Below are 162100 nucleotides of genomic sequence, written 5' to 3'. Positions count from 1 at the left end.
TGCGGAAGTACGGTCGTGCCGAGACCCCGTTCGGCTAAGCTGAGGAGGCTCGGCCGAACGCTAGCTGCAAGCGAAGCAGTTCCCCTCACCATCCAACTCACACTAATTGACAGAGCCCAGCAGACTTTATGTTAATAAACAACAACCTTTGTGAAAAGAGCTTCTTATATAATGTTAGTTTGATGCAATTGGATTCGTTTCGGTTTGTTCTTTTTCGATGGTCCAGCCGGTAAATCCATATAGAATGGTTATGACGGGCGAAATGAGACAAAAGATAGCGAACGGTAAATACTCTATCGTGGCGACTCCTAATACATCAGTTAAGAATATACCACATACACTCCATGGCACTAACGGGTTAATGACCGTTCCAGCATCCTCCAACGTACGTGATAAGTTCTTGGGATGTAACCCGAGCTTCTTATATTGAGATTGAAAGGCTTCTCCCGTTAATAGGATGGACAGATACTGTTCCCCTACAACGAGGTTTATACCAATGGCCGATAGAGCCGTTGAAAGAATCGTTCTTCTTCCTGATTGAAGGATCGTTGAAACTTTATTAAGCAACACAGGAATAATACCAAGCTTAAACAATAATCCACCGAGACTTAAAGAGAGAATGACAAGGGAAATCGTAAACATCATGCTGTTCACTCCTCCTCTTGTTAAAAGTGAGTCGATGGATTCCACCCCTGTTTTGGATTCAAATCCTGAAAATAATACCTGAAACAGTTCATTCAGCTTCAAGGACCCATGTAAGAACGAAAGGCCGATTGAGACAACTATATTGATCGCAAGTGTCAATAGTGCAGGGGTCTTAAATACGATGAGAACAATGAGTAATAATACAGGAACGAGACTGTACCAATGAATCAGACCTGTTTGATCCAATCCATCCTGTAACGATTTCAGCTGTGTTAAATTGACATCACTTGTTTCCGGTGATAAAAGCCCAAAAACGATGAGTGTAATGATGAATGCAGGGACAGTTGTCCAGGCCATATTGCGGATATGAGTAAATAAATCTACCTTCACAATAGAAGAAGCCAGGTTCGTTGTGTCTGATAATGGCGACATCTTATCTCCAAAAAAAGCTCCTGAAACAATCGCTCCCGCTGTGATACTCATGGACAGTCCCATCGCCTCACCAATTCCGATAAGTGCCACACCTATGGTCGCCGCCGTCGTCAATGAACTACCAATGACAATGCCGCTCAAGGATGTAAGCAAAAACGCAATCGCATAAAAATAATGGGGTGATACAAATTCAAACCCGTAAAACATCAAAGTGGGAATGGTTCCACTGAGTAACCAACTGCTCACAAGAAGACCAATGAAGAAGAAGAGTAAAATAGCTCCTAAGCCACCTTGGGCCCCAACGATCATTCCCTGTTCAATCTCTTTGAATTTTACCTTGCGACTAAGCCCATACACCATTAAAAAGAAGAGTGATAGGATAATGGGAATGTGAGGGACTGATTCGAGCCCAATAATACTGCCACTGATAATCCCCAGTACAGCGAGCAATATCACTGATGCTTCTATAACCTTTGGTTTGTTTACGCTTTGAATGTTTAACATAGTAACACTTCCTTCTCTAAGGTGAAATTGATGAATGGGAATAGAAAGAACAACAAAAAGAACTCTCCATCCCGAATAGGGACGAAGAGTTCTCCGCGTTACCACCCTAATTGGAATAAACCTATTGTCATACATTCCCACTATTCACTCACTACTATTCAAGAATAGTTGACAATTTGTTTATTCCCACTTCATAAAGGTTTGTCCCTGGATAAAGCCTCATCTACTTAGAGGATTTATAAGCAATGTAATTCAGAAATAATGGACCTAGGCTTACACCTGCCGCCTAGTCTCTGATTGCTGTCTACCTATTTCCTACTTCGTTGCTCAAGACAAAGATATGTGATTGAACCGTTAAAAGTTTGAAAGGGCATCAGCCTCTTTCACTCTTAAACGCTTTTAAGCTTTTATGCACTAAAGTAATTATAGTAGTATTTTATCCATCGTGTTGAAATATGTCAATGATTTTATTAAAAAAATGACCTCCTTTGTAAGAAGAGAGGTCATTTCAGCTATACAAATTGAGATTGTGCAAATGGTTCTTTTGCTTCAGGATCAGGCTTTCCTATGAAGTAGCCTTGTGCATAATGAACACCGATTTTTTTACAGAATAGCAATTCTTCTTCCCTCTCGATACCTTCTGCTAATACATGGATGTTCAACTCAGTTGCAATCTGGATGACCTTATGTAAGAACTCCTGGTTTTCCGGGACACTATCACAGTGATTGATAAAAGAACGGTCAATTTTCACATAGTCAGGCTTAAGGAGAGTCAGCATTTCGACCGTGGCAAATCCGGATCCAACATCATCAAGCGCCACTTTCATCCCTTCACGCTTATATACATCAAGTACCGATCTTAGATGTTCCACATCCTCAATTTTCTCTGTCTCCACCACTTCGAATACAAGATCTTCAGGATTCACCCCGACCTCGTTTACGATTTTAAAGGTATGACGCAAACAAAATTCCGGATTATAAATCGTGGAAGGAAGGAAGTTAATGAAACTTTTAATGCCAGGATTCACCTGACCCTCCCGGCATTCGATTGCCGATTTCCTTGCTTTCTGGTCTAACATGGAGTGAAAGCCTGTGACGGCAGCAACTTCAAATAATGCTCCTGGATTTATCTTTTTGGAATGATCCTCTGCACGCAAGAGAGATTCATAACCAAAGAGACTGTAATCTCTTAAATCAATGATTGGTTGAAGATGACTGGTGAATTTACCATCCTGAATCATCTCTACCATCTCTCTATGCTTCATTAATAGCATGAATTTGCCTACTTCCATCACCGATCCGGGCTGATTGATACAATTAATGCTGCACGTCCATCCATCCTCTTCCAATAACTTCTCTACTCTAACAAGCTTTTCATATAGTACATTCAGATTTTCATACAGAAAAACATATGTACCATCTTCTAATTGGGAAGCATATCCCTCCAACGGTACAGAATCATTTTGAGCATTATGTAAAAAAAAGTACCCTGTATCATGATACTCCATGGTTACAGCACAATTTGCACAAGCGATGTTCATTTTTTCAACTCTCCCCCTTATTTATGAAAATATCCCCTATATGTATATACTAAGACTATTCACCTATATAATACTACTAATATACATTTATTCCAGGATAAATTCACTTGATAATGGTAAAAAGTTCAATTGGTTCCAGGTGACACCCTCCATTCCACCTACCAAAAAACACCCCTCCAAGTCCAGTCCTTGAGGGGTGTCCACTACCTTTACATCAAACTATATAATCGAATATCCGGATTTTTATCATTGAACCATCTCATGGCAAAATCATTTTCAAACAAGAAGACCAGGTTGTCATGACGGTCTTTTACCAGCATGCTTCGAGAGCTTGACATTGTTTCTTTCACATCTTCTTCGTTTTCAATCCATCTTGCTATTTTTGATCCAATCGGTTCCATTTTCACATCAACATTGTACTCATTTTTCATTCTGTGCTCAAATACTTCAAACTGAAGCTGTCCGACTGCACCAAGGATGATATCTTCCGTACGGGTCTTATAATATTGGATGGCCCCTTCTTGAACCAGTTGAAGAATCCCTTTTTGAAAGTGCTTCTGCTTCATCACATTCTTAGCTGTAACACGAACAAAAAGTTCAGGTGTAAATTGAGGGAGCTTTTCATATTGGAAGCCTTGCTTTCCTTGAACAAGCGTATCACCGATTTGATACGTACCCGTGTCATAAACCCCGATAATATCCCCACTCACAGCTTCATTTACAGTGCTTCGATCGTCGGCAAGAAATTGTGTAGACTGAGCAAGCTTAATGGATTTACCTGTGCGGGCAAGATTAACCGTCATCCCTCTCTCGAATTGTCCTGAACAGATGCGGACAAAAGCAATCCGGTCACGATGAGCGGGATTCATATTGGCTTGGATCTTGAACACGAAACCAGAAAATTCCTCTGCCGTCGGCTCAATTTCACCAGCGTCAGAATTCCTTGGCTGAGGAGATGGTGCAAATTGTAAATACGTTTCAAGAAACGTTTGAACACCAAAATTCGTCAATGCACTACCGAAGAAAACAGGGGAAAGCTCTCCATTCGCTATTCGCTCACGTGAAAACTGGTTTCCTGCTTCGTTCAGAAGCAACACATCTTGAAGGGTTTGATCATAAAGATTGCTTTCCTTAAGAGGGTGTGCGCCCTCAATTTCCCCTTCATCGTTTAAGGGAATAAAACGATCTTCATCCTCCACGCGGAATTGCTCAATTCGATTATTGAAGCGATCATAGATGCCTAAGAATTCTTTCCCCATTCCTATCGGCCAATTCATCGGATAAGATTGAATTCCAAGTACTTCTTCAAGCTCTTCCAATAATTCCAGTGGCTCACGTCCTTGACGGTCGAGCTTATTAATGAATGTGAAGATCGGTATGCCTCTCATTCGGCAAACTTTGAAAAGCTTTAAGGTTTGTGTTTCAATCCCTTTCGCTGAATCGATGATCATAACCGCACTATCAACAGCCATCAACGTTCTATAAGTATCTTCAGAGAAGTCCTGGTGCCCAGGTGTATCCAGGATATTCACCCGATAATCATCATAGTCGAAAGCCATCACAGAAGAAGTGACCGAGATCCCTCTCTGCTTCTCAATTTCCATCCAGTCAGATGTAGCGAACTTGCCTGATTTCTTACCTTTTACAGTTCCTGCTGCGCGAATCGCTCCTCCAAAGAGAAGAAGTTGCTCAGTTAATGTTGTTTTCCCGGCATCCGGGTGGGAAATAATAGCGAAAGTCCGTCTTGACTTAACTTCCTGTATAAAGTCTATTTTCATTCATAAAATCCTTTCTCGTCATTCTCACTTTCTCATCATATTCGTTCTAAAGTGACAATGCAACTAAGAATCAACACCTTGGTAAATCAGGCATGTTTCCCGCATCATTTCCTATAGGTAGGAATTTGCATTTTTCACTACCGTGCACTGATTCACCAGAAAAACGGCATTAAGCAGTCTTACATTTCCCTTGTCCATTGAACAATCCGGGAACTTAACGTTTCAGCTGATTCTTTTGATACCCTTTCCTGTAATGACTCCAGTAACTTTGTTTGTATATTATCTTCATCATAGGTAAAAGAATAAGACCATCGAATATCCGGAACGGCAATTAATATGAACTCATCTTTCTTGTTTTCATAGATATATACTTTTTGTTCCAAGCCTTCCAAAAAATTTTTTCTGATCTTCATAATGTGTATCCCCTTTCATGAAAACGCTTTATTGGCGCATACTAAAGACGATGTTGTCCGTACAACTTTACGAAAATCGTGTAATTGTAGGTTGTCAGACGTCTGAAAGAATTGTAAAATAAAAAACCGAAAGCATCAAGTTATAAACTTAAAATTTGAAGAGGTGAAAGAAGTGCAATATTTATGGGGTATCATGGGTATCATTGTCGTTCTGGGAATTGCTTTTGCATTTTCTACGAACAAAAAGAGTATTAATTTCAGAACCGTCCTTGGAGGACTAGCTATACAGTTATTCTTCGCTTTTATCGTGTTGGAAACTTCTTGGGGCCAAAATTCTCTTAAAGGATTGACTCAAGTTGTAAACGCTATTATCAATTATTCAAACGAAGGAATCACCTTCCTTTTTGGTGGTCTTTATACGGAAGAATCCAATATAGCGTTTATCTTTGCGTTTAATGTCCTTCCCGTCGTTATTTTCTTTTCTGCTTTAATTTCAGTCCTTTATTATCTTAAAATCATGCAATTTTTCATCAAAATTTTAGGTGGCGGACTGGCAAAGCTGTTAGGAACAAGAAAGGCCGAGTCACTTTCTGCAGCAGCGAATATTTTCGTCGGACAAACCGAGGCTCCGCTAGTAGTAAGACCTTATCTATCCAGAATGACTGAATCGGAACTTTTCGCAGTCATGACAGGTGGACTGGCTTCTGTTGCCGGTTCCGTATTAGTCGGGTATTCCTTATTAGGTGTTCCTTTGGAGTATTTACTGGCAGCAAGCTTCATGGCTGCTCCTGCTGGACTCGTATTGGCAAAGTTATTTGTACCTGAGACAGATCATACGCCTGAACCAAAAGAGCTTGATATGGAAGCGGATTCTGAGTCGGCAAATGTGATCGATGCCGCTGCTAAAGGTGCCAGCGTCGGGCTTCAATTAGCTTTAAATATCGGTGCAATGCTACTGGCATTTATTGCACTTGTCGCGATGATCAATGGATTGCTTGGCTTGGTAGGCGGCTTGTTCGGTATGGACAGCCTTTCATTAGAGCTTATACTTGGTTATGCCTTTGCTCCACTTGCTTTTGCTATTGGTGTTCCTTGGAGTGAGGCAGTCATCGCCGGAAACTTCATTGGTCAAAAGCTGGTCATCAACGAATTTGTTGCTTATTCCGCGTTTGCTCCTGAAATCGGGAACTTATCGGATAAAGCGGTAGCCATCATCTCCTTCGCTCTTTGTGGATTTGCGAACCTTTCTTCATTAGGTATTTTACTTGGTGGACTTGGTAACCTTGCCCCTGACCGCAGAAGTGATATCGCCCGCTTAGGATTAAAAGCCGTCATTGCCGGTGCACTTGCTTCGTTACTAAGTGCTGCAATTGCTGGTATGTTTGTATAATATGTATGATCCAAAAGAAGCTGTCCTCGGGTGAGGACAGCTTCTTTTCTTATTCTAGCCTGCAGATGGAATGAAAAGTTCATCATTTGCAAGACAGGTTCTTCTCTTCCCGGATTTCTTTGCTACATACAGTCTTTGATCGGCAAGTGCGATTAGTTTTTCCGGGTCTTTGGCTTCCGTTGTTTCAGCCTGACCGAAACTCATGGAAATCGGCAAAGGCTTTAAGGTCTCCAACCGGCTATATAAGTCATTTAAAAACTGATGGATAACATGGTCATCCGTATGAGGCAATAAGATGACAAATTCTTCTCCCCCATATCGAAAGGCCTGTCCCTTATAGGTCACAGAGAGAGTCCGAAAGACTTCCCCAACCTTTCGGATCACTTCATCCCCTGTTAAATGCCCGAATTCATCATTCACTTTTTTGAAATCATCGATGTCACCCAGTAGTAAAGTGAAGGATTCATCCGCATCCACTTTCCGCCTAAACTTTTCCTGAAAAGATAGTTGATTGAATAAGCCAGACAAGTAATCTCGATGGGCGAGATGATGATAGGCTTCCTTTTGCGCATAATGAGCACGCTCCCTCAGCATGATCAAAGCCCCGAAAAGACCAATGATCCAGAGGAAAAACAAATTAAAAGAAAGAGTGAAATAATGTTGAAATTCAGTTAAGTTGACGGTCACCATTCCCATCAAAAGATATGCCAGGCTAAATACCGCAAGAGAAATGAGGGCCCCTTTGGTTCTCCAATAAATGGTCGCATGCATGACAAACAATATGGAAATCGGATAAAGCGGACTATGAATCCCTTCTGATAAAAACATCAGCCAGATCAATGCAAAAAAATCGAATATTATCCCTGCTTTTAAGATGAATTGGAGACTTCTTTTATCATCCCGGGCCCGTATAAGTGCAATTTGAGTCACAAGCATATAAATGACACCCGATACTAATAAAAAGGGAAAGACCGCTTTATTGGTAGTGATATTATCTGAAAAAGGAGGTACGTAAAATATGAGTGTAGCGATCACTACAAACAGCCACCTCAAAGTAGAAAATAACTTCTCTGTTTCGTAATCATTCAAATACAACGAAAATCTCATCAGCTTCATTCTCTCATCGTTTAATTTATAGTTTAAATTTACCAAAGATTGTGAAATCCGTCTATAACCTAAAAAAAACAGACCAACATCTGTCATATTGGTCTGCTACTCACAAGAAAATTATTCAGTTACACCGTACTTCAACTTGCTCTCTTCTATCGCTATATTTTTGTCACTATGAGGATATTTCGTATTTTCGATGATCTGATAATCCTCATGTCCTTTCCCGGCAAAGATGATAATATCCCCGGGTTCACTTACTTCCACTGCATGCTTAACCGCTTCTGCCCGATCACCAATCAAAGCATACTGTTGATGCTGCATTCCTTTTTCAAGATCTTTTAGAATGCTATCGTATTCTTCATATCGCGGGTCGTCTGTTGTTAAGATGACATAGTCTGCTAATGATGCTTTTTCTGCCATGGTAGGACGTTTTGTCTTATCACGATTTCCTCCTGTACCAACGAGGAAAATGATTTTGTTTTCTTTAAACGGCAGGACGGATTGAATGGCATTTTCAATTGCATCCGGCGTATGTGCATAATCAATGTAAACGGATAGAGGTGCTTCCATTTCAACCTTCTCCATTCTCCCGCTTACAGGTGGGAGATCGCGAACAATTTCCACTAGTCTGGATACTTCCATCCCCTTCGCATACAAACATGCCATAGCGGTCAGTACATTGTAAACATTGAATTTCCCTAATAACTTCATTTCCACCTCAAAGCTTCCTTGAGGAGATACAAGCGTAAACTTGGTTAAATCATTGAAATATTCTACATTTTCTGCTTTGAAGTCTGCGTGCTCTTCAAGTCCATAGCTGATCACTTCATGAGGAGTCATATAGCTGTAGCGCTCATACCATTCGTCATCCGCATTCAGAACAGCGTACTTTGGATTTTGAAGGTCCTGACCTAATTGAGAAAACAATAAACCTTTGGCATAGCCATAGTGTTCCATCGTTCCGTGGTAATCCAGATGATCATGACTTAAGTTGGTGAAAGCCACCACATCGAAGTCGATACCCCATAATCTTCCCAAGGCCAGACCGTGTGAGGATACTTCAAGGGTGAAATTGTGGATATCGCGATCTATTGCTCTTTGAAGCATCTGCTGGTTCGTTAAGTTGTCGCAGGTTGTGTTTTCACTCGGGAGTAACTCTCCATCTAAATTAAAGCCGATTGTGCCGGATAATGCAGAGCTGCGGCTGTCTTTTTTCAGGATGGAGTGAATCAGATTACTCACTGTAGTCTTTCCATTTGTTCCCGTCACGCCGAAAACCGTCAGCTTCCGGGAAGGGTAATCATAATACTTATTGGATAATTGAGCCAAGGCTTTGAATGAGTCTTTGACTACGACTAATGCGGATTTATTTAAATCAATGTCTAATTGTTTTTCTGCAACAATCAGGGTGGCCCCTTTTTCAACGGCCATCTGTGCATAATCATGTCCATCCACTGTGTAGCCTCTTGTACATACAAATATACTGCCTTCAGTCACTTTTCTGGAATCGACATGAATTTCGTTTATTTCTGAAGGTAATTCACCGTAAATGGTTTTTAATTTAATGCTGTCTAATAGATTATATGTAATCATTTGCTTACCTCTTTTGTATTAATATTGTATCTATTTTATCTTATCATCTTCGCTTTGATAAGAGAAATACCTCCTATAATCAAAACAAACTTTTCTCACACAAATGTCACCATACCCCTATTCACAATGACTAAAACAAAAAAGACTTTGATCACCCCCATAGTAAGGGTGATCAAAGACTTCACATTTACTCTACAACCATCTTTGATCGCACATAGTGCCAAAGTAATTTTTCTGTATTGAGGATGGAAGATTCATGCGTTCGTTCATATGCATGAGAAGCATCGATACCTGCCCCTATCAATCCATGAACGATATCAAATCCTGCCCGGATTGCAGCTGATGCATCAGATCCATAAAACGGATAAATATCGACTTTATATTCGATTCCGTTTTCTTCCGCTAATGAGACTAAGTGTTTACGTAATTCGTAATGATAAGGTCCACTCGAATCCTTTGCACAAATAGAAACGGTGTATTCATCCGTTGATTGTCCATCACCGATTGCTCCCATATCCACAGCCAGGTATTCTATGGTTTCGTCTGGAATATTTGAATTCCCTCCATATCCGATTTCTTCATTATTGGATATTAAGAAGTGGGTCGTATAAGGAAGAGTGATTCCTTCTGATTTGATTTGGCGAATCAAGCAAAGAAGCATACCTACACTTGCCTTATCATCTAAATGGCGAGATTTAATAAACCCGCTTTCCGTTATTTCAGCACGGGGATCAAAAGAAACAAAGTCACCGACCTCAATGCCAAGGTCCCTTACTTCCTTTGCATTTCGGACTTTTTCATCAATGCGGACTTCTATATTGGTTTCATCCCTTTTCGCTTCACCTGCATTTTTATATACATGGACGGATGTTTGATGCATAAGGATGGTACCACTGTAGGTGGTGCCTGAAGAGGTTTCAATCTGACAATACTCCCCTTCTACTGCATTCCACCTGAATCCACCTATCATGGATAAACGCAAACGTCCATCGCTCTTGATTTCCTTGACCATGGCGCCAAGTGCATCCACATGGGCAGTCAGCATACGATGTCTTCCTGTGTCTTCTCCAGGAATTGTAATGATAAGTGCACCTTTTCGGTTTCTTTTCATTTCTACATTTAGGTCTGATAGATATTCCTCAACAAAACTCATAATCTTATTCGTGTTTCCTGAAGGACTTGGAATTTCGACAAGCTCCTTAATGATTTGAAGTGTTTTCTTTGTATCTGGATATGTATTCATTTGACTCCCTCCCTTATCGTATTATACCGTCAATTGGAAGCTTACTACAACTGTTGTTCACCGAATATTCCATCTAATACGCTCTGATCTTTTAATCGCTTCTCTTTCATATTTCTTTCTTTTCTCTTTTTGAAACGGATGAAGATAGCCACAGTTCTCACAGCAGTAAAAGCCAATATTCCCTCCAACCTTTTGTCCATGGGGCAAAATCGTAAGCCCATCACCATATTCTTCTCTAAAAGTTAATTCGCTTTCCGTTAAACTTGGGTGACCACAATATAAACAACCGTTAAATCCCATATTTTCCACCATCCCTTTTTGTACATGCCTATGTAAGGAACGGGGATACTATGAATGGATTTGTAGGAAGGTTACTGTTCCCCTAATCAAGCATTAAAAAAACATCAAAAAAACAGGAGTGATATAGTGAACTCATCTACACTGGACAGTTTACCTCAAGGAAAGAAACATCCGAAAGGATTATATCTCTTATTCTTCACGGAATTATGGGAACGGTATAGTTACTATGGAATGAGGGCTCTTCTCGTCCTTTATTTAACCACTGCGTTTGTTAGTGGGGGATTGGGTGTGGACCCTGCCAAGGCTTTATCCATCTACGGAATTTATACAGGAAGTGTATATTTCACTCCCATATTTGGAGGGTGGCTTACGGACCGCTATATTGGGTTAAGAAAGGCCATCACCATCGGGGGCATCACAATGGCATGTGGAGATTTTTTAATCTTCCTTACCCACTCCCAAACTGGCCTGTATGCTGGGTTAGCCCTACTGGTGATCGGAAATGGATTCTTCAAACCGAATATCTCAACCCTGGTTGGTGAGCTCTATCCACGACATGATAAACGAAAGGATGCAGCCTTTACGATTTTTTATATGGGAATTAACCTGGGAGCATTATTCGCACCGCTTATTGCAGGGTTTCTCGCAGAGGATTTATTTCTCAAGACGCTTGCGGATGGTACGATGCACTATGGATTTAAATGGGCTTTCCTTGCATCCTCCATCGGAATGGTTACGGGACAGATCATCTTTAGTACATTAAATAATAAGTATCTCGGAAACGTTGGACTAAAGCCCAATAAGGCATTAGCTGAAGAAGCGAATGAAAACCAGAATGTTCCTTTGACAAAGAAAGAGAAGCAGCGGACAACAGCCATCCTTATCCTCGCCTGCTTTGTCGTTTTCTTCTGGGCTGGCTTTGAACAGGCAGGAAGTTCTTTCACTTTGTATACGAAAAACTTCATCGATCGTGAAGTATTCGGCTACACCATACCTGTTGCCTGGTTCCAATCCGTTAACCCCTTGTTTATTGTGATCCTGGCACCGATTCTTTCAAGTGTCTGGTTAAAGCTTTCAAGATCCAATCGAGGCGATCTGAACATGACGACAAAAATGGGAATCGGAATGATTCTCCTCGGACTCGGATTTATGATCCTCATTCCCGCAGTCATGCAAACAGGTTCGGATGAACAGAACATCACCGTAAAGGCAAACTTGTTGTTTATCGTCTTTACTTACCTTCTGCACACCCTTGGGGAACTGTTTTTATCTCCCGTTGGTTTGTCTCTGGTCAGTAAAGTAGCACCTGTTAAAATCGCATCCTTGCTTATGGGGGTTTGGATGGCTGCCATAGGTGTGGCGAGTCTTCTTGCCGGACAATTGGCTTCCCTGACAGCCACACTGGGATATTTAGAAATTTTCGCTGTCATCGGTGCAACCGCCATTATTCTCGGCTTCGTCTTACTCTCCATTTCGAAAAAACTTGTCTTAATGATGAGGGAAGAAAACCATACGTAAAGAATAAGAAAACCGCTGGCAATTAAGCCAAGCGGTTTTCTTATTTCACATTCTTCTCAGCTACACTGCCATTCAATAATCCACCAATCAATAAAATCGTGGAGGATATGTAAAACCATACAACCAGGGTAATGACGCTGCCCAGCTGCCCATAAAACTGGGAGTAGTCATTCAATTTAACATAGGTTCCGTATAACCATGAAACCCCTTGCCATCCAAAGGTAGCGACCAGTGCACCGGGAATGACATGAAGGAACGAAATTCGTTTACTTGGAACCACCATATAAAGAAAAAGGAAGAGTATGAACATAAAAATGGAACTTAATCCCCATTTCCCTATCACCCAAGCTTGACTCCATTCTCCGTTAATCTTCCCCTCGGTGAAACGTGCATGACGGATATATTCCTCAACCACCGGTACAATGAGTGAAAATGAAATAAGGAACATAAATCCGACTGTCAGTAACAGATCATACAGTAACGCAACCAGAAAGGGTTTCTTCCTCTCAATTTTATACGCTTTATTCAATGATCTCACCATGGATTGGACAGCCATAGAAGAAAGCCAAAAGGTAAAGAAGATGGAAATGGATAACACATCTCCCCGTTGGTCATACAAAATACGATCTATATTATTTTGAATGATGGCGTACGATTTATCAGGTGCAAAAGGCTTAATCAGAAGCAATACATTGGTTTCCGAAATGGGCAGATAACTAATCAACGAAAAAACAAAAATTAAAAACGGAAAGATCGATAACAACAAATAATATGCCAACTGTGCAGAATGATCGAAAAAACGTTCTTTAAAAAATCGAACTGTCACATTCTTTGAATGATGTAAGATATTCATGGTTTTTAACCCCTAAATAGGAAAAGATATTCTTATTTTCCCCTTTCATGCATAATTCAATCATTTTTGAACAGCTTTGCATTATCATTTGTCCTCTCTTCATTTCCCCTGTCTATATAAAGTAAGCGTGCAAATATACTAAGAGTATCCGGGATAGCCCCCTATCCGCGACTCATTCTTCCCCCCTTTAGTCCACTCATCCTCTAATAAACCAAAAAGCAGAGAGTCTCTCCATCCATTTTTCATTTTCAAGTCATGACGGATTCTTCCTTCCAACGTCATACCGATTTTGGTTAACACTTTCTGAGAGGAAATATTTTGAGGGTCACATGTCGCCGAGATCTTATGCAAATTCAACTCAGAAAACCCTCTCTCCACTAACGCACTTCCAAGGAGAGTTCCGATTCCCTTCCCCCAGTAATCAGGATGCAGTATATACCCAATTTCACCGGATTGATGAACGAAGCTTTTAATGATGATTTCACCTGCCCCAATCACTCGATCGGTATTCTCATCTACCAGAGCTTGTACATACCTTGTTTGCGGAACCATCTTTTCAGCTTTCAACACTTCTTCTACATACGCTAATGTGTCCATCTCTGAATTCGGACCCCATGGCTGAAACTGAGACACATTTTCTTGAGACGCATAGAGATGAACATCCTTCCAATCTTCTTTCTTTAACCTGCGTAAATATATATGAGAAAAAAGATAAACCTCTTCCACGTCACTCCCACCTCACATGCATTCTGAATTGTTCTAATATTAACATGATTTTCTAGAATAGAAATAAAAATTCAAAAACAACAAGAAACATTCACGAAACTAATAAAGGATTTCTCCCTCTCATTCAAGAAATCAATAAGTGAAAGAAAATTTTCTTGCATCACTGTATGAAGCAGACGAAAGGAAAGGGAGATTCGATATGGTAAACAACAAGGAAACAATGGGGAATGAAGATGTATACACAGACTTTATTAATAAAATGACCTATGGTGAATATCTTGGCCTGGATACACTACTTGACAGTCAGAAACGTTTATCCGGTCACCATGATGAAATGTTATTCATTATCATTCATCAAGTAAGCGAATTATGGATGAAATTGATTCTGCATGAAATCAAAGCTAGTATCACCTCCATCCAAAAAGGGGAACTTTCTCCTGCATTTAAAATGTTGGCACGTGTTTCAAAGATTCAATCACAAATTATTCATGCCTGGGATGTGCTGTCCACGCTTACGCCTTCAGAATATGTTCAATTCAGGGACAGCCTTGGGCAAGCCTCGGGATTTCAATCCTACCAATATAGAATGATCGAATTTGCCCTTGGTTACAAAACGAAACATGTATTGGAGATTTACAAGAAGGATCCTGAGTTATCAGTTCAGCTTAAAGAGGCGTTCGAGGCCCCTTCCCTATATGATGTTTCCATCCTTGCCTTATCAAAAGCAGGGTTACCCATTCATGAAGATGTACTTCGTCGGGATTATAAGAAGGCTTACATGGAAGACCAGACTGTATTGGATGCATGGACAGAAGTCTATAAGCATCCGGATAAGTATTGGGATTTATACGAATTAGCCGAAAAATTGATCGATATTGAGGATTGGCTTCAGCAATGGCGCTTCAGACATATGAAAACCGTGGAACGGATCATCGGTCATAAAATGGGGACGGGCGGTTCAAGCGGTGTAGGCTATCTAAAAAAGGTTCTGGATCATCGTTTCTTCCCTGAACTGTGGAATGTCCGGACGAACCTCTAAATCCTTTGCATTATGTGGTTTTTTAAGGGCTCATATAGTTAAAGTGAAATTCACACATTTTTCTGCCTATTTTCCAATTCCTTGTTTTATAAGGGTTGCCTTTTAAATGGTTACCTGATATTATGTAAGAGAATTATTTTTGTTCGGTATGGAAGGATGGACAAAGTTTTTAAAGCTTTTCGCCTTGAAGTTACGTGAGCAAGAATAGTAATACAATTGTGTGGAGAACACACGAGGAGGTAACATTATGTTAGAAGGTACAGTTAAATGGTTTAACGCAGAAAAAGGTTTCGGATTCATCGAGCGCGAAGGTGGAGACGACGTGTTCGTACACTTCTCAGCTATTCAAGGCGAAGGATTTAAAACTTTAGAAGAAGGTCAAAAAGTTTCTTTCGAAATCGTTCAAGGAAACCGTGGCGACCAAGCTGCTAACGTTACTAAAGCATAATTCATGCTAATTCAAAAGACTCTACTCTGTAGGGTCTTTTTTCTTTGCCATCACATAAAAAAGTGTATACAATAACCTTACCATGCTTATTAGGAGGTTTAATCATATGGCAATACACTCTTTTCATATATCTACTGATTGGCCGGGGCTGCGAAATGATACAGGTACCTTGAGCTCGGAAAATTTTCACACGAAAATATCTATCCCCACTGAAATGGACGGACCTGGAATAGGAACAAACCCTGATGAAATGCTTCTTGGAGCAGCAGCTACGTGTTACATCATCACCCTGGCCGCGATGCTTGAACGAAGTCATATTGAGAAAACGGACTTATCGATGACATCCGAAGGAATTGTGGAAGTCCAAAAAGGAATCATCACATACAAAGAAATCATCCACCGCCCTGTGCTGACATTAGCTCCCTCCACTACTGAAAAAGACATAACCCTTACGAAGAAATTGTTGTTGAAAGCGGAACAGTCTTGCATGATCACCCGTGCCATCAAAGGGAATGTGACAGTAAAGGTAGACCCTGAAATACATATGTAAAAAAGCATAAGCAAAGGGCATCCATTCAGATGCCCGAACTTTTTATGATTCAGCGTGAACAAGCTTCACTAACATATGGGCAAGCATATGCTGCTCTTCCTTGTTACCTGCTTTCCATAATTCATGTAATAACTTTTCTTCTCTATTCTTCGGCTCCTCATGTGCCGCAAGATAGTCTCCCACCTTCTGGCCTGCCTTTGCCTGCTGCTCTTCATTCATCCCTAACTTATCCGCCAAGGAAACTTTATTACCTAAGTATTGTTTGAAATGATCAAAGTTTGATAATATATCCTCTTTTTTGTCCTGGGACATATTATCTAACGTTTTATCCACCTTTGACTCCATTTTTTCTTCTGTAGAATGATTTGCCATTTAAATCTCTCCTCTCATTCAATCTAGTATGTATATTCCCACCATTGGGAGAGTTAAACATATATTTTCATATTATTGGTAATGGAACCTCCAACTCTCTCCTTCTTGTTTAAGCACTTTCTCCAGAGTGTATACAATATAGTGATACTGAATAATGAGGAGGACGAAATAAAATGAAGAATGTTAAGAAGAAAGTTGCCATTATTACAGGAGCAAGCAGTGGTATCGGACAAGCGACCGCGAAAGAATTAGCCTCAAAGGATATAACCGTGATGCTTGCGGCAAGACGTGAAGAACAATTACAAGAATTGAAGAATGAGATTGAACAAATGGGCGGAACGGCTTTTTACCATGTAACAGATGTGACGAACGCAGGAGAAATGGAACAACTGGCTAAAAAGACGGTAGAACTGGCCGGTCATATTGATATTTTAGTCAATAATGCAGGACTCATGCCCCTTTCATTAATAAATAAAAGAAAAATTAAAGAATGGGATCAAATGATTGATGTGAATATTAAAGGAGTACTTTATGGAATCTCCGCTGTCCTGCCGTATATGGAAGAACAAAAGTCAGGCCATATTATCAATATCTCTTCTGTAGCCGGTCATAAAGTCATGCCCGGAAGCTCCGTATATAGCGGGACGAAATATGCCGTTCGTGCGATTACAGAAGGCTTAAGACAGGAAATGAACGCTTCTCACAACATTCGCACAACGATCATCTGTCCTGGTGCAGTTGCAACCGAACTGACAGAAACGATTACGGACGAAGATATATTAGCAGCGTTTAAGGGTCGTGACATGAAGCCACTCGACAGTGAAAATATTGCGAAGTCGATTTCTTACGCCGTCGAGCAGCCAGACCATGTCGATGTAAATGAAATCATCGTACGCCCTACCCAACAAGACATGTAAACATAAGGAGGACTAATCATGAATACACAATTTGATAAACTGTTTATTAATGGAGAATGGGTAAAAGGAAGCAGTGAGAATGTGATTCTCAATAAAAACCCATTCAATAATATTGAGCTTGGTTCCATTAAAGCTGCCAATAAAGAGGATCTCGACACCGCTTATAAATCAGCACAAAAAGCTCAAGAAAGCTGGGCGAAGGAACTTCCTCAAGTAAAAAGAGAAGTGATGGAAAAAGCCGTTGAAATCGTCGAAAACAATCAGGAATTCATCATTGATTGGCTTATTAAAGAGTCTGGCAGCACATACATGAAAGCGGCAGGCGAAGTGAAGGTCTCCATAAATAGTATGAAGGAAGCGGCTACCTACCCTTACAGAATGGAAGGGAAAATACTACCTTCTCAAGTACCCGGGAAAGAAAACCGTGTCTACAGAGAACCGCTTGGAGTTGTGGGAGTAATCAGCCCTTGGAACTTCCCCTTCCATTTAGCAGTTCGCTCAATTGCAACGGCTTTAGCAACAGGAAACGGTGTTGTTGTTAAACCGGCTACTCACACCCCTGTGACAGGCGGTTTATTATTTGCAAGTATCTTTGAGGAAGCCGGGCTGCCGAAGGGGTTGTTAAATGTAGTCGTTGGAAAGGGATCAGAAATTGGTGATGATATCGTTGCTCACCCGATTCCCAGACTGATTTCCTTTACCGGTTCGACTGAAGTGGGACGTGGAATAGGAGCGCTCGCAGGAAAGAACCTGAAGAAGACTGCTCTTGAGTTAGGTGGAAACAACGTCTTTATCGTTCTTGATGATGCAGATCTCGATCAGGCAGTTGAATCAGCCCTATTCGGAAAATTTTATCATCAAGGACAAATTTGTATGTCCATAAATCGGATCATGGTTCATAAAGGGATGTACGATAAATTTGTGAAGACTTTTGTATCTCGTGTCAAAGAACTAAATACAGGAGATCCTTCAGATAAAACGACCCAAATCGGGCCATTAATTGATCAAAATCAAGTAGACCGCATATTGAAGGATATTGAAAGCAGCAAGGAACAAGGAGCGGAAGTGGTATTAGGAGGCAACGCTGATGAGAACTTATTGTATCCCACAGTAATGACTCATGTGACCAACTCAATGCCGATTGCAAAAAATGAAATCTTCGGACCTGTAGCAGCCATCATCTCGTTTGAAGATGACGATGAGGCGATCCGCTTGGCCAATGAACATCCATATGGCCTAAGTGGAGCGGTACACTCTTCCTCCATAGAGAGAGCGACGAATTTGGCTCACCAAGTAAAGACCGGGATGATTCATATTAATGATGAACCTGTGAATGATGAGCCGCATATGCCATTCGGGGGAGAAAAGGATTCCGGACTGGGCCGTTTCAATGGCGAATGGGGTCTTGAAGAATTCACAACGGTTAAATGGGTCGCCGTTCAACATAAGAGAAGAGACTACGGGCCATTTATTGAAAAGAGATAACAAGAAAAGCGAGTCTTGATGACTCGCTTTTCTTGTTTTTATAATTCATCAAACCCATTAGCATCCGATGTCTTCGTATATTGCCTTGATTTCTGTTCAAAGAAATCAGTCTTCCCCCTATCCACTTCCTGATAGGCAATGATCCATTTTAGTGGATTGGTCTTATATCCTTGAAATGGTTCTTCAAACCCCAGCTGTTTGGCTCTTTTATTCGCCATGAATTTAATATAATCTTCAAGGTCGCTCATTAACAGCCCTTCAACGTGAGCTCCGATGATATCTCTTCCCCACTCTATTTCCAGGAGAGCTGCCTGTTTGAAAGCATCTTGTCCAAATTTACGCAGCTCATCCGTTTGATAATCTGGATTCTCGTTAAGGACTTCTTTATAAATTTTCTCAAATAAGCCGACATGCAACTGTTCATCCCGATTGATATAATTAATCATCGTCGATGTCGCCACCATCTTTTGATTTCTGGCCAGATTGTAGAAGAAGGCAAAACCGGAGTAAAAGAACAATCCTTCCAGAATGACATCATAGATGATCGACTTTAATAGATTCTCAATGGTGGGGGATTCGACAAATCCTTTATATCCATTCGTTATAAATTCGTTCCGCTTCTTCAAGATTGGATCGTTCTTCCAGAAATCAAACACTTCATCCTGCTTCTTTTTGGACACGATGCTTGATAACACGTAACTGTACGAGTGGTTATGGACGACCTCTTGCTGTGCCAAAATGATCATCAATGCATTCAGGCTGGAATCCGTGAGATAGTCAGCCACTTTACCGGCGTAATCGGTCTGCACACTATCAAGGAGAGCCAGTAAGCCGATGATTTTCAAAAAGGACTCCTGCTCCCTTGATGAAAGAGTAGGGAACTGCTTGATATCCTTTGCCATGTTGATCTCAAAGGGGGTCCAGAAATTCCCCAGCATTCTCTTATACTTTGGATAGGCCCATGAGAACCTGACATCATCCCAGTTTAATATATTCGAGCTTCGTCCATTTACAATTCCGGTAGATTTATTCGGTGCCTCAGAATCTATTAAGATTCGCTGCTTTAATCTATTCACGTTATCATCTTCCTCCCTGCTAGCTATGGCAGCTTTCACATTCTTCAAAATTTGAAACAGATGTTGATCTCACATAGTAGGTCGTTTTCAATCCTGACTTCCATGCATCTAAATGAAGAGATAGTAACTCGATCGCCTTGATATCATTCCGCACATACAAGTTAAATGATATTCCTTGATCTATATGTCTCTGTCTCTTCTCATTTTGTTTAATACTCCAGTGCTGATCTACGTTATAAGCCGTTTTGTAATACCAGGTCGTCTTAGATGATAAATCAGGTGCTGTAACAGGAATCTTATAATCTTTCTTTTCTTCCGAGTACTCTAATCTGAATAAGGGATCTATACTGGCTGTAGAGCCGGCAATGATCGAAGTGGACGAATTGGGTGCTACGGCCATTAAATATCCGTTTCGGATTCCTCGTGAGGAAACATCATGCCTGAGTGCATCCCACCTCGCTCCGGAATACCCTTTCTTTGAAAAATATTCTCCAGTCGACCAGTCGGAACCGCTGAAATAGGGATAGGAGCCTTTTTCTTTCGCTAATTCATGACTGGCTTTGATTGTGTAATAAGCCACATCCTCGTAAAGCGAATCACAATAATCAACTGCTTCATCGCTCTCCCATTTCAAACCTTTTAATGCAAGGAGGTGATGCCATCCAAAGGTTCCTAATCCAATCCCTCTATAGCGCCTGTTTGTCAGTTGGGCTTGCAGGACAGGAAGCTTATTAATATCTATGACATTATCAAGTAATCTCACTCCTATGGACACGACTCTTTTCAGCTCATCATCCATGATGGTTTTGGCTAGAGAAACAGATGCCAAATTACAGACGACATAATCTCCCGGAGATTTATAGGTAATGATTTTACCGTCCTTTATGACCTCTTCTTCCATGACGGTCGCACTCATATTCTGGGCGATTTCCGTACATAAATTACTACAGTAAATCATTCCCTTATGCCCATTGGCATTTAGCCGATTGACTGAATCACGGTAAAACATATAGGGTGTACCCGTTTCGAGCTGGGAAATCATGATCCGCTTGAAAATTTCAATCGCAGGAACCACTTCCCTGGAAAGATCGGGACATTCTACACACTCCCAATACTTTTCCCTGAACGAACCTTCTCCCTCACACTCATCATAGTAATCTTCCAGGGAATATCCCATGACCACCCGCACTTCATGAGGATCAAATAAGTACCAATCCCCTCTATCCTCCACTTGTTCCATGAATAAATCCGGTACGCTTACTCCAGTGAAAAGGTCATGAGTACGCTGCCTTTCATCTCCATTATTTAATCGGGTATCAAGAAAAGGAAAAATATCCTTATGCCATACATCCAAATAAACAGCGATCGCTCCTTGACGTTGACCTAATTGATCAACGGATACGGCTGTGTTATTTAATTGCTTCATCCATGGTATAACACCTGAACTTACTCCCTTGAAGCCTTTGATATTACTACCTCTGCTCCGGACCTTCCCCAGATAGATACCGAGACCGCCACCGTTTTTACTTAGTGTGGAAACATCTGTATTACTGTCATAAATACTTCTTAAATCGTCGGCTACCGTATCAATAAAACAGCTCGATAACTGACCATGGCTTTTGCCGGCGTTGGCAAACGTAGGGGTTGCAACCGTCATATACAAATTCGACAGGGCCCAGTAAGCTTCTTCAATAAGCGCCAGTCGCTTATCACGGGGTTCGTTCATAAAGAGCGTCATGGCGATGATCAGCAATCGCTCCTGAGGCAATTCAAGGATTTCACCCTCATGGGACTTGGTTAAATACCGCTCTGATAATGTGACGATCCCTATGTACGTAAACAGATGGTCTTTAGATGAATCCATGATCCTCCCCAAAGAGTCAATTTCATCCTTGCTATATGACTCCAATAGCACGGGTGTATATAGTTCCCTATCAGTCAAGTCTTGAATTAATTCATAAAAGGAACTGTACAACACGCTTTCTTCCACTCTCCTTGAATAGGCGATTGTACGATAAAGTTTCATTAAATATAATTCTGCAGCCACATACGTCCAATCAGGTTCATGGGCAGAGATCCGTTCAACTGCCGTGAGTATCATGAAATGATACAGCTTTTCTTTACTCCATTCAGATTGACCGTCTGCATACTTAAACGTCTTTTCATCGAATTCTTTAAAATGAAGTTGTGGAAAGCGACTGTGGAGATTTGTAAGAATCGCTTTTGCGTCCACTGAAATCCTTTGATCCTGTGATACGATTGACATCATCATTCCTCCCAATTTATACAGTGTGGGAAGGATTCAAAAAAAGCCCATCCTTCTAGAAGGATGGGCTTTATGTACGAAAGATATATGAATAGACTAAAGTGCCTATTCCAATCCTCGCTTTATCCTCCCAATTCCCGAAGAAGATAACACGTGATAAACAAGGCAGGTCTCCTGACTCGTACTTCACCCTACTCTAAGGCCTTCCCATCGTATATGACAGTGGCAGTTCCTTATTTCGTCAGCACTTACAGTTGCGGGGACAGTTCCGGATTCACACCGGATTCCCTTTTAAGTCCATTCAGACACCCTATTCACAGGTTATAATCAATATATAGTTAAAATCATTAAACATAACACTAAATGTTGTGTTCTGTATCATCATAAACGATTAAAAATGAATTTACAAGTGAAACGATTCATTTTGTTTAGAAGTTGAAATCTTTTAATAGTATCACTCTATTACACTCGCAAAGTCAAGAGTTGTAACAAGTTGAACAGAAGAAAAAACCCTTCCTATGAAATATGCTTATAATTATTATTTTCCATGAAAAGAATAGCAGAGGATTGAATACTACCTTCAAATGGACACTAGTCAGCCGACACCTGCCCACATGTTAGTTGAAGAAAGTGTTCCCACTCTCTATAATTCAAATAGAAGGTTGTTTGACAGTATTCTTTGGTCCCCAATATTTTTTATAGGCTGTTTAAATGGAGGAAAGCACTCGATTTAAACAGTCTCTTTTTTTAGCTGCCAAGTGAAAATCTTCTTACATTTTCATTTCTGTCCACCAGTTGACAGTCGAATGTAATCGCATACATTCTAGTGAAAGAGGGACCATATTAGTAATTCACTGTATTTCAACCTCATTACAATCTATACTTTTTAGCTTAAATACTTTCTTTTTACGGGTTTTTCATTTAAAATGCGCATTAAGTGATTTTTTTGGAAATCACACCTTACTTCTGAAAGGGGTCTATTATGAAAAAATTATTAACGACTTTACTAGTAGCATTATTAGCCATTGGACTAGCCGCTTGCGGTTCGAACGAGGAGAGCCAAAAACAAGCTGACGATAAAGCGAAAACAGAAGAAAAAAGCGATGGAAAGGCTCAAGAAGAGCAAGCGAAGCAAATGGAAGAAATGCAAAAGAAAATGGATAAACAGAAGGTTGAAAAAGATAAGATCGTTGCCATTGTAAATGACGAAAAAATAAAAGGTGAAGATTTCAATAACGTATTGACTCAATCACAAATGCAGTATCAACAGATGGGGCAAGACCCAACAAGTAAAGATGCAGCAAAGAAAATAAAAGAACAAACGATTGATAGCCTGGTTGGACAAACACTCCTTATGCAGCAGGCCGATGAAAAAGGCTACAAAGCATCAGAGGATGAAATCAATAAACAACTCGAAGAAGTTAAAAAGCAGTACGGTGATGAAAAGAAGTTTGAAGACGCAATGAAAAAAGCCGGATTCACGATGGACGAGTTGAAAACTCAAATCGCTGAAAACATCAAATACACTACCTACGTTGAAAAAGAAATTAAAGTAGAAGAAGTCTCTGAAGATGAAATGAAGAAATTTTACGATCAGTACGCAAGTCAGCAAGGTCAGGGTGAATCAAAGGATGCACCAAAATTTGAAGAAGTGAAACCTCAGATCAAGACTCAATTAGAACAACAGAAAAAACAAGAAAAACTTGTTCAGCATGTAGAAGATTTAAAGAAAAATGCTAAAGTTGATGTAAAAATCTAATGCACCATGAAAGAAAGCCACCTACTGTGTAGGTGGCTTTCTTGTGATCTATTCCCCGATGTTTTTCTCTGCCCCCGAAGGGTATGGTACAACAACGACTCAGTAAGGGAGGGTGAAAAGATAATGACGAAAAGAGCCAATGACAATCCAGAGCAGATCAATAAAGATCATGACGGCATTCTCGATCAGCATGAAAGTGAGCAAAATGTGGATCCAATCCCCCTCGATGACTTAAAAAAAGAGCAGCGGGACGAGAAAAATAAGCATCATACGAAAGATGACTCATCAAGCAAAGAATAATATGTTAATCAAAAGCCCTGTGGAATTCCCACAGGGCTTTCTTTCTTCTTATTTAGATAACCAGTCCGTATGGAATGTTCCTTCTTTATCCACACGCTGATACGTATGAGCACCAAAATAATCACGTTGGGCCTGAAGTAGGTTGGCAGGCAGTGACTCAGAGCGATAGCTGTCATAATAGGCCAAAGCACTCGCAAGACCCGGTACAGGGATTCCTAATTTAATGGCTGTAGCCACCACTTCTCTCGCTTCCTCCTGATAGTTTTCAACGATTTCCTTGAAATACGGATCAAGCAGTAGATTCGTTAATCCCGGTTCACGATCATACGCTTTCTTGATATCTTCCAGGAAGCCTGCACGAATGATGCATCCACCTCTGAAGATCATGGAAATCTCGCCGGGCTTCAAGTTCCAGTTATACTCATCCGAAGCAGATTGAAGCTGGGCGAAACCCTGTGCATATGAGCAAATCTTGCTTAGATATAGCGCTTTACGAATCATTTCGATAAACTCTTCTTTGTTACCGGAGAACTCCTTATTTCTTGGTCCTCTTAAGATTTTACTTGCCTTCACTCTTTCTTCCTTCATGGCAGAGATGAAACGGGCAAACACAGATTCAGTAATGATCGATAATGGTACACCTAATTCCAGTGCAGAAATACTCGTCCACTTCCCTGTTCCTTTCTGCCCTGCTGTATCCAGGATTACATCGACAAGGGGCTTTCCTGTGTCCTCATCCACCTTTGTGAAAATATCCGCCGTGATTTCAATCAGGTAGCTGTCAAGCTCCCCCGCGTTCCATTCTTTGAATATCTCATGCAGCTCCGTTGCGCTCAAACCCAATACATTTTTCATAAGATAATACGCTTCACAGATAAGCTGCATATCACTGTATTCAATTCCATTGTGGACCATTTTCACATAATGGCCTGATCCATCCGGACCGATATATGTACTGCACGCATCGCCTTTTACCTTGGCCGCAATCGCTGTCAGGAAAGGCTCGACTAAATCGTATGCTTCCTTCTGACCGCTCGGCATGATAGCTGGACCGTATAAAGCGCCTTCTTCTCCGCCCGAAACACCTGCACCGATGAAGTTGATTCCTTTTTCACCAAGTTCCTTATTGCGGCGAATCGTATCTTCAAAGTATGTGTTTCCTCCATCAATCAGAATATCTCCCTGATCTAAATGTGGAAGCAATGATTCAATCGCTTTATCGGTAATATTACCGGCTGGGACCATAATCAATATTTTTCGTGGTGTTTCTAATGACTGCACGAACTCTTTCACATCGTGAGTACCGACCATTTTCTTGTCTGGATGCTCCTCAAGAACTTCTCTTACCTGTTCATCAGACACATCATAGATGGAAACGGAGTAGCCTCTGCTTTCGAAATTCAAAGCCAGACTCTTCCCCATCACTCCGATACCGGCAACACCTATTTGTTGTTTTTTCATATATTTATCAATCCTTTCACTTCGAGTAATCATATTTCCACCGTATATATTATAATATGAAAATAATTTTCCGTGGTGGATTTTTATGAAATAATATTTTTTTATTTCATGAAGTAGGTTAAAATTATTTTCATGAAGATTTCGCTTAGAGGAGGTTTCCCCTGCATGAAAGAGGAAAAAGTACAGCATTGTTTACCTCGTATCCGTTCTCATTACTCTCAATTCAGTGAAAAAGAAAAGATGATTGCAAATTTTATTATTTCTAATCCAGAAAAAATTATCCACTCTACCATCAGTGGTGTAGCAGAAGAATTGAACGTTGCAGATGCTACAGTCTTCCGATTCTGTAAACGATTGGGCTTTAAAGGCTACCAGGCCATGAAGATTTCTCTTGCATCCGACCTGGTGACCCCTATCGAAGATATTCATGAAACAATCAATGAAGGGGACTCTGAGGGTGTTATCGCCCAAAAGGTGTTCCGGTCCAATATCAGAACGTTAGAAGATTCTTTAAGCATGCTGAACGAAGAAATGTTTACGAAAGCTATTCAAGGGATGATAAGTGCCGGAAGAATAGAATTTTACGGTACGGGTGGATCGGGGTTTGTTGCCATGGATGCGCACCATAAGTTCCTCAGAACCGGCATGACCACTACGGCGTACAACGATCCTCATATGCAGCTGATCTCCGCTTCCCAATTGACCGATAGAGATGTGATTGTCTTTATCTCTCATTCAGGATCGAACAAAGATCTATTGGAAGTGTTGGACGTAGCGAAGAAGAATCGGGTAACGACCATTGCCATTACTCACTTCGCCAAATCCCCTCTGAGCAAAGGGGTCGACATTCCTCTTTTCACGGTATCTCAAGAAACCGAATATCGATCTGAAGCACTTGCTTCAAGAATCAGTCAGCTTAGTATTGTGGATGCCCTCTACGTCAACACCATGATGAAAAGGAAAGATCTATCCAAAGCTTCCCTGCAAAAAATGCGTGACGCGATTTCCATTAAGAAAATATAGTAAGAAATAAAGGGACGGACCTTTACTTAAGGTCCGTCCCTCATCATTACTTCGGATACTTCAGGGCATTCTTTTCAAGCTTCTTATACACTTCTTCTTCTAAGTCGACATCCATTTTATCAGCCAGTTGGACTAAATAAATCAGGACATCAGCCATTTCTTCTTTGATATTTTGATGTGTCGCTTCCACTGCTTCCCGGCTTGTTTTCCATTGGAAATTTTCCAGGAGTTCATTTGCCTCTAATGAAATGGAAATGGCCAGATCCTTTTCATTGTGATTGGCATCCCAGTTTCGTTCATCCCTGAATTCAATGATTTTTTCATACAGTTGTTTCATCTTGTCTCTCCCATTTGCCTATCATCTTTTACCACTTCTTAACTATAACACGGGTGGCACAAAGATTGTGACAGGGAAAACCGACTTTCTTGTGCTTAAACTTCCAGTCTTTCAATGATTGTTGCATTTGCCATCCCATGGCCTTCACACATCGTTTGAAGGCCGTATCTTCCTCCAGAACGCTCCAGTTCATGCATCATGCTTACCATGATGCGTGCCCCGCTGGCGCCTAATGGATGCCCCAGGGCAATCGCCCCCCCGTTTGGATTCAGTCTGGAAGGGTCGGCTCCTATCTCTTTTAACCAGGCAAGGGCAACAGGTGCGAATGCTTCATTCACTTCGAAAATATCAATTTCCGACAATGACAATCCTGCTTTCTCCAGGACTTTCTTCGTTGCAGGTATAGGTCCGGTTAACATGAGGGTAGGATCAGATCCGACCACCACGCGGGTATGAACCTTGAATCTTGCCTTCAACCCTAATTCTTCAGCCTTCTCACGAGTCATTAAAAGAAGTGCCGCAGCCCCATCACTAATTTGACTTGCATTACCCGCATGAATGATCCCATCTTCTTTAAATGCAGGTTTTAAATTTGAAAGCACATCCATCGACGTTTCCTTTCTTGGTCCTTCGTCTTTAGAAAAAAGAGATACAGCTCCATCCGGAAGGTTAACCGTCACCTCATAAATTTCCCGGTCGAAATAACCAGCCTCTTGAGCTTTTAACGCCTTTTGATGACTGGAATATGCGAACTGATCAAGATCTTCACGACTGAATCCGTACTCTTCAGCAATCCGTTCTGCAGATAAGCCCTGGTGGATGATTTCGTGTTGACCCCTAAGCTTTTCACTAAAGGGAGCACCCTGATAGTTTGAACCGATTGGCGTTCTTGACATATTCTCCACCCCGCCAGCGATTACGATATCCATGTCGCCGGAAAGAATGGCTTGTGACGCAAAGTGGACAGCCTGCTGGCTCGAGCCGCATTGTCTGTCGATTGTCGTACCAGGTACTTCGATTGGAAAACCGGCAATCAATGCAGCCACCCTGGCAATGTCACCAGCCTGCTCACCTGATTGAGTAACACAGCCTAATATGACATCATCGATAAGCCCAGGGTCAATCCCGGCTCTCTCCACTAGCCCTTTCAGCACTTCCCCTGCTAAATCATCGGGCCTCATATCTTTCAACGAACCCTTTCGTCTGCCAACCGCAGATCGTATTCCTTCCACGATAACAACCTCTCTCATCCTGCTCTTCCTTTCTATAATCCCAGATTCTTCGCTATGATCACTTTCATGATCTCATTTGTCCCTGCGTATATACTGGCAACCGGAATATCCCTGTATCTTCTCGCAATTTGATACTCTTCCATGTAGCCGTAACCTCCATGAAGCTGCATGCATTCAGTGGCGATTTGCCTTGCCATTTCAGTCAATTTATATTTGGCCATGGAAACCTTCGTCACGACATCTTTCCCATCCATATGTTCGGCGATCAAACCATCGAGGAATACCCTGCCCATCTCAATATCCGTCGCCATTTCCGCCATCTTAAATTGTGTATTCTGAAATTCACCAATCGCCCTTCCGAACGCTTGACGACTTTTCACATAATCCATCGTAAGAGAAAACATTTCTTCTGAAGCAGTCTGAGCAGCAATCGCGACGATAAGACGTTCTTGCTGGAGCTTATTCATCAGATATTGAAATCCTTTGCCCTCTTCCCCAATCAAATTATCTTTTGGCACCTTGCAATCCTCAAAGATCAGCTCGGCTGTATCCTGACAGTGCAAACCGACTTTATCAAGCTTCCTTCCCCTGGAGAATCCGGGTGCATCCCTTTCGATGGCCAACAAACTGATCCCTTTGTGAGGCGGGCTGATGGTCGTATCTGTTTTACATGCAACAATCACTAAATCACCTTGAATCCCATTTGTGATGAAGGTCTTTTGACCATTCACAACATAGTGGTCCCCCTCAAGCTTAGCCGTCGTTTTAATCCCGGCTAAATCAGATCCTGTACCAGGCTCCGTCATGGCGATGGCCGTAATCATTTTTCCACTCGTGCATGCAGGAAGCCACTTTTTTTTCTGTTCCTCACTTCCATACTCCGATATATAAGGGACTACAATGTCACTGTGCAATCCTATCCCGATCAAACCGGAGCCTACCCGTTCCAATTCTTCATTGATAATTACGGAAAATCCCCAATCCACCCCGCTTCCACCGTACACTTCGTCAAGATCCGGACAAAGAAACCCCTGCTCTCCCATCTTCGTCCAAAAGGCCCTTGGAACCATCCTGTTTTTCTCCCATTCATCATAAAAAGGATAAGCCTCTTTTTGTAAAAATTTCCGAAGTGCCTGCCTGAATATGCTATGATCCTCCGTTAAATAATGAGGTTTCATACGTACTCACCCTCCTAACAAAATGTTGCATTATTATTAAGCGCTTTCACTTTACAGATAATGAATGAACATGCATTCATTTATTCAGCAACCATTTTCTTCAGCTTCAACCACTTACTTAGGTTGCATTCTAATCGCACCGTCTAGCCGGATCGTTTCACCGTTCAGCATTGGATTCTCGAGTATACTCTTCACTAATTGAGCATATTCAGAAGGATGACCGAGCCTTGGTGGAAAAGGTACCATCTTCCCAAGTGAATTTCTTGCTTCTTCAGGTAGTGTGTCAAACATCGGGGTATGAAATAATCCCGGAGCAATGGTCATGACTCTTATACCATCTCTTGCAAGCTCCCTGGCAATCGGAAGAGTCATCCCGACCACTCCACCTTTAGATGCACTATAAGCAGCCTGACCGATCTGCCCATCAAATGCAGCAACAGAAGCAGTATTGACGATGACCCCTCTTTCTCCGTGGTCATTTGGTGTATTACCCATCATCTTTTCTGCAGCCAAGCGTATCACATTGAACGTACCAATTAAGTTAATCTCAATTACCTTGGAAAATCGATCGAGAGAGTGAATCCCCTTTCTTCCTACCACTTTCCCTGGTGGAGCAATCCCTGCACAATTCACTACTGTATTAAAACCGCCAAAAGCCTGTATCGATCCCTCCAAGGCTTCTAACACCTGATCTTCCTTTGTAACGTCTGTTTTATAAAAGCCAATGCAATCTCCATACTCCTCTTTCAAGGAAGCTGCTCTCTCTTCATTGAGATCCAGTATAAACGCCTTACCGCCTTCATCAATAATCCTTCTTACTGTAGCCTCACCCAGCCCGGATGCACCACCCGTCACTACGGCGACTATTTCTTTCATTTCCACGATAAATTCCTCCACTCATGTAAAGCATATATGTTAATTTTAGCGTTGAATGGAGAAAAAAGATACAATATTTTTATAATTCTGTCTACTTGAAATTCCCTTCCCTTACTTACCAAGGATAACGAAGAATCACTTGTTAAGAATAAGAATGTAAGAATCATTTACAAACAGGAGGAAACAAAGATGACAAATAAAAATGATAATCGTGAACGAAAAAACAAATACCCAAATAACAAAAAAAGCGATACTGAATTCTCGAAAGAACTCAATATTCGCAGTGAAGTGACGAAGAAAGATTTAGGAAAGTAATTATATGAAAGGGAAGGCTGCTTTTTATAGCTGCCTTTTTCATTCAGACATATTAGAAAGAGGTCCGTTAATTTTTCAATTTGTCCCAGGTAACTTAAATATGCCCATAAAAAAAACAGACTCACGAATGAGTCTGTTTTTGGAGTTGTAAAGTTAGATTATGCTTTACGTACGTTAGCTGCTTGTGGTCCACGAGCACCTTGTTCAACGTCGAAAGATACTTCTTGACCTTCGTCAAGAGATTTGAAACCTTCACCTTGGATCGCTGAGAAGTGTACGAATACGTCGTCTCCACCTTCTACTTCGATGAATCCGAAACCTTTTTCTGCGTTAAACCATTTTACTTTACCATTTTCCATGTTTGTTGCCTCCTAAAGTGCTTTACACACAATGTATTACTATTCTTGCGATATCAGGTGAAAAATCAAATCTTGTTCTTCCCTCGTATACCGGACAAAAATAATTCTTCTATAGAATAACAGGAATGAAACAAATAAGCAAGTTCTTCAAGGAGAAGTTTTGAAAGTCAGACCTCCGACAAAACTTAACCCCAACAAATGGTCTCTTGATATAACTAATGATTATTACCTGAACGCCCGTTAAAGCGCTACCATTACATTTATCAAGATTTATCACTAATGGGACTCTAAAATGAAGGGTAAACTGTGGTATAATGAAAGAATATGAAAGGGAGTGCCCAATGAAATCCACAAAAAATCGTTTTAGTAATGGCGCAATGGTTACGATAAAGGAAACTGGCGAAACAGTGACAGTATTGAAATGGCAATACGTAAAAAATATGAAGCGATTCTCATATATCGTAAAAGAACATCCTGGCACATTTTATTTTGAGGAAGAATTAGAAGTCAACTAAAAAGAAGTGATCATATCTAATATGATTTGGCAAGGACTCTTAACGTGAATTCCAATAGAGTCCTTTTTACTTTTAATGAAAAAACGACGCTGACCGTTTAGAATCCTTTATAAAGATTGATCTACATAAAAAGAAGAAAGCCTGCATCTTTTAAATAAGATGCAGGCTTTCTTTATGTATGACCTGTGAGGGATTCGAACCCACGACCCCTTCCCTGTCAAGGAAGTGCTCTCCCACTGAGCTAACAAGTCGCAATGGAAGGTATATATTAAATTATAGTCATGATGAGAAAAAAGTCAATCATTTTTTGTTCTATACTTTTCCCTTCTGGGAATTCATGTATAAAAGAACATTCGTTCGCATATACTGTGGGTACACTTCCAAGAGAGGAGCTCACAAATGAATACGGTATTACATCGCTCATTCATGGACCAACGCCCCATTGAAATCATCTATATGACTCCTGAGTCCATATGTACGAAAAGAAAAATCATCGTAAAAAAAATTGACGGGGATATTATTCTCGCCTATTGCTTATTACGAAAAGAGTTCCGCAGATTCCGACTATATGATATTTTGGCTGCTTATCCCCTTCTTACTGATAAAGAACGAACCATATCCTAGTTGAAAACTAAAACACGTGAGGCCGACCTGATAAAGGGTCAGCCTCACGTTTCTTTGTTTATGCTGTTGCTTTTTTGGGTGTTTTGTCTTCTCTTTTAATGAAGAATTGTAACGCGAGCATAACAGCAAATAATACTAAACCAATGATGTCTGTGCTTCCCTCCGGGTAGATCAGCATTAAACCGGCGGCAACACAAAGGAATCGTTCAATCACAAACACTCTTCTGTACCAATACCCGATCATCCCTGCCCCTATGGCCATCATCCCGGTTATTGCCGTAAAGACAACCCATAATAATCTAGGGATGGTTGTATCAATCATCAGCAACTCAGGAGACAGGACGAACATATACGGAATAATAAAGGCGGCAATCGCTAATTTAGCAGAATTGACCCCGGTCCGTATCGGCTCTCCCCCCGACACCCCGGCGGCGGCAAATGCTGCAAGAGCCACGGGCGGCGTAATATCTGCAATGATACCAAAGTAAAAGACAAATAAGTGAGCTGCTAACTCAGGTGCACCTAACAGGATGATTGCAGGTGCCGCGATGGTGGACGTAATTACATAGTTGGCCGTTGTAGGTGATCCCATACCTAATACAATCGATGCAATCATCGTAAATACCAGGGTCAGGATTAATTTACCTTCTGATGAATTTGTTAGATCAGCAGCAAGGTCAACTAAACCATTCGCAAGCGTCAACCCTAATCCCGTTTTCGTCACTACGCCGACAATCATCCCGGCAGCCGCAGTTGCTACAGCTACGGAAAGCGCAGTACGTGCACCGTCTACGAGTGCGTCGACAGCATCTTTAAAGCCAATCCTTGTCTCTTTTCGAATCGCGCTAATCACGATCGTAGCAACAATTGACCAAAGGGCTGCACGCATAACACTCATACCGCTGACTAATAAAATAATGACCGTAAGAATCGGCATTAATAAGTAAATTTTCTTTAAAACTTCTTTGCGGTTAGGCATTTCTTCTTCTGAAAGACCGCGAAGACCGATTCGCTTCGCTTCAAAATGTGTCATAATCCAAATTCCTGTAAAATACAAAAGAGCTGGAATGGTGGCAGCCTTTGCGATATCCCAGTAAGAGATTCCACCGATGAATTCAACCATTAAGAATGCTGCAGCTCCCATGATTGGCGGCATTAACTGACCACCCGTTGAGGCTGCTGCCTCTACTCCACCTGCAAACTCTTTACGATAGCCGAGCTTTTTCATCATTGGAATCGTAAAGGAACCAGATGTTACAACGTTCGCAACGGAACTCCCGCTGATCGTTCCTTGCAGGGCACTCGAGAAGATTGCAACCTTAGCAGGACCACCAGTGCGTTTACCGGCAATGGCCACAGCTAAATCATTGAAATACTGCCCTACGCCTGTTTTAACAAGGAAGGCCCCGAATAATAAGAATAGGAAGATGAAGGTTGCTGAAACATATAGTGGTGTTCCAAGAATCCCTTCACTTGTAAAGAACATCGTCTTAACGATATCGTCCCAATCATATCCCCTGTGTGCAAGGAATCCAGGCATCAATCGTCCATAATACATATAGAGTATGAAAGCAGAGGCGATAATCGTAATGGGTAAACCGACTGCACGACGGGTTGCCTCCAATACTAAGATCATCGCAGCAAAACCAACATAAAAATCAAGTGATGTCATGATGCCGACTCTGCTGACAATGTCATCTTGCATAATCGGCCAGTATGCACCAATTCCTACAGATATGACAGAGAGGACGACGTCATACCATGCCACTTTATCTTTTCTCAGATTCTTTTTCCTAGCAGGAAACAGAAGAAAGACAAGTGACAAAGCAAACCCTAAATGAATGGACAATAATAATTGTCTAGGGATAAATTGAAAGATCGATGCGACTAATTGAAATAATGAAAATGCTAATAGACCATAGAAAATCACCCATTTAAACAGTCCATTGTGCAGCTTTCTCGTTGATGATTCAGGATCATATTTTTCTAATAATTCTTGTTGTTGTTCAGAGGTTAATGATTCGAATTCTTTATCTTTTCCCAACAACGGTCACTCCTTTCCACTGATCGTATAGTGTTTGTTTCTTTAAATGCATCCGAACGACAGACCCTTTATCGAAATAGTCAGCTAAAGGATAGGTTTTACCATCCAATACGAGACGATGATTGGCTACCACTTGTCCGATGCGGATATCAATGTATGGAAACACTTTATTCATGTTTGAAATCAAGTATTTTCCTTCTTCTGTCATCTCGAAGATTTCATTTCCTTCTGCATTTGCAGGCATACCAATTGCAGTATCCTCATAAAGCAGCTTTGTCTGTTGAATTTGATTGGTAGATTGGCGATAAAACTCTTCTACTTCCGAGAGATGAATAGAATGAGTGTAACGAACCGAAAATGTATGGTCTTCAGGAAGTGCGAAAAGGACTGGATCACCCTCAGTACTCCTCGGTTCAATTACCAGATATGTTTGAAAGGGAATAAAGATGATGAATAAAAGAACAAGAATAATGAGAGTTGTTCCTATGAATGAAATTTTCTTCATAACAAAGTCCCCACCATTCCATTTATTACTGCTGTACTGACCATTTTTTTAGCTTATACCAAAACAAAAGAATAGACCGTTTTACGCGGCCTATCCCTTCGTCCATCTGTTGGTGTGGATCTATTCCATTGAAACGCCTTTTTCATCGAAGTATTTCTTCGCACCAGGATGTAATTCAATCCCCATACCCTTTAGTCCATCTTCAGCCTTGATTAACTCACCTTTGGCATGAGTGATTGCATCTGTATTTTCAAAAATGGCTTTTGTAACATCATAGATTACATCTTCGGAAATATCAGCATTTGTTACTAACATAGCACGAACCGCAACAGTTGTAACTGCCTCATCGACTTTACTATACGTGCCTGAAGGAATTTCATCTTCAGAGTAGTATGGATATTTCTCGATCAGCTCACTGATTTTACCGGATTCAACCGGTACGATTGTGATATCTTGCGTTGCAGCCAATCCTTCAACCGCTCCTGTAGGAGTACCTGAAGTAATGAACGCCGCATCGATTGTACCATCCTGGATACCAGTGGTTGAATCATCGAATGATAGATTACGTGCTTCTAAATCCTCTAACGTAATTCCGTGAACCTCAAGGATTTGTTTCGCGTTCAGTAAAGTTCCAGATCCGGCTTCACCGACAGAAACAACTTTACCTTTCAGATCTTCAACGGACTTGATACCAGAATCCTTTGTTGTAACGATTTGAATCGTTTCAGGATATAGAGTGGCAATTCCTCTTGCGTTTTCCACTTTATTATCGCTGAACATTTCAGTTCCTTCCGATGCATAAGATGCGATATCGGTTTGTGTAAAAGCGATTTCAGTTTTACCATCTTTAATGGCCGCCATGTTTTCAGCCGATGCCCCTGAAGTAGAAGCCGAGGATTTGATTCCTGTTTCATCTTGAATGATCTTAGCGAATGTTCCGCCTAACGGGTAATATGTACCCCCTGTTCCACCTGTAGCAATCCCAATGAAGTCAACCTCTTTGTTACCTTCACCCTCAGATGATCCTCCACCTGATCCTCCGCCACATGCAGCAAGAATGACAGATAGAACTAGAAGTAGTGCAGTACCTAGAAATAAACTGCGTTTTTTCATATTCTAATTCCCCCTATACAATTTTATACTTTAACGAAATAATTGTAACACAGTCTGTAACAATCTTGTCAAATCAAATACATAAAATTTTAACAATTATTATAAAAAACCCATTCTACAACCGTTACACTCTGAATGAAATCTATAGCACGGCTTGTTCTTGTCATGTCAATTATCTTACAAATGTATACTGAATGTATAAAGCGATTACATTTCTCCCCTCCACTTTCTTCCCCTACGCATGTTTGTCCGCAGAAAAAAGACTGAAAAGGAATTATTCCTCTCCAGTCCTTCTGTTATATATCAGGAAATGATCTAGCCTATTAATTCCTCATCCTCGAATTTCATCTTATCTTCTTCTGAAATATTCTCTTCACGGTCCCGTAGGCTATGTGCAATTCTCGAAGAAGCATTTGCTGCAATACTTGCCACGATATCATCTAAAAAGGTATGTACACCCTTCCCGTTCTTTGTATCGAGGTCACGGATGATACCGATCTTATTCTTATCAAGATGACCAAAAGTGGTAACAGCGATACTCCCATATCCTAATGCTGCACCTAGAGCAATGGTCTCGTCTACCCCAAACAACCCTTCATCTGATTCTACAATGGATTGAAGTGGTTCTGACAGCTTCTTCTCTTCAGCAAGCTGATCCAGTTCTACCCCTACAAGTATCGCATGCTGAATCTCTCTTTTTAATAATACTTTCTTCACACTGTCGATACAATCTTCCATATTTAACTCATGATTATATGGATACTGCATTTCATAGACGATTTCAGCAATATCTTCTATAGATACTCCTCTATCTTTCAGCCTCTGTAGTGCAGCTTTCGTTACATCCCTTGAATGTACAGGTTTATTCATTGTAATACCCCTTTCTGAACAGTACATTAACTCACCTGAATTATACCATTCTTTTGAATTTTCGTATTGCAATCCGCTTTAGGGAATTATCGAAGAGAATATGATACAATCTTTCTGTAAACGTTAACACTTATTATAGGAGGCTATCGTCATGACAACCGCAAGAGGAACTGTAACCGAATTAAACCTCTTTAGTAAAGAACTAAATGAAGAGATTAAGATGCTCGTATATTTACCAGCTACTTTTTCTCCCCTCTATAAATACTCACTACTGATCACCCAGGATGGTAAGGACTATTTCCAGCTTGGAAGAATCCCTCGTCTGGCTGATGAACTTCTCGGAAATAAGGAAATAGAAAACATGATTATCGTGGGAGTCCCATATAAAGATGTTGAAGACCGGAGAAGAAAATACCATCCACACGGTGAAGAAAATGATGCTTACATTCGCTTTTTAGCACATGAATTGGTCCCATATCTGGACGAGCATTACCCAACTTATCATATGGGAATGGGACGTGCCCTCGTTGGTGATTCATTAGGAGCGACTGTCTCATTGATGACTGCATTGAAATACCCAAATACATTTGGCAAGGTTCTCCTGCAGTCACCTTTCGTCAACGAGAAAGTGTTGGAAGCCGTAGAAAACTTCTCACAGCCTCCATTGTTAAGCATTTACCATATCATTGGTAAGCAGGAAACAGAGGTGAAAACGACGGACGGCAAAGTAAAAGACTTCTTAAAGCCAAACCGTAAGCTCCACGAGACTTTTGACCAAAAAGGATTCTCTTCCTTTTACGAAGAGTTCGAAGGGGATCATACGTGGAAACATTGGCAACCCGATTTGAGACGTGCTTTGAAGATGATGTTTAACTAAACCACGACCAGGCAAGGGGCCACCCTTGCCTCTCTTTAAATGAATGCAGGGAGCCACCGGCATCACTTGATAAAAGGAGAACCTATCCGTTCGCCCTATATTAAATTTTTGAAAAATTTGCTATACTATACATAATACAAAGATAGTTAAATAGAGGAGGATTGAAGAAAATGAATTATGGTATAGTCATTTTCCCATCGAAAAAACTGCAAGATATCGCAAACTCTTATAGGAAACGTTATGATCCTCATTATGCATTGGTTCCACCACATTTGACATTAAAGAATGTCTTTAGTGCAGATGATGATCAAATCAAGGATATAGCTGATAAATTAAATGTTATTTCAAAGAAATACGATCCCTTCAATTTAAAAGTGTACAAAGTAAGTTCTTTTCAGCCTGTGAACAATGTAATCTATTTCAAGGTGAACTCCACTCCTGAACTGCAAGGGTTACATGATGACATGCATAATCAAAACTTCATGGGTGACGAGCCGGAATTCGCTTTCGTTCCTCACATTACTGTCGCTCAAAAGCTTTCGAATGATGAGCACTCGGATATTTTCGGATCCCTTCGTATGCTGGGAATCGATCATGAAGAAACCATTGACCGATTCCACTTGTTGTATCAATTGGAAAACGGCTCTTGGACAGTTTACGAAACCTTCCGTTTAGGAAAGGAAGAGTAAGAGTTGAAGGTAGAAGTTGCAAAAACAGAAGATCAAATCCAAGAGGTATTCAACATAAGAAAGACAGTGTTTGTGGAAGAACAAAAGGTTCCCCTCGAAGAAGAAATCGATGAATTCGAGAACGATTCCACTCACTTTGTCCTATACGACCAAACACACGCTGTAGGTGCAGGCCGTTTCCGGATTCTGGATGGACTTGGGAAAGTTGAAAGAATATGCGTCTTGGAATCCGTCAGGGGAAAAGGAGCTGGGCGTGAAATCATGCTTGCCATTGAAAAATATGCGAAGCAGGAGCACTTATCCCAATTAAAATTAAATGCCCAAACCTATGCCATCCCTTTTTATGAAGGCTTAGGTTATAAAGTTACATCTGATGAATTCCTGGACGCAGGGATCCCTCATAAAACAATGAAGAAGGATATCTAAAAGGAACAAGCAATGAAGCTGATCAGCTTCATTGCTTGTTCCTTTTTGGCTTTATCAATTCCCATATAAAGAAGTATATTACATTATCAACTCGTCGATAATGGGAAAGTGTATGGGAAGGGGGATCCTTATGGAATTCATGTCGATAGCCGTCGAGTTAATTGTAGGATATTTTGCCTTATTGATTCTTACAAAAATCCTTGGTAAAACTCAAATCACTCAAATATCTGCTTTTGATTTCATTTCAGCTTTAATATTAGGTGAACTTGTAGGTAACTCCCTATACGATGGCAAAGTCAGTGTGCTTCCGATCCTTACAGCCATTTTCATTTGGGGAAGCTTGATCTTTTCCACAGAGTATTTCACTCAGAAATCGAGACGATTCCGCCATATGCTGGAAGGAACACCTGCATTGATCATTAATAAAGGGAAGATTAACTTTGATGAACTCAAGAAGAATCACTTAGATCTTAATCAGCTTCAGCATTTACTTCGGGCTAAAGATATCTTCTCAGTAAGGGAATGTGAATATGCCCTTTTGGAGTCTGACGGTACGCTGAGTGTCATCCGAAAACCGCTTTATGAAATCGTACAGCGCCAAGACCTTAATATACCGACAAAAAATGCTACCCTCCCACTTTCTTTAATTGTGGATGGAGAAATCGTTTATGATAATTTAAAGCTGGCCGAACAAAGGGAGGATTGGCTTTTAAGCGAAATAAAAAAACAAGGCTTCCTTTCCTCCAAGGACGTTTTATACGCCGAATGGGAAGAAGGAGAAAGCCTGTTAGTTCAAGGGTATTAATGAGGGATAACGATGAGTTCATTCTCTCTTATCGTGAAGGATAGGAGTTTCTTTCGTTCAAAACTGGTAAGGTAAGCCGTCACCGACGTCCTGAACAAGAGCCATTGCCCCACATTCGTTACAGCTATTTTATGTAATTTCAAATACTCTTTTACTACTCTTTCAAAGGAATAACCTTCTGAACTCTCATTCACAAGTGCTATAAGAGATTTCATACGTTCTTCATGAAGATCGATATTCTCCTGAACCGTATAAACAAAGTTTTCTTCATAATCCCCGTGTCCCGGAATCGCTCCTTTGCATGGTATGTGAAGGAGTTTTTCTAATGAATCCAGCGTTTGATCCGCATCAATGATGAACGGAATGACATGCTTTACCAACGTATCCCTTCCAAAATAACTGTCCGCTGCATATAAAACATCTTCAATAAGCACCCCCACCTGACCATATGAATGACCCGGTAAGTCAATTGCTTCAAAAGTGAAAGGACCAATGCTATTTTCACCAATCTTTAACTCATCATCAATGACCACTGATTGTCCTTCAAGAAACTTATTTCTCAAATCATTAATGGGATTAGCTCCATTAAATAGATAAATCGGTTCCAGGATCGAATTCTCCATGATCGCTTTTTCAAGTTTCGGAGCAAACAATGAAGTCCCATGTTTGTTCTTCAGGAAGTGAGCTCCTCCAAAATGATCGGCGTGGGCGTGGGTGATGACACAATAATCCAGGGGCAGTCCTTCATTGGATAAGATTTTGATCACTTTCTTCATGGAAGAAGCATCCAAACCACTGTCAATAAGTAGACCCTTTCCTTCTTTGATGCAGTAGCCAATGGTAACACTCCCTGTAAATGCATAGCAATGCTCGGCAAGGTTCTGTAGTTTCAAGTGATTACCTCCAAATATGTCCGGGGCCCGGTATGGGCAGTTAATGTAAAAAATCCCATCAGGAATGCTCCTTTTGGGAATTTTCAAAGTGCCTAAAAAATGCCCCTCTAACTTCTTTATACATATTCGTTAAAGTGCTTTCCTTTTCCTGTTAGCTGGGCCAATAATGTTGTTGGGATGGAACGTTTAGAGAGTGCTTCATATGAAGTTTTGCGTTGTTTTGATTGAAGTACATGATAGGACGATTCTGCTTCTTCAGTATGTCCTTGAGTTTTATTTTTCATGGGTTTTACAGGTTGTACGGGGAGAAAGGTAAACGGATGTTTTTCAACTTTTAATTCTCGTTCCTGATACTGTTTATACTGATGATGAGGAATTGGAGCAATGTATCCCATTTTCATTACCTCCTTGGTATTAGTTACCCCTATAGGGTTGAACATTAAACTCTTTTTAGACTTATCGATTCTATGGGCTGTCGAGATTGTTGATCTATGTACCATGTCAGGATGAAAAATCTAATCAAGTTTTACACCTTAGTGAAAAATAAATAGGAGAATTAACATAAAGTACGTGTTGAAACACACCTTTATGTCCATTCTCCTTTAATTTTTATATCTTTTATTTCTTCCCCTTGTTTAACATATTGGAGATGGTTCCAAAGTCTAATTGCTTTCCATCATTCACAATCGACTGCACAATCTTATTTTCCATTTCCTTGTTTACGGGTTTATTGGCAATTTTAGATACGCGTTTAATGACGCTTCTAACGGTTGCTTCATCTTTGAAGTTTGCATTTTGTAATGAGTTTGCAAGCTCTAACACTTCGTTCATGTTTACGCCTGTCTTCTTCTCTAAATTCTTAAAAAAGTTATTATTCATTTCCATCACGCCTCCTTTTAACTATAAGCATCATATGTAAAAAACCCAGGAGCGTGATTATGAATTGATTTTTTTGAAGGTTTTACATGTTTTTCCTTAATTTAGATTCACTATTAAAAAAATAGCTCTCTTTCGTTAACCTTGTTGGTATCTACACAGAGAAAGTAAGGCCGATGAGCATACTCATTTGGGTCTCACTTACTGGCATTACTTAACTTGCAAAAAAGTGAAGTTAAATAAGTGGTAGTGTGAAAACGTGACCGTTCCTTTCCGCTCCAGGCACTTGCTTTCCGCGGGGAGGAAGTCGAGCCTCCTCGGGCTTTGCCCTGTGGGGTCTCGACTTTTCCTCTATTTCCCGCAGGAGTCAATTGCCTTCCGCTACAATCCACTCTGTGCTACTACATTCTGTCTGCTATAAGGATAGATACAAACACAAGAATGCTCTTATTGTAGATATGTTGAGCATTTGTTGAAAAACAACTATCAACAAGGGAGTAAAAAAATTTATGTTATTTCATAAATCAGTGGATTATTGACTTTCTCACAAATGAAACCTTAAAAGGAAATTCAAACTTTACTTACCTTTAATAAGATTGTTTGCTAAAAAGCTTGTTTAAATTGTTTTCGATTTAGGATTCATGCTCAGAAAGTTGATTCTCGCTGCAGGATGCTCGACTCCTGCGGGAATAGCTGGACAGGTGAGACCCCGGAGGCGCAGCCGAGGAGGCTCACCGCCAGCCCCGTGGAAAGCGAACATCCTGGAGCGGAAATCAACTATTACTTTCTCCTCTACAATAGCAACAAACTTTACGAATAGAGCCTTACAAAAAGAGCAAAACAAAAAGACAGCATCTCTCAAATGAGGATTCTGCCTTTTGTACCCCTTTCTAACAGAAGCTAGCTCCAACGATAATCAAGAGAATGAAAAGCACAACGATTAATACAAATGTTGAGCCATAACCGCCGCCGCCATATCCACAGCCACCGTATCCATATCCATACATATAATTTCACCTCTCTTTTACCTTTAGTCTCTTATAACATATGTATAGAGAGAACAATACGTATGGGCTTTTAGAGAATTTATTGTGTGTTTGTCCAATTGTACAGGTCGAAGGTCAGGTTTCCTTCGCGGTCCAGTTGGGCAAGGAAAATGGATTCAACTTGCAATTGTCTTTTGGCTAGCTCTTTTTGTAACCAGGGCAGGGGAAATCCTACTTCTTGCAGGGCCGCTTCATCTATTTCCCCATCTGAAATGACTGCCTGGGGAGGGGTGGACTTTTGTGAGATTTTATATACATCTTCTCGAACAAGCGGTCTTTTTTCTCTTTTTAGTAAAACACTTAGATCTCCGTTGGTATCCAGTGACGCGAATTCCACATCTGCAGCTCTGAACACGTCCTTCTTTCTCAATTGTTCCAGCAGTTCATCAACGGAATACTTTTCTTTCTTTAAAGCCTTCTCATCAATATTTCCATCCTTTATGAAAACAGTCGGTTTCCCCTCTGCAAATCGTCTAAATCGAACGCTCTTAAGAGAAAGAAAGGAGAAAATGAGCGGAAAGCTAAACCATAAAAAGATGCTCATCAGTCCTTCACTTAAAGGAAGACCCAGATCCATTGACAGTGTCCCTGCAATGCTCCCAACCGTGATTCCTGTAATGTACTCAAAAAAAGACAATTTAGATAACTGCTTCTTCCCTAGTAACTTGGTTATGGCAAATAAGGAGAGTAGGATAAATATACTGCGTAGCGCCACCTCTAAATATTCAGGCATCGATTTTCACCTCTATCATCCTTTTGGTTTGAAAAGGAGTGCCCCAATGAAACCGAATATGATTGCGGACGAGATCCCTGAGCTTGTCACTTCAAACATCCCGGTCAGGACTCCCACTATCCCATGTTCCTGTGATTCCTGCATGGCTCCATTGACCAGGGCGTTACCGAAACTTGTTATGGGAATGGTCGCTCCTGCACCGGCAAAATCAATGAGAGGTTCATACAATCCAAATCCTGAAAAAACCGCCCCTGCCACCACTAATAAGCTTAATGTGTGGGCTGGAGTTAATTTAGCAACATCAAACAGTAATTGACCAATCACACAAATGATCCCGCCTACTGTAAAGGCCCAAAAAAACATCGCTAACACTTCGTTTCCTCCTTTCCTTTACATATATTCAATGGAAACCGCATGAGCAATACAGGGTATTGTTTCTCCTTGCTGAAATGTCAATGGTGATAACAAGGCTCCCGTCGCCACAACTAAGATGCGTTTATATGTCCCTTTTTTCATTTCATTTAATAGGTGACCGTACAGGACTGTAGCTGAACAGCCTGGACCACTGGCTCCGGATTGGACCGGCTGATTTTCTCCATAAATCAGTAATCCACAATCTTTAAATTGATGATCCGAGAAGTTGTATCCTTTTTCTTTCAGCATTTCAACAGCTGTCCGCCTGCCGATCTTAGCCAGATCACCTGTGATGATCAAATCGTAGTAAGAAGGATCTCTCCCCAGATCTTGAAAATGACCTGCAATCGTATCGGCAGCAGCCGGTGCCATGGCTCCTCCCATGTTAAAGGGATCTTTCAATCCCATATCCATCACCTTGCCGATGGTTGCAGAGGTAACTCTCGGTGCAGGGGCTGTAACAGACTTTCCTTCTCCAATTACTGCATAACCAGCACCTGTTACAGTCCACTGAGCTGTTGGAGGCTTTTGACCGCCATATTCAGTCGGGTAGCGGAATTGTCTCTCAGTTGCAGAATTATGGCTGGATGCCCCTGTCATTACATGCTGAGCCCCATGATAATTAACCAAGAATGCAGATAACGCCAACCCCTCCATCGACGTCGAGCATGCTCCGAATAATCCGAAGTACGGGATTCCAATGGTCCTGGCAGCAAAGCTTGATGGGGTAATTTGATTAATAAGATCCCCCGTTAAGAAAAACTGTACGTCGCTTTTTTGAAGAGACTGTTTATCCAACGCAATTTGAACCGCATCTTCAATGAGAGTTCGATTGGCTTTTTCATATGTGTCCTGTCCCATCCACAGGTCATCGTAAAACTGATCAAAGTCCGAAGCTAAGTTCCCTTTCTTTTCAAATGGACCGCCAACGACACCGGTCGACAGGATGGCCGGATGTGCAGGAAAGACCCATGACCTTGAACCCTGAAGCATTATATCACCCCCAATTGAATTAAGATTGTCTTGATTAATGCTACGACAAAGGCTGAGAATACCCCGAATACAATGACCGAACCTGCAAGCTTGAATATATTGCCGCCGACACCCAAGACATACCCTTCCGTTTTATGCTCGATGGCTGCTGATATCACTGAGTTTCCGAACCCGGTGACAGGGACAGCACTACCCGCCCCTGCGAATTGACCGATATGATCGTACACGCCAAAGCCCGTCAGAAGCATGGATATAAATACCATGGTGGCAACAGTTGGATTCCCTGCCGTCTGTTCTGTGAAATTAAAGAAATAAATAAAGATATACGTAATGACCTGACCGACTAAGCAGAAGAATCCCCCCACAAAGAATGCCTTCAGTACATTTTTAAGTAGAGGCCTCTTTGTTTCGTATTGTTTTTCCAACTGTTCGTATTTTTTCTGTTCGGGCGTTTTTGGTGATTTCCCCACAAAACATTCCTCCTACGTCTTTTCCTTTTGAAGCTTCACAATATCCTGGAACTTCTCTTCCGCATCTTTCTTTGAAATCGAACCTTTCTTAAGCTTTTCCTTTAAACGGATGGTTTCTAGAAATATCTTGTAATCACTGGACAATATAAAGTCTTCATCCGGATATTTATCTTCTAAATAATGATCCATCTCTTTTTCGATCTTCTTCATATGAAATCTTTGCAGGTGCTTCACTTTATATACCACGAGCGTTTCTTCTTTTCCTTGAATGACCGCTACGTCATATAGCTCTTCCATTTTCGAAATTTCCCTCTTAATGGCATGTCCATAGCTGTCTGTTTCAGGATTGTCCACTAGCTCAATGGGAGGCGGATCGGTTTTCTTCATAAGCGCAATCTTGCTGTCGTTTCCATCTTCCTTATTGGCGCAGCCTATTAAGACAAGTATCGTAAGTGGAACGATGATTCGTTTTTTGTTCATGACATATCCCTCTTTTATTTGTACTCATGTTTTATTTTTTTCTTAAAGTGAGATTTTATGAAAAAAAAAAGACTGCCCATTTTGAGCAGCCTAACTTTTCTTCACTTTTGATCCACAACCGCACCCTTTTTTCTTAATGGGGGAATTTATTGGTTTCTTGCTATTTGTAGAAGTATTCTTCATAATGATCGCCCTCCTTTTACGATGACCCTCACGACCATTATATGTGCGATAGCGTAAGCTTGTTTCCACTAATTACCTAATAAACTACTCTCTTAACCAACTTTGGACAGCCGCCTCTAATATGGAAGCAACACCAGCAACTGCCAATACTGTGATGATCGGGATGAAAAATTGAGGAAAAAAAACATTCCCTCCATAAAGGAATACAGCAACCCACATACCTGTACACCAATAACATGATAATAGTTCACCTATAAACCCTTTTATTCCACCTTTTTTGGGTACAAGGAAGATTTCTTCCACCCCATCTTCTGACATTTCAGGTACTTCATCAAAAAAAGGAGACCTTAAGAATTCCGTTATTTTATCAAATACGATGAGGTGAGTCATTCTAAACACAGCAATACCCAATATAATGATGTCAAGTATCTCCATATTCCCACTCCTTATATAAACTATATCCCGCCCAATTTAGTTAAAAGGGGCATTTGTCCGTTACCCAATTTCCTCTTCTACAATATGTTATTAGTGTAGTGAAAATTATTTAAGGAGGAAATTCTTATGGGTTGCGGTAATCACAGAAGAGATGACATTGCAGGTGCAAGAGACCGCGGTTGTGTATGCCTTGCTGTTCGCGCTATTAAAGATGTTCAAGATGCAGCAGATCAAGACTGTTTTGATTGTAAAAATGATTGTTTTCTTGAGCCATTAGGATCTTTGGTAAGTCCAGTTGGTAATGCACCAAATACTCGTGTTTTCAAACTTTATAATAAAAAAGGAGACCTATTCAAGGTTCACCCTAAACATTATTGCTGGAAAACACCTTACTTCCGTGTGAAGAATGTATTTGACGACTGCTGTGCCACACTTCAAGTATTGAAGAAAGTTCATGTTACAGGTGAAGATGTAGAATCAGAAGACGAATTAATGGGATTAAACAATAACTTCGTTTACGAATTGACTGGAGATTGTATCACAGTTGATCTGGATTGCTTCTGCGCTATTCAATGTATCGATGATGTAAGAGTAGAAGGAGTTTGTGACTAATCAGCACGAGATTAAAAAGCCAGTCGGAATTTCCGGCTGGCTTCTTTTATTTCAATCCAATGATTTTGATCGCCTTTATAGAATTTCTTTTCAAAGTGATTTCTTCACCTTGAAACGTTTTGATATCAATGGATGCGCCATCTGCATTGGTTAATACACCACGATACACCCCTTCTTCTGTTTGAAACGCACATGGGAACGGGGCTCTTCCCATAATACTCTGCTGCATATACTCAATTTTCCCATCCAGATCAAGGTCTTTAAATGGAGTGAGTGGTTTAAAGTAACCGTCATGTGAGTGTTCCCGCCCTACTTCACCTTGATTTGGTTCTTCACTATTAGGAGTCTCTTTTATAATGGGCCGAACCTCTTGAGTTTCTCTTTTTACAATCGTATGATACTCAGGCTGCTTTAACCTCCCTAATGGAGCAGCTTCAAATAACTCAGCACTTTTCCTTTTCATTTCGATTGGCCCGGTGTTTCTTTCTTCTTTTTTAGGTTGAACAATACTTGACGACCCTCTATAGACTTCCTGCATACTGCTTTTCACATCATTCAATCTGGGTTGATGTATATATAATAGTGGCTTTTTCTGTCTATTCAATCCTATCCCTCCTTACATTCTACATTTATATGTATGCAGGAACCGCCTATGAGTTTCATATTAGCTATAGATAAATACTATCTCTACATAACAAAAGAACCCCGGCTGCAGTATGCAGCCAGGGTTCCGTATGTCTATATTTTAACCTAATACATGATAACCGGAGTCTACATGCAGGTTCTCACCTGTAATCCCTCTTGAATAATCACTAAAAAGGAATACAGCCGTATCACCGACTTCTTCTTGTGTTGTATTGCGGCGGAGCGGAGCACGCTCTTCGATTTCTTTCAGTATGCTGTTGAAGTCACCTACACCTTTAGCAGACAGGGTGCGGATCGGTCCTGCAGAGATCGCGTTCACACGAATGCCGTGCTTTCCAAGATCGCTGGCAAGATACTTCACACTCGCTTCAAGAGATGCTTTTGCCACACCCATTACGTTGTAGTTTTGCATGACCCTCTCACCACCAAGGTAGGTCATGGAAACGATACTTCCACCTTCAGTCATAAGATCCTTCGCTACTTTAGCGACTGCTGTCAAGGAGTATGAGCTGATATTGTGAGCCAGTAGGAACCCGTCTCTTGTCGTGTTCATGTAATCACCAGCAAGCTCTTCTTTATTGGCAAAAGCGATACAGTGGGCAAGTCCGTGAATCACTCCGACTTCTTCCTTAATCGTTGCAAAGCATTTTTCGATGTCTTCATCACTTGTTACATCACAAGGCAGCACTAATGAATCTTCTCCACCTTCCAAAGTCCCGGCAAGATCTCTAACCCCTTTTTCAAAACGCTCGCCTGCATATGTAAAGATTAATCGTGCACCTGATTGATGTAGGGAACGGGCAATTCCCCACGCTATACTGCGTTTATTCGCAACTCCCATAACGACATATGTTTTACCTTTTAATGAAAGAGTCATTGTAATCCTCCTATTTTATACATGTTATTAGTACCTGATACTAATTCTACAGTAATACACCATAAAAGAAAAGAAGAATTCCTACAGGATTCGCCTTTTAACTTCTTCGATTTGAACTAAATGCCTTTGTTCATGTTTACCGAGAAGCTCTAACACTTGCCAAATGGGCATATCTCCAAATCGATGATGGTTCATGGATCGATTTTTCAAAGCTTCTTGCGTGTATAATTCCAGGAAGAGTGAAGTGTATGACCGGGATTCATTTAAGGCTAGAATTAAATCTTCCTTTTTTTGAAACTCAGAAGTTGGTTCGATTGGTGCCTTCAATTTCTTGGATGGATCATCAAACACGGATAAATCAGCTCTATTTTCACATGTTCCTGATTGATTCTCCGCTGCTGACTCGAGTGCCAATGTTAAAAATCTCTTTTCAGCTCCAGCCAGGTGGAGAACAATTTGAGCTATGCTCCATTCCTCTGGCGAAGGCTTTTCATTCAGCTTATCAACAGGTACATCCCTGAAGCTTCCTTTCACCTTATCTCTAATTTCCATTACCTTTGTTTCCCACATTTTCATGCCCCCCCTTTAGTATCTCTTTCTTATTAGATATTAGTGATAAGAGCGTAAACTCCTCTAAAAAATAAAACTTCCCAAGAAAGTTTCTCGGGAAGTTGATTATTTCTTAGCAATACTCACAGAATTCAAGCTCGCGTTTTAGTTCATCTACATATTCTTTTGAACCGGTGACGATCAAGCGGTCGTTCATGTGGAGTTCTGTATCTCCGTGTGGAACAATGGAATCTTTTCCCCTAAAGATCCGAACAAAGATAACATCTCCTGTAAACGGAAACTTCCGAAGGGTCATACCTTCAAATTGACTGTTCAGCATGCGAATCTCATAAAGCGATGTCTCTTGGTTCGTAAGGATATTCATGACAGATGGTGACTCAATGAGCGCACGCAGTAAGGCTTTCGTTGACAGGAATACAGAATATACTTCAATGTCCTGTTCTCGGAGTGTCTCATGTAAGTCCGGACTTTCCACCCTTACAATGACACGATTCACGCCATATTCTTTAGCGGTAACGGCAAGTGTTGCATTGATTTCTTCATCACCGGTTGAGATCACAATGATGTCCGAATCAAAGATGTTGTTCCCTTCGAGCGTGTCTAACTCGTAATTATCAATTTCATTGATGGTAAACAAAGAATCGGCAATATTACGATCAGACTTATCTTGTTTTGTATGATACAAGACAGGTTCATAAAGGGAGGAATGAAGTTCCCTTGAAACCGGCATCGTAAGTTGATTCGCTCCCAGGAATGTAATCTTGAGCTTTTTCTCCTTTGCGCTTTCCCTCGGGAAGAGCTTTTTGAAGAATATTGGCGTAATGATACACGTGATCACGGCTACTAATATGAGCGTCCCACTCATCTGTGCTGTGATGATTTCCATTCTCTCAGCGATTTTCGCAGCTGCAATGACAAGTGATAACGTTGATGTTAGTAAAAATGCTGATGCAATCGTTGTTTTCGTATCATACCAATACTTTAATAAGTAAACCGGGATAATTTTCGAAACCAGGAAAGCAAGCAGAAGTAATGGAATCAACAGAAGCATCTTTTTATCACTGAGCAGTGACCCAAGATCCAATTCAACCCCTACCATCACGAAGAAAATGGGAATTAAGAATCCATAACCAAAGGAATCAAGCTTATGAACCATTTCCTGATTAGGTGCCAACAATGATACGAGTACACCGGCAAGGAATGCGCCTAGGATGTTTTCAGCCCCAACGGTTTCAGATACAGCCACAAGGAGGATGATCAATGTAAAGACCGCTCGTGTGCCGATTTGAACCGTACCTGTCGACAAGCTCTTGATGAAGGAATTGTTCTTCAATCTCTTTGCCAGGAAATATAAGAGCACCCCAACACCGAACAGGATCAGGAGAAGCCACATATTTCCATCACCTTCACCGTAAAGTGACACGAATACGGCCAGTAAAATCATCGTCACAAGGTCTGCAATAACCGCCACAAGCAGAATGATTTGCCCGATGGCGCTTTTCATGATATGTGCTTCCTTAAGCGTAGGAACCACAACCCCAAGTGAAATAGTGGAGATGATAAGGGTCATTAAGAATGCATTATCAATGAGCCCGAATAAGACGAACAGATAAGACAGGCCAAGTGAAACAAAAAATATTCCGATAAAAATAATAGTCGCTACCTGGAGACGGTTCGGTTCTTCCTTTCCATTCGGCAACCGTTCTTTTTTCTTCTTTCCTCCTGAAAAAGCAGTGAAATCAATTTCCAGTCCGCTTAAGAACATAAGGAAGATAAATCCGAGTGTAGACAGTGTTTCCAACCACATGTCCTGGTGAACGATGTCAAATCCGCTCTTACCTATTATTAACCCCATAATGATTTCTGCGATGACAACAGGGATAAAATTGAGTTTGAATTTATGCAGCAATATGGGAGTTAAAAAAGCTACAAGAATGACAATAACTAATGATGTAACGGACGCATGCTGTTCCATCTATACCTCCCCCTCTCTCTTCTCTCTATATCAAATAATTCATAAACAATGTCGCTAAACCAAAATAAATTAAAATACTGATAATATCATTTATCGTCGTAATAAAAGGACCTGAAGCGACAGCTGGATCCACTTTTAGTTTGTGCATAAGTAGCGGTACTAATGTACCAGCGAGCGTTGCAACAAATAATGAGACCAACACGGAGATCCCAACGAGAACCCCCAGGAAGAATTCACCTTTCCATACATAGACCACGATGCTTACCACTACCCCGCATGTAGTACCAGTTATAAGTCCGGTTCCCGCTTCACGTATTACAAGGGACATCTTGTTTTCCTTTTCCAGGTCACCGGTCGCAATCCCTCTAACAGCAACAGCAAGGGCCTGGGTTCCCGTATTACCTGCCATTCCTGCGATCAAGGGTATAAATACGGCAAGAATCGCTACTTTATCTAACGTGGCTTCAAATCTCCCGATAAGGCTTGCGGTGAACATTCCTAGAAAAAGTAATGCAATCAGCCATGGAAGACGCTTCTTGGCAGCATTAAATGGACTTCGGTCGATGGAATCCAAATCGGCGATACCAGCTAACTTTGAATAGTCATCAGATGCTTCTTCTTCCATAACGTCCATAATGTCATCTACGGTAATGATCCCCAGTAAGTGATACTGGAAATCAACAACAGGCAAAGCAAGGAAGTCATAATCTTTCATTTGTCTCGCGACTGCCTCCTGATCTTCGCTGACGCCTACAGCCATGACGCGATCACTCATGATTTCGCCTATCATCACATCATCATGGCTGATGATGAGATCCCTTAGGGAGATAACCCCGACGAGCTTTTTATCATCATCCACTACATAAATGTAGTAAATCGTTTCAGCATTAGGGGCCTCATTCTTTAATATATACATGGCTGATCGAACGGTCTGATTCTTTGATATGGCGACAAACTCAGTAGTCATGATACTACCGGCTGTATACTCTTCATAATGAAGTAACTCTTTAATTTCTTTAGCTGATTCATCATCCATGATCGTTAAATAACTAACTACCTGGTCCTTATCCAGCTCATTTAAGACATCCACCGCGTCATCGGCATACATATTCGATAGCATTTCAGCGGCGTATGTAGGATTCATCTCCGCCAATATATCCTGATAATCCTCTTCATCTATATCCAGACTTTCAAAAAGCTCAGCCATCTCTTCCGGAGACAGATAATGATACAGGCGGCTTCGCAGGGCTTCATCTATTTTCGAAAAAAACTTTGCTTGGTCATAAGAGTGTAAATGGACGAATTCTGAGCGGAATAAATCCAGATCTTCTTCTTGAAGGGCTCTAATGAGAAGGTCTTCATCATACATTTCTTTTTCTTGTTTATCTCTTTCTTTTGCTTGATCCTGGGTTACTTCAGACATCATATACACCCTCCTTCTTATCTTGAATTGTATATAGTCGTAATAATACTAGCAAATCTTAAGACGAATGTCTCTTATGAAATGATAACCATCTTTAATATGGTTTGGGTTATGTACGGAAGGTGTATTAAAATATGAATAAACATCCCTTCGATATGAAAGACTGAATCATTAATATGGCATAAAATAAGCCAAAAGAAAAGAAAAATGCCACAGGAAAGTAGGTATCCTATGAAAATAGATATAATCGGAGACATTCATGGCTGTTATAAAGAGTTCAAAGAATTAACCAACAAGTTAGGCTACGATTGGACATCCGGTCTCCCCGTTCATCCACATGGAAGGCTGCTCGGCTTTGTAGGGGATTTAACTGACCGTGGTCACCACTCGCTTCAGACCATTACAACGGTCTTTCATCTGTTTGAAAAGGGATCTCTTTACTATGTACCTGGAAACCATTGTAATAAACTCTATCGCTACTTTCTGGGGAATAATGTGAAAATCCTGCACGGGCTGGAAACGACAGTAGCGGAACTGAGTGCCCTTCCCCGGAGTGAAAGAGACCGTTACCGGGATATGTTTCTCTCCTTGTATGAACAGTCCCCTTTATATCACGTGTTGGATGACGGAAAGCTGATCATTGCCCATGCCGGTATAAAAGAAGAGCTGATTGGAAAGCAGAGTAATCGGGTGAAAACATTTGTTCTGTACGGTGACATCACAGGTGAGAAGAATGAAGACGGTACGCCGGTCAGAAAAGATTGGGCTTCGGATTATAAGGGTGACGCTTGGATCATTTATGGCCACACCCCGGTAAAAGAGGCCCGAATCGTTAATAAGACTTGCAATATTGATACAGGAGCTGTGTTTGGCGGGAAGCTGACCGCATTCAGATACCCTGAGATCGAAGTGGTTAGTGTGGGGTCTGGCATGCCCTTTGTGGAAGATAAGTTTCGGGAGTTTGAATGATGTGCGGTTGTGCTAATTCTCCCTCCAGACAAAAAAAGAGATTCTTTTCAGTTCAACCGAAAAGAATCTCTTTTTTTCATTGTCTTTCAAGTATAATCCTCATATCCCGAGGCATCACAGCCTCCAAATGCACCCATTCTTTCTTAACAGGATGAAAAAAAGACAGATTCTTACAATGAAGTGCCTGCCTTCCTATCAACGTCACACTGCCTCCATACAAATCATCCCCTGCAAGTGGGTGTCCGATAAATGACATGTGAACCCTGATTTGGTGGGTTCTCCCTGTTTCCAATCTCAATTCAATATGAGCGAAATCCTGGTACCGCTTTTTCACTCGATAGTGTGTCAGTGCATACCGGCCATCCTGCCGCACTTCTCTTTCAATGATACTATCCGGTTTCCGGCCGATAGGCTCTTCGATCGTACCAATGTCCGGGTCCAACCCACCTTCTGCAAATGCTTCATACGTTCTCATAATTTCCCGCCCCTTCTGCTGAAGGCTGAATAAATGATGAACGTGGCGGTGTTTGGCTATTAGAACAAGCCCCGATGTATCCTTATCTAATCGAGTAACGATATGAACCGTCGAACCAATACCTACCCTCTCATAATAACCGGCTATGGCATTGGCGAGACTTCCTGTCGGTTCATTCTTAGTCGGAATGGATTTCATCCCCCATGGCTTATCCACTACGAGAACATCCCCATCCTCATATATGATGGACAATGGAATCTCTTCAGCAACTAACGACTCACTCCCTTTTTCTGCAGGAAACCTCATCTCAAGAATATCCCCTTCTGTAAGGCGATATCGGACATTTTCTTCGTTTCCATTAACCGTTATAGTCCCTCCATCAAACTTCACAGCAGTCAGTGTACGCTTTGAGATCTGCTGATCGATTAGAAACTCCCTCATCAGTTTCCCGTCATAGGAAGAAGGGATAACCCATTTCAATGTATAAAATTTCATCGTATACTTCCCAGCCTTAAGTCATTCATCCGCCACAAAGGAATCATGCACCCTCTTCCAGAACGGAAACGGACGGAAGCGGGCAAAACGGATTTTCTCATCAGCGACACGATATTGAATGCTCTTCACATCTTTATGAAGAAGGGATAGATGGTCGATGGTGATCAGAAAGTCCGGTCCATTCACAGGCTTTAGCATGCATGTATGATGTGCAGGTAAAATCAAAGGTGATCCGATGGTACGAAATACACGATTGTTGATGGAAGCCATCTCCGCAAATTGAATCGCTGGAAGAGACGGGTGAATGATTGCCCCGCCAAGCGCTTTATTGTAAGCCGTACTACCTGATGGAGTCGATAAGCAGAGTCCATCTCCTCTAAATCGTTCAAAATGCTGGCCCCTGATTTCCACGTCCATGACCAGGGTTCCTTCGACGCTTTTGACCGTCGATTCGTTTAACGCTAAGTAGCGGGTTTCTTTCCCTCCATGCTGATAGCGGATGATCGTTTCTAATAATGGGTATTCGATAATTTGATAAGGTGTCTTCGCTATGGCAATCACGAGCTTCTCGATCTCTTCCGGCACCCAATCGGCATAAAAGCCGAGATGTCCTGTATGAACACCTACAAATGCTGTCTTATCTAACCGGGATCTGTAGCGATGAAATGCATAAAGCAGCGTCCCATCTCCTCCAACCGATATGACGATATCCGGTTGATCATCATCATAAGTTAAATTAAAATCTTGGAGATAGGTCCTCATTTTGTGCATTAATGTATTGGACTTCGAATCACCTTTTGATGTAATAGCGAACTTCATTCGTGTACCCCCTTCAAGTCACTGCTAATTTTGTTAAGAGCTTTTCCCCCGTTGGTCCTTTTCCTTTTTGTTTGTAAATATGACTTGGGCTTCCTGAATTTCTTCACGAATCAAGCTCATTTCTTCATCCAGTCTGAATGCTGCTTCAGCAGCGCTTTGAATGCGAAGACGTACTTGCTCGGGAATCTGTCCACTGTACTTATAATTCAAAGAATGCTCTATCGTAGCCCAAAAATTCATCGAAAGTGTCCGGATTTGGATTTCTACCAGAATGTTTTTTTCTCCGTGAATCGTTTGTACCGGATAGTCAATGACAATATGATAGGAACGATACCCACTTTGTTTCTTATGGGTCACGTAATCTCTTTCTTCTATAATAGTAAAGTCATTCCGTCCACGAAGCTTTTCCACTACCACATGAATATCCTCCACGAATTGGCACATCATCCTCAGTCCGGCAATATCTTGCATTTCCGTTTCAATATTCGATAGCTTGATCCCTTTTTGATTGGCTTTATCAAGAATACTCGCGATTGGCTTTACTCTTCCAGTCACGAATTCAATGGGAGAATGTGTGTTATGAAGTTCATATTCTCCCCTCATCCCTTTAAGCTTAATCTTCAATTCGTCAACCGCTTGCTTGTAGGGAGCTAAAAATTGTTCCCAGTGATTCATTCTCCTCACCTCTACGTGACTACTTATCAAGAAATATGTTCTCTACCTTTTTAACCATTTCGTCACCGTAGTTCCCATTTCCTTCTATATTGGTCACAAGATAGTCAAGCTCTTCAATGAATTGATCCAACTCCAAAGAATAATCATCACTCTTTGCAATGACTGCACTCTTATTTAGAAGTGCTTTTTTCAATTCATCCCAGATCGACTCTTCAAGGTATAAGTATACATATTCCTCTTCATTTTCTGCTAAGTATACGAAAGCATAGCGATCGGAGTCTGCAATGATTTGACCAGCTGCCGTTGTCCCTTGCAGGAGTTCTGCTTGGTCGGTATGTAAGTATAATGTACCGTTTTCATATGTTGTGTGTTTAAATTGAACAATTTTCCTCATGCTTTTCTTCATCCTTCCATTAAACAATCAGTATCATTTTAACATAAGACAACCATTTCATCTAAACATTGAAGTTCTCTTTTATTAAAGAGATAATAGAAGAAGTATGCAAGGAAAGGATGCTTGTTATGGCACAGGAAATTGAAATAGAATTCAAGAATTTGGTGACACAAGATGAATTTACGAGATTAATTTCACATTTTCATATAAAAGATGAGGATTTCTCATCTCAAGACAATCACTATTTTGATACGCCGGACTATCAATTAAAGGGTAAACAATCTGCCTTAAGAATACGGGAGAAGAACGGGACTTACACGTTGACCTTAAAAACCCCTTTAGAAGAGGATCTACTAGAAACGAATCAAAGGTTAACAAAGGAAGAGTCTGAATCTCTTTTACATAAAGGGGCATTTCCTGAAGGAGAAGTGAAAGATGTTCTGATTTCCCTTCAAATCCCCACTGGGTCCCTACATTATTTCGGAACGCTGACGACAAGCCGGGCAGAAATAAACTATAAAGACGGGCTTCTGGTCTTCGATAAGAGTTCATATTTACAAAAGGAAGACTATGAGCTGGAATATGAAGTGAAAGAGCGTACATCAGGTGAAGCTATATTCCTGAACTTACTGGAGGAACTAAACATCCCACTTCGGGAGACGGATAACAAAATCAAACGTTTTTACCTGGAAAAATTAAAAAAGGATTGACGATTACCGATATAGTATATGAATAAAAGTCTTCCAGAAGAGGAGTTATACTCATGAATGTTCAGCAGTTGAGAACGATGATGGAGTTGCAAGCTCTAAACAGCTTGGGTTCAGTATCTTCTGTTCAGCAAAACACCGGCGGGTCCAGTGATCTATTTCAACAACTATTAAATCAGGCACTTCACACTAACCAGAACCATTTAAATATGAACCAAACATTAGGGGCCGTTAAAGAGGCACTGGAAACCAAAACAGCTTTCTCTGTTTCACCTCCTCCTGGACTTTCCGCTTTGAGCGAACCGAACCGGAATGCTCCCCAGGAGATCGATGAAATCATCTCACGGGCGGCCGATCACTATGGTATCCCCATAAAATTGATTCAAGCGGTGATTAAACAGGAGTCCAACTTCAACCCTAATGCAGTCAGTCATGCAGGTGCGACCGGGTTAATGCAGCTCATGCCCAGTACAGCAAAGGGGCTTGGCGTAAACAACATCTTTGACCCGGAAGAAAACGTATTCGCCGGAACGAAACACTTAAAGCAGATGCTCGATAAGTACAATGGGGACGTTAAACTGGCTCTGGCAGCCTATAACGCAGGTCCCGGAAATGTTGATAAATACAACGGCATCCCACCGTTTAAAGAAACCACTGCTTACGTAAAAAAAGTGACCGATCGCTATTTCACATGACCCCGCAAGCAGGCTGACCTCCACTTCCAGGTCAGCCTGCTTTTATTTGGGTCTTTTATAATGGATTGTTTCTAATAGATCAATTTTAAGTATTTTGTTAAAGCAAACCGATCCAAAGAAAGTTGATTGGAGCGGAAGGCGCTCGACTCCTGCGGGAATAGCGGGACAGGTGAGACCCCACAGGCGAAGCCGAGGAGGCTCACCGCACGCCCCGCGGAAAGCGAGCGCCTGAAGCGGAAATCAACTACTACTCGCTTATTGTAAAATATCAAACATATTAATCCGGATAGACTGTGCAAAAAAGGCTACACTAATTTTGAATAATAAGTTGATGTAAGGCTATTTGTTTGAGATATAAATAAATGCTTGCTAGAATAAACATACAATCTAAGTAAAAAGGAGTCATTCTTATGGTCGAGAAACCACAAATGCCTTATAATCTTATCGGCGAAAAGAAACTCTCCATGCTCGTTGAAGCTTTTTATAATAAAGTAGCGAATCATCCCGAGTTAGCACCAATATTCCCTGATGATTTAACCGAGACAGCTCGCAAACAAAAACAATTTCTAACTCAATATTTAGGTGGTCCTGCGCTTTACACCGAGGAGCATGGTCACCCCATGCTGCGCGCAAGGCATCTCCCATTTCCCATCACGGAGGAACGGGCGAAGGCTTGGTTAAGCTGTATGCATGAGGCAATGGATGAAGTCAATCTAGAGGGTCCAGTAAGAGATGACTTTTTTCACAGACTCGTATTAACCGCCCATCATATGGTGAATACAGAAACACCAAAGGGTAATAGCATTGACTAGAACAAATAGCTGGCATCACCTTAAAGGGTGTGGACATGATAAGAAACCACTGGAAATATATATGTTTATTGACCCTCTTTGCCCGGAATGTTGGGCTCTTGAACCAATCTTAAAGAAATTGCACATTGAATACGGACAATACTTTCGTATTCGTTACATTTTGAGCGGCCAGCTTGCCTCTTTAAACATAGCGACCAAACGTAAGCAGGAAGATTTAGCCCAGCAATGGGATAAAACAGCCAGCCGTTCGGGGATGTCATGCGACGGAAGCTTATGGATAGATAATCCAATTGATTCGCCTTATCTTGCTTCTTTCGCCATTAAAGCTGCCGAGCTTCAAGGAAAGCATTCGGGTATCCGGTTTCTAAGATTTTTACAGGAAAGGTTATTCTTACAGAAACAGGACATATCCAATATCGAGGTACTCAAGGAGTGTGCTCAAGCCGCCAAGCTTGATTTGAGTGAGTTCATGAACGATATCAATTCATCATCTGCGTCCAAAGCCTTTCAGTGTGATGTAAAGATCACATCTGAGATGGAAGTAGAAGAAATTCCTACATTGGTTTTCTTTAATGAAAATATTGAAGATGAAGGCTTAAAGATCACAGGATTGTATTCCTACGAGGTATACGTTCATATTATTGAAGAAATGCTAGGAGAGAAGCCTGATAAGCAACCACTGCCTCCACTGGATGTATTTATGAAATATTATCGTGTAGTGGCATCGAAGGAAATAGCCGTTGTCTATGATTTATCCATTGAAGAAGTAGAAAAGCAAATGAAGAAATGGACACTTCAGCAAAAAGTAAAGAGGCTCCCTGCAAAGCACGGAACTTTCTGGAAATATATAACCAATTAATTATTTCAATATATTAAAATAAGCCGATAAACAAGAAAAGCCGATGTTGTTTCCAACATCGGTTTTTCAATACGAACAAAGGGGATGGGAGAAATTTTTCACGGTCAAACAAAGGGGTATATGTTTGCTTGTGATCAACTTCACACTGATAATATATCACGCCCCCACTTGTATTGGCAAGTTGTTTGTATGGTATTTCACAATATTGTCAAAAACCATTCATGTTCCCCTCTTCTCCTTCATATACATGTGTATAAGACAACTTATCACCGGAGGGAAAAGATATGGCACTAAAAATAAAATACGGAATCCTCCTGCTGTTAATCCTGATCAGCTTCTTCATAAACATCCTCGGACTCATGCGCCTTGTTCCGATCTATATTACATCCCCAATCCTCTTTCTCTCACTCCTGCTCTTCTTCCACTCCCTCGGAACCCGCAATCGCTTCAAAGGATTCAAATCAATGAAATGAGGGACGGACCTTTCTTTCGAAAACTCCCTCCAAAAATAAACTCCCCTTAGACAGAATACTTTTCTAAGGGGAGTTTATTTTTAAACCAGTAGGTTCCTGATCTCTATCTACTGTAACTTTTCAAGCAGTTCTTCCATTTCATTTAACTTTTCTTCAAAGACTTTGCATGCGTCTTCTACCGGCTTGGAGGTTGTCATATCCACTCCTGCTTTTTTTAATACTTCAATCGGATAATCAGAGCTGCCCGCTTTCAGGAAATCAATGTAGCGTTCTACAGCCGGCTCTCCTTCTTCAAGGATTTGCTGACTGAGAGCGGTCGCAGCCGAGAAGCCCGTTGCATATTGATAAACATAGTAATTGTAGTAGAAGTGAGGGATTCGAGCCCATTCCAATCCAATCTCCTCATCAATCGAGATGTCCTCTCCAAAATACTTTTTATTCAATTCATAATATTCTTTTGTTAAGAATTCAGAAGTAAGAGCTTCCCCTTCTTGGGCTTTCTTATGAATGAGGTGTTCAAACTCAGCAAACATGGTTTGACGGAAAACGGTTCCCCTGAATCCTTCCAGGTAATGATTTAATAGGTACAGACGCTTTTTCTCGTCATCAATTGTATTTAATAGATAATCATTCAATAATGCTTCATTACATGTAGAAGCCACCTCGGCAACAAAGATGGAGTAATGGCCGTACGTGTACGGCTGAGCACTGCGCGTATAATAGCTGTGAACACTATGGCCGAACTCATGAGCCAGTGTAAATAGATTGTTCACATTATCCTGCCAGTTCATGAGGATATAAGGATTGGTGCCGTATGCTCCTGAAGAGTATGCACCACTTCTTTTTCCTTTGTTCTCGACAACATCCACCCAACGGTTATCAAAGCCTTCTTTCAGGACATTGGCATATTCTTCTCCTAAAGGCTTTAAGCCATCCAGGATCATGTTCTGTGCTTCATCATAGCTGATGTCCATCTTGACTTCCTTCACTAACGGTGTATATAAGTCATACATATGAACTTCATCCAAGCCTAATACTTTCTTGCGAAGCTTTACATAGCGTTGCAGCAAATGAAGGTTCTTATTGACCGTATCAACCAGGTTATCATACACCTGTTCAGGAATATTGTTATTTGATAATGCCGCATGTCTTGCTGAATCGTAATGTCTTACGTTTGCGACGAAATTATCTTTCTTTACTGCGCCACTTAATGTAGAGGCAAACGTATTTTCGAATTTGCCGTAGGTTTCATACACCTTTTTAAACGATTCTTCCCGTACGCGTCGATCACTGCTCTCCAGGAATCGAATGAAACGGCCATGTGTGATGTCTACTTCTTCCCCGTTTTCATCTTTAATGCTCGGAAACTCCAAGTCTGCATTGTTCAGCATACCAAACGTGTTACTCGCCGCACTGAACACTTCGGAAGCTTGAGCAAGTAATGCTTCTTCCTCCGCTGATAGAACATGCGGACGCTGGAGATTAATTTCTTCTAAAGCATGCTTGTATTTCTTCAGCTCTTCTTTTTCGTCAAGAAACCCTTGAAGCTTACTTTCCTCAATCGAAAGGACTTCAGGTACTAAGTAGGCAAATTTACTCCCTAACTGTGTATAAAGACTTTTGGCACGGTCATCGAGTCCTTGATAGTATGAATTGGTTGTGTCCTGGTCATAGCGCATATGAGAATATGTATAAACCCTACCCATACGTTCCATAATTTCATCTTGGAAGGCAAATGCTTTATAAAGCTGATCTGCACTCTCGCCTAATGTTCCTTTAAACTCTTCAGCTTTACCCGTTAACTCTTTAATTGCTTTGTATTCTTTTTCCCACGCTTCATCACTTTCAAAAATATCTTCCAATCTCCATGTTAACTTCTCCTCTACCTCTTTCCTGCCAGGCAGACTTTTCGTAGCTGTATCTTTTGACATATACATCCTCCATTCTGAAATCTACAGAAAATTCCTTATAGTTACATTCTCTCTTATCTAAGATTTTCCTGCAACAAAACAATCTTTATTAGACCTTTTTTAATATATGCTTCCATTTAGGAAAAAAATCATGCTGATGCTGTTCGAAACCCGGAAAGTTGTCTGGACAATTCCACGCCTCCAAGAGCTGATATTGCCCACCGTCCATCCTTCTGACCACCTGCATATCCTTCAATAGAGCCAAATAACTCTTTACTATTTCCTTTAGCAGTTGGTCTCCCCCTACAAAAGGAAGCGCACGGAATTCTAAATATCCTCTATCCATCCTTCTTTTAATTACCTTAACGACTTTTTCCTCTGAAATAAATCGATCCTTCTTCAGACAATCTTTCCATATATAGTATTGCCACTCGATCGCATGATTCTTAAAATGGAGTCCATGAGGGAATACAGGCATTCCAACAAACAAAGGTAAATATAAAAATGTATCCCCTTCTCTATACACTTCCCGTAAAAATAAATCGCTTTTTGCTTTATTGTAATGGAGTTTGTTATAGATCCACTTCATTCGGTATTGATTCCAGTTTTTTAATAGATATGGGTGATTGACTGTAGAATGTGGGATGGATAAAGGAAGAGTGAATTGCTCAATAGGGATTTTGACAGGTGTTGCACTAATAAAAGCTGAGACTGAAACAGGTATGAGATGAGTAAATAGTGTAAAGCTTCTATCTTCAGGAGAAAAATGGAGAAGAAAATGATGGATATGGGGTGAGTACCGGATAAATGCTTGCTGAAAGGATGGTAAATGCAGCAATCCCTTTTGTTTTACTGTCACCGGTTGGGTAAGCATCCAAAACGGAGTGATGTTCTGACTGTGATATCCCCCAGTTCTGGAAAGGATGTCGGGAATGGGAATGGAAGAACATTGAATCTCAATGGCAATTTTTTTAGATTCCGTTTTTACATAAATATCAGCGATTTGCTGAAGCTCTTTTACATAATACTCAACACTCACCTCCGTATAATGTTCTCGTAACCTTTCATATAGCAGTTGCTTACTAAGTAGATGCCGCGGTGACTCATGCTGCTTTCCGATCGCACACTGGAACTGTGAATGATGAGCAAAATGTGGAACGTTTTGGTTTCCGATGCGAAGGTTCAATTCGGATGAACAATGAGGACAGAGAAATATTGGACGCTTACTTCGCAGATTCTTTAATTCCTCTCTTGTATAATGGATGGTTGAAAACACTTTCTCTCTAAATAATGCTGTTAACATAGAACACCTCCTTCAATAATCATTCGCCAAAAATCGTGAAAATCCTTCAAAAAAAACCTTCAAGCAAAAAATCACTTGAAGGCTTCATCTTATAATAGAGGTGACATTAAGCGTGAAGTGGATTCCAATAATCGATAGCCAAGATGTCTCTTTTGAAACTCTTCCAGCTGCAGTTCTTCTGCCTCTTCTAAGTCATGTAAATATTCTTTCACAAGAGAGTCGGTACTTTCTGTTTTATATAGAAATGCATTGACTTCAAAGTTTAAATGAAAACTTCTCATATCCATATTTGATGTCCCGATCGATGCCATTTCTTCATCGACAATGACAATCTTACTATGCATAAAGCCCTTTTGATATTCAAAGATTCGGGCACCTGCTTCGAGAAGATCGGGGAAATAAGATCGTGAAGCGTGAAATACAATTCGTTTATCAGGCTTATGAGGAACCAATAGCCTTACATCCACACCACTCAAAGCAGCAATTTTAAGTGCTGAGAAAATATCTTCATCCGGTATGAAATATGGCGATGCAACCCATACGCTTTTTCTTGCAGAAGTGATCATCGAGAAAAAGATATTCTTCAAAACGCTCAACTCATTATCAGGTCCACCTGCAATCATTTGAACCCCACCATCGTTTGCATTTTCCAATGGATCAGGGCTTAAATACCCTGGAGTAAGGAAATCGTCATTCGTCATATAATACCAATCTTGAAGAAAGATGAGCTGCAGCGTGCGCACCGCTTCACCTCTTACAAATAGGTGGGTATCCCTCCAGAAACCAAAATGAGGATTTTTACCTAAGTACTCATCTCCAATATTAAGTCCCCCGACAAATCCAATACTTCCATCAATGACGATGATCTTGCGATGATTTCGAAAGTTAAACTTATTATTGAGAACAGGAATTTTGACGGGACCAAAGGGAATCACTTCAATCCCTGCATCTTTTAATTCAGTTATATAATCCTTTGACAATTGCCATGCCCCAACGGCGTCATAAAGAAAGCGGATTTTCACCCCATTATTGGCTCGTTCAATAAGGATATCTTTAATCTGATTTCCAATATCATCATGACGGACAATATAATATTCCATATGAATGTGATGCTTGGCCGTTTTCAACCATCTGAGGATTTCTCCAAATGTCTCGTTACCATTGGTTAAAAGCTTCGTTTCACTGGAAAAAGAAATGGCACTGTTTCCTATCCGCTGAGCAAGCTGGAAGTGCTTTTCCTGAAACAAGCCAAACATTTCAGCATTCATTTCCTTGGGACCTGGCTCAAATTTATTGTAGGTTTCCTTGTCCAATATGTACTTCTTCTTATACATTTTCTCTTTCCGATAGTTTCGGCCAAACAATAAATAGAAGATAAAACCAAGGAATGGGAAAGCACCTAAAACAACTAACCACGTTAATGTTTGAGTGGGGTGACGATTCTCAAAGAAGATAAGAAAACCTATCACAATGACAGAGAAAGTAAAAACCAGACTAATATATTTGACCATACCTGAAAGGTACTGATCAAAATAAAAAATATAACTTAACACGAGAACAGCAATAAATAAGAGGACCCTCACTGTATTTTTCATACCTCTAACACCTTCCACTGGCTTAATGATGCTAAATAAAAAAAATACCGATTTCTAAATGAAACCGGTATGATCCTTAAGAAAAATGTTCACTTAATGTCCCAAACACATGTTCATTAATGACTACTTTTCCGTACTCTTCCAGGCGATGAACGGTCATTCGTGACTCATCCGCATATTCAAGTAGTATACTTAACATATTCTCGATATCTTCTTCCGAGAAGTGCTCTTCTGAAAATTTAACGTAAATATAATATTTATTTTCGAATGCAAGCAGCTTTGTCTCCAAATGATCTAAAGACATGTCTTTCATCCGATGTGATAAAGAAATCGCATCTTCGAAATCATTGAACTTCAAAGTGAAATCCAGTGCCACTTCTGCTTCCCCATCTTGATCCTGCTTGATTTGGAAATGCTGATCCAGAAGCTCCTCTATCCGCTCATCTACAGGAAGTTCTTTAAGTTTATCCTCTGGAATAGGCAACTCAAATCTCTGACCATCCTTTGAAACCTGAGCTCTTGTAACCAGTACTTCAAGCCCTTTATCTAACGCTTGAACTTGAATCCATAGCGGTCCTTCAATTCCGAAATCTTCTTCTTGATGAACTTCATCCATCATTTCCCAGAAGAGTTCTTCACTTCTTTCACGATTATACCAGATCTCCTCGCGGTCAAAGCCGCGATCTTCTATATCTCCGTAAGATATATAGAACTTGACCGTATTTTCATTAATGCGTTCGATTTCCAATTAACACCTCTCCCTTCTTGCATGATGTTGGTGAAGGGACTACACCCTCTGAGCAATTTTGCTCGATTGCTGGTGAAGATAGAAGATACATTTAGGTTAGTTTGTACCTTGTACTCCTATTTTATGATATAAACACTGAAAATGGAATAAAAATAACACCCATTTTTTTCTTCACAAATCCCACTATTTAACGTGTTTTTGACATTTTAGCGAATATTTGCAGAAAATTCAAGTGTTAATACTTATACTAATATAAAAGGGGTTGACCCGAAAGGATACGCAACGTTCCTTAAAGGGTCAGCCCCTTTTTCCTTATATATTCTCAAACATTAATAATATGATGAGAATGTAAGAATACTCTAGTTTACCATTCTTTGAGCTTCTAGAAGTTGGAACGTACGAACCTTTCTCGGTAGGAATCGTCTGATTTCATCTTCATTGTATCCTACCTGAAGACGCTTCTCATCCAAGATGATTGGACGTCTTAAAAGACCTGGATTTTTCTGGATAAGCTCGAACAGTTCTTGAAGTGGTAAAGTTTCTAAATCTACATTAAGCTTTTGGAATGTTTTAGAACGGGTTGAAATGATTTCATCCGTTCCGTCCTCAGTCATACGCAGGATTTCCTTAATTTCATCAATGCTTAATGGCTCAGAGAATACGTTACGCTCTGTATATGGAATCTCATGCTCTTCTAACCAAGCTTTTGCCTTACGACAAGATGTACAACTAGGTGAAGTGAATAATGTAACCACGAATCATTCACACTCCCTTAAGGAATTTTTTTATTATATAGAGTATTTCATTTTAAACATCGTCTGTTAATTAAAATAAGTTTAAATAAGAAATCTCTATTATGTATTATACATGAATTACTGTCCCTTGAACATAGTTTTAACCAATTTGTCAAATTTCCTATACATAGGTTTAACATACGCTATATGATCTCTTTCTACTATGGCTTTACCCGGTTCAAAAAGAGCCTAAACATGTTATAGAACATTTTCATTTAGAAAACCTTATTGCGAATGGACAATAAGGTTCTTTTGGTTTAGAGATTTTTCAGTACATCTCCATCACGGTCTTTGTCCTTTTTCAAGACCTCTTCAACCGGCTGGTAAGACGCACCATAAAACTTCTTATCATTATAGGTGTGGATTAATTCATATGTTTTCTTCATAGAATTGAATATCAGATCTTCTGATTCGTTGTTTGGAGCCCAATAAAGGATTTCCATTTCATTGATTTCATTTGTAGCGAGGGATCTACGTGCATAACCGATACTGACAGCATGTTCGAATCCTTCACGCTTGTAGAACTTTAAACGCTTTTCCGTGTCAGTGTCATCATAATCCACCGGCTCTACTTCTAAAATAATCGCTTTGTTCTTTTCTTTTAACTTCTCGAGCAGCTTATGACCCAATCCTTGCCCGCGGGCATCCTTTGAGACAAAAAGATAATCGATAAAGATAAAATCATCAAGTTCGGCATACATAAGTACGTGGTATTGCCCCTCATCTTTATGATAGATGTCGCTTCTTTCTTTGAGTAATGACTCAAGATGTTCTTTTGATTTCATTTCCTCTACCGGGAAATACTGATTTAACTTTTCATACCAATGCATGGATCTACTCCTTTAAAAGAATTTTGGGTGACATTGACTAACGGGATACAATTATTTTTCTCAGAAAAAAAATGTTTATGTTAGATGTTAGTCTCATCCGTGGGATGAAAATACGGAATCACAGGCTTGAAACACCTATGAAGAGGGTAATGTGGTTGAAAGCGGTTAATCTTACCAATACTTTAATGATAACAATGTTTGAGTATTTTTTCAAATCGAAAAGCCCCATTAAGAAAGACCGGCCTGGAACTTCCCAGGCCGGTCTTTTCAATCAAGGTGTATAGTCTACACCTTCTGTATACGTATTACCGGCATCCCATAAAAGGAATTCTTTAATACCTTGATCATTCAATGCTTTAATCTGTGCTTCAACTTCTGCTTTTCCGTAGGCCTTATAGTTTCCACTTCCTAACCAGGAGGCAGTGAAATCCTGCAGCCATGGTCTTGAAATAGGCGGGTTATCTAATTCTGCCAACTTGGAATTTTCAAGCTTGGCATATTCAGAAACCAATTCATAAGGTTGTAAATCAGGCTTTGCGATTCCAAAGTACGGAGTCCAGTGACTTGGATAAATCATGGATGAAATCACATCGACGTTTTCAGATATCTTAGAGAAGTTCTGCCCTATCCCGGGTGCCTCTGGAAGCGTTGCCGTATACCCGAAAATGTCCACAGAAACCTTAACTCCATACGGCTCAAGTTTTTCATGGGCGTACTCTACAAAGTCTGTTACTGCCTGCACACGCTTTTGTACATTATCTGTGTCTTGCTCCGCATATTCTCCACCGTTATATAGTAGTTCATCGTCCCGTTTTTCAAAGCCTTCAGGGAAACGGACATAATCAAACTGGATTTCCTGGAATCCCATTTTGGCGGCTTCAATGGCAATGCCCACATTATAATCCCACACTTCTTTCAGGAATGGGTTCACAAAGGATTCCCCTCTGCCATTTTTCCATACCTGACCTCCATCTTTAAAGGAAAGCTCGGGTTTCTCATTCGCCAATACCGTATCTTTGAATACCACAACCCTTGCGATCGGATAAATCTGTTTTTCTTCGAGTGTCTTTAATATCGCTTTAGGATCTTTGATATAAGGCTTACCTACTTTAGCGTATGGAGAAGATTCATCGGGTTCGTATGTAACATATCCGTGATCATCTTTAATATCAATAACCATGGCATTTAAGTCCGTATCATCCATTAGTTTCGTTAAGCTTTCAAATCTCGCTCCACCTGCAGAATGACCGGTAACATAAACCCCTCTAACCGCATCAGGGTATTCAAATTTAAAGCCGGAATCATATGCAAATCTTGGGGCGGGACTTGCGATTTCTTTCTTACTTAAAGAAAGACTTCTCTTCTCGTGGGCAGCCGTCCCTTCTCCTTCAGCACTCGCTGTTTGGAACGGCAATGCGCACATTGTGACTAAACATAAGGATGTCGCTACCTTACTCCATTTCAAAATAAACCTCTCCTCTATTAAATAAGCTATCTAGTAAAATATGTAACACCTTATACTATTCTAACAAGGAAATAACTTGAAAGAAAAGGGGTATTACTCCTAAACTGTCGAAATTTCCAAGGAAATTAAATATCTTCATTATATAGTATGATTTTCATGTTAAAAAAGAATAAAACTGCCCTTCAATAAAAAAAGCTCCCCTCATTAAAGGGAGCTTTTGTAAAATGTTCAGCTTTTGTACTGAGCTTTATACTGCGCAAACTCTTTCTCTGAGCAATACACGAAATGGCCAGGCGCCACTTCTCGCATTTCAAGATTATCATCCTCTGTATAATTGTGAACAGAAGGATTATATTCTTTTCTTCTGCGTGTGCGCTCATACTCTGGATCCGGTAACGGAATCGCTGATAATAGAGATTGCGTATAAGGATGTAGCGGGTTCTTGTAAAGGGCCTCACTTGGTGCCAACTCGACTAACTTACCAAAATACATAACCCCGATGCGATCACTGATGTATTTTACCATGGAAAGATCATGGGCGATAAATAAGTACGTTAACCCTTTCTCTTTCTGAAGCTCTTGCATAAGATTAACTACCTGTGCCTGAATCGAAACGTCAAGAGCCGAAATTGGCTCATCGGCAATGATGAAGTCCGGATCTACTGCCAGGGCACGGGCAATCCCGATACGCTGACGCTGACCGCCGGAGAATTCATGTGGATAACGACCGGCATGCTCTTTATTCAAACCAACCGTCTCAAGCAGATCATGAACTCTTTTAATGCGTTCTTCTTTGGAAGAAGCCAGTCCATGAATGTCGATCCCTTCAGCAATGATATCAGCAACCTTCATACGGGGATTCAAACTTGCGTATGGATCCTGGAAGATCATTTGCATCTTACGGTTGAACTTCTTTAATTGTGAACGTGATTTCTTACCATGAACGTCCTCACCATTAAAGAGAACCTGGCCGTCTGTGGCATCATACAAACGAATGATCGTACGACCAGTCGTTGATTTACCGCAACCTGATTCACCAACCAGGCCAAGGGTTTCCCCTTTATAAATATCAAAACTGATATCATCAACAGCTTTCACCATATTCGGTTTTCCCGGGTTAAAGTACTGTTTTAAATTCTTAATTTCTAATAATTTCTCTGCCATTATGAACGAACCCCCTCAACAAGTACCGGCTCTTTATAATTAGAGGGCATTTGTCTATGTCTTAATTTCACGATTTCAGGCGGCTCTACTTTTGGAGCACTTGGATGCAATAACCAGGACTTCACATAATGAGTATCTGAAACCTGATAATATGGCGGCTCTTGTTCAAAATCTACTTTCAATGCATACTCACTGCGAAGAGCGAATGCATCCCCTTTAGGTGGATTTAATAAATCCGGAGGAGTCCCAGGAATGGCAACGAGCTCCTGCTCACCTTCTGTTTCAGTTGTCGGCATGGAGCCGATCAATCCCCACGTATATGGGTGGCGTGGATCGTAGAAAATTTCATCCACTGTGCCTGTTTCAACAATTTGTCCTCCATACATTACGGCTACACGATCAGCTACGTTCGCAACAACTCCAAGATCGTGAGTGATGAAAATGATGGAAGTTTCTATCTTTGTTTGTAAATCTTTCATCAATTCAAGGATCTGAGCCTGGATGGTAACATCCAATGCCGTCGTCGGCTCATCGGCAATCAGAATCTTCGGATTGCATGCAAGGGCGATTGCAATGACGACACGCTGACGCTGACCACCTGAGAATTGGTGAGGATATTGCTTAAAGCGTGTTTCAGGGCTAGGCAGGCCAACAAGTTTAAGTAACTCAATGGCACGTTTTTTCGCATCATTTTTACTCATATTCTGGTGCTTCACCAGTGGTTCCATGATCTGTTTACCTATAGTCATTGTAGGGTTCAGGGACGTCATCGGATCTTGGAAAATCATAGAAATATCTTTCCCACGGATTTTCTGCATATCCTTTTCCGGCAATTTCGCTAAATCTTTACCCTCAAATAACATTTCTCCACCCTTGATGAAGCCTGGAGGGTTAGGGATCAATCTCATGATCGCTTTCGTAGTAACCGATTTACCTGAACCGGATTCACCAACGATTGCCAGTGTTTCACCTTTATCTAAATGGAAATCTACACCTCGGACAGCCTGAACTTCTCCTCCATGCGTATTGAAGGAGACGTGTAGATCTTTCACTTCTAAAATTTTCGACATAATATTATCTCCCTTCCATTACTTACGCATTTTCGGATCTAGTGCATCACGCAGACCATCGGCCATTAAGTTAAAGCTTAAAATGACTAATGAAATAACAGCGGAAGGTACTAGCATCATATGCGGAAATGACTGGATTGATCTGTATCCTTCATTAACCAATGATCCCAGAGATGCTCTTGGAGGAGCGATCCCCAATCCGATAAAGCTTAAGAATGCTTCTGTGTAAATCGCAGCAGGAACTGTGAACATTGTAGTGATAATAACAGGTCCCATTACGTTTGGAAGCAAGTGTTTAAAGATTAAACGGTTGCTGGTTGCTCCTAAAGTACGGGAAGCAAGAACAAATTCCTGGTTCTTTAATTGAAGTACCTGCCCACGGACGATACGGGCCATGCCCGTCCAACCGGTTATAACCATGGCCATGGTGATGGAGAATATACCCGGCTCGAATATCAGGATAAAGAGGATAACAACAATTAAGTTTGGAATCCCTACAAGGATTTCGATGATACGCTGCATGATATCGTCGACTTTACCGCCGTAATAAGCAGAAATCCCACCATAAGAGATACCGATTATGAAATCGATAATGGCTGCTAATATACCAATGTAAAGAGATACACGCGTACCATTCCAAGTACGGGTCCACAGGTCACGGCCTAAGTCATCCGTACCAAACCAATAGGATTCTTTTATTTGTCTCGATTCATATACATCGAAACCATCTGCATCTTTTCCGTCAAATGGTAGCCAACTAATCCCTGAAAGCGCTTCAATTTTCGGTGGCAGCTTTGCATGACGGATATTTTGATCACTGAACTTATATTCGTTCATCATCGGCCCAAAAAGAGCAAAGAAGAAAATGATCGCGGTGATGATAATCCCGGCAATCGCACCTTTATTCTTACGTAAACGAATCCATGAGTCCTGCCAGAAATTCAAGCTCGGACGCGAAATTTTCTCTGACTCGTCTTCCCTAGCCTTTTGAGGTTGGAAGAGTTCTGGACTAAGTTGATCTAGTTTCTTTTTGTTTGCTTCCATTATTTCTTCCCTCCAGCTAAGCGAATACGTGGGTCGATAATTCCATAAAGAATATCTACCAAGAAGATTACACCAATAAATAAAGCACTAAAGAAGAGGGTAATCCCCATAATAACCGTGTAATCATTTGTATTGATCGATAGTACGAATTGTTCCCCTAAACCCGGGACTGCGAATATTCGTTCAACAACAAGAGATCCTGTCATTACACCAACAGTCATTGGCCCAAGAATCGTTACAATCGGGATTAAAGCATTTCTAACAGCATGCTTTACAACTGTAGATGTTTGGGAAATCCCCTTTGCCTTTGCAAGTAAAATATAATCGGAGTTTAATATTTCCAGCATTTCAGTACGCATGAAACGGGCAATGGTTGCCACTACAAACACCGTCAATGCTAAAGTTGGAAGAATAGTATGTTTGTATTCTCCCCATAATGCTACCGGGAGCCATTCAAGCTTAACCCCAACATAGTACTGCAGAAGTCCTGCGAATACGAAGGAAGGAATCGATATACCCAGTACAGCAAGGAATGTTGATCCATAATCTAACCATGTATTATGTTTGATTGCTGCAATAATTCCAATAAGTAACCCTAAGAATGTACCTAATACCATAGCTTGGAATCCAAGAAGTGCGGAAGGACCAATACGATCTCCAAGAATCTGTGTTACTGGACGATTGTCATATTGGAAGGACAACCCTAAATCACCTTTTGCCAACCCAACCATATAATTCACATATTGTTCTGGCAGCGGGTCATTCAGACCGTATTTCTCCAGGATGATTTGTTGTTGTTCCGGAGACAGCCTTTCTGTGTTTTGTAGTGGAGATCCAGGTAGGAGCTTCATCAGAAAGAAAGTGGCGGTTGCAATGATAAGCAAAGTGATGATCATATAGACGATACGTTGAATTGTATATCTGACCATTCTTTAGCCCCCCTTTTTTATCTTTTTTTTTCTACATTTTTATTATATCGGTAATCGACAAATTTTCAATATATTTTTACTTTTTTGATAATTTTCGACATTCACTGGAAAAGGAGAGCGTATGCTTCGCATACACTCTCCTCTGAAGGTTTGTTCATCGAGCTAAGAATTACTCAATGTAAGCCCATTTGTATGATGCATCTGCACCAAATGAGTGACGTAACAGACCTTTAACATATGGACGCTCTAAGAAAGCAGTTCCACGTTGGTACATCGGGCTGATCGCTTGATCTTCGAAAAGGATCTTTTCTGCGTCAACCATTGCTTGCCAACGAGCTTCCGGATCATCAAGAAGTTCACCTTTAGCTTGTTCGATTAACTTGTCATACTCAGGATTAGAGTAACCCATTTGGTTATGAGCACCATCCGTTACGAACATGTCAACAAATGTCATCGGATCTGGATAGTCAGGACCCCATCCGGCGAATGAAACATCATAATCACCTTTAGATTCTAACTCAAGCTTTTGCTTGAATGGTTGTGCTTTGATTGAAACAGTTAATCCTTCTAAGTTTTGCTCTAATTGTTCTTTTAGGAATTCACCGATTTTCTTAGAGCTGTCAGAGTCATAGTTTAGTAGTTCTAATTCAATAGAATCTTTACCTAACTCCTCTTTCGCTTTAGCCCAATGTTCTGCAGCTTTATCAGGATCGAAACCACCGAAATCACCTACAGCTTCACGATACTCAGTACCGTCCGGACCTGAAACGAAATCTTTTGGAACTAAGAAGTAGGCAGGAATAGATCCATTGTTAAGTAGAACGTCAACCATGCCTTTCTTGTCATAAGCTGCATCAAATGCTTTACGGGCATTTACATTAGCCATAACTTCATTCTTTTGGTTTAAACGAAGGAAGAATACCGCAGTATCAGCCTTTGTTTTGAAGTTTTCATCTGATTTGTATTTGTCAACGAATTCAGCAGAAAGACCAGCGATATCCGCTTTTTCTGTTTCGTATAAGTTAACTCCAGTAGCAGTATCTTTAACGATGTTAAAGTTTACTTCTTTTAACTTAACAGTTTCTGCATCCCAGTAACTGTCGTTCTTCGTTAATTTGAAGCTTTGCTCATGCTTCCACTCAGAAAGTGTGAATGGACCATTGTAAACGGCAGTGTCAGCTTCAAGACCGAATTTATCGCCTTTTTCTTCAACGAACTTCTGGTTTTGAGGATAGAAAGTTGCGAAAGAAAGTAAAGCTTTGAAGTAAGGTACAGCTGTTTCAAGCTGAACTTCTAATGTTTTTTCATCAACCGCTTTAACACCTAATTCTTCAACTGGAACTTCACCAGCATTTACCTTTGCAGCGTTTTTGATATCGTACATGATGTACGCATACTCTGCACCAGTGTCAGGGTTTAAAGCTTTTTGCCAAGCATAAACGAAGTCGTTAGCAGTAACTGCATCTCCGTTTGACCATTTAGCATCACGAAGTTTGAACGTGTATGTTTTACCATCTTCACTGATTTTTGGTTCTTCTGCAGCCATACCAAGTACAGCCTCATCATTTTCACCTAAACGGTAAAGACCTTCAAATACGTTGTTCATGACTTTAAATGATACAGAGTCAGTTGCTAGAGTAGAGTCCATTGATGGGATCTCAGAACTCTCAAGTAAGTTAAGTACCTGTTCTTTCTTTTCAGCGGACTCGCCGCCTTCGCCAGATGCTCCTTCATTGCCCTCAGTTTTCTTGTCGCCGCCACAAGCAGCCAAGAACGTACTTAGAGCCAGAAGAAGAACTAGCAAGAATGAAAACTTTTTCTTCATCTTGAAATTGACCTCCTCGTAAATCTCATATTTATTTATCTTCTAATTTTCAGAAGATTTGTTACTTATTATACATGATAGAGAAATTATTGCAATATGAATTTAACAGTTTTTTTGCAAAATTATCAGATTAGTAGGTATATTGGCGCCAAAACGTTGGTATCAATGGGTTTCAGTTAAACATTTTAGAGAGTTTGTCCCATTACAATTGTTACAAATGTAAATTCTTAAGCATATAATGTATGGATATTAAGGGTGTCATGTAACAATCATTGTCTCTATTTCTGTTATAAATATAAATACACAAGACTAAATATAAAAAATAGAATACATACTTTATTCTATTCATATTTTTATGATTTTACTGATGTTTCAATTGAGTTCCTTATGCGGATTTATGTTATCCCTTCCCATACAAGTCATGTTGGCTTGAATATATATGAATGATTGAAATCTTCTAAGGGCTTCATGTATACTTTTGATAAAAACATCTTAAGGAGAACTATGAAACGATTAAATTATTTATACCTACTTACCCTGCTGTTCTTCATCATCGCCATCTTCACTGCTATATTTCAGGGGAAAAACATCTTTCTCTCTATTATAGATAGCTTGTTTATTATCGGAATAACGTATGTTGCTGCAGGTTCCCTCCTATATATATTTCAGAAAGGATTTTTCAATGGCATCGTGTATGCCCTTAAGAGATTCCGAAACAGCACGAAACAAGGAAAGTACATTTCCCAGTTTGACGATCTGGACGATACGAAGGAAGCCCATGAGGAATACGGAGTCAAGCGGTCTTTTTCCATTACCAGGTCAGTTCTGATCATCGGCTCCATCACCCTGTTTCTTTCCATCGCTTTGTCCTATCTGTTGTACACTTGATTTACCCTATTATTTTTCATATAATAAAAATATATAATGAATGATAGTAAAGAGCGTAGATGAAGAGTAGTACTTTTCCATATGATTTATAGAGAGCTTGTGGCTGGTGGAAACAAGCATTCATTGGATAGGGAATGGACTTCTGAGCTTTATTTGTGAAATGTAGTAGCATATAACGGATTAACCTCACGTTAAAGGGGTTCCATGTTCGTCATGGACTAAGCTGACTCATCTGAGTACTTAGGGTGGCACCGCGGAAATCATCCCATTCGTCCCTATCTTCAATAGGACGGGTGGGTTTTTATTTTGTGAAAAACAGGAGGAAATAAGATGAAAACAATATTTAGCGGTATTCAACCGAGCGGTACGATTACGCTTGGGAACTACATCGGGGCCATGAAGCAATTCACTGAGCTTCAGGAAGAATACAATTGTTATTTCTGTGTAGTGGATCAGCATGCAATCACGGTAGCGCAGGATAAGATGGAGCTTCGCAAAAACATCCGCAGCCTTGCTGCACTCTATATTGCGTGTGGTATCGACCCTGAGAAATCAACCTTATTCATTCAATCAGAGGTTCCGGCTCATACACAGGCAGGATGGATTCTGCAATGTGTGACGTATATCGGTGAACTAGAAAGAATGACGCAATTCAAAGATAAATCACATGGGAAAGAAGCCGTTTCTGCAGGTTTGTTAACTTACCCACCATTAATGGCAGCTGATATTCTTCTATATGGTACAGATTTAGTGCCTGTGGGAGAAGATCAGAAACAGCATTTGGAATTAACGAGAAATCTTGCAGAGCGCTTCAATAATAAGTACAACAACATCTTTACGGTTCCTGAAGTCCGGATCCCTAAAGTGGGTGCCCGTGTCATGTCCCTTCAGGATCCTTTGAAGAAAATGAGTAAGTCCGATCTTAACCAGAAATCATTCATTACACTCCTCGACGATCCGAAACAGATTGAAAAGAAAATCAAAAGTGCTGTGACGGATTCAGAAGGAGTCGTTAAATACGATAAAGAAAACAAACCAGGAGTATCAAATCTCCTTTCCATCTATTCGATTCTTGAAGGCAGTTCAATAGAAGAACTTGAACAAAAGTATGAGGGTAAGGGCTATGGAGACTTTAAAGGTGACTTAGCTCAAGTGGTCGTCAATGCCATTAAGCCCGTGCAGGACCGCTACTACGAATTGATTGACTCTGAAGAGCTGGATGATATCCTCGATCGCGGGGCAGAAAAAGCTAATTTTGCCGCAAACAAAATGCTGAAGAAGATGGAAAAGGCCATGGGACTCGGGCGTAAAGAGAGAAAGAGAAAATAGCATTGTTGCTCAGCGCTTGCAGTATGAGGCTCTGGGCTTTTTTTATTGAGACCGCTCATCATCGCCTCCCCCCTCTAATCCTAAACAAAAAACCCCAAGCCCACCGGAGACTTGAGGTTTTCATCCACCTATCAATTTACCTTAGGACGATTTTCCACTTCCCATAATTTTTCAAAGAAGGGTTGTCCTTTAATTAAGTTCTCGCAGAGGGTCAGGTGCTTATCCGACCAGCCAAACTGCGTTTCTTCGTATAACATTTGCCAAATTTCTTCAAAGTCCAATTCCTGGATGGTTCTGTACCGTTGCGGTGCCCATTCTGTGTACCAGTAGCGGATTTCCGCGGTGTTGTTTGAGCTGTGGAGCTGATCCAGCGCCATAAATAATAATTGCTTCAACTGTCTTTCTTTTCTTGTCAGTCCACTCATCATATAAGGACTCGGTGAAAGAATATGATAGGAATCCTCCCTCTTAGCCTCAGGCTGAATGGCATATTCCATCGTTTCATGACTTTCCACCATTTCATAGACGAGCTGTTCCTGTCTTGGGATCAGCCTGCTTTTTCTGATTGGAACGGTATACCCAATCGTATCAACTGCAAGTATTCCTGTCCCATCTGTGACAATGAAGCAATAATCCAGTTGAATTCGTTCGTGGTTTTTTCGTAAGTAAGCTTTCTGATAGACATTATTAAGCAGTTGTTGAGGTAACTCTGATAAATCATTCTCGATGTAATGAAATAGAACAGTGTCCACTTTGATGAGAGGAACTTGATCCAATAACTCAATAACGTCCTCTTTTCTCCATTCGTGAAAATGACAGACATTGTAGCCATTTTCTTCGCCTTCGAACCAATTTACCCATACATCATGAAGATATAACATGATTGACCCCTCGCTTTGCTACAATCTTATTTGTCAATCAGTATAGGCAAATCGGTGTAAATTTATTCCTATTCATCAAGGGTTTTATAGATAGTGATTATTTTTCCTCCGGGGGATATAGATCGAGAGCGTGATGATGAGAATCCCTAAGAGAAATAAATAGCATTCGACTCGGGTGGATACGAAAAGAAGATAGTCTGAAAAAGTCATTCCGGTGGTGAGAAGATTTAAATAAATAATTAAGCTCACTCCTCCTGAAACAGCCAGTCCAAACCCGATAAACAATACAAACATTCGAAACACCATACCTTCCGCCTCTATCCTCGCATTTAGAGATTTAGCTCGTCCATTCTTACTATAGTTTATGAAGGTAAATGGAAGATATGACGAAATCAGGCTCCTATTTTCATCACCTGCCTGCTATTCAGAAAAATACCTGACTGATTTGATACCCCATTCTCCTACGGTAAGAAGGTTGATGATGCTTTTCCTATCAGGGCTATGGTAGATGCATGCTTTTTCTTTAAATGATTTTCAACCAGGTAATAACCAGCAGCATAACCCAGCATGTTGGGATAAGATTTCTTACCAAGAAGTAAGTGATCATGAAGGGGACTGCTTCTTGTTACATCCAAATTAGGCTGTACCCATTTCTCGTAATAACGCGACATTTCTTTTTCTTCATAGGCTTTTGTCCAGGAAGCTGTGTATTTTTCTCCACAGTACTCTTTAACGGCATGTTCTGCCAGTCCTTCAAAAATGATTGAATCCAATAAGGTATATTGTTTGTCTTCTTTGTTTAGTAATTTCATTCTGACACAGTGATGGTATTCATGAACGAAGAGAGCTTCATACTCTTTCGTATCATCCTGTTCCGTTATAAAAAAGAAAATCTCATCTTTAAAGCATACACCTGACTTTTTCATTGACGATTGGAACATGCCTCTCTTTTCCTGCACAGGGAATAAGTAGATCGGAACATTGGGACCCTTCCATTTACGTTTATACTTTTTTTCATAAAGGGAAAACCGTTCCCATATGTTATGTTCTTTCATCTTTTCGAAAATATCTTCGGCATGATGTGATGATTTGTACATTCCATGCCTCATAAGGTATTGATAAAATGATTTTTGATCGTCTTTCCCGTTAATTGTATTCTTTAAAAGCTCTAAAGGCTTATGAATGGAGTCTTCAAGCCATCCATCAGTAGGAGCAACGGTCACCTTCATCCCTCTTTCCTGGCTTTTTATCATGTATATGTAAAGGAAAGAGAGTTCACAACAAAAAACGAGCCTGCTAACGTGTTAGCAGGCTCGTTCTCATTTTAGTTGTTATATTTTTTAAAGACGATCGTAGCATTATGGCCACCGAAACCTAATGAGTTACTCATCGCCACATTCACTTCCTGTTTTCTTGCTTCGTTCGCTACATAATCAAGATCACAATCCGGATCTGGTGTTTCTATATTGATCGTTGGAGGCAACACGCTGTCTTTCATCGCGAGTACTGTGAAAATCGCTTCAATTCCTCCTGCGGCTCCCAGAAGATGACCTGTCATGGATTTCGTTGAGCTCATCGCTAATTTATATGCATGTTCCCCAAATACTTCTTTTACTGCCATCGTTTCGTATTTGTCATTGTAAGGAGTGCTTGTTCCGTGAGCATTGATGTAATCCATTTGCTCAGGAAGTACTCCACCGTCTTCCAACGCCATTTTCATTGCTCTCGCTCCACCTTCTCCAGCCGGTGCAGGAGCGGTGATATGATACGCATCTCCCGTACAACCATAGCCAACGATTTCAGCATAGATTGGTGCTCCGCGTTTCAATGCATGCTCAAGCTCTTCCAGGACCACGATACCTGCTCCTTCTCCCATGACAAATCCGTCACGGTTTGCATCGAATGGTCTTGAAGCTTTTTCAGGATCTGTATTCGTCGATAGAGCTGTGTTTGCACAGAAGCCCGCTACTGACATCTTGGTAATCGGTGCTTCTGCCCCACCTGAAACCATGACATCCGCGTCTCCACGCTGGATGACTTTAAATGCATCTCCAATCGAATTTGTCCCTGTCGCACATGCAGTGACTGTACAAGAATTAAAGCCCTTTGCTCCCAGCATGATGGAAACTTGTCCAGCAGCCATATCAGGAATGATCATGGGAACGAAGAATGGACTTACTCTGCGATATCCCCGCTTTTGGAAGGTTTCATATTGCTGTTCGAACGTTTCCATTCCCCCGATACCCGAACCGACCCACACTCCGACACGGTGAGCGTTTTCGTCTGTAATGTCGAGCTTGGAATCTTTGACTGCCATTAACGATGCTGCAATCGCATAATGAGTGAAGCGATCCATTTTTCTTGCTTCTTTTCGCTCGACGCCGAAATCCTCGATATTGAAATCTTTCAATTCAGCTGCCACTTTGGCAGGATAATCGTCTGCATTTAAGCGTGTTAACGGACCTACACCCGTCTTCCCTGCTAAAATATTTGACCACGTTGATTCCACATCATTCCCTAAGGGGGTAACACTTCCCAATCCTGTTACAACTACACGTTTCTTGTTCATTTATTCCATCTCCTTTGTCTGCAAGTTATAGAAGGGAGTTCTATTTATTTGCCCCAGCGCATAATGATTGCGCCCCAGGTTAAACCGCCGCCGAATCCTACCATGACGACTACATCATTATCTTTCACTCTTCCCGCTTCTAAATCTTCCACTAAAGAAACAGGGATAGAAGCTGCTGAAGTATTACCGTATTTATTTACCGTTTTAGACATCTTTTCAATCGGCAAGTCCAATCGTTGTCTTGCTGCTTCCATAATACGGATGTTGGCTTGGTGAGGAATTAAGAAATCAACGTCCTCTTTATTTAATCCCGCTTTTTCGATTACATTTATACTGGATTCACCCATTTGACGTACTGCAAACTTATATACCTCACGGCCATTCATAATCAGTTTTTCGTCTTGATATAAATGCTTTGCCCCAGATCCATCTGCCCCCAGTTCAAAGGCAAGGATCCCCTTACCGTCCGGAACCGGTCCGAGAACCGCTGCTCCTGCTGCGTCTCCAAATAGAACGGCAGTATTTCGGTCTTCCCAATCTGTGATTTTTGATAATTTTTCTACTCCCACAACGAGTACATTTTTATATGCACCGTTATCGATGAATTGCTTTGCCGTAATCATACCATACATAAATCCTGCACAAGCAGCACTGATATCCATGGCAGCAGCCCTTTTTGCTCCTAATCGTTCTTGTAGCAAGCATGCCACCGAGGGGAAAGGATAATCAGGAGTTACCGTTGCAACCAGAATTAAATCGATATCTTCTGGATTAATCTCCGCATCAGTGATTGCTTTCTTCGCAGCTTCAAAAGCCATGTCCGATGTATTTGTTTCATTATTTGCTATTCTTCTTTCTTCAATCCCTGTTCTTGTCCGAATCCATTCATCCGATGTATCCACCATTTTCTCTAGGTCTGCGTTCGTTAAAATTGTTTCAGGTAGATAACGCCCAATTCCAATAATTCCTGTATTCATACCGGCATTCCCTACTTTCTTTTTTTATATTTTTTTCATTAACTTAAGTTTATTATTAATTATTATGAGTTGGTACTAATTTTACCGAAGATTTCTACTTTCTGCAATTATTTTTTCTTCTCCCTTTCTTCTACGCGTTTGACTATACTCGTACAACCCATCTTTTCATAGGTTACATAGTAGGTAGTGGAGGTGAGAATATGTCTGAAGAAAAGAAGCTCCATCCATTTGATAAGATGATGTACGGAGGAAGGACCCTAAATAAAGAAGCCGCTCCTTCCCAGGAATATCATCAAGGCAAAAACGAAGGAGGCTCATTACTCGATGGAGTTCAATCCATAATGAACTCCATCGATGACTTAAAACCACTCTATAAAAAAATCAGTCCATTATTAAAGCAATGGAATATAAAATAATAAATCTCTTTTTACAAAGAGCTTTTTAACAAAAGGTCTGCTCCGGCTCTTTCCAATCAGTATGTGCTGGATGGTGAGGGGAACTGCTTCGCTTGCAGCTCGCGTTCGGCCGAGCCTCCTCGGGTCTCGGCACGCCCGTACTTCCGCAGGAGTCTACGCAGTTCCCCTCACCATCTATAAGGAAATTTCGTGACAGAGCTTAAAAGTAACAAAAACTATCTGGACAACACGGACTATCGCTCTCTTTACAAGAAGTTTTTTACCGTTGGAACATTGTTTGATTAATTTATTTGAATGATAGTTCAATGATCTACTTGATAGTTTATTTTGGGAACAACGCTCAAAAGGCCACAATAGGAGCATTTTTGGGTTTGAGTATCTATACTTATAGCATTCACAATGTAATAGCACAGAGTGGATTGTAGCGGAAGGCACTTGACTCCTGCGGGATATAGAGGAAAGGTCGAGACCCCGCAGGGCAATGCCGGAGGAGGCTCGACTTCCTCCCCGCGGAAAGCAAGTGCCTGGAGCGAAAAGGAACGGTCAAAGTTTTAACAGTACCACTCATCTAAAACAGAAATTCGCTTTTTGGAAGTTATGCAAAGTCACATTGTTCACGAAAATAGCCAATAAAAAAAACGGTTCATTGATTTTTTCAATGAACCGTTTTACTGTACACTTACTCTTTATGTAAGGCATCCTGTTTGCCTAATTCATAGGCTTCACTCATGACTTGTGTGAATAGCGTCATGAATGGTTGCAGCATTTCGGGAGAGAACTCAACACCCGCTTGATCCAGTTGCTCTTTTGCTTGTGGGAAGTACTTCATGGCAATCTGCATGAATTCCATCGTTTTGTCTTGATTCATTGCTTCGATTCCTTTCCGTTTGGCAATTTGCCTGTTTCGATGTAGGCTTGAACATGTTGCTTCATCTCATCTTGAAAATCTTTAGGAATGACGGGACTAAATTTACCCATGGAAATGGCTCCGTCTTCAAAATCAAATTCGAGGTTTCCAGAATCGAGTTCGTCATTCGCGAATCTTTCCGCAACGATACTATACAGCTTATCCGCATGCTGCACAGTACTCGTTAAAACGGTGGATTCCCCTAAATCAGATTGATCCGAGACATAGCCAATGGCATAGAGACCCTTTTCCTTCAGCTTTTCGATTACAGCTACATTATAGCCGTCGCCTGCAGGATATACAACATCGACACGGTGATTCATTAATCCCTCCAGCTTTTCAAAGGCAATATCTTGATCACTCCAGTGATTGGTGTACTCGACAATGAGCTCCGTTTCGCTATTTTGGTATTTCACTCCATCTATAAATCCTTGAACCTCGGGCTGCCATTCAAAAGCAGCAATCACCCCGACTTTATTCGTATTGGATTGATAAGCTGCTGTCATGCCTCCGAAGAAGCCCATAGCATAGCCCTTAAACTGTAGGCTTGTTGTATTCTCTTCTGTGGCATCGCCATTAAAGCTTACAAAATGCATGTTGGGATAATCACCGGAAAGGGTGTTAAATATCCCGGAATATTCACTTCCGTGGCCAAACACTAAGGTAACTTCCTCATCATTATACTCTTTTACCGCTTGTTTAATCGATGTATCATTCTTTATACTCTCTTTATAGAAAACGTCTGCATTGTAATCGGATTGAATTTTCAATAATCCTTTGTAACCTTTTGTTCCCCATACCCCATCGCTTACGGTTTCCGGAACCAGTAAACCAACTTTTTCTATTTCAGCGCTGTCTCCTGTTGAACAACCACTTATTCCAATAAGGAATACCATCATGAAAATGGTGTAAAATTTATTACTCATGTGCAGCAACTCCTTTAAAGCCCGTGCAGCATCTATAAAAAGAATCAATAGAAAATTATTACATCATATTTATTTTACCCTCATCCCTATCCACAAGGAAAGAAAAAGTTTTCTTATTCCTGAATTTCATGCAAATGAATGCCTCTTAATTGTTCTTTGATAATCGATTCATGAGACTTGGACGGCTTGACAATAAGCTCTTTTCCATTTCGTTCAGCATCCACTCTGACGGGGGAAATAGACTTCTTCGTTACGTACGATAGTGCTTCACTCCAGCTTTGATTTGAGAGTGCTTTCATCTTATATATTTCTTCTGTATTGGATGAATGCTTTATGATAGCTCGGGCAGCGTCCTTTACATAGATCGCTCCACTTGGATCATCAATGTAGGGTGAATCACCCTCTTCTCCATTTAAAAGTTGTGCGAACAGAAATTCTGTTGGCTGGTGAATTCCGTACAGGGTGGGAAGGTAGAATACGGTTCCTTCTTGGCATTTTTGATCTCTGTCCAGATTGGAACAGATCCGGATGATTGAGAGGGGTTGTTCAATTTTTGACAACAGCCCTTCTACTTCTGACAAGTAACTTCCTTTATTCTCTCTCACCTGATCATAGTATGGAAGGAACACGCTGCATCCTGATTGTATTTCCTTATCCCAGTCTTCATAAGGAACATATTGAATGTTTGAGTTCCTTCCTATTCCTAACCACTTATCCTCTGTTTCTTTGTTTTCATCCACTGCCGTTACGGTCCATCCATTCTCAAGAAGCGCATCACAAAGCTCAAATCCTAAAAACTGTTGAGCGGCAAAAACGAATGCATGATTCAAGTCAATCACTCCAATGTGTTTGTTATAACTCTTTCTCATGTAAAGAAAAATATGAAGCAAACTTTCTTCCCAGAGAAGCACGTTTTTCAGGGAGTACAAAGAATAAATCGGTTGATGTACCTTTTTCTAAACGCTCCGTATATATATCTTTTATGAGAGTGAATTGATTTTTATAACGATTAAGAGTTGTTGATTGAACAATGTAAAGGGGAATCGAGATGTTTTTAAATACTTCGTAGTCCTTCGATTGTTGAGAGATGAAGGATTCGCACTCCTCCTCTTTCAATCGAAACGTGTGTGCGAGTTCTTTTATTACCTTTTTATAAAAGAATTTCTGTTCCTTCTCTTGTTCGAGATGATCATATAAAGACACGCAAGGCGCAAGCATAACAGCACTTCTAATATCCTGCTCCATTTTAGGATAGAGGTTTTTCAATACCAAAGCCCCCATTCCCTCGGCCAATATATGAATCTTTCCATTAATGATTTCATTTCGTTTTACATGCTGATAAAGTCGTTTGGCTAACTGCACGGCTTGATTGCTACCCCAATTCGCTCCGTAAAGATTACTATAATACACAATGTATCCTTTGGCAGTCAGTTCTTGAATCCACTTATAACGTGCCTCATGTTGAACCCAAAAGCTGCTCTTATCGTCTACATAGTGATGGGAATCTCCTATTACCATTACAGCGAATCCATTTGGGCGTTCAGGATAATGAATCATGCACCACTCTTGCTCTAATTGAAACAATCGCTGATACATTAGAATTTCTCCTTTTACATAGTAAGTCATTATAGTTTATGTAAGGAGACAACAAAGGTAAGGGAGATAGCCCAAAGAACCCCTGTTATTTGCAAATTTAGTCAAAATACAGATTATCCAATAAGATTTCTACTGAAAAATGATAAGGGTTACATTTCACAGATTCGTCATTTATTAATTCATGAAGCTGTGGTAAGATAAAAAAGATTGAAATGGGTTAGAACACTCTAATAATGTATTAGTTGATTACATAGGAATGAGGTGACTTGACGTGAGATTTTTCTGGATGTTTTTCTGGGCATTCGCTCTGACTGAAATGTTAACTTACGTTGTAAGTTCAATGAATGGAACTGCTTTTCACTTTGAAACAGGATTAATTATTTCGGTTTGTGTAACGATATTAGTATTCCTTATCACGCTTGTTATACCAAACGAGCCAGTAGAAAAGCACTAAAAAAAGCAGCCAAATCCGGCTGCTTTTTTTATTTATCCTTTATGATCGATAAACCATTCTCTCCTCTGTCGATGGTGATGGCTTGGTTTGATCTGATGTTTCCTGCTATCAGTTCTCTTGCCAGTTTGGTTTCGATTTCTCTCTGCAAGTACCTTTTTAAAGGGCGGGCACCATAAACCGGATCAAAGGCTTCCTGTGCTATAAATTCTTTAGCACTTTCCGTTAATGACACTGATATATGCTGTTCTTCCACTCGGTTTTGCAAGTCCTCCACCAGCTTCCCGATGATCCCTTTTATATTCTCGATGCTCAATGGCTTAAAGAGAATTATGTCGTCGACCCGGTTAAGGAACTCCGGTCTGAAAGAGGAACGAAGCTGACTCATGACCAGGTTTTTTGTTTCTATATCAATTTCCTCTTCCCCCTTATTCCGTTCAAGAAGATGAGAGGATCCGATGTTAGAGGTCATGATGATCACCGTATTCTTACAATCAACAGTCCTTCCTTGAGAATCGGTTATCCTCCCATCATCGAGCATTTGCAGAAGAATATTGAATACTTCTGGATGAGCTTTCTCAATTTCATCCAGAAGGATGACCGAATATGGTTTCCTTCTGATCGCTTCTGTCAGCTGACCGCCTTCTTCATAACCAACATAGCCTGGAGGTGCACCAATCAAGCGTGAAACCGCATGCTTCTCCATATATTCAGACATATCAATCCGAATGATCTGTTCCTCACTATCAAATAATGTGTGAGCAAGTGTCTTCGCAAGTTCTGTCTTTCCTACTCCTGTAGGACCCAAGAAGATGAATGAACCTATCGGACGGTTCGGATCTTTAATACCTGCCCTCGCACGAATAACGGCGTCACTGACTAATTGAACAGCCTCATCCTGCCCGATCACCCGTTCATGCAGAATGCGATCAAGTTTTAACAGCTTCTCTCGTTCACCTTCTACAAGCTTCATGACCGGTATCCCTGTCCATCTTGCTACAATATTTGCCACTTCTTCCTCCGTCACTTCTTCACGCAGCAACCGCCCTTCCTGCTCTTTCACCATCTCCTGCTCAAGAGCAACGAGTTCTTTCTCCATAGCGGGGATCCTTCCGTGACGAAGCTCGGCAGCTTTATTCAGATCATAATCACTTTCTGCTTCTTCCAGTAAGCGCCTGAGCTTCTCCAGTTCTTCCCGCTTATCCTGTACGATCCCGATGCTTTCTTTCTCCTGCTGCCATTTTAACTTCATCGTATTCGCTTTTTCCTTCAGATTACTTAAATCTTCACGGATTCCATCCAGGCGTTCAAGACTGGCAGGATCCTTTTCCTTATTTAAAGCTGCTTCTTCAATTTCCAGCTGCATCACTTTACGCGTCACTTCATCCAGTTCTGATGGCATCGAGTCAATTTCCGTCCGGATCATCGCACATGCCTCGTCGATTAAGTCTATTGCTTTGTCCGGCAAGAAACGGTCGGATATATAGCGATCGGAAAGCTTTGAAGCTGCCACAATGGCCCGGTCATGAATATTTACTCCATGATGAATTTCAAATCGTTCCTTTAAGCCTCTTAGAATAGATATCGTATCTTCCACATCGGGTTCCTGAACGAGTACCTGTTGAAAACGTCTTTCCAAAGCCGGATCCTTTTCAATGTACTTACGATATTCGTTGAGGGTGGTAGCACCTATACAATGAAGCTCTCCCCTCGCAAGCATCGGCTTTAGGATATTCCCCGCATCCATGGCTCCTTCCGTTTTCCCTGCTCCCACAATCGTATGGAGCTCATCAATGAATAGAAGGATTCGTCCCTCACTCTTTTTCACTTCCTGCAAGACAGCCTTTAAGCGTTCCTCAAATTCCCCCCTGAACTTGGCACCTGCAACCAGAGAGCTCATATCCAATTCGAAGATGGTCTTATCCTTCAAGCCTTCCGGGACATCTTTTCTGACAATCCGCTGTGCAAGTCCTTCAACGATGGCCGTCTTACCGACTCCAGGTTCCCCTATAAGGACAGGATTATTTTTCGTTTTACGGGAAAGGATACGTATCACATGGCGGATTTCACTGTCCCTGCCTATGACTGGATCCAGTCTCCCCGACTTTACCTCCGCAACGAGATCCCTTCCATACCTTTTCAATGCCTCATATTTCACTTCAGGATTCTGCGTGTTCACCTTGCTCCCTCCTCTGATCGTCGCAATAATCTCCTTTAATTCCTTTTCTGTTGCATTATGTTTTGTTAAGTATAGTGTAATCGGGTGGTTCTTCTGGTTGAATAACCCAAGGGCAAGATGTTCGATTGAGATATAGTCATCTTCCCATTTAGACTTTAATGAATCACTATCTTGCATAAGCTGATGGATATCCCTTGCGAAAAATCGGCCATACTGCAGACCATCTCCCTCTACAGAAGGGATACCGTTTAACTTGTCATCAATCCATTTCATTAAGTCCTCTGCATCTACTCCTGCACGTCCATAGATCGTTCGGAGAAAACTGTCTTCTGAACCGAGGAGTGATTTCCACAAATGAAGAAGAGTGATATCTGTATGTAGTCTTTCTTTTGCGGTATCTCCCGCCAAAACCAATCCTTCTTGAATGCTGTGAGTCATATTATCAAACTTCATTGTGCTACACCTCGCATTTTGACCTTTATTGACCTTTTCATCTATTATATATCTTTCGGTGTAAAAAGGAAAAGAAAAAGGAACAAGGAGTGCCTCGCCTCCAATAGGCGTCACCATCCTTGCTAAGGTGAGCTTTCGACACGGCATCCTTGTTCCCTTATGGGGTTAAGGTTTTCTCATATACGTCCATAGACGATTATGGTTGGAGTTTTCAGGAAATCGGTCCCCCGCATTCAATCGTAGTTTCTGCGGATTCTTCACCATACTTCCAGTTTCGCCAATTTCGATATATTCTCCATTATTAGGTGCTTTTTCTCCAGCTTTGAACTGTCGTGATTGTCCCATTCTTACCCCTCCTTTTCGAAGCGATGCTTCCTTACTATTTTTCTACAAGGCCGGGCATTCATGCATGCCAGATGAAGGATATCTGAATGCTTTATATGATAAACAAGTTACGGTTCGGTTAACATTTGGAAAAAGGCTTTACAGTCTTTCCCTTTATGGTGTTAAATTAAAAACTGTGGAGAAAAAAAGCTTGGAGGAAACACAATGGATTTTTATCTGATTATGAAATACTTATTTTTAGGGATTTTTCAAGGATTTACTGAACCAATCCCGATTTCATCCAGTGGGCATTTACTATTGGCCCAGCATTTCCTTGGAATCAAGGATGCTACCCTGACATTTGAAATTCTGGTTAATACGGCATCATTAGTGGCTGTACTCATTATTTACCGGGAAGATATCATGCGACTGATCGTAAATGGCTTAGGCTATTTCAAACATAAAACACCTGAAACGAAACGTGATTTTCATTTCATTGTTTATTTATTGATTGGTACGATTCCTGCCGGGGTGATTGGTGTGTTATTCGGTGACGTGATCGAGGAACATTTAACATCTGTCATCACAGTAGGAATTACACTTATAATTACAGGTATTGCCCTATGGTTAATCCGTAACCTTCGAGGTAGAAAAAGTGATGGCGACTTAAATGTGAAAGACGCTATCATCATCGGTCTTGCTCAGGCAGTGGCCCTTATTCCTGGAATCAGTCGCTCCGGTGCAACCATTGTGGCGGCAATGGCTAGTGGAATGAAGGCTGAAACAGCATTACGTTTCTCTTTCCTCCTCTATATTCCTGTAAGTGTAGGGGTGATGGTATTCGGAATAAGTGATCTTATAGAGGATCCAAACCTTGCTTCCATGACCGTACCTTACTTAGTCGCGTTCATTGGGTCACTTATTGCTTCATACTTCTCATTAAAGTGGTTCATGAATATTATGGCTAAAGGAAACTTGAAATATTTCGCGATTTACTGTGCCGTTGTCGGAGCTGCAGTATTAATTTTCGCTTAAATCCCTTCTATCTGTCAGTCTCCTTTGGTAAGCTTTAAGTATAGACATTATGACAGAAAAGATGTGATCTCATGAGTGAAAATCTAGAAATTCCTTTCGGGATTAAACAATTGTTTTTCGAGAAGAAAACGTTGAAAACCGTTGAAAAAGGAACTTTCCTGTTTCAAGAAGGGAAACCTGCTCACGAGTTATACTTAATCAAAAGCGGTCGGGTTCAGATCAGCAAAGTGATTGCTGATGGCCGGGAGTTGTCTTTACGCATCTGTTCAAGTGACGATGTGATCGGTGAGTTAACGTTATTTACGAAAGAAGCTTACTATATGCTCAGTGCAAAGATTCTTGAGAATACGGAGACTTATGTACTACCCAAAGAAGTCTTTGAAGAAAAGCTATCCAGTAATAACGGCTTGACCATCCAATGGCTGAAATGGATACAAATCCAAAATCAGCAAAATCAAACGAAGTTTCGGGATCTTGTTCTTCATGGAAAAAAAGGTGCACTTTACTCAACACTGATCCGTATGTCCAACAGCTATGGAAAGACCGTTGAAAATGGCATCCTGATTGATTTTCCTTTAACCAATCAGGAGCTGGCCAATTTCTGTGGTTCCTCAAGGGAAGTTGTCAATCGGTTGCTGAGTGAACTGAAGAAAGACAATGTCCTTGTGTCGGAAAAAGGATATATCACGATTCTTGATTTGAACTATCTTAAAGATGAAATCGATTGTGAGAACTGTCCGGTTTCGATTTGCAGGATTGATTGATGACCGGAAGCATGAAAAAGCCGAGGATGCAGGTAAAGATACTGCATCCTCGGCTTTTTTTAATGGCGTTATGGTATTATCTAATCCCCAATGCAATCTTCGCATAGCGGGACATGTTGTCTTTGCTCCATGGCGGATTCCAGACGATGTCTACTTCTGTTTCCTTCACTTCTGGGATGTCACTAAGGGCTGTCTTCACTTGCTCGACAATGGTACCAGCCAGTGGGCATCCCATTGACGTTAGTGTCATAGTGACCGTTGCTTTACCTTCTTCATCCAGATCCACGTCATATACCAGACCTAAATTGACAATGTCTATTCCTAATTCAGGGTCAACCACCTGTTCCAGTGCACCCATCAAATTATCTTTAAGATCTTGATCCATGCTAACACTCCTTTGCTCTCTATACTTGTTCCATATCTATATTCACTACTCATCTTAACAAAAGAACGTTTATAAAACAAAAAGTTAGGCTGATAGATGCTTCTCGAACCACTCCACAAGCTTTAACACGCCTTCTCTCGTTACTTTATGATCCGCTTTATCATCTTCTACAAATAAAAGGTTATCTTCCTGGGATTCATAGTATGGCAGGATACTCTGGTAGAATTCATGTGTCAGGTTGAATGGAACGACTTTGTCCCGTTTTCCGTGCCAGAACATCAATGGTCTGCCGCTTAGTTTTTCAGGCTGAAGACTTAAGTCATAATGAGCCAGTTCACTTAACATTTGTTCTATTTCCTCTTCACTGAATGGAAGTTCATATCCTAATGATTCAACTTGGGCTAACTGAGCTTGGGCAAACTTCACATATGTAGGATTCCCCATCAGGGAGACAGCAGAAGAGATCCACTTATATTGAGTCAACGCTCCAAGTGTGACGATACCACCCATTGAGGTCCCTGCAACTCCGACACCATTATCGATAAGCAATCCTTTTTCTTCAAAATGACCTTTAATAATCGATAATTCATGAATCGTGTTTAAAACGATTTTCCAGAATACTTGTCCTAATTGATGCTCTGATTTGCCTGTCGACCGTTCACCATGCTCTAAACAATCGGGAAGAATCACTCTAAATCCTTTTTCCGCAAGATAGTAGGCGTAATGTAAATTATGCTCCTTTGCACTTGTAAACCCGTGGATGAAAAAGCATATCGGGACTTGCTTATTTACATCCTCTTCCTTTACAAGGTGCAGGAACGGAATGGTTTGAATGGTTGATTTATCAACTAAGATCATGTGTGGTCTCTCCCTCCTGAATGCATTTCACTTTACTATGATATCCTAGATTTGGTAGTATGTATAATATTTAAATCGTAAGCGTTTGTAAACATTTCTTAAATGATATGAAGCTGCGGTGGACAACTTTCAACATCTAGCGCTAGAATAGCCTTAATACCAATAAGATTGGGGATTTGTATTCATGAACGCACAAGAAAAACATCTGATTGTTCTGGATTTAGACGGAACACTATTAACGGATGAGAAGAAAATCTCATCAAAAACTCACGATATATTAAAGAAAGCACGCATGAAAGGGCATGAAGTGATGATTGCCACAGGCAGACCTTATCGTGCGAGTGAATTGTATTATCAACAATTAAAGCTAACGACTCCGATAGTAAATTTCAACGGTGCATTCGTGCATCACCCTATGGATGATTCATGGGGATTGTATCACGAGCCGATGGATTTAAAGGTGGCAAAACAGATCATTGATGCATGTGACGATTTTAAATTCCGCAACATTGTTGCCGAAGTGATGGATGATGTGTATCTGCACTACCATGATGAGAAGATCATAGATGTATTCATGATGGGCAATCCTGCGATTTCAACTGGCGACATTCGAAATGTACTTTCTGATCATCCTACTTCCATGCTCATTCACGCTGAAGAAAAAGATGTTCCAGAGATTCGTGCACACCTGGATGATGTTCATGCAGAATTGATCGACCATCGCCGCTGGGCCGCACCGTGGCACATCATCGAAATCGTTAAATCCGGATTGAATAAAGCTGTCGGAATTGAACGGGTTGCTTCATCTTTACATATTCCGCAAGAACGGATCATTGCATTCGGAGATGAAGATAACGATCTTGAAATGCTTGAATATGCCGGCACAGGAGTTGCCATGGGGAATGCCATTGATCCCCTTAAAGATATTGCCAATGAATTGACACTTTCCAATGAAGAAGACGGGATCGGACGCTACCTGCAAAAACGTTTTGATCTCTAAACCAGAACGTTTTTGGAAGCTGTGGGTATATCTTCTTACAGTATTCCATCACACTTGAGCCATACTAAAAAGGAGCGCATCATGCGTTCCAACTTGCAAAAGGGGTGGTAGTGATGGGTAGAAATAAATCTAAACGATTTGTACAACAAGGTAAAATCGCTGTAACAAAACATGATGAACGTATTCCGTACCATCTGACGTATGCTGAAGCAGAGGCTAAAAAGCTTGCTTCACATGGCGAAGGGCCAGGGGGAATGGAATAATGAGTAATCCATTATTCCAACAGGCCCGTAACGCGGTTCATTCTGCCCAACAAGCATGCAGTACGGGAGAAAACGCACAAATGTCCATTGATAAAGCGAAAAACGCGTTGTCATCTGCTTACGCTAACTCAAATGTCGAAGAACAAAAGCAGCTTCATGCTCTTCAAGATGAGTTAAACCGCCTGTCATAAAGAATAAACAAGGGTTGTCCAAATTGGACAACCCTTGTTCTTTTCACGGAATGGAGATGACATATCTGTGAAGAATCTTCCCATCGCCTTTATCCCGCTCATAAAGACTTATAAAGGCCTTCTCAACATTACCTGATAGCTCCGGAAGTATGATGGAAAAATCAGTCCAGTTTGGCGCTTCTTTATTCACTTTGAATAAGGTTTCTTTCAGGAACACTCTATGTCCGTCCTCCACCGAATAATAAAAGCCGCCATCCGATACCCGGGCTAGCCCCGTGATGGTATAGCGTCCTTTCACCTCCCGTACCGTTACTCCTCTAAAGGACGGGTTTTCCTCAGGAACTATGAATGAATCTGAAGCTCGCAAAGGATGATCAAATCCACTCATATCCTCTCCCATCAGCTGTGCTTCAATCGTATAATGCCCTTTTGGGACACGCTTTCCTTCCTGCTTGTAATCCCATGTTTCTTTCCACATCTTCGTTTCACCCTTTTTCAACGTAAGGGTTTGAAACGCTTGGAGGAATGATTTCCCCCGGCTGTACCGATAGACCACTTGCCCCGCTTTGTTTTTGATTGTAAAGTCAAACATCTGACTCGTACGAAAGGTGATCTTTTTATCCCCTTCACTATTATTATAAAGAACGAGCCTGATCTGAGTTCCTTCTTCTCCCGGAAAAGATTTCACAGAAAAAATCAGAGGTACCTTCTCTGCTTTCATCGGAGAAGGTACACTAAAGAGCATGAAAGAACTGATAAGGATATAAACAAATGCCTTCAAGGTGATACCCCTTTCTATTCAAGTTCACCTCTAGTATTTGTCAATTTAAAGAATCTAATCTTTTCTAAAAAATCCGAATATCCCAGTCGTTTGCACGATATTGGTAAATGCGTTGGGATCTACATCTTTAATGGTGTGTTCAAGCTCGTAAAGTTCATAGCGCGAAATGACAATGATCAACATTTCCTTATCTTCACCGGAAAAAGCCCCTTTAGCAGGCAGAGTCGTGATTCCCCTGACAAGCTTCGAATGGATGGCTTCTCTTAATTCATTTGATTTCTTTGTCACAATCATCGCTGTGAGTTTTTCATGGCGTGTATGAATGGAATCGATGACACGGGTTGAAGCATACAACGTTACTAACGTATACAATGCTTTTTCCCACCCATAAAGAAATCCTGCAGAAGTAATGATCCCCGCATTCATCAGGAAGAAATAGGACCCGACAGGCTTATCTTTCATTCGGGAAAGAATCATGGCAATAATGTCCATGCCTCCCGTAGATGCACCCCATTTTAACGTGATTCCGACTCCCAAAGCGGCAATGACCCCGCCAAACACGGCGTTTAGAAGAATATCAGGCGATAATTTAATCACAGGAATCACTTCAAGGAATAAGGACGTCAGAAATACAGAAATGAAGCTATACACTGTAAAGGAGCGACCAACTTTAAGCCACCCCAGAATCGTCACAGGAATATTTAAAATAAATAATAAAATACCTGTTGAAATATTGAATGGCGCAAATTCTTTTAACACACTGGACAATAACTGAGCCAATCCTGTAAAACCACTTGCATAAACATTTGCCGGTATCAGGAAAAAATTCATCGCAATGGCCCCCAGCACTGCCCCTATCAACACGACGAAAAACTTCTTCGCTTCTAACTGAACATGATCTCTCGACATTGACGAACCTCCCACATCTAGTTGTTATTTTCTATGTTCCACAATTCATCTTAACTAAACTCCTCCTGATATTCACCCTTTAAGAAGATAATGATACTTTTTACCTTGAAATCATACTCTATGGATTGTTATTTGAATGAAATATAGCTAGACTAAAGTTATATAGAATAACCAAAGGATGATTAGGATGACAGTAAAATTATTTGCTGATAGTGCGAGCGACCTTCCTGCTGCATATTTCAACCAACACAACATAGAACTGCTGCCACTGAAAGTACATATTGATGGTCAGGACTACGAGGACCTGGTCACCATCGAGCCGAATACCGTATTCAACAAAATCAGGGAAGGCCATATGCCAAAGACGTCTCAAGTATCACCGGACCTTTTTATGAAGAAGTTCACAGAGCTTGCAGAATCGAATCAACCCGGTATCTACATTGCCTTTTCCTCACAATTATCAGGAACCTATCAAACGGCTGTGATGATCCGCGATCAGGTGAAAGAGGAACACCCCGCTCTTGATTTGACCATCATTGATTCAAAGTGCGCTTCACTGGGCTACGGATTGGTTGTAATGAAGGCTGCTGAACTGCTTCAGAACGGTGGGAGTAAAGAGGACATTGTCGAAGCCTCCCGTTTCCACTCAGAGCATATGGAACACCTATTCACCGTAGAAGACCTTGAATACCTGGCAAAAGGCGGAAGAGTATCAAAAGCATCAGCTTTTCTTGGCGGATTGCTAAACATCAAGCCTCTCCTTCATGTGGAAGATGGAAAGCTTGTCCCGATTGAAAAGTTGCGTGGGAAAAAGAAACTTCTCAAACGAATTCTCGACTTGATGGAAGAACGGGGTGAAGACCTCTCCAATCAAGTAATCGCCATCAGCCACGGTGACGACGAAGAACTTGCCCTTGAAATGAAGAAGCTCATTCAAGAAAAATTCACACCGAAAGATGTATATATCAGTATTATTGGATGTGCCATAGGTTCTCATACAGGCACAGGCACTTTAGCCATATTTTTCTTAAACGAACACTCATAAACTCCCCTCTTCTTCCTCATACTAAGAGGGAGATTATACTCGAAGGGAGAATCACTATGCCACATACATCTGATAATGAAAAAAAGGCAAGAGACAATAATGCTCTGCGCCAGGAAAAGAATAAGATCAAAGAAGTGAACCGTAAAGCCGGGAAGAATCAGTATTCTAAGAAGACGGATCATTTATAAGGGATTGTCGTGAACAGTCTCCGGCTCTTGGATACAAGAAAGTGCCAGTTCTTTATAGAGCTGGTGCTTTTTATTTTATAAAAAAATCCCCCTATTCCATTCATAGAAGTTGTATGCACCATCAAAGCTTGTCTATAATGAAAAGAGATAATACTATGGAGGGGTTACATATGGCAAAAGAGAGTTCATTTGATATTGTGTCGAAAGTGGATATGTCTGAAGTGAGTAATGCGATTCAAATTGCGTTGAAGGAAGTTCAAACACGCTATGACTTTAAAGGAAGTAAGAGTGACATTAAATTAGATGGAGAGGAAATCGTTCTTGTTTCTGATGATGAATTTAAAATGAATCAGTTAAAGGATGTTCTTCTAAGCAAACTCATCAAACGTAATGTTCCTGTTAAGAACCTTGACTACAGCAAGCTTGAAGGGGCATCGGGCGGAACCGTTCGTCAGCGTGCGAAACTCGTTCAAGGAATCGATAAAGAAAATGCGAAGAAAATCAATACCATCATCAAAAACTCCGGCGTAAAAGTGAAGAGTCAGGTGCAGGATGATCAAGTACGGGTCACTGGAAAAAGCAAGGATGATCTTCAAAAAATCATCGCTGCGATCCGTGAGGCAGATCTTTCTATCGATGTGCAGTACGTAAACTTCCGTTAATCCGGTTTTTCAAAGAAGTCTAATGGGTACAATATATCCATTAGACTTCTTTCATTTAGGAGGAAAAACATGAAGAAAAAAGTCATCATAATCGGGGCGGTCGGTGGCGGTGCCACCACTGCATCACAAATTAGAAAACTGGATAGTGAAATAGAGATCATTCTCCTTGAAAAGACTTCCTATCTTTCATACGGGGCATGCGGAATGCCTTATTACTTAGGTGAAGTCATTAAAGACCGTGAAAGCTTGTTTGCAGCCACACCTGAAAAATTACATACGAAAAAGAACATCGATGTCCGCATGCATCATGAAGCGTTGAAAATTGATCGTGATAAAAAATCATTACTTGTGAGGGATCATGACAAGAACCAGGATTACGAAGAAGCATATGATTACCTCGTGCTCGCAACAGGGGCTTCCCCCTTTATCCCTGACATTCCTGGACTTGAAAAAATTCCGGCTTTCCATCTCAGAACCGTTGAAGACATGGACAGGATCAAGCAATTCGTTGAAACCTCAAAGCCAAAAGTCTGTACCATTATCGGCGGTGGCTACATAGGAGTTGAAATGTCAGAGAACTTCACTCATTTAGGGATGAAAGTCAATCTGGTTGAAAGATCGGAACATGTGATCAGTGTAATCGACGAAGAGACCGCCATCAAATTGCAAGAACATATAACAGAGCAAGGTGTGAATCTCTACACGAAGGATGGGCTGAATGAGGTACTTCCGGAGTGTACCCTGAAACTGGATAGCGGAGAAACGTTTCAGTCTGATTTCATTCTCCTTTCAGTAGGCGTAAAGCCTAATAACCTTCTTGCTAAGGAAGCCGGGTTATCAACAGGAGAGTCAGGTGGTGTCGTCAGTAATGAGTTTATGCAAACAGACGACCCCTCCATTTATGCAGTCGGAGATGTGGTAGAGTCCTTGGATCTTATTGACGGGACCCGAAAGCAGGTTCCTCTCGCATGGCCTGCCCACCGACAAGCTTATATTATCGCAAGACACCTATCAGGAAACCCGGTTCCTTTCAAAGGGATGCTGGGAACTGCTATTGCCAAGGTTTTTAACCTTTCCATTGGATCTACAGGATTAGGTGAGAAGGAATTAAAAGAAAAAGGCTATTCGTATAGAACCTCGGTGCATGAAGGAAAGTCTCATGCCGGCTACTATCCCGGTGCGCGTGATGTGTATGTGAGAGTCCATTTTTGTCCTGACACCGGAAAGATCTTTGGAGGAAATGTAGTGGGCGGCGCAGGGGTAGACAAGCAAATCGACGTTCTAGCCACAGCCATTTACGGAGGCCTGACCATTACCGACCTCCAGGAAATCGAAACCTGCTATGCCCCTCCCTTCTCTTCTCCTAAAGGGTTGTTGAATATGATCGGCTATAAGGGTGCCGGGTTGATGGAAAAGGAATAATAGCATGGGGCTTCTCTTTGGAGGAGCCTGTTTTTTGTATGCGGATGGACTTTAAGATAATGGATAAATCTGTTAAACGGCTGGATTTTTTTCGATTTCGGCCGGATTCTGCTCAAAAACGGCTGGATTTTTCAGAAAAACGGCCGGATTACACTAAAAATCGGCTGAATTTCCTTCAATCACGACGCTATCACACATCAATTCGACCGTGAAATTTGATAAATCTCCCAAACCAATCACGTTAATAATTATTTTTTTCGGGTAAACACTATCCTAAGATAACCCAAATCATCAAAGGAGTGTTTTCATTGTCATCACAACAACAAAACCAGAAACAAACGTTTCCCCCCCAGCACCAGGATCATCAGCCTGGCACAGTGGATGAAATGAATCCCCAGCCGATTCATACGGATCACAATTATAAAGGCAGTCGAAAGCTGGACGGTAAGGTCGCCCTGATCACTGGAGGAGACAGCGGGATTGGACGATCGGTGGCCTGGTATTATGCCAGGGAAGGTGCCCATGTCGCGATTTCTTATTTAGATGAACATGAAGATGCGAATAAAACGAAGGAATTAGTGGAAGCGGAAGGTGGAAGATGTATCCTGCTGTCAGGTGATATCAGAAGCTCGACGTTTTGTAAAGACATCGTGAACAAAACGATTTCTGAATTCGGTAAGCTTGATATCCTGGTGAATAACGCGGCGGAACAGCATCCTCAGGCAGGGCTTGCCGATATAAGTGACGAGCAGTTGGAGCGCACCTTTAAGACGAATGTATTCTCTATGTTCTACTTAACAAGAGCAGCATTGCCTCATCTTAATAAGGGAGCTTCCATTATCAACACGGCTTCTATCACAGCTTATAAAGGGAATAAGGATCTGATTGATTACTCTTCTACTAAAGGTGCCATTGTCAGTTTCACGCGGTCCCTTGCAGAAAACATTGCACCGGATGGAATCAGGGTAAATGGCGTGGCACCCGGCCCGATTTGGACTCCGCTGATTCCGTCCACCTTCAGCTCTCAAAAGGTATCTCAGTTTGGAGCGAATACTCCACTTGGACGGGCTGGTCAGCCGTATGAATTAGGACCTGCATACGTATACCTGGCAAGCGAAGATTCAAGCTACGTATCAGGACAGATGATTCATATTAATGGCGGAACGGTTATTAACGGCTAAAATGAAAGCGACTGAAACATATGGTTCTCCCCTAAGTGGAGATTCCAACGTTTCAGTCGCTTTTTATTATGATTTCCCTTTTCGCTCGCTGCAAGAGCATCTTGTAATAAGCTGATGGGGCACTATGATTCTCTTGATCGGCTCTTTCGGATTCTCAATCTTTTGGATCAGGCTTTTGGCTGCCTCATTTCCCAGGTTGAATATGTTGATATCCACAGACGTGAGCGGAGGGCGGGACATTTCAGCCAGCAATACATTGTTGAAGCTGACAATGGAGATGTCTTCAGGAACACGGATGCCCATTTCATCCAGTGTGTTCAGTACCCCTAATGCCATTAAGTCATCGGCCACTACCAAAGCCGTTGGAGGAGCGTCTAATTGCATCAGTTCATTAATGGCTTCACGGCCTCCTTCACGAAGAAATTCTTCATGAATGATGTACTCGTCTTTCATGTCTATCCCGGCATTACGCAAAGCCTTCTCATAACCTAATAGACGTTCAACGGTAACAACGAGGTTGAGGTCTCCACCGATAAAGCCGATGCATTCATGACCAAGCTCCAGGAGAAAATCGGTTACTTCCTTTGTTGCCCGGTAGTTGTCGTTATCCACATGAGTGATCTCTTCACAATATTTATAAGGCTTCCCGACGACGACAAATGGAAAACCACGATCTTTTAAGTAGTTCATCACCTTATCTTCCACTTTTGAATAAAGAAGGATGATTCCGTCCACTCTTCCCCCTTGCACCATTTGGACGACGCCTTCATAAATTTCTTCTTCGGATTGACCTGTGGACATCTGAAGTGCATATTGTTTTTCCTGCGCCCCTTCACTTAGTCCTCTTAAAACGGTCGGAAAGAAAGGGTTCTGTGAAAAAGTACTAGCTGAACCTGGTAATACAAGCCCTAATACTTGAGTGGATTGATTTGCCAAGCTCCTTGCTATGAAGTTAGGATGATACCCTAATTGCTCCATCGCTTCTCTAACTTTTTGCTTTGTTTTCTCGCTGATTCTTGGATTATTTGCAATAACACGTGAAACCGTTGATGGAGCTACGTTTGCAAGCTTTGCAACATCCTTGATGGTGACCGCCATTCATTCCACCCCCCTCTTTAAAAATCGTACCCTCTTAGGTGTAGAGGGCTGCTTTATTCTAGTTTATACAATCATTAAAACGCTTCCATTTCAAATCAGGAATGGCAGGGCTCATAGACTGAGCCCCGCATCAAATCATGACTGCTTTTTCTTCCTTCCACGCTTCCATACAAGATAAATAAAGAGTAAGAAGATGACATACACAGTACCGAGTGCCAGTAGGTAAGGATAATTCAGTCCACTCTTCTGTTTAAGGGAATAAACCTCTGATTCTTCACGATCGACTACGATCGTATAGTTTCCATCCTTATCAATACGAACCAGGTCTGCGGTTAATAACCCTTTCAACTCACTATTTTCTGCTAATTCTTCTTCACTCAATTGAACCATTTGAGATTTACTTGTGTTGTTTATGGCGACCACCAGGGTTTGATCCCCGTACGTACGCTTGAATATTCCCATACCGTCTTTTTCATAGATGGGTTCTATCGTCCCTCTTGTGAGGGCGGGGTAATCTTGACGAAGCTTTCCTAATTGCGTGATGTAATCAATCAATTCTTCATCTGCCCTAAAGTTCATAAAACGTCGATTATCCGGGTCATTTCCACCATCTACGGCTATTTCTGAACCATAGTAAACGATCGGTATCCCTGGAGTCGTATACATATACGTTAGAGCAAGCTTCCACCTGGTGCCCGGGAAAAGATTCTCTTGAACGATCAGTCTCGTAAAACGTTCCATATCATGGTTATCGATAAAAGTCCCCATTAAATAGGGATCGTCATAGTACGTTTCGTTGTATTTCCAGAAGTTAAATAAGCGATCCATCGATGTATCCGGTTTCTGGAATACAGAACGCATTTCTTCTGCTTGAGGAAAGTTAACGAACCCATCAATTCCTACATCATTATACTTCGCTATCTTCTGTGGATCGCGATCGAACACTTCACCAAGAAGATAGAAATCTTCTTTGACTGACTTAACCTCTTCACTGAATTCAGTCCAGAATTCTTGTGGTACGTGACGAACCGTATCCAGTCGGTATCCGTCAACATCTGTTTCTTCGATCCACCATTTCGCTGCGTCAAATAAGTAGTTTTTCACTTCGGGATTTTCTGTATTTAAATCGGGAAGATCATATAACCACGCATTTTGCAGACTTTCTTCATTATCGAAGTTCATCGGCTGATTTTCGTGAAACCAGTCCGATTTCTGAGGATCATCCACCCAAGGGTGCTCGGGTCCCACATGGTTTACAACGAAGTCCAGCATCACTTTCATATCACGTTTGTGGGCCTCATCTACAAGCTTTTTAAACGTATCGATGGATCCGAAACGTTCTTCTGTCTTATAGAAATCCGTAATCCAGTACCCGTGATACCCAAGGGGCTGATTATCAAAGATCGGGGTTAGCCAGATGGTGGTAAATCCCATATCCTTAATATAATCCAGCTTATCAATCACACCTTGAAAGTCCCCGCCCTGATAGGCTTTAGGGTCTTTCGTATCCACATTCTTATCATTGCTCGTATCCCCGTTATTAAAGCGATCGATCATTAAAAAATAAATGGTCTCATCCTGCCATTTTCGTTCTTCTTTTTCAACTGCACCTACCGGAAGGGCGTAAAAAAGAAGAAACGGGACTAAAATGAGAGATAATACTCTTCTTTTCATCTCCGCTCCTCCTCAAACTGTTAGTAACGCCTATAAGATTATCCTTTTGTACCCCCTGCCGTCAATCCTGAAACGAAGTATTTCTGAAAGAACAGGAATAATAGAGCAATCGGTACGGCAATCAGGACAGAACCTGCAGCGAATGTTGTAAATTCTGCTCCGAATTGTTTTGCCACCATATCATAAAGGGCAACCGGTAATGTGTACATTTTTTCTGAACGTAATAGGATACTTGCAATGATAAAGTCCGCGAATGGTGCAATGAATGAAAACAGTGCAACTACCGCAATGATAGGTTTCGCAAGAGGCATGACGATCTGGAAGAAGATGCGTAAATGGCCCGCTCCGTCCATCTTGGCTGATTCATCCAGTTCTTTCGGAATCGTATCCAGATACCCTTTCATCAACCATGTGTTCATTGGAATTTGCCCGCCCACATATACAAGAATCAATCCGATATGAGTATCCAAAAGTTTTGTTAATAGCGCTAATACGAAAATGGCAATCAGCGCGGCAAAGTTCGGAATCATTTGCAGGATCAGGAATGTCATCAATCCATTCTTACGTCCAGCGAATCTGTATCGGGAGAAAGAATACGCGGTCAGACTCACTAGTAAGACGGTTAGGGCCATCGTAGATAAACTGACCTTCAATGAATTCCAGTACCAAAGCATATAATTGCTTTTCTCAAGATCAAAAAGTTCCTTATAATGTGCCAGTGTCGCGTTTTTAGGAATGATGGATGAACCGGACAAACTTTGTCCCGGGTTGAATGATGATCCTATGATCCATGCAACCGGGTAAAGAATGATGGCAAACATGATCCCGATGAATGCGTATGAAAGTGTCAAACGTATGAGTTTCTGTCTCTTCATATTCATATTACATCATATCCTCTTCTTGGAATGACTTCGTTCTCTTGAACTGCCAGATCGCTACTGTGATGACGATGATGGATAACAATAATGTGATGGCAGCTGCTTTAGAATACTGTGCGGATGTCATAGTCAGACTGTAGATCCATGAAATCAAAATGTCAGTACCACCTGCATTTTGTCCTGTCAGGGCAGGTCCTCCGCCATTGAATAAGTAAATAACGTTAAAGTTATTAAAGTTAAATGTGTATTGCGTAATGATGATTGGCGCCGTTGCAAAAAGAACGAGGGGCAACGTAATGTTCTTGAATTTCTGGAAAGCTGATGCTCCATCAACCGTCGCTGCTTCATAAAGCTCATCAGGAATCGACTGTAGAACCCCCGTTGTCATGGCGAAGATGAACGGGAAACCTAACCAGGCTTGGATACCGATCAGGGCGATTCGTGTATACATCGGTTCCGTCATCCATGGTAATCCTTCAATGCCGAAGAATCCTAAGATATCCCGGTTAATCGTTCCGAAGGATTCATTGAACATACCGGCAAAAACAAGTATGGAAACGAAAGCCGGAATGGCCCAAGGTAAGATGAATACGGTACGAATGATGGCTTTTCCTTTTAAATCCTTTTGATTGACCAGGATTGCCAGGAATACACCCAGTGCAACTTGAAGCGTCGTGGCACCGAATGTCCAAACAAGTGTCCAGGCTAACACGGTAATGAATGTTTCTCTCCAAATATCAATCTTGAAAATATCAACAAAGTTTTGTATCCCTACCCAATCGACTAATTTAGCAGGAGGTGAGTGATACAAATCATAGTTTGTAAACGCCAGTAAGATAACAAAGATGATCGGGAAGATGACGACGAATACGAGTAGTAAAAATCCCGGAGACATGATCAAGTACGGAAATCCATTGTCTACTAGATTTTTGTACTGCTCTCGAATCGTACTCAGTTTCTCTCCTCTGTCTCTCTTTTCTCCGTTTTTATAAGCATCCCGGAGATTAAACAAATAGAATCCGATTCCGAAGATAGATACGATGATTGCCAGAATTCCATATACCATCAAGAAAATGGAATGATCTCCGTATGAAATGTCTGTCCCAAGCGTTGTAATCCCCCATAATCCGTAGCCGATCAAATCTCTAAAGACAAGAATAAAAGCGGCAGTCATGATCAGAAAGAATCCGCCTTTTAGAAACTGTCTATGATAGATCTGACCTAATCCAGGGATTAGGGAAAGGGCCAGTGCTGTTTTTCTTGTGTTTTTTTGAGAGGATTTTTGTTCCATCCTATATTCCCCTTTCTACGTATACCATTTTGATAAGCTTCATGAGCTTTTTAAGAAAAGAAGTGGTTATTTCCTTAAAAAGCCCTTGAATGGTCTTTAAAAGGATAGCAGTACCTCTCAGAGTGAGAAGGTACCGCTATGTTTATGCATTAGTTAGAGTGATTCGCTTCAATGTTTTGTTCAATTTGCTTTACAGCTGCATCAAGTGCCGCTTTTGGTTCTTGTTTACCTGTTACAACCGTTTGTAGAGAATCTGCCATTGGATCCCAAACTTCTCCCATTTCAGGAATGTTCGGCATTGGCACCGCATATTGTGATTGTTCAGCAACCGCTTTTGCACCTGGGTTCTCAGCAATCGCAGGATCGTCGATCAAACCTTGGTTTGTTGGAACTTCCTGTGTTTGTTCGAAACGTAATTTCGCATATTCATCTTGAGTGATGAATTCGATGAATTTTTGTGCCCACTCTTTATTTTCAGAGTATCCTGATACATGCCAGCCTTTAACACCCATGAATGTTTTCATAGGCTCACCGTTTGGAAGCTTTGGCATAGCAGAGATACCGATATCAATTCCAGCATCTTTGTAACCTTGGAAGGACCATGGACCGTTCATTACAGAAGCCACTTTTCCTTCATTGAATAGCCCGTCCATTGCAGATCCACCATTTTCACCTACGATACCTTTAGGGAACAATCCTTCTGAGTACCATTTTTGAATATATTCCGTACCTTCTACAGCACCTTCATTGTTTAACCCAAGATCTTTCGCATCCAATGCTCCATCTTTTTCAGCAAATACGTACCCGCCGAATCCACCGATTGGTGCATGAGCGAAATAGAAGTTATCCCAAAGAGCTAAGAAACCGTAGTTTCCATCTTTTGTGAAGTCTTTAGAGAATGTGTACACTTCATCCATTGTTTTTGGAGCTTCTTCCATTAACGCTTTGTTATATACGAATACCGGCGTTTCAGAGGACTTTGGAAGACCATATAGTTTTCCATCATAGCTCTCTGCCGTCATGGAAGATTCAGTGAAACGCTCTTCAACGTCTCCTTCAACTTCTAAAGCAGCGATATGACCTGCAAGTGCAAGCTCACCGATTTGGTCATGTGGTAATGTTAATACGTCCGGACCAGTTCCCGCAGGACCGTCTAAACGTAATTGTTCTTTCATTTTAGTAGCCATTTCGACTTCTTTCACTTCTACTTTGATGCCAGTTTCTTCTTCGAACTTAGCACCTACTTCATCCAGCCATCCGGATTTCTTTTCATCTTCCCAGACAACCAGTTTTTCAGGTTTGTTTGCATCGTCAGCTTTTTTCTCTCCGCTTTCATTTCCCGATCCTTCTTCACGATTAGGACCACAAGCAGTCAACGCCCCTAGTACAAGCATGATTACCATCAATAATGATAACGCTTTCTTCATCTCGACCCCTCCTAAGTATGGTAAAAAATATTGACCTTTCCTTTAGACTGAACAAACGTTTGCACATACTATGACTTAATCCCGAAAGATATCGCTTACAACCTTTGTGAAAACGATTGCACAACCTACTTCTTATTATACAAACTAAATCGGCTTTGACAATACTTTTTTGAAAATTATTTACGTTTATAAGACTGAAAAGAAAACGCATTACTTGTTTAAATACGTTTCATTGACAACATTGTTGGTTTAGAATACTCTTTAAATGGAATGAAAAAGAGGAGGATATACGATGCTACTGGAAGCCATTTATCATAGACCAAAAGATAATTATGCATACGCTTGCACGAAAAACGAATTACACATACGGATTCGCACGAAGAAGAATGATGTAGAGAACGTCACACTCCTGCATGGAGATCCTTATCAGTGGGAAGACGGAAAATGGATATATGATCGTAAGGAGATGGTTTTAACCGGAACTGATCAGCTGTTTGATTATTGGTTCGCTCCCATCTCCCCTCCTTTCAGACGCCTTCGTTATGGTTTCCTTCTTCATGACGAAACGGAAGAAGTCTTTTATGGAGAAAAAGGATTTAACGGGGCTCCTTCTACTGATATCGGGGATTACTTCTGTTTCCCGTTCTTGAATACTATCGATGTATTTCAAGCCCCTTCATGGGTGAAGGATACAGTATGGTATCAAATCTTCCCGGAGCGATTCGCAAATGGAAATACGGAGAATGACCCTGAAGGAACACTGGCTTGGAATAGCACAGACCCCACTCCCACCAATTTCTTCGGAGGGGATTTAGAAGGTGTGATCCAGAACATTCCTTATCTAAAAGAGCTTGGAATCTCCGGGATTTACTTCACCCCCATCTTTAAAGCGCATTCCAATCATAAATACGACACGATTGATTATTTCGAAATCGATCCACAGTTCGGTACGAAAGAAACGTTGAAGGAATTAATAAAGGTCTGTCATGAGAATGAAATGAAAGTGATGCTCGATGCCGTCTTTAATCATAGCGGCTTCTATTTTGACCAGTTCCAGGATGTACTTGAAAACGGTGAAGATTCTCCTTATAAAGAATGGTTTCATGTAAACGAATTTCCTTTGGATATCGAGAGTAAGCCGCCTAATTATGATACTTTTGCATTCGAACCTTCCATGCCCAAGTTAAATACTGAAAATGAAGATGTCCGCAATTATCTATTAGAGGTTGGCAGATACTGGATAAAGGAATTTGATATCGATGGATGGCGTCTGGACGTTGCAAATGAAGTCGATCACCACTTCTGGCGCGAATTCCGCAGAGAAGTGAAGGGTATAAAACCGGATCTATATATTTTAGGGGAAATATGGCACGATTCAATGCCCTGGTTACGGGGAGATCAATTCGACGCTGTCATGAACTATCCTTTCACGACAAATCTATTGAATCTATTTGCTCACCAAACGATTTCCGCTTCTCAATTTGCAGAGAATATGACTTCGGTCGTGCATATGTACCCTAAGAACGTAAACGAAGTGAATTTCAACCTTGTCGGAAGTCACGATACACCACGTGTATTGACGGAATGCGGAGAAGATATCCGACGTGCTAAACAAATTTACACGTTCATGCTCACTTTCACAGGCACACCTTGTATTTATTATGGTGATGAAATCGGCCTGACCGGTGAACAGGATCCAGGGTGCCGTAAGTGCTTCCCATGGGAAAAAGAACATCATAATGAAGAGCTCTTCAGGCATATACAGAAACATATCTCCCTTCGCATGCAGTATCCACTGTTAAGCAACGAAGGAAATCTGACGTTTTTACCCGGGAACCTTCATGAGCATTGCCTTGCCTTCACAAAATCAAACGGAGAGGAAACCATCTTCGTTCTATTAAACTCCAGTGAAGAATCGACCACCTACTCTCTTCCTTTTGAATTAAAAGGAAAGAAAATCACGAATCTGTGGAGCGGTGAAGATTTTGCCGCTGAAGCAGAGTCCATCGAAGTGGCACTTGAAGGGTATGGATTTGCTATCCTGAAATTTTAATGAATTTTAGTTCATGATCAGCGGGACTACACCTTAACGGTTAGTCCCCTTATCTATTTAAATCGCATAAATTGACCAGGTGCCTATCCCTGGCCAGCTAAAGGAGAAAATCTATGAGCAAGACTCAAAAAAACATGACCCTCTTTGCCTTGACTTGGCCGATTTTCATTGAAATCTTTCTCCATATGCTGATGGGAAATGCCGATACGTTAATGCTCAGTCAGTACTCAGATGACTCTGTTGCAGCCGTAGGGGTTTCCAATCAAATCCTTTCTCTCATTATTGTCATGTTTGGATTTGTCGCAACAGGTACTGCCATTCTTGTTGCTCAGCATCTGGGAGCCCGGGAGGATCGATTGGCAGGAGAAGTATCCATCGTATCCATTGCCGTTAACTTAGGATTCGGTCTCTTCCTGAGTATCGCCCTTGTGTTTTTCAGTGAGCCGATCCTGCTTTCAATGGACCTCCCCCGTTCCCTGATGAATGAAGCCTCTTCTTATTTAAAAATCGTTGGAGGGTTCGCCTTCATCCAGGCATTGATCATGACAGCCGGTTCCATCATGAGGAGCTACGGCTACACGAAAGACGCCATGTATATTACGATCGGAATGAATATCATCAATGTGATCGGGAACTATTTATTTATCTTTGGTCCATTTGGCGTTCCTGTTTTAGGAGTAGAAGGGGTCGCGATTTCCACGATTGCTTCGAGACTGATCGGATTTATCGTGAGCATCATCGTGATTACCAAACGGATTCCTAACGCCCTTCCAATCAAGAGGCTTTTTCGTTTACCCATTTCCCATGTGAAGAATTTACTTCGCATCGGAATTCCTTCTGCAGGAGAACATCTCTCTTATAACGGTTCACAAATGGTCATTACGTATTTCATTGCAAGTATCGGGACGAACGCATTGACCACCAAAGTGTATGCACAAAACCTGATGATGTTTATCTTTTTATTCAGCGTAGCGATCAGTCAGGGAACTCAAATTATCATTGGTCATATGATCGGGGCGAAACAATTTGACAGTGCCTATGAACGGTGTTTGAAAAGTTTAAAGATTGCTATCTTCATCTCTCTCATTATGGCCGGAATTTTTTCTATCGCAGCGGAGCCGCTGCTGCGAATATTTACTAACAACGAAGAAATCATTTCTCTTGGTAAAACATTAATCTACCTGACCATCATTCTCGAACCAGGCAGAAGCTTCAATTTAGTTGTCATTAACGCACTAAGAGCAACAGGTGACGTACGCTTCCCAGTCTACATGGGAATCTTATCCATGTGGGGAGTGAGCGTTACACTCTCCTATATACTCGGAATCTGGTTCGGGCTCGGCCTTATCGGAATCTGGATCTCCTTCATTGCCGATGAATGGCTCCGAGGCCTCATCATGCTCAAACGCTGGCGATCCAAAATATGGATCCACAAACGATTTGTCAAAAGTGATTAAAGCGCAATGTAGAGGGACGGACCTTCCTTTAGTATTACCACCGCTCCCCTCCCTCCTTTTTATAAAGAGTCAGCTCTCCAATCGAGCTGACTCTTTTTTACTCCAAATGAAAACGCATTCATTAATTCATGTTAAGTTTTTTTACATAAAAACGCTTACATTACAAATTAACACTTGAACTTTTGTTATTTTCTGAATATGATAAATAATATAACTTATTCATGTCACAAAACCTAACATCAAAGAATCAATTTATCCAAGAATGAAAGAACAAAAAACATAAGGAGGAAAAAACAATGAAAAAAGTAGAAGCGATTATTCGTGCAGAAGCATTCTTGTCCCTGCGAGAAGCGTTATGCCTTCGTGGATTCAGCGGGCTGACCGTATCAGAAGCAGCTGGCTGTGGGAAACAGAAAGGAAAGCAAGGGATTTTCAGAGGGAATAAATTCGAACTGCAGTTAGTCCCCCGTGTGAAGGTGGAAATGATCGTCGACGATGGTCAGGTTGAAGACATCATTGATCTCATTGTTGAACATTGCAGTACTGATACCGTAGGAGACGGGAAGATTTTCATCTATCCGGTTGAGGATGTCATTCGCATCCGTACAGGGGAACGAGGAAAAAAAGCCGTTTTATAGATCACTTCATTCTTGACTCAATCACTAAGCCGCTTTACCAAACCAAATTCGGAGGGATACCATTGATTAAAAAAATTTCTGCTCTGTTGCTTCTATCACTGTTTGTGAGCACTACTGCTCTCGCTGCGGCCCCTACCGCAGAATCTGTTCAAGCATCCGTTGACTCCCTATGGGTCATGATTGCTGCAGTTCTTGTGTTCTTCATGCACGCTGGATTCGCCATGGTCGAGACTGGATTTACCCGGGCCAAGAACTCTCTTAATATCCTGATGAAAAACTTCTTAACTGTAGCCATTGCTTCTGTACTGTTTTTCATTGTTGGATTTGGGTTTATGTTTGGAGGAACATCCGGAGGCATCATTGGTACTGACAGTTTTTTCCTTTCGGGACGTGAAGATATCGGCTTCTTCTTATTCCAATCCGTATTTGCCGCAACATGTGCAACGATCATTTCAGGTGCTGTAGCTGAACGCATGAAGCTTAAAAGTTATATTCTATTAACCATTGCCATGACCGGAATCATTTATCCGATTGTCGGACATTGGATTTGGGGCGGCGGATGGCTATCAGAACTTGGATTCGTCGATTTCGCCGGATCTACTGTCGTTCATTTAACAGGTGCTGTCGGAGCGTTCATTACCGTGCTTTTCCTTGGAGCACGTATCGGCAAATACAATAAAGGGAAAGTGAATGTTATCCCTGGTCATAATATCCCGATCGGTGCCCTTGGGGTATTCATCCTCTGGTTCGGCTGGTTTGGATTTAATGGAGGCAGCAGCTTGGCCGCTGATCCGACGCTTGTACCTCATGTCATTACAACCACTTTATTCTCAGCATCAGCCGCCATTCTTTCATCCGCTTTCTATACGTTAGTAAGATTTAAACGAATCGACCCTTCCCTGACGTTAAATGGAGCCCTGGGAGGACTTGTCGGTATCACCGCCGGCTGTGCCAATGTATCACTCGTCGGCTCTCTCATTATCGGGCTTATTGCAGGAGTGATCCTTGTTGAAGCGGTAACCGTAATCGATTCCAGACTTAAGGTCGATGATCCTGTAGGGGCCATTGCCGTACATGGAATTTGCGGGATATGGGGTACAGTAGCCGTTGGCTTGTTCGATGTTTCAAACGGTTTGTTATATGGCGGGGGCATTTCTTTAGTAGCCACCCAAGCCCTCGGTGTGTTGGCCGTTATTGCCTGGACCTCCGTCACTGTCGGAGGGTTTCTGTTCATCGTAACGAGAGTATCCAGTATTCGCGTTTCACGTGAAGAAGAACTTTCAGGACTGGACTTTACAGAGCACGGGTCGAATGCCTATGAATTAAAGGACACTGTATTGGAATCAAACGTTTCTTCCTCTTCTCCTTTTGGATCTGATTTAGTTGACCGACTAAATTCGATCGGAACAGGTAAAGTGAGTGAAACCATCAATCAACGAAACACAATATAGTCTGAATCGGAGCTGCCCGGAGCGGCTCTTTTTTTTGTTCTCCAACAAAAATAAGCTCGTATGGAAAACTTCTAACTAAAGCTTCCATACGGGCTTATTTACGAAATCGTTGAAATGATTTTTTCTTTTAAATCTTTTGAAACGAAATGTTTCTTGGAAAAAACATTATAGTGATTATTTCTTACCTCACCCAGGATGGCTCGATATAATAATGCCGCACCCTTCACCGGGGTCCTTGAATACATAGGATAAAGATTCATTGTACGGAAAGCTTTCTCATAATAGTCTTCTGCAATCTGAGCCATCTCTTCCCATATGGACTGGAATGCAGCATTATTTCGATGATCCATGAATTCTGCTACGGTATATTCATATTTAACTAATAAATCCTGAGGGATATATAATCTCCCTCTTTCCAGATCTTCCCCGATATCCCTTAATATATTGGTAAGCTGCATGGCATAACCTAAGTAGATTCCATCTTCCCTCAATTGGTGTTCTTTCCCCGGAGCAAGAATAGGAAGAAGCATTAACCCTACCGTGCTTGCAACGTGATAAGAATAGTCCAGTACATCATCCATCGTCACGTAAATTCTCCCGTTCAAATCCATTCGTTGCCCTTTAATCATATCCCGGAAAGCTCCGATGTCCATATTGAAATGTTGAAACACATCGTTCAAGGCTACCCACATAAGTTCTCCTTCATTATAATAGCCTGTTAAAAACGATTCGAATTCCATTTCAAATTCCAGTAATTCCTCAGAAGGTTTCATACCCTCGTCTACGATATCATCCACTCTGCGACAGAATGCGTATACTGCCCATACAGCTTTCTTTTGGTCTTTCGGTAACAGGGAGAATGCTCTGTAAAACGTCTTTGAGTGAAGTTTAATGATATTCTCACAATGATCGTATGCCTCCAAGATCTTGTTCATGTAAGGTCACATCCTTCCTTTCCGACTCGGTTTTATCATGTTCTTTAAAGGTTTCAGCTACGAGTTTTGCCCCCTGCATGACGATCGGCACTCCCCCACCAGGATGGATGGATGCTCCCACAGCAAAGATATTCTTTTCCTTAAACGGTTGCACCTGTGGTCTGAACGGGCCTGATTGACCTAAACTGGGTGCAATACCGAAGCTTCCCCCTGAATATAACCCCTCTTGTTTTGCCTCTTCCGGTGTTCTTACTTTCATCCACGTGATTCGTTCTCTTAAGTGATTGAATCCCTTCTTTTCCATTTTATCCAATACGTAGTGGGAAAGAGATTCTGAAGCCTCCTTCCAGTCCAAATTCTCGGAAACCGGAACAGGGATAAGGACGTATAGGACACTGTTCCCTTCAGGCGCCAGGGATGAATCGACCTTAGACGGATTAAATACGTAAAATGAAGGTTCTTTAGGAATTCTCTTATTCTTGAAAATATCCTCCATATTCTCAGAGAAATGTTCATTTAAATAAAATTGGTGCATTTCCTTTTCTTCAAACTTCCCATCAACGCCCATATACAATAGGACGCAACCAGATGAAGGCTTGTAAGGTTTAGGGGCCTTCTTCTTTACTAGCTTGGAAGCCGTAGGAAAATCTCCATTGATGATCACTGCATCTATTTCTTCTCTATGGTTTCCGAGGACGATGTGAGTCGCTTTATCTCCTTTAGTCTCTATTTCTGTGACAGGTAAGGAGGTCTTGATAGTGACACCTTTCCTATCACATGCCTGCTGCACATGCTCCAAAAGACTGGCATAACCGCCTTTTATATAATAGATACCATGTTGATGTTCGCTAAAGGATACTAAACTGTAAATGGCAGGTGTCGTATAGGGATTTCCACCGATGTATAGGGTCTGAAGCCCGTAGGCGGTTTGTAGTTTTTCATGGTTGAAATAATGCTTTAAATTCCCCATCACATTTCGATACGCTTTTAATTTCAGCAGAGAGCCGACGGTTTCCTTGCTCAGATAGTCTTTCGTTTTTAAAAATGAGGATTCGAGAAACTGCGGCTTCCCGATGGTAAATCGTTCATCCATATCATTCATAAATTGCAGAAATCCGTCTTCATCTCCAGGAAACTGCTGTTTTATTTCTTCGTATTGCTTATCCACATCCGCATATTTTGTATATGTTTGACCATCTGCAAAATGGACGTTATACAAGGGATCACATCGAACGAATTCAATTTCGTCTGTGTTTATACCTGCTTCTGAAAGAATGGAAAGCAGCATTTCAGGCAGGAGCACAATGGTCGGTCCTTTATCAATTTTATATTCACCTTCTTGAATAAAGGCAAGTCGCCCACCAATGGTTGACTCCTTTTCATAAATGGTAACCTCATGACCATCTTTTGCAAGTAACAGACCCGATATCAACCCGCCGATTCCTGATCCAACAACCGCCGTTTTCATAATGCTTCCCCCATTGTTTGGTCTTTAGTGAACGAATGGGACGGATCTTCGTTCATCAGCATATTCGTTGTAATCCGGGCTGATTCCAATATCGTAGGCAGCCCGCTTCCCGGATGGGTCCCTCCTCCGACAAGCCAGCAGTTTTCAAGCTCTTCAAATTTATTGTGAGGTCTCATTGCCATCATTTGTGTTAATTGGTGACCGAGATTAAAGGTCGCACCTTGATAAATATTGAAATCTGCCTCCCAGTGATGAGGCGAGATGATTTTTTCAACCTGGATATGTTCCCGGATATCCTTCAAACCTGTTTTGCTTTCAACTGCATCCAGAACAAGATTCCGGAAGGTTTGCTCATTCTCTGTCCAATCAATTCCGCTTACATTATTCGGCACGGGGGCAAGAATATATAAGGTGGAATGTCCTGGGGGTGCCAGCGTCTGATCTGTCACGGAAGCATTTTGAATATAAATGGAGGGATCTTCCGGAAGTGTAAACGTCTCTGTAATTTCCTCCACATTTCTCTTATAGTCTTCTGCAAACAGGATGCTGTGATGAGGCAGATCATACTGTTTATCGATTCCAAGATAAATCATGAAGGTGGAGCAGGAATACTTCTTCTTCTTCAGTTTTTCTTTACTGTATTTCTTGAGAACCCCATCTTCTACAAGGTTACTCATCACATGAGCAAAATCTCCATTGATGATGACTTCATCTGCTGTAACCTTCTCTCCGTCCTCCGTAATGATTCCCTTTACCACATGACGATCTTCAATCCACAATTTCTTGACCCCGCGGCCCAAATGGATGGAACCTCCATGCTCCGTTACTACTTTGGCCATGGCTTTCGATAGCTGATTTACCCCTCCGATAGGGTGAAAAATGCCATATTCATGCTCCATGAAGGACAGAATCGAGAATGCCCCCGGACACTCCCACGGTGACATCCCTAAATATTTCGATTGGAAGGTAAAAGCTAACCGCAATTCATGATCGGTGAAATAATCACTTAACACACTATAAAGTGATTTTCCTAAGGATAATTGGGGAAGTGCCCTCAAAACCTTCCAGCTGATATATTGATAATATCGATCCATAGGACTTTGAAGAATCGGCTTTAAACGTTCCATTTTTTTACGAGTGTCATTCATAAAACGTGTATATCCTTCTGCATTCCCTGGATAATGACGCTCGATTTCTTCAGAAAGCCGCTCCGGGTCTTTAAACATCTGCACTCTTTTATCTTTAAATATAAGTTCGTACATCATCGAGAGCTCTTGTAAATCCACATAATCGTGTAGATTCCTTCCTGCCGCCTCGAATAATTCCTCAGCAATTTCCGGCATACTTAGGAACGTGGGTCCAATATCGAACGTATATCCCCCCATGGTGACAGCCCCGTTTCGTCCGCCAACAAATGTTTGCTTCTCATATATTTCTACGTCGTATCCCTTGCCGGCCAGCAGCATTGCCGCTGCCAAGCCACCTGGACCAGCGCCTATGACGATCATTTTCTTGGCCATTGTTATAGCCTCCAGTGTGTTTTTTATTTGTACATTCATTATACAATTGTTATACAACTAATTATACAACTCTTTTCCGGTAGAAACAAAGTTTAAACTCTATTTTTTCAGATTTTATTTTTTTCTCAGTAAAACCAGCTTGTCTCCCATTAAATAAACACAAAAAATAGGATTTAGGTTTTTCAACTTTATGTAGGAGTTTGGCCCTTTTACAAAGAGATAAAAAGGCATGCAAAAGGTTTCTTTCCTTTTACTATGCCTCCTTTTCTCTTCATTATTACTTTAAATCTATGTTTGTACCTGTCTCTTAATTCTTTATAATTACCGGGTAAGTTGACCGACGGAGGATCACAGAACCAAGGGCTCACTTTCCCAAACAAAATCAGGTGAGCTTCTTCCTTATAAGAAGCTCACCTGTTTTGTACGTCTACTATTCCACAATCTCAACATTATAATCCTTAAACCAAACATGAATCTGTGCCAGGTGGGCAAGTAGCTGGGGACCGGTCATGAGTTGGCCGTACCATGGCACCTCGAAGGCAGATCCGCCTGTTGCAACGATTTCTTTCAGTTTTTCTTCATCGAATAATTCATAGAGAACGCTTGATTTGTCTTCGAGTATTTCATTCAACCAGTTACTGACCAGCTTCGTGTACTCAGGGTGGTGGGTTTTTGGATACGGACTTTTCTTACGATAAAGGACTTCGTGAGGCAATACTCCTTCAAGAGCCTTTCGCAGAATCCCTTTTTCTCTTCCCTCGTGCATTTTCATCTCCCATGGTATATTCCAGACGTATTCTACGAGTCTATGATCAGCAAATGGCACACGGACCTCTAGACTTGCCCCCATGCTCATTCGATCTTTACGATCTAACAATGTCGTCATGAACCAAAGTAAATTCAGGTAGAATAATTGTCTTCTTTTCGCTTCAACTTCACTTTCCCCTTCTAATAATGGGGTTTCTGCCACTGTGCGATCATATTGCTCCAGCACATATTCTTCCAGATTTAATTTCTTGCTCCATTCTTCTTTTAGAAGACCTTGACGCTCAGCCGTGGAGCGCATCCATGGAAATCCTCTGCGGTCGAAATCTTCAGGACGGTGAAACCAAGGGTAACCTCCGAATATTTCATCCGCACATTCCCCTGATAACCCAACCGTGAAATCCTGTTTAATTTCCCGGCAGAACCATAATAGGGATGAATCCACGTCTGCCATTCCCGGTAAGTCTCTTACATGAACCGCTTCAGTCAGGTAGTCCTTCAATTGCTGTTGGCTGATGACACAGCGATGGTGCTCGGTATCGAATTCCGAAGTCATCTTTTCTATCCATGGCGCATCGGAATTAGGCTGAAAATCGTCCGCTTTAAAGTATTGTTCGTTTTCTTCATAATCAATGGAATAGGTATGAAGTTTCCCTTTTCCTTCTTTTTTATAGCTGTTCGCTGCCACCGCGGTAATCGCACTTGAATCGAGTCCGCCTGATAAGAACGTACAAAGTGGCACATCGGAAACGAGCTGTCTCTCGATGGCATCAGTCAAAAGGAAGCGCACCTTTGACACTGTTTCAACAAATGAGTCCGTATGCTCCTCACTCTTCACATTCCAGTATCTCCATATTTTCAAGCCATCTTTGGAGAATATCAAAGCATGAGCAGGACGGAGCTCCTTCACCCCTTTAAACACTCCATTACCAGGCGTCCGGGAAGGCCCCAGTCCCAGTACTTCCGCTAACCCTTGATGATCCACCTGAGGTAAAACATCCGGATGGGCCAGTAACGCTTTGAGTTCGGAACCGAAGAGGATTCCTTCTTCCTTTTCAAAATAAAATAAAGGCTTTACGCCCATTCGATCCCTGCCTATAAATACATGCTCTTTTTCACTGTCCCACACAGCAAAGGCAAAAATCCCATTTAAATGATGGACACAATCCTCACGCCACTCTATATAAGATGTTAACAGGACCTCCGTATCAGAATGGCCATTGAAGGTATAACCCTTAGAAATAAGTACTTTTCTCAAATCTTCTGTATTGTAAAGTTCTCCATTGTAGCAAATGGTGAAAAGGTGCCCGTCATGCTGTATGCTCATGGGCTGTCTTCCTCCTGCAGGATCTACTACAATCAATCGTTTATGACCAAACGCAACATGCTGGTCAATCCATACATTCGTTTCATCTGGCCCTCTTTTAGAAAGGGTTTCTGCCATTTTTTCCACTACTTCTTTTTGATCAGACAAATCTCGTTTATAATGAATCCAACCTGTAATTCCGCACATGGTGATCATCCTCACTTTCTAATCAAACAAACTGGGCTCACGGACACATAAATTATTCTATGCTCCGGGCAGGAAATGGTTAATTGTCTCAATCAATTTTCACATGAATGAAATATGATAATTATGACAAGAAATGTAGTTAAGGAGGGATATTCACTTGAGCAACACATTTCGATCAAACATTTTAAAATCCCAAAAAAGGTCCTATTCCGAAGGCACTGCTCTTTTCGAAGATGATACGTGGTACTTTTTCGAAATTGATGCCGAGGAAGAGTCTGAGCTCGAATTTTACCTCAATCATGAATTGAAAGTATATAGAGATGGAGACTGGCTTGCAGGTGTATTGTTGGAAGATGGAATCATTGTCACACCGTACGAACGATTAAGAATCGAGAATGGCGATCGAATTCAAATAAAGAAGAATATATTGTATTCGTTGGAGAATTTATTGGAAGAGATTTCCGATGATGCTTTTCATCAGTTTACAACGGCCTTGAACAATTTGGGTTATTCTATTTATGATAGTATCTTTTGCCATAACCACCTGGTTTTCCTTGGAAATCAAAAGATCAAAGAAGGAGTTAACTTCATTACCTTCGATAACGGTGTAGAAGTATGTGCGGTCCAGCATCACTTCACCTATTACAAAAAGAAGCGGGACCGCTTTGAATTCACATTAAGTACGGGGAGACGAATTGTGATTGAAAGTTTTAACATTTAATCCATTCATAAACCCAAATAGAAAAAAGCAAATGCCTGCCGGTATCCGACATACATTTGCTTTTTTTTCTATTCCTTCTCTATCCAAGGAAATTCAAGCCCAGAGGCAAACGTAATCCCAAATAAAGAACAATGATTAAAGCGATGATCAATTGAATCCAGAACATCTTCGTACTCTTGCCTTTATTCATGCGAACCAAGACCATCTCGAACATACCGATGACCCAGATTCCAACCAATCCTTTAATGCCATATAGGGCAGGATTAATTCCTTGATGCTTCCAGAATAATAGGGCACCCGTTAAAATAATGAGCAGGTAGAATAACCTTAAGATCATATGTACAACTTTCATGCCTTTTTTCTTTCCTGCATTATGTAAGCCAACCGCTACAAAGAAAAGAATAATCGCAATCACCCAAGTTGTAATATGGGCATGTGTATTATCAAACATAATGAACCTCCTACAGGTAGATAGTATACGTTCATAATATTACCATAGTCTTTACTCCAACAGAAATTTTAACTAGGCCTGTAACTGATTTGTCAAAATTCCCAGAGATTCAATTTCGATTTCCACTCTGTCACCCTTCTTCAGAAAAAGCGGAGGCTTGAAGCCTTTTCCAACTCCAGCAGGTGTCCCGGTAGCAATGATATCACCAGGCTCAAGCGTCATCCCCTTTGATAACGTAGAAATGATGGTGGGAATGGTGAATATCATTTCACTTGTGTTCGAAGACTGACGGATTTCATCATTTACCCTCGTCGTGATTTCCAGATTCTGCGGGTCGACGATTTCATCCTTGGTGACAAGATACGGACCGATCGGACATGTTGTATCCAGGCTCTTACCGATGAAAAATTGGCCATGCTTTTTCTGCAGATCCCTGGCGGTTATATCATTGAGTATCGTATATCCAAATACATACTCCAAGGCGTTTTCCAGGGAAATCCCTTTTCCTCTCCTGCCAATCACGACAGCAAGCTCCCCTTCATAATCAAGCTGCTCCGTCATTTCACCATGATTCAGCACCGTTTCTTCATGACCGACTACGGTATTGGTCGCTTTGGTGAAAATCATGATGTCTTTCGGGATATCCTGCTCCCCACCCATTTCAATGGCATGATCACGATAATTTTTTCCTACACACATAATATTCCTCTTCACTTTTGGAAGCGGTGAAAGCCACTTTACCTCATCATGAGAATATGACGGACAATCTAAGGAAATGTCCTGAAGGATGTTTATTACTTTTTGAATAAAGCCTTCCCCCCGTTCTATCCCGCCAAGTAAATCCTGAGGTAAGCCGTGCAAACCTGCTAACTCTACAATTCTGGCATTTCGCTCCACACCATACGTCTGTCTATCCCCAACCTGAAAGCTAACAAATTTCATCCCTTACTCATCCCCTTCGTTTGACTTTAGAAACTATAACTCTCCCTTTTTAACCACAGTGCTTTTTCCATAACTTAATACACGCCACAGCTTCTCAACCGGACCGTATTTAAACTTGGATAACCAAATTTCTGAAATGATCACTTGGATAGCATATATGCCAATCGCCAGTAAAGTACCCGTCGTTAACGTCACTTCTCCATACAATCCAAATCCATACGAATAGAAAATCAGGGTGCCGATGACCGATTGCATGAGGTAGTTCGTCAGGGACATTTTCCCTACTGAGGCTAGAGGCTTGCTCCCTTTCATGATTTTTTCATTCAACATTAATAATGAGAGGATTATTGCATAAGATACTGATAAGAACGGACCTCCCAAAAAGTCTTGAATATACGCATATGCAAAATTGGACTGAATGAATAGTGGCATTGATTTAATGAAGATCCCAATCACCAAAGTACAGATTCCTATCACAATCCATGTCTTCTTATAATCTCTTACCTTTTCCAATAGTTGCAGTTTACTAGCCCCGGCCCCAATCATCATCATTGGCAAGATTGAAAGTAATAAGAATATAAGATTACCTGGTGAATTCACTGCATACCAGTCCTGAAAACGCTGCTCCATAATACTGCTGAAGCTTCCAGAGGCATACGCGGCAACAGAATTCTGCAGTGACTGGATATCAGTGAACTGGGTTACACCAGTCGGATCTGCGAAAGTCATTAATACTAGCAGAATACTAAAGAATAATTGAGGCAGCAGAAATAATAATCCCCCTAACCACAATAATCCCTTTCCAGACAGCCTCATGAAAAAGAGCAGCAGCAGACCGAATACGGCATAGTTAATTAAAATATCTCCCGACCAAATAAGGAAAGCATGAATAGAGCCAATCACCAATAAGATAAGAAGCCTTCTGATTCCAAATAAATAGAAAGAAGTTCTTTTAGCAATTGCCCTTTGTTGCTGAATGCCTAATCCATATCCAAACATCATGGCGAATAGAGGATAGAAGCTTGCTTGGACCCATACATCTATCCATGGATACAATGCGACATCTTCAGGTGTCTTCCACCAGGAATAGGGGTCAAGATAAAGAAATGGTGAATGAAAGGAAATCATATTGATGATAAAGATTCCAAGTAATGAAAAACCTCTAATCACATCAAGACTTACAATACGTTCTGAATGTTCGGTTGGCGATAAAGTGGTCATTAATAGTTCCTCCGAAAAATTAATCTTACTTTCATTCTAACTCCAAATCTGAAATTAGGCGATTATCACCTATTGTTTCTTCTCACATAGAATAACAATAATTAACTTTGTCTTAAAGGTGTGAGTCGAAATGCCCGCAATTGTAGGAATTGCACAAGTCATAAACGTCGGTTCCAGTGGCGTTTTTCACATTGGTGACGTATTTAACATTAGTCCAATATCAACAGCCAAAACCTTTGCCGGTGCAGGTTCGTTTATTACAGGGAGAGGAATTTCCGTCTATAATGAAAGCTCCTTAACCTATACTGTGGATGACGATGCTGTGGATCAAGGAATAAACTTTAACCTATGAGTGTGATGCGAAAATGACGAATTATTATGTTCAACAATCCATACAGATTCAATTTATTAAAATTGGAGGAATGTCCAATTCTTCCGTTTTACAAATTGGTACATGTGGCCAAATAAACACAAATGACTATCTTTATAATACCGGCGGTTTTACGGAACCCGCTCCTGAAGCTGAAAAAAAAGGCAGTGTTTCAACGGGACCATCACCAACACCCTTAGTTCCTCTTCAAAACCCATAAAAGAACCCGCGACAAAGAAAGAGGTGGCAGGATGACTAATTACTATATGACCCCACAACAACTCTATCAGTATATTGACATGTTGAATACGAAAATTGTCGCGTTAGAACAAAAAGTAAATGAGCTCTCACAAGAATTAATGACGATCAAGGAAACACCTAAGATTAATGTAGAAAGAATTGAATATAAGTTCGATCAGCTTAAAGTCGAGTCCCTTGACGGCACATTGAATATTGGTCTGAACCCTAGTAATTTAAAGGATACCATAGAGGATTTAGCCGTAGACCAAAATGTGAATGTCAATTCCATCAAAGATCTAACTCCCTACAAAGAAAGAATAACGAATGAAATACAGGCATACATTCAAACCGAATTGCCTACCCTGATTCAAGACAATGAAATGCAATTCCAACGATCACTCGACCCTTCTTATTATGAAATGGTACAGCAAGACCTATTAAATCAGATGCCGCAGAGAATCGATTTCTACCTTGAAAACATACCACATGTCGAATCCAAGCAATCCGAAGAGGAGTGGGAAAGAAAAATCATTTCAAAAATCAAAAAAGATATCCAAACGGCCCTCTTCTCTTTCATGTCACAAATGCCGGAAAATATGGAAGGAATGAATAACAATGAACCTCCAAGTAATCAATCGTGAATTGTCAGTCGGCAGTATTGATATTGCAGGGGTGGCAAGCTCTTCCCTGGTCCTGATCGGGGATGCTGACATCATTCAGCTTACGTCTGCCTTCGATACACCGCCAGAGTCCCTCATCATCGGTCCATTCGTTCCTCTTACACCAAAGGGATAATGTATGTTTAAACGATATTCGATTGTGAATAAATTAGATGGGATTACTTTAGCCTTTAGCTCTCTCTACCAAGTAGGCGATTCCCAAAATATTAATGCCCTATCATTTGCCTATGCAGTACAGCGGGAAAAAGAATTTTTCTTAACGAGTGAAGGAAGCTTTGATTCCAGAGTGTTTCAAGCTCCACTTGCAAAACCTTCCATTGATCCCGAAGTGAGGGTCAGCCGCCTAAACCTTTGTCCAATCAAAGTTGACCAGGTTTATATCAGGGCAACGGCATTTTCTTCAATTGTTCATATTGGAAACACCTCAAATGTAGCAATGGAATCGAGGGTCAAGCACATCCGGCAGCTTGAAAGTAAAATAGATGAAGATCCACAAACGTTTGAAACCATAGATCAACCAGATTAGAAACACGCTGTAATAGGGAACATGAACATTCTACCCTATTTCACATAGGTTAACTGTATAGATATATATGAAGAGGATGTTGAATATGCCCGCTTTAGTAGGTCCTGTCTCTATTCTAAATGTCGGTGGAGGAAGTGTTCAGTTTGGAGATACAGGTATTATTTCACCTAAGTCCGCATCAAAAACTTTTGGTGGTTCTGGTGGATTCAATACAGGTCCCTTTCAGTTAACCTACAATGTATTCAGTGTGAATACCACATTTGATTGTAATGTTGTGGATCAACCGATAACAGGGAATAACTAAAAGCAAAAAGCGATATTATAGCTTTTTGCTTTTTTATCTGGGTAAGGAGCGACGTGAAACAGCCTCACCGTTTCTTTTTTTTACGTTCATTGCTTTTCCTCGTTTTCACCAATTTAGTGGAGGGCTGCTTTCGGATCCACTTAATGAACTTGTGAATCTTTTCATCCCTCCTCAAGTATTCGATGGTGTTCAATCTTACGCCCAATTCATCATTTGTATAGAGGGAGTGAATTTGTTTGTGACACGGGATACAAAGTTGTGCTGTGGGAAGGAAGGTTCCCCCCACCTCCTTAGGTGTCAGGTGATGAATCGTGGTTTCTACATTTTGACGAGAGCATAATTCACATGTACCAATCGTTTTTTTACTCATTTCAAAACCTTCCTGTATGTGTTTAGTATAGATATTCCCTATTTTTATCACTTTTAAAAAATGCTCTTTTCGCAAAGATTGTTGTTTTCTAGCATAGAATCTGCCAGGGCTCTGTCAACCAGGTTTATGCTGGATGGTGAGGGGAACTACTCCGCTTGCAGCTAGCGTTCGGCCGAGCCTCCTCAGCTTAGCCGAACGGGGTCTCGGCACGCCCAAAATCCGCCGGAGTCTGCGCAGTTCCCCTCACCATCTTTAACAGTATTTTATGACAGAGCTTCAAAGTGTGTAAGAAAACAGTGTATCTAGAAAAAATAATTCTTCTTCCTTAAAACGAAAATCAATCACTACTTACCTTAAATGAGATTGTTTGCTAAAATTCTTGTTTTAATTGTTTTCTATTAAGGATTCATGCTCAGAAAGTTGATTGGAGCGGAAGGAGGCTCGACTCCTGCGGGAATAGCTGGACAGGTGAGACCCCGGAGGCGCAGCCGAGGAGGCTCACCGCCAGCCCCGCGGAAAGCGAGCATCCTGGAGCGGAAATCAACTATTACTTTCTCCTCTACAATAGCAACAAACTTTAAGAAAAAAGCCTTTTAAAAAAACCACTTTGAAGGCAAGTGCTTCAAAGTGGTTCTTCTTTATAGTTCCAGCACATGCCCTCCGTCGAAAAAGTAAAGATACTTTTCAGACACTGTTTCTTTCCAAATCGATTCCAATGCGCGGGTATATAATTCAATTTGCACCCTATAACGCTCTTCAAGTATCGGTCTTGCTTCTCTAAAACCATCTTTATAGCGATCATGGATACCATCCGTTTTGTAATCCAACAGCACAATTCCCGATTCATCCCGGAATACACAGTCAATGACCCCTTGAACGAGGATCGTTTCTTCCGGGGCTCCCTCCCCTGTTTCCGATATTTCACTCAGAGGGACACTCATGCTGAATGGAATTTCCCGTTGGATATTCGCTGCCTGAACCAGACGCTTCCCAAGGTCGCTTTGGAAGAAACCAACGATGTTGTCTGACGAGATGGCTCTTTCCTGTTCTTCCGTCAGGATTTCTTTATTCACTAACATCGATAACAACTCTTTTACATCTTCTTCTGTGGGTACACCATCCGCAAACGAAATATGCTGCATGACCGTGTGCATGGCCGTTCCTTTTTCAGCAGGTGACAGCTCTTTGGACTGCATGAATTGAGGCCTGTTATACACCGGCTTTTGATGGCGACGAAGAATATCGATACTTGCTGCTTCATCCCTTATTTCCACCATGCGCTTCAGCTCAGAAACCGATTGCTTCGAGCGAAGGTTTGTAGCACTCAGATGGGGATACTTCCACGACAAACGGTGCAATACCTCTTTTTTATGAGTGGACTCTATTTCCACTTCCCCACCGTTCTTCACTTGCTCTTTCCAATTGTCATCTTCACTCAATGACTCCTCTTCTTCTGCACCCAGCTCAGACTTATGAATCGTCTTGATATGAAAGGAGGAAGGATGCTTTAGAATCTCTTCATTGATCCCGCTTCCTTCTAAGACCGCATCTTCCCCAAGCTCTCCACAATGGGGGTGTCGCATGAGGGACGGACCTATCCAGTCAAGATAGGAACTGGCCCCGGCACGGTCATAATCAGATAACAACCATTCGGTCTGACCTAAAGCTCCCCGCCATTTCTTAAGTGACTTCTCTAAGCTTTTCACGGTTCCCACCAAGAATAGCTTTTCTTTGGCACGGGTTAACGCCACATAGAGCACCCGCATTTCCTCTGAGATGGCCTCCATGCGCTTCTTCCGCTTAAATGCCAGCTGGGGAAGGGATGGATAACTGATTCGCTTCCCCGGGTCGGTATACTTGGTGGCCAAACCCAGATCTTTATCTAATAAATAGGAAGCGTTCAAGTCCATAAGATTGAATTGCTTCGACGTGCCAGCGACAAAGACAACCGGAAACTCAAGCCCTTTACTGGAGTGAATCGTCATTAAGCGGACCACATCCTCCTGTTCACTGAGAGCTCTCGCTACCCCGAGGTCATCTCCTCTTTCCCTCATCCGATCAATGAATCGCAGGAAGCGGAATAACCCTCTGAATGATGTTGATTCATATTGGCGGGCACGGTCGTATAGTGCCCTAAGATTTGCCTGACGCTGCTTCCCGCCTGCCATTCCTCCGACATAGTCATAGAATCGGGTGTCCCGGTACAATTGCCAAATCAGCTCTGTAACCGATCCTTGTCTAGCCTTTGTCCGCCAGTTTTGCAGATGATACAGGAACACTTTGACCTTTTCAAATGTTTCTTCTTCACGTGGGTTACCTGGTTTTTCACTTGCAAATTTCTTCAAGGCTTCGTAATACGTTCCCGCTCTAGAATGGATTCGAATGCTTGCAAGTCCCTGCTCGTCCAGTCCAACAATCGGTGAGCGAAGAACCGATGCCAGGGGAATATCCTGATACGGATTGTCAATCACTTTCAGCAGTGAAAGCATGATCGCGATTTCGGTTGCTTCAAAATAACCAGTAGACAGATTTGCATAAATCGGAATTCCTTGCCGTTTGAATTCTTCCATGATTTCTGCCGCCCAAGGCATGGAACGAAGCAGAATCACAATATCCTTGTACTGAATCGGACGCTCTGTCTTCGTTTTGGCATCATAGATCGGTGTTCGCTCTTCAATCATGCTCTTCACTTTATTTGCCATGTAGCGGGCTTCAAGCACGGATTTCTCAATATCACCCTCGTCAAAAATGGACAATTCCTCTTCATCACCACCCGCTTCCTCTGATTCCTGATTAATGATCGCTACTTCGATCGGATACTCTTTCTCTTCAGGATAAGGGGCACCCTTTACCAGCTCTGCTTCCCGGTTATATTCCATCTCCCCAACCGAGGATCCCATGATTTGCTTGAATAAAAAGTTGGTTCCCTCTAATACCTCTTTCCGGCTTCTGAAATTTTGAGATAAATCGATCTTCAATCCCGCTTCTCCGCTTACAGGAAGAAAGCGGGTATACTTTCCTAAAAACAGATTCGGTTCTGCCAATCGAAAGCGATAAATGGACTGCTTAACATCTCCTACCATAAAACGGTTCCCTACTTCTTCTCGTTCTTCGGTAATGAGAAGAAGAATCGACTCCTGAACCATATTCGTATCCTGATATTCATCGACCAATACTTCTTTGAATTTATTTTTATACTGCTTTGCCGCTTCTGAAGGAAGTAAAGAATCTGATGCAGGGTCTCTTAAAATTTCTAGACAAAAATGCTCTAAATCCGCAAAGTCAACAAGTCCTTTTTCTTCTTTCACTTGTCGGAAACGTTTGCCGAATTCCACCACCACTTCTGCCAGGGTGTGAATCACGTCTCTCATCTTCTTCATATCCTCAAGGAATGACTCCGGTCTTCTTGAGAAAAAATCTTCCTGCAGTTTCTCTAACGTTTTCTTCCCTTGATCCCGAAGCTTTTTGGCTTCATCTACCATATCCTTGTTATAGTCATCCCCGCGACAAGCTTTTAACTTTGTAAAGGGAAGGGTTTGAATCGTCTTATATAATGCATTCCATGAAATCTGCCGGCTTTCTTCAAGGCTCTCGACAATCTCAATATCGCTTAGAAAATTTTCAGCTCTTGGACCCGGACCTCCAGGAACCCGTGTCAGATCCAATGCACGCTGAAACAAGTTTTTCGCCCCATGAAGCTGTAAGCGAATATCGGTCAGAAGCGGCTGAATGAAGGATAGCTGATCAATCTCTACACCTTCTTGGATGTCATACATCTCTTCCAGCCCTCTCAGCCATTCGTCCGGGTTCGGATGGGAACGTGAAAAGTCATACAGCTTTCGGATCATATCCTGAAGGGCCCCGTCACTTCTATCATTGGTAAATGTATCTACCAGTGTAAAGAAATCATGATTATGTTCTTTTCCGTATTCCTCTTCAAACAGCTCATCAAGCACTTCATCACGCAGCAGATCCTCTTCTGTTTCATCGGCAATCCGAAAACCCGGGTCAATGTCGATGAGATAATAATATTTACGAATCACTTCAAGGCAAAAAGAGTGAAGAGTCGAAATAGAAGCACGGTTCAGTAAGCTCAGCTGCTTCCTTAAATGATGGGAATGGGGATCCTCATCAATCGCCTTTTCCAATGCCTGCCCGATCCGATGTCTCATCTCAGCGGCCGATGCATTGGTAAAGGTTACAACCAATAGTTCGTCCACATCCATTCTGTCTTCTTCAGAAAGGATTTTCTGAATGATCCTCTCTACAAGAACTGCGGTCTTCCCTGATCCTGCGGCCGCTGCTACGAGAATGTCCTGACCTTTTGCCCAAATCGCCTTCCACTGATCATCTGTCCATGTAACATGATCAGGCTTTGCCGGTATCGTACCATTACTCATTGGACTCTACCTCCTCTCTCACTTTTTTTAATAGATCTTCTGGTTTAGCCGTCGGGAGAACTCTGTACTCGTTTTCTTCAAGAGATTGGTCGAATTGACAAACGGAACGGAACGAACAGAACTGACATGGTGTACGGTCCTTCAGCTTGTAAGGAGTAATATTGGTCTCACCTGAAACGATCCGGTTCCCTGACGCTTCATATAGCTTTCTCACATGCTGGCGCATATAGTGAAAGTCTTCTGTTGAAGCCGCTTTTGACCGGGAGGATAATGATCCATCCTTCTTGATCCCGGCCGAGATGATATCTGAGTTCCCGGTATCCAATGTTTGATCCATTAAACGAACGATGTCAGAGTCTCCCAGAACGAGTCCCTTCATTTTAAAGCTCTTAAAAATTTCCTTTTCAATTTGATCCATGGTCAAGATTTTCTTACTATTGATCATAGGATTATGAACGTGGAAATAGAGTACGCCTGCAGGCTTTGCTTCTTTCCCGACAAATTGCTTAGAGTTTGTTAACACAATATCTAAATACGTCAGCATCTGAAGGGCCAATCCGTAGTACACTTCCGTCATATCCAAATCTCTCGCACTCGATTTGTAATCAACAATCCTCAGGTATACTCCACTTGCATCTTCTGCCTTGTCTACCCGGTCGATCCTTCCCTGAAGCTCCATTTTCGTTCCATTTCTCAGCTGGAACTGGAACGGCGGCAGGGTCGCATGCGGTCCGAACCCAAGCTCCACCCCGACAGGCACAAACCCACTTGCCTTCGCATGTTCACTGAGAATGAGGCTCGCACGGCTTATGATTTGCTCAAGTTTCTGAGCGATATAATAATGGCGGTTTGAGCTTAATAGAATCTGGTGCTGAAGCTTCGGTGCGAGCATCAAGACGGCTTCTTTAGCAAGCTTTAGACACTGCGCTTTTGATAAAGATGCCCAGGTCAGACCATGACGTTCCACTTCTTCTGATATCCATTTAAGAGCGGAGTGGAACATTTCCCCGATATCCGGTGCCTCCAGTTTAAAGAAATCCCGCTCTCTAAGCTTCAACCCATGACTGGCAAAATGAGAAAACGGACAACTATGGAACAGCTCCATCCGGGATACACTTGCTAAAATATGGTCACCATACAGATCCCTGCTCGTATCCTCAGAAAGCTGATTCGCCCGATTCTGGTAGAAGAGACTGGATAAAATATGCTGTGAATGCCATTTCCAATCGTTTGATGCTGCATAGAAGTTATACACATCCCACCAGAAGTCATAGATCGGATATTCCCGTTTCTTCAACTGTAATTGCGACGTTAAATGAGAAATCGTCACATTGGGATGGCAAACATAGTGCAGCTGCTCTTCTTCAGAAAGCTCGGATGGTTCATTAATAAGAAGCTTCGTATTTGCATCCGGGAACATTTCATTCAGCCTTTTTATGAAAGAGGATGCTAATAACGCTTTTCCTTCTTCATTGGCGATGGGATAGCTGATGAATAAGCGTTCACTCGGGGTCGTAAAGGCTTTATACGCCACAAACTCCTCGTCCAACAGCTTCGTCCTGTTACTGGGAGCTATCTTGAAGCCCCTATTGATCAACGATTCCCGGTCTTCATCAGACAGGACTCCGTCTTCATTCATTTTCGCCGGAAGAACCCCATCATTCACCCCGATGATAAAGGCTGCTTTAATGTCACCCAGCCTTGATTTCTCAAGATCTGCAATAATGACCTGATCTATGGCCGGGGGGACTAAAGAGAACTGCATCGTTTCCATACCTGCATCCAGGATCGACGAGAATTTCTTCATCGTCGTTTCCTCATCACCGAGCATTTCTACATATTGATCAAGTAAGTCCATTACGGCTGACCAAGCTTGATCATGCTCTCTTGCCGCAATCAAGTCGCCTTTTTCTTCTGCTTCCATACGCATACGTTCAAGCTTAGCCGGAATATCCAACTCTTCCAGATATAGATAGAGAGTTTCACAGAATTCCCGTCCCGTGGATTGCTTTTTCAATCGTTTTCCGAGACGGATGATCGGCGCAGAAATAAATAAACGAAGCTCATTGATCTCATGCTCGAGTTCCTTTTCACGGTCGGTTTGTGGTGCGTCCACATGCTCAAGACCACGGAAGCGGCGGTATTTCCAGCGATCTTTCTTCGTCCAGCGATCGCCCTTGATCCCGTAGGCCAACACATAGTTCTCCAAACGGTCCATTTTTTCCCGCAAATCGGTTGGATTTTTTTGATAAGGAAACAACAGGTCAGTTTTCACCGCCCGGAAGACAGGCTCATATCTCCAGTTCGTGTTCATAATTTCCAGAGTCGAACGGATCAACTCAATTAATGGGTGATTTAACATTGTCCGCTTCTGATCAAGGAAAAATGGAATACTATAATCTTGAAAAATCGTTTCGACCTTATCACGGTAGTCCTGGCTGTTTCGAACCAGCACCGCTATATCCTTGTAGCGATACCCCTCTTCCCGGGCAAGCTTCCGTATCTCCCTTGCTATCCCTTCGACCTCTGCCCGGCGATTAGAGGCTTCCATAAACTCGATGGAGCCTTTTGCTTCTTCGCATGGAACAGTTGGCCGGTCCTCAAAATGACGTTCGAGATGCAGCATCGTTTCATTATGAAAGCGAATCGGCTTCACTAACACCTCTTCTTCTATTGACTTCCCCGCTCCACGGCATATATCCTGAAGAGTATGGTACGTTTCGTTCGTCATCCGATATAAGCTTAACTCGTTCATCGCACCCATTTGCTGCTCCGGATCGGCTGTCAGGGCAACCGTCACTGTCTTACTGTGCTGAATGAGCTGATCGATTATCAGATATTCCTGGGGCGTGAAGCTATGGAAGCCATCTATGTAAATCTCTGCATCTCTAAGAAGCTCAGAGTTTTTCACATTGTCTGCCAACAGCTGAAAATAGTCTTCTGAATCAATGTATTTGCCGAGGAGCTTCTCCTCGAATTTCTCATAAATCAGTTCAAGATCATGAAGCTTATCCTTCAAAACCTTTGAACCCCGCTCATCTTCCCCATCAAATTGGTGGAGATCCTGAGGCGAAATACAATAGCGCTTAAATTCCGTCAACATGGATTCTACATGATGAATGAAACCCGGCTTATCCGCGGCCTTCGAGAAAATATGTAGACGATCTTTATTTTCGTCGATAATCTTCCTAATCATCATATTTAAGCCGACATCTGATAGATGGTAGCGGCTCATTCCGCCCGTTTCCTGCAGAATCTTCCACGCTAGCCGGGTGAAACTGAACACCTGTCCACGAATCATCCCATTTAGACCGGGTGTGTTGACAAGCTCGTATTCCGATATAAATGACATCTGATCCGGTACGATATAGATGATGGGATCCCCATTCGGCGCTTCCAATAAGCTCTGTTTCATCTCATTTAATATGCGATGGGTTTTCCCCGTACCGGAGCGCCCGAGAATAAAACGTACAGCCATCCTCTCACTCCCTTTCTTATTCTAATATCTATTGTAACCATGAGGCAGGTTGAATTTTTGTATAGGTTCATTATAGTACACAGGAACAAATCTTTCCCGTCTCAATCTTTATTGAAAATATTTGGAACACCTGCATACAGTAAAAAGAGGTAGGTGATTGCTGATGGATCAATATTTTAACAGAATCGCTTCTGTTCTTGTTGTGATGGCGATTATGGTAGCCTGTAATATTTACACGTTCATTCCCATTTACGGGAATATCGCTTCCTCCCTCTCCATCGCACAAAGTGAAGTCGTTATGGCAGGAAGCTCATTTATCTTTTTCTACGCCTGTGGACTTCTCACCTTTGCCAATAGCGCAGATCGTTTCGGAAAAAAAGAGATTCTCGTTTGGGGAATGCTTGCCTCTGCGGTTTCAACAGGCTTAGTGGGGCTTGCAGGCGATTTCTGGAGTTTATTCTTCATACGGGGGATTCAAGGCTTTTGTCTGGGGAGCTTTGCCCCCGTCGCCTTTGCTTATACGTATGATTTGTTTTCTGGAAGAAAGAGAACGCTGCTTCTCGCTTTTATCAATTCCGGTTTTCTGTTCGCAGGCCTACTCGGTCAATTACTCAGTGAAGGAATCACCCGCTACAGCAACTGGACGATTGTATTCTTCTTTTTCGCAGTGGTGTACGTCTCCTTATTTGTAATGGGAAAACAAACGCTGCCCGCTACGTCCACTCGATCCGTTTCCGTCACACACCAGATCGTCACGATTTATAAACTCCTTTTGAGGAAGGAACTCCTTTACTGCTATGGCATCGTGTTCACCCTTCTCGCCTCGTTTGTTGCTTATTATGACAGCTTGACCCGGTACTTATCGGGTGATTCCAATCTGCTTTTCCTACTCCGGGCAGTCGGATTGATCGGTGTCAGCTTATCACTCTTTACCGGTCGCCTCCTTGAAGCAAAAGGAGTCTATAAAACTCTTTTTATGGGTGTGACCATCTCCATTGCGAGTGTATTGATTGCGTTTATTTATGTACACAAGAGTGAACCCTTCATCATCGTTCTCTCTTCAGTCCTGTTTGTTTCTGCCATTTCATTGTTGATTCCGACCGTCATTACCCTCATCGGAGATATGAGTGGAGATGACCGAAGTCAGGCACTCAGCCTGTATTCCTTTATTTTATTAGGTGGAACAAGCATAGCACCCATAGTCATCATGAAGCTTACTTACGTACAATCGTTGTCTCTGTTACTGGGATGCTTCTTATTTCATGCCTGGATGAGTGGCTTGTTGTATGTGGAGCGGAGGAGGTGGAGGATGAGGGCGTAGATGCCTTCTACGTCATAAAAAGAAGGACACCATCATCCTTCTTTCACTTTACCTTTCCATTCTTCCGCTAATAGTCCGTATAAGATCATGTCGTATCGATCTCCGTCCCTTTGTAAAAATTGACGATAGCTTCCTTCTTTCTTGAATCCGAGTGACTCATATAAGCGCATGGCCCTCTCATTATATGAAAATACCGTTAATTGGACTCGGTATAAATTCAACTCATGAAAAGCGTACGCCAACAAACATTGCATGGCTTCCTTGCCATATCCATTGCCCCAGGACTGTTCATCCCCTATTGAGATGGAGACCCATCCGACACGGTGCGTCCATAGAATCCCGTCCAATTCAACAAAGCCAATGATCCTGCCATCGTCCTTTAAACGAATAGCAAAACGATAGGCGTTGTCTCCTGGATCCCCCATCCATTTTTTAATATCTTCCTCTGTTTTCGGCTTATGGGGAAGAGCATCCAGTAATCTCTGAACTTCTTCATTTTGACTCCATTCCCTTATAGCCGTAACATCTTCCTCCTGAAAACCGGAAAGATAAATTCTTGTACCCGTCAATAACCTTTTCATGTCATTTTCACCTCGACGTATGTATTTCGAGGCGTTCCTCTCCGATTCCTTTATTGTCGTTGAAAAAGTTTCGTGAGTGCCCTCCCCGCCATCCATCTTTATTTTCCCATAAAAAAAGAACCCGGAAACTTCCAGGCTCAATCCAACTTACCAGATCATTTCCGCCCACTCAGGGTGGTCGATGAATGGATTTCGATTTCCTTGATATTGTTCAAAGATGATATTGTTGCGCCTGATCTCCCTTTCATCGACAGGATCCTGTTCATTCCATTGAAGGAGAACGGACATTTTCCCGTGATAAGGGGCACTTCCATTGTTGACGTTGTTATTGATTTCTAAATCCAGTTCCCCGCTGTCCCCTTCATAGCGGACCGCCATGTAGAAAATCATACGGGCAACGTCCCCTTTCACTTCATCCCGGGGCTCCCAGGAATCCCCATCATAATAGTTGCCCGGTGCTTCGCCATGCTGAGTCCCGCCATTATCAAAGTCAAGATTACTTCTTGAAGAATTGACGGTTACATCTGTAGGTCTCAAGTGATGAAGGTCCGTCCCTGGTCCTTGAGCCGTTCCAAAGTCTCCGTGGGATTTCGCCCAGACATGTTCCCGGTTCCAGTCGTTGACTCCACCACCGTTTGTCGTTTTGGATTGGGAACGGCCTGAGTATAGGAGGATCACGTTATTCGGATTGTTCTGATCTTCGTCTGTATTTCGAAGAGCTCCCCATACATCGCTGTAGGAAAGAGTTTGATGATCATCAATGATGTTATGTAGTGCTGTTTTTAAAGAAGATCCCGTTTTCCCTTCAGCCGTATTGTAATATTCCTCATAAGATGGTGGATCGGTTGGGTCGGTTGGAGGATCAGTCGGATCAGTCCCGCCATCATCCACTGATTCGAATGCTGACGTAGACTTCACTCCCGGGTGGGAGAAATAGGCCGTTAAACTGCCCGTCACTTTGATCTTTTCACCCATTAGGCCCGGGTTACTTTGTAATCCAAAGTTTGAACGGTAAGAAGATGGAATCTGAATATAGACCATCTTATCCGTATTGGATTCAGTCGGGGAATCCGCCAAGGCAAGTGCGTAATCGTTTGGAAAGTTACTCGTGACAACGGATGACGTAGAGGTTGGCTGCCCGACCACATACCCCTCCACTGACTGAGTGGAACCATCTTGATTGGATAATGCCTGATCAACAGTAAACGGCGAACTCCACGTCCCATTTCCCGCTGCACTCATTTGGCTTGGAGATACTTGACCACACGCAATCATAAAAATAATTAAAATTGAAAAAATGCTGATGAACTTTTTGTTTACAACCTTCAAATTGCTTCGCCTCCCCTAAATATGACTATACATTTAGCGTACATTACATATTGTCAAAATAGGGTAAATTTTGTGTAAATGCTTTAAAATGAGTCTATTATCATAGGATTTGCACTCGGCGCACCCAGCCCCACTCCACTAAATCTTCCTAAAAAAGTATTAAATCATCATGTTCCCCACTCCAAATTTCCTATATAATGAATCTACTAAATGTTAGGGAAATTGGAGGATTCATCCTTGAATGCATATCAGCGATTTCAACGTACAATCATTAGAAATTATCTTCTAGGAAGCTTCATTGCCGTCTTTGGTGTCGGGTCTGTATTCATCTTTCAAACCCTTGCCCTCAATGAAAAGGAACTGCTCACAATGGGAGGCATCATCTCCCTTTCGATCATCACGATGTTCAGCTGCGAATTTTTGGTGTATCAGAAGCATATTCGTCCGATGAAGCTCGTCTATAAAAAGAAGGGATCAACACTCAGTCTGGACCTTCTCTCAAATGCCTATCAACAAGCGGAAAGGTTCCCACTTTTAACGGTTAGACGAATCATGCTCCCTCACTTTCTGGGGCTGGCTCTTCCGTCGACTTTGTTGACGGTTGTCAGCATCAATGCAGGGTGGTTGTCCATTCCGTACACCTACATTTTTTATGCCTGGTGCGGCGCCTTTTTAGTGGCGATTCTTCATGCATTGATTGAATTTTTCTTAACCTTTAGAGCTTGTCATTCACTGCAGGCGGACCTTATTCGGAAAGCAGTTGAAACATACGGAGTCGATCCATCGAATCCGTCCACCTTATTTATCAGTTTAAAAAGAAAAATCTTGGCAGCTTCCCTGTTTCTTGCGCTGTTTCCGATCCTGCTTTTTTCATTAGCTTCACAGATTCGCTTATCGATTGCAGACCCCACGCTTTTAGTAGACTACTGGAAATGGGCAGGGACTCTGATTTTCATCATTACGATTCTAGCTTTCTATGGAGCCCTCCTTATTTTCAAAAGCATCGAAGCACCTGTGAAAGAGCTGGTAGCCCGTTTTGAAAAAGTCGAGGAGGGGCATGTTTCACCCGTAGTGAATACATACACGGATGAATTTTCCCATTTATTTTCCGGGTTTAACCACATGGTAGGAGCCATCAATCTGCGAGATCAGAAAAACCAGCAGCTACTCGATCAATTTTTCGCCGTCGTAGCAGGTACATTGGATGCACGGGACCCTTATACGGCCGGCCATTCTAAACGTGTTGCGGAGTTTTCTGTTTTAATTGCCAAACAATGCAACTGGTCCTCCAAAGACATCGACTTACTCAACAAATCGGCCTTGCTTCACGACATTGGAAAAATAGGAATCCGGGATGATGTACTTTTAAAAGAAGGGAAATTAACAATTGAAGAGTTCGATCAAATTAAACGCCATCCTGTCATTGGCGAAGAAATTGTAAAAGGGGTTCAGTTAACAGAAGAACTCCTGCCCATTTTACCCGGCATCAAGCACCACCATGAGCGGGTGGACGGCCGGGGATATCCCGATCAATTAAAAGGAGACGATATTCCCGTGTTCGGACGATTGATCGCTGTCGCCGACGCCTTTGACGCTATGACCTCTGATCGCCCTTATCGAAAAGGAATGCCTATCGAAAAAGCCCTCTCCATTTTGGAAGAAGGCAAAGGGACACAGTGGGATGAGGAGTTTGTTGAAGCGTTTATGAGGGGGATTAAAGTGACAGGCACATCCCGTTCTGCCATTTAAATACCCATCAACATAGAAAGGATCCGATCCCCAAAATGGATTTGATCCTTTCCTTATTCAAAGAGCTTAAAGCATCACTTTTCGGAAGTATCATCCTTTCAACAGTCCGGAACCTCGAAGAATCTTTCGCAAAAAAAAAAGAATGCTGTCCATGTATCGAACAGCATTCCCATATCTTTAGTTCCTGAATTGTATATCCCATTCGTTGATAGGCCAGTAACGAAGATCCACTTTTCCCACAATCTGTTCCCGGTCTATAAACCCGAAATAGCGACTATCCATGCTTCCCCGACGATTGTCTCCAAGAACGAATACTTTTCCTTCGGGAACCGTTTGCTGATCCGTGATTTCTTCAAGGGTAAAGTCTCCCGTCAGCTTGTTGCCGATATACTCCTGCTTGAATTTTTCTAAATAAGGTTCAGGATAGTACTCTCCGTTAACATATAACTTATCATCTTTATACACGACCTTATCACCGGGCAGTCCAATGATTCGTTTCACATAATCCTCGTTCTCATTCGCATGAAAGACCACAACATCAAAGCGATCCAAGTCTCCAATATGATAACCGATTTTATTCACAACAAGTTTATTTCCATCCTGTAGTGTCGGCATCATCGATTCACCTTCGACTACATAGTTGGAGAAGAGAAAGGTTCGAATGATGATAAAGATGATCAGTCCAATCCCCAAGGCTTTAATCCATTCGAGTCCTTCTCTTTTTACCTCTTCTCTCAATTTGATTCCTCCTGCTTTTTCCGTTCAATTCGTTGGTCTACTTCCATTTTCTTATTCAGATGTATCTCAATTCGTTTCCCTACAAACCATAGTACAAAGATAATGGCTGCAACGATTACAGTACGTATTGGTTGTCTTACTAATGATATAATATCATATCCGATAAAGCTTATGGTGAAAATCATCACCATTTTCCCCGTAACCACAGCGAGCATATATTGAGCGATGCTGATCGACGACAATCCCGCCACAACATTCACCAAGGCAGACGGTGTAAAAGGGAAGCATAAAAGAATGAACAACGGGCCAAACCCATGCTTGTCTACCCATTTCGTCAATCGCTTCACTTGGCGGTTCTTTCTCAGGAAACGAAAGAATCGGGTTTCCCCATATCTTCGTACCAACAGAAACACGATAAGGGCACCAAGCGTAGCCCCAATCCACGAAAATAGAAACCCCCACCATAACCCGAAGGCATTTGCATTGGCCGTCACAAACACGACCAGGGGCAGGAATGGGAGAAAGGCTTCCAACAGCGGCAACAGGATCCCTGGAATCGGTCCGAATGAACGATACTGCTGAATCAGGTCCATCATATTCTCAAGCGTAAACCAGTCTTTTATCTTATTTATATCCATATTATATGTTTCCCCTTAAACGACCATGAACAAATAGACTCATTTCGTTATATCGTTACTTGTATTTTCATCATATCACACAAATTCAGGATTTCCATATTGTTATCTCTTGGGTCGTTTTATTAATATAACTTTGCCTAATGTATAGGGATGTAAACCTGCCAGGGTGGGTATTTTTGCGGTGGATATTATCGACTTTCAAAATATTGCTCTCACCCTCGTCACAATTTTATCTTCAATTCCTCCTTTCACATATCTCCGTAAAAAAACTGTCATCCCCATCCAGGAATGACAGTTCTCCCTCTATAAATACTCCCCAAACCAATCCACCATTTCTTGTAATCTTGCTTCCCTCAAAGAAGGTTTTCCAGTCCTGGACAAATTGTGATTGGATTCCGGGAAACGCACGAATCTCACATCTTTTTTCTCCCGCTTTAATGCGATGAATAGTTGTTCCGCCTGCTCAATCGGACAACGGTAGTCCTTTTCGCTGTGAAGTATCAATAGGGGTGTGTTCATATTCTTCACGTACGCCAGGGGTGAATGCTTCCAAAGAGTTTCGATGTCACCAAGATCGCTTTGGATTTGCCACTCTGAGAAGTAGTAGCCGATATCGCTCACTCCGTAAAAACTGATCCAATTGCTGATGGAGCGCTGGGTAACGGCTGCTTTAAACTTGTCGCTGTGGCCGATGATCCAGTTGGTCATGAATCCTCCGTAGCTTCCGCCGGTCACACCTAAGCGGGATTCATTAATAAACGGAAATTCCTCCAGGGCATACTCGACTGCTGCCATGATATCCTCGTAATCCCCGCCGCCGTAATCTCCTCTTACGGCATCCACGAACTCTTGGCCGTAGCCATGGCTTCCTCTTGGATTCACATATAAAACAGCGTATCCCTTGCTTGCCAGCACTTGAAATTCGTGAAAGAAAGTGTTCCCATACATGGTGTGGGGGCCCCCATGTATTTCGACGATAAGTGGATACTTCTTCCCTTCCTCATAGCCGACTGGCTTCATGATCCAGCCTTGAACGAGCCGGTCTTTCGCACCCTTGTACATAAACGATTGGGGAGATGATAATTCCCGATCCGCCAGGTCCCCGTTCAGGTTGGTCATTTTCTTCAGCTCTCCGGTAGGAACATGAAGAGTATACAATTCACCCGGTTCGGTCGGTTTGCTCATGGCAACGAGCATCACTTGTCGATCAGAATCGAAGTCGAATCCGTATACATGCTGCTCCTCTTGCAACAACGCAGGGTAGATGGCCCCTTCAATGTGAGCGTAATAGAGAACCGTGTTTCCGGCATCAGACGCCAGGAAATAGAGACTTTCATTGTCCTGTGACCATAGGATTCCTGCTTGAGATGAGCCTTGGATGCTATCGCTATTGAGATAGTCTCCTACGGGCAGATCCATGCTTTCTGTCAGGCAAACGGAGTGACCGGTTTCAAGGTGATACAGCCACACCTTATTATGTGTCGCATTCTCATATTCACGTCCATGCCCCATATAGGCAAGATGCCCTCCGTCGGGAGACCAGGCCGCTCCTCCGTAGTAACCCGATTCTTTATTAATCTTCTTATATTCGTCCGTTTCAAGATGAAAAATAAATAAATCAGACTGGAAGGAGAAATCTTTTTCTTTTGTTCTGTCCACTGAAAACGCGATGTGCCCTCCGTCTGGAGACCAGGAATGAAGAGTGTAATCATGGACATCATCCGTGACTCTTCTCATTTTCTTTGACGCCACGTTCACCACTACTATTTGCGAGTAGCAGCTGTCATCGAAACCTCGGTCATCACTTTTATATTTCATGCCTGTCGCAACGAATGGCTTTAATTTCTCTTCTTCGCCATCCTTCTTTTCAAACGTCTGCCCTTTTTCCAATCGCATTGAGAAAGCGATCTTTTCACCACAAGGAGACCATACAGGATTCGAAACACCTTTTTGATAATCCGTCAGCTGCTCTGCTTCCCCTCCATCACGATGAATGACATAAAGCTGATTCACGCCGGAACGATTTGAGACAAAGGCAATCGTCCCCCCATCAGGTGACCATCTCGGAGATGAAATCTTTTGCTCTCCGAAAGTCCATTGGCGAGTGGTCTTATCTTGCAGACGAATGCTATGTAAGGTTGAGAAATACTCATTTTTTTCTTCACACATAATGGTTTTGACATAAACGGCTTCTTCCCCACTTGGTGACAATCTTGGGTCAGATACGGCCTTTAACTCATACAGATCATCGATTTCGATTCCTTTATTCATGATTCGGTACCTTCCTTTCTTCTATTCTCTTTGTTATTTCGACGTCAGAATTACTTTTCCTTTTTTGGATAAAAATCCGATCTGCCCTTCATAATAGAAACAAATTCAAATTCTACAACTTTCGCTATTGAAAGTAAATCGAATTCCACGTAAAATGAAAATACGAACATTTGTTCTACACTAAAGTGAAAAGGAGTCTTTTCATATGACAAGGATCCCGGAGAACGACAGGAACATATTAGAACAGGCCATCTATTTACCGATGGTGCTGACGATTTTAAATCGTGATCTGCAAATCATAGACAGCAGCCCGTTCAAATTAAAACGACCGTATTTAGAAATGATTGAGGAGACGATGAAGGTCATCCAAGGAGAACTCGCTCATGTCAAAAAGTACATGAGGACCAATAAGATGAAGGTTGAGCGAATTCAATCAGACGATGCCTTTACGATGTATATGTTTCTGTATAAGGGGTATGAGGAGCACCATAATTACTTTAACCCGCGCCTTCGAAACCGTGTGGAGGATTTAATGAGACATTATTTGTATCGCCGATTCCTGGAATCGAAAACAGATACAACAAAAGAAGCGTGATTCCTCTCACGCATCGTTTTTTTTGATATTTCGATTAAGGTAAAACGTTTTGATATTACTCATTTCGGTTTGAACCTTCGTATTATATTTACTTTCCATTTCTGCGACACGCTGTGTGTAGGCGATACGCAAGTCAGAAGTACGAAGCATTTGATTTTCAAACGAACTGTAAGAAATGGGAACCATGCAGGACTCATTGTTTTGAAGAAAGACCCGTGTTGATCCATTTGTCGAGCGTTCATACCCGCGAACATGTGAATGGGAAATCCAGGCGCATTCTTGTTTGACAGGAGAAGAGGTTGGAAATAGATAAATGGACATCTGAGGATTCACCATGATGGGAGCTTTGTAGATGATACCCGTAAGTCTTTTGGTGCCTTCTTTTCTTCCTTCATAGGAGGAACCAAAGAATTCACAGCTCTTCTTTAAAATATCGAACGGTTTAAAAGGGGAGATTAGTATGTCATCTACCTCTATGATTTTGGTAAATGTCCTGGCACCGTATTCAATTGGCTGCAGGATCATCGTATGGGGATTCACTTCATATTCTTCTATAATTCGAGATTTTTCTCTCATTTCATCGCCTCCATTTACATTTTCCACCAAAATAATACCATAAATTTCGAGGGTTGTCTCGTATATTTTTAAAAATTCTGAAATTAACTATACGCTACTCCGTCAAGGATAAAAAATTATCAGAATATTTAATTTTTTGGTTGAATTTTTACTACTTACCCCATATACTAATAAAAAGAATTCAGGGGTGACCGTATATGGAAAACAAAAAGTCCTATACCGAAATGATGAAAGCTTCTGCCATGACCCGTAAGAAAGCCGCTGAGAGAAGTGTGATGGAGATCTATATCGACATGGTGCTGCATGAAAGCATTCTGATGACGCGAAAGACAAAACTCCTGACAGACATTGACGCCGCCCTGGATAAGAAAAATAAACCTCTGTTCATGAAATTATCAAAAGAATTAAACGAACTGAACCTAAGCTGCGGATGATAAATAATAGCTGACTCTATACATGAGTCAGCTATTCCTTTTTTAATGGACGGGCCATTGGTCCCTTCATTTCATGCATGACTTCCATTCAAATGGCAAACCCTATAGCTAACCTATACATTTTGGAGCGAATATGATGATCCTGCTAATAAAAGTACTTGTCCTCTACTTAATCACCATCGCCGCTATGCGACTAATGGGAAAATCCACTATTGTACAAATGACTCCATATGATCTTGTAGCGATTATTATCGTTGGGACCATTGCCTCTGAACCACTGATCTCCACGGAATTCTGGCCAACCATCGCGGCTCTCGTCATTTTAGTGGGGCTTCATGTACTGTTCTCATTCCTGACCCTGAGTCAATGGGGAAATCGCTTCTTCTTGGGAGAACCCACCTTACTGATTAAAAATGGGGAGATATTAGAGGATAATCTGGAGAAATCCAAGATCTCGCTGATTCAATTAACCTCCATTCTACGCTCTCAAGGTTACCCCAAAATTTCAGATGTGGACTACGCCATGCTCGAGCCGATCGGTGAAGTGAGCGTCATTCCGAAGGTGGAAAACACCCCTGTTACCGTCCAGCATCTCAACCTTAAAATCGATGACGAGGGATTGCCGATTGCCGTGATTGTGGATGGGAAGATCCAAACACGGAACCTGGTGCTCCTTGGGAAATCGAAAGAATGGCTGGAAACTCAACTAAGCAACTCCGGACTTCATCACAAGGATGTGATTTTCGCTTATATGACAGAGAAAGCCAAGAACCTGATTATTAATAAAAGAGAAAAAGCCTAGTCTCTTAAGAGAACGGGCTTTTTTCAGTGTGGCGGTTTATTAATCGCATGTTGTAATCAATTCTAGGAAAATCTAATGTAGTAAATTCCCATAAATTTTAATCGTAAAGTATAATGCCACGGCTGTATAAACGAAAGCTGTCCAGAAAGAGATCGAATGATAAAACTTTTTCTTTTTTTCTTTGATCAAATGCTCCCCCTTTTTGTAAAAATAGCCATCTCCATTTACATAGATGATGATCAAGGTAACTAATATCCCGATAATCAAAGACCACTCCATCATCGGGCGCCCAGTTTCAAGATAACTCAAAAAAGGCAAACCGATTAACGCTAAAACGGTAAACATAAAACGAATAAACAATATCCAAACTTTATGATTTTTGATCTTCCCCATCCTCCTGCCTGTTTCTATAAACAGAAAATTCCTCCTATTTAATTCCTTATTTTTCCATAAACGCAAGGATTGAACACTAAAATTTAAGGTTTAAGAAACAAAAATGATAAACAGACAAAAAAACGACTCGCTTCCATTCACAAGTCGTCCTTCCTGTCTTTCACTCTCTCTCAATCTGTAAAAGGGGTAACTATACCTATCTGGTCCGTTTTATCCCTTTACTCTGTATCTTTCTCCTTTTCATACTCCTCAAGCATCGTCAATCGTTCAAGCATGGTCGGATGACCATAACGGAAGATCTTCACTAGTAAAGGCGGATTGACCTGAGATAATCCCACCTTCGATAACTTCTGGAAAGATGAGATGGCGGCTTCTTTATCGTCCGTCATTTCTATTGCATATCGGTCAGCCCTCGTTTCCTGGTAGCGTGAGATCCAGTTGCTAAGGGGACTGATAGTGAACAGGAGCATGGACGTAATCATCAAGAACAGGGGTAAGGAGCTTAAGTTCGATACGCTCGATACTTTCATGTCTTCCTTATGATTGGCGACGATGCCTCTCATCAGCTTAGCCGTCAGGAATAACCCAAAGAAGGATAGGATCAAGTAGATGGCAATGCCGATATAGATGTGCTTCTCCACATAGTGAGCCATTTCATGGGCCATCACAAACAGGATTTCCTTGTCCGTTAATTTTTCAAGGGTGGTATCCCAAAGAACGATCCGGGAATTGGATCCGACTCCGGTTACATACGCATTGAGTGAATTAGTCTTCTCCGACATGTCGACTTCGAATACGTGGTCCGTTGGAATGTTTGCCTTGTCGGCAAGAGTCAGGATTTGTTCCTCTAATGCTTTATCCTTCAGTGGATAGAAATCGTTATATAGCGGGTCGATCAATACCGGTTGCACGAACATCATGAAAATCGTAAAGGGTACCGACAATGCCCAGGCCGCTAGCCACCAGCGCTGCTTGAATCGTTTCATCAATCCATATAACACCGATACAATGATGAACATGAGGAGGTAATTCACCCAGAAATCCGTGATCTCATCCTTCATCCACATGGAGAACGTCTGGGTTGAAATATTGTAGCTCTTCGAAATAGTATACGAAATATACTGCAGTGGAAAAATCGCCAGGAACGAAGCAATCGATAACCAGAACAAATAAATGGCCGTTTGCAGGAAACCATTTTTCACCGTTCCCCTCGCCCACTTCTCAAACACACGCGAGACCCCGAGAATCAGGATCAGGAAATAAAACAACCATTCATAAGGAGTGGATAAGAAAAACAGGAGGTTCTTGATTTTCGAGAAATCCTCACTCAGCATAATTTCTTTATCCTTCATAAAGGTGGCCGGATCTGCACTGCTTCCTTTGTACATGTCAGGCAAAGTAGAATCCGCCAAGAAGAATAAATACACATATAGAAACAAGCCTAATAGCAAATAAGCCAATATCGACCTGAACGCCCATTTTCTAACCAACATACTTCCTCCCTTCTCGTCTTCTTTACTATATGTAATACCCTGTCCAAAGATTTAGAACCTAAACACATTACGGCAGAAATCGCGAAATCCCCCTCCAATTTAAAAAAAGCCACGACCCGAATCGCGGCTTACATCAAGAACACCGAATACAAAGATAGAACTGAAATCGCCCCGACCACCACAAGGATGACGTTGGCACCCAGGAAGGCAATGACAAATGCGGCTGCCGTCCCGACGGCTCCAAACATTAGATTCCCCTCTTGAATCAACAAGATGCTAGGAAATATCAAAGCGCCCAATACGGCAAAAGGAACATTCTTTAATACCCCTTGAAGGAATGGAGGCAGTTCTTTCCCTTTAAATACGAGGAAAGGAAGCATTCTGGGAATATACGTGACAATCGCCATACCGATGATCATCAAAACAATCGCGCTATTCATTCGCTCTCTCTCCTCCCTTCATCATGACCACCAATTCCACAATCACGGCTGAAACGAGGGTAGCAAGTACAATCGACCAGCCGTTTGAAAGGTTCGTCGTGAAAAGCAGGATGCTATTCAACATACCGGCCACTACGGCTAAAAACGTGACCTTTACACTTTTTTTCATGGAAGGAACGAGGAGTCCCACAAACATGGCATAAAGAGCGATCGTCATGCTCGCTTGTAGAAATTCGGGAAGGATTTCCCCGATGAAGTAGCCGACACCAGAGTTCACGACCCAGCTTCCGTATGAAATGAGCATCACCCCGACGGCAAAACCTGTTCTTACTTTGCCATCTTTGACGCTGATGACCGTGAAGGTTTCATCCGTAATCCCAAACGCATAAAACAACTTTTTATATAGTCGGTCTTCCTCGAGCTTTTCACTTAAAGAAGCCGACATCAGGAAGTGACGGATGTTTACGATGAACGTGGTAAGAATAATTTCAATGATCCCGGTACCAACCGCGATCAGACTCAGCGATATGTATTGAGCAGCCCCTGCAAACACGAGCATGCTCATCAGTACCGTTTCCGTGACCGTAAGGCCGGTTGTCCGTGCCAACAACCCAAAGGTTAACGCAACAGGCATGTATCCGATGGCTATGCTGAGCCCTCCCTGCAGGCCCAGACGAAAATCACTCACTTTTTTCGTGGAAAGCAGTGCCTCCATCCTCTCACATCCTTTATAATAGAAGTAATTTACTATTTTAATTTTTTGATAATTTATTATATTATACATATAGACACTATAGTATACAAGAGGAGTTTTGGCATGGAAAATTTCCCGATTCAAATTGGTGATAATATACGGAAGATCCGCAGGGAGCGCGGCTTCAGCCTTGAGCAGATGGCAGAGCGCACCGGTGTAAGCAAGGCGATGATCGGTCAGATTGAACGTGGTGATTCGAATCCGACGGTCGCAATTCTATGGAAGATCGCCAATGGCTTGAAGGTATCCTTCTCTTCACTGATTGAAAAGCCAAGCAATCAAATATCCATCATTCATTATCAAGACGTTCAGCCTGTTCTTGAAGATAACGGAAACTACATCGTTTATCCCATCTTCCCTTTCGATCCCCTGAAAAAATGGGAAAGCTACCGGGTTGAAATGAAACCGGGCTGCTTATATCGAAATGAAGGGCATACGAAGGGGGTAGAGGAATACATCACGGTGCTGTCAGGGAAGATTGCCCTTAATATCGGGGAAGAAACCTATCTGCTGACAGAAGGAAGTTCCATTCGTTTTGCCGCAGACTCCGGGCATGAGTATGTAAATCATTCAGTAGAAACAGCTGTGTGCCAGATGGTTATTTATTATGGCGGTGAATAATCCCAAAGAAAATCCTGCATGTGTAACGACATGCAGGATTTTTCAAACTATCCAGTTAACAAAATGTATCCTTCGGTTTCGGCACCGACAATCCGAACATCGGACGAAGATAAAGTGCCAGGAACGTACCTCCAAGGGCAAGGAACCCCCAAATATAACCGTGAAGGCTGAAGGAAGCGATCCCTCCGAAGTAAGCACCAATGTTACATCCGAAGGCCAAACGGGCACCGTATCCCATCAGCAGCCCACCAATGACAGACGCCATGGCATTTTTACCAGTGATTTTATTAAACCGGAACAGGCCACCTGCAGCAGATGCAAGAAATGCTCCAAGGATGACACCGAAGTTTAATACGGTTGTGGAATCAGCAAAGATCGATGCTTGAAGAGCTTCAGCATTGGCTCCTGTCCAGTAGCCCCAGCTTGCCACGTCGACCCCGAACATTCCGGCAACCTTTGATCCCCATAGAGCAAAGGCAGAAGTGATTCCCCAAGGATTTCCCCGTGTCATGAGAGTGAGGGCATTTAACACAGCCAGCACGATCGCAGCTGCGATAAGTGGCCAAGATCCACGTAGAATCCGTTTCCAGCCTTTAGTCGTTGGGAGTGTCGCCATGCGGGGCGGGTTTTTCTTCTTCTCCACCCGCAGTGTAATCCACGCAATGAAGCCAAAGAATAAAATCGAAACGAGCCATGCCCCAAAATAACCTAATCCGGTAGAGGTTGCTAATGAAATAGGTTTAAAGGACGGCATTTCCTCTGTCCAAAATGGAAGATGATAGGCTCCGACTGTGGCACCGACAATAAAGAATAGCAATGTGATGAACATAACGGAGCGACCGCCGCCGATTGCGTATAGTGTACCTGAAGCACAGCCTCCTCCAAGCTGCATGCCAATCCCAAACAGGAAGGCACCTACCAGTAAACTTACCCCAACGGGCGATACATAACCTGCCGCTTCACCCCCAAAGAATGTGTACCCTGTCGCAAGGATCGGAGCAAACAGCGTTACGGCAACGGCAAGCATCACCATATGTGCCCGCAGTGCCTGCCCGTTCCCTACAGACATCACTCTGCGGAAAGCAGAAGTGAATCCGAATCGTGCATGAAATAATGTATATCCTAACAACAGCCCCAGCACCAGTAACACGGTTTGGGCAATTTCTTGTGTAAAGAGTAAATATAGACTAAGAATCACTGTAACGATTAAACCGCCAGCCACTAAAGATGTCTGTGGCGGGTTCAATTCGGTACTCGCTTTCTCTGGACCCTTTTGTTCATTTATTGGTTGCACATAGCCAGCCATGAATAATCCTCCTTAATCTGATTGAATTGGTTGGAATTTATTTTACAATAGTAATAGATTCGACGACAGTTGTCAAAAAGAGAGACTTCCGCGTCCTTTCATCTATTAAATAAAAAAAGCTACTTGAGAAATCTCAAGCAGCTTCGTTTCTATAAGGATACAAGAGCCAACATAATCGGGATCGTCACAATGCTCATAAGTGTAGTGACAAGTGTACTTGTCGACACTAAATCAGGCTCTGTGTTGAACTGCAATGAAAACATCGTAGTATTCGCAGCAGTTGGCATGCTTGCCAAAATAATGAGAATCGATCCCAACATGGTAGAAATAGGAAGAAACGAAACAACGACCAGAGCTATGATGGGTGAAGCTACCATTCTCATGATCACAATAAAGGAAAGGGCGCCTCTTTCCACCTTCTTCCCTCCCAATGTCGCTAATTGCATCCCTAACACCACCATAATAGTAGGAATCGTTGCCTGGGAAATCAGATCAATGGTCTGACTCATAAACACCGGCACATCAAGATGAAACAATTGAAAGCCCAATCCAAGAAAAGCACCATGCAGAATCGGCATCTTGACGATCTTCATCCAGATTTCCCTCGTTTCCCTCTTTTTATCACCGCCACTGACAGCATAATAGAGGCCGATTGTATTCATAAGAAATGACTGTATCACCATCATAATGACCGCATAGCGAAACCCGAGTTCGCCGAAAGCGAATAGGATGATCGGTACTCCATAGTTGCCGCTGTTCATGAATACCCCGGATAGAATCATGGCCGACACTTTCGGTTTTGAATAGTTTCTAAACTTAGCCACTATTTTAATAGATACAATCAAAATCACACAAAGCGCGATACAAAACAGAAAGATATAAAGATAATCCATATTCAGTTCATTCTCGTAAAAGGTCTTGAATGCAAGAAACGGATACATTAAGTAAATGGCCATCTTCGAAATCGAATTGATCTCGAAACCAAGTTTCTTTTGACCGATATATCCAACGGCAAAGACCAGTAATGCAGGCAGTACAATCAATATTACGTCCATTTACGTCACCACAATCTATTAAAATGAAAGATAGGCTTGACTGCTAGAGTCAAGCCTAAGTGTACCATATTTACAACAGCGGGATAATTAATCCGGCTAACAGCAGGATCAATGCACCTCCTAATCGGGAAGAGATTTGAGCGAATGGCATAAGCTCCATTCGTTTCGATGCTGACAATACGGCAACATCCCCTGTTCCTCCCATATTCGCCATGCATAGCCCAGCGGTGATCGCAGCTTCAATCGGGTAAAAGCCAACGACTTTCCCAAGGATCGCCGCTCCGATGATCGCCCCTAATACCACTCCGAATACGGTCAAGATATATTGCAGCGTTAACGCTGCAAGAACGGTATCTAAATCGGTGTAAGCGACACCGATCCCAAATAATAAAGCGAACGTCCAGTTGCTTGCTACAAATTGATACCACTGACTGGCTCCCTCTACAACATTTTGAGGGATCATGTTTGAAATCTTCGCTGCGGCCACAAGTATGATCATGATGGCATATGGATGAAGGGGAAGAACGGATCCCAGCAATGTTCCAACCGTGAAGAATGTCAGGGCAGCGAGTAAGCCTACTCCCATCTTTTCAATGTTATACTTCTGCTTTGTTTTTTCATAGGTAAAACCTTTCATAAGCTGACCGTTTCCACTTAGGGAAGGTACTTTTTTTCCGATTATATCAAGAACCGATGCTAAAATGATGGCAAATACATTCCCTAATGCCAGTGCCGGCACGAGCATTGAAATATAATAGCTCGGATCATTCCCCATCATCTCAGAATAGATTTGACTCATGGGGACAGCTCCCGCTCCCATTCCACCACCCATGATTGGCATCGTAATGACGAGGATCGCTTCTTGAAGGGTAAATCCGACAAGAGATCCAAAGATTCCTGCAACAATCACGGCTCCGGCTACCGCTCCGAAAATCGGAAGGAAATAGCGAAGTCCCACTTTAACTAAAACTTTTGAATTCATTCCTAAGATACTTCCCGTGATTAAGGCAGCAATATAGAAGTTCAAAAATCCTCCAGATTTCATGAAGTCGGTCATGGACGTGACGGTGGCTTCCGGAAGTAAACCAGCGTAAACCATAAAAGCAGATCCAAAGATCGCAATGATCGCTCCCCCGCCAAGGAACGTTTTCACGATTGGCGTACGATCTCCTATCCACCCAAATAATTCCCCAAGGATCATCATGACGAGAAGGCTTCCAATCATGCCCCCTGGAAGGTTCCCCGTATACAAGCTTGCAAGCGTGATTCCCGTAAAGACCAGGAACCAAAGGATCGGCATATTGAAAATCTGAAGCGATCGATCTTTCGTAAGCGTCACATTCTCATTTGTTTTCTCCTTCTTATATGAAAGTGTTGATGCTGCTTGTCCCATCTTCTCATCCCCTTTGTCGTTTTGAAAATAATAATCCGAAACTGTTTCCAGTGCTGGTCTTTCCAGCAACCTTACACCCCTTCAATCGCTTTCGCGTAACCGCTTACACTATATGTCCATCATATGAAAACGCTTTATCGTTTCATAGATTATGAAACTATTGTTTGACTTTTGAAATTAAAAAAAGCAGCCGGATAGGCTGCTTACAAATAGTTTTGAATGCGTGAGCTATTCAGTTTGTTCCTTGTATATTGATAGACCGGCCTTCCGACACCATAGATCAGGGTCTCATCCACCACACCGATATCTTTCAGAAACCTGAGGTACTTTCTGATCGATACCCGTGAAATGGACGTCACGTCTGCTATATCACCTGTAGAAAACGACTCTCCTTGGAAACTCACAATCTTGTCGTAGATAGATAATAATGTACTGCTCGTCAATCCTTTAGGAAGGGGGACCTTCTCCGCGGCTTGCACATCCCTAAGTAAAAGTAAATCCAGTTCACTCTGATCGATGGTAGATTGCTTTTGAAACATACGGTTACTCTCCCGATAAGTCGATAATGCTTTTTTAAACCGTTCAAATTCAAAAGGCTTGATCAAGTAGTCCACTACACCCATGCGAAGGGCGCTCTGGATATTATCGACTTCTGATGCGGCTGTGATGAGGATGACATCTGTCTCCCGCTGTTCCTTCCGTATTTGCTCTAACAAATCCATCCCGGTTTGTTTCCCAGGCATATAAACATCCAATAAAACCAGATCAATCTTATACTCACTTACTTTCGCCGAGGCATCTTTAATCGAATTAGAGATTCCTATTAAATGAAACCCTTTGATCTCTTCCAGATACTTTTGATTAAACCGGGCCACCATCGGATCATCTTCCACGATCAATACATTAATCACCCTTCTTCCCCTCCTTATATGAAGCTTGAACAACCATCGTCGTGCCCGATCCTACCTTTGATTCAACATGCAGGGTTCCATTCAGTTTACGGAGACTTTCTTTCACTAAGAAGAGACCGTATCCTCTTTCTTCCCCTTTAGAAGAGTATCCTTTGACGAAGATATCCTCTGCTATTTCATCCGCCATTCCTTTTCCTGTATCCGTCACGACCATTTCAAATTGCTCGTCCTGATAGAATAGCTCCAGCAGCACTTCCTTTTCATTACTATTTGCCGTTGCTTCAACACTATTATCCAATAGGTTTCCAATCACGGTAATCAGTTCATGTGTAACAGAAGGATTTTTGGGTTCGGGGATAAAGTCGTGACATTCAATGGTCAATGCAACGTTCTTTTCCCTTGCATAGCTCAGTTTCCCCATGATAAAACCAGCCAAAGCAGGATCCTTCACTTTCGACGTCACCGTGCTCACTTCATCGACCCGTAAGGAAACAAGCTCTTTCACATAACGATTTAAATGATTGTAATCCTTCATCTTCACCAATCCCAGAATCACATGCATCTTATTCATAAATTCATGCGACTGGGCACGGAGCGCTTCCGCATACGATTTGACACCCGTTAACTGCTCTGCTAATTGATTCACTTCCGTTTTATCACGGAATGTGGAGATTGCCCCGACTACTTCATCATTGACGATTAACGGAACACGGTTTACCAGGATCGATACCCCATTGATGGTCTGCTCCTCGTCAAGCTCAGGTTTCCCCGTAGCGATGACTCTTTCCAACCGGGTGTGTGGCATGTATTCTTTGATGGGCATTCCAATCGGATCCGAGCTTAGTCCCGCTTTATTAAATATTTTCAGGGCAGACTTATTCACTAATGAGATGGTTGTATCTTTATTGACAGCCACAACCCCCTCATGTACAGACTGAAGCATCGTATTCCGCTCTTCCAAGATTTTCGCTATCGTAATCGGCTCCAACCCGAATAAAATTTTCTTTATGTATCTGGCTATAGTAACGGCCCCTATGACACCAACAATAATCCCGATCATGGATCCCACCAAAATATTCCGGTGACTCATGTCCAATGCTTGCTCCACGCTACCCAGGGAAATCCCTACTGCAACAGCCCCTATCTGTTGATTTCCCTCGTTAAAGACAGGAGAAAACGCCCTGACGGATTGGCCCAAAGTCCCCTCTGAAATAGACAATGTTTCCTTCCCTTGAAGTACACCTTTCTCATCCCCACCGACAAAATGCTTTCCGATACGGTCGGGATCAGGGTGAGATTTTCGTATCCCTTCCATATCCATGACCACTACAAACAGTACCTCTGCTGATTTCTGGATATCTTGGGTGTATTCCTGTATTCGACCTGCATTCCCTTCCCCTTCTAAACCGCTCTTCACAATCGTGGAATGAGCGACCGTCCGGGAAACGATTTTCGCCTTTTCTTCAATATTAGACTCAATGTTATCATTAATCGTCCTGGAAATAAGCAAATCGGTTATCACAAGTGATACCAGGACAACGATGCACACGAAGAGAATGATGATGGTACTTAGTTTAAGCTGTTTCTTCTTCACAGGAGTCACTCCAGTGTTTTTTTAGTATGATTCTTTATTTTACATGAATTTTGGTGTTTAAAAAGGGGCATGTGAAAAAGAGGCTCCGAGTTGGAACCTCCTGGTCTAAATGAAGATCATCCTTCGTTTATCGTTTTCCAGTTGCTTAATAACTTCTGCTTCGCCTTCAATACCTCAGAATCTGAAGCATTTCTTCATCCAATGATAGAACATTATTTTGTTTAATTGTTTCAATAAAAAGTGCCCTCAATCTATCAGATGCCATTAATACCGCTTCACTAGTGAATTCACTTGGATACGTTTCAAGGAACCTTGTAATGAACTGAGGACTCAATGTTTCATATGCCTTAAATTGGTGAAGCTTTTTATTTTCATTCATGGCTTGGATATGTAAAGTATCGTCTCTCATGATTTCAAGCATCTTGAGCGCATAGATGACGTTATTACGCTTTAATTCTGTATGTAATTTTCTCATGCTATAAAAAAATTCAAATGGAATATCGTCCCCAACATCATTTTTATTAAGGTTAGTAGTAAAGCGTTCGTGTTCAATCTCCATTTTTCCAGAAACTTCACCTGACTTATCAACGACTACTTTCCACAAAGGAGATTTTACATTTAATTTCTCTGTGGGGAGGATGGAAACATTGAATTCCAATCCATTCTCCATAAAGGCAATGAAAAGATATATATTTTCTCTTAGTTGTATTTCCTTGATATAAATGAAGTGGAGTGAAGAAAAGCATTGACGGATAAATCCTCTTGCTTTTTCTACATCCTCCATTGTTGGAGTGGACAGCATCAGGTCTATGTCTGAAAGCTCATCCTTGTATCCTATCACTCCTGATCCCAACTGAACGATTCCTTCTATTAAATCTGAAGACTTAAGTTTTTCGATTGTACTACTAAAGGCCGACTCTCTTTCGTTATGGGTATACATTTGATCACCTCGATATGATGGTTGAATGACCGGATTGAGTGAAATAAATTACTTGGAAAAGAGAACCCCATAAAAGTAACGGGTTCCGTAAACTATCGCAAACATTAAAAAATGTAAGTTAAAATGCGTATCCATTTGCCTATTAAATGAATACGCACTTTTCATTGGTTTAAAGCCATTTATAGGGGATGTTATATGGAAATTTGTATAGGAAATTGCATCTCAAATGGTGGGATACAATGTCTGTTGTACCCCTACCATTTCACCCCTCAATTTGTTATACAATTTGTCATGCCAAAAATGTTACACAACACATTCAAGTTCCCTATATATGTTAATGTGAAGTCATATCCTTAATTGAGTAACCAGTGATAATTAAAATAAGCGGAGTTTTTCCGGTTAGTTTGCAGAATAGAGCTCGGTACGGGGTATATAGGCGGAATTTTTCCGGTTAAGCAAATTTAAATTACCCATTTACATGTTTTACGAGTCAATAGTCGGAATCTTTCCGTCTATTCAAGGTATTTTTTATTCTTTTTTCTAATTAAGGGAAATTTCTCCGCTTATTTATCACAGCATGCTGATTCCTCATCTTCTGGGTTCGTGAGAGGCCGCTTTTTTACCAAAAATAGAGGTTAAACGGCTCAATATAGTGAACTGAGCCATTTTATTTTTAATCGCAATAACAGATACAAAAAGTAGTACAAATTAGGCTGCATTTTCGATTCCATTTCCGGATTTTGCGACAGGAAACGGAACCCGTTACCATAAAAGAGTTCTCTTTTCTTACCTATATTACTTCCCCTTAAACTCCGGCTTCCGCTTCTGGCTAAACGCCAACAATGCTTCTACACGGTCTTCCGTAGGAATTGTAATCTCATATGCTTTTCTTTCAATCTGTAATCCGGTCTGCAGGTCTACGTTCATACCATTCTTCACGGCGAACTTAGCTTGCTGCAGGGCAATCGGGCCATTAGACAGCATAGGTTCCACGAATGCATGGACTTCACCCAGGAAATTCTCTTTTTCTACTACTCTTGTAACGAGTCCGATGTCCAATGCTTCTTCTGACGTTAATCGCTTAGCCGTCAGAATAAGCTCCAGTGCTTTGGATTCCCCTACTAATCGTGGAAGGCGCTGGGTTCCCCCTGCCCCTGGGATGATGGCCAGGCTTGTTTCGGTCAGCCCCATTGTGGTGCCTGCTACTGCGATTCTGAAATCGCATGCCAATGCCAGCTCCATTCCTCCGCCGAATGCGTAGCCGTTCATGGCGGCGATGGTCGGTTGTGGGAGGGTAGAGACGGATTGGAAGACTTCGCCGATTTTGTAGACATTGCGGATGACCTGTTGTTCGGTCAGGGTTTTGCGTTCTTTGAGATCGGCTCCAACCGAAAAGGCTTTTTCTCCACTTCCTGTAAATATGACGACTCTGACGTCAGGGTTGATGCGGAGTGCTTCGACAACTTGCTGGAGTTCGTTCAGTGTATCGTAATTAAAGGCGTTCATGGCCTCCGTTCGGTTGATTGTGACGGTGGCGACGTTGCCTTTTTGTTCTAGTAAGATTGATTCCATTTTTGTTCTCCCCTTTGTTTAAGTGTTTCCTCCCTATGTATGATTCGACACAAACCGAGAAAACCCTTTCATTTTTTAAATCAGGCTGAACATATCCCGTTTGGATGCATAGACTAAACGTGACATCTACCCATGAAGGAGCTGTGTTTATCTTGTATTATCCTTTCAATCTGAATCAAAGCTCTTACAGGCTAGTAAATTGATGAAATAACGTAAAAAGATGCTCAGTGATCCACTGAACATCTTCTTTTATTTATGATTGAAGCACTTGTTCTTTCAGCGCTCTTCTTAGAATTTTCCCAGTTGTATTTTTTGGAAGCTCATCAATGAATTCGATGGAAGTTGGAAGTTTGTACTTCGCTAGATGCTCTTTACAGTAATCCAGCACTTCCTGCTCTGTTAAGGATGGCTCGCTTTTCACAACATAGCTGCTGACGGCTTCACCCAGTTCGGGGTGTGGGACACCGATGACCGCTGCTTCCACGATTCCAGGATGATTGTACAGCACTTCTTCGACCTCGCGCGGATAGACGTTGTAACCTCCCACGATGATCAGTTCTTTTTTACGGTCCACAATATAGAAGTACCCTTCTTCATCCATGCGGGCAAGATCTCCGGTGTATAACCAGCCATCACGGATCGTTGCCGCTGTTTCTTCTTCCATTTTGTAATATCCCTTCATGACATTCGGGCCTTTGACGATCAGTTCGCCGACTTGTCCGACTGGTACATCTTCTCCCAATTCATCGACGACTTTATTCTCCAGGTTCATGATCGATGTTCCGATGGATCCCGGCTTTCTTGGTCGATCCAGCGGGTTGAAGCATGTCACAGGAGACGCTTCGGATAAACCGTAGCCTTCAGAAATCATGACGTTGAATTTCTTTTCAAAGTTTTTTAGTAAGGCCACCGGCAGGGAAGCGCCACCTGAAATACAGAGACGGAGAGATGATAAATCTTCTGGATTTCCTTCAGGATACTGGAACAGGAAGTTGTACATGGTTGGTACTCCGGCAAATACGGTTGGCTGATAGGACTTAGACAGTTCAAAAATGGCTTTCGGACTAAAGCGCGGAACGATTAATAGGGTCGCCCCTGTCATCAATGGCGCATTCAGGACCACCGTCAAACAGAAGACGTGAAACATAGGCAGAGCTGTAATGACGGTGTCATCTTCATTCATTCGTAAATAGCTGCCGACATCGGTTGCATTGGAATAAATATTTTTGTGTGTCAGCATGGCGCCTTTCGGTTTCCCCGTCGTTCCCGAGGTGTAAAGGATGATGGCTACTTCATTTTCATCCACTTCCTCCCCCTTAAACGCAGGATCGCCCTTTCCGATAATGCTTGTAAACGATTTCATTTTAGGGTATGCAAGCGCTATTTTCTCTAAATCAATGTCCTTTGCCCGTTCATCCCCTGATTCACACAGGATAAATTGCTCGACATCGGATAATAGATGCTGCATTTTTTCGATTAATGGGAATAGCAAATCAAGAGTGACAATGGCTTTCACGTCACCATTTTTCAGAATGTAACCAATTTCATCCGGTGTGTAGATCGGATTGATTGGTATCACCTTTAACCCCATACGTAATGCCCCATATAATCCAATGACGAAATGTGGTGAATTTCCTAATACAAGCGCGATGTGATCCCCTTTTTTCAGACCCGATTGCTCTAAGCCACTTGCAAATTTCGATACAGCTGCATTTAATTCCCCGTATGTACTGGAAGTATTTAAGAAATGATAGGCTGTTTTATCTGCTTTCTCTTGAGCGATTTGGTCTAACCGTGTAGCGATATTCAATTGTATCCCTCCCCTTTTCAGATAAACTGAATGAATGGTCATTCATCAAACTATTAAAAGTATTCAAAATATATTCTATATAAAGAATAGTATTAATACAAGTATGTTGATGAAAAAAAGCCGCCCAATTTGGACGGCTCTTCCATTTTCTTACCGATTCCGTATGAGTATTTTCATAGTTTTCTTTATTCGAAACGATATTGGATTCCATCGCTTCTGCCTGATTCAATGCCCATTTGGAATACAAATCATATTCATAGTTTGGATTATGAGGAGGTGTACAAGGCTCAATCAAACCTGGATTTGTCGGGCCGCCATACCCTCTCACATATCCATGCAGATCAAGAAACACCATCGGGTTCCATTCCGTAATCAGATCTACCATATGCTCAGTTTCAGGCTGGGATTGAGTGATGAAATCACGGTTGAGGTCAATTCCATTCCCGTTGAAACGCGTGGGATCAATACGCCCATCCGGGTTTGCCACCACATTGAAGATCAGGATATGATCTTCAAGAATCCCTTTCGTTTGTTGGTCATTTTCCGTGGCAAAGCGCTCGATTAATTGAAGAGCTGCGTCTGTTCCAACAAATCCTGTTCCGTGAATGGATGCATTGATCATCACCGGAACCTTTAAATCAGGGTGCTTATCAATAAAGTCCTGTGCTTTATCAGGCGACTTGATCATTTTCTTACGCAGACCTTTATAGTAACCATACTTCCCTTTCGCTTTCGCATCCGAAACGGTCACTACATACATATCATGACCGGCCGCTGATTTTGTATCACTCTTCTCGACGGTCACACGATTGCTTTCCTGTGCGATTGCATCAAGCTTCCCTTCGATCTCAGAGTACTTCACAAAATCATAGTGCTCGCTATTGAATAAGCTTTTTTCTTTCTCATCAAGTTGAGTACTTTGAATCGTCGTTTGAGGAGATTCTGCTAGAACGTTGAATGGCGTGGTGGATAGTAGAGTAAAACTGGCAATTCCTGCAATGATTTTTTGCTTCATTTATGTACCTCCAAATTATGTAATAGCATAATGATAGAATAAACATTCATAATGGTACATAAATATTTAGTCCTATATTATGATTGGGAGGATTTAACTAGTTGAAACTAAAAAAAGAGGCTTCCTAAATTAGGAAACACCTCTTTTTTATATCAATACACCAAATCCACAAATTCATCCTTCGTCACATTCCCGAAATAGTGTTGAATGTCAACGCCCTCTAAAACTCCTGCGATGTCTTTTCGTTCATAGCGTGTGCCTGTCAGTTTTCCCTCAATGTCTTCTACATTCCCGACTCCGAAGAAATCGCCATATATTTTACAGTTTTCGATTTTCCCTTTGTTCACATCCAAACGGACGTCAATCGATCCGACCGGGAAACGGTGAGAATGCTGAAGGTTGAATTTCGGTGATTTACCGTAGTTCCAATCCCAGTTTTGATAGCGTTCTTTTGAAAGCTCATGGATGTTCTTCCAGTCTTCTTCCGTCAGGACATATTCTTCTACGTCGCTTCCGTCAAAAATATAATCCAGAAGGGTTGAACGGAATTGTTCGATGGTCATTTTTTCTGACAGGAATTCAGAAATGTTGGCCACACGGCTTCGAATCGATTTGATCCCTTTTGATTCAATCTTGTCCTTTTTCACCCGTAGAGCTGACACGACGTTTTCCATTTCGGAATCGAACAAGAGCGTTCCGTGGCTGAACATCCGGCCCTTAGTGGAGAACTGTGCGTTACCGGAGATCTTTCTGCCTTCTGCGATAATATCGTTACGTCCGCTAAGCTCTGCCTTCACCCCCAGCTTATGAAGGGCTGTTACAACAGGCTCAGTGAATTTTTTGAAGTTGTGGAAGCTCTCTCCGTCATCTTTCGTGATAAAGCTGAAGTTCAGGTTTCCTAAATCGTGATAGACTGCTCCCCCACCGGAAAGTCGGCGAACGACATGAAGACCTTGCTTCTCCACGTAGTCTGTATTAATCTCTTCGATCGTATTCTGGTTCTTCCCGATAATAATGGAAGGTTCATTTATATAAAATAATAAATAACTCTCATTAATATCTAAGTTCTTAAGTGCATATTCTTCAATAGCAAGATTGATCCTTGGATCCGTGATCCCTTTATTATCGATAAATAACATCATTCTTCCTCCTAAATATCTACTTCCATATCTTTTTTCGCTAACAATACCTCGCCGCTATAAATGGTTTTCGCTTCCGTAACCAATTGCCCCAGTTCGCCGAAATGAGGTAAATGTGTCAGTATGAGCTTTCCGGCATTCGTTTTCTGAGCAAGATTCCCGGCGTCGAGACTCGTCATGTGACCAGCGTTCGAGGCATCCATCTCTCCATAGAAATTACATTCACAGAGCAGTACATCTGCGTCTTTCCCAAATGGAACAAATGACTCTTTGAAAGCCGAGTCTGCTGTATAGAACAGCGATTTTCCGTCTGCTTCGATTCTCATTCCGTAACACGGCACGGGATGCTTGGCCTTCACAAATGTCACTGTGAAAGGACCAATCGATAATGATGTATCCTCCTTATATTCATGGGCTTCCATTAAATCTTTATATGTAATCGTATCGTAACCCCGTGGGTCTTCCCTATGGGCATATACAGGTAATGTACCTTTATTTTTCCCCAGGAAGTATTGAATCAACAAAGCGTGTTGTAGTACACCTAAATCTGCTACATGATCGGGATGGTAGTGGGACAGAAGGACCGCATCCAGCTCTGTAGCCTCTACGTGATGTTGCAGATGGGATAGTACACCACTGCCACAGTCTATAAGCAGTTTAAAGCCATCATGCTGGAGTAAATACCCGGTACTCGCTTCTCCTGCCTTCGGATAGCCGCCCCATTGGCCAATAACGGTAAGCTTCATTTTTGAACCCGCCCTTCACTTTAGTATGTATCCCTACTATACTTCATTGTGCCTATTTTTTCATTTTTTTCGCCTATTTTTGAATTAATCGTTGACGAAACGCATACTGTTATAATACAATAAAATAAATTAACACATCAGTTATATAACACAAACAATTGATGGGTGAAAACAAATTTACGGAGGGTGATTAACATGGTAAAAAATATTGTGGAGTTCTTTCGAAATTTGCCGCCTAAGTCTTGTGCACAGTGTGGAGATACAATTGAAGAGCAGCATGAATGCTACGGCATTTATTGCGAGAAATGTACGACTGATTACGAGTATTAAATATTAAGGAACAAGGGGTAATAAAAAGGATGCTCTTCATAGTGAAGGGCATCCTTTTTATGTTTATTGTACTTCTACTTTTTGCATAGTGTGTTCGTGAATTTCTTCTCCTTTGGTCACGTGAACCTGTACATGATAGGTACCCGTTTCCGGGAAAGCATACGAACCGTTATACATACCGGCTTCAGCCTCTGTTAAATCCACTCATTCGTGTTTTTCCTGACCCTCTTTGTAAATTTCCAAACGCACTTCTGCTTCTTCTAATGCTTTTTCTTCATTTTTCACATGAACGTTCATTTCTGCTTCGTCATTCATCTTAATCGTATCAGACTTATTAAGGTGGATGGATACTGTACTTTCGTGATGGTCATGGTGACCGTCTTCGCTTTTCTCTCCATGTTCCCCTGCCTCCACTTCACCAATCGCAATTTCAGCTTTCGGCATGGTGTGCATATCACGGGCTGTTACATGGACCTGCACTATATACATGCCATCCTCTTCATTATGTACCTCTCTCCAATTAGTATACACCTTGATGCTTACCAAGGGTTTGTCCATTTCATGAAGAAAAAACGGTAGATGTGTGGCATCTACCGTTTTTTCCCTTATGCTTCTACTGATTTCGTATATTGTTTCTTGAATAGCCCTACAAAGAACACTAAGGTCAATGCAACGAACACAATGAAGTATCCCAGCAGGATGAAAAGGTTCTGCCACATGAAGGCAAAGTCCCCGCTTGAGATGACCGCTTTGAATGCTGACACCGAATATGTCATTGGTAACAATGCACTGATTGGCTGCAGCACAGTCGGGATTAATTCGAGTGGGAACGTACCTGCACTCGTCGTTAATTGTAGAATCAAGATGATGATCGCTACAAATCGTCCCGGATCACCAAGGATTGTAACTAGCATTTGAATCAATGCCAGGAATGTAAGACTCGTAATAATAGTTGAAAGTAAGAATAATGGTACACTTTCCACTTCAAGCCCCAATCCAAAGAGTAAAATGGCTGCTGCAATCAGTGATTGGATGATCCCCACTGAAGTAAGGACAGCGAATTTACCAAGGAACCAATTCATTCCGCTTGATGGGCGATCGGATGGTTCTCTCAGTGGATACACAATGGAGATTAATAACGCCCCTACGAATAGTCCAAGAGATAAGAAGTATGGGGCAAATCCAGTTCCGTAGTTTGGAACATGATTGATTTTCTCATTTTTCACATCGACGGGACCCGCCATCATGTCATACGTATCGTCATCCGCTTTGACACTGTTGGCTTCTTTTGCTGCGTCTTTTAATTTCGATTCGTATTCCGTTGTTCCATCAGATAGTTTCGTTGAACCGTTTGCGAGCTCAGTTGAACCATCGGCAAGTTTCCTGGATCCGTCTGCCAGCTGATTGGATCCATCATATACCCGGTTAAGGCCAGAGCTCAGTTCATTCGCTCCTGAAGCAAGACCTACCGTTCCCTGGTATACGTCTCCAAGTTTCTGATTTAATAAACCGTAGTTTTCCACCACTTTGTTTTGACCTGCCACAAGTTGATTGGAACCTTCTTCAAGCTGTGCTGAACCGGCTACGAGCTGATCGACGCCGCCCTGGAGTTTCTTCTGGCCATCATTTAATGCACCGATTCCACCCGCAAGCGAGTTCGCTCCTTTTTGAAGTTCAACGGCACCATTACTTAAAGCCCCGGTACCTGTCTGAAGTCCGGATGCACCTTGCTTGATTTGGTCGATCGCTGCCTGAAGTTCAGCCTTCTTTTCTTCCGGCAGGCTTCCCATGAATGGAGCCAATTCCTCTTCAAGCTTTGAAGCTCCGGCACCAATCGCTTGAGCACCTGCTTGAGCGCTATCCGCTCCACCTTTCAAGGCACCGATTTTTTCTGCAAGTGTCTGTGAACCTGCCTGCAATTTAGCCGTATTGTCCACGGCACTATCAAGCCCGGCGTCCACCTGCTCCAATCCGGCCTTGCTTTTATCGATTCCAGCTGCAAGGGCATCAATCCCTGACTGGACATCCTGTGTTCCTTTGTATAGTTGTTGGGATTTATCCGTCATGACCCCGACTCCGTCCGATAATTCCTGAGAACCTTTTGCAAGTTTCTCAGCACCTGCACGGGTTTTCGCCACACCGTCCGTCATCTCTACATTTTTTTCAGCAAGGACAGCTAAATTGTCCTTGAGCTTGTTGGCCCCTTGAGATAGATCAATGGCCCCATTGTTGATTTCGCCCGCTTTGTCGCTGGCAGTCTGGAAACCATCTCCCATTTCTTCTATCTTATCAAACATCGTTTCAGCATACGTTTCGGAAACGGATTTAGAGAGACTTGCTTTGATCTCTTTCATGGCCGTATCCCCGATTTGAGCAGATAGGAAGTTAAAGCTCTCATTCGGCACATATTTCAGAGAAAGCTTTTTAGGGTTATCTTCTAGTAACGTTGTTCCGTTTTCAGAGAAATCCTCCGGAATCTCAACAAGCATGTAATAATCCTGCTTCTCTAAATTTTTGTATCCTTCTTCTTTATCGATAAATTGAAAATCGAATTGATCACTATTCTTCAGTTTATCAACAAGTTCATCTCCAATATGCAATTCCTTCCCGTCAAACTCTGCTCCCTGGTCGCTGTTTACAACCGCCACAGGTAAGTCTGACAGCTGTTCATATGGATCCCAAAATGCCCATAAGAACATACCACTGTATAAAACAGGGATGAAAAGGACGGCTAGAATCGGGATGAGAAGTTTTTTATTTTTGAAAATCGCTTTAAATTCTGAACCAATAAATGAATTCTTCATGTTTTTCCTCCTATTATTTTTCTCGTATTGTCAAAACTTTTATAAGAAATAGGTTATAAATTCCTATAATAGAGGGCTTTTTGAGCAAAAAAATTGCCACCCCCTGAAATCTGGAGA

Annotated in this window: 164 protein-coding genes, 1 tRNA gene, 1 riboswitch and 1 other annotated feature; of the genes, 56 read left to right on the top strand and 109 right to left on the bottom strand. The window is 41.7% G+C overall.

Annotation, left to right across the window (positions count from 1 at the left end):
• Window positions 1-174: 174 nt before the first annotated feature.
• The 4 genes from nhaC to DET59_RS12650 all read right to left on the bottom strand — a co-directional run bounded on the left by nhaC (window position 175) and on the right by DET59_RS12650 (window position 5313).
• A complete protein-coding gene (gene nhaC, locus DET59_RS12665; RefSeq protein WP_113970015.1) occupies window positions 175-1581 on the bottom strand; it encodes a Na+/H+ antiporter NhaC in 1407 nt (468 codons plus the stop codon).
• 512 nt (window positions 1582-2093) lie between these two features.
• Window positions 2094-3122 carry an EAL domain-containing protein gene (locus DET59_RS12660; protein ID WP_113970014.1) on the bottom strand — a complete coding sequence of 343 codons (1029 nt, stop codon included), beginning with the start codon at window positions 3120-3122 and terminating at the stop codon, window positions 2094-2096.
• 209 nt (window positions 3123-3331) lie between these two features.
• Complete coding sequence (locus tag DET59_RS12655) at window positions 3332-4900, bottom strand: peptide chain release factor 3 (protein WP_113970013.1); 1569 nt, start codon at window positions 4898-4900, stop codon at window positions 3332-3334.
• 179 nt (window positions 4901-5079) lie between these two features.
• Window positions 5080-5313 carry a YueH family protein gene (locus DET59_RS12650; RefSeq protein ID WP_113970012.1) on the bottom strand — a complete coding sequence of 78 codons (234 nt, stop codon included), beginning with the start codon at window positions 5311-5313 and terminating at the stop codon, window positions 5080-5082.
• A gap of 172 nt (window positions 5314-5485) precedes the next feature.
• On the opposite strand from DET59_RS12650, the gene DET59_RS12645 reads away from it, so the two are divergent.
• Window positions 5486-6703 (top strand): NupC/NupG family nucleoside CNT transporter, encoded by a 1218-nt coding sequence (locus DET59_RS12645; protein ID WP_113970011.1) that lies wholly within the window; start codon window positions 5486-5488, stop codon window positions 6701-6703.
• 54 nt (window positions 6704-6757) lie between these two features.
• On the opposite strand, the gene DET59_RS12640 is transcribed toward DET59_RS12645, so the two are convergent.
• The 4 genes from DET59_RS12640 to DET59_RS22090 form a co-directional block, all read right to left on the bottom strand.
• The gene (locus DET59_RS12640) at window positions 6758-7810 is read right to left on the bottom strand and encodes a GGDEF domain-containing protein (RefSeq protein WP_181778146.1); all 1053 of its coding nucleotides are present in this window, start codon (window positions 7808-7810) and stop codon (window positions 6758-6760) included.
• 120 nt (window positions 7811-7930) lie between these two features.
• On the bottom strand, window positions 7931-9406 hold the full coding sequence (locus DET59_RS12635; RefSeq protein WP_113970009.1) for a UDP-N-acetylmuramoyl-L-alanyl-D-glutamate--2,6-diaminopimelate ligase: 1476 nt from the start codon (window positions 9404-9406) through the stop codon (window positions 7931-7933).
• A gap of 187 nt (window positions 9407-9593) precedes the next feature.
• Window positions 9594-10649 (bottom strand): M42 family metallopeptidase, encoded by a 1056-nt coding sequence (locus DET59_RS12630; protein WP_113970008.1) that lies wholly within the window; start codon window positions 10647-10649, stop codon window positions 9594-9596.
• A gap of 44 nt (window positions 10650-10693) precedes the next feature.
• Window positions 10694-10825, bottom strand: coding sequence for a hypothetical protein (locus DET59_RS22090; protein ID WP_258549661.1), 132 nt, complete (start codon window positions 10823-10825; stop codon window positions 10694-10696).
• A gap of 247 nt (window positions 10826-11072) precedes the next feature.
• Between DET59_RS22090 and DET59_RS12625 the strand changes: the two genes are divergently transcribed.
• The gene (locus DET59_RS12625; protein WP_113970007.1) at window positions 11073-12467 is read left to right on the top strand and encodes a peptide MFS transporter; all 1395 of its coding nucleotides are present in this window, start codon (window positions 11073-11075) and stop codon (window positions 12465-12467) included.
• A gap of 40 nt (window positions 12468-12507) precedes the next feature.
• Here DET59_RS12625 and DET59_RS12620 read toward each other — a convergent pair whose 3' ends face one another.
• On the bottom strand, window positions 12508-13320 hold the full coding sequence (locus tag DET59_RS12620) for a YihY/virulence factor BrkB family protein (RefSeq protein WP_113970006.1): 813 nt from the start codon (window positions 13318-13320) through the stop codon (window positions 12508-12510).
• A 138-nt stretch (window positions 13321-13458) separates the two neighbouring features.
• A complete protein-coding gene (locus DET59_RS12615) occupies window positions 13459-14046 on the bottom strand; it encodes a GNAT family N-acetyltransferase (protein ID WP_181778145.1) in 588 nt (195 codons plus the stop codon).
• A gap of 199 nt (window positions 14047-14245) precedes the next feature.
• Between DET59_RS12615 and kynA the strand changes: the two genes are divergently transcribed.
• The 3 genes from kynA (at window position 14246) to DET59_RS12600 (ending at window position 16083) form a co-directional block, all read left to right on the top strand.
• On the top strand, window positions 14246-15085 hold the full coding sequence (kynA, locus tag DET59_RS12610; protein ID WP_113970024.1) for a tryptophan 2,3-dioxygenase: 840 nt from the start codon (window positions 14246-14248) through the stop codon (window positions 15083-15085).
• 247 nt (window positions 15086-15332) lie between these two features.
• The gene (locus DET59_RS12605) at window positions 15333-15533 is read left to right on the top strand and encodes a cold-shock protein (protein ID WP_034763568.1); all 201 of its coding nucleotides are present in this window, start codon (window positions 15333-15335) and stop codon (window positions 15531-15533) included.
• A gap of 106 nt (window positions 15534-15639) precedes the next feature.
• The gene (locus DET59_RS12600) at window positions 15640-16083 is read left to right on the top strand and encodes an SACOL1771 family peroxiredoxin (RefSeq protein ID WP_113970005.1); all 444 of its coding nucleotides are present in this window, start codon (window positions 15640-15642) and stop codon (window positions 16081-16083) included.
• A gap of 42 nt (window positions 16084-16125) precedes the next feature.
• On the opposite strand, the gene DET59_RS12595 is transcribed toward DET59_RS12600, so the two are convergent.
• A complete protein-coding gene (locus DET59_RS12595) occupies window positions 16126-16455 on the bottom strand; it encodes a DUF3243 domain-containing protein (protein WP_113970004.1) in 330 nt (109 codons plus the stop codon).
• Window positions 16456-16628: 173 nt separating this feature from the next.
• Between DET59_RS12595 and DET59_RS12590 the strand changes: the two genes are divergently transcribed.
• Together DET59_RS12590 and DET59_RS12585 are read left to right on the top strand one after the other, a co-directional pair.
• Window positions 16629-17372: an SDR family oxidoreductase gene (locus DET59_RS12590; RefSeq protein ID WP_113970003.1), complete on the top strand. Its 744-nt coding sequence runs from the start codon at window positions 16629-16631 to the stop codon at window positions 17370-17372.
• 18 nt (window positions 17373-17390) lie between these two features.
• Entirely contained in the window at window positions 17391-18857 is a 1467-nt protein-coding gene (locus DET59_RS12585) for an aldehyde dehydrogenase family protein (RefSeq protein ID WP_113970002.1), read from the top strand.
• A 38-nt stretch (window positions 18858-18895) separates the two neighbouring features.
• On the opposite strand, the gene DET59_RS12580 is transcribed toward DET59_RS12585, so the two are convergent.
• Window positions 18896-19933 (bottom strand): ribonucleotide-diphosphate reductase subunit beta, encoded by a 1038-nt coding sequence (locus DET59_RS12580; protein ID WP_113970001.1) that lies wholly within the window; start codon window positions 19931-19933, stop codon window positions 18896-18898.
• A gap of 19 nt (window positions 19934-19952) precedes the next feature.
• Window positions 19953-22202: a ribonucleoside-diphosphate reductase subunit alpha gene (locus tag DET59_RS12575; RefSeq protein ID WP_397540939.1), complete on the bottom strand. Its 2250-nt coding sequence runs from the start codon at window positions 22200-22202 to the stop codon at window positions 19953-19955.
• A gap of 144 nt (window positions 22203-22346) precedes the next feature.
• Window positions 22347-22527: riboswitch (cobalamin riboswitch) on the bottom strand.
• 654 nt (window positions 22528-23181) lie between these two features.
• On the opposite strand from DET59_RS12575, the gene DET59_RS12570 reads away from it, so the two are divergent.
• Together DET59_RS12570 and DET59_RS21675 are read left to right on the top strand one after the other, a co-directional pair.
• Window positions 23182-23958, top strand: coding sequence for a SurA N-terminal domain-containing protein (locus tag DET59_RS12570; RefSeq protein WP_113969999.1), 777 nt, complete (start codon window positions 23182-23184; stop codon window positions 23956-23958).
• Between the two features lie 123 nt (window positions 23959-24081).
• Window positions 24082-24258, top strand: coding sequence for a hypothetical protein (locus DET59_RS21675; RefSeq protein WP_181778144.1), 177 nt, complete (start codon window positions 24082-24084; stop codon window positions 24256-24258).
• Window positions 24259-24306: 48 nt separating this feature from the next.
• On the opposite strand, the gene gndA is transcribed toward DET59_RS21675, so the two are convergent.
• Complete coding sequence (gndA, locus tag DET59_RS12565) at window positions 24307-25719, bottom strand: NADP-dependent phosphogluconate dehydrogenase (RefSeq protein WP_113970023.1); 1413 nt, start codon at window positions 25717-25719, stop codon at window positions 24307-24309.
• 165 nt (window positions 25720-25884) lie between these two features.
• On the opposite strand from gndA, the gene DET59_RS12560 reads away from it, so the two are divergent.
• Complete coding sequence (locus DET59_RS12560; protein WP_113969998.1) at window positions 25885-26742, top strand: MurR/RpiR family transcriptional regulator; 858 nt, start codon at window positions 25885-25887, stop codon at window positions 26740-26742.
• 46 nt (window positions 26743-26788) lie between these two features.
• Here the strand turns inward: DET59_RS12560 and DET59_RS12555 are convergent, their stop codons facing one another.
• The 4 genes from DET59_RS12555 to DET59_RS12540 form a co-directional block, all read right to left on the bottom strand.
• Window positions 26789-27079 carry a nucleotide pyrophosphohydrolase gene (locus DET59_RS12555; RefSeq protein WP_113969997.1) on the bottom strand — a complete coding sequence of 97 codons (291 nt, stop codon included), beginning with the start codon at window positions 27077-27079 and terminating at the stop codon, window positions 26789-26791.
• A gap of 95 nt (window positions 27080-27174) precedes the next feature.
• Window positions 27175-28329: a thiolase family protein gene (locus DET59_RS12550; protein WP_113969996.1), complete on the bottom strand. Its 1155-nt coding sequence runs from the start codon at window positions 28327-28329 to the stop codon at window positions 27175-27177.
• A gap of 14 nt (window positions 28330-28343) precedes the next feature.
• Window positions 28344-29489: an acyl-CoA dehydrogenase family protein gene (locus DET59_RS12545; RefSeq protein ID WP_113969995.1), complete on the bottom strand. Its 1146-nt coding sequence runs from the start codon at window positions 29487-29489 to the stop codon at window positions 28344-28346.
• Between the two features lie 114 nt (window positions 29490-29603).
• Window positions 29604-30371: a 3-hydroxyacyl-CoA dehydrogenase gene (locus tag DET59_RS12540; RefSeq protein WP_113969994.1), complete on the bottom strand. Its 768-nt coding sequence runs from the start codon at window positions 30369-30371 to the stop codon at window positions 29604-29606.
• 183 nt (window positions 30372-30554) lie between these two features.
• On the opposite strand from DET59_RS12540, the gene DET59_RS22085 reads away from it, so the two are divergent.
• The gene (locus DET59_RS22085; protein WP_258549658.1) at window positions 30555-30680 is read left to right on the top strand and encodes a hypothetical protein; all 126 of its coding nucleotides are present in this window, start codon (window positions 30555-30557) and stop codon (window positions 30678-30680) included.
• A 158-nt stretch (window positions 30681-30838) separates the two neighbouring features.
• Here the strand turns inward: DET59_RS22085 and DET59_RS12535 are convergent, their stop codons facing one another.
• A complete protein-coding gene (locus DET59_RS12535) occupies window positions 30839-31039 on the bottom strand; it encodes a cold-shock protein (RefSeq protein ID WP_034763533.1) in 201 nt (66 codons plus the stop codon).
• Between the two features lie 341 nt (window positions 31040-31380).
• Here DET59_RS12535 and DET59_RS21670 point away from each other — a divergent pair, with 341 nt between their 5' ends.
• Window positions 31381-31554 (top strand): hypothetical protein, encoded by a 174-nt coding sequence (locus DET59_RS21670; RefSeq protein ID WP_181778143.1) that lies wholly within the window; start codon window positions 31381-31383, stop codon window positions 31552-31554.
• 179 nt (window positions 31555-31733) lie between these two features.
• Here DET59_RS21670 and DET59_RS12530 read toward each other — a convergent pair.
• Window positions 31734-31805 (bottom strand) — tRNA-Val (locus DET59_RS12530).
• 148 nt (window positions 31806-31953) lie between these two features.
• On the opposite strand from DET59_RS12530, the gene DET59_RS12525 reads away from it, so the two are divergent.
• On the top strand, window positions 31954-32178 hold the full coding sequence (locus DET59_RS12525; protein ID WP_113969993.1) for a hypothetical protein: 225 nt from the start codon (window positions 31954-31956) through the stop codon (window positions 32176-32178).
• A 58-nt stretch (window positions 32179-32236) separates the two neighbouring features.
• Here DET59_RS12525 and DET59_RS12520 read toward each other — a convergent pair whose 3' ends face one another.
• The 4 genes from DET59_RS12520 to DET59_RS12505 form a co-directional block, all read right to left on the bottom strand.
• Window positions 32237-34222, bottom strand: a complete 1986-nt coding sequence (locus DET59_RS12520; RefSeq protein ID WP_113969992.1) for a TRAP transporter permease — start codon at window positions 34220-34222, stop codon at window positions 32237-32239.
• Window positions 34209-34727 (bottom strand): DUF1850 domain-containing protein, encoded by a 519-nt coding sequence (locus DET59_RS12515; RefSeq protein ID WP_113969991.1) that lies wholly within the window; start codon window positions 34725-34727, stop codon window positions 34209-34211. Before DET59_RS12515 ends, DET59_RS12520 begins: the two co-directional genes overlap by 14 nt.
• A gap of 120 nt (window positions 34728-34847) precedes the next feature.
• The gene (locus DET59_RS12510) at window positions 34848-35840 is read right to left on the bottom strand and encodes a TAXI family TRAP transporter solute-binding subunit (protein ID WP_113969990.1); all 993 of its coding nucleotides are present in this window, start codon (window positions 35838-35840) and stop codon (window positions 34848-34850) included.
• Window positions 35841-36155: 315 nt separating this feature from the next.
• Window positions 36156-36710, bottom strand: coding sequence for a phosphatidylglycerophosphatase A family protein (locus DET59_RS12505; protein WP_113969989.1), 555 nt, complete (start codon window positions 36708-36710; stop codon window positions 36156-36158).
• Window positions 36711-36861: 151 nt separating this feature from the next.
• Here DET59_RS12505 and DET59_RS12500 point away from each other — a divergent pair, with 151 nt between their 5' ends.
• The 4 genes from DET59_RS12500 (at window position 36862) to DET59_RS12485 (ending at window position 39507) form a co-directional block, all read left to right on the top strand.
• Entirely contained in the window at window positions 36862-37587 is a 726-nt protein-coding gene (locus DET59_RS12500) for an alpha/beta hydrolase (protein ID WP_113969988.1), read from the top strand.
• Between the two features lie 170 nt (window positions 37588-37757).
• On the top strand, window positions 37758-38276 hold the full coding sequence (locus DET59_RS12495; protein ID WP_113969987.1) for a YjcG family protein: 519 nt from the start codon (window positions 37758-37760) through the stop codon (window positions 38274-38276).
• Window positions 38277-38279: 3 nt separating this feature from the next.
• Window positions 38280-38702 carry a GNAT family N-acetyltransferase gene (locus tag DET59_RS12490; protein WP_113969986.1) on the top strand — a complete coding sequence of 141 codons (423 nt, stop codon included), beginning with the start codon at window positions 38280-38282 and terminating at the stop codon, window positions 38700-38702.
• Window positions 38703-38832: 130 nt separating this feature from the next.
• Window positions 38833-39507, top strand: coding sequence for a DUF421 domain-containing protein (locus DET59_RS12485; RefSeq protein WP_113969985.1), 675 nt, complete (start codon window positions 38833-38835; stop codon window positions 39505-39507).
• On the opposite strand, the gene DET59_RS12480 is transcribed toward DET59_RS12485, so the two are convergent.
• The 10 genes from DET59_RS12480 to DET59_RS12435 form a co-directional block, all read right to left on the bottom strand.
• Window positions 39504-40400 carry an MBL fold metallo-hydrolase gene (locus DET59_RS12480; protein WP_181778142.1) on the bottom strand — a complete coding sequence of 299 codons (897 nt, stop codon included), beginning with the start codon at window positions 40398-40400 and terminating at the stop codon, window positions 39504-39506. The two genes, DET59_RS12485 and DET59_RS12480, sit on opposite strands and share 4 nt — an antisense overlap.
• A 116-nt stretch (window positions 40401-40516) precedes the next feature.
• Window positions 40517-40795 carry a hypothetical protein gene (locus tag DET59_RS12475; RefSeq protein ID WP_113969983.1) on the bottom strand — a complete coding sequence of 93 codons (279 nt, stop codon included), beginning with the start codon at window positions 40793-40795 and terminating at the stop codon, window positions 40517-40519.
• 223 nt (window positions 40796-41018) lie between these two features.
• Window positions 41019-41279, bottom strand: coding sequence for a sporulation-specific transcription regulator SpoVIF (spoVIF, locus tag DET59_RS12470; protein WP_113970022.1), 261 nt, complete (start codon window positions 41277-41279; stop codon window positions 41019-41021).
• 887 nt (window positions 41280-42166) lie between these two features.
• Window positions 42167-42283 carry a YjcZ family sporulation protein gene (locus DET59_RS12465; RefSeq protein WP_082051146.1) on the bottom strand — a complete coding sequence of 39 codons (117 nt, stop codon included), beginning with the start codon at window positions 42281-42283 and terminating at the stop codon, window positions 42167-42169.
• A gap of 79 nt (window positions 42284-42362) precedes the next feature.
• Window positions 42363-43055, bottom strand: coding sequence for a DUF421 domain-containing protein (locus DET59_RS12460; protein ID WP_113969982.1), 693 nt, complete (start codon window positions 43053-43055; stop codon window positions 42363-42365).
• Window positions 43056-43070: 15 nt separating this feature from the next.
• A complete protein-coding gene (gene spoVAE / locus DET59_RS12455) occupies window positions 43071-43427 on the bottom strand; it encodes a stage V sporulation protein AE (protein ID WP_113969981.1) in 357 nt (118 codons plus the stop codon).
• An 18-nt stretch (window positions 43428-43445) separates the two neighbouring features.
• A complete protein-coding gene (gene spoVAD, locus DET59_RS12450) occupies window positions 43446-44462 on the bottom strand; it encodes a stage V sporulation protein AD (protein WP_113969980.1) in 1017 nt (338 codons plus the stop codon).
• Window positions 44462-44932 (bottom strand): stage V sporulation protein AC, encoded by a 471-nt coding sequence (spoVAC, locus tag DET59_RS12445; RefSeq protein WP_113969979.1) that lies wholly within the window; start codon window positions 44930-44932, stop codon window positions 44462-44464. Before spoVAC ends, spoVAD begins: the two co-directional genes overlap by 1 nt.
• A gap of 12 nt (window positions 44933-44944) precedes the next feature.
• Window positions 44945-45412 carry a sporulation protein gene (locus DET59_RS12440; RefSeq protein WP_113969978.1) on the bottom strand — a complete coding sequence of 156 codons (468 nt, stop codon included), beginning with the start codon at window positions 45410-45412 and terminating at the stop codon, window positions 44945-44947.
• 267 nt (window positions 45413-45679) lie between these two features.
• Window positions 45680-46030: a DUF1360 domain-containing protein gene (locus DET59_RS12435; RefSeq protein ID WP_113969977.1), complete on the bottom strand. Its 351-nt coding sequence runs from the start codon at window positions 46028-46030 to the stop codon at window positions 45680-45682.
• A 126-nt stretch (window positions 46031-46156) separates the two neighbouring features.
• Here DET59_RS12435 and DET59_RS12430 point away from each other — a divergent pair, with 126 nt between their 5' ends.
• Window positions 46157-46642, top strand: coding sequence for a CotY/CotZ family spore coat protein (locus tag DET59_RS12430; RefSeq protein WP_113969976.1), 486 nt, complete (start codon window positions 46157-46159; stop codon window positions 46640-46642).
• A 46-nt stretch (window positions 46643-46688) separates the two neighbouring features.
• Here the strand turns inward: DET59_RS12430 and DET59_RS12425 are convergent, their stop codons facing one another.
• From DET59_RS12425 to mgtE, 5 genes are all read right to left on the bottom strand, one after another.
• Window positions 46689-47246, bottom strand: a complete 558-nt coding sequence (locus DET59_RS12425; protein WP_181778141.1) for a CotO family spore coat protein — start codon at window positions 47244-47246, stop codon at window positions 46689-46691.
• Between the two features lie 141 nt (window positions 47247-47387).
• Window positions 47388-48164 (bottom strand): enoyl-ACP reductase FabI, encoded by a 777-nt coding sequence (gene fabI / locus DET59_RS12420; protein WP_113969974.1) that lies wholly within the window; start codon window positions 48162-48164, stop codon window positions 47388-47390.
• 81 nt (window positions 48165-48245) lie between these two features.
• A complete protein-coding gene (locus DET59_RS12415) occupies window positions 48246-48734 on the bottom strand; it encodes a DinB family protein (RefSeq protein WP_181778140.1) in 489 nt (162 codons plus the stop codon).
• A 112-nt stretch (window positions 48735-48846) separates the two neighbouring features.
• Window positions 48847-50709 (bottom strand): monovalent cation:proton antiporter family protein, encoded by a 1863-nt coding sequence (locus tag DET59_RS12410; RefSeq protein ID WP_113969972.1) that lies wholly within the window; start codon window positions 50707-50709, stop codon window positions 48847-48849.
• Between the two features lie 25 nt (window positions 50710-50734).
• Window positions 50735-52078 (bottom strand): magnesium transporter, encoded by a 1344-nt coding sequence (gene mgtE, locus DET59_RS12405; protein ID WP_113970021.1) that lies wholly within the window; start codon window positions 52076-52078, stop codon window positions 50735-50737.
• A 285-nt stretch (window positions 52079-52363) separates the two neighbouring features.
• On the opposite strand from mgtE, the gene prpE reads away from it, so the two are divergent.
• The gene (gene prpE, locus DET59_RS12400) at window positions 52364-53101 is read left to right on the top strand and encodes a bis(5'-nucleosyl)-tetraphosphatase PrpE (protein WP_113969971.1); all 738 of its coding nucleotides are present in this window, start codon (window positions 52364-52366) and stop codon (window positions 53099-53101) included.
• Window positions 53102-53177: 76 nt separating this feature from the next.
• On the opposite strand, the gene DET59_RS12395 is transcribed toward prpE, so the two are convergent.
• The 4 genes from DET59_RS12395 to DET59_RS12380 are packed head-to-tail and all read right to left on the bottom strand — an operon-like array spanning window position 53178 to window position 55959.
• The gene (locus tag DET59_RS12395; protein ID WP_113969970.1) at window positions 53178-54071 is read right to left on the bottom strand and encodes an RluA family pseudouridine synthase; all 894 of its coding nucleotides are present in this window, start codon (window positions 54069-54071) and stop codon (window positions 53178-53180) included.
• 21 nt (window positions 54072-54092) lie between these two features.
• Window positions 54093-54890, bottom strand: coding sequence for an NAD kinase (locus tag DET59_RS12390; protein WP_113969969.1), 798 nt, complete (start codon window positions 54888-54890; stop codon window positions 54093-54095).
• Between the two features lie 33 nt (window positions 54891-54923).
• The gene (gene yjbM, locus DET59_RS12385) at window positions 54924-55565 is read right to left on the bottom strand and encodes a GTP diphosphokinase (RefSeq protein WP_113969968.1); all 642 of its coding nucleotides are present in this window, start codon (window positions 55563-55565) and stop codon (window positions 54924-54926) included.
• Between the two features lie 19 nt (window positions 55566-55584).
• On the bottom strand, window positions 55585-55959 hold the full coding sequence (locus DET59_RS12380) for a UPF0738 family protein (protein WP_113969967.1): 375 nt from the start codon (window positions 55957-55959) through the stop codon (window positions 55585-55587).
• 128 nt (window positions 55960-56087) lie between these two features.
• On the opposite strand from DET59_RS12380, the gene DET59_RS12375 reads away from it, so the two are divergent.
• The 5 genes from DET59_RS12375 to DET59_RS12355 all read left to right on the top strand — a co-directional run bounded on the left by DET59_RS12375 (window position 56088) and on the right by DET59_RS12355 (window position 59505).
• Window positions 56088-56669 carry a CYTH domain-containing protein gene (locus tag DET59_RS12375; RefSeq protein ID WP_113969966.1) on the top strand — a complete coding sequence of 194 codons (582 nt, stop codon included), beginning with the start codon at window positions 56088-56090 and terminating at the stop codon, window positions 56667-56669.
• A 53-nt stretch (window positions 56670-56722) separates the two neighbouring features.
• Window positions 56723-57361 carry a lytic transglycosylase domain-containing protein gene (locus DET59_RS12370; protein WP_113969965.1) on the top strand — a complete coding sequence of 213 codons (639 nt, stop codon included), beginning with the start codon at window positions 56723-56725 and terminating at the stop codon, window positions 57359-57361.
• 410 nt (window positions 57362-57771) lie between these two features.
• Entirely contained in the window at window positions 57772-58173 is a 402-nt protein-coding gene (locus DET59_RS12365) for a globin domain-containing protein (protein ID WP_113969964.1), read from the top strand.
• Window positions 58166-59032 carry a ClpXP adapter SpxH family protein gene (locus DET59_RS12360; RefSeq protein WP_258549657.1) on the top strand — a complete coding sequence of 289 codons (867 nt, stop codon included), beginning with the start codon at window positions 58166-58168 and terminating at the stop codon, window positions 59030-59032. Before DET59_RS12365 ends, DET59_RS12360 begins: the two co-directional genes overlap by 8 nt.
• 284 nt (window positions 59033-59316) lie before the next feature.
• Window positions 59317-59505, top strand: coding sequence for a hypothetical protein (locus DET59_RS12355; protein ID WP_113969963.1), 189 nt, complete (start codon window positions 59317-59319; stop codon window positions 59503-59505).
• A gap of 107 nt (window positions 59506-59612) precedes the next feature.
• Here the strand turns inward: DET59_RS12355 and pepF are convergent, their stop codons facing one another.
• The 12 genes from pepF to DET59_RS12290 form a co-directional block, all read right to left on the bottom strand.
• Window positions 59613-61436: an oligoendopeptidase F gene (gene pepF, locus DET59_RS12350; RefSeq protein WP_113969962.1), complete on the bottom strand. Its 1824-nt coding sequence runs from the start codon at window positions 61434-61436 to the stop codon at window positions 59613-59615.
• 88 nt (window positions 61437-61524) lie between these two features.
• Window positions 61525-62718: a competence protein CoiA gene (locus DET59_RS12345; RefSeq protein WP_113969961.1), complete on the bottom strand. Its 1194-nt coding sequence runs from the start codon at window positions 62716-62718 to the stop codon at window positions 61525-61527.
• 89 nt (window positions 62719-62807) lie between these two features.
• Window positions 62808-64313 (bottom strand): cardiolipin synthase, encoded by a 1506-nt coding sequence (cls, locus tag DET59_RS12340; RefSeq protein WP_113969960.1) that lies wholly within the window; start codon window positions 64311-64313, stop codon window positions 62808-62810.
• Between the two features lie 76 nt (window positions 64314-64389).
• On the bottom strand, window positions 64390-65061 hold the full coding sequence (mecA, locus tag DET59_RS12335; RefSeq protein ID WP_113969959.1) for an adaptor protein MecA: 672 nt from the start codon (window positions 65059-65061) through the stop codon (window positions 64390-64392).
• 359 nt (window positions 65062-65420) lie between these two features.
• On the bottom strand, window positions 65421-65816 hold the full coding sequence (gene spxA / locus DET59_RS12330; RefSeq protein ID WP_032089161.1) for a transcriptional regulator SpxA: 396 nt from the start codon (window positions 65814-65816) through the stop codon (window positions 65421-65423).
• Window positions 65817-66112: 296 nt separating this feature from the next.
• Window positions 66113-66685: a GNAT family N-acetyltransferase gene (locus DET59_RS12325; protein WP_113969958.1), complete on the bottom strand. Its 573-nt coding sequence runs from the start codon at window positions 66683-66685 to the stop codon at window positions 66113-66115.
• Window positions 66686-66956: 271 nt separating this feature from the next.
• Window positions 66957-68153, bottom strand: a complete 1197-nt coding sequence (locus DET59_RS12315; RefSeq protein WP_397540940.1) for a putative glycoside hydrolase — start codon at window positions 68151-68153, stop codon at window positions 66957-66959.
• Between the two features lie 225 nt (window positions 68154-68378).
• Window positions 68379-69314 (bottom strand): ABC transporter ATP-binding protein, encoded by a 936-nt coding sequence (locus DET59_RS12310; protein ID WP_113969956.1) that lies wholly within the window; start codon window positions 69312-69314, stop codon window positions 68379-68381.
• Complete coding sequence (locus tag DET59_RS12305; protein WP_113969955.1) at window positions 69314-70384, bottom strand: ABC transporter ATP-binding protein; 1071 nt, start codon at window positions 70382-70384, stop codon at window positions 69314-69316. Before DET59_RS12305 ends, DET59_RS12310 begins: the two co-directional genes overlap by 1 nt.
• An 18-nt stretch (window positions 70385-70402) precedes the next feature.
• Complete coding sequence (gene opp3C / locus DET59_RS12300) at window positions 70403-71428, bottom strand: oligopeptide ABC transporter permease (protein ID WP_113969954.1); 1026 nt, start codon at window positions 71426-71428, stop codon at window positions 70403-70405.
• A complete protein-coding gene (opp3b, locus tag DET59_RS12295; RefSeq protein WP_113969953.1) occupies window positions 71428-72357 on the bottom strand; it encodes an oligopeptide ABC transporter permease in 930 nt (309 codons plus the stop codon). The genes opp3C and opp3b overlap by 1 nt, the downstream gene beginning before the upstream one ends.
• Window positions 72358-72526: 169 nt before the next feature.
• Window positions 72527-74182, bottom strand: a complete 1656-nt coding sequence (locus DET59_RS12290; protein ID WP_113969952.1) for a peptide ABC transporter substrate-binding protein — start codon at window positions 74180-74182, stop codon at window positions 72527-72529.
• 504 nt (window positions 74183-74686) lie between these two features.
• Between DET59_RS12290 and DET59_RS12285 the strand changes: the two genes are divergently transcribed.
• Together DET59_RS12285 and trpS are read left to right on the top strand one after the other, a co-directional pair.
• A complete protein-coding gene (locus DET59_RS12285; protein WP_181778138.1) occupies window positions 74687-75070 on the top strand; it encodes a DUF3899 domain-containing protein in 384 nt (127 codons plus the stop codon).
• 47 nt (window positions 75071-75117) lie between these two features.
• Window positions 75118-75350, top strand: a binding site (T-box leader).
• A 50-nt stretch (window positions 75351-75400) separates the two neighbouring features.
• Window positions 75401-76399, top strand: a complete 999-nt coding sequence (gene trpS, locus DET59_RS12280) for a tryptophan--tRNA ligase (RefSeq protein ID WP_113969950.1) — start codon at window positions 75401-75403, stop codon at window positions 76397-76399.
• A gap of 131 nt (window positions 76400-76530) precedes the next feature.
• Here the strand turns inward: trpS and DET59_RS12275 are convergent, their stop codons facing one another.
• From DET59_RS12275 to DET59_RS12255, 5 genes are all read right to left on the bottom strand, one after another.
• Window positions 76531-77280, bottom strand: coding sequence for a YjbA family protein (locus DET59_RS12275; protein ID WP_113969949.1), 750 nt, complete (start codon window positions 77278-77280; stop codon window positions 76531-76533).
• Window positions 77281-77364: 84 nt separating this feature from the next.
• Window positions 77365-77574, bottom strand: a complete 210-nt coding sequence (locus DET59_RS22365) for a YuzI family membrane protein (protein WP_472924303.1) — start codon at window positions 77572-77574, stop codon at window positions 77365-77367.
• A gap of 167 nt (window positions 77575-77741) precedes the next feature.
• The gene (locus DET59_RS12265) at window positions 77742-78509 is read right to left on the bottom strand and encodes a DUF2268 domain-containing putative Zn-dependent protease (RefSeq protein WP_181778137.1); all 768 of its coding nucleotides are present in this window, start codon (window positions 78507-78509) and stop codon (window positions 77742-77744) included.
• Between the two features lie 95 nt (window positions 78510-78604).
• Window positions 78605-79849, bottom strand: a complete 1245-nt coding sequence (gene fabF / locus DET59_RS12260) for a beta-ketoacyl-ACP synthase II (RefSeq protein WP_113969946.1) — start codon at window positions 79847-79849, stop codon at window positions 78605-78607.
• Window positions 79850-79893: 44 nt separating this feature from the next.
• Complete coding sequence (locus DET59_RS12255) at window positions 79894-80826, bottom strand: beta-ketoacyl-ACP synthase III (protein ID WP_113969945.1); 933 nt, start codon at window positions 80824-80826, stop codon at window positions 79894-79896.
• A gap of 200 nt (window positions 80827-81026) precedes the next feature.
• Here DET59_RS12255 and DET59_RS12250 point away from each other — a divergent pair, with 200 nt between their 5' ends.
• Window positions 81027-81242: a hypothetical protein gene (locus tag DET59_RS12250; protein ID WP_113969944.1), complete on the top strand. Its 216-nt coding sequence runs from the start codon at window positions 81027-81029 to the stop codon at window positions 81240-81242.
• A 679-nt stretch (window positions 81243-81921) separates the two neighbouring features.
• On the opposite strand, the gene DET59_RS12245 is transcribed toward DET59_RS12250, so the two are convergent.
• The 4 genes from DET59_RS12245 to DET59_RS12230 form a co-directional block, all read right to left on the bottom strand.
• On the bottom strand, window positions 81922-82110 hold the full coding sequence (locus tag DET59_RS12245; protein WP_034763435.1) for a ComZ family protein: 189 nt from the start codon (window positions 82108-82110) through the stop codon (window positions 81922-81924).
• Window positions 82107-83075 (bottom strand): BMP family ABC transporter substrate-binding protein, encoded by a 969-nt coding sequence (locus tag DET59_RS12240; protein WP_113969943.1) that lies wholly within the window; start codon window positions 83073-83075, stop codon window positions 82107-82109. Before DET59_RS12240 ends, DET59_RS12245 begins: the two co-directional genes overlap by 4 nt.
• A gap of 113 nt (window positions 83076-83188) precedes the next feature.
• Complete coding sequence (locus DET59_RS12235; RefSeq protein WP_181778136.1) at window positions 83189-83905, bottom strand: hypothetical protein; 717 nt, start codon at window positions 83903-83905, stop codon at window positions 83189-83191.
• Window positions 83906-83927: 22 nt separating this feature from the next.
• Window positions 83928-84671: a hydrolase gene (locus DET59_RS12230; RefSeq protein ID WP_113969941.1), complete on the bottom strand. Its 744-nt coding sequence runs from the start codon at window positions 84669-84671 to the stop codon at window positions 83928-83930.
• A 286-nt stretch (window positions 84672-84957) separates the two neighbouring features.
• Between DET59_RS12230 and DET59_RS12225 the strand changes: the two genes are divergently transcribed.
• Window positions 84958-85125, top strand: coding sequence for a YjzD family protein (locus tag DET59_RS12225; RefSeq protein WP_309472475.1), 168 nt, complete (start codon window positions 84958-84960; stop codon window positions 85123-85125).
• 28 nt (window positions 85126-85153) lie between these two features.
• Here the strand turns inward: DET59_RS12225 and clpB are convergent, their stop codons facing one another.
• Both clpB and DET59_RS12215 read right to left on the bottom strand, forming a co-directional pair.
• A complete protein-coding gene (gene clpB / locus DET59_RS12220; RefSeq protein WP_113969939.1) occupies window positions 85154-87754 on the bottom strand; it encodes an ATP-dependent chaperone ClpB in 2601 nt (866 codons plus the stop codon).
• A 165-nt stretch (window positions 87755-87919) separates the two neighbouring features.
• Window positions 87920-88099, bottom strand: coding sequence for a YjzC family protein (locus DET59_RS12215; RefSeq protein ID WP_113969938.1), 180 nt, complete (start codon window positions 88097-88099; stop codon window positions 87920-87922).
• A gap of 204 nt (window positions 88100-88303) precedes the next feature.
• Between DET59_RS12215 and DET59_RS12210 the strand changes: the two genes are divergently transcribed.
• Complete coding sequence (locus DET59_RS12210; RefSeq protein WP_113969937.1) at window positions 88304-89113, top strand: undecaprenyl-diphosphate phosphatase; 810 nt, start codon at window positions 88304-88306, stop codon at window positions 89111-89113.
• Between the two features lie 71 nt (window positions 89114-89184).
• The gene (locus DET59_RS12205; RefSeq protein ID WP_113969936.1) at window positions 89185-89877 is read left to right on the top strand and encodes a Crp/Fnr family transcriptional regulator; all 693 of its coding nucleotides are present in this window, start codon (window positions 89185-89187) and stop codon (window positions 89875-89877) included.
• A gap of 76 nt (window positions 89878-89953) precedes the next feature.
• On the opposite strand, the gene DET59_RS12200 is transcribed toward DET59_RS12205, so the two are convergent.
• Both DET59_RS12200 and DET59_RS12195 read right to left on the bottom strand, forming a co-directional pair.
• A complete protein-coding gene (locus tag DET59_RS12200; protein ID WP_113969935.1) occupies window positions 89954-90262 on the bottom strand; it encodes a metal-sulfur cluster assembly factor in 309 nt (102 codons plus the stop codon).
• Window positions 90263-90346: 84 nt separating this feature from the next.
• Entirely contained in the window at window positions 90347-91120 is a 774-nt protein-coding gene (locus DET59_RS12195) for a prolyl oligopeptidase family serine peptidase (protein WP_113969934.1), read from the bottom strand.
• 184 nt (window positions 91121-91304) lie between these two features.
• Here DET59_RS12195 and DET59_RS12190 point away from each other — a divergent pair, with 184 nt between their 5' ends.
• The 3 genes from DET59_RS12190 (at window position 91305) to DET59_RS12185 (ending at window position 92574) form a co-directional block, all read left to right on the top strand.
• Complete coding sequence (locus DET59_RS12190) at window positions 91305-92120, top strand: Cof-type HAD-IIB family hydrolase (RefSeq protein ID WP_113969933.1); 816 nt, start codon at window positions 91305-91307, stop codon at window positions 92118-92120.
• A gap of 113 nt (window positions 92121-92233) precedes the next feature.
• Complete coding sequence (locus DET59_RS21665; protein ID WP_181778135.1) at window positions 92234-92383, top strand: hypothetical protein; 150 nt, start codon at window positions 92234-92236, stop codon at window positions 92381-92383.
• Entirely contained in the window at window positions 92383-92574 is a 192-nt protein-coding gene (locus DET59_RS12185) for a DUF3813 domain-containing protein (RefSeq protein ID WP_044337708.1), read from the top strand. Before DET59_RS21665 ends, DET59_RS12185 begins: the two co-directional genes overlap by 1 nt.
• Before the next feature lie 43 nt (window positions 92575-92617).
• Here the strand turns inward: DET59_RS12185 and DET59_RS12180 are convergent, their stop codons facing one another.
• Together DET59_RS12180 and DET59_RS12175 are read right to left on the bottom strand one after the other, a co-directional pair.
• Window positions 92618-93355: a BsuPI-related putative proteinase inhibitor gene (locus tag DET59_RS12180; protein WP_113969932.1), complete on the bottom strand. Its 738-nt coding sequence runs from the start codon at window positions 93353-93355 to the stop codon at window positions 92618-92620.
• 54 nt (window positions 93356-93409) lie between these two features.
• A complete protein-coding gene (locus tag DET59_RS12175) occupies window positions 93410-94264 on the bottom strand; it encodes a YitT family protein (RefSeq protein ID WP_113969931.1) in 855 nt (284 codons plus the stop codon).
• A 187-nt stretch (window positions 94265-94451) separates the two neighbouring features.
• On the opposite strand from DET59_RS12175, the gene DET59_RS12170 reads away from it, so the two are divergent.
• The 5 genes from DET59_RS12170 to DET59_RS12150 all read left to right on the top strand — a co-directional run bounded on the left by DET59_RS12170 (window position 94452) and on the right by DET59_RS12150 (window position 98762).
• Window positions 94452-95309 (top strand): DegV family protein, encoded by an 858-nt coding sequence (locus DET59_RS12170; RefSeq protein ID WP_113969930.1) that lies wholly within the window; start codon window positions 94452-94454, stop codon window positions 95307-95309.
• 56 nt (window positions 95310-95365) lie between these two features.
• Entirely contained in the window at window positions 95366-95497 is a 132-nt protein-coding gene (locus DET59_RS12165; RefSeq protein ID WP_098441051.1) for a DUF3941 domain-containing protein, read from the top strand.
• Window positions 95498-95667: 170 nt separating this feature from the next.
• Window positions 95668-96159 (top strand): YajQ family cyclic di-GMP-binding protein, encoded by a 492-nt coding sequence (locus DET59_RS12160; RefSeq protein ID WP_044337711.1) that lies wholly within the window; start codon window positions 95668-95670, stop codon window positions 96157-96159.
• 69 nt (window positions 96160-96228) lie between these two features.
• A complete protein-coding gene (locus DET59_RS12155; protein ID WP_113969929.1) occupies window positions 96229-97581 on the top strand; it encodes a CoA-disulfide reductase in 1353 nt (450 codons plus the stop codon).
• Window positions 97582-97889: 308 nt separating this feature from the next.
• A complete protein-coding gene (locus tag DET59_RS12150; RefSeq protein WP_113969928.1) occupies window positions 97890-98762 on the top strand; it encodes an SDR family oxidoreductase in 873 nt (290 codons plus the stop codon).
• A 66-nt stretch (window positions 98763-98828) separates the two neighbouring features.
• On the opposite strand, the gene DET59_RS12145 is transcribed toward DET59_RS12150, so the two are convergent.
• The 5 genes from DET59_RS12145 to DET59_RS12125 all read right to left on the bottom strand — a co-directional run bounded on the left by DET59_RS12145 (window position 98829) and on the right by DET59_RS12125 (window position 105130).
• Window positions 98829-99860: a LacI family DNA-binding transcriptional regulator gene (locus tag DET59_RS12145; protein WP_113969927.1), complete on the bottom strand. Its 1032-nt coding sequence runs from the start codon at window positions 99858-99860 to the stop codon at window positions 98829-98831.
• A gap of 135 nt (window positions 99861-99995) precedes the next feature.
• Window positions 99996-101534 (bottom strand): alpha-amylase family glycosyl hydrolase, encoded by a 1539-nt coding sequence (locus DET59_RS12140; protein ID WP_113969926.1) that lies wholly within the window; start codon window positions 101532-101534, stop codon window positions 99996-99998.
• Window positions 101535-101572: 38 nt separating this feature from the next.
• Window positions 101573-102415, bottom strand: coding sequence for a sugar ABC transporter permease (locus DET59_RS12135; protein ID WP_098441057.1), 843 nt, complete (start codon window positions 102413-102415; stop codon window positions 101573-101575).
• A gap of 1 nt (window position 102416) precedes the next feature.
• Window positions 102417-103703 carry a carbohydrate ABC transporter permease gene (locus tag DET59_RS12130; protein ID WP_113969925.1) on the bottom strand — a complete coding sequence of 429 codons (1287 nt, stop codon included), beginning with the start codon at window positions 103701-103703 and terminating at the stop codon, window positions 102417-102419.
• Between the two features lie 149 nt (window positions 103704-103852).
• Window positions 103853-105130 (bottom strand): extracellular solute-binding protein, encoded by a 1278-nt coding sequence (locus DET59_RS12125; protein ID WP_113969924.1) that lies wholly within the window; start codon window positions 105128-105130, stop codon window positions 103853-103855.
• A gap of 292 nt (window positions 105131-105422) precedes the next feature.
• Here DET59_RS12125 and DET59_RS12120 point away from each other — a divergent pair, with 292 nt between their 5' ends.
• The 4 genes from DET59_RS12120 to DET59_RS12105 all read left to right on the top strand — a co-directional run bounded on the left by DET59_RS12120 (window position 105423) and on the right by DET59_RS12105 (window position 110729).
• Entirely contained in the window at window positions 105423-107183 is a 1761-nt protein-coding gene (locus DET59_RS12120; RefSeq protein WP_113969923.1) for an alpha-glycosidase, read from the top strand.
• Between the two features lie 113 nt (window positions 107184-107296).
• A complete protein-coding gene (locus tag DET59_RS12115) occupies window positions 107297-108640 on the top strand; it encodes an MATE family efflux transporter (protein ID WP_113969922.1) in 1344 nt (447 codons plus the stop codon).
• Window positions 108641-108936: 296 nt separating this feature from the next.
• On the top strand, window positions 108937-109278 hold the full coding sequence (locus tag DET59_RS12110; RefSeq protein WP_060670328.1) for a P-II family nitrogen regulator: 342 nt from the start codon (window positions 108937-108939) through the stop codon (window positions 109276-109278).
• Between the two features lie 62 nt (window positions 109279-109340).
• On the top strand, window positions 109341-110729 hold the full coding sequence (locus DET59_RS12105; protein WP_113969921.1) for an ammonium transporter: 1389 nt from the start codon (window positions 109341-109343) through the stop codon (window positions 110727-110729).
• 98 nt (window positions 110730-110827) lie between these two features.
• Here DET59_RS12105 and DET59_RS12100 read toward each other — a convergent pair whose 3' ends face one another.
• From DET59_RS12100 to asnB, 4 genes are all read right to left on the bottom strand, one after another.
• Window positions 110828-111664 (bottom strand): phytoene/squalene synthase family protein, encoded by an 837-nt coding sequence (locus DET59_RS12100; RefSeq protein ID WP_113969920.1) that lies wholly within the window; start codon window positions 111662-111664, stop codon window positions 110828-110830.
• On the bottom strand, window positions 111630-113132 hold the full coding sequence (locus tag DET59_RS12095) for a phytoene desaturase family protein (RefSeq protein ID WP_113969919.1): 1503 nt from the start codon (window positions 113130-113132) through the stop codon (window positions 111630-111632). Before DET59_RS12095 ends, DET59_RS12100 begins: the two co-directional genes overlap by 35 nt.
• On the bottom strand, window positions 113129-114652 hold the full coding sequence (locus DET59_RS12090) for a phytoene desaturase family protein (RefSeq protein ID WP_113969918.1): 1524 nt from the start codon (window positions 114650-114652) through the stop codon (window positions 113129-113131). The genes DET59_RS12095 and DET59_RS12090 overlap by 4 nt, the downstream gene beginning before the upstream one ends.
• A 430-nt stretch (window positions 114653-115082) precedes the next feature.
• Window positions 115083-116939 (bottom strand): asparagine synthase (glutamine-hydrolyzing), encoded by a 1857-nt coding sequence (asnB, locus tag DET59_RS12085; RefSeq protein WP_113969917.1) that lies wholly within the window; start codon window positions 116937-116939, stop codon window positions 115083-115085.
• A 148-nt stretch (window positions 116940-117087) separates the two neighbouring features.
• Between asnB and DET59_RS12080 the strand changes: the two genes are divergently transcribed.
• On the top strand, window positions 117088-117651 hold the full coding sequence (locus DET59_RS12080; protein WP_113969916.1) for a DUF2777 family protein: 564 nt from the start codon (window positions 117088-117090) through the stop codon (window positions 117649-117651).
• A 79-nt stretch (window positions 117652-117730) separates the two neighbouring features.
• Here DET59_RS12080 and DET59_RS12075 read toward each other — a convergent pair whose 3' ends face one another.
• The 3 genes from DET59_RS12075 to DET59_RS12065 all read right to left on the bottom strand — a co-directional run bounded on the left by DET59_RS12075 (window position 117731) and on the right by DET59_RS12065 (window position 120265).
• Window positions 117731-118102 (bottom strand): YisL family protein, encoded by a 372-nt coding sequence (locus DET59_RS12075; RefSeq protein WP_044337728.1) that lies wholly within the window; start codon window positions 118100-118102, stop codon window positions 117731-117733.
• A gap of 72 nt (window positions 118103-118174) precedes the next feature.
• Window positions 118175-119044: a fumarylacetoacetate hydrolase family protein gene (locus DET59_RS12070; protein WP_113969915.1), complete on the bottom strand. Its 870-nt coding sequence runs from the start codon at window positions 119042-119044 to the stop codon at window positions 118175-118177.
• Window positions 119045-119077: 33 nt separating this feature from the next.
• Window positions 119078-120265: a DUF418 domain-containing protein gene (locus tag DET59_RS12065; protein WP_113969914.1), complete on the bottom strand. Its 1188-nt coding sequence runs from the start codon at window positions 120263-120265 to the stop codon at window positions 119078-119080.
• 130 nt (window positions 120266-120395) lie between these two features.
• Here DET59_RS12065 and DET59_RS12060 point away from each other — a divergent pair, with 130 nt between their 5' ends.
• The 6 genes from DET59_RS12060 (at window position 120396) to DET59_RS12035 (ending at window position 122385) form a co-directional block, all read left to right on the top strand.
• Window positions 120396-120617: a spore germination protein gene (locus DET59_RS12060; protein WP_113969913.1), complete on the top strand. Its 222-nt coding sequence runs from the start codon at window positions 120396-120398 to the stop codon at window positions 120615-120617.
• A 13-nt stretch (window positions 120618-120630) separates the two neighbouring features.
• Entirely contained in the window at window positions 120631-120855 is a 225-nt protein-coding gene (locus DET59_RS12055) for a spore germination protein GerPB (RefSeq protein WP_113969912.1), read from the top strand.
• A 31-nt stretch (window positions 120856-120886) separates the two neighbouring features.
• Window positions 120887-121516 (top strand): spore germination protein GerPC, encoded by a 630-nt coding sequence (gerPC, locus tag DET59_RS12050; RefSeq protein ID WP_113969911.1) that lies wholly within the window; start codon window positions 120887-120889, stop codon window positions 121514-121516.
• Complete coding sequence (locus tag DET59_RS12045) at window positions 121491-121670, top strand: hypothetical protein (protein ID WP_060670356.1); 180 nt, start codon at window positions 121491-121493, stop codon at window positions 121668-121670. The genes gerPC and DET59_RS12045 overlap by 26 nt, the downstream gene beginning before the upstream one ends.
• A 3-nt stretch (window positions 121671-121673) precedes the next feature.
• Complete coding sequence (locus DET59_RS12040) at window positions 121674-122081, top strand: spore germination protein GerPE (RefSeq protein WP_113969910.1); 408 nt, start codon at window positions 121674-121676, stop codon at window positions 122079-122081.
• Between the two features lie 85 nt (window positions 122082-122166).
• Complete coding sequence (locus DET59_RS12035) at window positions 122167-122385, top strand: spore germination protein (RefSeq protein WP_113969909.1); 219 nt, start codon at window positions 122167-122169, stop codon at window positions 122383-122385.
• Window positions 122386-122449: 64 nt separating this feature from the next.
• Here the strand turns inward: DET59_RS12035 and DET59_RS12030 are convergent, their stop codons facing one another.
• From DET59_RS12030 to addB, 3 genes are all read right to left on the bottom strand, one after another.
• The gene (locus tag DET59_RS12030) at window positions 122450-122755 is read right to left on the bottom strand and encodes an HNH endonuclease (protein ID WP_113969908.1); all 306 of its coding nucleotides are present in this window, start codon (window positions 122753-122755) and stop codon (window positions 122450-122452) included.
• Between the two features lie 638 nt (window positions 122756-123393).
• The gene (gene addA / locus DET59_RS12025) at window positions 123394-127155 is read right to left on the bottom strand and encodes a helicase-exonuclease AddAB subunit AddA (RefSeq protein ID WP_113969907.1); all 3762 of its coding nucleotides are present in this window, start codon (window positions 127153-127155) and stop codon (window positions 123394-123396) included.
• Window positions 127148-130633: a helicase-exonuclease AddAB subunit AddB gene (gene addB, locus DET59_RS12020; protein ID WP_113969906.1), complete on the bottom strand. Its 3486-nt coding sequence runs from the start codon at window positions 130631-130633 to the stop codon at window positions 127148-127150. Before addB ends, addA begins: the two co-directional genes overlap by 8 nt.
• A 163-nt stretch (window positions 130634-130796) precedes the next feature.
• Here addB and DET59_RS12015 point away from each other — a divergent pair, with 163 nt between their 5' ends.
• Window positions 130797-131954, top strand: coding sequence for an MFS transporter (locus DET59_RS12015; RefSeq protein WP_113969905.1), 1158 nt, complete (start codon window positions 130797-130799; stop codon window positions 131952-131954).
• 32 nt (window positions 131955-131986) lie between these two features.
• Here the strand turns inward: DET59_RS12015 and DET59_RS12010 are convergent, their stop codons facing one another.
• Together DET59_RS12010 and DET59_RS12005 are read right to left on the bottom strand one after the other, a co-directional pair.
• Window positions 131987-132535: a GNAT family N-acetyltransferase gene (locus DET59_RS12010; RefSeq protein ID WP_113969904.1), complete on the bottom strand. Its 549-nt coding sequence runs from the start codon at window positions 132533-132535 to the stop codon at window positions 131987-131989.
• Between the two features lie 147 nt (window positions 132536-132682).
• Window positions 132683-133864: an endonuclease gene (locus DET59_RS12005; protein WP_397540938.1), complete on the bottom strand. Its 1182-nt coding sequence runs from the start codon at window positions 133862-133864 to the stop codon at window positions 132683-132685.
• Between the two features lie 237 nt (window positions 133865-134101).
• On the opposite strand from DET59_RS12005, the gene DET59_RS12000 reads away from it, so the two are divergent.
• Entirely contained in the window at window positions 134102-135613 is a 1512-nt protein-coding gene (locus DET59_RS12000) for an HD-GYP domain-containing protein (protein ID WP_113969903.1), read from the top strand.
• A 177-nt stretch (window positions 135614-135790) separates the two neighbouring features.
• Here the strand turns inward: DET59_RS12000 and lepB are convergent, their stop codons facing one another.
• From lepB to DET59_RS11985, 3 genes are all read right to left on the bottom strand, one after another.
• The gene (gene lepB, locus DET59_RS11995) at window positions 135791-136351 is read right to left on the bottom strand and encodes a signal peptidase I (protein ID WP_113969902.1); all 561 of its coding nucleotides are present in this window, start codon (window positions 136349-136351) and stop codon (window positions 135791-135793) included.
• Window positions 136348-136989: a TVP38/TMEM64 family protein gene (locus DET59_RS11990; protein ID WP_113969901.1), complete on the bottom strand. Its 642-nt coding sequence runs from the start codon at window positions 136987-136989 to the stop codon at window positions 136348-136350. The genes lepB and DET59_RS11990 overlap by 4 nt, the downstream gene beginning before the upstream one ends.
• A 303-nt stretch (window positions 136990-137292) precedes the next feature.
• Entirely contained in the window at window positions 137293-139260 is a 1968-nt protein-coding gene (locus DET59_RS11985; RefSeq protein ID WP_113969900.1) for a S9 family peptidase, read from the bottom strand.
• A 205-nt stretch (window positions 139261-139465) separates the two neighbouring features.
• Between DET59_RS11985 and DET59_RS11980 the strand changes: the two genes are divergently transcribed.
• Entirely contained in the window at window positions 139466-139855 is a 390-nt protein-coding gene (locus DET59_RS11980; protein ID WP_113969899.1) for a YhjD family protein, read from the top strand.
• Window positions 139856-139861: 6 nt separating this feature from the next.
• Here the strand turns inward: DET59_RS11980 and DET59_RS11975 are convergent, their stop codons facing one another.
• Entirely contained in the window at window positions 139862-140431 is a 570-nt protein-coding gene (locus DET59_RS11975; protein ID WP_113969898.1) for a competence protein ComK, read from the bottom strand.
• A gap of 197 nt (window positions 140432-140628) precedes the next feature.
• Between DET59_RS11975 and DET59_RS11970 the strand changes: the two genes are divergently transcribed.
• Window positions 140629-140865 (top strand): IDEAL domain-containing protein, encoded by a 237-nt coding sequence (locus DET59_RS11970; protein ID WP_113969897.1) that lies wholly within the window; start codon window positions 140629-140631, stop codon window positions 140863-140865.
• A gap of 136 nt (window positions 140866-141001) precedes the next feature.
• Window positions 141002-141667, top strand: a complete 666-nt coding sequence (locus DET59_RS11965; protein ID WP_113969896.1) for a DUF421 domain-containing protein — start codon at window positions 141002-141004, stop codon at window positions 141665-141667.
• A gap of 72 nt (window positions 141668-141739) precedes the next feature.
• On the opposite strand, the gene DET59_RS11960 is transcribed toward DET59_RS11965, so the two are convergent.
• The 4 genes from DET59_RS11960 to DET59_RS11945 all read right to left on the bottom strand — a co-directional run bounded on the left by DET59_RS11960 (window position 141740) and on the right by DET59_RS11945 (window position 144708).
• Window positions 141740-142060 (bottom strand): hypothetical protein, encoded by a 321-nt coding sequence (locus tag DET59_RS11960; RefSeq protein WP_113969895.1) that lies wholly within the window; start codon window positions 142058-142060, stop codon window positions 141740-141742.
• A gap of 218 nt (window positions 142061-142278) precedes the next feature.
• Window positions 142279-143550, bottom strand: coding sequence for a M48 family metallopeptidase (locus tag DET59_RS11955; RefSeq protein WP_181778134.1), 1272 nt, complete (start codon window positions 143548-143550; stop codon window positions 142279-142281).
• Window positions 143551-143681: 131 nt separating this feature from the next.
• On the bottom strand, window positions 143682-143993 hold the full coding sequence (locus DET59_RS11950) for an AzlD domain-containing protein (protein ID WP_113969893.1): 312 nt from the start codon (window positions 143991-143993) through the stop codon (window positions 143682-143684).
• Complete coding sequence (locus tag DET59_RS11945; protein ID WP_113969892.1) at window positions 143986-144708, bottom strand: AzlC family ABC transporter permease; 723 nt, start codon at window positions 144706-144708, stop codon at window positions 143986-143988. The genes DET59_RS11950 and DET59_RS11945 overlap by 8 nt, the downstream gene beginning before the upstream one ends.
• Before the next feature lie 102 nt (window positions 144709-144810).
• On the opposite strand from DET59_RS11945, the gene DET59_RS11940 reads away from it, so the two are divergent.
• Complete coding sequence (locus tag DET59_RS11940) at window positions 144811-145368, top strand: helix-turn-helix domain-containing protein (protein WP_113969891.1); 558 nt, start codon at window positions 144811-144813, stop codon at window positions 145366-145368.
• A 55-nt stretch (window positions 145369-145423) separates the two neighbouring features.
• Here DET59_RS11940 and DET59_RS11935 read toward each other — a convergent pair whose 3' ends face one another.
• The 11 genes from DET59_RS11935 to DET59_RS11880 all read right to left on the bottom strand — a co-directional run bounded on the left by DET59_RS11935 (window position 145424) and on the right by DET59_RS11880 (window position 158849).
• Complete coding sequence (locus tag DET59_RS11935) at window positions 145424-146674, bottom strand: YeeE/YedE family protein (RefSeq protein WP_113969890.1); 1251 nt, start codon at window positions 146672-146674, stop codon at window positions 145424-145426.
• Between the two features lie 149 nt (window positions 146675-146823).
• A complete protein-coding gene (locus tag DET59_RS11930) occupies window positions 146824-147729 on the bottom strand; it encodes an AEC family transporter (RefSeq protein ID WP_113969889.1) in 906 nt (301 codons plus the stop codon).
• Between the two features lie 70 nt (window positions 147730-147799).
• Window positions 147800-149122, bottom strand: a complete 1323-nt coding sequence (locus DET59_RS11925; RefSeq protein WP_113970017.1) for a 2-hydroxycarboxylate transporter family protein — start codon at window positions 149120-149122, stop codon at window positions 147800-147802.
• A 203-nt stretch (window positions 149123-149325) separates the two neighbouring features.
• Window positions 149326-150033 carry a response regulator gene (locus DET59_RS11920; RefSeq protein ID WP_113969888.1) on the bottom strand — a complete coding sequence of 236 codons (708 nt, stop codon included), beginning with the start codon at window positions 150031-150033 and terminating at the stop codon, window positions 149326-149328.
• Window positions 150026-151627 carry a DcuS/MalK family sensor histidine kinase gene (gene dcuS / locus DET59_RS11915; protein WP_113969887.1) on the bottom strand — a complete coding sequence of 534 codons (1602 nt, stop codon included), beginning with the start codon at window positions 151625-151627 and terminating at the stop codon, window positions 150026-150028. Before dcuS ends, DET59_RS11920 begins: the two co-directional genes overlap by 8 nt.
• A 166-nt stretch (window positions 151628-151793) precedes the next feature.
• Window positions 151794-152567, bottom strand: a complete 774-nt coding sequence (locus DET59_RS11910; protein WP_113969886.1) for an aminoglycoside 6-adenylyltransferase — start codon at window positions 152565-152567, stop codon at window positions 151794-151796.
• 795 nt (window positions 152568-153362) lie between these two features.
• A complete protein-coding gene (locus tag DET59_RS11905; protein WP_113969885.1) occupies window positions 153363-154139 on the bottom strand; it encodes an enoyl-CoA hydratase-related protein in 777 nt (258 codons plus the stop codon).
• A gap of 253 nt (window positions 154140-154392) precedes the next feature.
• On the bottom strand, window positions 154393-155949 hold the full coding sequence (locus tag DET59_RS11895; RefSeq protein WP_113969884.1) for a fatty acid--CoA ligase family protein: 1557 nt from the start codon (window positions 155947-155949) through the stop codon (window positions 154393-154395).
• A complete protein-coding gene (locus tag DET59_RS11890) occupies window positions 155900-156964 on the bottom strand; it encodes a M14 family zinc carboxypeptidase (protein ID WP_113969883.1) in 1065 nt (354 codons plus the stop codon). The genes DET59_RS11895 and DET59_RS11890 overlap by 50 nt, the downstream gene beginning before the upstream one ends.
• A gap of 152 nt (window positions 156965-157116) precedes the next feature.
• A complete protein-coding gene (locus DET59_RS11885) occupies window positions 157117-158103 on the bottom strand; it encodes a lipoate--protein ligase (protein WP_113969882.1) in 987 nt (328 codons plus the stop codon).
• Between the two features lie 11 nt (window positions 158104-158114).
• Window positions 158115-158849: an MBL fold metallo-hydrolase gene (locus DET59_RS11880; protein WP_113969881.1), complete on the bottom strand. Its 735-nt coding sequence runs from the start codon at window positions 158847-158849 to the stop codon at window positions 158115-158117.
• Between the two features lie 195 nt (window positions 158850-159044).
• Here DET59_RS11880 and yhfH point away from each other — a divergent pair, with 195 nt between their 5' ends.
• The gene (gene yhfH / locus DET59_RS11875; RefSeq protein WP_079533738.1) at window positions 159045-159179 is read left to right on the top strand and encodes a protein YhfH; all 135 of its coding nucleotides are present in this window, start codon (window positions 159045-159047) and stop codon (window positions 159177-159179) included.
• Between the two features lie 63 nt (window positions 159180-159242).
• Here the strand turns inward: yhfH and DET59_RS21660 are convergent, their stop codons facing one another.
• From DET59_RS21660 to DET59_RS11865, 3 genes are all read right to left on the bottom strand, one after another.
• On the bottom strand, window positions 159243-159383 hold the full coding sequence (locus tag DET59_RS21660) for a hypothetical protein (RefSeq protein WP_181778133.1): 141 nt from the start codon (window positions 159381-159383) through the stop codon (window positions 159243-159245).
• Window positions 159384-159668, bottom strand: coding sequence for a hypothetical protein (locus tag DET59_RS11870; protein ID WP_113969880.1), 285 nt, complete (start codon window positions 159666-159668; stop codon window positions 159384-159386).
• Between the two features lie 116 nt (window positions 159669-159784).
• The gene (locus tag DET59_RS11865) at window positions 159785-161983 is read right to left on the bottom strand and encodes a YhgE/Pip domain-containing protein (protein WP_113969879.1); all 2199 of its coding nucleotides are present in this window, start codon (window positions 161981-161983) and stop codon (window positions 159785-159787) included.
• Window positions 161984-162100: the final 117 nt, after the last annotated feature.

The organism is Rossellomorea aquimaris, assembly GCF_003315075.1.
Lineage (GTDB): Bacteria > Bacillota > Bacilli > Bacillales > Bacillaceae_B > Rossellomorea > Rossellomorea aquimaris_C.
The sequence above is the reverse complement of the archived record's forward strand: the minus strand, read 5'-3'. Positions and strand labels throughout refer to the sequence as shown.

Bases quoted from the DNA above. Each gene is read 5' to 3' on its own strand.
- nhaC (WP_113970015.1), bottom strand. From the start codon at position 1,581: ATGTTAAACATTCAAAGCGTAAACAAACCAAAGGTTATAGAAGCATCA.
- DET59_RS12660 (WP_113970014.1), bottom strand. From the start codon at position 3,122: ATGAACATCGCTTGTGCAAATTGTGCTGTAACCATGGAGTATCATGAT.
- DET59_RS12655 (WP_113970013.1), bottom strand. From the start codon at position 4,900: ATGAAAATAGACTTTATACAGGAAGTTAAGTCAAGACGGACTTTCGCT.
- DET59_RS12650 (WP_113970012.1), bottom strand. From the start codon at position 5,313: ATGAAGATCAGAAAAAATTTTTTGGAAGGCTTGGAACAAAAAGTATAT.
- DET59_RS12640 (WP_181778146.1), bottom strand. From the start codon at position 7,810: ATGAGATTTTCGTTGTATTTGAATGATTACGAAACAGAGAAGTTATTT.
- DET59_RS12635 (WP_113970009.1), bottom strand. From the start codon at position 9,406: ATGATTACATATAATCTATTAGACAGCATTAAATTAAAAACCATTTAC.
- DET59_RS12630 (WP_113970008.1), bottom strand. From the start codon at position 10,649: ATGAATACATATCCAGATACAAAGAAAACACTTCAAATCATTAAGGAG.
- DET59_RS12620 (WP_113970006.1), bottom strand. From the start codon at position 13,320: ATGAATATCTTACATCATTCAAAGAATGTGACAGTTCGATTTTTTAAA.
- kynA (WP_113970024.1), top strand. From the start codon at position 14,246: ATGGTAAACAACAAGGAAACAATGGGGAATGAAGATGTATACACAGAC.
- DET59_RS12605 (WP_034763568.1), top strand. From the start codon at position 15,333: ATGTTAGAAGGTACAGTTAAATGGTTTAACGCAGAAAAAGGTTTCGGA.
- DET59_RS12600 (WP_113970005.1), top strand. From the start codon at position 15,640: ATGGCAATACACTCTTTTCATATATCTACTGATTGGCCGGGGCTGCGA.
- DET59_RS12595 (WP_113970004.1), bottom strand. From the start codon at position 16,455: ATGGCAAATCATTCTACAGAAGAAAAAATGGAGTCAAAGGTGGATAAA.
- DET59_RS12590 (WP_113970003.1), top strand. From the start codon at position 16,629: ATGAAGAATGTTAAGAAGAAAGTTGCCATTATTACAGGAGCAAGCAGT.
- DET59_RS12585 (WP_113970002.1), top strand. From the start codon at position 17,391: ATGAATACACAATTTGATAAACTGTTTATTAATGGAGAATGGGTAAAA.
- DET59_RS12575 (WP_397540939.1), bottom strand. From the start codon at position 22,202: ATGATGTCAATCGTATCACAGGATCAAAGGATTTCAGTGGACGCAAAA.
- DET59_RS12570 (WP_113969999.1), top strand. From the start codon at position 23,182: ATGAAAAAATTATTAACGACTTTACTAGTAGCATTATTAGCCATTGGA.
- DET59_RS21675 (WP_181778144.1), top strand. From the start codon at position 24,082: ATGACGAAAAGAGCCAATGACAATCCAGAGCAGATCAATAAAGATCAT.
- gndA (WP_113970023.1), bottom strand. From the start codon at position 25,719: ATGAAAAAACAACAAATAGGTGTTGCCGGTATCGGAGTGATGGGGAAG.
- DET59_RS12560 (WP_113969998.1), top strand. From the start codon at position 25,885: ATGAAAGAGGAAAAAGTACAGCATTGTTTACCTCGTATCCGTTCTCAT.
- DET59_RS12555 (WP_113969997.1), bottom strand. From the start codon at position 27,079: ATGAAACAACTGTATGAAAAAATCATTGAATTCAGGGATGAACGAAAC.
- DET59_RS12550 (WP_113969996.1), bottom strand. From the start codon at position 28,329: ATGAGAGAGGTTGTTATCGTGGAAGGAATACGATCTGCGGTTGGCAGA.
- DET59_RS12545 (WP_113969995.1), bottom strand. From the start codon at position 29,489: ATGAAACCTCATTATTTAACGGAGGATCATAGCATATTCAGGCAGGCA.
- DET59_RS22085 (WP_258549658.1), top strand. From the start codon at position 30,555: ATGACAAATAAAAATGATAATCGTGAACGAAAAAACAAATACCCAAAT.
- DET59_RS12535 (WP_034763533.1), bottom strand. From the start codon at position 31,039: ATGGAAAATGGTAAAGTAAAATGGTTTAACGCAGAAAAAGGTTTCGGA.
- DET59_RS21670 (WP_181778143.1), top strand. From the start codon at position 31,381: ATGAAATCCACAAAAAATCGTTTTAGTAATGGCGCAATGGTTACGATA.
- DET59_RS12525 (WP_113969993.1), top strand. From the start codon at position 31,954: ATGAATACGGTATTACATCGCTCATTCATGGACCAACGCCCCATTGAA.
- DET59_RS12515 (WP_113969991.1), bottom strand. From the start codon at position 34,727: ATGAAGAAAATTTCATTCATAGGAACAACTCTCATTATTCTTGTTCTT.
- DET59_RS12510 (WP_113969990.1), bottom strand. From the start codon at position 35,840: ATGAAAAAACGCAGTTTATTTCTAGGTACTGCACTACTTCTAGTTCTA.
- DET59_RS12505 (WP_113969989.1), bottom strand. From the start codon at position 36,710: ATGAATAAACCTGTACATTCAAGGGATGTAACGAAAGCTGCACTACAG.
- DET59_RS12500 (WP_113969988.1), top strand. From the start codon at position 36,862: ATGACAACCGCAAGAGGAACTGTAACCGAATTAAACCTCTTTAGTAAA.
- DET59_RS12495 (WP_113969987.1), top strand. From the start codon at position 37,758: ATGAATTATGGTATAGTCATTTTCCCATCGAAAAAACTGCAAGATATC.
- DET59_RS12485 (WP_113969985.1), top strand. From the start codon at position 38,833: ATGGAATTCATGTCGATAGCCGTCGAGTTAATTGTAGGATATTTTGCC.
- DET59_RS12475 (WP_113969983.1), bottom strand. From the start codon at position 40,795: ATGGGATACATTGCTCCAATTCCTCATCATCAGTATAAACAGTATCAG.
- spoVIF (WP_113970022.1), bottom strand. From the start codon at position 41,279: ATGAATAATAACTTTTTTAAGAATTTAGAGAAGAAGACAGGCGTAAAC.
- DET59_RS12465 (WP_082051146.1), bottom strand. From the start codon at position 42,283: ATGTATGGATATGGATACGGTGGCTGTGGATATGGCGGCGGCGGTTAT.
- DET59_RS12460 (WP_113969982.1), bottom strand. From the start codon at position 43,055: ATGCCTGAATATTTAGAGGTGGCGCTACGCAGTATATTTATCCTACTC.
- spoVAD (WP_113969980.1), bottom strand. From the start codon at position 44,462: ATGCTTCAGGGTTCAAGGTCATGGGTCTTTCCTGCACATCCGGCCATC.
- DET59_RS12440 (WP_113969978.1), bottom strand. From the start codon at position 45,412: ATGAACAAAAAACGAATCATCGTTCCACTTACGATACTTGTCTTAATA.
- DET59_RS12435 (WP_113969977.1), bottom strand. From the start codon at position 46,030: ATGGAGATACTTGACATCATTATATTGGGTATTGCTGTGTTTAGAATG.
- DET59_RS12430 (WP_113969976.1), top strand. From the start codon at position 46,157: ATGGGTTGCGGTAATCACAGAAGAGATGACATTGCAGGTGCAAGAGAC.
- fabI (WP_113969974.1), bottom strand. From the start codon at position 48,164: ATGACTCTTTCATTAAAAGGTAAAACATATGTCGTTATGGGAGTTGCG.
- DET59_RS12415 (WP_181778140.1), bottom strand. From the start codon at position 48,734: ATGTGGGAAACAAAGGTAATGGAAATTAGAGATAAGGTGAAAGGAAGC.
- DET59_RS12410 (WP_113969972.1), bottom strand. From the start codon at position 50,709: ATGGAACAGCATGCGTCCGTTACATCATTAGTTATTGTCATTCTTGTA.
- mgtE (WP_113970021.1), bottom strand. From the start codon at position 52,078: ATGTATGATGAAGACCTTCTCATTAGAGCCCTTCAAGAAGAAGATCTG.
- prpE (WP_113969971.1), top strand. From the start codon at position 52,364: ATGAAAATAGATATAATCGGAGACATTCATGGCTGTTATAAAGAGTTC.
- DET59_RS12395 (WP_113969970.1), bottom strand. From the start codon at position 54,071: ATGAAATTTTATACATTGAAATGGGTTATCCCTTCTTCCTATGACGGG.
- DET59_RS12390 (WP_113969969.1), bottom strand. From the start codon at position 54,890: ATGAAGTTCGCTATTACATCAAAAGGTGATTCGAAGTCCAATACATTA.
- yjbM (WP_113969968.1), bottom strand. From the start codon at position 55,565: ATGAATCACTGGGAACAATTTTTAGCTCCCTACAAGCAAGCGGTTGAC.
- DET59_RS12380 (WP_113969967.1), bottom strand. From the start codon at position 55,959: ATGAGGAAAATTGTTCAATTTAAACACACAACATATGAAAACGGTACA.
- DET59_RS12375 (WP_113969966.1), top strand. From the start codon at position 56,088: ATGGCACAGGAAATTGAAATAGAATTCAAGAATTTGGTGACACAAGAT.
- DET59_RS12370 (WP_113969965.1), top strand. From the start codon at position 56,723: ATGAATGTTCAGCAGTTGAGAACGATGATGGAGTTGCAAGCTCTAAAC.
- DET59_RS12365 (WP_113969964.1), top strand. From the start codon at position 57,772: ATGGTCGAGAAACCACAAATGCCTTATAATCTTATCGGCGAAAAGAAA.
- DET59_RS12355 (WP_113969963.1), top strand. From the start codon at position 59,317: ATGGCACTAAAAATAAAATACGGAATCCTCCTGCTGTTAATCCTGATC.
- pepF (WP_113969962.1), bottom strand. From the start codon at position 61,436: ATGTCAAAAGATACAGCTACGAAAAGTCTGCCTGGCAGGAAAGAGGTA.
- DET59_RS12345 (WP_113969961.1), bottom strand. From the start codon at position 62,718: ATGTTAACAGCATTATTTAGAGAGAAAGTGTTTTCAACCATCCATTAT.
- cls (WP_113969960.1), bottom strand. From the start codon at position 64,313: ATGAAAAATACAGTGAGGGTCCTCTTATTTATTGCTGTTCTCGTGTTA.
- DET59_RS12325 (WP_113969958.1), bottom strand. From the start codon at position 66,685: ATGCATTGGTATGAAAAGTTAAATCAGTATTTCCCGGTAGAGGAAATG.
- DET59_RS12310 (WP_113969956.1), bottom strand. From the start codon at position 69,314: ATGGCAGAGAAATTATTAGAAATTAAGAATTTAAAACAGTACTTTAAC.
- DET59_RS12305 (WP_113969955.1), bottom strand. From the start codon at position 70,384: ATGTCGAAAATTTTAGAAGTGAAAGATCTACACGTCTCCTTCAATACG.
- opp3C (WP_113969954.1), bottom strand. From the start codon at position 71,428: ATGGAAGCAAACAAAAAGAAACTAGATCAACTTAGTCCAGAACTCTTC.
- opp3b (WP_113969953.1), bottom strand. From the start codon at position 72,357: ATGGTCAGATATACAATTCAACGTATCGTCTATATGATCATCACTTTG.
- DET59_RS12290 (WP_113969952.1), bottom strand. From the start codon at position 74,182: ATGAAGAAAAAGTTTTCATTCTTGCTAGTTCTTCTTCTGGCTCTAAGT.
- DET59_RS12285 (WP_181778138.1), top strand. From the start codon at position 74,687: ATGAAACGATTAAATTATTTATACCTACTTACCCTGCTGTTCTTCATC.
- trpS (WP_113969950.1), top strand. From the start codon at position 75,401: ATGAAAACAATATTTAGCGGTATTCAACCGAGCGGTACGATTACGCTT.
- DET59_RS12275 (WP_113969949.1), bottom strand. From the start codon at position 77,280: ATGTTATATCTTCATGATGTATGGGTAAATTGGTTCGAAGGCGAAGAA.
- DET59_RS22365 (WP_472924303.1), bottom strand. From the start codon at position 77,574: ATGTTTGTATTGTTTATCGGGTTTGGACTGGCTGTTTCAGGAGGAGTG.
- DET59_RS12265 (WP_181778137.1), bottom strand. From the start codon at position 78,509: ATGAAGGTGACCGTTGCTCCTACTGATGGATGGCTTGAAGACTCCATT.
- fabF (WP_113969946.1), bottom strand. From the start codon at position 79,849: ATGAACAAGAAACGTGTAGTTGTAACAGGATTGGGAAGTGTTACCCCC.
- DET59_RS12255 (WP_113969945.1), bottom strand. From the start codon at position 80,826: ATGAATACAGGAATTATTGGAATTGGGCGTTATCTACCTGAAACAATT.
- DET59_RS12250 (WP_113969944.1), top strand. From the start codon at position 81,027: ATGTCTGAAGAAAAGAAGCTCCATCCATTTGATAAGATGATGTACGGA.
- DET59_RS12245 (WP_034763435.1), bottom strand. From the start codon at position 82,110: ATGAATCAAGACAAAACGATGGAATTCATGCAGATTGCCATGAAGTAC.
- DET59_RS12240 (WP_113969943.1), bottom strand. From the start codon at position 83,075: ATGAGTAATAAATTTTACACCATTTTCATGATGGTATTCCTTATTGGA.
- DET59_RS12230 (WP_113969941.1), bottom strand. From the start codon at position 84,671: ATGTATCAGCGATTGTTTCAATTAGAGCAAGAGTGGTGCATGATTCAT.
- DET59_RS12225 (WP_309472475.1), top strand. From the start codon at position 84,958: ATGTTTTTCTGGGCATTCGCTCTGACTGAAATGTTAACTTACGTTGTA.
- clpB (WP_113969939.1), bottom strand. From the start codon at position 87,754: ATGAAGTTTGATAATATGACTCACAGCATTCAAGAAGGATTGGTTTTG.
- DET59_RS12215 (WP_113969938.1), bottom strand. From the start codon at position 88,099: ATGGGACAATCACGACAGTTCAAAGCTGGAGAAAAAGCACCTAATAAT.
- DET59_RS12210 (WP_113969937.1), top strand. From the start codon at position 88,304: ATGGATTTTTATCTGATTATGAAATACTTATTTTTAGGGATTTTTCAA.
- DET59_RS12205 (WP_113969936.1), top strand. From the start codon at position 89,185: ATGAGTGAAAATCTAGAAATTCCTTTCGGGATTAAACAATTGTTTTTC.
- DET59_RS12200 (WP_113969935.1), bottom strand. From the start codon at position 90,262: ATGGATCAAGATCTTAAAGATAATTTGATGGGTGCACTGGAACAGGTG.
- DET59_RS12195 (WP_113969934.1), bottom strand. From the start codon at position 91,120: ATGATCTTAGTTGATAAATCAACCATTCAAACCATTCCGTTCCTGCAC.
- DET59_RS12190 (WP_113969933.1), top strand. From the start codon at position 91,305: ATGAACGCACAAGAAAAACATCTGATTGTTCTGGATTTAGACGGAACA.
- DET59_RS21665 (WP_181778135.1), top strand. From the start codon at position 92,234: ATGGGTAGAAATAAATCTAAACGATTTGTACAACAAGGTAAAATCGCT.
- DET59_RS12185 (WP_044337708.1), top strand. From the start codon at position 92,383: ATGAGTAATCCATTATTCCAACAGGCCCGTAACGCGGTTCATTCTGCC.
- DET59_RS12175 (WP_113969931.1), bottom strand. From the start codon at position 94,264: ATGTCGAGAGATCATGTTCAGTTAGAAGCGAAGAAGTTTTTCGTCGTG.
- DET59_RS12170 (WP_113969930.1), top strand. From the start codon at position 94,452: ATGACAGTAAAATTATTTGCTGATAGTGCGAGCGACCTTCCTGCTGCA.
- DET59_RS12165 (WP_098441051.1), top strand. From the start codon at position 95,366: ATGCCACATACATCTGATAATGAAAAAAAGGCAAGAGACAATAATGCT.
- DET59_RS12160 (WP_044337711.1), top strand. From the start codon at position 95,668: ATGGCAAAAGAGAGTTCATTTGATATTGTGTCGAAAGTGGATATGTCT.
- DET59_RS12155 (WP_113969929.1), top strand. From the start codon at position 96,229: ATGAAGAAAAAAGTCATCATAATCGGGGCGGTCGGTGGCGGTGCCACC.
- DET59_RS12145 (WP_113969927.1), bottom strand. From the start codon at position 99,860: ATGGCGGTCACCATCAAGGATGTTGCAAAGCTTGCAAACGTAGCTCCA.
- DET59_RS12140 (WP_113969926.1), bottom strand. From the start codon at position 101,534: ATGAAAAGAAGAGTATTATCTCTCATTTTAGTCCCGTTTCTTCTTTTT.
- DET59_RS12135 (WP_098441057.1), bottom strand. From the start codon at position 102,415: ATGAATATGAAGAGACAGAAACTCATACGTTTGACACTTTCATACGCA.
- DET59_RS12130 (WP_113969925.1), bottom strand. From the start codon at position 103,703: ATGGAACAAAAATCCTCTCAAAAAAACACAAGAAAAACAGCACTGGCC.
- DET59_RS12125 (WP_113969924.1), bottom strand. From the start codon at position 105,130: ATGAAGAAAGCGTTATCATTATTGATGGTAATCATGCTTGTACTAGGG.
- DET59_RS12120 (WP_113969923.1), top strand. From the start codon at position 105,423: ATGCTACTGGAAGCCATTTATCATAGACCAAAAGATAATTATGCATAC.
- DET59_RS12115 (WP_113969922.1), top strand. From the start codon at position 107,297: ATGAGCAAGACTCAAAAAAACATGACCCTCTTTGCCTTGACTTGGCCG.
- DET59_RS12110 (WP_060670328.1), top strand. From the start codon at position 108,937: ATGAAAAAAGTAGAAGCGATTATTCGTGCAGAAGCATTCTTGTCCCTG.
- DET59_RS12100 (WP_113969920.1), bottom strand. From the start codon at position 111,664: ATGAACAAGATCTTGGAGGCATACGATCATTGTGAGAATATCATTAAA.
- DET59_RS12095 (WP_113969919.1), bottom strand. From the start codon at position 113,132: ATGAAAACGGCGGTTGTTGGATCAGGAATCGGCGGGTTGATATCGGGT.
- DET59_RS12090 (WP_113969918.1), bottom strand. From the start codon at position 114,652: ATGGCCAAGAAAATGATCGTCATAGGCGCTGGTCCAGGTGGCTTGGCA.
- asnB (WP_113969917.1), bottom strand. From the start codon at position 116,939: ATGATCACCATGTGCGGAATTACAGGTTGGATTCATTATAAACGAGAT.
- DET59_RS12075 (WP_044337728.1), bottom strand. From the start codon at position 118,102: ATGTTTGATAATACACATGCCCATATTACAACTTGGGTGATTGCGATT.
- DET59_RS12070 (WP_113969915.1), bottom strand. From the start codon at position 119,044: ATGAAATTTGTTAGCTTTCAGGTTGGGGATAGACAGACGTATGGTGTG.
- DET59_RS12065 (WP_113969914.1), bottom strand. From the start codon at position 120,265: ATGACCACTTTATCGCCAACCGAACATTCAGAACGTATTGTAAGTCTT.
- DET59_RS12060 (WP_113969913.1), top strand. From the start codon at position 120,396: ATGCCCGCAATTGTAGGAATTGCACAAGTCATAAACGTCGGTTCCAGT.
- DET59_RS12055 (WP_113969912.1), top strand. From the start codon at position 120,631: ATGACGAATTATTATGTTCAACAATCCATACAGATTCAATTTATTAAA.
- gerPC (WP_113969911.1), top strand. From the start codon at position 120,887: ATGACTAATTACTATATGACCCCACAACAACTCTATCAGTATATTGAC.
- DET59_RS12045 (WP_060670356.1), top strand. From the start codon at position 121,491: ATGAACCTCCAAGTAATCAATCGTGAATTGTCAGTCGGCAGTATTGAT.
- DET59_RS12040 (WP_113969910.1), top strand. From the start codon at position 121,674: ATGTTTAAACGATATTCGATTGTGAATAAATTAGATGGGATTACTTTA.
- DET59_RS12035 (WP_113969909.1), top strand. From the start codon at position 122,167: ATGCCCGCTTTAGTAGGTCCTGTCTCTATTCTAAATGTCGGTGGAGGA.
- DET59_RS12030 (WP_113969908.1), bottom strand. From the start codon at position 122,755: ATGAGTAAAAAAACGATTGGTACATGTGAATTATGCTCTCGTCAAAAT.
- addA (WP_113969907.1), bottom strand. From the start codon at position 127,155: ATGAGTAATGGTACGATACCGGCAAAGCCTGATCATGTTACATGGACA.
- addB (WP_113969906.1), bottom strand. From the start codon at position 130,633: ATGGCTGTACGTTTTATTCTCGGGCGCTCCGGTACGGGGAAAACCCAT.
- DET59_RS12015 (WP_113969905.1), top strand. From the start codon at position 130,797: ATGGATCAATATTTTAACAGAATCGCTTCTGTTCTTGTTGTGATGGCG.
- DET59_RS12010 (WP_113969904.1), bottom strand. From the start codon at position 132,535: ATGAAAAGGTTATTGACGGGTACAAGAATTTATCTTTCCGGTTTTCAG.
- DET59_RS11990 (WP_113969901.1), bottom strand. From the start codon at position 136,989: ATGGATATAAATAAGATAAAAGACTGGTTTACGCTTGAGAATATGATG.
- DET59_RS11985 (WP_113969900.1), bottom strand. From the start codon at position 139,260: ATGAATAAAGGAATCGAAATCGATGATCTGTATGAGTTAAAGGCCGTA.
- DET59_RS11980 (WP_113969899.1), top strand. From the start codon at position 139,466: ATGACAAGGATCCCGGAGAACGACAGGAACATATTAGAACAGGCCATC.
- DET59_RS11975 (WP_113969898.1), bottom strand. From the start codon at position 140,431: ATGAGAGAAAAATCTCGAATTATAGAAGAATATGAAGTGAATCCCCAT.
- DET59_RS11970 (WP_113969897.1), top strand. From the start codon at position 140,629: ATGGAAAACAAAAAGTCCTATACCGAAATGATGAAAGCTTCTGCCATG.
- DET59_RS11965 (WP_113969896.1), top strand. From the start codon at position 141,002: ATGATCCTGCTAATAAAAGTACTTGTCCTCTACTTAATCACCATCGCC.
- DET59_RS11960 (WP_113969895.1), bottom strand. From the start codon at position 142,060: ATGGGGAAGATCAAAAATCATAAAGTTTGGATATTGTTTATTCGTTTT.
- DET59_RS11950 (WP_113969893.1), bottom strand. From the start codon at position 143,993: ATGAATAGCGCGATTGTTTTGATGATCATCGGTATGGCGATTGTCACG.
- DET59_RS11945 (WP_113969892.1), bottom strand. From the start codon at position 144,708: ATGGAGGCACTGCTTTCCACGAAAAAAGTGAGTGATTTTCGTCTGGGC.
- DET59_RS11940 (WP_113969891.1), top strand. From the start codon at position 144,811: ATGGAAAATTTCCCGATTCAAATTGGTGATAATATACGGAAGATCCGC.
- DET59_RS11935 (WP_113969890.1), bottom strand. From the start codon at position 146,674: ATGGCTGGCTATGTGCAACCAATAAATGAACAAAAGGGTCCAGAGAAA.
- DET59_RS11930 (WP_113969889.1), bottom strand. From the start codon at position 147,729: ATGGACGTAATATTGATTGTACTGCCTGCATTACTGGTCTTTGCCGTT.
- DET59_RS11925 (WP_113970017.1), bottom strand. From the start codon at position 149,122: ATGGGACAAGCAGCATCAACACTTTCATATAAGAAGGAGAAAACAAAT.
- DET59_RS11910 (WP_113969886.1), bottom strand. From the start codon at position 152,567: ATGTATACCCATAACGAAAGAGAGTCGGCCTTTAGTAGTACAATCGAA.
- DET59_RS11905 (WP_113969885.1), bottom strand. From the start codon at position 154,139: ATGGAATCAATCTTACTAGAACAAAAAGGCAACGTCGCCACCGTCACA.
- DET59_RS11890 (WP_113969883.1), bottom strand. From the start codon at position 156,964: ATGAAGCAAAAAATCATTGCAGGAATTGCCAGTTTTACTCTACTATCC.
- DET59_RS11885 (WP_113969882.1), bottom strand. From the start codon at position 158,103: ATGTTATTTATCGATAATAAAGGGATCACGGATCCAAGGATCAATCTT.
- DET59_RS11880 (WP_113969881.1), bottom strand. From the start codon at position 158,849: ATGAAGCTTACCGTTATTGGCCAATGGGGCGGCTATCCGAAGGCAGGA.
- yhfH (WP_079533738.1), top strand. From the start codon at position 159,045: ATGGTAAAAAATATTGTGGAGTTCTTTCGAAATTTGCCGCCTAAGTCT.
- DET59_RS11870 (WP_113969880.1), bottom strand. From the start codon at position 159,668: ATGTATATAGTGCAGGTCCATGTAACAGCCCGTGATATGCACACCATG.
- DET59_RS11865 (WP_113969879.1), bottom strand. From the start codon at position 161,983: ATGAAGAATTCATTTATTGGTTCAGAATTTAAAGCGATTTTCAAAAAT.